Here is a 230,686-nt window from a genome sequence, read left to right as displayed (position 1 = left end):
ATTTTTGCCATTTAGGAAAATTACTTTGGTCAGACAAATCAGGAATAGTTCTATTGAGGGCACAAGCATTGCAAAAATGATTTTCTTCCGATGCAGGAATTAGCCAATTACAGACTCCATATTCCTTATTCTGGCAATATTTATAAGCTTTTCCATTTCTATCAGAAATCAAACTGGAAGTAGCCGGCTCAAAAGTCAACATTTTCAAACTTTCATCATGATAGCCTGCGAGGTGTCCACACTTTTCACAACTGTCGTTTTCAAAATATAAGGGATGGGCACAATTACCACATTCAAAAATTTTCATATTTCTTTTGCTAATCGATGTAAGATAGGCAGAAGTTTAGCTCACATTTCGGGCCAGCAAAAATGATTCTTTGAAAATGGTTTGAATCTTTAGTGTTTCAGCTAACTGCTTGCTCCTAACTTATTTAGTATATTAAATGATAAGGCGATCTATTACTCAACAACAAGCAGGCTGGATTTTAAGCGGATAAATTTCCCTGCAAATACACACGAGGTCAGCTCTTTAAAACGCTTTAAGGCCTATCTTCCTGAAAAACTAAAGGCCTTAGAAAGTTAACCTATTGATGCATATTGTTGAAGGCAATGTTAGCAAAATCATCAGAGGTCAAGGCGAAGAATTAGCAGAGAGCGCGTATAAATAACTTTTACCAAATGAATATTTTCGGAAAAAAGTGAATCTTTGTGGGTAGCATTTTCTATTTATAATATATCCCATATTTATATGAAGTATTTAAAGATTTTAACTCTTGTATTGTTTTTTGGAGTAGCAGCTTCACTTGAGAGTAATGCACAAGAGGTAGGTATCAGATTTGGAGATTTTTATGGCAATAATGTCGCCATAGATGGGGTTTTTGCCTTGGGTGAATTCAGCAGGATCCATGCTGATGTCAGTTTTGGAGGAAATGGATTGGGAATTGATGCACTTTGGAACCCAATCTATGATGATATTCCTGATACCGATTTGCAATGGTATGCAGGATTTGGTCCTGCGATATATCTTGCCGACAACTTCCGCTTTGGAGCTGCTGGCGAAGTGGGTGCTGAGTATGCATTCTCAGAAGTTCCCATCACGATTGGACTGGACTTCAGGCCCTATTTATTCTTGATCGAAGAGACGGAATTTCGCGCAGGATTTGGACTAAATGTGCGCTGGAGATTAAAATAAATACACTAATAATCCATAACTTTTAGCCGACTAGTCTAGATTAGTCGGCTTTTTTTATGGAACAGATCGTATCGGGTGAGTTTTTAATGGAAAGGTTTCCTGGGAAGGGTGGTTGGACTTATATCAAACTCCCACTCACTATTTTTCCTTCGGCGAAAGCTTTTGGAATGATGAAAGTCTCAGGTAGTATTGATGATTTTGCCTTTGAAGGAAAACATCTCATGCCTATGGGAAATGGCCATATCTTCCTTCCAGTAGCTAAACCTATCCGCACAAAAATCGGCAAGAAAGAAGGTGATGTAGTTTGGGTGAAATTATTCAGGGAAGAAATCCCTGAAAAACTCCCACAGGAACTCATAGACTGCTTACAAGACGATTCTGGAAAATATGACCTCTTTCAAAAGCTGAACCAAGCTAAACAAAAGGAATGGATAGAATTTATCTACAGCAGTGATGAGATCGAAGAAAGAACAGAGAGAATAATCAAACTACTCAATCACTTGGCCTGACTTTAGAACTCTACTATCAAGCCAACAGTCGGCAAAATCGTACCCGCTGGATTATTGATAAATTTCAATTGGTATCTAGTTGGATCACTAGGGTCTACCAGAATATTTCCTTCTGCATCGCGCGTTGGCACCAAAAGCGGCGCTTGTTCAGCTTGGAAATTATACGCATTCTGTATATCCAAATACCAATTCAGACTCCACTTTTTGAAGTAATACTTCTTATCCAATCTCAGATCCAGCTGGTGAAAGCCCTCCAGTCGAACCGCATTGATTTGAGAATAATCCAAAATTGGCTGGTTTCTCAAATCCCAATTGCTAATTAAACTCGACTCATCATAGTCATATGGGGTGTAAGGTGTACCACCTAAGAACCTCCATCTCGCACCAATCTCCCAGTCCTTGCCAAACCGCTTTCCAGCTGTCAAACTGACTATGAATCGATTGTCCCATGAAGATGGAATGAAGCCATCTGTATTAGGATTAGTAAACTCACTACGAACCAAGGTAAGCGCAGCTATTCCATAGAAATTATTGAAAAGACGCTGCTGGGCTAGCATCTCCAATCCATAAGCTCTCCCTTCTGAATTTGACTCCACGGGTTCATTCCCAATCACCCCAAAGTCAGCCCCTAAGTTTGCCAGTGAAATACCATTTCGAAGCGAAGAAGGGTAATTACTGTATTTCTTATAGAATACCTCGGCGGTAAATCGACGGTTTTTCTCAGGAATTAACCACTCTACTCCACTGATCAACTGAGAATTTCTAATAAAAAGCACATCATTTTGTTGATTGATTAGCTCACCATTTTCGTCTTGAAATCCCAAAACAGTGTAAGAAGGCTTCTGATAATAAATCCCAGCATTGGCTGTTGCAAAGAGGTTAGGCCTCAATTGATAGGAAAAAGAAACACGCGGACTTAATTGATTAAACAGGTTTTGAGCAGTTTCTCCAAAATCTGCCCCATCCATCCTCACTCCTCCTGTGATCAAGAATCGCTCATCATACAGCGTTTTACTGGCTGATAAAAAGCCACCATACATGTTATAATTGCTAGTTGATTCAATAGAGATCACCTGCTCACTACTTGCGAGAGTAGCACGGTCAAAATTCTTGATGAAGTACCTGGAGTATTCATAGTTAACTCCATATTTCACGGTATATCCATTTTTGAAAATACTGTTTTCAGCACGGAATTTATTCTCAGACTCTTGGGAGAGGTAGTTATACAGCAAATTATCCGCATTACTCTCATCATTACCGGCATACTTCACAGACTGATTATTGAGCATATTTCTGCTAAGCACAAAAGTCCAGAAACCATTTTCCCGAAACCTCTTGAGTTTTACTCCAGTAGCATAATTCCATTGATTTTGAACAGGAAGTACATCCAATAAATAAAGGCGGTTCTCACGCTCTTCTTCAGTCTCATCATCAGGGATATCTTCATTCAAAACAAACTTATCAATTGCCCCCACACCTATAAAAGTGAGCTCAGTTTTCTCATTGATTTTTGTGGTGGTTTTTAATTGAAAGTCATTGAAGGTTGGGAGAAAAGGTAAGCCAATCAGCTTAAAAAGCCCTTGCAAATAAGAACGGCGGGCGGAAAGTAGGTAGGTTGTTTTTTCTCCAATAGGTCCTTCATTGGATAAAGTCAATTCTGACGCACCTACAGTCAGCTGAGTTGCCATTTTGTCTCTGCGCCCTTCTTTGAGTTGAAACTCAAAAAAAGAACTAAGCGAATTCATTCGATTGGCAGGAAATCCACCAGCTATCAGATCTACATTTTTAATCAGATTGACATTCAATATACCAACTGGCCCTCCAGAGGAGCCTTGAGTAGCAAAGTGATTGATTACTGGAACTTCTATCTCATCTACAAAAAACTTATTCTCATTGGGTGCACCTCCACGGATCAAAATATCATTTCTGAAACTCGGAGTACTTGCCACACCTGGCAAAGACTGTATGACTCTTGAAATATCTCTATTACCTCCAGGGTAGCGCTCTATTTCATTTGAATTAAGTTTTCGCACGGAAAGTGGCGTTTCTTCAGATCGGGAAAATTCCGAACTAACAACCACCTCTGTTAGCTCTGAAGCATCCTCTGCAAGGTCAAAATCCAATTGAACTGGGCGAGCCAAGGTGACCTGAATTTCGAATTGCGTTTTGGTTTTGAACCCCACAAAACTAGCCCGCACATTATACAAGCCAGGAGGTACATTTGAAATTTCGTAAAAACCTTCCTCATCAGAAATTGCTCCGAATTCCGTGTTTAAAATCAGCACATTTGCGAAAGCAACTGGCTCATTATTTACTGGATTGGTGATTTTACCTCGGATTATTCCTTGGGAGAAAGCTATCGTAGAGAGGAAAAAAAGAGATAAGACAAGTAGAAATATCCTCATTTAGGGTGTTAGATAAGAGATGTGGAATTAGCCGTTTTCGATGCTTTGAGATTCTTTCACCCGCCAAAGCCGCCACCATGGTGTCCCTGGAGAATCGTGATGTTCGTAATGATACCCAAAGAAATAGCAGGTGAAGAATGCCCAAAAATGATTTTTAGACTGTGTGGTCGAGTGATGTTTATTTTCATTCTCTCCACGATGTGGCAAATACGTACCAAAGTAAAAAAGCTGAAGTGTAGACAAAACCGCTGGAAGCATCCAGAAAACTATCAAATTCTCTGTTGGAAGAAATAACTTGAGAATATTAAACGTCACAGCCATCAAAAGAATTTGCCAAATGGTTACGTATTGCTTGATGAAACTGAAATACCAAGCGAAGAAATTATCAGAATCATGGTAATCAGGATCTTGATCTGTGGCTACAAATCGATGATGTTCGTGATGCTTTGGAAAGAGTTTGCTGTAAAAATTATATGAAAATAGTAAGGCTGTAAACCAACCTATCGCTTTGTTAAGTTTTTTATCAGAGGATACTAGTCCATGAATCGCATCATGTGCGGTGATAAAAAGTCCAGTGTAGAGGTGCATTTGAATTAAAACCCCAAGGTAAACAAGCGGATCTGACCAAGAAATCTGGTAATTAAGAAGAAATAGCAAACTGGAAAACCACAGCACTATAATCAACAAGGCAATCAAAACACCTTTCGGGTCAACAGAGGAACGTATGATTTCCGAATTCATAACCGCAAGTTGGGAATGTTTTCTCAAAAAGTCAGGATTCTTTCTTTCACCTGCTCCATTAGCCACATGGGCGTCGAGGTTGCTCCACAGATTCCAACTTGATCATTTTCGGTGAACCAATCGCTTTCTATTTGGTCGGAGTTGGAAACAAAATAAGTATTTGGATTGGTGTCTTTGCAGACGTTGAAAAGCACTTTTCCATTGGAAGACTTCGTTCCGCTCACGAAAACTATTTTATCAAACTTTGTGGCAAAATCCCGAAGTTCTTTGTCACGGTTTGAGACTTGTCTGCAGATGGTGTCGTTGGTATTGACCGAGATGCCATTGTTCTTGAGCACATTATTTATCTCGTAGAATTTGTCCGTGCTTTTAGTGGTTTGGCTGTAAAGGGTAATGTTTTTGGGAAGTGTTTCCAAATCCAATTCAGAAATATCCTGAAAAACTACTGCCTCATTATTTGTTTGTCCAAGAAGCCCTATCACCTCAGCATGAGCATGCTTCCCATAGATATAGATGGAATCTCCCTTGTCAAAAGAATTCTTGATCCTATGCTGCAACTTCAACACAACCGGACAGCTCGCATCGATCAAAGTAAGATTGTTTTGGATTGCCAACTCATAGGTAGCCGGGGGCTCCCCGTGAGCTCTTATGAGCACATTTTCATCACGTAAATCTTTTAAAACTTCGTGATCAATAATTTTCAATCCTTTTCTTTTGAGCCGGTTTACTTCTTCGTCATTATGGACAATGTCGCCAAGACAATACAAATGTCCAGATTCATCAAGGATATCTTCAGCCATTTCGATAGCATAAACTACCCCAAAGCAGAAGCCTGAATGCGCATCAATTTGAACGTGAAGATTTTTCATAACCAAATAACTTAAAGCTTATTGAATTGTTTTTCTCTTTCTGAAAAATTCAAAAAAAGAAACATTCATGAGAAGCATTGTCATAGAATAAATCGTATCCTCTATAGGTACTGTCCAGATTCGAATGCCCAGATTTTCAGCATTATTATAAATAACCACAGGTTCTGGGGTGAGACCTCCGGTTAATACACCATTACAAATGATAAAAGGAATAAGGTGAACCAAATAAGTAAATAAGAACCTGCCCATGTATTTATCCTTAAATATCAACCAATGGACAGCGAGTGCTACTGCACCTACACTAAAATTAACAGCCGTGTACAGTTTATCAAAATTGAAAAATGCCAAAAGCAGCAAAAGCGGTATCATGATGATAATGAAATACTTACCGATAGGTTTGAAATAGTCCTTTGGGAAAAAATAGATCAATACTTCATAAATAAACATACAGGCGTATGGTACGGTGAAGAAGAAAAGCCATTCTTCTATCGGGAGCTCAAAAATGTAAATGCCAAGGATATACCTAGGGTTAAACTCCCATACTCCTATCACTGTAAACCAATGGTCCCAGACCAAAAAGAAAATCGCGGTGATGACTATTGCTGGAAATAATGCGTACCACTTGGAAGCGAACTTGACTCTTGATTCAAAAGATCGAATGAGGGGAAAAGAGATTGCGAACAGATTTACCGCCAAATAGAGGTATTTTTCCATTATCAACTCAAGCCTAATTTACTGCCAAAATAGGTGCCAATGAGGAGGCTAAATTTTTGAGAATTCGGTATTCTGATACGCTCATGAGTGATTTTTGCTGCAGAAAGACCCTTGATTTTATCGAAAAGTTTCTGATAATATAAGTAAGCCACTTTTACTCCCAGCTTTGCCCCATCTGGAAGTTGAGCGATTCCAACTAAGGCTTCATCAAAATCTTTTTGTATATCTTCTTCGATCAATACTTTGGCAGATTTATCAAATTGTTCAAAAGCTACTCCCGGAAAATATACTCTTCCCCGCTCCTCAAAATCACTTTTGATGTCACGCAAGAAATTTACTTTCTGAAAAGCAGAACCCAACATCTGGGCAGGTCTCTTTAGTCGTTGATAGGTCGTTTCATCTCCATCTACAAATACTTTAAGGCACATAAGCCCAACTACCTCAGCAGAACCGTAAATATATTCCAAGTACCGATCATCATTGTATGTATTGAAATCCAGATCCATTGCCATGCTACGAAAAAAAGATTCAATCAGCTCATGGTCAATGTCAAATTTATTTACGATCATCTGAAAGCCGTGCAGTACAGGATTCAGAGAAAGCCCCAACTCTATGGACTTGTAAGTTTCCTGTCTGAATTCAGCCAATAGTTTGGCTTTATCATGAGTGTGAAAGGTATCAACGATCTCATCCGCAAAACGCACAAATCCATATATAGCATAGATGGACTGATGGAATTTCTTGTCCAACGTTTGTATACCAAGAGTAAAGCTGGTGCTGTAGCGCTGCGTGATAAGCTTGCCACATTCCAAGCTGGTTTGGTCAAATAATTCCTTTGCGTCCATGAACTTTAATATACCTATTAATTACAAATTTTCCCGAATTACCTCTTTAGCAACAACATAGCCTGAAATCAAAGATGGTGGAACACCTGGTCCCGGGACTGTAAGCTGACCTGTGTAGAACAGATTATTTACCTTTTTGTTTTTTAGCGAAGGTTTCAGAATCGCCGTTTGCTTCAAGGTATTAGCCAAACCATATGCATTTCCTTTGTAGGCATGGTAGTCAGCCTTAAAATCAGAATGAGCATATGACCTCTTGAATATAACATGGGAGCGAATCTCCTGACCGGAAATTTTTTCCAATCGATCCATGATTATATCATAATATTTCTCTCTGGTCTGTTCAGAATCTTCCAAATCAGGTGCGAGTGGAATTAGAAGAAAGAGATTTTCCATACCTTCTGGTGCGACTGTCTCATCAGTCACAGAAGGCAAGCATGCGTAAAATAATGGAGCTTCTGGCCATCTAGGTTTAGTGTATATAGCATCAGCATGAGGACCTAGCGGCTCATCAAAAAACAAATTGTGATGGCGAAGATTCTCTAGTTTCTTGTCAACTCCTAAATAAAATAATAAACTGGAAGGCGCCATAACACGCTTATCCCAATATTCTTCACTGTAATTGCTGTATTTCGGATTGATCAAATGCTTGTCCACATGATGGTAATCTGCACCGGCAATCACAACATCAGCAGATATTTTTTCCCCAGATTTCAGTCGCACATCTTTCGCAAGTCCATCGGTAATTTCTATTTCCTCTACTTCTGCATCATACCTTATTTCCACACCTTTCTCTTCAGCCAAGGAGACCATTCCTGCAATGATTTCATGCATCCCTTTTTTTGGATACCATGTTCCCAACGCTATATCTGCGTAATTCATCAAGCTATAAAGTGCCGGAATATTCTCCGCCGTTTCTCCAAGGAAAAGCACGGGGAACTCCATAAGACGAATGATTTTGTCAGATTTAAAAAACTTTCGAACATGAGCTGCCATGGATTGAAAAACATCCATGCGCATGATATCCTTTAAAAGCGACAAGGAAGTAAATTCTAAAAGGGAACGACTTGGCTTTTTTACCAAATCGTGAATACCGACCTGATATTTATATTTCGCCTGTGCTAAAAACTCGTCCAACTGATTGGCAGACCCTGGCTCTATCTCTTCAAGTTTTGCTTTGAATTCATCTAAATTTGCAGGAATATCCAAGATATCATCTTGTCCATAGATCACCGCATAGGATGGGTCAAGGCGAACTAAATCATAATAATCGGATGGTTTTTTACCAAAATGTGAAAAATAATCTTCAAAGACATCGGGCATCCAATACCAACTCGGACCCATATCGAAGGTAAATCCATGACTTGAAAATTTCCTTGCCCTCCCTCCTGGAGATTCATTTTTCTCCAGAAGTGTTACACTGTAATTATTGGAAGCAAGATGGGTTGCAGCAGAAAGGCCTGCAAATCCAGACCCTATCACCACCGCATGTTTTTGATTCATCTGATTAATTTACGTGCTTATAAACTGTTAAATCCTCTTTGAGGTATTTACGAGCAATATGAATTCGATTTTTAACAGTTCCAATCGGAATATTCAAGCGATCAGCGATTTCATGATACTTAAATCCTCGATAGTACAACAAAAACGGAGTGCTGAAGATCTCGTCTAATTTATCAATTGCTTCGTAGATATCGTCCATTGCAAAATCTCCATACGCTGAATTTTCTATTAAAGCTCCACTGGAATTAATGAAGTGTAGATTATCAGTTGTATCAACGAAAGTAGCTCTTCTTACCATTTTTTGATAATTGGTAATGAAGGTGTTCTTCATGATAGTGTAAAGCCATGCCTTCAGATTAGTACCTTCAGCAAATTTGTCCTGATTCGTATATGCTTTCACCATTGTATCCTGAAGCAAATCATTTGCATCGTCAAGGTCTCGAGTCAATTTAAGCGCAAATGGCTTTAATACTCCTGAAAGCTGATTTAATGAGTAACTGAATTCAATTGAAGTCATGGTCTTGCTCTTTTTGTTTAAACAAACCTAACATTGATTAAACAGAATTGCAAGCCTTTGTTTAATTATTTTTATTAATACTTAAACAGTCTTACGCTCAAACCCCCTACAATTAGACATAAATCAGGCTTTAGAAAGCATTCAGGTAATATTTGGGCATAAAAAAAGTATTCACAAGGAATACTTTTGTTTAATCTATTTAAATAAATTCTAAACAATATGCTCTTCCATTTGGACTAAAAAGCGCTTGATCTCTTTAGCATATGCTAGTAAACAGATATTGGAAGGAATAGAAATTGTGTTTTCTGCTGCATTTAGCCCCGCTACAAAAACTTTTGCCTCTGCAAATTCAGTCCCAAGCATATCCACATACTCTTGCACTTTTTCTCCTGATGGAGAAGTGGTAATCACGGTGAGTAAATAATCCGGGCGCTGCATATTATATACAGAGATCAAATCTGCATCAGGAGTATTTTGACCAAGGTAGATCACTTTATGTCCATGCTTTTTGATCAGGTAGGTACTGAATAGAAGGGAAATTTCGTGCAACTCACCTTCTGGGAGAAAAAGCATAAAAGTTTTCCCAGTATTATTCCCCACTTCTCCATCTATAGCGACGATCAGCTTTTGTCTGATCAAATTAGAGATGAAATGTTCTTGTGCTGGGGTGATCGCTCCGGTAAGCCAAAGAATTCCGATTTTGGTCAGGAATGGATAGACAACTTTCAAAATCGTGTCCTCAAAACCTAACTTGATAATACTCGTGGTAAGAACTTTCTCAAATCTATCCTCATCCATTTCTATCATGCAAATAGTGAGGGCCTGGATTTGATCGTTGTGATCCAATGATTGATCTGTCAGTCTGATGATTTCTTCACTGACCTCATTAGAGGTCATCGCGGCGATTTTGCTGATTTTCACGCCATGGGCATTTAGCATCGCAACATTTAAAATCCGCTTCAGATCTTCATCGTCATAATAACGAATATTAGTATCAGTCCTTTTGGGAGTGACTAGGCTATAACGCTGCTCCCAGATTCTTAGCGTATGCGCTTTAATCCCTGATAGTTGCTCTAAATCTTTTATCGAGTAGTTGCTCACCTTTCTTATTTCTTAAAATATTTTTTCGGAACAAGAAACAGTCCAAACGAAACTGCCCCATCCTTTTTTCTACTGTGATGATGAGCTTGGTGAGCAGCAAAGATCCCTTTTAAAAATCCGCTCCTTGGCCGATCAAGCCATTTCAATCTGCGATGGATAAGCACATCATGAAGAAAGAAATACAACATTCCATAAGTGCTAATTCCTATCCCGATCCAAAACCTAAAGTCCAACTCTCCAACTCCAAGGAAAATCAATACGATAGCTATGCTTCCAAACAATAGAGAAAAAAGATCATTCAACTCAAAAAATGAATCTGAATGCTCATGGTGTGTTTTGTGGATCGACCAAAGCGGACCGTGCATTAGGTACTTGTGGATTGCCCAGCCTGACAGCTCCATCAAGACAAATCCCAAAATGCTGAACCCTATCGCTACAATCATCTTTCTGTTAACCTAAGTGGTGAAATTTTGTTTAAGGATAAATCAAAATAAACGGCTTTTTCGATAGAAAAATTAAACACCCAGCGTGAAATTAAGTACGGTGAAAAAAAGTATCATCGCAGTAAGTATCATCGCAGCTAGTGGATTTCCCTTTTCGAAATTTCCTTTTCTATAAATCAAATGAATCAAAAAGGCTACTACAAACCAAGTCAGGTAGTTACCTGAAGGAATATTATCTGAATTCCAATACCAAAAATCCAGCTCCACTGCTACAGGTTCCATAATGTAATCAACCACCGTCATAGCTCCCGCTCCAAGCAAAGCAGCAAAGAAATCATTGTCAGTTAGCTTATAAAAGACAGCTCCGGTGAGGTAAACCAGTAAAAACCAATTGATTCCTATCACTATAGGAACCTGCCAAAGCATAGGGCCTAACGTCGGTCCATAGACATAATCCCCGAAAATATATCCGGTATGAATCCCTATAAGTTCTGCTCCAAAGCCCATCCAAAACGCTGCAGCAGCAAAAATCGGAAAAGCATCAGACCAACCTCTATGGAAGCCCAAAACCAGCAACAGCGTAATTAAAAGCTGTGCAGGAGTAAGCATCAGGAAATAGTCTCGGTATTCCGGCAAGCTTAATCCTATAGCACCTACTAGATATAATGCTACCACTACAACCTTCGCAATAATCACTCGCTTATTTTGTGCCTTTGGGGGTGCCTTGGCTATTTTATGCATTTATTAAGGTGCTTTGATGTATAATTATTCACTTTTTCGGGTTTGGATTCCTAACTTTGTAATCGCAAATCTGTTTGCAAAAAAACGAAATTCCAGCCAAAATCCCCTGATATGATTCTTTACAACATCACTTTTACCGTATCAAATGAGATAGAAGAGGATTTTGTAGGCTGGATGAAAGGCACACATATTCCGGATATTTTTGCTACTGGCTTATTTATAGAGCACAAGTTTTTCCGCTTACTCAACAGTCCTGACGATAGTGTTACGAATTATTCTGTGCAGTTTTTTGCTGAAAACACCCGCAAGCTCATTGAATACGAAAGCCGCTTTGCCAATGCGCTCCGTTATGAAACGCAGGCAAGGTATGGTGAAAAAGCAATGCCATTTCGCACACTGATGGAGTCGGTGGATTGAGGAAGAAGGTAGCTCCGAAGTAGCAGAACGATTCATAGCCCCATATAAGGTGCAGGTTCAGAGAAGCGCAAGATTTATAAAGTAATTAAAGACGAAACTTCACAGTTTCGCCCCATTCGGGGCTAAGATGAGATCTACTCGTCTGCTACTCCCGGCTCTGCCGAGGGTCATGAATGGTTTCAATCCTTCGGATTTTTTTGAAAGTTTAGGAATTAAGATCTGAAGTTTGATAAGAGCTTTTAATTTTTAATTCCGAGTAGTAGAGTCAGCTGTACTTATAGCATTTCTGATTCTCTAGGCAGCTCCGAAGGAGCGGAACGATTCATGACCCCGTACGAAGTGCGGGGTAAAGGCGATCCATGATTTTTTTAGCCCCAAAAGGGCGAAACTATTTCATATAATTTTTTAACTTCCTTAGCACAAACTTTTTAAATCATGACCTCCTATAGACAACTTTTTTACCATGTTATTTTCCACACAAAAGGAAATAACACTACTTTGAATACTGACGCTAGAGATGTTTACAATTATTTATGGGGAATAGTCAAAAACAAAAAATCAAAACTCTACCAAATTAATGGTATTGAAAACCACATCCATTTACTAGTAGATATCCATCCGACAATTGCAGTTGCGGATTTTATGCAGGATTTGAAGGCTTATTCTAGTGCATGGATAAAGCAGTCAAAAAATCATCCAAAATTTACGGGTTGGGCAAATGGATATGGATGTTTAACCAACTCTATTCACGAAAAGGATAGGCTAATAAAATATATCAAGGGTCAAAAGGAACATCATAAAACAGAAAGTTTTGAGGATGAATATAGAAGACTGTTGAATGAGCACGGAATTGAGATTGATGAAAGATATTTCTTGAAATAAGAATCAGTTTCGCCCCATTCGGGGCTAAGATGAGATCCATTCTGCCTATACCCCCGGCTTCGCCGAGGGTTATGAAAAGTTTCAATCCTTCGGATTTTTTCCGAAAGAATAGAATGAGAACTTGCGTTTTGCGATGCCGTGTAGCAAAGTCAGTCTATCTATAAAATATCCATTCAGTTTTAGCAAGCTCCGAAGGAGCCTAACCATTCATGAACCCGTACGTCCGCGATAACTATCGGGATGCGGGGTAAATGAGACGTTGATTTTCTAGAGCCCCGAATAGGGAGAAACTCTTCTCCAAGCTGAAGGCACTTTAGTCAGCTACGAAGGGCCTAACTTCTCAGTTACGGCCTTTCAGAACTTCAATGTCATTTTATCTGACTTACCCCCGGCTCTGCCGAGGCTCATGAATTGTTTCAATCCTTCGGGTCTTTTCTGAAAGAATAAAATAAGGCTTATATTAATAATGGATTTACAAATTCTCCAATGGGTATATGGAATTGAAATCACCTCAACATCAGAGCCACTTGATTGTAAATCCATTCCTTTAAGCCTAGCTCCGCAGGAGCGCAACGATTCATAACCCCGTACGAAGTGCGGGGTAAAAGCGGAGTATAGTTTTTTAAGCCCAGAATGGGCGAAACTTGTACAAACTACCTGGTAGGACTATTTGAGCTTGAGACTCCTTTCTCAAGCAATCATCAAGAAAATTTTGCTCCTTCAAAACACCTATACCCTGGCTTTGAAAGCCAACTATCTTCAACTTATTTATTGCTATTCCCTACTAATTTTTTGATTATTTAACATATAAGGGTCGGTTTTCAATTACAGATTTTTTAGTTTTATAGCTAACCCTACTGTAAATGAAGAGACTATTTTTTTTCGTAGCATTGATCGTTTCGTTTTCTTCTTGCGAAACCAAAAACAACTCAGAATCCTCCACCACGAATTTACTTGAAAACTTCTCTTTCTCTGTTGACACTGTAACGGTGGACGTCGGAGAAGAAATCTTCATGCCGGGAGCTTATTACAAATTTGAGTTAAGTGAGGATGGCGATCAGGTGTTCACCTACTTTGAGCCTGAGTTTGAGGTCCACGAGATCGATCTCAATGCGATGAAACTTGTGAAGCGCCACAAATTTGAAAAAGACGGACCTAATATGATTCCCATGTATTTAAACTACATGCAGAATCTCAATGAAACTGAACTATTTTTCGCAAATTCTAATCAAGCTGGGGTATTCAAAAAGACTGGAGAAAAAGTAAAATCTATCTCTCTAAAACCTGAAGATTACTCTGGCCTTGATCCTGATTTTCCCTTTTCGCTGGGCAACTCCATTCTAATAAGTCCAGACCAAAAAAAGGTACTTACGCTCCCTAACGAGAGTTTGGGAACAGCTGAAGGTCTTGCAATTCTGAATTTGGAAGCAATGAACGCCAAGTTCCTCAAGCTTCCAGCCTTAGAAATGACCAAAAATTTCAGGGTGCTTTTCAAACAAGGAAATGGAGCCGTTTCCTCAGGTGAAAATCAAAGACTTTATATGATCAACGGGCAATTTATCATCGATAGTGGAGCGACCTCGGACATCTATATCTATGATCTAGTCAGCGATTCCTTGCGACTAGTGACCTTTCCTCATCAGCTGGTGCCAAAGGCAAAGACAAGAGAATTTCCCTCTGAAGTTGATTCCAATGAAAGACGAAGAGAGGTCATGAATGAGATCCGTAAGCAAATCAGCTTTTCACAATTTTTCTGGGACGAAGGAAAGCAAATATATTTCAGAATGGGTGAAATGAACAGGGAATTGAACGAAGCAACTAAAAGATACTCGTCTGACACTTATCTATTTACCTATGATAAAGATTTTAATCTGACCGGAGAAACCAAAGTTCAGGATCTGGATTTCATGCCTACTTACGGCTTTGCCAGAGACAATAAGCTTTATATGGAGTGGGTGGTCGGTGAAAATCCCGCCTTTATTGTTTACACTTTTAATTTCTAAACCGATATAAAATCGAGCATGACGCAAGCAACGCACAGAGCCATGATTATACGCCGCGCGAGATTCCATGTGGCAGCTAAAAAACAAATTATAAACACATGAAAAAACTACTTCCTCTCCTAGCCCTGACCCTTCTCGCTTCATGCGGTGAGAAAGGCAACTCCGAATCCACCGAACCAGGAAACATCCTGGAAGATCTTAGCTACTCAGTCGATACGCTGGTGGTGGATCCGGGAAATGAAATCATTGATCTGTCTGGAGGACTTAGACTTTCCAGCCTGTCTGAAGACTCGAAGCAGCTCTTTTTATATGGCCAAAAAGACCATAAAATCGCAGTGATCGATCTGGATGGACTGAAGCTAAACGAGTTTCTACCCTTTGAAGTGGAGGGACCCAATGGAATTGGTCAATACGTGGGAACCATGCAGAAACTAGAAGGCGAAAAGTTTTTGTTTTCAAGTTTTCAGACCTCGGGGATTTATGACCGGAATGGGGTAAAAATCAAAGATCTCAAGCTTAAGCCTGCTGATTTCGATGGAATAGAGATAGAAGATGAATCTCCCATGATTAACAACCTAACTAGGGCAGCTGATGGAAACTTACTTTTCTCGCTACCGGGGAATTTTATGGAAGGATCCAGGGACTTGGCGGTCCTTGACCCAGCAAATGGCTCCGGGAAAATCCTTGATATACCCGCAATGGACAAAGCATCAGAATTCAGGATTTTGCTCCAAAGTGACAAAATGATGTCTATCTACATAGAGGAAGTGCGACTTCAGGAGATCGAGGAACAACTGTATATAAGCACATCGGTCACCTCGGATATCTATCGCTACGACTACCAGAGAGACACCTTGCAACTGTTCACCTTCCCGCATCAGTTAGTCCCTACAGCCAAGACAGGTACTATCAAAAACAAAGTATCCTCAGAAGAGGAGTGGAGAAGCGAAATGGAAAAAGCTTCCAGCCAGATAGGCTTTGAAAAATTGCTTTGGGACGATAGTAGCCAAAGGTTTTTCAGGTTTGGTAGAAAAGTCCTCCCAAAAGAAAATGAGGAATCCCCTTCAAAAGCAGATGTTTACCTCTTCGCATACGATGCTGATTTACAGTTGATCGGCGAGAAATTCCTTGAAGATGTTGATCAGATCCCTTCCTTTCCCTTCTTCAAAGACGGCAAGCTCTACTCCTATGTCAATGTCGAGGACGAGCTCGGCTTCGCAGTATTCACGTTTGATTTTTAATCTATTATGAATAAACTACTACCTCTATTCTCATTAATCCTTCTTGCTGCGTGCGGCGAAAAAGGAGGTTCTGAATCAAGCGAACCGGGCAATCTCCTTGAAAATCTAACTTATTCGGTGGATACGTTGGTTGTGGATCCTGGGAATGATTTATTCAATATGGGCTCTGGCTTTCGCTCTCAAGATCTTAGTGAAGATGGAAGGCGGTTATTTTATTTCGAAAATAGACCTTTGAAACTTGTAGAAGTAGATTTGGAAAACTTCAAGTTGATCAGTAAAACTGAATTCGAGCAGGAAGGCCCAAATGGAATTGGCAGGTTTGTTCTCAATTTGGAAATAGGCCCAAGCGACCAGGTATATGCAATGGGAGTGGGGGATGTAGCACTATTTGATAAGAATGGAGAAAAGCTGGAAAGCTTGAAAACCAAACCAACTGGGATAGATGCAAATCTGGCAGAAGATTTTTTTTCACTTTATGGTAATGCTATGTATGACTTTAAAGCAAAACAATTCTTCTCCTGGCCTAGCACTGAGACTTCGGAAGGTAGTAATCTTTACAGAATAGACGTAGCATCTGAAACTGCCGAGAAGATTCCTGCTCCAGAGATGGGGATTATTGACAGGTACACCATCACAGTCTCGGAAAATGGTAATACCATGTCTTTCCCACCGACGGTAGATATTGTGTCACATGAGGGTAAGGTTTTGATCTCATGCTCTGCGATGAGTAGTATTTATTCATTTGATAAGGAGAGCAACAGCATGCAGTTTATTGAGGTCAACCATCAGGTAGTTCCTAATATCCTGACTGGAGAAGTCAAGAATAATGTGTCTTCTGAAAAGGAATTTAGTGAAGAGATAAGCAAGGTTTTATCTCAAATTTCCTATATGAAGCCAGAATGGGATTCGACACGGAATTTATTTTTGAGACTGGGAATGAAGACCTTCTCAGGAGAAAGCAGGGATGATCCAGAGACCTATGAGTATTACCTTTTTGCCTATGACAAAGACTTCAATGTAGTAGGAGAAACCAAGATTGAAGGCATGAAAAAGCATCTTCCCATCCATTTCTTCAAAGACGGCAAGCTCTGGGCTTACGTCAACGTCGAAGACGAGCTCGGCTTCGCAGTATTCACTTTTGATTTTTAAGAATTTATGAAAAAACTACTCCTAATATTATCTCTAGTTTTTCTTGCTGGATGCGGAGAAAAAGGAAGTTCTGAAAACACTAACCCGGACAATTTTCTTGAAGATCTCACTTACTCCGTGGATACGGTGCTAGTGGATAGTGGTGATGACCTTATCAATTTAAGGAATGGCTTAAACTTTGGAACGGTAAACTCTCAGAAAAGCAAGCTTTACATTTTTGACAGAACCAATCAAATTCTTCAAACTATTGATCTGGATAGACTTCAATTAGAGGAATCTACTCAATTCGAAAAGGAAGGTCCAAACGGGACAGGGCAATATGTATCAAGCATTCAATCTCTAAGTGATGAACGACTTCTAATCGTTTCTTATCAAAATAATGGCATTTTTAGTCTTAAGGGAGAAAAGGAAGTTTCAATCAAATTAGAATCTTCAAAAATTGACAGTCTAACTGTCGAATTGGAGCCAAATGCAGCCCAAAATCTTCTGGTGACTCAGAATCGAGAAAAAATATTCGCAATTCCAGGCACTTTTTGGGAGGGGGAAAGGCGATTTTTGATTGCCAAAATTCCGGATTTATCTGGAAGGGTAATACGGTTGCCAGAATTAGACCAAATTTCCAAATTCACTATTTTATACCACTCAAATGAGGGTTCCACAGCTTATTTGCCAGAAATTGGTCTTTCAGAGATTGATGGAAATGTAATCTTGTGGAATTCCGTCACTAGTAGCATCTATATTATTGATCCCCAAACTGAATCGATTTCAGAGAAATCATTTCCTCATAAACTGGTCCCCGCAAAAAAAGAAGAAGCGGTGCAGCAAAAGGTTAATTCAATGGAGGAGTTTCAGACCGAAATGGGAAAAGTATCCAGTCAGATTCATTTTAATGAATTGTTATGGGATGATTCTCGAGAACAATATTTCCGATTTGGTAATATTAAGCCGACAGACAATGGCGGAGCATCCAGTAGAGGTTTGGATATTTTTCTCTTTGCCTACGATAGAAACCTTAATCTAATTGGAGAGCAAAAAATGGTGTCATTAAATTATGTGCCGGACTTTCCCTTTTTCAAAGACGGCAAGCTCTATTCCTATGTCAACGTCGAGGATGAGCTGGGATTTGCGGTATTCACGTTTGATTTTTGAACCCTATGGAAAGACAACTTGCAACTTTATTTTTAGCAATACTATTTTCCTGCGGAGGGAAAGAAACCCAAATCTCTGAAACTGGGAATATCCTGGAAAACCTGACTTATTTGGTTGACACGGTGATGATAGATTCCAAAGAAAAACTTTTTGAATTAAGCTGGGGCCCTCACTCTTCTTCGGTTACTGAGGATGGTAAGTATCTATTTCTATTCAATTCGAAATTCAACCAGATCCAACAGATCAATTTAGATAAACTGGAATGGGAAAAGGACTTCGACTTTGAAGTCGAAGGACCGAATGGAATTAGTGATGTTGTTACATCTACACAACCACTCGGGCAAGGAAAATTCCTGATCAAACCTTATCGGAAAATGGGGGTTTTTGATGAAGAGGGAGTTAAGCTGAAAGATTACTCAATCCCTTCCCTTCCCATTAATTCAGAGTTGGAGGAACTGGAAAATAGTGTTATCCTTTCCAAGGATCAAAAAAGCCTCTTTTCACTTCCAGGGATTCGGTATTTTGAACCCCGAACTTTAGCCAGGATTGATTTGCAGACTTATGAAGTTCAAAATTTTCCTATCAAAGAGATGGATTGGATTCTTGACTTGAAGATTGGCACATCTACCCGCTATTCATTTGATGAATACATGTATCTGAAGGAGCTTAACGAACAAATTTTAGTATTGTCACCTTCCAGCAGTGCATTTTATCGCTATGATTTGAAGACTGATTCCCTGACCTATCATTCTTTTGTGCATCAACTCACTCCAATAGCAAATGACATCAAGTTGAAAAACATTATAGAAACAGATGAAGAGTATCGGGAAGAGTTGAGCCGCTATGCTATGGGGATAAAATTTGGTTCACCTATGTGGGATAAAACCCGCTCCATCTATTTCCGCATTGGAATAAAACCTACCCAAATAGATGGTCCATTCCAAATAAACTCAAGCAAGGTTTTTCTCTATGTCTATGACCAAAAATTCAATTTGATTGGAGAGACTTTAATTCCCGAGATCTCTACGACTCCTCAATCTCCCTTTTTCAAAGACGGCAAGCTCTATTCCTATGTCAACGTCGAGGATGAGCTGGGATTTGCGGTATTCACGTTTGATTTTTAAAAACTATGAAAAAACTACTTACACTTTCATTTCTCGTACTGATCTATGCTTGCGGAGGCAAAGAATCCGAATCCGCAGAACAGAAAAACATTCTCGAAAGCCTTACTTTTTCAGTTGATACCGTTGTGGTAGACCCTGGCGATGACTTTCTTGCCCTAAGTTTTGGATTGGGAGCTTTTGATCTGTCGCCAGACCAAAAGGAGCTGCTTTTTTTCCAAAATAAGCCACTTTCGCTTGTGACTGTCAGTCTGGATGAACTGAAGGTTATTAGCAAAACTGAGTTTGAGACAGAAGGGCCAAACAGTGTAGGCTCATTTATTGGCGACCTAGAGGCAGGACCATCAAACCATGTTTTTATCAAAGGTTTTAACGGTCAGGGAATTTTCACTTCAGAAGGGGAAATGACTGAAAATCTCAAGATTTTTCCAGAGGGACTTGATCCAGAATACACCAATGACTTCATGAAGATTTATGGTAATTCTATGTATGATTTCCAGAGCGAAAAATTTTACGCTCAACCGTATGGCGAAATTATAAAAGACAATGAACTCTGGGTGATTGATCCTGCAAGTAAATCATACGCATCTTATCCTCTGCCTAAGATGAAAAGCGTAGGAGATTTAGCTATCACTTTTACCCAAAAGACTGCGGATGGTACGATGTCCTCCTACTACGGACCTTCTGCTTACATGGAAATTCAAAATAACCAAGTGCTGATTTCGGGAGGGACGATGAGTGGGCTATATAAACTGAGCAGCCAAGCGGATAGTGTCGAATTCATAGACATTCAGCATAACACTGTACCAAACGAGTGGAATATTACCGTTCAGAAAGAATCAAGTGACGAAGCTAGTTTCAAGGAAGACCGAAGAAAAATCAGCGAGCAATTGAATTTCATGGATTTCAAATGGGATGAGACTAGAGAAATGTACATCCGATTTGGGAAAAGGACATTTTTGGGAGAAAACAGAGGTGATCCCAGCAGCTATGAATTATACCTTTTTGCTTACGACAAAGATTTCAATGTATTAGGAGAAACCAAAATTGCCGGATTGGAGACAATCCCAAGTTCTTACTTCTGGAGAGACGGCAAGCTCTATTCCTATGTCAACGTCGAAGACGAGCTCGGCTTCGCGGTGTTCACTTTTGATTTTTAAGCAACCATGAAAAAGCTACTACCCTTTTTATCCCTCGTTCTTCTTGCTGCATGCAGAGAAAAAGGAAGTTCTGAATCAAGCGAATCTGGCAATCTCCTCGAAAACCTGACTTACTCCGTGGACACGGTGGTGGTGGATTCTGGGGATGACTTGTTTAATCTAAAGTGGGGACTGCGGTGGTTTGAGAGATCAGCAGATGGAAAATCACTGTTTCTACACGACTCTGACCGAAGTCTCTTTCAAGAAATAGATTTGGAGCAAATGACTCTAAAGGAAAATTACCCCTTCGATCAGGATGGCCCTAACGGCACCGGCAGAGTCAATTCATTTCAAATACAACCTGATAAATCTATTCTCATTCCTTCTTTTCAGAATCCTGGGATTTTCAACTTACAAGGAGAGCAGATTCGTTCCTTTAATCTGAAACCAAACGAGTTGAAAGGAGCAGAAGCGATGAATGGTTTTGCCATCCTTAACCAAATGCGATGGAACACCAGGACTGAAAAGCTATATTCCCTACCTGGTGATATTACCACAGGTAAATTTGAGTTTGCGATCACAGATCCCAACTCTCAAACTGTAAAAATCCTTCCTTTGGAGGAAATGGAAAAATCCCAAAAGTTCCGCGTCACGCAGATTGAAGGGGACGGGGGAGCGGCTTTTACGGAGATCTACAACCTTACACAAGTCAAGGATAATTTCATCATCACCTGTAGCGTAGGAAGTGGAATTTATCTCTACGATACCTCCACGGATAGTTTGACCTATGTAGATTTTCCGCACAAACTGATCCCCAAAGAGAAATCAGGTGAAATCAAAAACGACGTAAACTCCTCTCAGGAATGGTATGAGGAATACAGAAAAGTTATCGGGCAGATCACGTATTGGCGGATGAATTGGGATGAAGGAAGCTCTAGATTTTATCGTTTGGCGAGTCGTTCACTTTTGGGAGAAAATCGAGAGGATCCAGCATCGTATGAGGTATATCTCTTAGTGTATGATGAGAAATTAACGCTTTTAGGCGAATCCCGATTAGAAGGATATAATGAATTCCCAAGAAGCTACTTCTTCAAAGACGGCAAGCTCTATTCCTATGTCAACGTCGAAGACGAACTTGGCTTCGCAGTATTCACTTTTGATTTTTGAACTCATGAGAAAGCTTCTTTCAATTTTAGCCCTTGCATTATTTGCCGCTTGTGCAGAAAAGCCTAATTCTGAGGAAGTCATTGTGGTAGAAGAACCCAAAAATATCCTGGAGAATCTGAGCTACTCCATCGATACCGTACTTGTGGATACTGGAAATGAAATTTTAGATTTTTCCTTCGGTTATAGTACCTCTACATCGCCAGAAGGCCGCTATTTTTACTTTCTCAACAACCTAAAAATCCAGAAAATCGATTTGGATCAACTGAACTTAATAAGTTTCTTTTCTTTAGAGAAAGATGGGCCTAACAGCCCAGGTCATATTTTTGGTTTTTATGCTCTTTCTGATGGTAGCTTCTTTTTTCCAACCCTTCATAGACCTTCTATTATCACTGACCAAGGCCTGAAAATCAAATCTTGGAATCTTGATAAGGAAGAATTAGCAGAAGGTTTCCCCATTGAGCCTTTCTCAATGGGAAATAGAGTAATCCTGGATCCAAAGCGCCATAATTTGTATTCTCTACCGATGAACATTGAAACAAGAGATTATTATTTCGCTGTAATAGATTCTCTTGAAAATAGGAAAAAGATGGTGGCGCTTACTGAGTTTAAAAGGGCTAACAAATACCTGATTAGAAGCGATGCAGAGCAAAAAGGTGAATTTCTACACCTACAACAGGTTAATGAGTTAGTACTTATTTCCTGTACTGTGGGCAATGGTACCTACATATACGTCCCTGGCTTGGATAGCCTTTTTTACAGGGAATTTCTTCATGAGATCGTCCCTTTGGAAAAGACCGGAGAGGTAAAAAACAAAGTAGGTGGCAGAGCAGAGTTTGAAGAAGAATTAAAAAAGCTCAACCACCAGATCAATTACCAGACCTTCCTTTGGGATGAAAAGTCTCAGCGCTATTTCCGCTATGCCAGTCGAGCAATTAGGTTTGATGAAGATGGTTGGGCAAAGGAATTTGAAATATTCTTAATGGCTTATTCCAAAGACTTGGAGCTAATCGGTGAGACTCGATTGGAAGGTTTATCCAAAATCCCTTTTGGCTTATTCTTCAAAGACGGCAAGCTTTGGTCTTATGTCAACGTCGAAGACGAGCTCGGCTTCGCAGTATTCACTTTTGATTTTTAAACAACTATGAAAAAGCTACTACCCTTTTTATCCCTCGTCCTTCTTGCTGCATGCGGAGAAAAAGGAAGTTCTGAATCAAGCAATTCCTCAAGTCTGGACTTCACCGTAGAAATAGACACCGTCCAGGTAGATCCCGGAGAGGAGCATTTTATTTACTTGTCTCGATTTTTACGTACGTCCTCTCTCAGCTCAGATAAGAAAACACTCTATAACTTCAACCCTGCCATTCCCGAATTAGAAGATATTGACCTAGACGAGCTAAGACTCAAGGAAGTCATCAAACTGGAAAATGAGGGCCCTTCGGGCACTAACTCAGCAAATACCTACATTCCCATGGTGGATGTCTCCGATAAGGGAGAACTCTTTCTTAGTACGATAAGCTATCTCACCAAACTAAATGCTGCCCGTGACCAGATGAGTAGGTTTTGGTTTACGCCGGATTCATTGCAGGGAGATGCACTTTCTGATCTGGAAATAATTTACCCGGAAGGGATAATGTCAGCCGACAAGGATTTATACTTTGGTGCTTACGGAGCACAGAATAATAGTACTAAAAGTGGTCTGGCCATGATCAATCTTTATTCTATGGAATTGAAAAAGATCCCACTTGATATTTATGAAAGATTAGAAAAATATGAAATTGTCTTTAGCCCAAATGGGAATGGCAAAATGTCGGCTACGGAGACTGTCTATTTTGATTCGATTGAGGACAAGGTTTATATTTCTACAAGTGCCTTTAATGAAATCTATCTTGTAAACATTTCTGATGGCACAGTTGAGAAAAAATCATTCCACTCCGACCTGACTGAGGACGCCAAGCAAGGTAATTTCCAAAAATCTGCCGGTTCACAGAAGGAACTAATGGATCTCGCCATGGAAAAAATGAAAGAGGTGCATTTTCTTAAATTCCATTACGATGATCAAAATGAGAAATTCTGGAGATTCAGTACTACGCTCGATCGCATGATTGGAGATTCTGCAGCTTACGAGGTTATCCTTACAATTTTTGATAAAGATCTCAATCAGCTTCATGAAGAAAAGGTGGACTATTCAGAAAGGGGTTCACTTACCTTCTTCAAAGACGGCGCACTCTATTCTTACATCAATCTAGAAGACGAACTTGGATTCATCCGAATCAAACCTACCTATGAATAATACCAAAATCCTATTTCTAATTATCGCAGGTTTATTGGCCTGTTGTAATACAAAAGACACCTCACAATCCGCCAACACTTCCAATCTGGACTTCACCGTAGAAATAGACACCGTGCAGGTAGATCCCGGAGAGGAGCATTTCATCTATCTATCCAACTACCTAAATACGGCGACACTTAGCTCAGACAAAAAAACACTCTATAATTTCAATGCTAGAGTCCCCGAGCTGGAGGTAATTGATCTCGATGAGTTAGAACTCACCGAAGTTATCAAACTGGAGAATGAAGGCCCTGCCGGAATCGGAGCGGCTAACTCCTACATGCCAATGATGGATATCTCAGATAGCGGAGAACTCTTCCTAAATACCTGGAGCTATATGGTGAAGCTGAATCCCGCCCGTGATCAGGTAAGCAAGTATTGGTTTATTGCGGATTCTCTAAAAGGGGACCCAATCTCTGAATTAGAAAAAATATATCCAGAGGGATTTATCTCTAAGAATGGAGATTTTTTTTACAGCAGCTACGGGATTCAAGATAATAAAACTCCTAAAAGTGGACTGGCAATAGTAAACCTCAATACGATGGAATTGAAAAAAGTACCACTGGATATTTTTGAGAAAATTGAGAAATATGCAATTGTTTTTAGTCCAGAAGAAAACAGCAAAATGTCCATCACGGAAACTGTTTTCTTTGCTCCTTTTGAAGACAAAATACTCGTTTCCACCACTGCTTTCAATGAAATCCATATTCTGAATCTGGCAAATGGCAAAACAGAATCTAAGTCCTATCACTCTGAATTGACGGATGATTTCAAAGAGGGGAATTATGAGAAAAAAGCCAATTCTCAAGAAAACCTTTTTGAACTCAATAAAGATAAAATGAAGGAAGTGACTTTTTCAAAATTCCATTACGATGATCAAAATGGTAAATTCTGGAGATTCTCAAGAGATATGGATCGTATGATTGGAGACTCGATAACTTATAAGAATGTACTTACGATTTTTGATAAAGACCTCACTCAGCTTCATGAGCAAGAGGTCGATTATTCCGAAAGCGGTTCACTCACTTTCTTCAAAGACGGCTCCCTCTATTCTTACATCAACCTAGAAGACGAACTTGGCTTCGTCCGAATCAAACCTACTTATGAATAAACTCAGACTATTTACTCCGATTATTCTTGCTGTTTTAGCAAGCTGCGGTGCTGAAAATAGTGCTGAAAACACCCAGGTTGACTCCATCAGTTTTTCCTATGCAATAGACACGGTGATGATCGATGCCAAGGATGAGTTCTTGTTTCTGAATATGGATATCTACTTTTCGGATTATTCTGCGAAAGAGAGACTTTTATACAATATTAACCCTCAATCCGGTAGAGTTGAAATTATTGATTTGGAAAATAACAGATTGGAAAAGCTTGTTCAGTATGAGCTTGAAGGACCTAATGGTATTTTAGAAATGGCAATGACGGGTTTGAAAAAAGCTTCTAACGGTGATTTTTTCTTCATGAATTATTATTTGTTAAACCAGCTCGACTCTTCAGATACTAAGACTGCCTCTTACAGATTGACAAATGAATTTCTGAACGGAGATGAGCTGGCCGAAAATGAAGAAATCGACGGAATGGGTCAGATCGCATCGGATGGATCTTACTTCTCTAGCTTTTATGGAAACTATCAAGAAAAAGGAGGACTACGCGGAATAGCCAAAATCACTTTTTCTGACAGCACGCTTCAACTTATTCCTCTGGACTTTTGGGCTGATATGGACAAGTATACGATCAAAATGGATGTGGGAGATGGCAGGGCTGTCTCTTCTCCTGAGCGTAAGTTTCTAACACTAGATGACCAAAACTTTATCGTCTCTACCACTGCCAAAAATTCTCTTTGGTACTATGATGCTGCCATGGACAGCATTTTTTATAAGGAATATTCAAGTGTGCTTACTCAAAATGAGAAAGTGGTCAACTACCCGATAACTGCCAGCTCTCAGGATTCCTTTGATGATGCAAACAAGCAAAAAAATGATCAAGTGGTATTTGGTCCTTTGGTGAAGGATGAGAATTCAGGCCGATTCTATCGCTATAGCCGGGAGAGAGATGATAGTGAAAATAATTATGCCTACGTTCTCACGATTTTTGATGAGGAACTGAATCAGCTTCATGAGGAGAAAATGCGGGAAGGGGTGACTATTCCAGGATACTATTTTGCAGCCAAAACTTTTGTCCACGATGGAATGCTTTACACCTTTCTCAATATGGAGGACGAACTGGCTTTTGTGAGGCTTAAACCAAAATTTTAATGACTTATGAATAGATTTTATTTACTCCCCCTTTTAGCGTTGGCATTTTCCTGTGGGGAAAAGTCAGCATCTGATGCCGACATTACACAATCAATCACTATTGATTACGAGCTGGACACCGTGATGGTAGATGCCGGTGATGACTTTATCTATGTAAATTGGAAATTGACGACTTCAGATTTATCTGCTGACGAAAAGTATTTCTACAACTTCAAAACAGGATCCAATGAACCCGGTTTGGAGATCATAGACCTGGAAAACCTGAAACTAGAACGAGTCATCCCCATGAGCATGGATGGCCCCAATGCCATCCGGTCTCCCTACATGTCAGATGTTTATGCACTTCCTGATGGGACTATTTATCTATCTGATAGCTACGAGCTATACCTTTTTGACCAAGAAGGAAATAAGCTTTCTACGCTAAATTTTGGAAATCATGAGTTCGAAGGCGAAAAGCTTCCTGAAGAGCTGCGCATAGGTCTCACGCATACACTTGATAAAGAAAATAAGCGAGTGATTACACTTTATGCTGATCAAAAGCTCGAGAAAGCACCTCTGGGAATAACTGTATTTGACTTGGAGCAGGAACAGTTTTATTACAAACCATTGCCCGCATTAAAGGAAATGGAGAAATACCGCATCAATTACTACATAGATGGCAATCCCATGGGAGCTATGTTTTCATCCTTTGAGCTACTCGCAAAAAATGATACGCTAATTCTATCGAATACCGGGTCAAATGAACTGTTTTTCTATAATTTGAAGACAGATTCTCTCAGTTCCAAAGCCTATTCCAGTCAATACACCAGTTTTGAGATCACCAAGACTTACCCTGAGCGTGTGGAGTCGGAATCAGAGTATAGGGATTTGGTGAAGGAAACTCAGAAAAATGTACGCTACGGGCCATTGCTTTATGACGATCAGAAGGATGTTTACTGGAGGCTTACCAAGGAAATGGATCGCATGAAAGGCGATACTATTGTCCACAAAACCGTCCTCACAGCCTTTGATCAAAACTTTGATCAACTTTCCGAAACACTACTCCCAGAGGAATATGTCAGCACGTATCAAGCTTTCGTACGGGATGGAATGATCTACTCCTTTTTGAATATCGATGATGAAGTGGCTTTTGTGAGGCTCAAACCAACTTTTACTAATGAATAAGCACTTCCTTATACTCCTACTCCTTGCATTTGCCAGCTGCTCTTCGGAGAAAAAATCCGAGGGCAAAATCGAAAATTTCCAGTTTTCCTATGAATTGGACACCATACAAATCGACTCGAAGGGTGAATTCTTCTTTCTTAATAATGGCCTAAGTGGATCCACTCTGAGTAAAAGCGGTGAACTCTATACTTTCAACCGTCCCCAGAAACGCTTAGATATTATAGATCTGGATCAGCTGCAACTGAAAGATACGGTAAAGTTTGAAGTGGAAGGACCAAATGGGATAGGTGGACTTGGCGTAAACACGATCAATCTTACCGACTTAGGAGATTATTACCTTTCGTCATTCTCTGGAATTAGACAAATGGATTCCAGTGGGAATCTAAAAAGATTCATAAACTGGGACAATGAGGAGCGCATCCAAGATCAATTGGGCATAGGAAAGCTGATTAGTTTTGATGGAATCATTTCCCCGGATGGGTCCAAATTCTATGGAACCTACTCTGCTGAGGGAAGAGGCGGGTCCAGTATGGCGGATGGGTTGGCAATAATTGACTTAGAAACATTGGAACTGAAAATGATCGAAGTCCCTAAGCTTTCCGCATTAAAGGAATTTAAAATTGAACTGGATATTGATGGCATGAAGACCACAGCAGGCGACAGTTATGACTTGCTATTAAATGACTCCAAAATTATCATATCACAGGGTTCAATAAACGGCATTTCTGTTTATGATTTGGTAAAAGACACCTTAGTGACTTACGATTATCAGACAGAACTATTGCCTGCCGCCAAGCCGGGGAATTTCCAGCGAAAGGTGGCGACTATGGAAGCTTTTCAGCAGGCCTCAACGCAACGAAGCAAAGAGCCTCTTTTTGGGGATTTTATGTATGATTCCAAGAATCAACTTTATTACAGGATCAGCTTCTTGAAAGACCTGAATCCTGAAGGCAAAACCGAATGGATGGGAATTCTCTCTATTTTCAATGAAGAATTCAACTTACTTCATGAAGAAGAAGGTCTGGGCAGGTATTTAGGTAAAAAATTCGTTCGAGACGGCAAAATCTATCGCTTCATAAATATGGAAGACGAGATGGCATTTGAAGTCTTAACACCAACTTTCAACAGATGAAAAAACTAAGTTATTTACTAGCAGTCCTAGCTTTTGCAAGCTGCGCTTCGGAGAAGGAAACTCAAGAAGAGCCCACAAAAAATGTCGAAATCTCCTATTCCATCGACACCGTACTCGTAGATGCGAAAGATGAGTTCTTATTTTTGAATTGGCGCTTAGGCATCTCTGATGTCGATACCGAAAGTAAACTTCTCTACAATCTCAATCCAGAATCTCTACGCCTTGAAGTGATTGATTTAGAAAAGCTGGAGCTCAAGGAGCTCGTGCAGCTGGAAAAAGAAGGCCCTAACGGCGTAGGTGGAGGATTCGTTATCGGCCTCGACAAACCATCGAATGGAAATCTATTTCTTTTCGATGTAACGGGTATCTTCCAGCTCTCGCCTGATTTCACGAAAATGAACAAAATCCTGTTCGAAGGTGAAAACTTGAGCAATCAAGGATTACCGGCAGAAGCTATGATTGATATCGATGCGGCGATTTCTGAGGAGGGAGATTTGATAGCATCTCTCTACCAAGAGGTAGGAGCAAAAGGAAATTACTTGGGACTGGCATTGCTAAATGTCGATACCGAAGAATTGAGTCTACATCCAACGGATTTCCTGCAATACCTAAAGGATTTGGAGATTTACATGGTACAAGATGGAAGAACGCGGATGTCCTTTCCTGAGCAACATAAAATGCAGTTTCATGGTAACAAGCTAATTATCAATACCTCTGCAAAAAATGAAGTGTGGATGTATGATTTGGATACTGATAGTCTGACAAGTAAAACCTACGAGAGTAAACTCACCTCAAATGCCAAGTCCGGAAATTATGAGCGAACGACTGAATCCATGGAGAGATTTCAAGAAGAAGGGAAGAAAAAATCAAGTGAAGTCGCATTCAACCCGCTGATGCATGATCCTGCAAGAGAGGTGTTCTGGCGCACCACTATAGAAGGAAAAACAAAAGTTTTGACTGTCTTTGACCAAGATCTGAATATGCTGGGTGAAACCCAGATCGAAGAGGAATTAGAAATCGGAAACAATACCTTTTTCCTGGACGGTGCTATCTACCAATTTCTTAACATCGATGACGAAATGGCTTTTGTGAGGTTGAAACCAACCTTTGATTAGGACTATAGATTCCTACGTTCTCGATTTGGAAATAGCTCCGAAAAGTGAATTTTCCAAAGCAAAGTTGAAACTGAAATTTGATCCAAATGAGCAGTTGATATGGCCCTAAAAAATTGGGTTTTGGTAAAAAAATATCAGCATGTATTAGGAGATCCGTTTGCTGAAAGCTATTTTAAAAAAGGTCGTTCAAAGAGTTTTTAGATTTCATTCAACTAAAACTCTTCGAATAACTCTTACTAATCAGCAATTTAGACCAACTTCTTTTGAAGGAAGAAAATCTACAATCAATGATGCGCTTCTTTTTACTTTTTCAACTTGTACTTGTATCCACTTCCATCTTGGCAAGGGATATACCTGAAGATTCTGTAAAGCGGAAAAATACGTTAGCAAATTTTTTCAAAAAAGATTATGGCTATTCTAAAGCCACGCTCGAGTTTGCAAACTTTGCAGCCCAAGAAACCAAAAAAGATACTTCCTGGCTGAAAATCGGGGGAGCACTCCGGTTAAATACCATCTACACACACTACGAGGGAAAAACCTTTCCTTTAGGGACAGAGCTCAGGAACGATTGGACTTGGGATACCTGGCGGGTTAATGTTGACTCCTATAGTGATGGTCTGCAGCTTTCTTTTGAATACCGATTTTACCCTACGTTCAATACCCACTTCATCAAATATGGATGGATTGGTTACCGATTCAATCCAACGACCAACTTACAGGTAGGTATTACCCAAGTACCTTTTGGCCTACTTACCTACGCCTCCCACAGCTGGTGGTTTACCACTCCGTATTACGTAGGACTGGAGGATGATCATCAAATCGGATTTAACTTTACTAAAGAGTTCGAAAACTGGAGATTTAATATCGCATACTTTTTACTATCAGAGCCAAGAGGAACCAACGAACTGAGTTTCGGCGTACCTGCTTCTGCCAGGTATTCATACGATGTAGTCCCAGTCCCTGGAAATAGAAATATCGAACGGAGGCAAGTCAATTTAAGGGCGGCAAAGCTTCTTAAATCTGGAGAAATCGGCCTTTCCCTTCAAACCCATGAGGTTTACAATCAGCAAACCACGCACACTGGTCGGCAATTCGCTGGGGCTATTCATTTTGAAAATAACTGGGGGAAGTGGAATTTAAAGACTCAAGCCTTATATTATAATTTCAAAAATGTCCAAGACGATAATGGGCGCGTTTTGGATTTTGTCCAAATGGGGGCATATGGTTTTGGCACCTATGACGTAGCCGCAGAGGCTGCGATGTACACCATTGGCGTTTCTTATGATATCCCTGTAAACTGGGGCCCTGTCAGAAATATTCAGCTTTACAGCGACTATACCTACATGCAAAAATTCGGGGAAATCCGCATAAACGGGGAATCCCAGCGCTTTGCTCCCACGCATATGTTTGTTCCCGGTGCTCTGGTGAGTGCGGGCAAAATATACTGCTATTTTGATGTTGCCAGGGGTGTCAATCAACCTTGGCTTACCGATTCATTTGGAGGAAATTCTATCGGTACAGGTAGAGGAATCAATTATCAGGAGCCAATCAGCGATACCAATCCCATTGACCGCAATCCTTCTTGGAACACTAGACTAAACATTAACCTCGGTTATTATTTCTAAACCCTTTTTACATGAAATGCCCATGAGAGAATTTCTGACCAGGCAGAAGATTACTAGAGGCATTCTCCCGATGAAAAATCGGGACAGGCAATCTGACCATTGAAAATCAAATTATATACAGATGAAAAATAAGTACTTCGATATCCACCCTCCGGTTTTTTGGCCGGCTACCTTTCTTATATTCTTTTTTATTACCCTTACGCTCTGGGTTGGAGAACCTATGGAACAGATCTTTCTGAGCATGAAGGACTTCATCACAGATCAGACGGGCTGGCTATTTATCTTGGCAGTCAATCTGTTCATCCTTTTTTGCATCTACGTAGGATTTAGTAAATATGGTAAGATCAGACTTGGGGGAAAGGATGCTCAGCCTGAATTTTCCACTTCAGCCTGGTTTGCCATGCTGTTCAGTGCCGGAATGGGTATTGGCTTATTATTTTGGGGCGTCGCTGAGCCAGTTAGTCACTATGCAAACTCGCCAACCTCCGAAAACTACAGCGTAGAAGCTGCGCAAAGTGCGATGAACTTGACCTTCCTCCACTGGGGACTGCATGCTTGGGCTATTTATGCCATCGTAGCGTTAGCATTGGCATTTTTCTGCTACAACAAGAAGTTACCTCTTACGATTAGATCTGTATTTTACCCCCTTTTGGGTGACCGAATCAATGGCTGGATCGGAGACGTGATTGATGTTTTTGCAGTTTTGGCAACGCTATTCGGCTTGGCTACTTCACTTGGATTTGGAGTACAGCAACTTAGTGGAGGTCTTTTTTACCTTTTTGGGTTGCCAAACACTTCCACAACTCAAGTAGTATTAATTGCAGCAGTCACTTCAATCGCCACGATCTCAGTAGTTTCTGGAATAGATAAAGGCGTCAAGTTTTTAAGTGAATGGAATATTAGAATTGCAGCAATTTTCCTTGTTTTCATTTTAATTTTTGGTCCCACACTTTATATTTTGAGAGGGTTTCCCCAAAATGTCGGAACATATTTGAGTGATTTCATCTCCGTGTCTACCTGGACAGAAGCCTTCATAGATGAAGGATGGCAAGGTGATTGGACGGTGTTTTACTGGGCTTGGTGGATATCCTGGTCTCCTTTTGTCGGGATGTTTATCGCCAGAGTATCCAAAGGAAGAACAATTCGGGAGTTTATTTTTGGCGTGCTGTTAATCCCTTCCTTGCTCACGTTTTTATGGATGACCGCCATGGGTGGATCCGCGATATACCTGGATTCACAATCGGGCAACCATCTATTGGCCAATGAGATTGTTTCAGATACTTCCACCGCGCTCTTTGTATTTATCAACCAGTTCCCTTTGAGTATAGTGGGTTCTATCATCAGTTTATTTCTGGTGGCTTCATTCTTCGTTACTTCCTCAGATTCAGGGTCTTTAGTGATTGACAATATTACTTCAGGAGGTAAGTTAGAATCCCCGGTTGCCCAACGGGTTTTTTGGGCCACTACGGAGGGAGCCGTTGCAGCAGTGTTACTGGTTGGTGGTGGATTGGGTGCGTTGCAGACGGCGACGATCACGACTGGACTACCGTTTTTGGTGATACTCTTATTTATGGTGTATTCTTTAAATAAGGGATTAAAATCAGAGTATCAGAAAATGGAACAACTTGAAAAACCAACTGATAAACAACGGTACGAGAAAAAAATCGAGAAAAGCATCAAAAAAAGCGAAGAGAAATCTCAAGAGCCTAAATAAAATTGAAATTTCCAGCATCTGTCAATGATAAAATTAATTTGAGATGAAAAATCTAAAAAGAATTGCCTTAGCTGCAGACTTAACTGAAATGGATGAGACGATCCTCCGGTTTATAAAAGGGTACGATAAACTTTTTGACTTTGATGAACTTTGTATCATCCATCAAATAGAAATCGAAGAGGTCTCTTCGGAATTGCAAGCCGTATTGGACAAAAAGAATATGACGCTGGAAGAGTTGATTCACAAAGAAATCCAATCCAGTGTTGATACTATTTTTGGGTCAGGTAACAGTAACATTCATATTTATATTCACCCAAGACCAGACTTTAGCGAACTGGTTCAGTGGATCAACAAAAGTAATTTTGATCTTTTCTTTTTGGGGAAAAAGATGGGGCTTGAAGGTTCGGGCGTATTTAGCAGCAAGATGGTTCGCCTTCTTCAATGTAATTTGATTTTGGTACCTGAAACTGCCAAGCCGACAATTAGCAAAATCCTTTCACCCATTGATTTTTCTTCCTATTCGAGCCGGGTTCTTGAAATATCGGAACTCATCGCAAGTAATACGGATGCTGTATTGATCCCAGTTCATGTGCTTAGGATCGGCATTCACTATTTTCCTTTTCTAGGTGGTGAGAAAAAAATCCAAAAAAGCTTAGAGAGCGAAGCACATTCAAAATTTGAAAAACTCAAGAAAAAAGTAAATGTATCTGCTCAGCTCGAAACACTTCTGGTAGAAAGCGAACCTATAGGTACAGCAATTTTCAAAAAAGCCAAAGAGTATAAGGCAGATTTGATTATCATTTCAAAGAAAGGGAAGTCTGATGATTCGGATTTATTATTGGGAAGTGTAGCCGAAAATTTAATTGCTAACGATAAAAATATTACGGTGTTGATTATCAACTAATATCACACCTTTTCAATTATTCACCCATTCCCTATGGATCTCAACCAATCATGTCTTTTTAGTTGGTGTTATGGAATTTTGACCTTACTTTTTAGCGTATGAAGCTACACCACCTCTTAGGTTTTTTTCTCCTCCTTGCCTCCTGCGAGGAAAAACCTGTAGAAGTGCAACTTGCTGTAGCCAATGTCTCTCCGGATTTTAATTATGTGCTTGATACCGTTTTTATCGATGCTGGGAAGGAACAGATTTATTTGGAAATGGACATCAACATGTCGGATTATTCTGCAAGAGAGGGTGTTCTGTACAACCTAACTCCAGAAACCGCCAGAGTGGAAGTGATCAACATGGAGACCCTGGAACTTGACAGTATAATCAATTACAAGATCAACGGTCCCAATAGCGTCAAGCAGTATTTCCCCTTTGGACTCAAGAAAACCTTATTTGGCAATACATTTTTTAAAGAATATAAAGTAATCCACAAGCTCAATTCTGAGGGTAGGAAGATAGATAGCTACGAACTCATTAACAGAGAACTATCCGGAGATCGCTTGCCTTTTGACACTGAGATCGATGGCCTAGGAGAAATAGCGACAGACGGCTCCTATTTGGCAAGCTTCTATGGCAATTTCAAAATTGGGGGGAACGTACTGGGGATAGCTAAAGTAAGTCTTGTGGATAGGTCTTTAAAGCTTATTCCGATTGATTTTTGGGACCAATTGAAGCAATATACCATCACGGTAGATTATGATATCGGCAAGAGAAACAGTTCGCCCGAGTTGAAGTTTCTGCTTTTGAATGGTCCAGATATCATTTTGTCCACCTCCGCCAGTAATGAACTGTGGTACTACGATGCTGAAAGTGGCACGGTCACCAATAAAAAATACCACAGCCAACTCACTTCGGATAAGAAATCTGGAAAATACAGACAAGACATTACCGATCAACGTCTCTTTATGTATTGGGTCAAACGCAAAAATGACGAGGTAACCTTTGGTCCACTACTCAAAGATCAAAATGCTCAGCGGTTTTACCGGTACAGCCGTGAGCTGGACAAAAGCGATCCACAAAGACCCAAGTATGTCTATGTGCTAACGGTTTTTGACGAAAAACTCGATCAAATTCACGAGCAAAAGCTGGACAATAACATACCTATTATTGGTAAATACTTCGAAGAAAAAACCTTCGTACACAACGGCTCAATCTATTCTTATCTGAAAAAAGAGAATCAGCTTGCGTTTATCCGATTAAAGCCAAGCTTCTCAAATGAATAGATATATAATCGCCGCCAATGTTCGTGTCTCACGAACATCAACCATCCGTTCGTGAGACACGAACGGAGGCAAGGGTGATACCCATGCGTTAAAAATCATGTTGTTTTAAAATTTTCTGAACCTTCGACTCAGTTCACTGTTTTCTGATTGATGACCCAGCAAAACGAACGGCTAACCCTTTTCCAACGGATTGAACGACTTCATCCCTACGAGACTATGCTCTATCTGGGCATGATTGGTAGTGGGTTGATATTTTTGTTTATGACTTTTGCTTTTTTGGTCTCCTCCCGAAATCTCCTGGCAGGTATGAATCAATCTGTGCCTATGGCTTTTCTTATTTCTACTTTTTTGTTGGTAATCAGTGGATTTTCGGCTACGTCTATTCGAATTGCTTACCAAGAAGAAAATACGGACAAACTACTCAAAACACTAAGAAACACTGTTTTACTTGGCTTGGCATTTACAGTCTTGCAAGTAATAGGATGGTACGAACTGAAGGGTAAAGGCATAGAGTTCACCGGAATTCCAAGTGGCAGTTTTCTGTATGTCCTCAGTGGCATTCATATTTTCCACCTGTTGGGTGCGATTATTTTTGGTTTGATTCTTTATTTTCAGCTGGACAAAAGCAGAAAAGATGTAGTGCAAAGATTAATCCTACACACGAATCCTTTTGAGAAGATGCGTGTTCGTTTATTTACCTTTTACTGGCATTTTATGGATGGTATCTGGCTTATTCTTTTCCTATTATTTGTCCTTAGTTTCTAAAAATTAATGAAAATCAACCTATCAACACAGGTCAACCAGGATTATTTGTCAGTAAAAAAAGGCTTTGACGAGACGCTGTTTACTAAGCTAAGCCCACCTTTCCCACCGGTGAAACTGGCGAGATTTGACGGGTCAGAAGTTGGTGATTTGGTGTCATTGGAGTTGAATTTTATATTCTTCAAGCAAAAATGGACAAGCGAAATCTCTGAAAGTAAAACCACTGAAGCAGAATACTACTTTGTGGATAAAGGCACAATACTTCCCTTTTTCCTAAAAAAATGGAGGCACAAGCATAGAATAATCAAGAAGGGAAATCAGGCTATAATCCGCGATGAAATCGAGTTTTCAGCTCCTTTTGGATTGGCTACTTTACTTTTATACCCAGCGATTTATTTGCAGTTTTTGTATCGCAAACCCATCTACAAAAAGATTTTCGCTTAAATCACCTGAAGGTTTTCGCAGTTCTCTATCTCGCAATCCCCATAAAGTACCAGTGAGTGACTTTTGATGGATGATTGGAAAGATTTGCCTATTATCTCCTTGATCTCGTTGATTTTGGGGTCGGAGAATTCTCTGATCTTGCGGCATTGATTGCAGACATGATGATCATGGTGTTTATAGGTAAGCGCTTGCTCGTACAGCGCAACTTTATCTTTGAATTGATGTTTCACAGCCAAGCCACTTTCCACCAATAGATCCAAGGTATTGTAAATAGTAGCTCGGCTAATGGTATACCCCTTATTTCTCATGCTGAGAAATAGCCCCTCCACGTCCATATGCTCATCTTCTGGTAGGGAGTACAATTCATCTATTACTGAAAATCTTTCCGGGGTTTTCCTGCTTCCTTGCTTGGTTAGGAAATTTTCGAAGATTTTTTTAGCCTTTTCTATGAGGGCCTTGTCTGCCATGGGGTCAAAATAATTTAAAATAAAGATGAGTCATTCTCATTTTTTTGGCAAACTGGATTAACTAAAGTCAGTAATTTGGTTTCAGTCTAATTAAAACAAAATCAATTTAATTCGTAAACAGATCTAGTGAGAGTGGTTGTTTTTGTAAGTTTCCTTATAATATTCACAAAACAGATTAACTTATTAGAACGATCCGGGTTTTCAATAATCTATGTATAAACGCTTACCCCTAATCCTTATATTTTTTCTTGCTGCGCAGCTTCTGTGTCAAGGCCAAGTACCTGGATTCTTTATGAAGGAGGATAAACGCAAAGTCAATATTCCTTTTTATTCTTCGAACAGCTTAATCATACTTCCAGTGTCGATTAATGGAAGTACTCCATTAAATTTTTTGGTAGATACAGGGGTTCGATCGAACATACTATTTAGTAAAACGCTTGGTGACGCTATAAACCTGGAGTATACACGTAGGATAAAATTGGTAGGCGCAGATGGTGCCGATGATCTAATGGCTTCCGTCTCTCCCATCAATACGTTTGACTTAGGACCTGTCGATGGAATATTTCAAAGTTTACTTGTTTTGGAGGAAGAATTCGTAGAACTGGAATCAGTGTTAGGCGTACCGGTTTATGGGATTATTGGCTATGAGTTTTTCAAGTATAATCCCGTAAAAATTGATTATGACAATGGAAAATTAACTTTTTATAAGTCTGAAGCGCTAAAGTGGAAGCCCCTTTTTTACCGAAAGGTAAACATGCAGGTATTTGAAAATAAGCCCTATATAAATATTACCGTAAAGCAAAAAGATGGATCAATCCTCAATCCAAAACTCCTGATCGATACAGGTGCCAATCATGGCTTATTGCTAAACCGGGAGACTTCAGATGACATTACCATGCCACCTCTTTTTATAGAATCTGCTTTAGGGCAAAGTCTAGGCGGCGTTCTGTACGGATACATTGGCAGAGTAGATTTCTTGAAATTGGCGAATTTCAAAATGGATGAGGTACTCACCTCCTACCCTGATGAAACTCCATACAGCTATGTGATTAAAGAATCTGGACGCATGGGAAGCTTGGGAGCTGAAGTACTAGGTCGCACTAAGCTTATTTTTGATTATCCTAGAAATCGTTTAATGATTCGCAAAGCAGGTAATTTTTATGCCCCTTTTCAATATGACATGAGTGGAATGGCGCTGAAAAAAATTCTCGACGATGATAATCGAATTTATATCTCTGAAGTCCGGGCCGGATCTCCTGCCCAGCGAGCCGGCATCGAAGTCTATGATGAGATACTAGAAATTAATAAAGTTCCGACCTTCATATGGGAACTCTCAGAAATTAACAAATTGCTCAGGTCTGAACCTGGAAAGAAAATCGAATTAGAGATTCGTAGATACGAGTCCGATGATCTTACCAAATACAAAGATCTAAAGTTCACGCTGACTCTTAAACAGCAGATTTAAGAACTCATTTGGTTGCGGTAAGATAAAAGCGGTAATTTTGGGTGAAGGAAGGTGAAAAAATCAAACCTCCTGATCACAATTACGTGAGTATTCAAGTTCTAAAAAACAATTATAAACAGATGAAATCGAGCATGACGAAGAACGTCACACACTAGGATGATTATATCCATGCGAGATTCCATGTGACCTTAAAAATCAAATTATAAACACATGAAAAAGTTTCTTATTCCTATTGGTATCCTTTTGGTGCTCGGTATTTTCATTTACACTAAGGCCGTAGGAACCTACAATACTTTTGTGCAAACAGAAGAAGTAATCAATGGCCAATGGGCTGAAGTAGAGACCCAGTATCAGCGTCGTTCTGACCTCATTCCTAACTTGGTAAATACCGTGAAAGGCTATGCAGATTTTGAGCAAGAGACCTTGACCGCAGTAATTGAAGCGAGAGCTAAGGCCACTTCCATGAACGTGGATGCTTCTAATCTGACACCTGATAAACTTGCTGAATTCCAAGGTGCTCAAGACCAACTTTCCGGCGCATTGGGTAGATTATTGGTAAGCGTAGAGCGCTACCCAGAATTGAAAGCAAACCAAAACTTCCTAGAGCTTCAAGCTCAATTGGAAGGTACAGAAAATAGAATTGCTGTCGCCAGACGTAATTTCAATCAGTCCGTTCAGGATTACAATTCAAATCTTCGAACCTTCCCGAACAACATCTTTGCAGGTTGGTACGGGTTTGAGCAGAAAGGCTACTTCGAGGCATCCGCAGGAGCCGAAAATGCACCTTCAGTTCAGTTTTAATTCACCTCATCATGGCTGAGAAAATATTCTCAACAGCAGATCGGGAAGCTATAGTCAATGCGATCCGGTCTGCTGAAGTTTCCACCTCTGGAGAAATTCAAGTTCATATAGAAAGTCGCTGCAAAGGCGAGGTACTCGATCGTGCAGTTCAGGTATTTGACACCCTCAAAATGCATCAGACCGAAGATCGGAATGGCGTATTATTTTACCTAGCAGTAGTTGATCATCGCTTTGCAATTTTAGGTGATAAAGGCATCAATGAAGTAGTTCCCGATGATTTCTGGGAAAAAATTAAAGATCACATGACTGGCTTATTCAAGCAAGGTCAATTTACACAAGGTCTGATTGACGGCATTCAAATGGCCGGCAAGCAACTTGGAAAGCATTTCCCCTATCAGGGGGATTCAGACATAAACGAACTTCCTGATGAGATTTCTTTTGGATCATAAGATCCTACCAATCACTTTACTTTACCTTTTCTTCACACTTGGACTTCAGGCGCAGGATTTCCCTCCTGTTCCTAATCCGCCACGGTTAGTGACTGATTTTACCAACACGCTTTCAGCATCCGAGCTTGGGCAGCTGGAAAGTAAATTAGTCGCATACAATGACAGCACGTCCACTCAGATAGCCATTGTAATGATGCGATCTGTGGGGCAATATGACATTTCTGATTACGCTTTTCGCCTGGGACAAGCTTGGGGAATTGGCGGGGGAGAAAACGACAATGGCATCTTGATTCTTGCTGCTATGGACGATCGCAAGGTCTTCATAGCTACCGGATATGGAATGGAAGGAGCGGTTCCTGATGCCTTGGCAAAACGAATTGTGGAAAACTTGATCCTGCCTAATTTCCGGAGAGAAGCCTATTATGAAGGTCTCAATGAGGCTACAGATATGATTTTCAAACTCGCTTCAGGAGAATACAAGGCTGAGGATATTGAATCAACTGGAAATAGTGGAGGAGCAATTTTCATGATTTTATTCCTCATTTTCATTTTTGTAATTCTTCCATTGTTGAAAAATAGAAACGACAACAACAATCACATGGGTGGAAGAGGTGGAGGAGTAGATCTCTGGACTACGATTATGCTTGCCAACATGCTTGGCGGCGGCGGTAGATCCTCTGGGGGCTTCGGTGGCGGTGGAGGATTTGGCGGCGGAGGTGGAGGCGGCTTCGGTGGTTTCGGAGGAGGAGGCTTTGGAGGCGGAGGAGCTGGTGGAAGCTGGTAAGGATAGAAATTGATATTTTAAAAAAACGCTTTGATTAGCGTTTTTTTTTGCGGAAAAATTACCTGAGCTTCATTGTAGCTAGTGCTTTTTATCATAAAAACACTTGAAGAGATAATATAATACGTAGAAAAGTAAGTATTTATACGTATTTTTTCATAAGTTTAGCCAAGATTCCACAACAAGATGATTTCAGTTTCTGAAGCTTTAGATTTAATCAAAACTCACGCTAGCCAGCTACCAAGCGTAAAAAGTCTCCTTAGGGACTCTTATGGCTGTTACTTGGCTGAGGAAATTTTAGCTCCGATTAGTTTACCTTCATTTCGGCAGTCTGCCATGGATGGCTATGCCTTTCGAAAAGGAGAAATAGTAGAGCTAGAAGTGATCGGTGAGTGTAAGGCGGGAGATGCAACCGAGTTTGAGATTCAAGAGAATCAAGCGGTGCGCATTTTCACTGGAGCCCGTGTGCCTGACCAGGCAGATACGGTAATCATGCAGGAGCATGTGGAAGTGAATGGTGGAAAAATATCCATTCAAAAGATGCCTGAAAAATCCACAAATGTGCGGGAAGTAGGCGAACAAATTCAAGCTGGCGACCAAGTATTGCCAGCTGGGACGAGGATCAATGAATCCATAATTGGTTTTTTGACCAGTTTTGGGATCACAGAGGTTTTAGTCATTAGCAAACCCAAAATTACGCTGATCGTCACAGGAAATGAGCTTCAGGAGGCAGGAAGTCCACTGAGACCCGGATCCATTTACGAAAGCAATGCGATCATGCTTGAATCTGCACTGAAATCAAGAGGATTTGATTCAGTGCAGCTTTTGAAAGTGGTGGATGATCTGGAAGCTACCAAACGCACCATTGCGTATGGATTGGAAAGTGATCTTTTGTTGATCTCTGGAGGGATATCAGTAGGTGATTACGATTTTGTGAAGGAGGCTTTGCAGGCAAATGGAGTTCAGGAGATTTTCTACAAAATCAACCAAAAACCAGGAAAGCCACTTTGGTTTGGCAAGTCGGATAAGACATTGGTTTTTGCTTTGCCTGGAAATCCTGCTTCTTCCCTGACTTGCTTTTTGATTTATGCACTTTCGGCGCTGAAAATCATGTCAGGCAATCCTGATTATGACTTAAACTTCCAGACTGGAGTGCTCAAGCATCGGACCTTTAATAAGTTTGGGAAAACCCTCTTTATATTGGGTACAGAGAAAAATGGGCAGTTGGAAATATATCCAAAACAAGCCTCTAGCATGTTGATTTCTTATGCTTTGGGGAATGCACTGGTACTTGTTCCAGCAGAAAAGGAAATACTTGAACCTGGTGAATCTGTGCTTTTCCTTCCAATAAATAGAAGTTAAGATGATCGATTTTCATGATCCGGTTTTTATTGTTGTGTTCTCCGCAGTGCTTGCGGTTGTCGCATTTATGTATGCCAGCGTAGGACATGGAGGAGCAAGCGGCTATCTGGCGATGATGGCTTTGGTGGGAGTTCCGCTATTGGTAATGAAGCCTACAGCGTTGATTTTGAATATATTCGTAGCCGGGATTTCCTTTATTTTCTTTCGTCAGGCGCAGCATTTCCGCTGGAAATTATTTTATCCCTTTGCGATCACTTCCATTCCTGCAGCATTTGCCGGAGGCATGATCACCATCAATCCCACGCTCTACAAGCAAATTCTTGGCGTTTTCCTTTTGATTGCAATTTTGAGAATTTTGGGTTTTTTTGGCAAAACAGATACAGATCAAAATAAGCAAGTGAATACTTCTTTGGCATTGTTGATCGGGTTAGGAATTGGTTTTTTCTCTGGGATGATCGGGATAGGAGGAGGAATAATTCTCAGTCCTGTAATTCTGTTGTTGCGCTGGGGAAATATGAAAGAAGCCGCCGCCGTTTCTGCTCTCTTCATTTGGGTCAACTCAGCATCTGGAGCTTTAGGTTTCGTACTCAGCGGAGGAGAAATCCCCATAGAAGCTAGTTATCTGATCCCTGCCGCTCTCATTGGAGGGACTTTTGGAGCAATTTACGGGAGTAAAAGATTTTCAAATGTGACGTTGAAATACATTCTCTCCTTCGTGCTTTTCATTGCTTTTATCAAATTAATGACGGTTTAGGTTATGGAAATTCCACAAGATATTACGGCTTTTATTCTTTGCGGCGGCAAAAGTGTCCGCATGCAAACCGAGAAAGGTTTGGTAAACTACAAAGGTAAACCATTTATCCGCTGGATAATTGAAGCGATTATTCCCATCACCTCCAATATTATTTTGGTGACCAGCAATGGAGATTATAGCTTGGTTGGATTGCCGATGATCGAGGACATTTACCCTGAAAAAGGCCCTGTAGGTGGCATTTATACTGCATTGAAGTTTAGTAAGACAGAGAAAAATCTGATTCTTAGCTGCGATGTTCCGAAGATTACGGCTCCACTTCTCCAAACCTTGGTTGAGGAATCAGCGCAAGATGCTTCGGTCACCCTTTTTAGTGATGGAAAAAATGATTACCCTCTTATAGCCGTTTATAAAAAAACAGCACTTGAAACTTTCGCTGAAGCGATTTCGGCGGATAAATTAAAGCTTTGCCCATTGGTGAATATGATCTCGAATCAAAAAATCATGATCACTGCTGAACAAAAATCGCTTGTCCAAAATATCAATAGCAAGGCCGAACTGCAGTCTTTAATCCAACTTGAACAATGAAAACTATCACTGGAAAATCACCAAAACTCACTCTAATAGGTGCTGGACCTGGAGACCCAGAGCTGCTCACTTTGAAGGCAGTGAAAGCACTAAATGAGGCGGATGTTGTTTTATATGACTCTCTGGTTAATGAGGAAATTCTAAAGCATGCCAATCGCGCATTGTTGGTATTTGTAGGAAAGAGAAAAGGTAATCACAGCCATACGCAGGAGGAGATCAATGAGCTCATCGTGAATTATGCAAGTGACTTTGGACATGTAGTCCGAGTGAAAGGTGGAGATCCATTTGTTTTTGGAAGAGGAAAAGAGGAAGAAAACTTTGCGTTGGCACATGGAATAGAAGTGGAAGTGATTCCTGGAATTTCTTCCAGCGTTGCCGTTCCTGCATCCGTGGGAATTCCTGTGACTGCGCGAGGAGTAGCCGAAAGCTTCTGGGTGATCACTGGAACCACGAGTAATCGGGAGCTTTCAAAAGATTTGACCTTGGCTGCTCAATCTTCCGCAACAGTGGTTGTACTTATGGGAATGAGCAAGCTGAGGGAAATAGCTGCGATTTATGCTTCTTTTGGCAAACAGGATTTACCAATAGCCATCATCCAAGATGGCACCAAATCGGAGCAAAAAGAAGTGGTCGGAACCATTCAAAATATCGTAGAAATCAGCGAGAACCAACGAATAGCTGCACCTGCCGTTATTGTGATTGGCGAGGTAGTGCATCTGGCAAGAGTCAAAAAGCAACTGAAAGAAGATTGGATTTTGGAAGATGAATTTATTTTCCAAAACCTGAATACCTTGCCGTTTAGTAATTAATACGAATGATCTGTATTAACTTGAAGCTATGATTACAGTAAACTATTTTGGAAATATCGCAGAAGCAGCACAAAGCAATTCTGAAACTTTGGATAAAAAGTCCATGAGTTTGTCTGAGTTGCTTGACCTGTTGGATTCAAAATATGCCATTGCGCAATTCCCTTTTCAGGTAGCTGTCAACAGAAAAATTGTCTCAAAGCAGCAAGCACTGAATATTTCAGATTCAGACGAAGTAGCACTTCTTCCACCATTTGCAGGAGGATAAAATGGAAAGATACCAGCGACAAATCATCCTTCCGGGTATCGGAACTTCCGGACAGCAAAAGCTAAAATCAAGTAGTGTGCTTGTCGTGGGTGCTGGTGGTTTGGGCTGTGCCGTTTTGCCTTATTTGGTTTCCGCAGGAGTAGGGAGAATCGGGATAGTGGATGGAGATCGTGTAGAGGAAAGCAATCTTCACCGCCAAGTTTTATATCATGAGAATTCTATTGGTTCGCTGAAAGTAGAATCGGCTCAGAAGGCACTTCAGCAAATGAATTCGTCTACAAAGATCGAAATCATGCCTGAGTTTTTGTCAAATAAAAATGTGGATAACTTGATTGACTCGTATGAATTGATCATCGATGCCACGGATACAATTGAGGTTCGCTATACTTTAGACGATGCCTGTTCTCGCATGAAAAAACCTATGATTTATGGGTCGATTTTCAGATTTCAAGGACAGGTTTCGGTTTTCAATTATAATGGAGGCCCTTCCTACCTCAGTCTTTTTCCAAGGGAAGACAAGGTAGTTTTGAACTGTGCTGAAGCTGGCGTGTTAGGAACTACGGTAGGGATGATAGGAATGATTCAAGCCAATGAAGCGTTGAAAATAATTCTCGGAATTGGTGAGGTGCTTTCTGGCAAAATCCTGGTTTATAACATGCTTACCAACGACCAGCAGATCTTCCAGTTAGCAGATCAGCCAAATGAAGCATCAGTGAAAACTGCTGTTGAAAGAGTGGAATTGATTAATCCTGAATTGGTTTTATTACAAAAAGGCATTTTAATAGACGTTCGTGAAATCGGTGAGGAACCCGAAATTCCCTCCAGTTTTTGCAGTAAAATCCCTTTGTCTGAAATGGAAGCCCGACTTGCAGAATTAAATAAGGAGAATGAAATTACATTGTTTTGTCAGGCTGGAGGAAGAGCGATTCAAGCAGGTAGAATGTTGATAAAGGCTGGCTTCACAGATGTAAAAGCAGTAAGAGGTGGGGCAAAAGATATTTTGAAATTGATTGATTATGAAAAAAGTATTTCTTGAAGGAGCGATTTCTCCTGAATTTATAGCTGATTCCATTGCAAAGCATCAAGGCAAGCATAGCATCGGCGCACATAATATTTTCCTTGGACAGGTTCGTGCGGATGAGGTAGGCGATCAAAAAGTGGTGGCCATAGAATACACGAGTTATGAGGAGATGGCAAATGAAAAATTACATGAAATCCGTGAAGCTGCTTTCGAGAAATTCAATTTGACTTGCCTCCACATTTATCATAGTTTGGGTGAAGTGAAAGTCGGAGAGATTTGCATTTTCGTCTTTGTTTCCTCACCAAGAAGGAAGCAGGTTTATGAAGCCACAGAATGGCTTGTGAATCAAGTGAAAGAGCATGTTCCAATCTTCGGCAAGGAAATCTTAGACAATGCGGATCATCAATGGAAAGTAAATAGTTGAGAAATTCAGAAAGCTAAAGGCTGAAATCTGAAAAGAGAATAGATAGATTGGTAGCGAAGGAGTCTAGTGTCGGGCAGAGCGTCCCGACAGCTGAACAGGATCAAAGCCTATTTAAAACAAGTAAAATTACAGTCCCCGACTCTGCTCGGACTTACACTCAAAGAATCTTTATTTAGCCTAACACTAGTTGAGATTAAAAGTAAAAATGGTAGATATCACACATAAAGTCACCACACTTCGTACGGCAAAAGCTCAGGCGATTGTACATGTCAGTTCAGCTGATACTATCGCGGCTGTAGTGGAAAACAGAGTGCCAAAAGGAAATGTCTTCGAAATGGCCAAAGTTGCCGGCCTTTTCGCAGTAAAAAATACGCATATCACCATTCCAGATTGCCATCCACTTCCTGTGGAATACACTGCTGTAGAATATGAAATTGACGGCCTTGAAATAAGGATTTACATCACTGTGAAAACGGTATATAAAACCGGTGTGGAAGTAGAAGCCATGCATGGAGCCTCAGTGATCGCGCTGACGATGTACGACATGCTGAAACCTATTGATAAGGGAATTACGATTCGAGAAGTTGGTTTGGTGCAGAAGACAGGCGGTAAATCCAGTTTCAAAGAGAAGAACCCTAGAGAAATTCAAGCTACTGTCGTGGTTTGCTCTGACTCAATTTCCAAAGGAATCAAAGAAGATAAAGCAGGGAAAGTGATTGTGGATAAGTTGAAATCACATGGCGTGAATGTGACTTCTTATGAGGTAATTCCTGATGAGTTGGAACTGATCCGCGCGCGAACTTTTGAACTGGTAGAGAAGAATCAATTGGTTATTTTCACAGGAGGAACTGGACTCTCCCAAAGAGACGTTACACCAGAAGCTTTGGAGCCGATTTTGGAACGTAGAATTCCAGGGGTAGAAGAAGCGATCCGAAGTTATGGACAGAAGACTATGCCATTTGCGATGCTTTCCAGGTCCGTGGCAGGAACTATTGGAGACAGCATAGTATTGGCTTTGCCAGGATCTACAAATGGCGCAAAGGAATCAATGGATGCGGTTTTCCCGCATTTGCTGCATGTATTTAGAATATTGAAAGGAGCCAATCATGAGCCAAGCGAGTAATATAAATGAGTTGAAGGATACTTTTGGGAGAACTCACAATTACCTGCGAATCTCCCTGATAGAGAAGTGCAATTTGCGCTGCAAATATTGCATGCCTGCTGATGGCATTCCACTTAGTCCCAAAGCCTCATTGATGAGTGCTGAAGAGATACTTGAATTTGCCAGAATTTTCGTCGGCTTGGGTGTGGATAAGATTCGTTTAACTGGCGGGGAACCACTACTTCGAAAAGACATCAATGAGATTTTAGATGGCCTTTCTAAGCTTCCTGTTGATCTTTCACTCACTACCAATGGATTGCTGATTGATAGGCATGTGGATAACTTCAAAAAGTTAGGTGTCAAAAACATCAATTTCAGTTTGGATACTTTGAGAGAAGGTCGATTTTTTGAGATTACGAGAAGAACAGGTTTTGAAAAAACTCTTGACAATTTCCGGCTATTGCATGAAGAAGGTTTTAACCTTAAGATCAATACCGTGTTGGTAAAAGGAACCAATGATGACGAGTTGGTTGATCTGGTCAATCTTACAAAGGACTACAACGTCTCAGTGCGGTTTATAGAATTTATGCCTTTCGATGGAAATCGATGGGACAGGTCAAAGATGGTTTCAGAGAAGGAAGTACTTAGCCAATTAGGTTCCCACTTTGGTGCAGAGCAGATTTCTGCTCTTCCTCATGAGACCAATTTCACAGCTCGTAAATTCAAGATCTCCGGCTACCAAGGCGATTTCGGAATTATCTCTTCTGTGACTAATCCGTTCTGTGGAACCTGCAATCGCATCCGACTAACGGCGAATGGCCGCATCAAAAATTGCCTTTTTTCAAATCAGGAAACAGACTTATTATCTGCCATGCGAGCTGGTGAAAATGTGGAAAACTTGATTTTGGAATCTATCTTAAAGAAAAAAGCGGTGCGTGCAGGCATGGATAGTTTGGAGAAGTTATCAGACCCAACTCTTCATTCAGATAATCGAAGTATGATTGCGATTGGGGGGTGATAAGCGTTTAAAGGCGATCAATTCTCCTGGGTTTACAAATTGTATCATTAGCTCTATTTTTTTCCTCTTTTTCCAAAATGATAACTGCAGAAGGCAATACCTTACTCACTCTTTTTCCAATGCAAAAACCATTTCTCTCCGGCAAAGACTATGACCACTCCGATTGCTGAGACAATGACAACAAACAGATCGGAACTGGCCTTGATCCAAACGAAGGCGGTCAGTACGATTAAGTCGAGCAATAAAGCGGATATCAAAATAACTCCATTGGCCTTTACATCTTTTCTCAAGTGCTTGAAAACTCCCCAATGAATGATCATGTCCATCACCAGATAGAAAATTGCTCCCATGGAAGCGATGCGGGAGAGGTCAAAGAAGATGGTTAATACTATTGCAATGACGACAATATAAAGTAGCATGTGCTTTTGAACGCTTCCCGACATACCGAAATGACTATGCGGAATAAGCTCCATATCTGTGAGCATGGCTGTCATACGTGACACTGCAAAAATACTAGCAATTACACCTGAAATGGTCGCAACGATTGCTATTCCAACTGTGAAATAAAGTCCATAGTCTCCAAAAGCCGGTCTTGCAGCTTCTGCCAAAGAATAGTCTTTTGCGCTAACAATTTCAGAAATGCTTAGTCTTGAGTTTACTGCAGTAGCAACCAGAAAGTAAACTACAGTACAGATGATTAAGGAAATAACGATGGAGCGCCCTACATTTTTATGAGGCTTCGTAATTTCTCCTCCACTATTCGTGATGGTGGTAAATCCTTTATAAGCCAATATGGAAAGTGCCATAGCTCCTATGAAACTAGCTACAGAATAATTCTCTGTATTGGTAGATTCAGGAACAAGATCACTAGTGGTAAATTGAGCTGCCCAGAGTCCACCTAGAGCAAATATCAGAATACCTACTATTTTAACAAATGCCATGAATTGGGAAGTCTTCCCGATTACCTTATTTCCAGCCACATTGATAATATAGGCAAGGATCAAGAGCGCAACTCCCAAACCAGGCACCCAAATAGAATCTTTTTCCACGTCAAAAAGCTGTAGCGTGTAGGACCCAAAAGTTCGCGCAACCAAACTCTCATTGATCACCATAGAAAGTGCCATCAGCACGGAAGCTGCTGCGGTGATGGTAGTTTTTCCATAGGCTTTCGTTAAAATCATAGCGATCCCACCTGCCGAAGGGTAAGCATTGGAAACTTTGATGTAAGAGTAGGAGCTGAAACCTGAAATAATTGCTCCAACGATAAAAATATAGGGAAACCAAGTTCCTGAAAGTTCCGCTACCTGACCCAAAAGCGCAAAAATTCCAGCCCCGATCATCACTCCAGTACCCAGAGCTACTGCTCCTTTCAGCGTTAGGCTATCTTCTTTATAGTCATCCATTTATTCTGTATCTAATTTTTCTTGACCCAAAAGAGCCAAAATAATTACTGATAGTAAAATAGCTTAATATGCCTAAATCACAATTGGAAATAGGATTATCGGAATGCTTTGAAGTTTAAAGCGGCTTTGCAATTCTCTCGTATTTCGAAGGGAAAAAGCACCAAAGGAACAGTTGAGAGCAAAAGTGATCCCTATAACCATTAAAAAATAGAATCATTAGAGCAACCTGAAAAAGTAAAATACTAAGCTCTATTTTTTAAGAGTTGATAGCTTAAGACTCATTGATCTTTTGGCAACTAGATAGATATAAATCACATCCAAGATAAAAATAACAGATCCAATGTAGAGAATAGGCTCATGGACACCACCTCCTCTTTTTGATCCAATTATCCCAAATAAAATGGTCAGTGGAAGCGTCCCAACAAATTTTGCAATCGCAAGTATCAAAGATTGTCCCTGTAAGCCAGGTCTGCGATAATACATGCGTATGAACAGAATAGACATAAGAATACACTGCAAAAATCCCATATAAAGGGCTCCAAGTACTATTCCAACCCATTGAAAAACGAAGTGTTGCAAAATCATGCAACCTATTAAATACACAATCGCCTGAATGTAAAAAGTGCTTTTTTTGGTAGAAACTTCCTTGATTCCATAGTTGAAATACATATACAGAATCCCACAGTCCAGCAGTAGCCAGAAGGCATTGAAAAAGCTCGACACATGAGTACCAAACTCAAAATAGCCAGGAAGAGTGTAGTAAAGCTCCCAAGTAAAATTAAGTCCTAGTGCTATAAAAGGAATACCGTAGGACTTGTCTCTATGGCCAACCCTCAATGCTTCTATATAGGTGATGATCCAGCCTATTCCGCAGATAGAAAGCAGGATGGTACTAGTAGTCATAAAGAATTATTAATCAAGAAAATAAAACTCATTCCAAATAGAAATTGAGGATGAATAAGTAAAGAATTATGCCTCGCAGTACTTGTAAAGAGGCAAATCCTGTTTCAAAAGGCCAGCAAGTTAGGGAAAAAGAAAATATCTGAAGTTTGATTTCTCAAGAAAGTGATTTTTGTCAGGTAGGGCACTTTTTCCAACCGCTGAGCATTATCTAACTGGATATTCTGGTAGATTTCGGCGTATTTTAGAAAAATAAAGCAAAGTTGACGCTGAGCCCTAAACGGCAACTCTTAATTATGGAAAATCAATTAACAAGCTATCTCACCCAATTACTTGATACATCAACTAATCAGAAGGGACTGGAATGGCTGAATAAACAAGTCGAAAAGATAAACACTGAAGGGGCCCCATCGAAGTTTTTTCTTGCTTTCAGCCAAGCATCCAGGTTCTTTAAAAAAGAGAAACTAAACCTAACAAAAGAAAAGTTAGAGAGTGCAAATGAGTTCGTTTCAGGATTTCAGCCTCAACATTGGGATGAACTACAAACAGCAAGGACAGTCTTGATGCTAAGTTATCCACAGGAAAAAGAAGCTTGGTTTGCAGCAATGAATCAGCTCTTTGAAACGGCGGACATGCATGAGCACCAAGCACTTTTCGCAGCTTTGCCATTGATGCCTTTTCAGAAGGATTTGATTCCTAGAGCTATTGATGGATTACGAACCAATATCTCTCTGGTGTTTGATGCAATTGCTTTAAACAACCCATTTCCTGCACAGTATTTCCCAGAAGCCAATTGGAATCAAATGGTACTCAAAGCCATATTTATGCAGCGGCCCTTGTATAGAATACAAGGATTGGAGGAAAGAAGAAATCCAGCTTTGGCTGCTATCGCACGGGATTTTGCCCATGAGCGCTGGGCTGCTGGAAGAGACGTGATGCCCGAGATTTGGCGCTTAGTCGCCCCTTTTATGAATGAAATGTACTTGGAGGATCTGAAGAAAACATTAGCAACCAAAGATGAGCCTCAAGTATTAGCGGCTCTCCTGACCCTTCGAGAATCTGCCTATTTACCAGGAAAAGAACTTTTAGAAACATACCCCGATCAAGTAGCTACTCTTGATATGGATGCTTTGGCTTGGGAAAGGATTGGCTCGGAGTTTCAGCGAACTCGCGTTTAATCACTAATTTTACATTCCCCAAATTTAAAATAAATAACCATGTATATAGATCCACATATCCACGTCGTATCCCGCACAACTGATGACTATGAGGCCATGCAAAAAGCTGGTATAGTTGCCGTCATTGAGCCTGCATTTTGGCTAGGACAGCCAAGAACAGAAGTAGGGAGTTTCAAAGATTACTTCAGTACACTCGTTGGTTGGGAGCGATTCCGTGCGAGTCAATTTGGAATAGTACATTATTGCACGATGGGTCTCAATTCAAAGGAGGCAAATAATGAACCATTGGCTGAGCAGGTGATGGAATTGCTACCTCTTTATGTAGGAAAAGAAGGAGTGGTTGCCATCGGAGAAATCGGGTATGATGATCAGACTGAAGCGGAAGATAAGTTCTACCGACTTCAGTTAGAGCTAGCAAAAGAAGTGGACTTGCCTGTACTTATCCACACACCACATAGAGACAAGAGAAAAGGTACTATTCGAAGTATGGATGTCTCCGAGGAGCATGGGTTGGATCCTAAAATGGTAATTGTGGATCATAACAATGAGGAGACTGTAAAAGAAGTTTTAGACCGAGGCTACTATGCTGGATTTACTATTTATCCACACACCAAAATGGGTTCTGAGCGAATGGTTGAAATCGTGAAGCAATACGGTCCTGAGCGAATAATCGTCAATTCCGCTGCGGATTGGGGTATTTCGGATCCTTTGGCTGTCCCGAAAACAGCTGACCTGATGCGCAAATCCGGGATTCCTGAAGAGCACATCAAACTCGTAACGTATCAAAATGCCTTGACTGCTTTTGGACAAAGTGGACAAATGGATGAGCAGGATTGGTTAAATGCTGCGCCATTGGACCAAACCAAAAAGATGAGTGGCAATTCCGTACTTCGTGGTGGACAAACACCAAGAGTGGAAGGTTCTTCTGATTTTGTAGAGAATTAATTATGGGTTCTTCCCGCATTTTCGCTTACCTGCAGCTCACCCGTCCTGCAAATGTTGTAACTGCCATTGCAGATATTTGGGCTGGAATAGCCGTGGCTGGCGCTTGGGCATTTATCTCTTTCGACGGAAGCATTTTAGGTAATGAAATTCTTTTCAAACTAGCCTGGCTTTCATTGAGTACAATTGGATTGTATGCTGGAGGGGTGGCATTCAATGATGTCTTTGATGCCGAACTTGATGCTGTTGAGAGGCCAGAAAGACCAATTCCTAGTGGAAGAGTATCTAAGTCTGGAGCTGCGTGGATGTCTTTTATACTTCTTGTTGTTGGAGTAATAGCTGCAGCACAGGTAAATCTGATTTCAGCTGCCATAGCGTTAGCGGTTGCCATTCTTGCAGTACTGTATGATTATTGGGGAAAACATCAAAATCTGATTGGGCCTGTAAACATGGGGCTTTGTCGTTCTGGTAATTTGCTTTTAGGTGTCAGTATAGCACCAAGCTTATTATCCTCATTTTGGCCATTGGGATTGATTCCTTTAATCTTTGTGGCAGCTATTACAATGATCAGTCGTGGCGAGGTTCATGGAAAAAACAGGAATGCGCTCTTTGGTGGATTGTCCATGTATCTACTTGTGATATTGGTCATTGCTGCAATGCCGATCATGCATGGTACCCCGATTTTTGAAGTAATCCCTTTTTTAGCTCTTCTTTGCTACATGATTTTCCCACCATTGATCAAAGCTATTCGTAGCCAAGACCCAAAACTTATTGGCAAATCAGTCAAAGCTGCCGTTATTTCCCTAATTATTGTCAATGCCTCCATAGCTTCGGCTTTCGCAGGATGGCAGATTGGAATAATTGTGTTATTGTTGCTGCCTATTTCTCTTTGGCTAGCCAAGAAATTCGCAGTAACCTAACAAAGAACTAAAAAGGGCTTGGAATTGTATTAATTCCAGCAAGCAGCTTAAGCCTATACCCTGTTGATTATGAATACGATTATCGAACAATCATTTTCAGTACCCTTCAACTATCAAGTCTGTTTTTCAGAGGAAATTTTTGCTCCTGAGAATAGATTATTTGTTGATATACTTTCGAAAGAAAGAAAATCCAAAGTCCTATTTGTAGTGGATAATGGGGTTGCGGAAGCTCACCCAAATTTGCTAAACCAACTGAAAACCTATTCAGAAGCTCATTCGGAGTCATTTACAATGGCAACCGATCCTATTGTCGTAGTAGGTGGAGAAGCCTCTAAAAATGACGAAGCCATTTATAAGGAAATCGTTGAAGCAACTCATTTGTACGGCATAGATAGGCATTCATACATCGCCGTGATAGGTGGTGGTGCTGTGATTGATATGGTGGGTTTCGCTGCTGCGATTTCGCACCGTGGGATTCGTCTGATCCGTATCCCTACTACTGTTCTTTCGCAAAATGACTCAGCTGTAGGCGTTAAAAACTCTGTGAATGTATTTGGCAAAAAGAATTACTTAGGGACTTTTACACCGCCTTATGCAGTTTTAAATGATTTCAATTTCCTGAAAACTCTCGACGATAGAGATTGGAGATCTGGAATTTCTGAGGCGATAAAAGTGGCTTTAATTAAAGACTTGAGCTTTTTCACTTGGATAGAAGATAATTCCACAGCTTTGGCAGACAGAGAAATGGCTCCAATGCAGGAGTTAATTATACGCTGTGCACAAATGCATTTGGATCATATTTCTGGCAAAGATCCTTTTGAATTCGGTTCTTCCAGACCTCTTGATTTCGGACACTGGGCAGCACATAAATTAGAGCATTTGAGTGACTTCCGAATTCGCCATGGTGAAGCTGTGGCAATAGGAATAGCATTAGATTCAACTTATTCTTTTTTGAAAGGGTGGATTTCCGAGGATGATCTCCTTAGGATTATTGCAGCATTTAAGACCTTGGGGTTTGATCTTTTTGCTCCTGAATTAGGCGGAGAAAACCTTATCAAAGGCTTGAAGGAATTCCAAGAGCATTTGGGAGGTCAGCTCACCATCATGCTTTTGAAGGCATTGGGCAAAGGAGAGGAAGTGCATGAAATGGATCATCAGCTAATCCATCAGGCTATAGATTTACTTAAAAGTTATAACCAAAAGCAGAATTTGGTTACTAGTTAATTCAGTATAAAATCACCTTATTCATGGAAATCAAAGGGTTTCAACTCAGTTACTGCAGCAATATTCATCCCGGAGAAAGCTGGGAAGCGACATTTGAAAACCTAAAGAAATATATTCCTGAGGTAAAAAATCGGTTAAGCGTAGATAAGCCCTTTGGCATTGGATTAAGACTTTCTCATGAAGCAAGCCTTATACTTGAAAAAGCTAATCAACTGAGTGAATTCAGGAATTGGCTGCAATCTGAAAATGCTTATGTTTTTACATTAAACGGATTCCCATATGGTGATTTCCATAGAACAACTGTAAAAGATAAGGTACACTTTCCCGATTGGACCACCGTCGAACGGCGTGACTACACCATCAGATCTTTTAAAATTTTAGCACAACTATTACCCGAAGGTATGGATGGGGGAATCTCAACTTCCCCGGTTTCCTATAGACATTGGTTCAAATCCGATTCAGACCTAAATGTCGGAATGGAAACTGCCACGAGACACTTGTTAGAAGTAGTTGGGGAGCTCGCCGATATCAAAAAACAAACTGGGAAGTCCTTGCACCTAGACATTGAGCCAGAACCCGACGGAATACTGGAGAATTCGGATGAGATGATTTGGTTGTTTTCAGATTGGTTACTACCAATTGGAAAACCATGGCTTGCTAAGAAATTAAACATTTCTCAAGAAGAGGCCGAAGAAGTTTTGAAAGAGCACATTCAGGTTTGCTACGATGTTTGCCACTTTGCGATAGTCTATGAAAAGCCCGCTGACACTTTTGCAAAATTTGAAAAGGCAGGGATAAAAATCGGAAAGATTCAAATTTCAGCAGCCCTTAAAGCTTTGATTCCTACTCAACCTGAGACTAGAGATATTGTCAAGTTGAAATTATTGCCTTTTGAGGAATCAACTTATCTCCACCAGGTTGTGGCAAGAACAAAGGATGGAAGTTTGAAATCCTATTCCGACTTACCAGAAGCACTTAAAATATTAAATGAGACGGATGAGGAAGAATGGAGGATACATTTTCATGTGCCTGTCTTTTTGGATAATTATGGTGCTCTAGCCTCCACACAGGATCAAATTTCAATTGTACTCAATGAAATTTTAAAAAATCCATCCTTGACAAATCATCTCGAAGTTGAGACCTATACTTGGGAAGTATTACCGGAGGACACCCGCTTGAGCCTAGGCGAATCAATCTCCAGGGAGCTGGCTTGGGTAATCAAAAAATTGAATTAAAATGAAAAAGACAGTTGTCTTAGATATAGTAGCACTTTCTCCTCGAGTAATTGGAGAGCATACTCCATTCCTGAAAAAATGGATAGAAAAAGGAAAACGTGCAGTAGTAGAGCCTGTTTTACCAGCTGTGACATGCTCAGCTCAGTCAGTTTATTTGACAGGAAAGTGGCCGACTGAAAACGGGATTGTAGGAAATGGTTGGTACTTCCAAGATGAATGTGAAATCAAATTTTGGCGCCAATCCAACAAGCTGGTACAATCACCGAAAATCTGGGAAACACTAAAGAAGGAAAATCCTGAATTTACTGTGGCCAACATGTTTTGGTGGTACAATATGTACTCCAGTGCGGATTATGCGGTCACGCCAAGACCACTTTATCTTGCTGACGGCCGAAAGGAACCAGACTGCCACAGCCAACCCATGGAGTTAAGGGATCGACTACAAAAAGAATTGGGTCAATTTCCGTTGTTTTCTTTTTGGGGTCCAAATGCAAACATCGCTTCGAGTAAGTGGATTGCAGAGGCGTCAAAAAAGGTAGACGAGTGGCATAATCCAACTTTAAACCTCATTTATATTCCTCATTTGGATTACTCGCTTCAGAAGTATGGAATCGATTTTGACAAAATAGGCAAGTACCTAAAAGAGGTGGATGAGCTCTGTGAGGACTTGATTACTCATTTCGAATCACAAGGGACTCAGGTGATATTGCTATCTGAATATGCGATCACAACCGTGAGCAAGCCGATTCATTTAAATAGAATTTTTAGAAATCAAGGTTGGATTCAGGTGAAAGATGAACGGGGATTGGAAACATTAGATGCCGGAACGTCCAAAGTTTTTGCAGTAGCAGATCATCAGGTAGCACATGTGCATGTGAATGACCCAGCTATTTTACCACAAGTGAAAAAACTCCTAGAGGAAACTCCAGGGGTTGAATTAGTATTGGACGAGGAAGGGAAAAAGAAGCACCACCTAGACCACGAGCGATCTGGTGATCTGGTGGTAATGGCAGATAAAGATTCTTGGTTTACCTACTATTTCTGGCTGGATGATGCCAAAGCACCAGATTATGCACGCTGCGTGGATATCCACAAAAAACCAGGATACGATCCGGTAGAGCTTATTTTGAATCCTGATATCAAAATTCCTATGCTGACTGTAGGGTCAAAAGTGCTAAAGAAAAAGCTTGGTTTCCGTTACTTGATGGACGTGATTCCTCTAGATGCAACTTTGGTAAAAGGTGCCCATGGAAGATTGAGCGAAGATGACCTTGACAAACCTCTGTTGGTTTCTCAAGACTCAAGTTTAGTGGATTCTGATACAATTCAGCCCACAGATGTTTATGATGTTATTTTGAAAGCCGTAAGAGGGTAATAGTATTGAAAACATATCGTTAAGTCTATTTAGCGTTTCTATTCTTAGTTTTGATAAAAATTATTGATGCAAATTTCCAGCAAATCATATCCATACTTATTCCTTTTACTGATAATTGCTTTTGCCTGCGGCAAAAAGGAAGAAAGCTGCGAACTTTCATCTGAGATCTTAGACCAAGACCTAACTGTAAATATTGTTCGATTAGAGCAGGACTTTTTCAAAGCCAAATCAATTGATGAATTCAAGTATTTATTTGAGGAGAATCCAGAATTCACGAGAGAGTATTTACAAATGGATCTATATCCAAGTGCAGACACCTTGGCTGCCGAGCTACTAGCCATACATCAGGATTCTTCCATGCGAGTTCTTTATGATTCAGTAGAAGTGGTATTCAGCGATTTTTCTGATGTGGAAAAAGATCTTGAAAATGCATTCAAAGCAATCAAATATTATTTTCCTCAATTTCAAATTCCAAAGGTTTATACTTTTACCTCAGGATTTAATTCTGACTTGGTGGTGACCGATGACTTGATTGTCATAGGATTGGACTACTTCTTACCTCCTACCCATACTTTCCAGCCAGAATTACCACGCTATATGGCCGAGCGCTACGATCGGCCATACATAGTACCGATGATAGTCATGGCGATTTCGGCTAGGTTTAACGTAACTAATCCTCAGGATAATAGATTGCTAGCCGAGATGATTTACTATGGTAAAACCTATCATTTCACAAAAGCCATTTTGCCTTGTACCTCGGATCAATACATCATCGGGTACACACCTGAGGCAATTTCTGAGAGTTTTGATAATGAGGAATTGATATGGTCTCACTTTGTGGAAAATGAATTACTATATGAGACTAATCCATTTGAAATCAGGAAATATATAGGGGAAGCGCCATTTACCGATGCTATAAGCACCAAAGCTCCTGGCAGATTGGGAAGATGGTTAGGATGGAATATCGTAGATGATTTCCAGTTCAACCAAGATGTTCCACTCGATGTATTGATGGCGGAGCCTGATGCAGAAAAAATTTTTAGAGAATCGGGGTACAGACCTAGAAAGCCAAATGAATAGAGTTTCAATTCCCCCTGAAACAAAAAAACGAGTCTAAAATTAGACTCGTTTTTCACCAATAAACCCTATCCTATATTATCGTACTAATTTAATTTCTTGAACTGTTGATGTTAGCATCAACTAGTTGACTCAAACAGATAGAAATCAATATTTTACATTTTTTTCAAACTGTTGAGTATTCTTAACCAACGCAATTCCAAAAGGTTTAAATAAAGTTTATATTTTTTTCCAAAACTATCAGATCAATTTAGTTATCAACTAGTAATAACGATTTTTTGAAGCAAAAAACTCGTAATAGACCTCTCAAGAAGGATAGGCATTCCTGTAAAAAAATGGGGCTAACCTGTCAAAATGATATAATCTTCATCAGATGAGTTTTCGTTCTTTCCAGGTAATATCACTTTTATCAAGTGAGCAATAGCCAGTTCTTTGGTGAAATGTTGCTCTGCCAGCCTCCGCGAGCTGGCCCCCATTTTTTCCAATTCTTTTGGATTCCTTTCCAGGCTTTCGAGCTTCGCAAAAGCTGACTCAATCTTAGATGGAAGGCAATTAATTCCTAGATGATGCGTCTTCATCAAATCAAACACCCAACCTTTATGGTTAACCAAAATTGCTTTGCCTGCTGCCAAAGCGTCAAAAAATTTATTAGGACTGTTCGTTTTCAAAACAGGCAAATGCGCGAAAGAAATCCAGGCTAAATCTGCCAAACTCAAGACTTCATTTACCTTTTCTTTGGAGCCAAAGGGAATAAAACGAATCCTTACAAGAGATTTATCCAATGCTATTTTTCTCAATTGAGCTTCATGACTGCCCTCACCCATAATCAGAAAATGCCAGTTTTTCCCTCGATTTTGAGCCAATTCAGCTAGATTCAAGAGCTCTTCTACTGCATTTACTTTTCCCAAAGCCCCAGTATAAGCAATAGTAAGGCTAGTGGTTAACCCAAACTCATCAAGAATCTCCTTTCTTTTCTCCATTGGATAAAACCTGTCCAAGTCTGAGAAATTTGGAATCAAGTGAATCTGTTTTGCCGGGGTAACTTTCCGAAGGTGAGCCGCTATTCCGGGAGAAAGGGCAACTAGACTCATAGCTTGCTGGTAGATTTTCTTCTCTAGGGAAACTAAGCTCTTTTTTAAGATAGGATTACTGATCGCCCCAACTTCTATGGGAGCCTGCGGCCAGAGGTCTCTAACTTCAAAAATATATGGGATCGCCAACTTTTTTTTTGCCCAAAGTCCGAGCAATCCGGTAGTCAAAGGAGTGGAAGTAGCATACATCAAATCAGGCCGAGGAAGCTTTTTTATTAGTTTCTTAGCTTGCCTGACATAGCTTAAAAAAGACCAGACTCTTTTAATAAATCCAAATTTCTGATCGTAACCAACGGGTAAATAGTGAACTTTAATCCCTTCTATCCATCGCTGATCATATCCTTTTTGCCCTCCACCAGTGATCATTTCCACTTCGTGTCCTGCATCTACTAGGCCCTTTGCCAGGTGAAATGAACGCACAGCTCCGCCTTCTTGCGGCGTTTTGAAATACTGATGGATGTAAATGATCCTCATAGCTTGTGCAATTTCACCCATTCTGCAAGAAGAAACAGGTTATAGAGTATTAAAAAATGTTGCTTCACGAAAAGCTCAGGCCTGGAAGAAATCTCTGTCATACTTGCAGGGAAATATTCTCCGTGAGATTTTTCAAAGGCTGTAATCGAATTGAAAACGCGGCTGGCAAATTCTCCATTTTCTGCAAACCATTCATTCAAAGGCAACCCAAAACCCATTTTATTACGCTCAGAAATCCAGTTGAGTTCCAACTCATTTAAATATTGCTTGATCCAAGGCTTGCCTTTTAACGAATTCTCGTTTTTTACATTCTTCCACAACGCTAACATTGAAGCGTCTAAGTAAGGACTTCTTCCTTCTATGCTATGTGCCATCAAGGCGTTGTCCTGAATCTTCAGCACATCTTGGACTAGGTAAACTTGTCGGTCAAAATCCAACATTTGAGTGTACTCCGGGAGGTTTTTATTAAAAATTCTGGAATGATCTTCAGCCAAATCATCTGGTAGGTTTTCCAATCCACTGAAATTAAGAAAGGTCTTTTGAGGACTTGGGTCGATTGCTGAAATGAACTTTTGGTAACTTCTACCCAGAGGTATATTTCCCAAAATTCCCTGAAATCTTAGGAGTAACTCTTTATGTTTTTGGTAAATATCAAATGCCTTATGTCGCTGATATCCTCCCCAAAGTTCGTCAGCTCCAGCGCCCGAAATCAATACTTTAACAGATTTTCTCGCTTCTCTCCCGATCATCCAAGTCAAAAATCCTGCTGAATCCCCAATAGGTATATCCACACTTTTCAGGTATTCTTCCCAGTTTTCCCAGAATGTTTTTTGATTGATAGTAATTTGATGGTTAAAGGAAGGGTATTTTTCCGTGAAACGTTTTGCTGCAACTCCATCCGCATATTTCTTTCGATATTTTTCCTCTGTTTGAATGGTGTAAGTAGGTAAGGGAATTCCCGTTTCCTTATACCAAATCGCGTAGAGAAGCGAACTATCGGCTCCTCCGCTGAGCTGCACTCCCACAGGGACATCCGCTCGAAATTGATTCAAAACGACTTCCTTTAGCGTGGTTTTGAAGGAGTCAAAAATTGGTTCAGCAGATGGTTTTGCTTTGATGGAGATTTTATCCCACCGAAATGCTGAGTGACTTAAAATTTTACTGTATCGCTCAGGTTTCCATTCATGGATTCCTTTGAAAAAAGTATTGCCCAAATGAGGTGCTCTCAGGTAGAAATAGTTTTCAAAATGCTTTGAATCGACCTTCGAGGACTTTAATTTTTGAATACTTCTGCATTCTGAAGAAAGGATAAGAGTATCTGGATTTTGAGCATAATAAAGTGGTTTTTCACCATTTCCATCTCTTGCGACAATCAGAGATTTATCTCTTAAATCCACAAAAATCAAAACAAACATACCTTGAAGTTGCTCCACTCCTTTCGTACCAAAAACTCGAAGTACATGCAAAACTACCTCAGTGTCTGATTTTGTAATGAAGATGATTCCCATCTTCTCAAGGATATTTTTTAAGGCTTTATAATTGTATAGTTCACCATTCCAAATCAATAGGGAAGCTCCATCTGGAGCCCAAAATGGCTGGTCTGCTTCCACTCCAGTATGTAGAATTTTCAGGCGACTTACGCCTATCCAAAGTCCAGGCCATGGACTTAAGCTTGCTTGCTGATCTGGACCACGATGCTGACTTTGCTGAAGCATGCTATTAATAGCTTCTTCATTTGCGCCTTTTCCCCAGATCAGATGGATTCCACACATTAATTATCAGATTCTACTTTAGTGATTTTGCCCTGATTTTTCTCAAAATACTTACACAAATGGGTCAGCGTGCATTCTTCACATTTTGGCCTTCGAGCCAAACACACGTATCTCCCATGCAGAATCAGCCAATGATGTGCGATATGCACAAACTCTTTAGGGATGTGGCGGATTAGTTGTTTTTCTACTTCCAAAGGAGTTTTGGCTGTTTGCGAGACTAAACCCAGCCTTTTCGAAACTCTAAAAACATGCGTATCGACAGCCATATTTGGCTGATTCCAGACGACCGAGGTAATGACATTTGCTGTTTTTCTACCCACACCAGGAAGTTTGATCAACTCAGGAACGGTCGAAGGAACCTCACCTCCAAAGTCTTCCACCAGCATTTTGCCTAAGCCTAAAAGATGCTTAGTCTTATTATTCGGATAAGAAACGGTTTTGATGTAGGGGAAAAGTTCATCAAAATTGGAAGCGGCCAAAAACTCAGGTTCAGGGAATTTTTCAAATAAAGCTGGCGTCACCATGTTGATCCGCTTGTCTGTGCATTGCGCCGAAAGTACCACTGCACACAGGAGTTGGAAAGGATTTTCATACTGAAGTTCTGTTTCAGCAATGGGCATATTTTCCCGAAAGTGATTGATAATGGCTTCGTATCGTTCTTTTTTGAGCATGTTGAATTATTTAACTGCAAAGAAGGCGCGGGGTTTTGCGCGAAGGGCGCTAAGTTGTTTTATTCTCCCAAACTTGCTCCAAAATAAGACTTCCACCTCCGACAAATAATCTGAGAGTACAACCGCTGTCCAACTGAGCAAAGTAGAAGTAGGCATTCATCATTTTCTTCTGAGCAGAATGCTAATTTATAAGATGCACTGTGCATTCCCATTATTCCGGACAAATAGGTAAGAAATAACTGTTCTCAAATCAAAAAGCTCTTAATTATTTGCATTGGTGGACCAAGTAATTTTTCCTTCAATGCATAAAGTTTAAATTCGGGAAACTCCCAGCTATGAAGCACCTCAACTACTTAATCACAATCCTACTTTTATCTACCTCAGCAGCATTTTCTCAGGAAAGACCACGTGAAAAAGGAATCATTTTCGGAGTACTTCCGACGGGTTCGCTCAATGCAATTACTGACGTTCCCGGCGTGAAAGTGGGGCATTTCACCAAAATAGAAGGAGACAATATTCGCACTGGAGTAACCGCCATTTTGCCACACGGAGGAAATCTCTTTCAGCAGAAAGTCCCAGCAGCTATTTATGTGGGAAATGGCTTTGGAAAATTGGCTGGCGTTACACAAGTGCAGGAATTGGGAAATATTGAGACTCCCATTATTTTGACTAATACACTCAGTGTGGCCGCTGGAATAGAAGGTGCGGTTCGTTATTCTTTAGAACAAAATGAAAATGCCCAATCAGTGAATGCTGTGGTCGGTGAAACGAATGATGGCTATCTCAATGATATCCGCGGAATGCATATTTCTCCAGAAGAAGTCATCCAAACGATCAAATCGGCAGAACGTGGCAAAGTCACTGAAGGAAATGTAGGCGCAGGAACTGGTACAGTTTGCTTTGGCTGGAAAGGTGGAATCGGAACTGCCTCACGAAAACTTCCCGAAAGTTTGGGAGGCTACACAATCGGGGTTTTGGTACAGACAAATTTCGGAGGAAATCTTCAGATCGATGGAGTCGCCGTGGGAGAAGAAATGGGAAGGTATCCCTTTCGTGATGCGATGGAAAAATCTGACGGTAGCTGCATGATCGTGGTGGCAACTGACGCTCCCGTGCTGGAGCGTAACTTGGAGAGAATGGCTAAACGCGCCATCATGGGTCTTGCCAAAACAGGAGGCATCGCGTCAAATGGATCTGGTGATTATGTGATTGCATTTAGTACGGCAGAGGGACTTCGAATTCCCTATTCAGCTAAATCGGGAACGTTGGAAACCGATGATTTCGTAAGAAATGATGACATGACTTCCCTCTTTTTAGGTGTGATTGAGGCTACAGAGGAAGCCATTATAAATTCCCTGTTTGCAGCCGAAACGATGACAGGAATCCAAGGCCACAAAGTCGAGCAGTTGCCAGTAGATGTGGTGATGAACTTGATGAAGAAAAATTAAAGCAGCTTTATGACAAGCAAAAATCAAAAAAGCCAGTTGGAGAATGATTGCTGCGCAGTAGATGAAAAAGTAAATAATGAAGAGCATTCGCATGATAGCGGACATGATCACGACCATTCTATTTCAAAAGAAGAAAGCCTGCTAAGATTTTTTGCACCTGCAATTTTTTCATTTGTGGTGATGACGATTGGACTCGGATTCGATCATATTTTTCCACAGAATTGGTTCCAAGGGTGGATTCGCTTTGGCTGGTATTTAGTAGCCTATTTGCCTGTTGGATTACCAGTTTTGAAAGAAGCGTGGGGAAGTATACTGAAAGGTGATATTTTCTCAGAATTCCTGCTGATGGGAATTGCAACGGTTGGGGCCTTTGCGATCGGTGAGTATCCTGAGGGGGTAGCAGTGATGTTGTTTTATTCCGTTGGCGAGGTTTTTCAGGCTATGGCAGTTACGAGGGCAAAGACGAATATCAAGACGCTACTTGATCAACGACCAGATGAAGTGACGATTTTGGAAGGAAATTCTACCAAAACGATCAAAGCTGCCACCGCAAAAATCGGGGATATCATTCAATTGAAAGTTGGAGAAAAGCTTGGCTTAGACGGCGAGCTACTTTCTGAGAAAGCTTCATTTAACACCTCCGCACTAACTGGAGAAAGCAAGCCTGATTCCAAAGAAAAAGGCGCGGAGGTATTAGCCGGAATGGTGAATTTGAATACCGTTTCTCAGGTGAAAGTTACAACGGCCTATACAGATAGTAAGCTTTCGCGAATTTTGGAATTGGTGCAAAATGCAACTGCTCAAAAGGCTCCTACAGAGCTTTTCATCCGAAAATTCGCAAAAATCTACACACCTGTTGTGGTCTATCTAGCAATAGGAATTTGCTTTCTCCCCTTCCTCTTTGTGGACAATTACGAATTCAGTGATTGGCTGTATCGGGCACTGATTTTCTTGGTGATTTCCTGTCCATGTGGGTTGGTGATCAGTATTCCGTTGGGGTATTTTGGAGGAATCGGAGCAGCGAGTAAAAATGGCATTTTATTCAAGGGAAGTAATTTTCTTGATAGCATCGCTGAGATCAAAAATGTCGTGATGGACAAGACTGGTACGATGACAGCGGGCGTTTTTGAAGTTCAGGAAGTCCATCTTCAGCCGGAATTTGAGAATTCTAAAATCTTGGGTTTTGTAAATGCTTTGGAATACAAAAGTACCCACCCTATAGCAACAGCCATTAAAAAACATGTGGGTGAGATTGACTCGGAAATCATTTTAGCTGATGTGGAGGAAATTTCCGGTCATGGCTTGAAAGCCCATATAGATGGAAAAGAACTGCTTGTTGGGAATTTTAAACTGATGGATAAGTATTCGATTCCTTATTCCATCGATCCTTCAGGGATTGTTTTCACTTTGGTAGCTATAGCTTATGATGGAAAATTTGTGGGCTATCTATCCATCGCGGATAGTATAAAATCCGATGCTCAGCACACCATAGATCTGTTGAAATCCATGAATGTAGGGATCACGATGCTGAGCGGAGATAAAAGCAACGTGGTGAAATTTGTCGCGGATAAACTGGGTATTCCCAATGCATTTGGTGAATTGCTTCCTGAAGATAAAGTGCAAAAAGTCAAAGAAATCAAAGCTCAAAAAGGGACTGTAGCCTTCGTGGGTGATGGCGTAAATGATGCTCCCGTTGTTGCGATTTCTGATGTTGGAATTGCCATGGGTGGTCTAGGATCTGATGCGACTATAGAAACTGCTGATGTGGTGATTCAAGATGATAGGCCAAGTAAAATTCCAATGGCGATTTCTATTGGGAAAAAGACCAAGAAGATCGTCTGGCAGAATATCGGGTTTGCCTTTGGAATAAAACTGTTGGTGTTAATTCTAGGGGCCTTAGGTATAGCGACGATGTGGGCAGCAGTCTTTGCTGATGTTGGCGTGGCTTTGCTGGCAATTTTGAATGCTATACGGATTCAGAGGATGAAGTTTGGATGAGAAGGCGGGGTGTCGGGTGGCAGGTGATCGATGTGGCTGACAGAGAAAATACTATGAATAGACTTGTTAGAAAGTGCTATGAGGTAAAATGCGTCAAGTAAAATCAGAATTATGAAAAAAGTAAATATTAACGAGAAATTTGGCTTGATTAAGGAGCTGTGGACTCCCAAGATCATTGGTGAGCTAAACGGTCAGGATGTGAAACTGGCGAAAGTGAAAGGTGAATTTGTCTGGCATAATCATACCGATGAGGACGAGCTTTTTCTAATAGTGAAAGGCTCATTAAAAATTGAGTTTGAAGGAGAAAGCGTCACTCTGAACGAAGGGGAAATGCTCGTCGTTCCGCGTGGAGTAGAACACAGACCAGTTGCTGAGGAGGAAGCTTGGATCTTTCTTTTTGAGCCTCAAAATACCAAGCACACAGGTGATGTCAAATCCGATTTGACTGTGGATAAGTTTGAAAAAATATAGGTTTACTCATGAAAGTCAAAACCCCGTAAGAGAGATCGTTGATACTGATTTTTTTCAACAAATATATATTTTCTATTACCCTATTAAATTACTAGGATTTAGCTTAAGATTGCAGCTTAATTTGCTCTATTGAAAGCAGTTGCATTTTCCTCTATTTTCGTAATCCTGAGTTTTTGGCCAAAACTAACCTTGGCTCAGAAGGATGTCATCCATCAGCAACTAATCTGGTACGGATATTTTTTCACAGTTCCGATTGGTGAAAAATGGTCTATAATAGCTGAGGTGCAGGAAAGGCATTTTGTTCATCCTTTGGTTCAGCATCAATGGTCACTCAGAGCTCACATTCATCGCAAATTAGGAGAAAGTGGGTGGGAAGCCTCTGCTGGTTTTGCAGGCTTTTTCCAAAGTCCAAACAATCCCTATTCCGAGCTTGACCTCATAGAGCCTGAGTTACGGCCTCATCTAGAAATGGCATATAGGCAAAAGCTAAATAAACTAACAATTGATCATCGTTACCGAGCAGAAGCCCGGTATTTTCACCATCTGAATTTAGAAGCTTCGGAATTGGCAGACGGCTACTTTATCGGAAGTTTTAGATTTCGCTATCGCATTATGGCCTCTTACGCCATTTGGAAGATCAAAGAAAATCAACTCTTGAAAGTAATTGCAGGCGATGAGCTGATGGTGCAGGCTGGGGGAACAGTGAATTATACATTTGACCAGAACAGGTTAATAGCCGGAGTGAATTTTACTTTTTCGTCAGCATTAAACATGGACCTCACCTATCAAAAATGGATTAATCAACGTCAATTAGGTGGCTATTATAATCGGGATATTTTCAGATTAACAGTGAATCACCGTCTGGAGGTTAAATAATAAGGATATGAATAGAAATAACTTCCATTTTTCCACTTATCAGAACTCTTACCAATGATCTAGTATTTTCTCTTATTTTTACTCAAACCACACTTTACCAACCTTTATACTTGATGAAAACTAACTTTATTAAAAAGGTAGCTGTAGGCTACTCCTTCCTTCTTTTATTTTTTACAAGTGACATCCAAGCCCAAACCTATGCTGAAAATGGGATGGTCGTCTCTGACCATGTCATTGCATCTCAAGTCGGTGTAGATATTTTGAAAAAGGGTGGAAATGCTATCGACGCAGCAGTCGCAACTGCCTTCGCTTTGGAAGTAACTCACCCTGAGGCTGGAAATATTGGAGGAGGTGGATTTATCGTTTTTCTGAATTCTGCCGGCGAAGTGACCACATTTGATTTTCGTGAAAAAGCCCCTTTGGCAGCCAGTCCAACCATGTTTCTCGATGAAAATGGAAAGATCAAAGACAACTCAAATCACCGAGGCTTGCTTGCTGTAGGCGTTCCGGGAACCGTTGCAGGACTCTATCAAGCACATCAGAAATACGGAAAATTGCCTTGGGCTGATTTGGTGAAACCATCTGTAGAACTAGCCAAAAAAGGATTTACCATGTCTTGGGGTTTGTATAACGCTGCTGTGAGAGTAAGTGACAGGGATCCTTCGGAAGACATCATGAAGGATTATTTCCGAGGAGAAAATGGAGAAATCGTAAAGCCGGGAGAGACTTGGAAGCAGCCTGCTTTGGCAAAAACACTCCTAGAAATCCAGAAACATGGCAGAGATGGTTTCTACAAAGGCTGGGTCGCTCAGGAGATCGAAGATTACATGAAAGCCAATGGGGGTATTATCACCAAAGCTGATTTGGAGAAATATGAAGCTGTGGAGCGTGAGCCTGTGAAAGGAACATTCAACGGCTATGACATTTATTCCATGCCGCCTCCGAGTTCGGGTGGAGTGGCGCTGATCGAGATGATGAATCTGATGGAGGAAGCTAATATCTCGGAAGTGGAATTCAACTCAACCGCTTATGTGCATTTGGTAGCTGAGGCGATGAGAAGAGCATTTGCAGATCGGGCTGAGTTTTTAGGAGATCCTGATTTTAATCTGGATATGCCTTTGGAAAGATTGCTTTCAAAGGAATATGCCAAAGCACGCTTTGAAAACCTAGATATGACTAAAGCGTCTATCTCTGATCCATCTCAATATGGTCATCCCTATGGAGGAGAGAATACCACTCATTTTTCTGTGGTGGACAAAGACGGAAATGCCATTTCCATGACCTATACCTTGGAAAATTCCTATGGAGTGAAAATGGGTTCTTCCAAACTTGGCTTCATCTTCAATAATGAAATGGGTGACTTCAATCCCGTGCCTGGCGAAACGACTACCACCGGACAAATTGGTTCTAATCCAAATCTAGTCGCTCCCGGAAAACGCATGCTTTCCAGCATGACTCCTACGATTGTTGCAAAAGACGGCAAGCCCTATTTGGTAATCGGAAGCCCTGGAGGAAGAACAATTATCAACACCGTTTTTCAGACAGTACTGAATGTGCTAGCCTATGAAATGCGAGTGGATAGAGCAATTGAAGCAATGAAAATCCATCATCAGTGGCTTCCAGATCGAATTTTGTATGAATATAATCTGCTCTCTCCAGACACTAGAGAAGCGTTAGAAAAAATGGGACATACGCTTATGCCGACTTCTAATATCGGAGTACTGATGGGCATCACTTACGATGCATCTACAAAACTATACACCGGCGCTTCTGATTCTTCCAGTGAAGATGGCGGAGCGAGAGGTTATTAACCCAATCAAACTGTAATCATGGAAAAAGAAACAGGGTTAAAAAGAGAGATTGGTTTATGGGGACTCTCTGCCAACATTGTAAACATTATTGTCGGTGCAGGGATTTTCGTTTTGCCAGCGATTGTAGCCGAAATCATGGGTTCCGCAGGCATCTTTGTGTACCTGTTTTGTGGATTTCTAATTGCATTGGTGATGCTTTGTTTTGCAGAGGCAGGAAGCAAAGTGACTCGATCCGGAGGAGCTTATGCTTATGTAGAAACAGCTTTCGGGCCATATACAGGTTTTTTGGCCGCCGTATTTATGGTGATGGGAAGTGCGTTTTCGGATGCTGCTGTAGCTAATGCTTTGATAGAATTGATCGCACTGGCCTTTCCGGTTTTTGCGAATCAATACATTCGTATTTTACTTTTGTTGCTCATTTTTGGAGGCTTGTGTTTTCTAAATGTGATCGGGGTGAAGCAAGGAATCGGCTTAGTGAAGATCAATACAGTGGCGAAATTGACTCCTCTACTTTTGCTGATTCTGTTCAGCTGGAAGGATGTTTCCTTTTCCAATTTGATGATAGAAAATGCGGATTCCTTCAAAAATTTTGGAGCGGCTTCCCTGATTTTATTTTTTGCATTTCAAGGTGGAGATGCAGGATTAACTGTCGGTGGGGAGATCAAAAACCCCCAAAAGACAGTTCCAAAGGCTATTTTCATGGGGATCGGCTTTGTATTGATTCTTTATGTCCTGATTCAGTCAGTTTCGCAAGGAGTCTTGGGGGATCAATTACCTGAGTTTAAAGAAGCCCCTCTAGCATCTGTGGCAAATGTTGTATTTGGTCCAATAGGTTACACACTTCTATTAATTACTGCGGGAGTTTCCATGTTTGGAATGCTAAGTGGAGAAATTCTGAATTTGCCAAGAGTGTTATTTGGATTGGCCAGTGACCGGGTGATTCCATTGGAAAAATTGGCTGCAATTCATCCCAAGTTCAAGACTCCTTATTACTCCATTTTACTTTATGCCGGAATCGGATTTACTCTTGCAGCTATTGGCGGATTTCGACAGCTCGCCGTGATCGCTTCAGCCAGTATGCTATTGGTTTATTTTGGCGTGGCCTTATCGGTAATCAAATTGAGAAGAAAGGAGAAAGCTAATTTTGGAGACTTCAGAATACCTTTTGGATATACAGTTCCAATTCTGGCAGCTGGAATCATACTCTTTTTCCTATCCAATTTGACTGGCTATGAAAAAACAGGAATTCTTGTTTTTATAACTGTGCTCACTGCAGTTTACTTTGCGGTAAGGCTCCTTTCGAAGAAGAACAACTAAACCTCTAAAGCGAAATCCCGAGTTGAAAATTGTAAAATAGCGGATTGTTTATTGTATTATTACAAGTATATATCTTTCAAAATCAGAAAGATATAGCTGTTTTTTAGTTTTTTTGACCTACAATCTTAAACCCAAAAATCATGAAAAGGAGACGATTTATTAGCTCTGCAGCACTTAGTGTGACCGCCATGAGCACATTCGGATTTATCCATTTTGATGGAGAAAAGTACGTCGGTGATTGTGCCACAACTTCAGATATTCTAGGTCCATTTTATCGACCAGAAAGCCCTATGCGTTCCAACTTAAGAATAGCGGGGGATAAAGGAAAAAAGATTGAATTAGCCGGTAAAGTGCTCCATCAGGATTGTATTACTCCTTACAATAACGCAAAGGTAGAACTATGGCACTGCGATGCTGAAGGTGTTTATGATAATTCCACTCCAGAATTTCGCTATCGCGGCACAGTGATGACGGACAAGGATGGAAATTATGGGTTTCAAACTATTCTTCCTGTCCCTTACGATGCTGGAGGAGGATTGATAAGGCCTGCACATTTTCATCTCATGGTGACTGCCGATGGCTATCAATCTTTAGTCACTCAATTGTATTTCAAAGGAGACGAAAATGTCGCAAATGATCCTTGGGCTGCACGGTCAGCAGATCGAGTGTTACCTATAAAAGAGCTTGCGGATGGTACAAGCCAGGTAGCTTATACTATAGGAATGGCTGCTACGCTCAAGGTAGAATCAGCCTCATTAGATCGACTGACAGGAGAATACAGCCTTGAAAATGACCCAAAAAAGACTATCGCTTTTTTCAAAAACAATAATGGCCTGTGGTTGAAAAATGAGGTTTTCGGGGAGGAATACGTCTACAGCGGCAATAATATTTTTACTTATCCCGCAAATCCAGACGGAACTTTTGAGAAGTTCCAATTCGATTTCGTAGCTTCTGGATCAGTCAAGTTGATTCATTCCTTTGACTATGGAAATATGGGAAAAGGAGAAGAAGTTTATTATAAGAAATGAGTTATCAAATACTTAGTAAATAGTTATGAAGATTAAATATATTTTTATCTGTGCATTGTCACTCGTTGCTCAGATCGGACTACAAGCCCAGCAAAAAACCAAGTTAGAACTCACAGATCTTTTTGACTTGGAGTATGTCACCAATCCCTCGATTTCTCCTGATGGAACAAAGGTAATCTACGTTCGGAATTTCAAGGATATCATGACGGATCGAGATTATTCCAATCTCTGGATCACAAACACAGACGGTACTCAAAACCGGCCTTTGACCCAAGGAAATCATAGAGATGTAAGTCCAGTCTGGTCTCACGACGGAACTAAGGTGGCCTATCGATCCAACCAGCAGGATGAAAAAATGAAGCTTTTCGTCATGTATTTGGATACAAAGGTATCTGTGGCTCTAACCAATTCGGCAAACCCGCCGGGCTCGGTGTCTTGGTCATACGATGACCAGCAATTAGCTTTTACACAATTTGTCCCAAAGGCTAAAAAGTCACTTTTGAGCATCCCTGGAAAACCAGAAGGCGCTACATGGAATGAGGCTCCGATCTATATCGATGACATGAATTATCGTGGCGATGGAGCGGGGTATCTTAAGCCAGGAAATCAAGAGATTTTTACGATTGGAATAGCTGGAGGAACGGCAAGGCAATGGACTTCAGACGAATTTGATTATGGGTCACCTCTATGGTCGAAAGATGGCAAGAGTCTTTTTTTCTCGGCAAATCTCAACGAAAACCATGAGTTCGAGCCTGCCAATTCTGAAATCTATCAATTGGATTTATCCACTGGTTCAATCAAAGCTTTGACTTCAAGATTTGGACCTGATAGGACTCCAGTGCTTTCTCCCGATGGCTCCCAGATTGCATTTACTGGATTTGATGACACATTCCAAGGTTATCAAGTAATGAATCTATACGTAATGAATACCGATGGCTCAGGAATTAAAAACCTAACCGCGGATTTGGATAGAGACGCTGCAAACCCGCAATGGGAGTCCAATGGCAAAGGAATCTATTTTCAATACGACGAAAAGGGAGACACCAAAATTGGACATGTGGCGCTCACTGGAAAAATCAGAACAGTCGTGGAAGGACTTGGAGGTCTTGATATAGGAAGGCCATATAATGCCGGAGACTACACTGTTTCTAGCAATACGAAGTTTGCATTTACACTTGGCGGGGCAGATCATCCTGCTGATTTGGCAGTTTGGTCAGATGGAGAGATCAAAAGAATTACAGCATTAAACGACGATGTATTTTCATACCGAAATATTGGAAAAGTAGAGGAGATCTGGTGGAAGTCTTCCTTTGATCAACTGGATATTCAGGGCTGGATAGTTACTCCACCTAACTTTGACCCAAGCAAAAAGTATCCATTCATCTTAGAAATACATGGTGGCCCTTTTGCTATGTACGGAACGAGTTTTTCATACGAAGTGCAACAATATGCAGCGGCTGGTTATGTGGTGTTATACTCCAACCCGAGAGGCAGCACTGGTTATGGACAGGATTTTGGTAATTCGATTCACCACGATTACCCAAATCATGATTATGCAGACTTGATGTCTGGAGTAGATGCTGTCATCGAAAAAGGATATGTGGATACAGAAAATCTGTTCGTGACAGGCGGAAGTGGTGGAGGATTATTGACCGCATGGATTGTGGCCAAGACGGATCGCTTCAAAGCGGCGGTTGTCGCGAAGCCTGTGATTAATTGGTCTACGCATGTACTTTATGCTGATAATCCTGCTTTTTTTACGAAATACTGGTTTCCAGGAAATCCTTGGGAAGAGCCAGAAAACTATGCTGCTCGCTCTCCAATCACATTTGTAGGAAATGTAAAGACACCAACCATGCTTTTATCCGGTGAAAATGACTACAGAACCCCGATCGCTGAATCTGAGCAATTTTACGCAGCGCTCAAGCTTCAGGGAGTGGAAACAGCCATGGTTCGCATACCAAATGCTTCTCATGGCCTTGTCAATCGACCAAGTATGTTGATGAGTAAATCGGCTTCAATACTGAGCTGGTTCAACCACTATTTAAATAAGAAGTAAATCGAAATTGTAAACAACCTATGGGACTATTTTGGGACCTAATCCAGCAAAGTCAAATTCAAGACCATAAAGCAAAAGCCGAAACACTCGAAGTAAGAGTCAGAAATCTAGAATGGGAATTGGCAAATACTAGAGAGCTATTAATCAAAACACTCAAAATCCTTGAAGAGCAATCCGGTAAGGACATAGATGGAGATGGAAGTATCGGGTGATTATTTCTAAGGTGAAAACTCTTTCTAAAATTATCTATTGAAACTTATCCATGTAAACTATGCTTAAACCAAGCTTATTTATCCTTCTTTTTTTCCTGACGAGCTGCCTTGCACTTGCACAGGATGTTAAAGCTCTTAAAAACGTAACGGTTTCCTTTATAGAAACATTACCTGATGAGCAGAAATCAGCGGTGGAATTTGACTTCTCTGATAGTTTGAGAACCAAGTGGACGAATTTGCCGCTAGGACTAGCTCCTCGAAGTGGGGTAAAGTATGGTGACCTTTCTGAAGATAGTAAGATAAAATTCCATAAGATGCTCAGTACTATCTTAAGTTCTCAAGGTTATTTAAAAGTATTCTCAATCATGCAGGTTGATGATATTCTGCATGAAATCATGGAGATAGCATACCAAAGAGAGCAGATGAATGAGAATACCATCAAGATGATCCGAACCTTGGATTGGGACTATGGCAACTACTTTATTGCCTTACTTGGAGATGTAGAGAAGGATGATACTTGGGGTTTGAAATTCGAGGGGCACCACATTTCTCTCAATCTGACTGTTTCTGGGGATAGATTCTCCATGACACCCTTATTTCTGGGTTCTGATCCAGCTGTGGTGGAAGTCACCCAATATGCAGGATTGCGTCCTTTGAGCAAAGAAGAAGATTACGGTTTTTGGTTCGTGAATACCCTTGATGATGCTCAAAAAGCCAAAGCGACCTTAAGTGAAAAAGTACCTGGAGATATTCTTACCAGCCCTGGTCGAGATCAATGGATCAAGGAATTTAAAGGAATCAAAGGCTCGGAATTGAATGCTGACCAGCAGAAAATCCTTCATTACCTCATCGAAGAATATGTTAATAATCTAGACCACCCAAAAGCAGAGGAATACCTTGCGATCTTGCATGCGCGGGGAATGGACGAAGTATATTTCAGCTGGATAGGAAGCTATGAACCCATGAAAGCTCACTATTACATGATCCACAGTCCAGACTTCATCATTGAGTATGACAATGTTGGCTTTCTTGACAATGCCAATCACATCCATACGATATGGAGGGAGAATGGAAATGATTTTGGTGAGGATATTCTGAAGCAACATCGTCTCGCTCATCAACATTAACAGGTTCCCTTTCTGTCATTCCCCTAAAGGCAGGTAATAGTTTGATATGGAACTTGCCCTAGCAATCACTTCTAGAAGTGAAATTATGCTTATTTTGCTTCTTGCTTAGTACCGTTTTTTAAATTCTAGCTCAGTATCTATGGATTTTATACTTCTGATCATTGCTTTTAGATTCCTCCAAACGCATGCCCAAACCAAGGAGCTTTTTCCTGAGTGGCAAAGTATATTTTTAAAAGCGTTAATAGCCTCCTCTTGTTTATTAGCCTTAAACATAGTTTTTGATAGCCTAGAAGAAATAACGCGATGGATAGGCCATGCCGTAAATTTATATGTGGTTTACGCAGCTTACAATCGAAAAGTATTTGAACCGCTTAAGCCTTTTGTATATGCATTTTTCCCCGTGGTGCTAGTTCATGTGATCGAAGATCTGACTGAGCTGATAGCACCTGATTTTTATGATCGTTGGGACAATTTGTTTGGGACTGCATCCATATTTGCGTGGATCTGGCTTGTAGCTCAGTTTATCATTAATAGAAAGCAAAGAAAGGCCTTAGAGCTTGAGCGAATTAAAGCTGCTCATCAAGAACTTGAGTTCAGGAAGTCGCAAAAGCTAAAGGACGCCTTGGAAATTCAAGTAGCCGAACGTACTGCAGAAATCACAGCCCAAAAAGAGTCGCTGGAAAAGACCTTACACGAACTCAGAGCAGCGCAATCACAGTTGGTACATTCTGAAAAAATGGCCTCACTGGGTGAGCTGACGGCAGGCATAGCCCATGAGATTCAGAATCCTTTGAACTTTGTCAACAACTTTTCTGAGCTAAATAAAGAGCTTCTGGAAGAGTTAAAAGTCGAATTGGCAAAGGGAGATCTGGACGAAATAAAGCTCATCGTAAGTGATTTGGAGGCGAATGAGGAGAAAATAGTTCATCACGGAAAGCGTGCAGATGCCATCGTGAAAGGCATGCTCCAACATAGCCGTAGCAGTACTGGGGTGAAAGAACCTACCAATATTAATGAGTTGGCTGATGAATACCTTCGCCTATCTTACCATGGGTTGAGAGCAAAAGATAAGTCATTCAATGCAAGCATGGAAACTGATTTTGACGATGAAGTAGGTACAGTAGCTGTAATCCCTCAGGAGATAGGAAGGGTGATTCTAAATTTGGTAAATAATGCATTCTATGCGGTGTCTGAGAAGAAAAAGCAATTGATTACAATTGATTCTGAACTGGCAAGCACATATAAGCCTACTGTTTGGCTGAGTACAAAGAGAACAACCAATGGCGTTGAAATACGAGTGAAAGATAATGGGACAGGTATGCCAGATTCTGTCAAGGACAAAATATTTCAACCATTTTTCACGACGAAACCGACTGGACTTGGCACTGGCCTAGGCCTCTCATTAAGCTACGATATAGTCAAAGCCCATGGAGGAGAATTGTCAGTAACTAGTCAAACAAGTGAGCTGGAAAACGGACAAGAATCTTGGACAGAATTCTTCATTTCTTTGACTAATTGAATTAAGATTAGACACTAACAGAAGTACACATTAACTGTTTCAAAATTGGACTTTTCAAACTTCACCTTTTCATCAAAAATTTTGAAATAAGTAAGAATCAGGCGTTTTTGAAGATTGTAATGATTGGCTGAATTATTAAAAAAGTGCAAAAATTGTTTTATGTAAGGCATTTTATATGGCATAAAATATATTTACCTTTTACAATTCTTTTTAGAACATCTAGGCCAACGGATTTATACCAAATCGAGTTTTTGTAATGAGAAATATTCTCTTTTTTTTAGGAGGCGTACTACTTCTTTTTTCCTGTGCTACACCACAGGAGGACAAAGCTGTACCTACAACTACTCTTCTGGCTATTCCACAAATGACCTCCCTGAGTGATCTTGCAGATTCAATTCAGCCTATTAAAATAAATTTAGCAGAGGCACCAAAACCAGTACGAATCAAAATTCCAACCCAATCTGGTGGCTCCTATTCGCACATGAATGAATCTGGGTCCCTGACTCGGGTCAATTTAGAAAACCCTATTTCTCAAAACTTACCTTATTTAACTGATGAAAATGATCAGATCGTACGGGATTTAACAGGTAAACCATTCATCCAGGGAGATGGCGGAGTTTCACAGTTCAAAAATTACTCAACAGACAACGGTTTGGCCTTAGATGCAGTTAACAGCGCTGTTCTGGATAGCAGAGGGCATCTTTGGTTTGCTACCAATGGAGGAGGAGTCAGTAGATTTGATGGTTTAGCTTTTACAAACTATACAACCTCACAGGGATTAGCTGGCAATTCGGTTCGAGTTGCTTTAGAAGATAGTGAAGGTATTCTGTGGTTTGGCACTGTAGGAGGTGGAGTCAGTCGCTATGATGGCAAAGTATTCACCAACTATACTACTGAAAATGGACTAGGAGATGATGCCATTTTGAGCATAATGGAGGACTCTGAAGGCAATATTTGGTTTGGAACCTACGGTGGTGGAGTAAGCAAATTTGATGGTAGTTCTTTCCAAACCTACACCATGGAGCAGGGATTAGCAGATGATGTAGTGATTAGTATTGCTCAGGACCTTTCTGGAAACATTTGGTTTGGAACGAATGGAGGCGGAGCAAGTAAATTTGACGGAACTACTTTTACAACCTTCACGATTTCGGAAGGGCTCGCTTCAAATAGAATTAGAAGTATTAAAGTTGATCGTTCAGGAAAAATCTGGTTTGGAACGATAGGCGGCGGAGTCAGTAGTTACGATGGACAAAACTTCAGAACCTTTGGGCATGCAGATGGTCTTGCAAGCTTGGTAGTACGTAGCATTGCCGAAACCCGTGATGGGATCCTATGGTTTGCTACCGAAAAAGGCGCGAGCAGATACGATGGGCAGCATATGACTACCTACACCAGAGAGCAAGGCTTGGCAAGCAACAGTATCTTGGATGTGGTGATCGATGCCAATGGGAAATTATGGTTTTGTACAGAAGGAGGCGGTGTCAGCAGGTTTGATGGAGGTAGCTTCACCAACTTCACCACCTCTCAAGGTTTAGGCGGAAATATTGTTTTGAGCACGGTTGAGGATAAAACTGGGAATTTGTGGTTTGGAACGGCTGGAGGTGGCGTAAGCCGGTTTAGTGGAGAAAAGTTTGCAAACTATACTGCTGCTCAAGGGCTAGCTGGTGAAATTGTAAGTAGTAGCCATCGTGATCAAAAAGACAACTTATGGTTCGGAACAGGTGGAGGAGGCGTGAGCATGTACGATGGGGCAGCATTTACTACCTATACCATCGACCATGGATTGGCAGCAAATGAAGTTTATAATATTAGTGAAGATGAAAAGGGAAATTTGTGGTTTGGCACAGATGGCGGAGGAGTAAGCAAATTTGATTGGGAATCATTCACTACTTACACCTCGCAGAATGGCTTAGCCGGAGACGTCGTTTTAGGTATCGCAGAAGATAATTTCAAAAAGCTTTGGTTTGGAGCAGCAGACGGTGGATTGAGTAGATTTGATGGATTGACATTCACAAATTTCACCTCTGATCAGGGTTTAGCTGATAATGCCGTGATAAGACTTGTAAAAGACAAACAAGGTAATCTCTGGATAGGCACAGAGAATGGCTTAAGCATTTTGAGTGCTGAAAAAATCACGCAAATAGAATCAGTAAGTAAGCTGGATGATTACAAATCAATTTTAGAAGATCCTACCTCTTTATTCCAAAACTTCACCACAAACGAAGGACTTCCTGACAATGTGATTCTACAAATCGCAGAATTGCCAAATGGAAAAATGGCTGTGGGAACCAATCTTGGGATCACAGTTTTTGATGGGGCCAAAACAGGTCAACCACTAGATTCACTGAGAAATATTGAAGTCTTTAATTCTGAAACAGGCTTTCCTGTCAAAGATCTTGTTGATGGCCAAAATGGAATGTACGTGGATCAAAAAGGCATACTTTGGGCCGGAACAGGAAATAACAAAACTGCTTTGGTTCGGTTTGATTACAATAAATTAAAGCGAAATCATACAACCCCATCTGTCTTGATCAAGGAATTGCGCCTAAGTGAAGAAGTGATCTCTTGGCACAGTTTAAATAAGCAATATGATGCTATTTCGACCAATACATTTCCCCGCACCATAGATGAATTGATTGTTTATGGAAAAGAATTGAGTGATACGGAGAGAGCAGAGTTGCAGGATAAATACGATGGAATAGAATTCGACAGTATATCTGGCTTTTATACCCTTCCACAAAATCTTGTTCTTCCTTACCGAAACAACGACATCAACATTGATTTTGGGACAGACGAGTTATCCAAGCCATTTTTGGTAGAGTATCAATACATTCTCGAAGGCTACGATGAGAAATGGAGTCCGATTCTGAAGAAAACCACCGCCAACTTCGGAAACATTCAAGAAGGCAAATACACTTTCAAGGTAAAAGCTCGATTTACGGGACCTGTGGACGCAGGCGCTGGCGAATGGACGGTTCCAATTAGTTACAGTTTCGAAGTCTTACCTCCACTTTATAGAACCTGGTGGGCATATTTGATTTATGGTTTACTTTTTATTTCACTGATTTACCCAATTACTATTTATCAGCGAAATCAGGTTATCAAGGCTGAGAATGAGCGAACAAAGGAACGTGAACTAGAACATGCCAAAGCTATAGAAGTGGCCTATACCGAGTTGGCTACCACACATGAGAATTTGAAGGATACGCAAGCTCAGCTACTGCATTCTGAAAAAATGGCTTCTCTTGGTGAATTGATGGCTGGAATAGCACATGAAATTCAAAACCCGCTGAATTTCGTGAACAACTTCTCAGAAGTGACCAATGAATTGGTCAAAGAAATCAAAGAAGAAAGAGCAAGACCTCAAGAAGAACGTGATTCAGGATTGGAAGATGATATTCTTGAGGATATTGAAAGTAATCTTGAAAAAATCACCAAACACGGAAAGCGTGCAGGAGCTATTGTGAAAGGAATGCTTCAACATAGCAGAAGTGGCAAAGGATCAAAAGAACCAACGAGTATAAATGTGCTTGCGGATGAGTATTTAAGACTATCTTATCACGGTTTACGGGCCAAAGACAGCTCATTTAATTCTGATTTTGAAATGGACTTTGACTCAACTCTTCCATTAATTCCTATGGTGAGTCAAGACATGGGACGAGTACTGCTTAATTTGTTTAACAATGCTTTTTATGCTGTCAATGAAAAGAAGAGTGAAGTAGGAGATGATTATAAACCATTAGTAACCGTGCAAACTTCGAAAATCGAGCTAAGCAACGATAAACATGGCATTCAAATCAAAGTGACTGATAACGGAAAAGGAATACCAAAAGCAATAGTAGAGAAGGTTTTTCAACCCTTCTTTACGACCAAGCCAACAGGGCAAGGAACTGGACTGGGACTTTCTTTGAGTTATGATATTATTAAGGCTCACAACGGCGAAATCCGTGTAGAGTCTACTGAAGGGGAAGGAACAACCTTTACAATCAACCTGTTTATTTCATCCTCCAACCCTAGTTAATTATGAAGAAAAGCTACCATCATATATCAACTTATTTCCTTTTTCTATGCTTGATAGTGATAGTTGCGTCTTGCCAACAAGGAGGTGTGGTTCCCTTTCCAGAAAACCCCTCTGAATATCAGGAGCCAATTGTAAAGCCATTTGAGGTGCCCAATGGAAAACCTCTAACCTGGAGTAAGATCCCCTCGGAAAAAGTCCCAGAAGCTATTAATCATACAATAGATTTTGCTAGGCTACCATCGAAACCATTTGATATTCTAGATTTTAAACGGCTAGAATCTCCTCCTGTAGCTTCACCAATTGCTTGGACAGATGAGGAAGAAATAAAGCTAAATCTCGATTCGATTTCGGGCATTTCAATTCCAGTCAAAAAACAGCTTTTGCTAGAGCCTCAAATCACCAAACTGGCATTTCTCTCCAAGTCAGACCTTTCGAACGCAGGCATATTGAGAATAGGTCAAACTGAGGGATTAATTGGTAATAAAGTCTTTGCCATGGTGACTGATCTAAATGGCATGATTTGGATATCTACAGAAAGAGGGCTTTCTAAATTTACCGGAGATCAATTTGAAAATTACAATGTACTCCCAAGAAATCCTGATGGGCTAATCGACTACATTGTTGACCTAGAGATTGCAAATGATGGAAGTCTGCTGATTTTATCGCAACTGTCCGGCCTTTATGTATTGGATATAAACCACAGCCTATTGACCAACTATCAGATTGGGACACAATTTATAAGAATAGATGAGGACGAATCAGGATTATTTTGGCTGGGAAATCTAGATACAGGGGTACATTTTCTAGACCCAAGTTCTAAGAAGCTTCATCCATTAACATTCCTCAGCAAGCCAAGCATAAGAACTGCAGGCGGGATACATTTGGATAAAGCAAATAATCTTTGGTTTGGTATGACTGGAAAAATCGGAGTATTAAACCCCGAGCGTACCTCCATCAGATTTATCTCTGGAAACGCAGGAATAGGTTCAGGAAGCTTCTTTTACGAGTTTACCGAGAATGCAACTGGTGAGGTCTGGGCATCCTCACCTGAGGAAAAACCCATTGCTATTTCCTTAAAAGAAAATACGTTTACCAGACTTGGTCCTGAGCAGGGTTATTTTGGGAAGTCCTTGTCTGTCACTTTTGATTTGCATAATCGGGCTTGGATTACGGACAACGATACCATTAGCTTGTACGATCCTGAAATTCAAAAAATCAAAAAAATACATACAGGTGCCAAATTTAGAGGCAGTAGTTTCCCTTCGGCTACCATGACCGATGCAAAGGGAAATGTTTGGCTTGGAACAGATAATTCGGGGGTTCTTTTGATTAACCCAGAAGGAATGCTCTCTCAGCATTTCAATGCCAACAGTGGATTAGTAAATGATGAAGTGTGGGGAATTCACGAAGGCCCAAATGGGAAGGTCTGGATGGCAACGTATGAAGGAATTAATATTTATGATCCTGAGCTAGAGAAAATTTATCTCTTAAAATTTCCAGGCAATGCTAATATAAATAACCATCGATCTGTCTCGAGAATATCAAATCACGAACTTCTATTCGGAAGTTTTGGTGGCTTTACCCTTATTGATTTGAACACGAATGTTGCATCGGTATTTGAACTAGATCCAGATGTCGCCAGAATTGCATGGAAGTCAATTCGGGATTCAAAGGGAAATATTTTGCTTGGAACTGTGGACGGTGTACTGAAATTTAGTCCAGACTTTTTCTCTCTGGAAAAAATAGATGAATCTTCAGGCCTAGCGTCTAGACGTGTATGGCTAATAGAAGAAGATAAAAATGGAAGACTTTGGCTCGGAAACGACATAGGAGTAGATATTGTGGATCCGGCCTCTGGGCAGGTCAGCTACCTAAGTGAGCGTACAGGCTTGACCAGTGATTACACTTCTATGATGATCAAAACTCAAAGCGAAGAAATAATAGTCGGAAGTGATGCAGGATTCTCGATCATAGATTTGACAAGTAATACGATCACAAACTTGACTCCAACGCAAGGCCTAAATCCTCCAGTGATATACGATATCGTGGAAGTAGGAAATGACTTGCATTTCGGAACTGATAATGGCATTGTAGTAGCCAAACGACCGATCAAAGACAACCCTAATTCTATCTGGCGTTTTTACAATTATGGTAAGCGGGAAGGTTTTCCTTTTAACGATTACAACCAAGCAACAGCAACTTATACTTCCAATGGGAATGTCTGGTGGGGTGCTGCCCCGATCATGTCAGTAAACACGCAAGTTCCTAAAATTGATACGATACAGCCCGCAGTGGTCCTGACCAAAATCAATATCATGGATCAAAATCCTGATTTTCTTGGCACCAATTTTATCAAAAGTTTATTCAATGAGGAAGACACCATCTGGAATACAGATCATACAGAGTTTTATACCAAAAAAGATATCCCAAATGACAGCAGCTACCTGATTCAAAATCAAATCACATGGGATAGTGTGAATTTGGTGAGTAAAATGCCTGTGGGCTTAGTATTGCCTTTTGATCAAAACTCTATGAACTTCTCCTTTATGAATCAGGATGTCATGGGGAGGGATAAAATTGTATATCGATATGTTTTACAGGGAGAAGATGAGAGTTGGTCTGAAATAAGCCCAAGAAGTATCACACAAAATTACTACAACCTCCTTCCCGGTGATTATACTTTTAAAGTGGCTACTCGTGGATTTAATGGAATATGGAGTGAGGAAGCGACTATCAAGTTCACTATTTCTCCGCCATGGTGGCAGACATGGATAGCATACTTAGTTTTTGGGTCCATATTAGCAGCATTTATTTATGCTATTGTCCAACTGAGATCTAAATATCTTCAAAAAGAAAATCGTATTTTGGAAGAACGGGTTTCCCACAGAACGGCACAGCTCAAGAAGAGTATTGATGATCTGAAAAATGCTCAAAGTCAACTCGTACAATCCGAGAAAATGGCTTCATTGGGCGAGCTAACTGCAGGAATAGCACATGAGATCCAAAACCCGCTGAATTTTGTCAACAACTTCTCAGAGGTCAGTGGTGAACTGCTGGAGGAGATGCGTGAAGAATTGGAAAAAGGTGATCTGGATGAAGCCAAAGCAATCAGCGTAGATATTCAACAGAATCTGGATAAAATAAACCAACATGGCAAACGCGCAGATGCGATTGTAAAAGCAATGCTTCAGCACAGCAGGATCAGTGGAGGTAATCGAGCACTCACAGATATCAATGTGCTTGCTGATGAATACCTGCGACTTGCTTATCATGGTTTGAGGGCAAAAGACAAGACTTTTAATTCTTCAATGGACACTGATTATGATCCTACAGTTGGGAAAATAGAACTGGTTGCTCAGGAATTAGGTAGAGTTTTGCTTAACTTAATAAATAATGCTTTTTACGCAGTGACTGAAAAAAAGAGCGAAAGCAAAGCTGGATTTGAACCGCTAGTCCAAGTATCTACTAAGCGAGTGGGGGATTGGGTAGAAATCAAAATAAAAGACAACGGGAAAGGAATTAATCAGTCAGTAAAGGAAAAAATTTTCCAACCATTTTTCACTACCAAACCTACTGGACAAGGGACAGGCTTAGGTTTATCAATAAGTTACGATATTGTAAAAGCACATGGAGGAAAAATTCTTGTGGAAAGCAAGGAAGGTGAGGGCACAGAGTTTTGTATTCGATTACCGATAGATACTCAAAATTATGGATAAGGTACAAGAAGATTGGATTGAGAAAAATAAGGAGTTAAAACGCCTCTTGGAAATAAGAACGTTGGAGCTGGAGAAATCCCTGAAGGGATATCAGGAGCTTCAAGAGCAATTATTAATACAGGAAAAGCTAGCAAGTCTCGGACAACTATCAGCTGGTATTGCTCATGAGATTAAAAACCCGATCAACTTTATCAACAATTTTTCTGAACTAAGTATAGAGTATGTAGAGGAGATAGTAGAGGAGCTCAAAAACCTAAAGCAAAATGATACGATTGCTGACATTGAAGAATTGTTACAAGATATCCGATCAAATCTTGAAAAAATTCTACAGCACGGTAAGCGGGCTGATAGTATAGTTAAGTCCATGTTGATGCACTCCAGAGGTGGGCAAAGTGAGTTTGTGCAGACTAACTTGAATGGCTTGCTTCAAGAGTTTGTCAACCTAGCTTTTCATGGCATGCGTGCTGGTAAAAACCCGATTAACGTCAGTTTTGAATGGGATTTAGACACAGACATTGGATTGGTATCCATCATCGCAGAAGATTTCAGTCGAGTGATTGTAAATCTTTGTAATAATGCATTTGATGCGATGAGAAGTAAGCTCAACTTACTTTCCGAAGTAGATAAACAACCAACCTATCAGCCAAAACTTATAATTAGGACTAAACAAATAGAGAAAAAAATAATTACTGAGATAGAAGATAATGGCGCAGGAATCCCAGAGCCAATTTTGAATAGAATTTTAGAGCCCTTTTTTACCACAAAAAAAGGAAAGGAAGGTACAGGCTTAGGCTTGTCAATAACACACGATATAGTGAAAGCCCATAAAGGTAGCTTGTCGATTTTATCAAAAGAAGGAGAGTTTACCAGATTTGAAATTACATTACCACCCATATCAACAGCACCATGACAAAAATATTAATAGTCGATGATGAGCGAGACGTAGAATTACTTTTTCGTCAAAAATTTAGAAAGGAAGTTAGAAGTGGACTTTTGGAACTTGCCTTCGCCTTTTCGGGCGATGAGGCGCTGAGGTTACTTGATAGTGAGCACCCACCAGAAGTGGTTTATGTGTTTTCAGACATCAATATGCCAGGCATGACAGGACTAGAATTATTGGATAGAGTGAAAAGCCAATTTCCCAAAATTAATGTCAGTATGATTTCGGCCTATGGAGACACCGAGAACTATAAAAAGGCAATGGAGTCTGGTGCGAAAGAATTTTTCACAAAACCGATTGATTTTGATTCACTTCGTAAAGAAATCGGTAAAGTTATCAACCAAGAGTAGAACATTAAACTATGTCTAAGATACTTGTAGTAGATGATGAGGCAGATTTAGAAGTCCTTATTACCCAGAAATTCAGGCGTAAGATCAGAGCTGGAGAATATGATTTTGTGTTTGCGCTAAATGGTCGGGAAGCATTGGATATTCTAAAAGAACAGCCAGATATCGACATGATTCTGAGTGATATCAATATGCCAGAAATGGACGGATTGACTCTTTTGACCAAAGTGAAGGAGCAAAATCCTCTGCTAAAAGCAGTGATTATTTCTGCCTATGGTGATTTGGAAAATATCCGAACAGCCATGAATCGCGGTGCATTTGACTTCATTACCAAGCCGGTAGATTTTCAGGATTTGGAGATCACCATAGAGAAGACACTTCAGCACATCAATCAGATCAAATCCACCCTTACTGCCATGAGGGAAAATAACATTCTAAAAATGTATGTGGATGAGACCGTTCTCAATTTCATGGTGGGTAAGGAATCTGAAACCTCACTGATGGAAAATGAAACTGTGGAGGCGACGGTAGCTTTTGTGGATTTGTGTGGGTTCACAAAAATCTCAGAAAATGAGGAGCCAAATATCGTGGTGCCTTTACTCAATGAATATTTCGACCTGATGGTCCGGGAAATAATCGAGGAAAAAGGCGCTGTAGACAAATTCATAGGAGATGCGGTGATGGCTGTTTTCAAAGGTCCCGATCAAGTAGCTAGGGCACTAAGAGCTTGCATCGCTATCCGTGATAAAATGAACGCGATGCCTATGTACTCAGAGAAATCAAACTTTAGCCCTAAAGTATCGATTGGTCTTAATTCCGGTGAAATGGTTTCTGGAAATATCGGTTCCCAGTCATTGAAACGCCTTGATTATACCGTAATTGGTGATGTAGTGAATGTCGCTGCGAGACTTCAAAATGCAGCTTCTCCTGGTCAAATATTAATCTTGGAAAAGTGTACCAATGAAATCAAAGAGTTGTTCTCCTTTAGAGATTTAGGAGAATTCACACTGAAAAATAAAGCCAAACCAGTATCAGTCTTAGAGGTAGTAAAATAAACTAGCTGAATTGCTTCTTCCTCTATCTATTCTTTACTTAGTCCCGTGAAAAATAACCTCGTCACGGCCGTTTGCTTTTTACGATTTCTGACCTTTCGGAAAACATGGAATTACGCCTTATTGGCTATTTCTTTTCAGATTTCAAGAGTATTTGGTAGACCAATTCTTTGGGGAAAACCTACTACACTTTCAATAGAACCTACTACCAGCTGCAACCTTAGGTGCCCTGAATGCCCTTCTGGATTACGTGATTTTTCCCGTCCGACAGGTATGCTTCAAGAACAACTTTTTAAGAAAACGCTTGACGAAGTTCAAGGTCACCTTACCTGGCTACACTTATATTTTCAGGGAGAGCCATTCCTCAACCCCCGCTTTTTGGAAATGGTGGCTTACGCAAATTCCAAGCGTATTTTCACCTCCACCTCCACCAATGCTCACTACCTGCAGGAAAAGCAAGTCGCTGAAATTTTACATAGTGGTTTGAAGCAACTCATAGTTTCTATGGATGGAATCACGCAGGAAATTTATGAGAAATACCGAGTAGGTGGAAATCTGGAAAAAGTGCAGGAGGGGCTAAAATTGCTTTTGGCAGAACGAAAAAAATCCGGGCAAAACTTCCCACGCGTGGTCTTACAGTTTCTTGTGACTGGACAAAACGAACATCAGCTTCCAGAATTAAAGCGCTGGGCTGAGCGAATGCAAGTCGACGAGCTTCAATTGAAAACAACCCAGATCTACGACTTTGAAAATGGCTCCGAGTTGATTCCTTCAGACTTAGGCTATTCGCGTTATGTACCTGCGGGTAATGGCAAGTGGAAACTAAAAAAGCGCTTAGAAAATAAATGCTGGCGCATGTGGCAAGGTGCCGTCTCCACTTGGGATGGCAAGATCGTCCCCTGCTGCTTTGATAAAGATGCTCAATATGTCATGGGTGAATTAAAAGCCCAATCCTTGGAATTCATTTGGTCATCCTTACCCTATCAGAACTTCAGAAAGCAACTCTTAAGCGATCGATCCCAGATCGAAATATGCCGGAATTGCACGGAGTGAGTATACTCAAGTGAGCATGAGAACTTAGGTTTTTGGAACTATATTTGGTAGAATTAAGAAATTCATGGATTTTTAATCTCCATATTTGTTCTTGATTCACCTGGGACTACCTTTTCTTTATGATTTCAATCAAACGCTTCTCTTACTTTTTCGTATTTCTTGCCCTTCTGGGGCTATCTATTCCTCAAACTTTTGCGCAGGAAACAAGCGACGCAAGCAAAATCAAAGTTGATGAACTTTCTGATGATCAAGTTCAGGATTTACTTGATCGGGCAACTAACGCCGGGCTTTCAAAATCGGAGTTTTTGAAGGCGCTTGAAATCCAGGGAATGCCTCCTAGCGAGGTAGCCAAGATGAGAACTAGAATAGCTGAAGTGGAAGATGAATCCATCCGCAACACCAAAGTTTCTAAACGCGACGAACGTGAGCAAGTCGACATGGATGAAATAGCCTTAGGAATGTTTCAATTTTCTGATGGTACATTTAAAAAGCCAGATGGGAATGAAATCTTTGGGACATCTCTTTTTTATCAGCGAAATCGACGCCTAAGCTTTGAGCCAAGTCTGAATCAGGCTACGCCAAAAAGTTACATCTTAAGCCCTGGTGACTTGATTTATGTAGATATCTACGGACAATCTGAGCAATATTATGAAGCTACCGTCAACCCGGATGGATTCGTCCTCTTAGATAATATAGGTCCTGTTTCTGTCTCTGGAAAGTCTATAGAAGAAGCTACAGGCATCCTGAAAAATAGAATTGGAAAGTATTACACAGGTCTGCTCGGAAACAACCCCAATACATTTCTTCAAGTGACTCTAGGAAATGTTGGTTCTATAAAAGTGAATATTCTGGGCGAAGTTCGTCTTCCTGGTACTTTTACCCTCAGTGCATTTTCTACTGTCTTCAATGCCTTATATGCTGCTGGTGGACCAAATGAAAATGGCTCCATGCGGAAAATCAAGTTGGTAAGAAATAATAAGCAAATCGCTGAGATCGATGTTTATGATTTATTGATTAACGGCACTGCTAAACTTGACCTCAAACTTCAAGATCAGGATGTGATCCTAGTGCCTCCCTATGTTTCTCATGTCAAAATCAAAGGAGAAGTAAAGCGCCCGATGATTTTTGAAGCTACGGAAAATGATAATTTCTCTGACCTTTTACGATATGCCGGAGGATTTACAGATCAAGCATTCAAGGACCGAGTGGCCATTTCCAGAATCACAGGAAATCAGCGCTCCGTTTCTGACGTATATCAGAACCAGTTCGACATGTTTATTCTGAAAGGTGGTGATGAAATTACAGTTCAGCGAATCCTAGATCGCTATTCCAACCGAGTTCAAATTAAAGGCGCTGTCTACAGAGAAGGCACTTTTGCATTGGAAGAAGGACTTACTTTGTCTCAACTGGTAAAAAATGCCGAAGGGCTTCGCGGTGATGCGTACACCACCCAGGCGAGTATCCTGCGCACGAAGGAAGACTTAAGTACAGAAATGATTCAGGTAAATCTTAGAGGAGTTCTTGATGGAACCGTCCCAGATGTTCCTTTGAGACGGGAGGATGTGGTAAGAATTGCCAGCATCTACGATATCAACAATGAACAATACGTCCAAATTCTTGGCGAGGTCAAAAAGCCTGGCGTTTATCCATATTCTGCGGAGATGAAAGTGGAAGATTTGATTGTGATGGCTGGAGGTTTCCAGGAATCTGCTAATTCCCAAGATATAGAAATTGCCAGAAGACTGGAAGATTCAGACTTAGGTACATTAGCTGATATCATTCCAACTCAGGTTGATCCGGATTTGGGTTACAATCCAAACTCTCCTTCCCTTGTACCTTTTGACCAGGTAATCGTACGGAAAAGAGCAAGCTTCACCATGCAGAAGTTGACTGCCGTAGAAGGCCAAGTGAATTCACCTGGCATTTTTGCAATACAAAGTAGCGGAGAGCGAATCTCTGATTTGATCAAAAGAGCCGGTGGGCTGAATCAATTTGCTTATGCCAAAGGGGCTACTTTAATCCGTAAAACTGAGTTTTTCAACACAGAATCAGAGCAAATTCGCCGTCAGCGTAACTTAGAAGGTTTGAAAATGAAACTTGCCGAAGACCCAAGCAATTCCGAGGCACAGGCAGAATTACTTCAACGTTTATTGACAGAATCTCCAAGTGCTGAGTCTCCAGTAGATAATCAATTGGCCAAAAGCAAGAAGGAGTCACTGGATCAGATTGCTTCAGAAACTCCAGGATTTGCAGTGAAGCTAAAAGAAACCGAAGCCGTCGCTATTGATTTGGAAGAAATACTGAGGAATCCAGGCTCTGAGGACGATTTGCTAATTGAAGAAGGTGATATTTTATCTGTTCCCAAATTGTTCCAAACAGTAAGAATGCGAGGAGATGTGGTCTATCCAACTACCCTTCGCCATGAGTCAGGCAGAAGTTTGAAACACTACATCAACGGTGCGGGCGGTTTTGAGCGTAGAGCAAATAGAAAGCAAACCTATGTGGTCTATGCCAATGGCGCTGTAAAGAGAACCAAAGGCTTTTTAGGAATTAGGAATTATCCACCAGTAGAGCCTGGAGCAGAAGTCATCGTCCCTACCAAAGGTCCAAAAGTGCCACTTAGACTGGGAGAAATCGTGGGAATTACCACTGGCTTAGCTACGCTTGGATTAGTCATTTCACAAATCAACTGGCAGTAATGGCGGGATCAAAGCACTTTACAGATAACCAATTCACGATCAAGGAAGTCATCCAAAACTTCTCCAGTTGGATCAATTATTTCCTTTCCCAATGGAAAATTTTACTCTTGGCTAGTTTGCTCGGAATAGGACTTGGAGCACTTGTTTCAATTTTTAAAAAGCCAGTCTTCATTGCGACCACTTCCTTTGTATTGGAAGATGGAGACTCAGGTGGAATGGGTAGTATGTCTGGATTAGCTTCTTTAGTAGGCGTCAATCTAGGCTCCATGGGTGGAACTAGTGGCCTTTTCCAAGGTGACAACATCATGGAGCTTTATCGTTCTGAGCGAATGCTTGATGAAGCTTTATTAAGTCCTTTTGACGAAAATCAACTGCTAATTGATCGATTTATAGCCTTTGAAAAACTAGATAAAAAGTGGGCTTCAAAAGTGGATATCACTGCGATGGACTTTTCCATTCCCAGAGAAAATTTCCCTGTAGCGCAGGATTCAGTAGTCAAAGAAGTCGCAAAGCTTATCCGTGAAAATCAACTTTCTGTAGTCAAACCAGATCGGAAATTGACAATCATCCAAGTAAGTGTCTCCTCAAAAGATGAACAATATGCGAAGGCATTCAATGAGCATTTGGTAGAAAATGTGAATGAATTTTACAGAGAGACTAAGACCAAAAAGACCAGCGAAAACCTAGCTATCCTGCAGTCCCAAGCAGATAGCGTACGTAAAATTTTGGACGAAAGTATAGGCGCCTTTGCCTCAGCCACTGACCGTGTACCCAATGCCAACCCACTTTTGTCTTCGGCGACCGTGGAGACGCAGAAAAAGCAAATAGACGTACGAGCGACAGGAGCTGTATATGAAGAAGTAGTAAAAAACTTAGAGATCGCCAAGGTCAACCATCGGAACAATTCCCCATTAATTCAAATCATCGACTCTCCGAGATTTCCATTGGAACGGTCTGAGATTCGTCTGGTAAAAGGCATGGTTTATGGATGCTTGATCCTTGGAATAATTGCTGTCATGTGGCTTTATTTCCGAAGACTATACCAGAAGCATGTGCAGGAAAGCTAAACGATAAGCTGGCATGCTAGAAAAACTAGGGCTCATTCCTATCGGCGAACTCATCAAGAATAAATCAATTCAGAATTTTCTGTTCTTGGCGATTATTCAATCCTCCAACATTTTGATCACCATCATATCCATGCCACTGTTAATTCAGGGTATTGGAGTAGATCAATTTGGTTTGGTGAATCTTGCGCTCTCAATTATCATCCTACTCAATATTATGGTGGGATTCGGATACAACTTAAGTGCACCTCGCGCTGTCGCAGTAAATCAAAATGATAAGACGGCACTTTCCCACCTAGTTTCCAACATTTTTTCCGCTAAAGTTCTACTTGCTGTTTTTGCTACCCTATTGGTTTTAGTAGGAATATTTGGGCTAAACCTTTTCAAAGGATACCAAATTATCCTCCTTTACTCAGTCTTACTGCTATTTTCTGAGGCGACCTTACCACTGTGGTTTTTTCAGGGTATGGAAAAAATGAAGCTTATCAGCATAGCGAATATTTTGAGCAAGCTACTTTTCCTGATGGGGATTGTGCTGTTTATCCACAAGCCAGACCAGAGCAAATGGGTGAATTTTATGATGGGATTTTCAGGTCTATTTATCAACCTATTCATTCTTGCCTACATTCACACTTTCTTACAAATTCGATTTTATAGGCCCCAGTTCTCGGCGATCTGGGCTAGTTTGAAAGAGAATGTATTATTCTTTTTTAGTAACCTGACTGGATACATTTCAATAAATGGAGGATTAATAATCTTCAGTTTTTTTGCTGGAGCGGAAACTTTGGGAATGTTCAGTTTGGCGGAGCGGGTGGTGATGGTTTTACGTCTTTTCCCAGCTATTATTATTCAGGCGATATTCCCCAATGCTTCCAAACTATATAAAAAGGATCAGCCATCTTTTTATCGTTTTTTGAAGACTGTTTACATCAGAGTATTATTGGGAGGAGCATTCATCGCAACATCAGCATATTTCGCAGCTCCTTGGATTATTCGTGTGCTTTCACGGTCAGAGCTTAGTGAATCGGTGCTGTATTTACAGCTCCTATCACCTTTGTTGTTTCTATCCTGTTTGAACATTCCAAACATCACGATTCTGTTGGTAGCAGATCTTAAGCAATTACTTTTCAAAGCAAGTTGGATGATGTGCTTATATATGATTACAGTTGCTTCTATTCTGACCTATTTTTTTGGAGGAGTAGGACTTTGTTTCGCTATTTTATCCACAGAAATTGTAGCCTATATTATAAGCATGCTGCTTTTACGCACTGAAAAACCTGAATTGTTCCATGGCTTTTACTCCTGATCCATCTGTAGCGATTATACTGGTAAACTGGAATGGGTATGCTTTTACAACTGAATGCCTGAAGTCCTTACGATTGCTAGATTATCCGGACTTCAAGGTTATTGTGGTAGATAATGGGTCTGAAAATCAAGAAGGCAAAAAACTGAAATATGAATTTCCTGAAATAGAGCTCATTGAAACCAAGTCTAATTTGGGGTTCGCTGGGGGAAATAACGTCGGCATCAAGAAGGCTTTGAAAGATGGCTACTCTCATGTCATGTTACTGAATAACGATACTGAAGTTGCTCCTGACTTTCTTGGCCAAATGATTCGAAAATTTTATGGAAACACATCTCTAGGTGTGGTGCAACCTCTAATTTTCTTTCTTCATGATCGGACAAAAATATGGAGTGCAGGAGGAAAATGGAATCACTTGTTTTGCAGGTCAATCACTCAAGGAGACAGAAAGCACAATGCGCAGTATCAAGCGAAAGATCGAGCACTGGATTGGGCGACAGGTTGCTGCATGCTCATTTCGCGAAAGGCTTTATTGGAAACGGGTTTGCTCAATGAGTCCTATTTTACCTATTTCGAGGACGTGGAATGGTCTCTACGCTTTAGAGAAAAAGGCTATACAATTGAATTGGCAGCAGATGCCATGATCTATCATGAGGCCGGGGCCTCATCCAAGAAAAAACATGCTGAAGGAACATTAAGCGCTACAGTATTTTATTACCATGTGCGTAATCAGTTTTATCTAGTCCGTTCCCAAGCAAAAGGTCCTCAGATTCTCTTGGCTGCTTCCTACCATCTTACCAGATTTGTACTTTGGATGGGTTATTTTTGTGCTAGGGGGAGATTCAATAAGCTGAAAGCGGTGGCTCGAGGAATCAAAGATGGCTTAAAATCACCCCTACAAAAAGCAGAATTATGGGGCTGATATTTTTCATTTTAATCGCATTTGCTGTAGCAGCCGGCTTTCTCTGGACGCTACAGGAAATGATATTCAAAGGAAAATGGACTTATTTTATCTTTTTTCTAGCTGCTTTTTTGCCATTTTATATTACGACACTCAGTGTAACATTTTTGGTGACCAGGTCTCCAATGATTGTAAGTTTATTCCAGGTCAGTAAGGAAATAATCGTACTTACGGCTGGGTTAATCTTTGTGATTTATCAGAAGAAAATATTCAGCTACCCCTTACGAATGCAAGCCACTGATTGGTATTTGTTAGCCTTTATGGGTTTGGCAATTATCTTTCTCATCCTACCAATTGGCCAGTCAAGTTTTATGAATAAGGCTCTCTATTTCAAGAGTATGTTCATTCCTAGTTTGATTTATTTACTGGGCAGAAATACACAGTTTGGCGAAATCGAATTGAAGCGATTATTTCAGATAATTTTTATCATCGCTATCGGTGCATTTCTGATGAATCTGGTAGAAAACTATCTTCTAAACGCACACTTGCAGCAGTTTACCGGCTACGCCCTTTTCAACGCAGAGATCAATAACATAGAGCCACAGGGAAATTATAACCTGACTTGGACATTCGAAACCACCAATGCGATGAAGCGACTGGGAAGTTTCTTTTCCGATCCCTTGGAGCTGGCTAGCTCAGTATTGATGGGATTTGCAGCTGGGTTGATTTGGTTTTTGACTTCTGAGAGGCCACATCAATGGAAATATTTAGTAGTGATGCTTTGTTGTATTGGAAGCCTTGTATTTGCTTCTTCCCGAGCATCTTTTGCAGCATTTTTCCTGATGATTTTTTTCGTTGCATTAGTGTTTAAACTATATAAGTTGATTGGACTTGGTTTCTTGACTTTACTTCTTTTTGTGGCATACGTACTCTTTTTTGCCTCTGAGGATTTTTACTACTATGTGGTAGATACGCTGACGATGGCCGACACTTCCAGTATAGGTCATGTGGTAGAATGGGTAATGGCACTTGAGTCCATGGTTTCAAATCCTTTTGGAATTGGGCTGGCAATGAGTGGTAACTTTGGCAGTGTGAATGAAGAGCTACGTGTAGGAGGTGAAAATCAGTTTCTGATTTATGGTGTACAGCTAGGTTGGGCTGGAATGCTCCTATACATAGCGACACTATTCTCTGGAATCTGGACTTCAATCAGGGTTTTTAAAAATTCCGACAATCTGAATTTGGCTCGAATGGCTTTTGTAGCAGGCACAGTTAAAGTAGGACTATTGCTTCCATTGTTTACGGCCAATGTGGAAATCTATACTTATGTATCTTGGGTTTCTTGGTGGATGGTAGGTCTGAGTGTGCAGGAGTATTCTCGGATAAAATTGGAGACCAATAGAAACGAAATAGTAATTTAATTGTATGATTTTATATAGAAACTGTCCGATTTGTGGATCAAATAGTCTTAAGGGATACGCAATAGACACGTATCGAAAAGGGCCCCATATCTCGAGAGTTCAGTGTTTGAATTGCGAGTTGGTATTTGCAAATCCTATGGCAGATAGTCAAGAATTAGCTGACTATTACACCAACTATTATGATAAGGATCATTATGAGGCATTTGACTATAAAAATCTAATAATGAGTCACTTTCAAAGGATTGCTGGCCTGAGAGAAGAAGAAATAAAGAAAGAAGCTAAATTTTTAACGAGACTTGAAAGTGGAGCAAAGTTTTTGGATGTGGGATGTGGACTCGGTTTGGGGCTGGCTTATGCAAATCAGCTGAAATGTGAATTATATGCCACCGAATTTGATGCGGGAGCTTTAGAATTTGTGAAAAGTAATTTCCCTGTAGAAACTTTCCAGGGTGATATCTGGGAAGCGAAATATTCTGATTCCTTTTTTGATTTTATCCATATTTCACATGTAATAGAGCATGTGCTAGATCCGAAAGCCTATATCGAGGAGATGAAGCGGATAGTAAAGCCTGGGGGATATATTGCAATTGGAACACCAAATATGTCGAGTAACTTGTATCGCTTTCATCGCTGGTCGAAAATGATAAAGATGAATGTGCCAGACGTGATTGACGGTCTAGAGCATACTTTTATTTTCCCCAAGAAATTACTTCGCAACATTTGTGAAGAGCAAGAGCTGAACATAGATGATCATTATACACACAATTTAGGAGAGAAATTCAGCAACTTAGTTCGCTATAAGATGCCAGTCAGTAAAAAGCTTAATAGGCTAATTCAGAATGTTTTTCAGGTGAATCAGTGGATTGTGTGTAGGAAGTAGTACCTGATATTTGACCTGTGAAAACTAGTGATTCACCGAGTTACGTTTAACTTTGATAAAATAAAATTTCTGAATACGCTCGTGTTCACAAAACATAATTGACTGATTATGAAAGAAATTACCTTAAGAATTCCAGAAGAAAAGTTAGATTTCATAATGGAGTTGATCAAACAGCTCGATTTAGAAGTAGCAGGATCTGATGAGACACCTGAAGAGCATAAAGAAATAGTACGCCAAAGAATTCAGAATTCAGATTCTTCAAAATTACTTGCTTGGGCAGAGGTGAGAAAAGATTTAAAATATAATGACTTTTGAGGTGCTCTTGGAACCCTCTGCCAAAGAGGATATCCAGCAAGCAATTTATTTTTATGAAGAGAAGAAAAAGGGGTTAGGCAAGAAATTTGAACTAGAACTTCATCACTATTTCCAGCTATTGGAAACCAATCCTTTTTTCCAAATCAGATATGACTCAGTTCGCTGCTTGCCTCTGTAGAAATTTCCTTTTATGATTCATTACACATTAAGCGAGGAATATAGAAAGGTGGTGATTAGAGGCATATTTCATACTGCTAGAGATCCTCAAGATTGGAAATTTCGCTAAACAGACAGAATAACCCACCAAATGAAAGTCCTCCTCGATCTACAATACCTCAATGTCGCCACCACAGGCATCAAAACCTACATGATGGAACTGGCGAATGCCGCGCTTGCTCATCCACACCCGGACATTGAGTGGGTTTTTTCCCATGATCCGGAGACCCAAAGTGCTGATCAGACTTTCAAAGGTCCGCAAAGCAAAATCCAGCGCTTAAATTACCACATGGATTACTTTCGCTGGAAAGAGTTTCAACTTCCTGATCTAATCAAGAACCATAAGCCAGATGTTTTGATTTGTCCGGATTTCGTCTCCCCAGTTGCGTCTTTGTCCTGCAGAAGGCTGACTGTGATCCACGATGCTTTTTTCTGGCAAATGCCTGAAAACTACCCGAAATGGTGGAGAACTTACTTTTTGAGCTTGATAAGAAAAGGGTTAAAAGAAGACACAGAGATCATTACTACTACCGAATACTCCCGTAAATCCCTCTACAAATACCTAAAAAAAATATACCCGATGACAGTCATTCATCAGGCCCCAAAAAAGCTGACTGAAGGAGTGGATTCCTCATTTTTAGAAAACAATGGTCTACAGAATCTTCACTATTTTTTACACATCGGTACCTTTGACAAGAGAAAAAATCTGCCGCTGCTTGTCCGTTCATTTGCCGATTTTCTCAAAAAGACAGACTCCAATTTCAAGTTGGTATTAGCAGGTGGCGCAGGTCAAAGTTCACAGATGAATGATAAGCCAGTTATAGACGAACTAGTTGCGGAGCTTGGGCTTCAGGAAAAAGTAATAGTGCCAGGCTATGTCAGCGATGCCCAAGTCAGATCCTTGTATGAAAATGGGTTTGCCTATATTTTTCCTTCGGAAAACGAAGGATTTGGCATTCCTATCGTAGAAGCAATGACCTTTGGACTGCCTGTAATCCATTCGGATCAGCCAGCTTTGATGGAAGTTGCAGGCGGGGCAGGCCTTACTGTGACAACAGGAGATCAGCAAGATTTGACTGAAAAAATGATACTTTTGACTAGCGAAAATAGCCGGGTTGCGACTATGATTAAAAAAGGCAAAGAGCAATCCAAGAAATTTTCTGCTCAGAAATTTATTGAAGGATTTCAAAATGTAATCCTTAAAAATTAGCAACTGATTTTTCAATTGACAGTACTTTTCCTCAATAGTTCCTCAGACCGATATGGCTCTTCCAGAATTCTGATAGAAGTAGTAAAAGTTTATAAAAGTGCTGGGCTAAAAGCAGTGGTTGTGCTGCCTGAACCAGGTCCGTTGCAACAAGACCTTTTGGAGTTGGGTGCTATTGTTCATATTCAAAACCTCGGAATTTTACGCCGGAAGTATGTGACTATTTCTGGCCTTGTGAATAGGCTAATTATGAACTATAAAGCCTATATTTTTTTAAGTCAGCTCCACCGTGAGTTCCATTTCGACCTAGTCTATTCCAACACCTTAGCCGTAGTTATCGGTGCACATTGGGCTAGGACGAACGACATACCTCATACCTGGCACATTCATGAAATCCTTCTGGGGCCTGCTCCTTTGGTAGGTCTGTTGAGAAGATTGTTAGATCGTACTACTCCCTCGCCTATTGTGGTATCAAATGCTGTGAAAAATCATTGGGAGGAGAAGTTAAGCGTATCCAAACCAACAGTTATCCACAATGGAATTCCTTACTCAGATTTTCTTGAAAAACCTGGAATACTGCCTCAGGAGCTAGGAATAGCCGATGATCACCTAATCATCACTATGGTGGGCAGGATTAACCCAGGCAAAGGACAGCTTTTCTTTTTAGAAATAGCCAAACGGATTACCAAATCTTATCCACATTGTCATTTTGTAATGGTGGGAGATCCATATCCTGGATATGAGAATTTGGAAGTGGAAATGAAGCATTTTATCAATGAACACAGGTTAGAAAATTGCGTCACCAATCTTGGCTTTAGAGAAGATATAGGCTCCATCCTGCAGACAACGGATATTTTTGTATTGCCTTCAATATTACCAGATTCCTTTCCTACAGTTATTTTGGAAGCCATGGCAGCATCTTGTCCAGTCATTGCTACCCAGTCCGGTGGGGCTTCGGAAATGGTATTGGAGGGCGAAACTGGATACTTAATCCCAATTTACGATCTAGACAAGGCAGTAAGTGCGTTAATTAGTTTAATTTTGGACCAACAACTTAGAGTGAAATTTGGGAATGCCGGTAGAGATCGCGTGTTGAAAGAGTTCAGTTTGGAAAGTTTTAGAGAAAACATTGAGAACCATTTATGGCAACTGCTAAGAAAAAATTGAAAATAGCCATAATGGGTGCAAAGGGATACCCTTACGTCTATGGGGGGTATGATACCATGGTCAAAGAACTCGGAGAGCGACTCGTAGCAAAAGGTGTTCATGTACGTGTGTATAATCATAAATCACTTTTTAAAGTCCGCCCAAAATTTGTGAACGGCATAGAATGCATTTACATAGGAGCGATTGAATCCAAAATAGGCACCCAACTTTCGCATACCTTCTTTTCCATGATGCATGCCTGTTTCTCAGACGTGGATGTGATTTTCGTTGTCAATAGCGCTAATGGGCCTATAGGTTGGTTTTCCAGACTATTTAGAAAAAAAACAGTGATCAATGTAGATGGTCTGGAATGGCTTAGACCAAAGTGGAAAGGAATGGGGTCCAAGTATTTTTTCTGGGCATCCAAAATGGCCACAAAATACTACGATCAACTGATCAATGACTCAGATGAAATGCAGCGCGTCTATAAGGATTTGTTCAATGCAGACTCTAAAGTCATCGCTTATGGGGCAAATCCTCGTGCGGATGTAGCTGCCGATCCCATTGAAAAATGGGGAATTGAGCCACAGGATTACTTTCTGATAGTAGGCCGACTTATCCCAGACAACAATGCAGATCTAATTATTGAAGGTTTTTTGAAATCAAATTCTACACGAAAGCTGGTCATAGTTGGTGACGTACCATTCAATGACGAGTATGCCAATGTCCTGAAAAATATAGCCGACGATAGGCTGTTGTTTTTGGGTTATATCACAGATCAAAATGAGCTGGCGGCTTGGTACTCACATTGCTATGCTTATTTCCATGGACATGAGTATGGAGGTACGAACCCAGCGATGCTGAAAGCACTCGGGTTTGGTTGCGCCATTTTGGCGTTGGACACCCCATTCAATCAGGAAATGCTTCAAAATGGAAAGCATGGTTGGTATTTCCAAAAGACTAAAGAATCGGTTCAGGATATCGTAGAAGCCGCAGAAAGCAGTAAAGAGCGACTGGCATATTTCCGTAGCACTGCGCGGGAAGGACTGATTCAGCGATACAATTGGGACTATGTCACCGATCAGTATTTAGAAGTATTTCAGAATTTGGCAGGAAAAAAAGTATCAATAAATCCACCAGTGAAGTCAAAACTGAAACAAGTGGAAAGTTGAGGTTTCCTACCTCTAGATGAACTTTTACGCACATATTTCCCTTTAACTACTATAACTTTTAACCCTAAAATCTTTTAGACTATGATCAGAAAAGCAACTGCCGTATGGCAAGGAACAGGTAAAGATGGCAAAGGTACTTTGACAACACCAAGTTCTGTTTTAGACAAAACACAATACTCCTTTGGATCCAGATTCGAAAGTGGAGTAGGGACAAATCCTGAAGAATTGATCGCAGCGGCACATTCTGGATGTTTCGCTATGAAATTGAGCTTCAACTTACAGGAAGCAGGCTTTACAGCTGAAGAATTGGATGTGACGGCGAATATCACCTTTGAAGAAGGAACACTGAAAAAATCACATTTGGTGCTCAAAGCAAAAGTCGAAGGAATCGACCAAAGCAAATTCGATGAACTAGTGAAAGATGCGGAGGAAAACTGCCCAATATCCAGAGTTTTGGATTTGGAGATCAGTGTGGAAAGCACGTTAAATTAAGAACCAAGAAGCTAGAAACAAGATTCAAGAAATTAGTATCAAGTATCTAGACACAAGAAAGTCGATTTGAATTTCCTCAAATCGACTTTTTTATTTCTGGGTTTGGAAATTTTAAATTTATCACCATCTTCTCTTCCTCCAATTCTCCTGCTGCTCAGGATTCAAAAAAGTCCAGGCAATAAACCTACTTTTCTTATTGCCCTGAGTCATTTCTATCACTTGTCGGTCAGCGACTCTTGCTTTTTTCAACGCTAAAACCAACTCTCGTACATGCTCTTCCTTGGATACTATAGCAGTGAACCAAAAGCAGTTGTACTTGAATGTGACACTCTCCCGGATCATCTTTTGGATAAAAACGAGTTCGCCACCTTCGCACCACAATTCATTATTTCTCCCGCCAAAATTCAGGGTAACTTTCTTGCCCACCTTGCCTTTGAGGTTCTTGACTTTTCTCGTGCTCGCTGCTTCAGCAGCAGCTTGGGATTCATGAAAAGGAGGATTGCAGATTACCAAGTCGAAAACATCGTCAGATTTGATTATCCCAGTGAGAATTTCCTTCGGGTTTTCCTGAAGCCTTAGGGTTATTTTTCCTCGAAACTGGGGATTTGCATACAAATTCTCCTGTGCAGAATCTAAGGCTTTTTCGTCTATCTCTGAGCCTATGAAGTTCCAATTGTATATGGAATTTCCGAGTATGGGATAGATACAATTTGCCCCTGTTCCAATATCCAAAACTTTGATGTCTTCGCCTTTTGGAAGTTTTTCTGAATTGCTTTGCGCCAGCATATCCGCGACATAGTGAAGGTAATCTGCTCTACCTGGAATGGGAGGACAAAGATATCCCTCTGGAATATCCCACGCTGAAACCTGATAAAAATGCTTCAACAAAGCTCGATTGAGTTCTTTGACCGCATTTGGGTCGGCGAAATCTATGCTGAGGTCTCCGTATTTATTTTCTGCCACGTATTTGCTCAACTCAGGCTGACTGCCAATTAAGCTTGGAAAATCGTAACGCTCCCGATGGGCATTGCGGGGATGAAGGGCGGTTTTGGTAGTCTTGTTCTCTTTCACATCAATTCGATCTAGCACAAAGATAAGTACCTAGAGCTAACGAAGATTTATTTCTGTTAAATGCCTGATTCAGACTTGAGGAACTACGCTCAAATAAGCTCGATTGACTTTATCTCTAGGCGAAAAGTTTGAGCCTTTTTATTGCCAATCAAAAATGCTATCTCTTCAATCTTTGCTTGATTAAAGTTGGGGATAGACAGATTTCTTCCACGAAAAGCTGGATACATAGCTGAAAGCTGGATTTCTACAGTTTGCCAATCCCCAGACGTCTGGAAGTCCGCGATGTAGGAATGACGGTCATTTGTATCTGCTTTCACTCGAAATTGATAGTTGCTCCCATCTCCTTTCAATCTGATTTTAATGGTTTTCTGACCTTGAACCTGAAAAGTAGCTCTATGCCGGACAGATGAAAAACCCCCGTTATTTTCTAAGGATACCGAACCTTCAAACACCCCATTTCCTTCCTCATTAATACGGAAAGAGCCATCAGACCTTCCGCCCATCACCACATCATCAACAATTCTCCAATCAGAAGCCGAGGAATTTTTGTCAAACTGATAAAGCATAAGGGAAAAAGAAAATAGAGTTAATAGAAGAGTAGCTCTCACATTTATAAAAGCTGTGAGAAACAAAATTGTTTATAGTCTTGGGTATTTAATCCACCTCAAAAATTAGCTTCATCGTAATCGAAGCAGTTTTATTTTTGTCTGCGGTGTTGAAAGTACCACCCCAGGAATAGTCTTCGCCGGAGTTTTGACCTGTGATCTGAAATATTCCCATATTCGCTGAGATCAGGTCTCCGAGATCTCCTTTGGAGTTTTCTGCGATGCGCTCGGCCCGGATACGGGCATCCTCGGTAGCTTTGGCAATCATCTCCAGTTTGAGTGATTCCAGCTCAGTGTAATAGTATCTTGGCTGCTGGGAGTAAAAAGCAATTCCTTGATTCAATAACTCGGTGATTTCCCTAGAGATTTTCTCGACTTTTTCCACTTCGGTGGATTCAATTTTCAGGGATTGATTGAGTGTGTATCCATCGAAGGTCTGTCCCAAATACCTCCCATCGTTGGAGTAATTCTGCTGATACTTTGGATTGGTATTTACTGCGTTGAAAATCAACTTCTCGGCAGGAATGCCTTTGGAGATCAAATAGTCTGAAACCAGTTTTCTGTCTTTCTCCAGATCAGCATAAGCAGATTTCAAGTCGAAGCTTTCTCTACTGAAATTTCCTTCCCACACAACTAAGTCAGAGGTGAAATTGCTCTCTCCCAAACCTGTCACGTTGATTGTACCCTGAGGCCGGTTTCGATTGATAATAGCGTTTCCCAGTACGATAGATGCAATGACGATCGCTACGGCGAAAAGAATTGCGGAAAGATTTTTTTTCATTGTTTTAAAAATTATGGACGTTAGCTAATTAACAAATAACCCGCCAAGAAGCGGGTTTAATATTGTTTAACTGTGAATGAGATTAATTTCTGATAGTTCCTTTCCAATTTGATGAATCCCCAACAGAATTTTCTGAGTTTGTTTATCAGATGGTTTTTTTTGGCCCTGTACATACTGTGAAAGAAGTGTAGGGTTCATCCCAATTTTTTCAGCCAGGAACTTTGAATTCAACACCTTATAGTATTGAAAGAATTGTTGAAAATCAATTTCAAATTTTAAATCCTCCGAATTAAAATTATTATTTTCTTCCTCAAAATAAAAATTAACCGCTTCTAAGGCATTATTTAATAACTCAGGGATTGTAGCTCCAGTTGTGAAAATTGCATAGGATTCAGAAAAAGCTGAAAAACCAGTATCAGTTTTTTCCAAAATCATTTTAAGTTTTTTTGTCTTCATTATCTTTTATTTAGCAATCCCAGCATCTTTTTTAATTTTTCTCTCAAGGCCTTTACCGACCTCTTTACTTCCGTGATTTGGGAAAATAATGGTTCCGCCCTTTGTTGCATGCTTCATTTTAAGATGGGAGCCTTTCTGGGAAACTGAAAACCATCCATCTTTTTCAAGCAGTCTTAACAATTCAGAACTCTTCATAAAAACAATATTACTAAAAAATGATTCCAAAAGGTAAATATTTATTTACCTTTTGGAAATTGATTTATCAATAAACACGCTGCTTAAATTCTTGATCTTTTGGATTTTCCAGATCTATCAAATAGCCATTTACAACAGCATATTTTCTAACTCCATCCTTCTCCAAAAAGAAATTTGTGCTTTCTCCCGTTTTCCAACCTGAGGAGAATGACTCGGTACTTTTCAGTACCAAAATCGGAAGCTGGTGTAAGTCTCCTTTTGCTCCATTATTAACTTTCACAGCCAAGTATCCCTGCTTCAAAAGCTCCATTACCTTTGCATCGTCTAGGGAAGCCACCGACTCAAAAGCCGTTTCATAAACTTCTCCCTCCACGTACTTTAGCCCTGAAGCATCAAAATCCTCCAATCCAAAATACACCTGCAAGTCCCCTAGGTCATCCACAGAAGCAGACATGTAATAAGTGTCTCCTGCGGTAATATCTCTACGTCTGATGCCAAGATCCACTGGATAGTAGTTCCCATTCACCGGTACCTGAACTTCATTGAGTAGCAAGTCAACCAGTTGCAAGTCGTTATCAGGAATAGCAAAATACTCTTCAGTAGTATATTGCTCGTAGCTTCTACTCGCGATTTGCTCCAAGGCATTGAGGATTATCATAAAATTCAACTGGCGGATGTACTGCTTATCCGGGTCATTTGGGTAACCTCCAGATTCTATCAAAATCGTACTCGTTCCCCACTTAGTAATATTATCTCCGAAAGCTCTAGGTTCAAAGGCATCATTATATTTCCCGACATGGCCAGGCACTACTTGCTGCAAAACCTCATTCATCCCAACGATTGTTTGCATCGCCCTTGTTCTTACCTTATTTACATCGGTAGCATAATTATAGGCTGGAGCCAAAACTGAAATAGTAGCTTGTTTAGGGGTTCCTGAGGCATTGTAATAAATCTGCTGATCGTGCAGGTTGAACCCAAATTCTGGTTCAAAATCATCTCTAGCCCCTTTCAAAATGATAGCTTCAGGAGAAATCTGAGAAATCGCATCACGATTCAAATCGATATCAATCGCATTTCTCCGCTTGAACTGCTCGGCTCCATCGGGATTGATCATCGGGATGAATTTGAGATCAAGATTAGATTTTAAGAGTGCACGAAGTTCGTCATATTCGTCTCCATTCGCTTCCAGAAAATTGAATAGGTCAAAAAGAGACATAGTTGCTGTACTTTCATTTCCGTGCATTTGAGACCAGAGCATTACCTTGGTCTTACCTTCTCCCCAATCCAAGCTGGAAATACTTCTGCCTTCCACTGATTCTCCCAATTTAGTGACCACAAAAGCATCAGCATGTTTCTGAATCAAAGGCTGCAAGTCAGCATGCTTGAACCTTCTATGAGTGATATCCGATTCTTTGAATTTTGAGTAGGCGGATTCAAGAGTGGAAACCTGAGTAGCCTCTGAATTTGAAACATTTGCTGTTTTACAACTAAGTATTGAAATCAATAACAGCAAAAACAAGCTAATTGAGAATTTAGAATTGGCTTTCATAATTATTTCTATTTACCTTGAATAAAATGTAATCCTTTCTACCATACAAGCAAAAAACGCTTTAATTTTGCTCCAAATAGAATATTTCCCGAAATGAATTTATCTTTTCACGTAGTCGATCTTCCGCTCAAACACACATTTACCATCGCCCACCAAAGCAGGGATGTGCAAGACACCTTACTAGTAAAACTGCAAGATGGTGCATTTTACGGTTTAGGCGAATCGACTACGAATCCATTTTACGGCATGACCATCACTAATATGATGGAATGTTTGGAGAATTTCAGACCTGTTGTAGAAAAAGGTAAATGGGAAACTCCTGCTAAACTTTGGAGTCTTGGCAAAGACATTTTTAAAGACAATCCTTTTGCTCAGTGTGCCCTAGATATGGCCGCATGGGATATCTATTCTAAGAATTTCGGAAAGAAACTATACGAATTGCTGGCACTTAATCCTGCTGATATTCCCCTAACAAACTTTACGATTGGAATCGATACGGTGGAGAAAATGGTGGCAAAAATGAAGGAAGTTCACTGGCCGATCTATAAAATTAAGCTGGGTACTTCTGATGACTTGGCGATTATCCGAGAACTTCGAAAGCATACAGATGCTATCTTCAGAATCGATGCAAATTGCGCGTGGACCGCAGAGCAGGCTATCAATTATTCTGGTGAATTAAAAAAATTGGGTGTAGAGTTCATGGAGCAACCACTGGGAAAGGATGACTTGGAAGGAATGAGGGAGGTTTTTAAGCACAGCAAATTACCTATAATCGCAGATGAAAGCTGCATCGTAGAATCTGATGTGAAAAAATGTCATGGCTTGTTTCATGGAGTCAATGTGAAGTTGGTTAAAGCAGGAGGAATCACGCCTGGACTTCGTATGATTCACGAAGCCAAAAAACTTGGGATGAAAACGATGGTTGGCTGCATGACTGAATCATCCGTGGGAATCACAGCTATTGCTCATATTGCACCGCTGCTGGACTATGTAGATATGGATGGCGCGATGCTTCTTTCTAAAGATCCTGCCAAAGGAGTGATCATCACACCAGAAGAAGTGATTTTTCCTGAAGGAAATGGAATTGGCGCGGAAATGATTGACTGAGTATCAAGTAGCAAGTCGCTAGTATTTAGATATAAGTATAAAGACCTTAGAGTCTAGAATCAAGAGCCAAGAGTTTAGAGAAATAAGAAAAGCCGAAGCAATTTTAGATCGCTCCGGCTATATTCTTTTTTTAGCTAGTTGTAAGAGTTCGGAAAATCTGAAATCGAATATCGTAAATCCGAAATCCTTTTATCCCTCGCTTACGATCAACTTGAAACCTTCACCGTGGACAGTAATGATTTGAACTTTTGGGTCGTCTTTAAGAAGTTTTCGGATTTTACTCAAGTACACATCCATGCTTCTGGCATTGAAGTAGCTGTCGTCTCCCCAGATTTGCTTGAGCGCATGACTTCTATTTACAAGATTATTGATTTCAGAAGCCAACAAGCGAATGAGCTCATTTTCCTTTGAAGTTAACTTATGTCGTCCTTTTGGTCCTTCCAGGATTTGCTCATCGTAGTGCAACGTGAATCCTCCGAAGGAGTATACTTTTAATGGGTTGACTTCTTCGCTTTTATGAGTTCGCTTCAAGATAGCATTGACACGAAGAAGTAATTCCTCCATGCTAAACGGCTTGGTGATGTAGTCATCAGCGCCAATTTTCAAACCTTCGATGATATCATCTTTTTGGTTTTTTGCCGTCAGGAAAAGAATAGGTAGGTTTTCCTCCACTTTCTTTATCTCTTTGGCTAAAGTGAATCCATCTTTTTTTGGCATCATAATATCCAGAAGACAAAGATCGAATTTCCCCTTTTTGTATTTGTTCCAACCTTCTTCACCATCACGACAAAGCGTAGGCTCGTAACCTTTCATTTCCAAATATTCCTGTAGGATATCACCTAAATTTGGATCGTCTTCGACCACTAGTAATTTTGCTTTACTCATTGTTTCTTTGGTATGTTAATGGTGAATGAGCTTCCTTTTCCAAGTTCGCTACTTACTTGAATTCCTCCTTTATGTGCTTCCAACATGGCCTTTACATAAGAAAGACCTAGACCGAAGCCCTTGACATCGTGAACATTGCCGGTAGGAACACGATAGAATTTATCAAAAATTTTCCTTTGTGCATCTTTATTCATCCCGATTCCTTCGTCTTTGATGGTAATGAATACCTCATCAGCATCATCTTTTGCTACAATCGTTATAAACGGACTGTCCGGAGAATACTTATTCGCATTGTCCAACAGATTATTGAATATATGGGTGAGATGAAATAAGTCGCCTTGGACCATCGGCTCACTTAGCTCATTCATAAAAGTGATCTGTCCCCCCCTCTTTTCGACCTGAAGGCCAAAGTGATCAACAGTAGTTTCTAATATTTCGGCCAAATTCAGAGATTCTATTTTCAGTTTGAAATCCTTTTTATCCAACGCAGCAGCCTGAAGAACGTTTTCCACCTGAGAGACCAAACGTTTATTTTCATCTTTAATAATGCCCAAATATCGCGTTCGAAACTTATCCTGACTGGACAGTTCAGGATCCTGAAGTGCTTCTACTGCTAGACTAACGGTAGCTAAGGGGGTCTTGAATTCATGCGTCATATTATTGATGAAATCATTTTTGGTATCTGAAAGTGCTTTCTGACGAATGATCACCTTAATGGCGTAAATGAAACAAGAAATAATTACGATTATAAACAGGATTGAGCTTGATAAAGGCAGCCAAACTTCACGAATAACGTGCGCATTTTTCTCGGGAAAATATACCGTCAAAAAATTTGCCTTGTTAAAAATGTCGTTAGGAAATAGTCTTGCCTGGATTCCTTGTTGGGATAACACAAATTGCTGTTTTACCGGGCCGATCGGCAGCAAAGACCGGTCATCTTTAAGTAATGCTAATTCAAAATCTTCGGTGATATTCCTCTCTAACAAGAATCCTTTCAGAATTCTTCTCACCTTCGCAGTATCCATTCTGTCCAAAATTGCTTTTTGGCCAGCATTTATCTCATCTACATATTTATTGATGAAATCAATCTTAATGTTTGTCCTATATACTTTTTCCAAAGCATCTGGACTGATGTTGACCTCTGGACGCATCTCCACTACTTGTTCAATTTGAGAAGGAGCAGATTTCTTTGCAGAAGTCTCTATGCGACTTAAATACTGGAATTGCCGCTCTTTTTCTTTTAGCAAAACCTCCATTTCGTCTGGAGTGAACATCTTAGAGGCTAGTTCGGGAGTCATGTAAGCAAAAAAGGCTTCCAATTCTTCCAGTTGATTCATATCAACTCCTTGCGATTCAAGTATCCTTTTGAATGTCTGACTCACTCTAGGCGCAGGCTCTTGAAAGAAGGAATCAACCAGTGAAGGCCTAGGCCTAGAAATTCGTCTGGAATTTACAGTAACGTCAAAATCGATCGGATCGATTTTCTCAAATAATGACCTACTGATGATAGAGTCATTCATCATATAGCCATAAAACGCAGCTGATGTTTCCCCTTTTTCCAGCTCATCTACTGTCGAAGAAAGTGCCTGATAGACATTTTGATCAAAGCGCTCTCTATTAATTCGAATGGCATTTTTTACCCAGTAGAATTGGAAGCCCATCAAGCCAAAGCTGGCAAGTGACATCAAAACAACGATTAGGATAATATTACTCTTCGACATTTTACAAATTTAATCCTATAATCAGGCTAAGAAGAGAGGTTAACAATATTTAACCGCCTTAAATTGGGTACAAGGAGGTTAATTTGGCCTCCTTCAATTATATTTAAGCTTGGAAACAAAATTTTCTTAATTACACTATAACTTATGAAAATAGGGGGCAAATGCCTCCTTTTTTTGTTATTTGGCTATCTTTGCCCGCAAATTTCAGACAATGTCAGCACCTCAGCATCCTACTCAACTTCAGGAAATAAACATAGAATCTATTGCTCAAGAATTCGGCACGCCTGTATATATATATGATGGAGAAAAGATCGTGAGTCAAATCAAATCTCTCCTGACAGCTTTTGCCACTGTACCTCTGAAGATCAAATATGCCACTAAGGCACTATCCAATATCAATATTTTGAAATTGGTGAAAAAAGCCGGAGGAGGCGTTGATGCAGTTTCTATCGAAGAAGCCAAAATATGTATGCTAGCAGGGTTTTCGGCATCAGAAATCATGTATACTCCTAGTGGCGTTAACTTTCGAGAGGTTCAGGAGGCTGTGGAATTGGGAATAATGATCAATCTTGACAGCATTCCCTTAATGGAGGAGTTTGGTGCTGTTTACGGAAATACAAAGCCAGCGTGCATCCGTATAAATCCCCATATCATGGCTGGCGGAAATGCGAAAATTTCTGTAGGTCATATTCAAAGTAAGTTTGGGATTTCTATTCATCAGCTTCCCGAGATATTAGCTGTTGTGGAGAAATACAAGATCAACATCGTAGGACTTCATATTCATACTGGATCTGATATTCTAGATGCTGAGATCTTTTTGAGAGGTGGAAATGTGCTCTTTGAAGCAGCTATGAATTTCCCAAATCTCACTTTTCTGGATTTTGGGGGAGGCTTCAAAGTAGCCTATAAGGCTGGCGACCCCTCGACAGATATGGCGGAAGTAGGTACAAAAGTATCCAAAGCCTTTAATGACTTTTGCGAGAAATACGGGAGGAAATTGGAGCTTTGGTTAGAGCCAGGGAAGTTCCTGGTGAGTGAATCTGGCTATCTGGTGGTAGAATCAAATGTGGTGAAAAAGACGCCTCAAATCACCTTTGTGGGTGTTGATTCTGGGTTAAACCACCTAATCAGACCAATGATGTATGATGCATTTCATGATGTGTATAACCTAAGTAATCCAGCTGGAGATTTGCATCCCTATAATGTAGTCGGCTACATCTGCGAAACAGATACCTTAGCAAAAGACCGTATGCTTGCAAAAGTCAGTAAGGGAGATCTTTTAGTATTTAAAAATGCTGGGGCATATGGAATCAGTATGGCCTCTAATTACAATTCTAGGCTTAGACCTGCTGAAGTATTGGTTTGGGAAGGAAAAGCTCAATTGATAAGAAATCGTGAAATATTTGAGGATTTGATAAGAAATCAGGTCGAAATCGACATTTAATTCCTCCTTTAATAATTATTGAACCCTTTGGTATAATTATTGAATAGCATCAGCATTATTTCGAATGCGCTTCAATTGTGTTGTGCTTCAATAATAATGTTTTGAAACTCATTTGATTGAGCCCCAATCATAAGCCCTAGATGTTTCAAATCGTTAATTCATAATAATATAAACCTTGCCAATTTACAAATGCATAAATTTGTTTGGTCAAGGCATAATTGTCTATGTATAGGAGAATAATCGGTGTATTAATTACTATAGGGGCTATTTGTTGCATTTTTTCAGATGTAATAGCTCAAGATACCCAGTACTCTCAATTTTACGCTGCTCCTTTATATTTGAATCCAGCTTTGACTGGTGCTAGTGAACTTACCCGTGTAGGTGTAAATTACCGCAATCAATGGCCTGGCCTTGACCAAAACTTCAACTCCTACTCAGCTTATATCGACCATTATATATTTGACTATAATAGTGGTATAGGTTTAATTTTTAATGGAAGTCAAGAAAGCATGGCAAACCTATCCACCAATGAGATTGGCCTTTCTTACGCATACCGTTTGCAATTGAGTGAAAACACATTTTTCAGAGTAGGAGGCATGGTCAGTTATATGCAAAGAGATGCATTCTTCTCAGACTTGGTGTTTGGCTCTCAGATCGATATCATCAATGGAACAATTGGCGGGATCACAGATGAGCTCAATGGAATTCCGATTGATAGTCGCTACAGTTTTGTGGATTACAGTATTGGAGGTATGTTTTACTCTAAGAGGATCTGGCTCGGAGCTTCAGCACATCATCTTTCAGAACCAAATACATCTTTTGTAGAAGGTCAAATCTCAAAACTGCCAATGAAATTATCTGCCCAGGGTGGAATAAAGTTTGACTTGGGCGGAGGTCGAAGAAATTACTTTACACATTCTTATTCAGAACGATCTGTATCATTTGCTTTCAACTACAAACAACAAGATCCTTTCAATCAACTAGACATCGGAGCACAATTTTATCTTGAGCCGCTAGTACTTGGGATTTGGTATCGTGGAATCCCCACAAAAAACAACCTTCCAAATAATGAGGCATTCATTGGTTTGGTGGGCGTTTCTTTGGAAAATGGTCTTGACATTGGCTATTCTTATGATGTCACTATTTCGAAACTAGGACTTAGAAATAGTGGAGGTGCACATGAGATATCCCTCACTTATTCATTTTTATGGGGAGATTCGAAGAGCAGAAACCAGAGAGAACGAATTATTCCTTGCTTCAAATATTAAGCTGAAAAACAACTTGTTATACTTTTCAAGAAAAAATCTTGAAAAATTCACTTTTTTTTTTAAAAGCCTCTTTCTGAGGCTTTTTTGTTTTTATAATCATAAAAAAGCATCATTTCCTACTTTTTTTGACTATTGCAATATCTAAGGAAAAATAACACTTTTTTTAGATGCATTTCGTTTTAAGAACTTTTTGTCTGCCTCTTGCATAAAAGAATAATTCTATACTTATTTCGGAATACACCCCATTATAAAGAATATCATTTTGTTGTATATGACTTACATAAAATAATATTCTTAAAAATGAAATGCAGTAATCTTGATTTATAAGACAATTTTAGAAAGTTGAAAAGTCACCCAGCTTCCAACTTTAGTAAACCACATGACAAAGGTATGTTCTACATATGGCCTAATGATACTCAGCCTCTTTTGGTGCTTAGTGACCAGTGTATCTGTGTCAGCTCAGACCAAATTTGAAGGGTCAGAGCTAATTGCAAGCCAAAATCGGGTAGAGACAAATTCAGGAGTTGGAATTACTGTGGGGGTCTCAGGAAAACTTGCTCTTTGCTCACATTCGGAAAAAGGACATATTATCCTGGATGTTACAGGAGGTACTGCTCCGTATACTTATCGATGGAACACCCTTCAGACTACTAAAGACAGAACCAATTTATTCGCCGGTACTTATACTGTAGAAATCACTGATGCAGTCGGCAAAGTACATATCGAAAGAATTGTAGTTCAGCCACCTTATCCACTTATTCTCAACCCACTGGAGAAAACAGATGCAACTTGTGGATCTGGCATGGATGGTTCAGCGAAAATTAGTGTAAAAGTAGGGAGAGGAGAGCCTTACCAAATCACATGGAGTAATGGACTGAAAGATACCTGGGAAGCAACCAATCTGGCACCTGGTACCTATTCTGTTACAATTGCAGACATATATAATTGTGATGTCACCACCACCTTCGAGATCAAAGCTGCAGCAGAAGGAATGCAAGTAGCTGAAGCTATTCAAAACCTAAGTTGCTCTGGTCAAAATAATGGAGCTATTAATTTGGAGATCAAAGGCGGACAAGCACCTTATACATTCAAATGGAATAACGGGTCATCTACCCAAAATCTCACCAATCTTGCCGCAGGTACTTATAGTGTCTTAATAAAGGATCAAACCGGTTGTTCATTTCAAGCTTCATATACTGTCGAAGCAGCTACTTCGATGCAACTAAAAGAAACTGTTGTACCAGAAAGCTGTGCGGGTACAAGTGACGGAGAAATCCAAGTCACTACTCAAGGCGGTACTGCACCATATACTTATAAGTGGAGTAACGGACAGACTTCTACCAAGCTTAGCAATGTAATAGCAGGAAATTATTCTCTTACAGTTACTGATGCACTAGGCTGTACTGTAGAAAAGCAATTCAATATTGGAACGGCCTCAGCCCTCGAAGTGGAGTTAATTGAGCAAAGTGACATTACCTGTTCAGGGTCAAATTCAGGAGTTATCCGCTTAAACGTGAAAGGCAATTCTGGTAATTACACTACCAAATGGCTTGACGATCCAACTGCAGATTTAAATCGAGAGAATTTGTCTGCTGGCACTTATCAACTTCTAGTATCAGATGAAAGCGGCTGTTCTGTGAGTAAATCATTTACTATTGCGGACGCTCAGCCAATTCAAGCAAGAATAGAAACTGCCTTAGATGTGGATTGTACTATCGGCACGATCACAGGAGTAGCCTGGGTATCAATACAAGGTGGAGTTCAACCTTATAAAATCTCTTGGAGTTCAGGAGAAAATGATACCCGAGAAATCAATTTCAACACTTCAGGTAGCCTAAAAGTCAACATAACAGACGCTTTAGGCTGCACTTCTCAAACTGAAGTAAGAGTAGATTTCCCAACTCAAATCAACAAGGCGGGAAGACTTGATTTTGACTATAGAAAGTTAGAAATCAACAGCGAACCAGAAGTACAGGTTGACGAGGAAATCATCTTCGAAAGTGTCATTTCCGAAGAGTTTATAGGCTGGGAATGGTCGTTTGGCGATGGAAAAGCCTCAAAAGAAAAAGACCCAATTCACAAATTTGAGAATGCAGGCAATTTCGAAGTTATCCTTACAGCTTATGATATCTATGGCTGTTCCAGTACTGAGAAAAATATAATCCAAGTAAATGCCCCACTAGAATTTATTACCATACCAAATGCTTTCACCCCTAACGGAGATGGCCTGAACGATACGTTTATCCCCAAACTCAGGGCAGTAACCGAATTCTCCATGACAATTTTCAATACATGGGGAGAGAAAATTTATTCCACTTCAAGCCTAGAAACTAAAGGCTGGGATGGAACACACGATGGTCAGGCTTCACCCCCTGGCAATTATTTATATCAAATCACCTACACCTCCAAAGATAGTGAGCAAAACACCCAAACAGGAGGAGTCACCCTTATTAGATAGAATATGAAAAACGTTTATCTGCTGCTTGCTATGAGCATATTATGCCTAACTGTGAATGCCCAGGATATTCAATACTCACAGTTTTATGCTGCTCCATTGTATCTAAATCCAGCTATGACCGGCGCTTCAGAGATGACAACTATTGGCGTCAATTACAGAAATCAATGGCCTGGACTAGATCAATCTTTCAACTCCTATTCGGCCTATGCTGATCATTACATTTTCAGCGCAAACAGCGGTGTAGGGCTAATTGTCAACAGATCCGAACAAAGTATGGCAAACCTGAGCACGACTGAGATCGGAGCGACTTATTCTTACAGAATGAGGTTAGGATTTAGATCATTTTTGAGAATGGGTGGACAAGTAAGTTACATGGATAGGGATGCTTATTTTGGAGACTTAGTTTTTGGAAGCCAAATCGACGATCAAACAGGCGCCGTGGGTGGAAATAGCGGAGAAAGTCTAGGTGAGGGAATCAGTCATCAGTTTATGGACTACAGCTTCGGAATGGTTTTCCATAATGAAAACCTGTGGTTTGGACTTGCAGGACATCATTTGACACAGCCTAATATTTCCTTTCTAGATGGAGCAAACAGCAGATTACCACTGAAAATCTCTGCTCATGGAGGTGTGAAATTTGATCTTTCTGGAGGAAGCTCCAGTGAATACTTGAATCAAAAATTTGGCACCAAAGAATTGACTTTTGCCTTCAATTATAAAAATCAAGGTTCTTTTTCACAATTGGATATGGGAGCACAGATAAATATTCAGCCTTTAGTTTTGGGTGTTTGGTATAGAGGAATTCCTGTACAGCAAAGCGAAATTCCAAACCATGAAGCGATTATAGGATTGGTAGGAATATCTCTTGGAGGAGGACTTGACGTTGGATATAGCCACGATTTCACCCTTTCTTCACTTGGAAATGCCAACACAGGAGGTGCACACGAAATCAGCTTGCGTTACAGCTTTCTTGCCACCAATAAGCGCGGTGCAGGTAGGAAATCTTCCATGCCTTGTTTCAAGTATTGATCCAAACAAAATAGTGTGAAAAGGGCTTTAGTTTATTAAAAGCCCTTTTTTTATGCCCAAAACTTTACGGCTAATCCTCGGTGATCAACTGAATTCTCAACATTCTTGGTTTGAAGAGCAAGATTCTTCTATCACTTATTTGATGCTTGAAATGAGACAGGAGACTGATTATGTCCCTCATCATATTCAAAAGGTAATTGCTTTTTTCCTGAGCATGAGAAACTTTACCAAGGACCTTGAAACCAAGGGACACCAAGTAATTTATGTCAGTTTGGATGCCAAAGACAATAGCCAAAACTTGGAGGAAATGATCAACTCGATGGTTGATCAACACAACTTTGATCAATTCGAATATCAATTACCAGACGAATATCGATTAGATGAGCAATTGAAAACTATTGGTAAAAATCTAGGTATACCGTGCCGAGGAGTTGATTCAGAGCATTTTTTAACGGAGCGAGAATATGTCAAGGACTTCTTTCAGGGAAAGAAAACCTTTGTGATGGAGAGTTTTTACCGGCAAATGAGAAAGGACTTTGATATCCTCATGGATGGGAAAGAACCACTTCAAGGAAAATGGAATTTTGACCATGAAAACAGGTCTGCTCTAAAAGACAAACGCTTGATTCGCAAAGCCAAAAAACACCAAAAAGATATCTCCGAGATTCTTGAAATGGTGCAAAAAGCTGATGTTAAAACTATTGGGAAAATAGATGAAAATACATTTGCTTGGCCCTGTTCGAGGGAAGAAAGCCTAGAGGTTTTGGATCATTTTTGTAAACACTTACTTATCCATTTCGGAGACTATCAAGACGCCTTGACCACCTGGGATCCCTTTTTATTTCACTCCAGATTAAGTTTTGCTTTAAATACCAAAATGCTTTCCCCGCTAGAAGTAGTACAAAAAGTAGAAGCCTACTGGAAAGAACACCAATATGAAATTGATATATCGCAGGCAGAAGGATTCATCCGGCAGATTCTAGGCTGGAGAGAATACATGCGCGGGATTTATTGGGCAAAAATGCCGGATTTCGCAAACATGAACTTCTTCAACCATAAAAGAAAGCTACCTGAATGGTTTTGGACTGGAGAAACCAAAATGAAATGCCTAAGCCATTCAATTGGACAATCCTTAGAACTTGCTTATGCGCACCACATTCAGCGCTTGATGGTCATTGGCAACTTTGCTTTGCTTGTCGGCATTCATCCAGACGAAGTGGATCAGTGGTACTTGGGCGTATATATCGATGCCATCGAATGGGTGGAAATCACCAATACGCGTGGGATGAGCCAGTTTGCTGATGGAGGAATTGTTGGCACAAAGCCTTACGTTTCCTCAGCAAACTACATCCATAAAATGGGTAATTATTGTGGACATTGCGCATATAGCCATACCAAAAAAGTTGGAGAGGGCGCTTGTCCTTTCAATAGTCTTTACTGGCATTTCTATGACCGTAACAGAGAAAAGTTGGAAAATAACCCCAGAATTGGAATGGCTTATCGCACACTGGATAAATTGAAAAATAAGGAAGAATTAATGAATCAGGCGGTAGAATATCTAAAGAATTTGGATGCTTTATAACCTTTGAGCGAAGGTAAATTTAAACTCTCAACCACCAAACCTTCTTTTTGGAAAGGCAACTTAGGCGAGATTGTTACCTAAAAACAAAACAGCGATACACCAAGATCATGTATCGTTCATAGACTTTTGAGTCATCTCCACTCGAGTTTTAGGAAGGCTTTCTGGATAATTTTTCTGAATAAACTCTATCATTTTCTCTCTCACATATACCCTTAAATCCCAGGCTGTAGGAGAATTTTTAGCACTTACCAAAATACGTGTTTCCACTGTAAATTCTTTAGCATCTGACACTTGGAGCACCTTTACTTTTTTATCCCACAAATTTGTGGTCTCTAAAACCCGATCTAATTCTTTGCGAAGTTCATCGAAAGGAACTGTATAATCTGTGTAGAGAAAAACTGACCCCAAAAGATCTGCAGACGTTCGAGTCCAATTTTGAAAAGGGGTTTCTAGAAAATAGGTTGTCGGAAGCACCAGCCTTCTCAAATCCCAGATGCGAACTACGATGTAATTCAGATTGATTTCTTCTATCCAGCCCCATTCTCCTTCCACTACTACAGCATCTTCAAGTCGGAAGGGTTGTGTTACTGCGATTTGAATACCAGCGATTAAAGTCCCAATTGCCTTTTGAGCAGAGAAACCAATGATTATACCAGCAACTCCAGCCGAAGCGAAGAAACCAACACCAACCTTTCTTACAGATTCGAAGGAAATGAGTATCAATCCAACTCCTAGTAGCACTATGATGAAATTGGCAACTTTGACAAGGATATTAATTTGCGTAAGTACCTTTCTAGCCTTTAAATTATCTTCTTCAGACATATCGTATTGTCTGATAAAGATTTTCTTCAATATTTTCATCAGAACAATAAGGCACCAAGTAAATCCGCAAATAATCAACACAGTATTAATATGTGGCAGGTAGGACCATATTCCTTCCCAATCTTTTGATATGCCACCGTAATAAAGTTTAGTGAATGCTAATCCTACGGTTATCAAAAGAGGAATTACCAATCGGGTATAATATTTCATATGCTCATTTTAAAAAGGGATTAAGAATTTGGACTGAGTTTCAGCCACTGAAAAAGGTAACTTTGGGCGAGTTAAGGCTAAAAATTATGAAATAGTAAGGAGAAAATCAAAAAGACCGCCAATTGTGACGGTCTTTCTGTGTTCGATTGCAGGCGATTGTTAATTTCCAATCCACTCGGCTACAAAGAGATTGGTGTCTCTTGTGCCACCGTTATTTCTGTTGGATGAAAAGACTAGGTACTTACCATCATTTGAGAAAACAGGAAATGCATCAAAAGTCCCGTCGTGTGTAATACGAGTCAAGCCAGTTCCGTCCAAAATGATCATAAAAAGGTTGAAAGGATAGCCTCTTTCAGTCTGGTGATTTGAGGCGAAAATGATCTTTTCTCCAGACGGATGAAAGAATGGAGCCCAGTTGGCTTTGCCCAAATCAGTTATTTTTTTGACGTCAGTTCCATCCGCATTTGCAACGAATAGCTCCATGCTTGTAGGCATCACCAACCCTTCATCAAGCAGGTCTTTGTAGACTTTTACATCTTCTTCAGAGGTTGGTCTGGAAGCTCGCCAGATGATTTTGCTGCCGTCTGGGGAGAAAAATGCTCCTCCATCGTAACCCAATTCTGAGGTAATTTGCTTCACATCCGTACCATCAATATTCATGGTATAAAGTTCCAAATCACCAGATCTTAAAGAAGTGAAAACAATTCTATCCCCCTTTGGAGAAACGGTTGCTTCTGCATCGTATCCCGGTTCATCTGTCAGTTGAGAAATGATATTCCCATCCATATCTGCAGTGAAAATATCAAAGCTGTCATAGATAGGCCAAACGTATTTTCCATCAGTTCTAGGCTCAGGAACTGGAGGGCAATTCTCACCTCCAAGATGTGTAGAAGCATAAACGATACTCTTATTGTCTGGAAGAAAATAGGAACAGGTAGTTCTGCCCAAACCAGTACTCAGACGTTTTGGAGTATTATTTTGCAAATCATCGGTCTTCCAATTTGTATAGAAAACTTGGTCACACTCAGCTCCCCATTCGCTGTAGTCGGATTGAAAAACCAGCATAGAATCATCAAAAGACCAATACGCTTCCGCATTATTTCCACCAAAAGTCAGTTGCTTGATATTTTTCAAATACTTCATTTCCTCAGGCGTCAACAATAAGGAATCAGATGCCGAATGAACTTCAGTTTCTATTTCTGTTTGAACATCTTTTTTAGGACTGCAGGCAAAAGAAAGTAGCAGGAAGGCAACAAGAATTTGTCTCATTTTTGAATTGAATTTTTAGAATTGCTGCGCAAAGTTACCATTTATTATCTTTGACGAAATATGATAAAAAGCATGAAATCGAGCGGTTCTCATGCGACCAGTAATCAGAAGCTTATTAATTGCGAGATTGCTTGTAGCCAAATAAAAATACTAATCAATAAATGAAATTTCTGTCTAAATATTCACTTACTGCCGTTGCAGCAGCATTGCTTACTTGGAGTTGTGATACTGTTCCAACGGATGAAAGCCTAAAAGCTGGACTGAAAGAAGATGTGACCTTTCTAGCTGCAGATGATCTAGGTGGTCGAGCGATTGGCACAGACGGCGAGCAAAAAGCTGCGGACTATCTTGCAGTTGAATTCAAAGAAATCGGTCTTATTCCCAAAGGAACGGAGGAATATTTTCAGCCTTTCACCGTATCAAAGCCAACTAATCCTCATGAGGAAGCCGTAATCGGAACGGATGGAGAAGGTGTGACAGGAAGAAATGTGATCGGCTTTATCGATAACAAATCTGAAAATACTATCGTCATCGGAGCGCACTTTGATCACTTGGGAATGGGGGGACAAGGTTCACTTCATCGCGGTGATTCTGCTATTCACAATGGAGCAGATGACAATGCCAGCGGTACGGCTGCTTTGGTAGCTTTGGCGAGAATTCTGCAACATGAGGAGCACAAAAGCAACTTTCTGTTTATTGCTTTCTCAGGTGAGGAAAATGGTCTTTGGGGTTCGAATTATTTCGTGAAAAACCCTACGATCGATCTTACACAAGTCAATTACATGATCAATATGGACATGGTGGGTCGATTGAATGCTGAGAAAACGCTGGCGATCAATGGCGTGGGAACTAGCCCAAGTTTTGTCCCTTCATTAGATTTGGCGAATGCTGATAGCTTGAAATTGGTCACTTCAGAGTCAGGTGTTGGTCCTTCAGATCACACTTCTTTTTACCTGCAAGATTTGCCAGTTCTTCACTTTTTCACCGGTCAGCATGAAGATTATCACAAGCCTTCGGATGATTCCGAATTGATCAATTACGATGGGTTATTGCTTGTGGTAAAATACATAGCTCGCTTAATTGACCAATTGGACACTGAGCCTAAGCTTGCCTTCACTAAAACAAAAGATAGTTCTGGCGATTCTCCAAGGTTTACTGTTTCCTTGGGAGTTGTGCCTGATTACTTATACGATGGCAAAGGCATGCGAATCGATGGTGTGTCTGAGGACAAACCAGCACAGGCTGCTGGATTGATGAAAGGAGATGTGGTGGTGCAGATGGGCGACTCTACTATTGTGGATATGATGAGTTATATGCGGGCATTGAGCTCTTTCCAAAAAGGCGATGAAGTACTTCTTGGCTATGAAAGGAATGGTGCCAAAAAAGAAGTGAAAGTGGTATTATGATAAGTTGATTAGATCCTATTTTCTAGTTAAAAGAGACTTGTCAATGAAATCAAAACAGCCCTGAAAATTAATTTCAGGGCTGTTTTTTTATGGTAAGCTTTCCCTTTCAGTCAAAAAATGACCTTAGCCAAGCTGCGTCTTTTAAGCCATTAATTATAGGAATAAAAAGAATAGTTGCTACTAAGGTTAAAGCGTAGGAAAAATAGATTTTCTGTTGTTTCCGGTAATCTTTAACCATGAGAAAAAGAATAATCAAAATAATTAAAACCTGATTCCAGATGAATACATCCGTCCAGGCAAATGGGAAGTCAGAAAATTCTTTCGGCTGAAATATTGCACCGAGAGGAATAAATGAAAAACGCACTGTTCCTGGAGCTAAAACCCAAAATACCGTTGAGATCATCCATCGGGCATGCGACTGAGTATCTTTTGCATTTGCAATGGCAAGGACCACAGATAAGGTAAATCCAGTTATTGAAATCAGATCAACAAAAGCGAGACTGTATCTGACTGGATAAAGCGGTGAGAATTCACTCATGTTAGGTAAGCTTACTAGAATCATATTGACAGCAGATGCGATGACAAATCCTGCTACCAGCAAAGAAAACATTCCTACTTTTCTATGAACCTGAATGGGTCGATTGTGATAAAGCCATGGCTGAATAATCAAGCATACATACCACAAGGTGGCAGAAAGGCCGTGTAAATGCCAGTGAAACGGCGCAGTTTTAAAACCTGTCCAGTAGCCATAAAAACCTATTAAGGTGATAAGAAATGGCAGAATTAACCACAAATGGAGTTTTGGAAAAATTTTCATAGATAACTATTCAAAATTGACTGCTAAGAAAGACTTAAAATAGAATTGATTTATTAAAGAATAATCACTTGAATAGTTGGCTTTCAGTTGTTTAAATATAGATTTTTATTGTTGTAAAAAGAAAAATCCAGATGCGTTGAAACATCTGGATTTGGGAATTAAGTTTGCGCTATTTAGTTACTCTAGGATCGGATTTGCCTCCACTCCTTCGAAGGTCATTTTTATAGGCTTGATCGTTCCATCTTCGTTGAATTCCATTACATCAATTGCCGTTACACGATGATCTCTTCCTTCATTTGGAATCGGTCTGCGGTGATAGACCATGTACCAATCATCACTTCCAGGCTTTTGAATCACCGAATTGTGACCTGCTCCCATCGCAACAGTTGTATCAGACTCTAAGATGGTGTCAATTCGATCCCATGGCCCAGTGATTGTGTCCGCCATCGCATAGGCGACTTTATAGCTGGTATTTGTCCAGCCACCTTCAGACCACATGAAGTAGTATTTTCCTTCACGGATAAATACAAAAGGCCCTTCTACGTATCCTTCAGGCGTGATTTCATGGAAAAGCTCACCATCTTCCCAAGGCTCAAAACCTGTGAAATCAGCATTTAACTTCCCAATGTTACAGTGGCTCCAGCCTCCGTACAGCATGTAATAGGTGCCATCGGTGTCCTTAAAAACAAACTGGTCGATAGGCTGTGCATCGTTGTAAAACTCAGAAAGCAAAGGCTTACCAAGATGGTCTTTGAAAGGTCCACCAGGCGAATCAGCTACTGCTACACCCAGTCCGCCGAAGTGATTGATATCATTATTTGGATCCCATCCCTGACGGCTTGGACGCTGGATATCGTTAGCGGAAAAGAAAAGGTAATATTTTCCGTCTTTCTCGATTGCGGCTGGAGCCCACATCGCTTGCCTCGCCCACTTGATCGCAGCTGTATCAAGGATATTTGCATGCTTTTCCCAGGTCACCAAGTCTTTGGATGAAAAAGCATCGAAGTGCAATTGATCAGTGTAGCCCGCAGAGAAAGTTGGGTAAACCCAGTATTCGTCACCAAACACAATTCCTTCAGGATCGGCATACCAGCCTTCAAAAATGGGGTTTCCAGAGAGTTTTGGGGCTTCTTCTTCTACTTTGGTTTCTTTTGGAGCAGCGCATGCAAAAGCTAGGCATGATGCTAAAGTGTATAGAGTAATTCTCGTTTTCATCTAAATAGCTTGAGTGATTTTGAAATTTACAAACTGACAGCGAGAGGATAATGCCGATGACGGAAAATTGGGCATTTTTGGAGGTTTTATTAGCCATGAGCCGATTATCGATTCTATTCGGCTCATAATTTTGAATTTTTTGAGCCGAATAAGTTGTATATTCGGCTCATGAGTTATAACTGGGAACAGTCGGATTGGCCAAAATTTACTTATCACGAAGGTAAGTCTGGAAAAATACTGCTCGATTTTCTCATGAAATCAGGACAAATCTCTGGTGTAGTAACCGGTTTGTCCGAGGGAAATCAAACTGAGCTTCTACTAGAAATGATGGTAATGGAAGCAATTAAAACCTCCGAGATCGAAGGGGAGTTTCTTAGTCGCCCAGACGTAATGTCTTCTATCAAAAAGAATCTGGGAATCCATGAGGAGCAACCCTTACTTGTAAGAGATCAGCGTGCAAAAGGCATTGCCAAGCTGATGATCAAGGTCCGATCGGAATTTGCTGAAGACTTGACTGAAGAAATGCTTTTTGACTGCCATGAGCTGCTCATGGAAGGGAATCGCTATGTACGCGCTGGTCAATGGCGAGCAGATTCTTCGCCTATGCAAGTTGTTTCAGGGGCTATCGGGAAAGAAATTGTGCATTTCGAAGCTCCCCCTTCGAAGCAGGTTCCTTCAGAAATGAATGCCTTTATTTTATGGTTTAATGGAACTGCTCCGGGCAATACCAAGGAGATTAACAATCCGCTGATCCGATCTGCGATCACGCATTTATACTTTGAAACAATTCACCCATTTGAGGATGGAAATGGTCGTATAGGTCGTGCTTTGGCAGAAAAGGCGCTACATCAGGGTCTGGGTCATGCGACCTTGATCAGTCTTTCGAGCACTATTGAGGAGAAGAAAAACGAGTATTACGCTGCGCTCAAAGGTGGCCAACGCTCCAATGAGATCACGGATTGGTTGGACTATTTTGCCGATACTGTCCTGCATGCACAGCAAAGCGCAGAGCTATTGATCAATTTCACCTTACAGAAAGTCAAGTTTTTTGACCATTACAAAGATTTATTCAACGATCGACAAACGAAAGCCATCAACCGTATGCTAGCTGAAGGACCTGCAGGTTTTGAAGGTGGAATGACAGCTAAAAAATACATTGCGATCACCAAGGCATCCAAAGCTACTGCGACTCGCGATCTACAGACTTTGACGGAATTAGGAGTGTTTATACCACAGGGTGGTGGAAGAAGTGTGAGCTATGAGTTGAAACTTGAAAATTAGTAGCAAGTAGCAAGAGATAAGTATCAAGATGGTATAGCCAAGAGTCTAGAATCAAGATTCAGGATGTAAAATGAGTTATTGATGTAAGAGGTTCTTAGTGTTTATTAGCTGGCTTGTAAGACATTCCTTCCATTTTTTCCAATTGACCCGCTCAAAAAGGGGGATTTCTCCTATCTTTGTGCCTGCTTTTGAGGGTGTAGACTCTTGAAAAGCAATAAAAGAACAGCCTAAATAAGCTTACCTCCGTTCAGGGGTGGGAATACGGCCAGTTAGAATTGAATTATCACCTACTTGCCCTTAAGAAAGGATACAGTGAAGACATATCAGGAATTTAAACAAGTGGATTATCCCGAAATCGGGGAATCTGTATTGAAGTACTGGAAAGAAAACCAGATTTTCGAGCAATCAGTAGCCAACCGTGACGGTGCGGAGACATTTACTTTTTTCGAGGGTCCCCCTTCGGCAAATGGTACTCCGGGAATTCACCACGTGATGGCACGAGCCATTAAGGATGTTTTCTGTCGCTACAAAACGCTTCAAGGTTTCCAAGTGAAGCGTAAGGGCGGTTGGGATACGCACGGCTTACCTGTGGAGCTACAGGTAGAGAAGGAGTTGGGTATCACGAAGGAAGATATCGGAAAGAAGATTTCCGTGGAAGAATACAACCAAAAGTGTCGTGAGACGGTCATGCGATTCAAGGATCAATGGGACGAAATGACTGAGAAAATCGGCTATTGGGTTGATTTGGATGATCCTTACATCACTTTTGAGCCGAAGTACATAGAGTCAGTTTGGAGCTTGTTGAAGAAGCTTTACGAGAAAGATCTGATCTACAAAGGCTATACGATTCAACCTTATTCTCCAGCTGCGGGAACAGGTTTAAGTTCGCACGAACTGAATCAGCCAGGTACCTACAAAGACGTAAAAGACACTTCCATCACAGCTCAGTTCAAGCTGAAAGGTGAGGAAAATACCTATATCCTAGCTTGGACGACTACGCCTTGGACTTTGCCTGCCAACTCAGCTTTGGCGATCGGTGAAAACTTGGATTATGTGAAAGTGAAAACTTTCAACCCGTATACCTACGATCCTTGCACGGTGATTTTGGCGAAAGCCAGAATGAATGCCTATCTGAATCTAAAAGCTGCTGAGCTGAAATTGGAAGATTACAAGGGCGGTGACAAATTGATTCCTTTTGAAGTAATCGAAGAATTCAAAGGAAAGACTATGCTAGGCTGGGAATATGAGCAACTGTTCCCGATAGCTGGTTTGGCACTTGCACACCCAGCTTTCACGGTCGTTTCCGGCGACTATGTGACTACAGAAGATGGTACTGGAATCGTTCACCTGGCGAAAGCTTTCGGTGCGGATGACTTTAGAACTTTGGCGCAGAATAATGTACCTGGTGTCTTTGTGAAGGACGAGCAAGGGAAGGATCTTCCGATTGTGGATAAGCAAGGGAAATTCATTTCGATCGTTGGTGAATATTTGGTAGAAAAAGTAGCCGAACATGCGATCACAGCCCACAAAAAGTACGGTGCGGATGATTTCTATGTGAAAAACTATACCGAGGATGATGAGAACGCAGCGGACTTTAAGAGCACCGACGTGATAATCTCGATCATCTTGAAAAATGAAAATAAGGCCTTCAAGGTAGAGAAATACGAGCACAGTTATCCACACTGCTGGAGAACTGATAAGCCGGTGCTTTACTATCCGATGGATAGCTGGTTTATCAAAACCACCGCTTACAAGGATAGGTTAGTTGAGCTGAATAAGACGATCAACTGGAAGCCTGAGGCTACTGGTACTGGTCGTTTTGGCAATTGGCTAGAGAATTTGGTGGATTGGAACTTGAGTAGATCCCGTTTCTGGGGCACGCCGCTACCTATCTGGAGAACTGAAGATGGAACAGAGGAGCGTTGCATAGGATCTATCGCTGAGCTCGAGCAAGCGATTGAGGAATCTATCGCGAAAGGCTTTATGGAGAAATCTCCATACGAAGGCAAGGAACTGGACCTTCACCGTCCCTATGTAGATGATGTGATTTTGGTTTCTCCGAAAGGAGAGAAAATGAAGCGTGAATCAGATTTGATCGATGTATGGTTTGATTCGGGAGCTATGCCTTATGCGCAGTGGCATTATCCATTTGAAAACGAAGATATTTTCAATGCAAACTATCCGGCAGATTACATCGCCGAAGGTGTGGATCAGACACGCGGCTGGTTCTTCACGCTGCATGCGATTTCCGTGATGCTATTTGATAGCGTGGCTTTCAAAAATGTGATTGCTAACGGACTTGTCTTAGACAAAAACGGCAACAAAATGTCCAAGCGACTGGGCAATGCGGTGGATCCTTTCAAAACCTTAAGCGAATATGGTCCAGATGCCGTGCGTTGGTACATGCTGAGCAATGCCAATCCTTGGGATAATTTGAAATTCAATCTGGATGGAGTCACTGAGGTACAGCGTCGCTTCTTTGGCACACTTCAGAACACTTATAATTTCTTTGCGCTTTATGCGAATCTCGATGCTTTTGTCTATGACAAATCCAAAGCGATTCCAGTAGCTGAGCGTGCTGAGCTAGATCAGTGGATCGTGTCCAAACTTCAGTCTTTGATCAGTGAAGTCGAAGAAGCAATGGATAATTACGATGCTACTAAAGCGACTCGTGCGATCATGAGTTTCACGGTCGATCAGCTTTCTAATTGGTACGTACGACTGGCAAGAAAGAGATTCTGGAGAGGCGATATGAATGCAGATAAGCAAGCGGCTTACGAAACGCTTTACGAGTCTCTTCTTACACTTTCTCAGTTGATGTCATCTTTTGCTCCATTCTATGCAGATTGGTTGTATCAAAACTTGACCGAGTCAGGGGCTGACGCAAAAGCTTCTGTGCATTTGACTGATTGGGTGGCTGCCGATGCTGGGTTGATCAATAAAGATTTGGAAGAAAGTATGGACTTAGCTCAGACGATTTCTTCTTTGGTTCACTCGCTTAGAAAGAAAGAGAAGATGAAAGTTCGTCAGCCTTTGCAACGCATCTTGATCCCTATCTTAAAAGAAAAGACGAAGGCTCAGATCGAGCATTTGGCTGAATTAATCAAGTCTGAAGTGAACATCAAAGATATCGAATTCATCGATGATGCTTCCGGTATTTTGGTGAAAAATGTGAAGCCTAATCTTCCTGTTCTAGGTAAAAAACTAGGGCCGAAAATGCGTTTTGTCGTATCAGCGATCAATAAATGGGAGCAAGCCGAAATCGCTGAAATCGAGCGAGAAGGAAAAATCTCTGTGGATGTGGAAGGCGAAAGCCTGGAGCTGCTCTTGGAAGAAGTGTTGATCACTTCTCAGGACATTCCTGGCTGGTCTGTCGCTTCTGATCAAGGCGTAACAGTAGCACTTGATGTGACACTTTCTGATGAACTGAAGCAAGAAGGTGTAGCCAGAGATCTTGTAAACCGTATTCAGAATCTACGTAAGGATATGGGACTAGAAGTACAAGATAAGATTTCTGTGAAAGTAGCTGACGATAATGAATTGGTGAAAAATGCTCTGGAGTCTTTCGGAGAATATATCCAAACCGAGGTACAAGCGTTAAACCTGGAGCTTTCTTCTACGTTGGATGGAGCTACTGTGCTTGATATGGATGATTTTGAACTGGCTGTTTTGGTAGAAAAAGCTTAACAGCAAAACGTATATAATGAATAAATACCTGAAATACTTCGGCATCGCTTTATTGGTAATTCTGATAGATCAAGCAGTGAAAATGCTGGTTCATTTCCAGATGGATTTTGGTTCACCCGGGCAGATTCCGATTTTCGGCGATTGGTTTAAGCTGCACTACACGACCAATCCGGGCATGGCTTTCGGAATGGAACTGGGCTCTGACTATGGTAAGTTGCTACTGACTTCGTTTCGATTAGTGGCGATGTGTGGGATCGGATATTACCTATTTCATATCATTGAGAAAAAACAACCTAGCTTATATATAGTATGTATAGCGATGATCTTAGGAGGAGCAATAGGTAATTTAGTTGACTCTGTATTTTATGGAGTTTGGTTAAATAATGCTCCTTATAATGCTTCAACTCCATGGTTTCATGGTCAGGTAGTGGATATGTTCTATTTCGATATCTGGGAAGGCTATCTACCAGAATGGCTGCCAGTTTGGGGAGGTAGTTACACTGCCCTTTGGCCTATTTTCAATGTGGCAGATGCAGCAATATTTGTGGGTGTAGCTATGATTCTGATCTTCCAAGGAAGGTTTTTTCCTGAAAAAGCAGAAATCTCTAACTCACCAAAGAAAGAAGAAGTAGACCATATTTCTGAGTAAAAACTTACCCCATTTATCAAGAATCCTTCAATATCATTTTTGGTGATTTTGAAGGATTTTCATGTTTTCAGCCAGATAATTGCCATAAATCAAGTAATTGAGCTGTATTTTTTGTAATTTTCAACTTGCTTTCCCCTTTTTTGGGATCCTTAACCCCGACTTGACTTCTTTTGCTTAACCCCAATTATATAGAAGTTATGTCCTTCCGACAATAATATGATAGTAGATGCTGATAAGCCCTTTCAGATAGTTTATTCTATTTACAGCCACGAGTCTTTGGGACTTCTTATTGAATCTTTTGTAGTTCAGATCGACCCTCAAGGCAGACTTTCTTTAGCCTATCAAAATATCAGCTCCGCAAACGCGAGTGAATTTGACGCTGGTTTGAATAAGACGGATTATGATTTGATAAAAATCATGGATTCTATGAATCCTGAAGTGGTAGTAAAGCCTTTTATCAAACGTGGAAATATCCGGCCAAAACAATACTTAGAGAAGATTTTTGACCCTAAAACGGAAGATAAAAAGACGCAGGATTTAATAGAAGAGGTGATTGAGAAGAAGCGTTCGAAAATAATGCCCTTGCTCATCGGAAAGCGACTTTTCGAAATGGGAAGTGATGGAAATCCAGTGTGGAAAGAGATTATTGTAAATGCTGAGCGGGCCAGTGTATTATTTCATTTTCATAAAAATGAAGAAAACACGCATTACTGGCCTACCATCAAATACAAGGGAGAAAAGCTAGATTGGCAATATAAAAATGGCTATTTCATCAGTAATGAACCAGGTTGGCTTGTTGTAAATGGGCAACTTTTTCACTTCGAAAAGGGGATTGACGGAAAGAAACTAAAGGCGTTTTTAAATAAGAAATTCATCGTTATCGATAAGAGAATTGAGCCAAGCTATTATAAAGGTTTTATGGCTAATCTTATTTCTCAGTTTGATGTGGAGTCAGTTGGATTTGATATCCATATTGAACGTGGCACTCCGGAGGTTTTTATCAACATCTCTGATCTCCCTGGAGGAGGCGGAAAGAATCTCTTTGGAGAGGATGGAGAAAAACTGGAAGAGGACAAGATCGTTTTTGAGCTTCGATTTAAGTACGGGAATATTGATTTCCCAGTTCAGACGCCTAGTTCGGAGAAGCATGGGGCTTCCGTACGACTGGAAGAAGGAGACGATAGCTATACATTCTATAAGACTATTCGAAGCACGCAAAAGGAGAAAGCCTACTTAAAAATGCTTCGTGACAAAGGTCTAGAATTCAAAATGGGTAAAGATGCTTTACCTAAAACCGAAGCCTTTGAATGGATCGGTGAAAACGAAGACTTCCTCGACATAGAGAAAATCAAAATCGTCCAGAAGCCCAATGCTAAGGGCAAAATTTATAATATCGGAAAAGCTCAGATATCAATCGAAGTCAATGAAAACATTGATTGGTTTGATGTCAAAGCACTAATCAAATTTGGAATTTACTTGGTTCCTTTTGCGAAGCTGCGAAAGCTATTGCTTCAAGGCAAAGCAGAATTCGAATTGCCAAACGGAGAAATTGCTGTGATTCCTGCCTCTTGGTTTGTGGATTATTCTGAACTCTTCAACTTTATGGAAGACCGTGGAGATGAAAACACCATGGTCTTGCGCAAGCATCATTTGGCACTTGCCAGAGAGATGGAGATCGGGAATCTTGTCCAAGTTACCTTGAGTAGGAAGCTGGAGAGATTGCGAGATTTCGAATCAATCGAAGAATATGATCTGCCAAGTGGTTTTGATGGAACTCTTCGCCCTTACCAGCATGCAGGGTATAATTGGCTTCGATTCTTAAATGAATTTAAGTTTGGTGGCTGTCTAGCGGATGATATGGGTCTGGGTAAAACTGTTCAGACACTAGCCTTGCTGGCCCATGAGATGGAAGAAAACCCAGGTTTGACTTCACTCTTGGTGATGCCAACTTCCCTGATTTATAACTGGGAATTGGAGGCTAGGAAGTTTACACCAGATCTGAAAATCCTGGTATATTCCGGGACGCAGCGTATCAAAGATCCTTGGAGATTTGGTGATTATGATTTGGTGTTGACCTCCTATGGCATTACCAGATTGGATATAGAAGTCTTGAAAGGATTTTACTTCAACTATATCATTTTGGATGAATCTCAAGCCATTAAAAATCCTAGTAGTAATATAGCAGCAGCTGTTAATCAGCTAAAGAGTAAGCAAAAGTTGATTTTGACAGGTACTCCTGTGGAAAATAGCACAATGGATCTTTGGTCGCAGATGAATTTCATCAATCCAGGATTACTTGGCAATCAGAATACCTTTAAGAAGCAGTTTCTTTTGCCAATCGAAAAGCAAGGAGATATGGAAAAATCCTCCAAGCTACATGCGATGATCAAGCCTTTTATTCTAAGGAGACTAAAATCTCAGGTAGCTACTGATCTCCCAGAAAAGATCACGAACGTCAAGTATTCAGACATGACTGCTGCGCAAGAGGAAGTCTATGAAGAAGTGAAAAGCTACTATCGTGAGAAGATCATCTCGGATATCCAGAGCACCGGACGTAATAACCAGCAATTCACCTTGCTACGTGGATTGACTCAACTCCGTCAGATTGCTAATCACCCGAAACTAGTCAGAGATGACTATGAAGGAGAATCTGGTAAACTTGAAGATGTAACTTACATGCTTCAATCCACCATTTCAGAGGGGCATAAAGTGCTTGTCTTCAGCCAGTTTGTAAGACACTTGGCTATTGTAAAAGAATATTTGGAAGTGCAAGGAATTCCTTATGCTTACCTCGACGGTACCACAAAAGATCGTCAGGCGCAAGTAGAAAAATTCCAAGAAAATGAAGACATAAAGGTCTTCCTGATTTCCTTAAAAGCTGGTGGAGTAGGTTTGAACCTTACGAAAGCAGAATATGTATTCTTGCTTGACCCTTGGTGGAATCCTGCTGTGGAAGCTCAGGCAATTGACCGAGCACATAGAATCGGACAAGAAAACAAGGTCATCATCTATAAATTTATCACCAGAGGATCTGTGGAAGAAAAAATCATGGCGCTTCAGGATCGTAAGCTGGCTCTCGCTGGCGAGCTAATAAATACAGAAGAAAGCTTTATGAAGAGTTTGGGGCAAGACGATATTGCCGCGTTATTGGAATAAAAAATTCGGATTTTTACAAAAAGGGCGGAACCACAAATTCCGCCCTTTTTTTATTGGATTGATAGTCAACCGCATAGATAATGATCACATTTAATTAACCATAAATTCTTATTGAAACTTTGCCAATAGCCCAAATATTTTTCTAAATTAAATCACATAGTACCACTACACTACCTGCGCATGCCTAGAGCCAAATCCGATAAAGATCGGAAAATCTTTGTGCTGGATACTTCGGTGATCCTTTACGCACACAACTCCATTATGAACTTTGCCGAGCACGATGTGGTCATCCCGATCACGGTGCTGGAGGAACTTGATCAATTCAAGAAAGGCAATGACACCAAGAATTTTGAGGCCCGGGAATTCATCCGATTGCTGGATAAACTTTCGCAGGATCATATGATTCACAATTGGACTCCATTGAATGGGAAGACCAGGGGGAATTTTAGGGTGCTGATGAATCCGGAGAATCAGATTAATGCAAACGAGATTTTTGGTGAAGAAAAGAATGATCACAAGATTCTAAACTGCGCCTTGTATCTAAAACAGCACGAAAAAGGCAGAAAAGTAATCTTGGTAAGTAAGGATATAAATCTTCGCCTAAAGGCCAAATCAATTGATTTACTTGCTGAAGATTACGAGACTGGGAAAATCAAGAACATAGTAGAGCTTGAAAATACAGGAAAATATATACTTGATAATATTGACCCTGAGCATATCAACAAGCTTTATGACCAGGGATATGTAGAGGCGAAAACTGTCTTGGGGACTCGAAAGAGAAAGTCCAATGCTTATTATATTTTAAAAAGCGACAAGAACTCTGTGTTGGCTTATTACAATTCCGAGGAAAGCGTCTTGGAACGGGTGGATAAGAAATTAGCCTATAATATCAAGCCAAAAAATGCGGAGCAAACTTTCGCACTTCATGCGATTACCAATCCTAATATCCGCTTAGTTTCAATTCAAGGCGTTGCTGGGACAGGGAAAACTTTACTTGCTTTGGCCGGAGCATTGGAGCAAAGAAGAGAATACAAGCAAATTTTCTTAGCCCGACCGATTGTTCCGTTGAGCAATAAGGACATCGGCTATTTGCCGGGAGACATCAAATCCAAGCTGAATCCATACATGGAGCCGCTTTGGGATAATTTGAAGTTCATCCAAAACCAATACAAGGAGACCGATAAGGAATTCCAGAAGATCACTGAGCTGGTAAATCAAGAAAAGCTGGTGATACAGCCATTGGCTTATATCCGTGGCCGTTCTCTTTCGAATATCTTCTTTATCGTGGATGAAGCGCAGAACCTTACTCCGCACGAGATCAAAACGATTATTTCCAGAGCTGGGGAAAACACCAAGATCATCTTCACTGGAGACGTGTTCCAGATCGATACGCCGTACTTAGATTCACAGTCGAATGGCTTATCCTATCTGATAGACCGCGTGAAGGATCATCCGCTCTATGCGCATATCAAACTAGAGAAAGGAGAAAGATCTGAGTTGGCGAATCTGGCGAATGAACTTCTCTAATTGAGCAACTTTTCATTTCGATTATAATAAGAAACGATTAATCCGAACATACTTTAAAATCCCCTCTTAATTTCCTTTAAGATTGTAACCTCCTTTTGTACGATAATTTGTCCGTACCCGAGGAACCAGTGTTCAGTATCGTTCAGTACGAATATAAGAAATGGCCTCTAGAAGCATTTAGAGGCCATTTTTCATTTTGGGTCATTTTTTGGAATATAGCTGGTATAGAAATTAAACCAACTTATTACTGCCATGATTACTTCACTATTTTCCCAAAAAAACATTTGTGCTGCATTGGGCTTCGTAATGGCAATTACCATTGTTTGGAAAGCTAAAGTAGAAACAAATCTTGCTCAGCATACTGCCCTTATTGAATATACTGAACCAACTTACAATAACGGCATCAACTCAAATTCAGACACTGAAAATGCCTTTGAATTCAAAAAAATAAGGACCGATGCTACGGTCCTTTGATAAGCTAACTGGGTGAAATTCCCATACAATAAATACTCGTAAGGGTAGATTTGGTTGATTGGTTAATCGAAAGAGGTGGGTACTAACCCACCTTTTTGTTTTTCTAACTTTCTGTAATAGTACTCAATTTTGCCAGAAAACTATTGTAATACTGTCTACCTACTTGCACCATAGCTCCAGAGCGAAGGGTGATTTCTTTGGTATTGAAGCTATCTATTTGTCCTAGGTGAACAATGAAGGATTTTTGTACTCTTAAGAATAGTTGTGAAGGAAGAATCTCCTCAATTTCCTTCATGGATTTACGAATATTATAATCTCTATTTTTTGTGAAAATAGTGACCATATTTCCATTTGCCTCCACATAATAGATATCCTCATAAGATACTCGTTCAAACGCATTGTCTGCTTTGATAAAAACGGCATCGGTCACCAAAAACGGGCTATCGCTGCTAGTACTGACTGCCGCAGTTTCAGTGGATGGTTTGGTACGTTTGTTATAGAGAACAATCTCGACAATGGCATGAATGTCATTGGTATTGAATGGTTTTACTATAAACCCAGCTGGATTTATCCTTTTTGCTCTTTCTATGATGGTGGGATCTGAATAAGAAGTCACGTAAACTAAAGGTGCATCGACCATTTGTTTTACGATTTCTCCCAGTTCTATTCCATCCTTATCTCCTTTTAATTTGATATCCATAAATATCAAATCCGGGCGATATTTTTTAATGATTTTGATACACTGGTTTGCAGAATTTGCAATGTCTGTATTGACATAACCAAGCAGCTCTAATATTTCTTGAATATTTTCTGCTATACTGATATCGTCTTCGACGATTAATATCCGCTCTTCTTTCATAAGATTATAATTGTTTTTCAACGGTCCTATGGAATCTCACTAGAAGGCCTTCAATCAGGCTATTTTCCTTTTGAGTTCTCGATTTCATAAGATGCTGACAGAGATATCGTTTTGAGGTGAAAAGTAAATTTTTACTGCTTAACACGGTAATTATCCTCTATTTACAGAAATTATCTCTGAAATCAAATGCTTTTTATTGGATATGAAATTATTATAAGCTCATCATTTCCTTGAATCGGGCAGCTTGTCTTCTGCTTACTTCTATTCTATCACCTCCTCTTAAAGTAACAACTAAGCCACCATTGAACCATGGTTCTATACCTTCTACCCAGCCCAGATTAATGATGTGCTTTCTACTAGCACGAAAAAAGGACTTTTCATCCAAGCGCTCGTCCAAGGCATTAAGCGATTTGTGAATCATTGGTTTAAAGTTATCAAAGTACACTTTGATATAATTGCCATCTGATTCAAATAAGCGAACATTAGAAAGTCTTACGAACCAACATCTATCGCCGTCTTTGACAAAAACTTGATCTTCGAGTGTTAACTTTTTTTGATTTTGAGTGGAAGTAGACTCTTCACTCTTGGAATAGCCTTCTATTTTACCCTGAAGCTTTGTGATTGCCTCTTCAAGACGTTTAGGCTCAATAGGTTTCAACAGATAATCAAGTGCATTTACCTGAAATGCTTTCAAAGCATACTCATCATAGGCTGTGGTGAATATTACATGGGGCACATTGTCCAATTCTTCCAAAAGCTCAAATCCAGTTTTTTCAGGCATCTGAATATCCAAAAAGATAACATCTGGATTCAACTGTTCAATTTTGTCTTTGGCGTCATCTACATTTACCGCTTCGCCAACTACATCTACACTTTCAAGCTGATTTAAGAGGGTGATCAGTTCTTTACGTGCTAATCTTTCATCATCTATTACAATGGCTCGCATTTTTCTTGAGTTTGTTATTCGAATGTAACTTTTTGTTTAGGAATTTTAATTTCAGTGATAACGAACTGAATTCCGGAGTTGAAGATACGGAAGCTTGCTTTATCTCCATATATCAACTTCAGTCTTTGTACAGTATTACTTAATCCGTGCCCTTGTTCATCCTGGGAATTCAAAGTAGGCTGATGGGTAAGCTGTCCACTATTCTTGACTTGAATATACAAATCATCGTTCAAACCTTCCCTACACTTGATTTCAATCGTCCCTCCTTTCACTAGGTTGGAAACCCCGTGCTTTATTCCATTTTCTACAATGGTCTGTAGCATCATAGGTGGGATTTTATAGCTAAAAGCCTCATCCTCGATATGATATACAACGTTTAACCTTTCCTCAAAACGAATGGATTCAAGTTCTAAGTAGTCTTTTACAGTATTTAGTTCATCCCCAAAATCAATGGTTTGCTTCTTATCCATCATCAAGGAAAAGCGCAGCATATTGGAAATTCTCGTAATGGCTGTTTTAGCTTTTATAGGATCTTCATCCACCAATGCCCTTACGCTATTCAGCGCATTGAAAATAAAATGCGGATTAAGCTGACTCTTGAGGTGATTAAGTCTGATTTCATTGATTTTAGCTTCATACTTCAGTGTTGTATTGTAATTATCCAAAAAGTGGACTAAGAAGTAAATAACAAACCAAAGCGCGAAAATCAGGAATGCCAAAAATATATTGGACAAAATCACCAGCACCTTAAAATCCTCAGCGGGATTTAGTATGCCAAAGGCAATATTAATAAGGATTTGCGCTACAAAATTGGCAAGAGAAAGCGCCACAATAGCAAGAAAAGACTGAAATAACAGTTGAGGAATACTCAGCTTAAACCAGTTGTATTCTTTGACTACATGACGAAGAAAATGCGATGAAATGAGATTGGTAACTGCTAGTACAATAAAGGCCCAAACCTGAACTGAAGAAATTTCGCCCGTCAAAGCGGCTAAAGCTATAGTGACCAAGGCAAATCCGCCCCAGCCTAATATCTGCAAAAACCAATAAAGCCTAATTCTGTTCATAATCGCTCAAAGATAAATAACAGAGTTGTGGCCTTTTTTATAATTTGATAAAAGGAGGATACCCTTTATTATTACCCTCGTTAGCTATTTAATTCCATTTTCAGGAATTTACCGGTATAGCTATTTTTTGTCGCAGCTACTTTTTCAGGAGTTCCTTGTACGACGATTGTTCCACCTTTATTTCCTCCTTCAGGCCCCAGATCCACAATATAATCAGCCATTTTGATCACATCCATGTTATGCTCAATAATCAATACCGTATTTCCTTTGGCAACTAATCCATTTACTACCAGCATCAATAATTCTATGTCCTGAAAGTGCAGTCCAGTTGTAGGCTCATCAAGGATGTAAAAAGTCTTACCTGTATCTTTTTTAGAAAGCTCGGTAGCCAACTTCACCCGTTGAGCCTCACCTCCTGAAAGTGTAGTAGCATGCTGACCTAGGGTAATATAGCCCAAGCCCACATCATTCAGTGTTTTTATTTTCCGGAGGATTTTCGGAAGCTTATCAAAAAACTCCACTGCTTGCTCCACAGTCATATCCAAGACATCCGAAATTGATTTTCCTTTATATCGAATCTCTAATGTCTCACGGTTATATCGTTTGCCTTTGCAAGTTTCACAAGGCACATGCACATCTGGAAGAAAATCCATCTCGATCAGCTTCATTCCTGCCCCTTCGCAATCTTCGCATCTTCCGCCTTTAACATTGAAAGAAAAGCGACCGGGCTTGTACCCTCGGATTTTAGCTTCTGGAAGCTCGGTGAAAAGTGTACGTATGTCCGAGAAAACACCGGTGTAAGTCGCTGGATTTGACCTCGGAGTTCTGCCAATTGGGGATTGATCCACTTCTATCACCTTATCCAAATACTCTAAGCCTTCCACACTTTTGTATGGCATCGGGTTTTTCTTAGAATGGTAGATGTGCTGATTCAGTATTGGGTAAAGTGTCTCATGAATCAGCGTACTTTTTCCACTTCCAGATACTCCAGTGATACATATCAGTGTACCCAACGGGAGCTTGAGATCAATATTTTTGAGGTTGTTGCCCGTTGCTCCTTTTATCTCAAGTGACCTTTCCTTACCTGTTCTTCGCTCCTTTGGAACCGGTAATCCAATCTTGCCAGCAAGGTATTTGGCCGTGAGCCCAGTAGTTTTCAGGATTTCCACAGGTGTGCCATCTGACACAATATGGCCGCCATGTCTTCCAGCTCCTGGTCCCATGTCCAATACATAGTCAGATGCAAGCATCATGTCCTTGTCGTGCTCCACAACTAACACAGAATTACCCAAATCTCTTAGGCTTTGAAGCGCTTGAATTAATTTCTCATTATCGCGCTGATGGAGACCAATACTCGGTTCATCCAAAATATAAAGTACACCAACCAATTGAGTACCAATTTGAGTAGCTAGCCTAATCCGCTGCGCTTCTCCACCAGAAAGTGTCCGAAGTGGCCTATTCAAGGAAAGGTAATCCAGCCCAATGTCCAATAGAAACCCAATTCTTTTACGAATTTCTTTCAAGACTTCTGATGCGATCACATTTTGCTTATCAGAAAGTCGACTTTCCACACCTTCAAACCATTCGCCCAAAGAACGAATATCCATCACAGCCAATTGACCAATGTGCGTATCGTCTATTTTAATGTGAAGAGCCTCCTGCTTGAGTCTATAGCCATGACAATCAGGGCATGTCTGTGTGATGGTGAATTCACTTACCCAATCCTGAATTTTGTCTGAACTCCCCTCCTGATATTTCTTCAAGAAGTTGATAATACCCTCGAACGTTGTGTGCCATTTAGTACCTGGATGCTTAATGGAATCGACTGCTACTTCTATTTTATCTCCGCTAAGCAAGATATCCACTACATGCTCCGGTAACTTCTCTATCGGCGTACTCATACTGCATTTGTAATGCTTCAGAATAGCTTCGATTTTCTTAAAAATCCAAATATCTCGATACTCTCCTAGAGGCGCAATTCCTCCACGGGTGATACTCAGCTTTGGATCTGGGATGATGCTATCCCGCGTGATCTCTTCGGTAATCCCAAGACCATTACAAGTAGGACAGGCTCCATAAGGACTGTTAAAAGAGAAGGTATTTGGGGCAGGCTCTTCGTAGGACAGACCAGTCTCAGGATCCATCAAATACTTTGAGAAATGATGAATTTCTCCTTCCTCATCTCGAATCATGATCACTCCTTTACCATGCTGTAAAGCCGATTTCAGAGATTGGGTGATTCTAAAACGATCGGATTCCTCAGCTACTATTCTATCAATTACAATCTCGATATCATGGATTTTATATCGGTCCACCTGCATTTTGGGAACCATCTCCATTACTACTCCATCCACTCGGACTTTGGAGAAACCCATTTTGCGAATTTGCTCAAAAAGCTCCCTGTAATGCCCTTTACGTCCTTTTACTACTGGGGCTAGGATGTAGAGTTTTTTGTTTGAAAAGTTTTCAAATAGTAAATCGATAATCTGATCTTCGGTTTGGCGAACCATTTTTTTCCCCGTCAGATAAGAATACGCATCTCCTGCTCTAGCATAAAGCAGACGCATGAAATCATAAATTTCTGTGACTGTGCCTACAGTAGATCGGGGATTTTTGGAAGTTGTTTTTTGCTCGATTGCAATGACAGGAGAGAGACCGTTAATTTTATCCACGTCGGGGCGCTCCATGCCTCCAAGGAAAGATCTGGCGTAGGCAGAAAATGACTCCATGTACCGGCGCTGACCCTCTGCATAAATCGTATCAAAAGCTAGGGAACTCTTTCCACTACCACTAAGCCCGGTAATAACCACAAGTTTATTGCGGGGGATTTTAAGGTCTAGGTTTTTAAGATTATGCTCTCGGGCTCCAAAAATCTCTATGTATTCTTCCTGTGCAGGAGTGACTTGACTCATATATTCGGCGGGCAATTTTAAACGGCGAAGGTACGAAATTTCAGCTGCACGAGGCAGTAAAGTTCAAAGAGTATAACCAGAGAAGGGTGGATTGGTTCATTGAATTGACATGAGTTGCCAAGTATTGTTTATTCTCTCTCTTCAAACGGAACAATTATTCCTTTTTCTAAATAGTTTTTCAACCCTTGAAGCAAAATAGCCCAACAATAGGATGCTATTTTGAAGTGTTCATTACAAGCTGGCCAGTTGGTATGGGAAAATTTTACAACCACTTTTTCTCCAGATTCTTCCAAATCAAACCCGAAGGTAGTTGGATTCCAATCCTGATCGGATTCAGTCATTTTTATATGAATGGATTTCTTTGGATTAACAGACACTACTTTACCAAACCAATCATATTCCTCTGAAAAATAGAAATTATAAATACTCCCAAGTTTTGGAGAACCTGTACATCGCTGAGGCCACCAATTGACTAGATGCTTAGGGTCTGAAACTGCGTCAAAGACTTTGTCTACAGAAGCTTTAATCGTAAGTGTGTGAAAAATTGAAAAACTTTTGTCTGATGAGTTGCCCATTTTGGTTGAGTTTGTAGCTTGAAGTTGTCAAGGTTTTAAAAACCAATGCACATAGCCGCATTTGTCACAAACCAGATTTTGTGCTGATTTATTAGCCCAATCCAAGTTAAAAAAAGACATTCCCTTGGTGTTCATCAAAGTCTCTCGTTCCCAAAATGTATCATTATTACAGACAGCACATGTTAGCTTATTTCCGAATATGAATTTTTCAGTTGCAGTCAGTTTATTCCCCATCGTTCTGTTATTTATTTTGTTACTCTGGAAGTATGATCTCATAAGTTTTACCTCGCTTCACATTAAGGTTTTTGTCACGCAGCCACGGGTTATAGAGCTTCAATTCCTTATAATTACTTCCTTGCTGCTTTGCCCAGTCTGCTAGATTCTTAATGTCAGCACTGACTTGAACTGTTTTAAAAGTCGGATTTTGGTAATAGTCTGACTCTCGTAGATGAAAACCGAATTCTCCTGGGTTTTCGAAGATTACTTTGAAAGCTAATATTCTAAACAAGTACCTACTAGTCTCATCATTCAGATACAGATCATAATAGTTTTTGGCGAGCTGATCTTCCTGTCTACGGGAAAAGCCAGCTTGCCCCATGTTATAACTTGCCGCCACAGCAGTCCAATCTCCAAATCTATTATGAGCCTTATTGAGATATTTTGAGGCTGCAATTGTAGCTTTTTTCAGATTATATCGTTCATCTACATCATTGGTAACTTCCAGTCCATATTCTTTTCCTGTAGACTCCATTATTTGCCAAAACCCTTTTGCCCCGGCTGGAGAGGCCACATTCATCAACGCAGACTCTGCCATAGCTAAATACTTGAAGTCATCGGGAATCCCGTTATCCTTTAACATTTCCTCTATTTCAGGAAGGAATTTACTTGAGCGCTTCATCAGCAAAATCATGTTGGATTGCCAATAGGCATTTACATAGATCTCCCGCTCCAGTCTCTCTTTCACATCAGCTATTTCCAAAGGCACCCGCTCCCCAGCAAAAGTCAATTCCTCTGGAAGGTCGAAAAGTCGGATACTGTCTCGAGAAGAATTAGGCATTGACTGCAGCATCTGCACACTCGCCACCTGAGGCTCAGATAATACTGCGGTGGGTGTTTTCCAAACAGCATACCCTGCTAATCCTAAGCAAAGAAGCAGTAAAGTGTATAGAGGAATTAAGTGAGATTTGTTCATTTTCTACAATTATGAAATTCTGAGTAACATTTCGCAGCACTTCCTGCCAAGAAGACTAGAAATTTGGGCTTAATAAATACTTACCATAGAAATCATCAATTACCTTCACAGCTTCCGTTTCATCTTCTACTACAGAGAAAAGATCCAGGTCTTCTTCGTTGATGTAGTGATGACTAAGCAGTGATTTTTTAATCCAATCTACCAATCCAGTCCAGTATTCTTTCCCGACCAGCACGATAGGAAATTTCCCTATTTTATTTGTCTGAATTAACGTCAAGGCTTCAAAAAATTCATCCATGGTGCCAAATCCACCCGGCAGCACCACAAAGCCCTGGGAATATTTGACAAACATCACTTTTCTCACAAAAAAGTAGTCGAAGGTTATTAACTTATCTCGGTCAATGTAAATGTTGTCAAATTGCTCAAAAGGCAAAACGATATTCAGGCCCACTGACTTACCGCCCTCGGAATGAGCTCCTTTATTTCCAGCTTCCATGATTCCTGGACCACCACCTGTGATTACTCCATATCCGTGGCGAACCAGTTTGGCGGCAATTTCTTCAGCCATTTTATAATGATGATGATCTCTGGGTGTTCGAGCCGAACCAAAAATAGATACGCAGGGTCCGATTTTGGCAAGTTTTTCAAAGCCTTCAACAAATTCAGACATCACTTTAAAAATTGCCCATGAATCAGCACTTTTTATCTCATTCCAATCCCGCTCTTTGAATGCTTGCCGGATCTTATCTTCTTCATTTTTATTTTCTAGATTGCTCATAAGCTACTTTTTAATAAAGAAAACGATCTCTGGGCTGAAATGGACAGGGAAACCCCCACTATTCAGCAGTGAGAAAGTTAAATGACTGACTCTCAATATAAAAAAATACTTGCTCCCGAGAATCAATCGACTAAGACTAGTGTATTTTTGCGCCACTATTTGATAATAAAGAGATGAATCTCGCTGAAAAATCTCAAGCTACACTGGACGTGTTCGGTGAGCTGGAGTCAGAAACAAAGCAATTTGTGTCTGAGAGTGGATTAGGCTGTGTGTCAGGATGCGGTTTTTGCTGTGCAAATCCCAAAGTACCAGCTTCCCCGTTAGAATTTCTGCCATTGGCCTTTGACCTCTATGCCAAAGGCTTGGCCGAATCAACTTTACAATCTCTCGAAAGCACTGAGGAAGGCGCAAGCTGCGTGATTTATAGGCCTCAATCTGCTGACGGCAAACAAGGGTTTTGTGGCAATCACAGCAAACGGGGAATGATCTGTCGACTGTTTGCGGCCTCTGCCAGAAAAACCAAGTATGGCAAAAAAGACCTTATTATTTGCAAAGTATTGAAGGAAGAGAAGGCCGAGGAGTTTCAAAATACTAGCGAAAGAATTAACAAGGACATGGACATTCCGCTTGCTACAGCTTTCTATAGTCGTTTGGATGAGATCGATCAATCGCTCTGTCAGCAATTCACTATTAATGAAGCTATTGCCTTTGCATTAGAATTAGTTTTGAGGTATAAATTCTATGAGGAGCAGGAAGTTGATATGATTGCATAATTTTTTTGCTCCTATCAATTCAAGTATATTGTGTCCTAGTTCAAGGATAAGGTCTCACAAATTTTTAATTATGCTAAAAATCGGAGAAATAGTACAGACAGTCAAAGGGATAGTCGAAACCAAAATAGACATGATCAAGCTGGACATACAAGATCAGCTTTCGAGTATATTATCAAGAATGATTTTCTTGATTTTAATGGGAGGTAGTCTACTTCTGGTTCTGTTGTTTTTAAGCTTGTCTTTAGCATTTTTCTTAAGTCAATATTTTGAATCTCCACATATGGGATTCCTGCTGGTTGGATTGCTGTACTTATTAGTGCTATTGATTTTGTTCTTGGTAAGAGATAATCACCCTACACAAGAAAAAATGCAAAAGGGATTGAAGAGCTTTGTTTTTAGGACTAGGATATTCGGTAAGCGTAAGGGAAATGAATAAGGACTTGAAAAATAAGGAAAAGGAGCTTGAACAGACTTTAGCTCGACAGTTAGAATTGTTTAAAGCTGAATCTGGTGACTGGATAAAAATAGGAGGTATTGTGATTGCCGGTGGGTTGATCGCTTTAGCGATCGTTCAAACCCGGAAAAAACGCAAAGACCGAAAAACAGATGAGGCCATTGAAGTTCTCGAACGTGAAGGATTGCTTACAAAAGAAATTGAAAAACGACTTACAGAGAGTTCCAAATCATCATTTTGGCCTAGCATTGGACAAAGATTGTTTGTTTTAGGACTTGCCTTTGCAAAAGAGAAATTTCTTCCAAATCTATTTGCTCCTCAGTCAGAAGATGTCAACACCGAAGAAAAAAGTCAGTAGAATTCTTAAAGATTTTCATTCATCCGGCACCAAAGGACTGGCTTGGTTACTGGACCCCGACAAATTTATAAACCCCGTGCTTTTCGAAGATGAATATGCTTGGGTTAAGGATTCCTTTTTAGATTTGATTTTTGTAGGTGGGAGCACACTCAGCCGGGATAATTTCCGAGATGTGGTAGTTTCAGTGAAAAAAGTCGCCGGCAATATTCCTGTAGTAATTTTTCCTGGTTCACAGATGCAACTCGCACAAGAGGCAGATGCTATTTTATTTCTTTCACTAATTTCAGGTAGAAACCCCGAATACCTAATCGGCCAACAGGTGCTAGCAGCACCAATAGTTAAAAAAATGAACCTGGAGGCTCTTGCCACTGCCTACATGCTGGTAAATGAAGGCGATATCACTAGCGTGCAATATGTGACTCAAACACTCCCATTACCTAATTCTAAGCCTAGTCTTGCCAAAGCTACTGCACTTGCAGGCCACTATTTAGGGATGAAATATTTCTTCATGGATGCCGGAAGTGGTGCAAAATCTCCCGTTTCATCCGAAGTGATAAAAGCCGTAAAATCGGCAACCAACAAACCTATTATTGTCGGTGGAGGATTGGATTCCTTGGAAAAAGTGAAAAATGCCTACGAAAGCGGTGCTGACTTGTTGGTAATAGGGAATGCGATAGAAAAAGACCCTAGCTTTTTAGCTAAGGTCTTAGATTATAAAGTGCTATTGAACTTGTCTTTAAACGTTAATTAGCGACTCTCTTCTTCTCATTTTTCCGGCGGGAACCCCATACATCATTTTAAATCTACGGCAAAAATAAGCCGTGTCTTTGTAGCCAACCTCTTTGCCAATATCACGGATAGATTTTTTGGTGGTTCTCAATAGTTCGACTGCTGCTTCCATACGCTGATATTCGATGTAATCCTGTGGATTGATTCCTGTGAGCATTTTGAAATACTGACCCACATAGTCTTCTGACACATTTGCAACTTTAGCAAGAATCTTATTAGATAGATCTCCTCCCAAATTCGTCTTAATGAAATTGAACAAATCGATCAATCGAGGATCTTTGAAGTAAGTAGCGTTGGTAGAAAGTTCTTCAAGGAACAATCTATTTTTAAGAATATGGCGAAGTAGCTCTATGACTAGCAATTCCGTATGGGATTTCAGCGCTCGCTCTTTACCCACGTTACTGACTTCTACTTCTTTCATCAAATCCTCAATTATAGTCGCTAAACGATCGTTAAAGCGAATAATAAATGGTGGAATATCTAGTGAATTAAAAAAGTTTACAACATCAAACACTTTAGATTCAAACCCAAGAACAGATATACAATCGTCTTCTGTGCTTTTGATATCTCTGAAGCTAATACTCTGCAAGTATTTTCTCTTATTTTCTTGAAATTGTTCCTTTGTAATCTCTCCTTTTTTTGAACCACCGCCCAAGCTAAGTTTGGTTTTTTGATCCGCAGGCAAGAAGAGTACTTCTCCTTCGTTCAATAATTCTTGGTCCTCGCCAAACTTAAGTGTACCGTGATGAAGTAGAATCAATGTATTGTCAGATTCAGCATAATCATTTACTGAAATAGGTTTTTCTACGCTGAAGTTATTTCCTCTGATAAACCTTACATTGACCGATTCGATTACTTTGTTGTAATATTCCATGAATAAGTATTAAAAAAACAGAACAACAAAAATATAATTTTTTTAATGAAAAATCGTAGATATTCTACCGATGGTGTTAAAAAAACAAAAAAGGGCATAGTTTTATTTAACTATACCCTTTTATGAATAAAATAGTTATTAGCGGAGGATACCTCGGGATATGACTATTTTCTGAATTTCGGATGTGCCCTCGTAAATCTGTGTGATTTTAGCGTCCCTCATCAGTCGTTCTACATGGTACTCTCTCACATATCCATAGCCACCGTGAATTTGGACTGCCTCAATACTTACGTCCATTGCTACCTGAGAGGCGTATAATTTTGCCATAGCAGAAGCGTGAGAGTAATCTTCCCCCTGATCTTTCAGCCATGCCGCTTTATAAACCAAAAGTCGAGCTGCTTCGATGGTTGTAGCCATATCAGCAAGCTTAAACTGTATAGCCTGATGCTGACTGATTGGCTTACCAAAGGTTTTGCGTTCTTTGGAGTAGGCCACTGCAAACTCATAAGCACCTGCGGCTATACCTAGAGCTTGCGCTGCAATACCTATACGGCCACCGTTTAAGGTCTCCATGGCGTATTTGAAACCGAAGCCTTCCTCACCAATTCGATTTTCGACTGGTACTTTCACATCGGTAAACATGAGTGAAGTAGTATCAGAAGCCCTGATTCCAAGTTTATCTTCTTTATGGCCTTGGGAAAAACCTTCCCATCCTTTTTCTACTATAAAAACTGAGATTCCCTTGTGCCCTTTGCTATGATCTGTTTGGGCAAAAACTAAATAGGTATCAGCTTTTGATCCATTGGTTATCCAGTTTTTGGTACCATTCAATACGTAATGATCCCCTTCTAAATATGCCTCCGTTTTCTGCGAAGTGGCATCTGAACCTGCTTCTGGCTCTGAAAGCGCAAAAGCACCCAGCTTCTGACCTGATGCCAGAGGCTTAAGATATTTCTCTTTCTGGGCTTCGGAAGCGTATTTTTCCATTCCCCAGCATACCAAGGAATTATTAACAGACATGACTACAGATGCTGAAGCATCAATCTTAGATAGTTCCTCCATCGCAATGACGTAAGAAACAGTATCCATTCCACCACCGCTGTATTTTGGATCGACCATCATTCCCATGAAGCCGAGTTCACCCATTTTTTTGATTTCTTCCACTGGAAATCTGCACTCAATATCTCGTTCTATTACTCCTGGAAGCAAGTCATTTTTAGCAAAATCTCTCGCTGCTTCTTGCACGGCGCGATGCTCCTCTGTCAATTCAAAATGCATAAATATTTCTCTTTTATCTCTTTGGGTTTAGCTATCTGCTTTGAATATATAGCAAAAAAAAAAGAGGGGCAATGTTTGCCCCTCAACCAATATTTTATTTGATCTGTATCAATCCCGATTACCAAAGAAAACGAAAATGTAATAGGCTAAAGTTGCCATGGAAGCCAAAGCTGCCACCACATAGGTCATTGCAGCCCATTTAAGTGCATCTTTAGACATGGTATATTCATCTGGGGTTACGATATTTCTCGTCTTGACCCAAGCTAAAGCCCTATTACTTGCATCGAACTCTACCGGCAAAGTAACAATGGTAAAAAGAGTCATAATGCTATATGCACCTACTACTATAAAACCAACCCATTCGTAAGGTAGTCCTAAGGCAAATCCGCCAAACAATGAAGCAATCAAGACAATGTTCAGAATCTTCCCAGCACTGTTTTGGAGTGGGACAAGTGTGGATCTTAGGTTGAGCCAAGTGTAAGATGTGGCATGCTGAACGGCGTGCCCACACTCGTGTGCTGCAACTGCTGCAGCGGCTGCATTTCTCCCATAATACACATCTGGGCTCAAGTTTACTGTTTTGTTTGCAGGATTATAGTGATCTGTCAATTGACCCTCTACTGCATGAACTTGGACATCAGAGATGTTATGGTCAGCAAGCATGAGCTTGGCAATCTCTGCCCCTGATAAGTTGGCCTTCAGGGCAACTTGTGAATACTGAGCAAATTTACTTTTGAGTTTTCTACTTACCACAAATCCGGCAATGGCGAAAACGACTACGATTAAGATAAGTATCATAAGATATAATGTTAGCAGAGTTGAATACGTGTTATACTTCTTCAGGTTTAATCCAAGAGGGTAATTTCATCATAATTAACCAACTTATAAGACCAGCACCTAATACAAGGAGAACTTGGGTTCCGTGAATAATGGCAGCAAATATTTTTCCATCTACTTCCGATATTCCCAACTGTATCAAAATGAAGGCCACCAGTGCATGAAAGGTACCAATACCACCCTGAACCGGCGCTACCATGCCAATACTGCCCATAACCATGACTAAGAGAATTTCTCCAGAAGACAAATTGGCAGTACTTGGAATCCCAAAAGCAATGGTGTACATAGTTAAAAAATAAATCACCCAGAGTGAAATTGAACTGATCCAAAATCCTGCCGGGTTGGCCAGAGTGCCTATTTGCTTGAGGCCTGAAAGGATCTCTCTGAAAAAATGTTGCAGTTTATTGATTAATCCATGATCACGAAATCTCTTGAGAATATAAAAAACCAGAAGCAAAAGAATTGCTAACCCTCCGATGACAATGGGAAGATTTGAAAGTAGCTGTTCACCCAAAGAATCAATCGATATAAGCTGATTGGCAAGGTTTAAAAATAACTCTCGTTCGACCATAAATGCTAACAAAATTACCGAGACAAGGCATAGCAAATCAACACTACGCTCTACTATAACGGTACCTATTAAATAGCCAATTGAGATTCCGTTTGTACGGGTGAGTACTCCACAGCGGGCGACTTCACCAGCTCGAGGTATTAGCATATTTACCAAATATCCAACCATTAAAGCATGGTAAGCGCGAGTTACTGTAACTTTCTGTCCTTCTTCAGTATCTATCAGCAAGGTCCAGCGCCAGCTTCTGACGAAATACCCGAGTATTGAAATCAAAATGGAAAATACAATCCAAGACCAATTGCTCGACTTAACTTGGTCAATTAATGAGTCTAGCGCGATGTCTTTGTATAAAAACCAAAAAATCCAGATCGCAATTCCTAATGAAATTACTACCTGGATAAATTGCTTGATGTATTTTTGACCCATCAGATGAGTTTATTTTGCTCGTCTGGGAAAATCAATACCGGCTTAAATTTCTTGGCTTCTTCTATTTCCATTCCTGCATAAGAAATGATAATAACAATATCTCCCACCTGGGCTTTTCGTGCAGCGGGACCATTAAGACATACTTGTCCTGAGCCCCTTTCCCCAGTGATGACATAAGTCTCCAATCGCTCGCCATTGTTAACGTTTACGATTTGGACTTTCTCATTTTCGATAAGATTCGCTGCATCCATCAGATCCTCATCGATAGTGATTGAACCTACATAGTGGAGCTCCGCCTGGGTAATCTTCACCCGGTGAATTTTGGATTTCAGTACCTGAATTTGCATTGGTTTAATTTTGCCGCAAAATTAAGGAATTATTGGAAGGTTGTCGATTAATCTGATTTTTCCGAGATATGCTGCCACACAAATAGATGATTTTTGACTCGCGTCAAAATCTTTATAGGTAGCAAAGCGTTCAGGGTGAATCAGTTCGAAGTATTCCAGCCTAGCCAATGGCATTTCCTCAAAATCACGTTTGATTTGATTCTGCACCTCAAACCAAGGCATACCTTCTAAAAGTTCCTTCTTAGCTTTAGTCAAACTGTTAAATAAAATCAGAGCTTGATTTCTTTCTTCTAGGTTGAGTCGTACATTTCTCGAAGACATCGCTAGACCATCAACTTCTCTTCTTGTAGGTACTATTTCTAGCTTGATATTTATTGACAAGTCATTGACTAACCGCTTGATGATTGCTGTTTGCTGAAGATCTTTTTGTCCAAAAAAAGCTTGATTAGGTTTGATGATATTAAAAAGTTTGGAAACAACTATACCGACCCCATTGAAATGGCCGGGGCGATAAGCTCCTTCTAAAACCGTTTCTAGTTCGCCGAAATTAATGCTTAGTTCAGGCTTTTCAGGATAAATTGTTTCTGTTTTTGGCAGGAAAACAAAGTCCACATTTTCTTTCCTAAGTTTATCCAAATCTTCGTTTATAGTAGTTGGATAGTTGTCATAATCTTCCTGATTATTAAACTGTGTAGGGTTTACAAAGATGGAAACGACTACAATATCCGTTTCTGACTTGGCTTTTCTTACTAAGTCAAGATGGCCCTCATGAAGTGCGCCCATCGTTGGTACCAAGCCTATCGTTTTATCGCTTTTAAGGGAATTAAGCCAGTATTTTTGCCAATCGGCGCCAGCATAGACTATGTGCACTGGAAGAGGGTTTAGTATGGGTAAATAGGGGCAAATGTATATTATTATTCAACAAAACAAGGCTATTAAGGCTTTTTTTATTATCTTTGCGCAGTTGTTTTTTCACCTTCAACATTAAAATCCAATAAACATGTCCAAATTACGTATCCTCTACGTTGCCAGTGAAATCAACCCTTTTCTCCAAACATCAGAAGTCGCCAATTTCTTAAGATCCCTTCCGCAAGCTATGCAAGAGCGTGGAATGGAAATCAGAATTTTGGTGCCAAGATTCGGTCTGATCAACGAGCGAAAGAATAGGCTACACGAGGTAGTGAGATTGTCAGGAATCAATATTGCGGTAGGAGAAGAGGAAAAACCTTTGGTAATAAAAGTAGCTTCCATTCCTAATGCGAAACTGCAAGTTTACTTTATTGATAACGAAGATTATTTCCAGCGTAAGCATGTTTTTCATGACAAGCAGCAAAAGTTCTATGAGGACAATGACGAGCGCGCGATTTTCTTCTGTAAAGGCGTAATCGAAACTGTGAAAAAATTGGGTTGGGCTCCGGATATCGTTCATTGTAACGACTGGATGACCAGCTTGATCCCGATGTATTTGAAGACCACATACAAGAGCGAGCCTTTATTTAAAGACACGAAGTCTGTATTTGCGATCTACAACAACGGATTTTCTCATACCTTTGGCGATGATTTGTTAAACAAGGTTAAGATGGTGGATATAGATGACGCTATTTTAGCACCTTTGAAAAGCAAAGACTTTACAGGATTTATCAAGATGGGCATGGAGTATGCAGACTTGGTAGTCAAAGGCGGTGAAGTTTCCGCAGAATTAAACCAACTAATCGAGGATTTCTCAAAAGACAAGAAGTTTGACATCAGCATTGAAGCAGAATCAGAAGCACAGGCTCACGAAGAGCTATTCGATATTTACACGAATCTCGCCGGTTAAGCTGGCCTTTGGGGCAATTGCGTCCCTTTTCCTTATCAGTTCTTGTAGTGACCCTGCCACAGTAGGCATTGAGCTAGCTCCCGGAAACAACCAAATTGGCGTTGTTTTCGAGGAGTTTGAACTACCTGCGCAGGTAGTTTTACTGGATTCCTTTAATACCACTAATCAATCAGTACTGGTTGTGGGAGAGGAGGAAGACGATTTCTTTGGTAAAACATCCGGCACTGGGTACTCTAGAATGTACATTAACTCGTCAGCAACAAGACCTGATATAGATGCCATTCTGGACTCTATTTTCTTTTCTCTCAACATCTTAACTATAGATGGAGCTGATCTGGATGAACCCAAGTATTTCTCCATTCATAAGCTAACAGAGCCAATATTGGATACGCTGTATTACAATTTTGATGAACTTTCTTATGAGGCAAGCCCATTTTCTTCTGGTGAAATCGTATTTGGAGAGGCGACTGATTCCCTTGCCTCTTTTCAGGTAGAAGAACCTTTTGCAGAGGAAATTTTCAGCAAAATGAAAACTGGTGTTGAATTCAATGATCTCTTCAGTTTCCGTGATTATTTCCCAGGAATAGCCTTAAAAGCTAGAGAAGGTGACAACGCGTCGATAGGAGTGGGTGTTGGAAGTTCTACTGGATTGAAGATTTACTACCATTACGAAGGAGATACCACTTCTACACTTTATAACATCACCACAGCCTCCTCAAGAAGCTTCAACGGGGTGAAAAGTGATCGAAGCGGAACACCAACTTCCATAGTTACTGAAACAAAGACGGCTTACGACGTTGGCCCTTTGGTTGGTATAAAATCAAATCTTGGAATGGTCATCAAATTGGACACCAGTCCTTTTGATGCGTTTTTGGATACTCTTTCGGGAGTAACCTTTAACCAAGTACTACTTGAACTTGGAGAGATTGAGCCAAGAGCTGAAACTGAACTGGTGCCTGCAAATATTTCAATATATTTCACTGATTCAAGTAATGAAATATTAACAACTAGTACAGGAACACCCTTAACCGTACAGGCAGATGGGTATCCTCAGGTTATCGTAGGTGAAAATGGAGATGAGACTCCAAATACTAGTTATCCAGCTGCATTACTATATGATTCTGAAGCCAGAGATTATAGTGAATTAATTACTTCACACGTAAACGCGCTATTTAGAGGCAACCTCACAAGAAAAGATTGGTTACTTTATAATTCTGATTCAAAAAAGTCCCTCAGCCAGCTAATTGTTAACAACAATAAAATAAAGGTAAAAGTAATCTACTCAAGATCCAGATAGTATCTCCGATTTTGAATAATAACTCCTAATCCACTTCCTAATTTTTAGAAAGTGGATTATTTTTTTTGGCACGAAAGGTGTTTCTTTGTCAAAGTTCAAATAAACAAGAAGAATTTTTATTTATGTGTGGAATTGTAGCATACGTAGGACAGCAAGAAGCTTTGCCTATTATTATCAAAGGACTTAAAAGATTAGAATACCGAGGCTATGATAGCTCTGGTGTTGCACTATTAGATGATGAGGGCCTTAATGTCTATAAGAAGAAGGGCAAAGTATCTCAATTAGAAAAGCTTCTTGATAGCTCATCTGATCTGGTATCCAAGATTGGAATCGGGCACACACGATGGGCTACTCATGGTGAACCTAATGATGTAAATGCTCACCCACACTGCGCGTCTTCACAAAAAATTGCAATGATTCATAATGGAATCATTGAAAACTATGAGGTTTTGAAAAAAGACTTATCCAAAAAAGGATACACTTTTCAATCCGATACTGATACTGAAGTCTTCATCAAATTTATTGAAGACATACAATTAAATAATCATTGTAGCCTGGAGGAGGCGCTTAGGCTTGCGCTTCATAAGGTAGTAGGTGCATATGCGATTGTACTGATCAATCAGGATGAACCTGATACACTTATTGCAGCGAGAAAAGGTTCTCCATTGGTAATTGGAGTTGGTGAGGATGAATATTTCTTAGCTTCAGATGCCACACCAATTGTAGAATACACGAACAAGGTGATTTACTTGGATGATTATGAAATCGCAGTAATCCGTAATAATAGACTTCTCATAAAAAATATAGAGAATGTAGAGACCAATCCTTACATCAATAAACTGGAAATGGAACTGGAAGCCATCGAAAAGGGTGGATACGAGCATTTCATGATGAAGGAAATTTATGAGCAACCTAAATCAATTGCAGATTGCTTAAGAGGTCGTTTAGATGCAAAATCAGGTCGTTTAGTGCTTGGAGGATTGCGGGATTATATGAACAAATTCCAAAACGCTGAGCGGATTATCATCACTGCCTGCGGTACTTCTTGGCATGCCGGATTAGTAGCAGAATATTTATTTGAGGAATTTGCCCGAGTACCTGTAGAAGTAGAATACGCTTCTGAATTCAGGTATAGAAATCCAGTTATAGGAGAGAAGGACTTTGTCATTGCTATCTCTCAATCTGGGGAGACAGCGGATACGTTGGCAGCCATTGAGCTAGCCAAATCAAAAGGAGCCACAATATTTGGAGTTTGTAATGTTGTTGGCTCATCCATTCCTAGAGCTACTCACGCAGGATGTTATACTCACGCCGGACCTGAGATTGGTGTGGCTTCCACCAAAGCTTTTACCGCCCAGATTTCTATTTTAGCTATGATGGCGCTCAAACTTGGCTATCAAAGAGGCACGTTAACTGAGAGCAAGTACATTCAGCTTCTTTATGAACTTGAGGCAATTCCAGGAAAAGTCGAGCAGGCATTGAAATCAAATGATGCGATTAAATACATCGCTGAGGAGTACAAGGATGTGAGGAATGCACTTTATCTAGGTAGAGGATATAATTTCCCAGTGGCATTAGAAGGTGCACTGAAGTTAAAAGAGATTTCTTATATCCATGCGGAGGGATATCCAGCTGCAGAAATGAAGCACGGACCGATTGCATTGATTGATGAGGAAATGCCAGTTTTCTTCATTGCTACGAAAGACAGTTCATATGAAAAAGTAGTTAGCAACATACAGGAAGTGAAAGCTAGAAAGGGAAAAGTGATCGCTGTAGTAACCGAAGGTGATACTCAAGTGAAAGCCATTGCAGATCACGTGATCGAAATCCCTATAACGCATGAGGCTTTTGCTCCTCTAGTGGCTGTGGTTCCTCTTCAGTTACTTTCTTACCACATCGCTGTGATGCGAGGTTGTAACGTAGATCAGCCTAGGAATTTAGCAAAATCAGTTACTGTAGAATAACATAAAAGGCTGTCCAATCGGACAGCCTTCTTTAATTACATGCACCTAATGTCCAAGAAGTAACACCTGCCATATCAGCAGCACAAGCATTCCCATAGGTTTTTCCATCACATCCACAAACTGGAACATATTCCAAAGTGCAAGGACCCTCCCTAATTTTGTCTTTGTCAATGCAGCGTTTAATAGGCTCTTCCTTTTCACAAGCCATGGTAAAAAGGGAAATTATGAAAATGAGTAAAACTGAAACCTGTTTCATAGCTCTGAGACGATTTGGTAGTATAAAACGCTACTCCTTTTCAAATTTATTACTTAGGATGTATATTCTGCCTCCGGATAAATTTGCCTACTTTTGCGCAGCGAAAAAAATACTATGCTAGACAAATTACAATCAATCAAAGAACGTTTCGAAGAAGTAGGTCAATTGATCATTCTGCCTGAGTCTATGGCCGATATGAGCAAATACGCCAAACTGACCAAAGAATACAAAGACTTAGAAAAAATTGTAAATGTCTACAATGAGTACAGCTTAGTCCTGCAAAATATTGCCAGTTCAAAAGAACTTTTGGATAAGGAAAAAGATCCCGATTTCAGAGAAATGGCCAAGGCAGAGCTAGACGAATTACGACCAAAGAAAGAAGAGCTTGAGAATGAGTTGAAGCAACTTTTGATTCCTAAGGATCCCAATGATGCGAAAGATTGTATTCTGGAAATCAGAGGGGGAGCTGGAGGGGATGAAGCATCAATATTCGCAGGAGACTTATTCCGTATGTACGAGCGCTTCTGCGAAATGCAGAACTTAAAGCTAACTGTTCTGGATTTGACCTTTGGCTCTGCTGGAGGATATAAAGAAATCATCGCAACCATCTCAGGTGGAGATGATGTGTATGGCCGGATGAAATACGAATCTGGGGTGCATAGAGTACAACGCGTACCGGCTACGGAATCCCAAGGGCGAGTTCATACTTCCGCAGCATCGGTGGCAGTTTTGCCGGAAATGGATGAAGTGGAAGTTAATATTGACATGAATGATGTCCGCAAGGATACTTACTGTTCTTCTGGACCAGGTGGACAATCCGTAAACACAACTTATTCGGCAGTGCGGTTAACCCACGAACCATCAGGATTGATTGTTACTTGTCAGGATGAAAAGTCACAGATTAAGAACTTTGAGAAAGCGCTGAAAGTATTGAGGTCCCGCCTCTATGAAATTGAGCTTGCAAAACACAATGATGCTGTAGGAGCACAGCGTAAATCAATGGTTGGTTCTGGGGATAGATCAGACAAGATCAGAACTTACAATTATCCTCAATCAAGAGTAACTGACCACAGAATCAATAAAACTGTGTACAACCTCCCCGAGGTCATGGATGGGCATATTGAGGATTTTATATCCGCTCTGAGATTTGCAGAAAATCTAGACAGAATGAATACCAGCGGATTAGAAGATTAGGCTTAAGAATTGTATAAATTACCTTTGAATTTTATTGATTCTGCGATTAGCCTATTATCTTGAAGAATTAACCATCAGACTTTTATGATTATCACCGGAGAAAGAGAAATAAGATTAGTGACCTGGAATGAGGCTCATTTTCACCAACTCTATCCTTTGGCCAATAATCCCAAGATTGCAATGAATCTGAAGGATAGTTACCCGCAGCCTTATACGATTCACGATGCTCGTCACTGGATAGAGCACAATCAGAAATATAATCCCCCACAAAATTTTGCTGTGGAGTTTGAAGGAAGGCTAGCTGGAGCTATAGGATCAGATAGAGGGAAAGATGAGCTCCGCACCAACATGGAATTAGGATTCTGGATAGGTGAGCCTTTTTGGGGAAAGGGAATTGCTACCGAAGCTGTGAAACTTTACACTAAGTACATTTTTGAGAAGTTTGACATCGAGCGAATTTTTGCGCAAGTGTATGATTTCAATGGTCAATCCATGAATGTTTTGGAGAAAGCTGGATATTTTCCTGAGGCTATTCTAAAAAAAGCCTTTGTGAAAAATTCCAACGTAGGTGATATTTTCCAATACGTAAACATTCGAGGAGAGCAATAGTCACCTAGCTCCTTTTCGATTAGTTCACCACCACTTTCCTAACTACCATGCTAGAGGCAGTAAATAGCTGAATTAGATTTATCCCTCTCGGTAAGTTTTCTACTGTAATTTCTTTGGTACCATTTTCTATTTCAGTGGATTGGATGATTTGACCAAACCCATTAATTACTTGGAGACTCTGATAATTTCCAGCTCCCAATTGCACTTTAACTGTTCCTGAAGATGGGTTAGGATAAATAGTAATACTCAAATCTTCCTTTTCTGGCAAGGCAGTAATCACGTTAACATTTACATTTAAGATTCTGGCTACTCCATCATTACATTCATTTTCAGGAGTCACGCTAAGCTGAAAATCTCCTTCCTTTTCCCAAAGAACAGTGACTTTTTCGGTTCCCTGCCCTTGCAGAATTGAACCTCCTCCATTTGAAATACTCCATTTGAAATTTACAGATTCCTGAATTGGAACAGAGTATTCTGCTTGCCACAGACCTGTTTGTATCTCTCCTTGTATTTCTCCAGGTTGATCAGGTGGCATATTTACTGCAATAGGCTTTTCTATCGGTTCAGCCTTTCCACATTGATTTTCCTGGATCAAGGTAATTCGTTGACTTCCGGATGTGCTCCATTTTACCTGAATTTCAGATGTACCTTGACCTTGAGTGATTTCTCCGCCGCTAATCTCCCAGGTATAAGTTACACCCGATTGATTTGGAACAGAGTAAAGCTCGACATCTTCCATACAGACAGAGCCGTTTCCAGTTATTTGAATAGTTGAAGTTGGGCTTGCAGACACAATGACTTCTAGCGAAGATGTACTTCCATTTCCACAGAAATTTTGCATGCTCACAAACACAGCGTTTCTTCCGGGTGTATTCCACAATACCTCTACCTCAGTAGTTCCTTGCCCTGAAATAATTTCTCCTCCATCTACACGCCAGACGAGTTGGGCACCGGGAATTGCAGCATCTGTTATAGCATATTGCCCTATGGTTTGGCAGAGTTGCCCCTCTCCAATAATCTCCGAAAGATCGGTAGGTGGAATACATTCATACCTCAAGATTGTTCCATCATCTCCCACGGCAAATGCTACAGTTGGAGTACCGACACTAATGCCAGTAAGGTTTCTAGCTGTTCCCGTTGGAATTTGTACCCAAGATTCTCCCCCGTCTTTTGTCTGAAGAATCAAACCATTTTCTGCTGATATAAATCCCAGGTATTCATCCCAAAAGTCAACCGAAGTAAAATTTTCTGTAAAGGGAACAGTAATCTTTCTCCATGTTTTTGCCATATCCTCAGATTTGAGAATAACGCCAGCATCGCCAACTATTATGGCCGAGGAAGAATCCAATTTAGAAAGTGCATTCAAATTTTCCGAAGTCAACTTTGGTAGGTTTTCCCAGGTATTTCCCCCATTTGTCCAGCTGATCTGCCCATTATCACCCATGGCAAATCCCACCTGAAAATCAAAGTAGGTAATGTCCCGTAAATTTTCTGTGGTATTTGTTTGAATTCCTGCCGCATCCCAAGTCCCACCGGAGTCAAATGATCTGGCGATGTAGCCATTGGTGCCAGTGACATATAATACAGATGGTGCGAAAAGGTAAAATCCAGTTATGGTTTCTGCAGTTTGAGCAGGCACGGGCACCCAGCTAGATCCGCTGTTTGATGTCCTGAACATTTTACCTGAGTTAGACCCAACATAGCCAAAAGAGTTATTCCAGTAATCTAATCCAACGAGATCAACTAAATCGGGAATTGGTCTGGAAACAACAGTAGTTGCACCATTTGACGTAATATAAACCGCCCCTTGCTGCCCGATAATGTGTCCAATTCGATCTGTTTTAAAATCAGTTCCTGTGAAGTCATTTCGGATTCCTGCTAGTCTTTGGCTATAGCTGCTTCCCGCGTTCGTTGAGGAAATCAAATATCCATCTTGTCCAACAGCCTCTACAAGATTACTAGCTGGCTTAAACTCCAAACCCTTGAGGTTTCTCGTGTTGGTCGCTCCTAGATTAGCTTTTCCAAATGTAGCTCCAGAATTGGTAGATCTTAGCGCAGTAGCCGAGTCACCAACAATTGTAAGGATGCGAATGTCCAGCGGGCTTATCGCTACTTTCTTTAAATCAGTAGTCACAGGGGAAGTTTGTGGCAGCCAAGTATCACCACCATCTATAGTTTTTAGGATAGTCCCAGCTTCGCCTACCGCATAGCCAATGAGTGGGGTTGAAAAAACTATTCCATTTAAGCTTAACGATTGTCCCGAATTCAAAGAAGTCCATTGATTTCCTCCATCGTAACTTCTCAAAATCCTTCCCTGCCCGCCGGCAATAAAAGCAGTATCAGGGTTTATAAAAGTTATATCGTTCAGGCTTTGGTTGGTGCCAGAAGATTTCTGTGTCCAGGTATTTCCTTTATCTACTGAAAATAGGATCTCACCTGCATCAGAGACAGCTAAGATTTTGTCCTCGGAGGATATTTCTAGATTTTTTAAGGTCTGCGTAGAACCCGATGGAAGTATATCCCAAGTATTACCAGCGTCTTGCGTTCTTAAAATTAAGCCATTCTCGCCTACTGCTACTCCGATGTTTTCATCCCAAAAAGCCACGTCAAACAGCTTCCCGTCATAACTTACCGGAAGCTCATTCCAAGTAGCTCCTCCATCAGTAGTCTTTATGATGAGATTTTCTCCTACACTGAAGCCCACATTTTGATCCACCCAAGTGATGGCTTCTAGGTCAAGGCCCCAGCTTTGCATTCTAGCCCAAGTTTGGGAAAAAAGCTGAGTGCTTAGCATCATACCAATTAAAAACAGACCTGTGATTTTTTGCATGTGTTAAATTGAATAAAACAAAAATAAGTTATTTCATGCTAATAATTTTTTCGAAGACCATATGGAATATCTCTTGAGAAATAATCATCCCAGAGGTAAATTTTAAAATTTAAATCATGTGCGATTTCAAATCTTCTCAAAGTGATCTACTGTTCTTGGACGATTTTCATTGGTAAGAATAGCAGTGCTTAAATAAAAAGCCGACAATGATTAGTAAATTTATCTTTCCTACACTATTCAATCTAATGAAGAATCTAACATATACTATATTTTCTATAGCTCTTCTTTTTTCATGCGGACCGCGAGAGCGTATTTCTAAGGAGGTATTTGACAAAGTGAATAATTCTATGGAAGCAAAAAAGCTTTCAGAAGCCCAGATTACCCAAGAAGCAATGGTTTGGGGAGACTCCATTAGCACTGCAGCGCAGCAGCAATTCATGTCCAGCCTGCATAAAGCTGTTGAAGAAAATGGGTTTGCTGGTGCAATTAGTTTTTGCAATGGAAATGCAGCACCGATTGCGAGCGAGCTAAGTAAGAAATATGGTGTGGAAATCAGGCGAACTTCTTTCCGTGCCAGAAATCCAGCTAACCGACCAACAGCAGATGAATCACCAATCCTAGATGCTTATCAATATAATGTAGAAAACAGTATAGAAAATGAGCCTAATATTCAAAAGATTGAAGGCGGGGATATTCTACTTTATACTAAGGCAATTGTTATTTCTTCGGAATTTTGTTTGGCATGCCATGGTGATGTGAAGAAGGATATAAAAGCAGACCTTCTAAACAAGATAGATTCTCTCTATCCGAATGATTTGGCAAGAGGTTTCAGACTTGGAAATTTGAGAGGAATGTGGTCTTTAAAAATTCCAAAAAAAGCTGTAGTCAATAGATTGTAGATTCCATATGTAGCAATCGATTGAATGATAAGCCAGGGGCATTTTTAGGAGTTCTGTAATTCTTTATTCTTTCGTGCTTTATAAGAATTATTCAATTTTTCATTGAATAGCACAATACTGAACTGTTAAGCTTGTAGTTGTAAGCTACTTCTATCAATATTCAGTCAATTTTTAGCAAAAATCAGTTTGGTTTTGAATAAGCATATTGAGACCTTGGACTGTTAAATTTTATTAAATTAATTATAAACCCCTATGCCAATGAGAAACTTTACTCATTTAAAGCTATTTAGTCTGACACTAATTTTCTGTCTAGGACTTCTTAGCACTGCATTCGCACAGACCCGGGAGGTGTCTGGTGTGCTTATTTCGGGAGAGGATAATCTGCCTCTACCTGGTGCCTCTGTACTCGTCAAAGGCACGACAAATGGTACCGTCACTGACATTGACGGTAAATTTACACTTAATGTATCTGGACCATCAGATATACTGGTGGTGTCCTTTATAGGTTTCACGCCTATGGAAGTACCTGTTGGTTCTCAATCTACCTTTAACCTAACTCTTCAGCCTGACACGAAGTCACTCGAAGAGGTAATTGTGGTAGGATATGGTGAGCAGAAAAAAGAGACGATTACAGGTTCGGTAGCTACCGTGAAAGGTAAGGAACTGACCAAGTCTCCTGCCATGAACCTATCTAACTCTATCGCAGGTCGTATGGCTGGTGTGGTAGCCGTAAACAGAAGCGGTGAGCCGGGTTATGATGGATCAGGTATTAGAATTCGTGGTTCCAATACCTTGGGTAACAACAATGCCTTGGTAGTAATTGATGGTATTCCAGCCAGAGCTGGTGGTTTGGAGCGATTAAATCCAAATGACATCGAGAGTATCTCCGTATTGAAGGATGCATCAGCAGCGATCTACGGATCAAGAGCAGCGAACGGTGTAATTCTAGTAACAACAAAGAGAGGTACTACAGGCGCTCCTGAATTGACTTTCCAAGTGAATCAGGGTTTTGCTCAGCCAGCATTACTTCCTGGCCTATTAAATGCAGCTGAGTATGCAAATGCGCTGAATGAAATAAATATCTACGAGCTCCCAACCAATGAATGGGCTGCTGCTAACCAAGCTTATAAGCAGAATGGAGAGTACACTAGACCAAATGGTCAGGTAAGAACTGCTCCTTACTCTCCTGAGGAAATTGAGCTGTATAGAAATGGGACTGATCCTTGGAATTACCCAGATACAGATTGGTATGGTGAAACGCTTAAAAACTGGTCACCTCAAAGCAGATACAACTTACAATTAGTAGGCGGTAGTGAAAATGTGAAGTACTTAACTTCCTTAGGCTACCAGAATCAGGATGCATACTATAAAGATGCAGCAACTGGTTATAAGCAATATGACTTCCGTATCAACTTGGATGCAAATATCAATAAGTATATGAAAGTAGGCCTGGGTATCCTTGCCAGAGAGGAATTTAGATTCTTCCCTACTGTAGGGGCTGGAGCGATCTTCCGTATGCAAATGAGAGGTAAGCCAAACCAGCCAGCTTATTGGCCAAATGGAAAACCAGGTCCAGATATTGAAAATGGTCAAAATCCAGTGGTGATTACTACAAATGCAACTGGCTATGATAATGATAAGCGTGACTATATCCAGACTACAGGTACGTTGGAAATCAAAATTCCAGGTGTAGAAGGCTTAAAATTCACTGGAACTGCAGCTATAGATAAGTATATCCGTACAACTAAAAGATGGCAAACACCATGGACCCTTTATCAAAAAGGAAATGGTTTTGAAGCAGATGGCGTTACTCCAATATTGGTTCCAAGTAAGAGAGGTCCAGCTGAGCCAAACCTAAATGAGTCAAATTCAAATCAATTGAATATCCTTTTGGGAGGCGTGCTTAACTACGATAAGACATTTAATGACGTACATACATTCAATGTCGTAGCAGGTGTGAACCGAGAGACTATTGAAGGAAATAATTTCAGTGCATACAGAAGGTTCTTTATCTCCACGGCGATTGATCAACTTTTTGCTGGTGGCGATCTTCAAAAAGATAACAGTGGTGGGGCATTCAATAGAGCTCGTCTGAACTACTTTGGTAGAGTTGCCTACAATTACAAAGAAAAATATCTAGCAGAATTCCTTTGGAGATATGATGGTTCGTACATCTTCCCTGAAGAGACTAGATTTGGATTCTTCCCTGGCCTAATGCTTGGTTGGGTAGTTTCTGAAGAAAGCTTCTGGAAAAATTCTCTTGGAAAATCTTTTGACTTCTTCAAAGTCAGAGGTTCTTGGGGTCAGCTAGGTAACGATCAGATTGGTGAATATCAATTCTTGTCAACCTATGGATTTAGCTCATACATTGTAGGTGGAGCTGAAACGAAAACTCTATTCGAAACAAGAGTTCCTAACCAAGCTATTACTTGGGAGGTAGCCAATAACTCTAACTTAGGTTTTGAAGGTCAATTCCTTCAGGGTAAAATATTCTTCGAGTTTGATTTGTTCTACAACAAGCGTACGAATATCCTTTGGCAGAGAAATGCGTCCGTACCTCAAACGACTGGTCTTTCATTGCCTGCTGAGAACATCGGAGAAGTGGAAAACAAGGGATTTGACTTGAACCTTGGTATTAGAGGCGGAAAAGGTGAATTCCAATATACAGCTAGCATTAACGGTGGCTATGCTAAGAATGCAATTTTGTTCTGGGATGAATCACCAGGAGCACCTGAGTGGCAACAATCTACTGGCAGACCAATGGGTACACCGTTAGTTTATAAATACGATGGAGTATTCCCAGATCAGCAATCCATTGATGCAGAGACACTTGATTATTCTGCAATTACCAATACGCTTCGTCCAGGTGATATGAGATACGTGGATTACGATGGTGATGGTAAAATTACCCCTGATGATAGAGTTCGTTTGGACAATAATACTATCCCTCTATTCCAAGGTGGTATTAATTTAGGAGCAAATTGGAAGGGATTTGATTTAGCTATTCTATTCCAAGGCTCTTTGGGAGCAAGACAATATATCAGTGCTGGTGAGTCTGGAAACATTGGTAACTACCTTTCTGATATCTATGATGGAAGATGGACTATCGACAATCCTAGTAGCACAGAGCCAAGACTTGCCAACAGAAATGACCAGTATTGGTCTGGAGGTAATGATTATTGGTTTAGACCATCTGATTACATCAGATTGAAAAACGTAGAGATTGGCTATAATATTCCTGCTACTCTTACCGAGAAAATAGGAATCAAAAATGCTCGTTTATATGTAAATGGTTTGAACCTGATCACCTGGAGTAAGACCAAAGTGTATGATCCAGAGTCTGATGCATCTACGGGACAGTATTATCCTCAAGCTAGAGTAATCAATACAGGTCTTTCTGTTTCATTTTAAATAACCCAAAATAATGAAAAGAAATATTAAACAACTAGTAATTCTGTTTGCAGCCAGCTTAACAATTGCCAGCTGTAACAGTGATTTTCTAAATACTGAGCCGCTTGGAGAGATTTCCCAGTCGGCGGTTTGGACTGACCCTGCTTTGGCAGAGGCATTTGTAGTAGGAATCTACCAGGGATTTGGAAATGGTGGATTTGACGAGCAGAGACTTGCTTCGCTAACGGATGAAGCAATCTTTACACACCCAGGACGAGGTATCACTACCATCACAGAAGCAAGAGTAAACTCTGCAGATTTAGGATGGGTAAACAATACCTATAGCTGGGGCAACATGTATAGCTACATTCGGAGAGCAAATATTGCAATCGAAAACCTATCGGATCCCCAGTTTCCTAACGATGGTGGTATAGTAGATAAGCTTCTTGGTGAAGCAAAATTCATGAGAGCTTATTACTATCATCAACTAGCTAGATACTATGGTGGTGTTCCAATCGTAGATAGACCATATGGTCTTGGTGAAGAGTCTTATGATATTGCTAGAGGCACTTGGCAAGAGACTATTAGCTTTATCGAAAAAGATCTAACGGATGCAGCTGCCTTATTACAAGGAAAGCCTAGAGTTAATGGTAGAGCTTCTCAACTTGCAGCATTGGCATTGAAGTCTAGAGTGTTATTGTATGCAGCAAGTGATCTACATGATGGCCCTACTGCAGCAGCTAATTCTTCTCTATTGGCTTCCTATCCAAATCTTGATCTTGTTGCATACCCTAGTGGCAATAGAACTGAAAGATGGCAGAAAGCACAGAATGCGGCGAAAGCTGTATTGGATATGGCCAGCGGAAATAATTTGGGATTCACAGAGCCGGTATCACATGAAGAAGGTATCCAGAATTATATCAACAATGCCATGGCAAGAAATGGTGGCGAAAATGAAATAATTCTCGGTAGATATTTTATCAACATGAAACTAGAGAATGGTGGACGTCAAGGTCTATTCAATGGTCCTAATGGCTATAACAACTGGGCTGGAAACAGTCCTGTACAATTGCTTGTGGATGATTATGAGATGATGGATGGTACAAAGTTTGACTGGTCAAATCCTGCTCATGCTTCTGCGCCTTATGAGAACAGAGATGCCAGATTCTATGCTTCTATCCTTTATGATGGAGCACAGTGGAAGCCAAGATCTTCTGCAAATCAATCAAGAGATCCTTTGGGACAAATCCAAACCGGTACTTATGAAGTGACTGATGGCTCAGGAGCTAAGGTTACCCACTTTGGATTGGATACCAGAAACAGTCCTATTGAGGATTGGAATGGTAGCTATACTGGCTATTATACCAGAAAATTTATTGATGCAGACCCTGCAATTGTGGATCAGAATACCTGGCAAGAAGTTCCATGGCCTATTTTAAGATACACTGAAGCAGTGTTGAACTATGTAGAGGCCTCTCTAGAACTTGGTCAGGAAGATGAAGCTAGAATGTGGTTGAATAGAATCAGATTCCGTGTAGGCCAACCTGCAATAACAGAGTCTGGTGATGCTTTGATGGATCGCTACATCAATGAGCGTAGAATCGAGATGTCTTATGAAGAGCAGAGATACCATGATACTCGTCGTTGGATGATTGCAGAAGAGACTCTGGGTCGAAAAGCGAATATTATCAATATTACTGGTACGCTTAAGCCTGGACAGACGCTAACAACTTACAGATATGATCCAGCTGTTTCTAATTACGTTTACAAAGTTCTCCCTATTGACCCTGGAAAGGAAAATAGAACTTGGCTAGACAAAATGTATTTCGTTCCAATTCACAGAGACGAGATAAACAGGAATGGTGCTCTTATCCAGAACCCTGGAATAGAATAAAGTAAGTATTCTTATAAATTTGATCTAAGCCATTCCATTTGGGGTGGCTTAGATTATTTTAGATTATGACTAAAAGAAATCTCATAACAGCTTTGGTTCTGAGTATATTGTTGGTGTCTTGCACTGAAACAGAACAGGCTAACCAAGCTGAAAATCCATCTATTACCAATTCTCCTCCTCTCTTTAATCTATTGACTCCAGAACAAACCGGGGTTACTTTTTCCAATAGAATAGAAGAGAACCTAAACCTCAATGTCCTCATGTACGAATACCTCTACAATGGTGGTGGCGTAGCAGTGGGTGATTTAAATGGTGATGGATTAGATGACATTTATTTTTCTGCCAATGTAAGTGGCAATCAGCTCTACCTAAATCAGGGAGAAATGAAATTTAAAGAAACAGCTCAAGCTTCAGGAGCTACAGGTAGATCCGGCCCCTGGAAGACAGGAGTTGTATTCGTGGATATCAACGGCGACAATAAACTAGACATTTATCAGTGCTACTCAGGTAATCTTCCTACTGAGAAGCGAACAAACGAACTTTTCGTCAATCAAGGTAATGACGAAAATGGAATTCCACTTTTTAAACAAATGGCAGAGGAATATGGGATAGCTTCAAATGCACCCAGCACATCGGCTAGTTTCTTCGACTATGATCTAGATGGAGATCTTGACCTTTTCCTACTAAACCATAACACCAAATCCATCCAAAATCAGGATGTGAATCTCACCAAGGTATTACTTAAAGAAAAGCACGAAGCGGGGCCGCAGCTATTTGAAAATAATAATGGAAAATTCAGTGAAGTAACCCTTGAGGTAGGTATTTCCAGCTCAAGTCTCTCCTATGGCCTAGGAATTGCCATTTCAGATATCAATCAAGATGGCTGGCCGGATATCTACATTGGAAATGATTACTCCATGCCGGATTACCTGTATATCAATCAGCAGGATGGGACCTTCAAAGATGAAATCTTAAAACGATTGGGGCACACTTCTCATTTTTCCATGGGAAATGATATAGCCGATTTCAACAATGACGGTCTACAAGATATTTTTACCTTGGATATGCTACCAGAAGGGAATGAAAGACAAAAGCTTCTTCTTGCACCGGATAATTTTGAATTGTTTGAACTGAATGTAAACAAAGGCTTCCACCACCAATACATGAGAAATATGCTTCATGTTAACTCCGGTGACGGCACATTTCAAGAAATTGGGCAGCTGGCTGGGGTGTCCAATACAGATTGGAGTTGGTCATCTCTCTTTGCTGATTTTGATAATGACGGCTGGAAAGATCTATTCATAACCAACGGCTACCTGAGAGACTACAACAACCAGGACTTTTTGAAGTACATGGACAATTACGTGCGAACTTCAGGAGGCAAGCTAAAACGAGAGGACTTGCTGAACATGGTCAAGACCATGCCATCGTCCAATCTGACAAATTATATTTTTCAAAATACAGGCGAGCTCACCTTCCAAAATCAAACGAATTCTTGGGGAATTAATCATGCTGCAAACAGTAGCGGAGCGGCTTACAGTGATTTGGACAATGATGGAGACCTAGATCTTATCGTCAACAATATTAATTCACCTGCTTTTATTTTTGAAAATCAGGCCAGTCAATTAAAAGAAGCGAATTATATACAGTTGAAACTTTCAGGATCAGAGAGCAATTCTTCCGCACTAGGAGCTAAAGTTGAGATTTACACAGGAGAGAATATTCAGGTACTAGAGCAGAACCCATACCGAGGATATCAGTCTTCAATTTCTACGAGCCTTCATTTTGGACTAGGGACAATTACCGAGATAGACTCCATCCAGGTGATCTGGCCTGGTGGAAAAAAGACAATGCAGTACAAGGTTAGTGTAAATCAAACATTGGAATTAAGCGCAAGTGATGCAGTTTCTGCTCCTTCGGTCAGACCAAAAGCGTTAGAAACCTACCTTACAGAAAAAGTAGAATTGAAGACCGAAGTAGGAAGGGAATTCAATGATTACAAAAGACAACCACTGTTAATCAACCCTGTTTCTGGAAATGGAAAGGCCATGGTTTTCGCCGACTTTACAGGTGACGGAAGAGAAGACCTTTTTGTCGGAACTGCTTCCAATGCGACAGCTTCACTATATGTACAGAGTTCCAGTGGATCATTTGCCAAACAGAATACAACTGCATTTGCATCTGCTTCTAAAGCCGAGGATACAGACGCAATAGCATTTGACGCCAATGGTGATGGTAGTTTAGACTTATTTGTTGCCAGCGGAGGCGTTTATGATTTTAATCTAGGAGACGAAGCATTGCGTGATCGACTTTACTTAAATGATGGGAAGGGCAATTTCACGTTAGCTTCGGAGGCTATCCCAAATGAATCTTTCCCAACGGGGACGGTTCAAGTTGCTGACCTCAATTTTGACGGAATTCCTGACTTATTCGTGGGGGCTAGAATTAATCCAGGACAGTTTCCTACCTCGCTGGGAGGAAGAGTATGGATAAATGACGGCAAGGGAAACTTCAGCGATCAGACTAAGCAGCTCGCGCCTACATTTATCAATTTGGGTATGTTAACTGATTCTGGCCTAGCAGACTTAGATCAGGATGGTAAGCCTGAGTTAATTGTCCTGGGAGACGCCATGCCAATACAGGTCTTTTCCTTCCAAGAAAACCAATGGAAAGAAACAACATTAAGCTACTTCGAAAAGCATGAGTTTGGATTCTGGAATAATCTGACCCTTGCTGATTGGGATAGTAATGGAATGGTAGAAATATTGGCGGGTAATCTAGGAACCAACTCTCAAATCAAAGCTAGCAGTTCAGAACCTGCTGAGATTTTATACAAGGATTTTGATGGAAATGGCTCTATAGATGCATTTCTGGGGTACTACGTTCAGGGAGAAAGATACCCAGCGGCGAGCCGTGACGAAATCCTTGGCCAGGTACTTTTTCTTAAAAAGAGATATTTGGATTTCAAGTCATTTGCCAATGTGAAAATGAGCGAGCTCTTCACTGCTGAAGAACGAAGAAACTCTAATTCGATCTTTATCAATCGATTAGAAACAAGCTACTTTGTCAAAAATGAAGCAGGAAAATTTGTTGCGGAAGAATTACCCATTCAAGCTCAATTCTCACCTGTTTATGCCTCAGAAGCTGTTGATGTAAATGGTGATGGTCACCTAGATATGATTCTTGGAGGAAATATCGGCTATGGTAAATTATACTTCGGTAAATATGATGCGAGCCAAGGTCTAGTTTTACTAGGCAATGGAAAAGGGCAATTTACCAAGATAGATAAATCTAAAAGTGGACTAGATTTAAGAGGTAACATAAGGAGAATAATAGCAGACAAAGACCTGATAATGATATATTTGGATGAATCTAAAGTCAGTATTTATTCCCTCCATCCATCAAAAACAAATTAAATTAGAACCCCTTTACTATTATATTTAACGCTAAAGATTTTTTCTTTAAACATGTTTAAAACAAACCCAAAACCCCTTGTGATTTGTGCATTGATGCTTACGAGCTTTGATGTCAATAATGCCAATTTTGAATCCTACACCCAGAAAATTCCTGGTACTGAAGTGACTTTCCAGATGACTCCAATACCTGAAGGAACCTTCATGATGGGCTCAGAAAGTTCTGCGGATGAACAGCCAGTGCATGAAGTAAAGATCGCCCCTTTCTGGATGGGAACTCATGAAGTAACTTGGGATGCCTTTGAGCTTTTCCTAGATAAAAATTACGAGTTGGCAATTTCTGAAGGTCCAATCGGTGAAGTGGTCGATGGGTTGACTAGACCAAGCATGCCCTACCTGGATATGACTTTTGGTATGGGAAAGGAAGGAAAACCCGCAATCGGAATGACTCAATATGGAGCAATCCAATTTTGCCACTGGCTGTATTTGAAAACTGGTATTTTCTACAGACTGCCTACAGAAGCAGAATGGGAATACGCTGCAAAAGCTGGATCAAAAACCAGGTTCTTTTATGGGGATGACCCTGCAATGCTAAGTGAATATGCATGGACAAGAGAGAATTCCGACGAAACTACCCATCCCATTGGCAAGAAAAAGCCGAATCCTTGGGGTCTATATGATATATATGGAAATGTTTTGGAATGGACCTCAGATCAATACGATCCTGAGTTTTACGCTAATTCATCAAAAGAAAACCCCATTAATCCATCGACCGAACTCTATCCTAGGGTAGTACGCGGTGGAAGCTACGATACAGAAGCTTCTGAATTGAGTTCCTCCAAACGATTTGTTAGTTCTGCCGATTGGAAACGAATAGATCCTCAAATTCCTAAAAGCCAGTGGTGGTTTCCAGAAGCCCCATTTTTAGGGTTAAGACTAGTTAGGCCACTTTCGCCGCCCAGCCCAGAAGAAATTATGGCTTATTACCAAGCCGCTCCGATTACCGATTATTAAACCTTAAATAACTCTATACTTATGAAAATTGACAACACTAGAAGAGACTTCATCAAAACATCCGCCTTGGTTACAGGTGGGTTGATGACAGCTCCTTTCGTACTTCCAGGAGCCTATGCTGCTCCGGTGAATGAATTGAAAGTTGCTTTGATTGGCTGCGGTGGACGTGGTACAGGCGCTACTTTTCAAGCTTTAGCCACTGGACACAACATCAAAGTAGTCGCTATGGCAGATGCCTTCAGAGATCGCTTGGATAATGCATATAAAGCACTGAGTGAAAAATATGCGGACAAACTTGCCGTAACTGAAGAAACGAAATTCGTCGGTTTTGACGCATATAAGAATGCGATGGCTCTCGCAGATGTAGTGATTCTTGCAACACCTCCAGGATTCCGCCCGATGCATTTCGAAGAGGCTGTGAAGCAGGGCAAGCAAATCTTCATGGAGAAGCCTGTTGCTGTTGATGCTGTCGGTATCAGAAAAGTATTAAAGGCTGCTGAAGAAGCAAAAGCCAAGAAATTAAACGTAGTGGTAGGTCTTCAGAGACACTATCAGGCAAATTACATAGAGACTATTAAACGTATCCATAACGGTGACATTGGTGATATCATCAACGGCCAAGTCTATTGGAATGACGGTGGTGTATGGGTGCGAGAGCGTCAGCCAGGTCAAACTGAAATGGAATACCAAATGAGAAACTGGTACTATTTCAACTGGCTTTGCGGAGACCATATCAATGAGCAGCATGTGCACAACATCGATGTAGCAAACTGGGTGAAGCAAGGCCCACCCGTCAAAGCTGAAGGTACCGGCGGAAGACTAATTCGTACTGGTAAGGAAAACGGCGAAATTTTTGATCACCACGTATTGACATATACTTATGCAGATGGATCAGTGATTCACAGTGAGTGTCGTCACTTCCCTGGGGCTCAAAACCGTGTAGATGAAAGCTTCCAAGGCACAAAAGGGACAGCTTACCTAAGTGCAGGAAACTACGGTATATTGAAAGATTGGAAAGGCAATATGCTATATGAGCATGATCGCAAAAATCAGCCTAACCCATACCAAGTTGAGCATGACCAACTGTGGGCAGCTTTATTCGCCGGCGAATACAAATTTGCTGATGCACAAAACGCTGCGAATAGTACCATGACAGCTATTATGGGTAGATACGCAACTTATTCTGGCAAGCCACTAACATTTGATGAAGCATTGAATGGACAAGTGGATTTGATGCCAGAAACATTAGCATGGGATGCGATGCCTAAGGTATTGCCTGGCCCAGATATGTATTATCCTCATGCGATTCCTGGTAAAACGAAAGTGGTTTAATCATGGAAAGAAGAGGATTTATAAAAAAAGTAGGCTTAGGAAGCACCCTTTTGGGTGTTTCTGGAGCTATGAGTATGCCATCCTTTGCTGCAGGCAAAGCTGAACCCACCTTCAATATGGATTTTGCTCCGCACTTTGGAATGTTCAGAAATTCTGCTCCAGGTGGAATTGTGGATGAATTGAAATTCATGGCGGATCAAGGTTTCAGGTCTTTGGAAGACAATGGAATGCTTCGCAGATCTGAAGAAGAGCAAGCTTTGATTGGCAAAACACTTGAGTCTCTAGGCATGAGAATGGGAGTTTTTGTGATTGAAGGTGGAGATAACTGGAAAGTTTCTCTTACAACTGGTAGGCAGGAATTCATAGACACTTTTGTAGATACTTGCAAAAAATCAGTAGAAGTGGCCAAGCGCGTAGGCGCAAAATGGATGACTGTAGTTCCTGGATATTTTGAAAGAAACCTTCCTATGGGAGTGCAAACAGGAAATGTTATTGAAGCTTTTAAGCGTGGTGCTGAGGTATTGGAGCCACATGGCCTAGTGATGGTGATGGAGCCTTTGAGCGACAACCCGGATCTTTTCTTACGTCATGCTGATCAATCCTATATGATATGCAAAGGTGTGGATAGCCCAGCTTGCAAAATTCTCTATGACATTTACCACATGCAGCGAAATGAAGGAAACCTAATTGCTACTATGGAAAAAACCTGGGAAGAAATTGCCTATATACAAATCGGAGATAATCCAGGCAGAAAGGAACCAGGAACGGGAGAAATCAATTATAGCAATGTATTCAAATACATCCATGAAAAAGGTTTCAAGGGTGTAATGGGTATGGAGCATGGAAATGCCTCTCCTGGAGTTGATGGTGAAAAAGCATTAATTCAGGCCTATAGAAAAGTAGATGTAGTCTGATTTAGAATAAATATGATTAAGAATAGTTTACTGGCGCTATCATTATTGATAGCGCTTTTTTCCTGTAAAAAAACTGAAGACTCAACGTTAAGTACAGCCCCAGCTGGCTGGGAAATTCTTGAAACACCTGTAGAATCCTCGCTAAGAGGTCTTTCACCTCTCACCAGCGACATAGCTTGGGCTTGTGGAAGTAATGGAACATGGATGAGAACTATCAACGGAGGAAAGCTTTGGGACCATGGCGTGATTGCTGGGCTTGACACGGTAGACTTTAGATCGATTCAGGCTTTTGATGCATTGACTGCTATAGCGGTATCCGCCGGACAACCAGCGGTAATTTACAAGACGAAGGATGGGGGAAAAACTTGGGAGCTAAAACATCAGGAAAATGAACTGGCTTTCTTGGATGGTATTAGCTTTTCATCAGCTAACCGCGGATTTATCATTGGTGATCCGAATGAAGGTAAATGGACTATACTTCAAACTGCTAACCAAGGAAACACTTGGTACCCTGTGGACTCACTGCCTAGTGCAGTGAATGGAGAAGCCGCTTTCGCCGCGAGTGCAACCTCTCTTCTAGCAGAAGGAAACCACTTATGGATAGGAACAGGTGGAACAGAGTCAAATCTGCACTATTCAAAAGATATGGGCGCAAGTTGGGAAAAATACAGTTCACCTTTTATTCAAGGGGAATCATCTCAGGGAATTTTTTCTCTTACTAGCATTGGAGACGGAGAGATAGTTGCAGTAGGAGGAGATTATTTGAATGAAGGCATGCTGGAGGGTATTTCCGGAATATTTGTTACAAAGAATAAAGAGTGGGTCAAACCTCAGCAGGGACCGAGTGGCTATCGGTCAGGAGTAGTATATTTTCCAAGACAAAAATGGCTAATAGCCGTAGGTCCTAGTGGCTCTGATTACTCCAAAGATTCAGGGATTACATGGCAAACAATTTCAAACGAAGGCTTCCATGCAGTAAAAATGGGCCAAGCCGATGGATCAGTCTGGGCCTCGGGAGCCAAAGGGAAAATTGCTAAATTGAAGTATTGATTATTACTAATGTCATTATTCCACAATTCTAATAAGTGAACATTGTTTTAAAAGATTTGCATCTTTACTAATATTTTTAGTCCAAAGCTGTAGTATCTTTAGGATGATCTCAATAAACCAATAAACCTGATTAATAATAGCATGTTTGAAATTGTTCCTTCCATATGGATAATAAATGGAAAATGCGTCCGACTTAAAAGAGGCGATTTTTCTACAGAAGAAGTGATTTCCAATAACCCTTTAGAGATCGCACAGGCTTTTGAATCAATTGGGATCAAAAGACTCCACTTGGTAGATCTTGACGGTGCTCGGAGAGGTGAGCCAAAGAATTACCATATTCTTGAGGCTATTTCCGGTTATACTGACTTGAAAGTTGACTATACAGGAGGTATCTCAACCGATGGAGATGTAATCAAATGCTTTGAATTTGGAGCTAGCACTATTACAGTAAGTTCAGCGGCGGCTAATTACCCGGAGCGTTTTGCTCAATTCATCCTTTCCTACGGCAGGCAAAAAATCAATATGGCTGCTGATATCAATCCCGTAGACAATAAGATTAAAATTAGAGGTTGGCTAAAGAAAACAGAGATTGACTTATTTGACCATATTAATTTCTTCTATGAAAGAGGTTTGAAATACCTGAAATGTTCAGATATATCAAGAGATGGAGTGATGGAAGGGCCAAACTTTGCACTATTTCAAAGTGTGTTGGACAAATTCCCGCAAATCAACCTTGCGGCTAGCGGAGGAGTAAGAGGAATTGATGATTTCAGACGACTCAGAGATATGGGAGTCTCAGCTACAGTTTTCGGAAGAGCTTATTATGAAGGAATGATAAGTCTTCAAGAATTAGAAAAATTCTTAAAGGAAGGCTAATTAATCAGCCTTGAATTTATCTACGATATATAGAAAAATATTAAATGATAAGGTAGAAGGTGTAGGTTCAACTTTTTTACCTTCACCACTAACCTGGGCTTCTACTTTTTTTGGAGAAACTGTCTTGACGTTTGGTGAAGCTACGGTTGATATTGGAGAATGATTGTCACGCACTGGCATATCAACCTGATCCGATTGATTTTCTAACAATGGCTTAACCACTGGCTTCTCTCGCTCAATTTCTGATTTCTCCCGCTCACTCTGAGCTATGGCATCACCAGCCCAGAAGCATAAACAAAATGCAGCTATGCCGAAAACGGTTAAATTTTTAATGGAAAAAACAGTTTTTAGGATCATATTCAGCTAATGTAACCTTTTTCTTTCACAAAAGGTTTTATAAAGGGCTTATAAAATTAGGAAAAAAAATTGTTATGCAAACGATTGAGTTCAAAGATTTTGATAAAATAGAATTGCGAATTGGAACAATTCTGCGGGCAGAATTATTTGAAAAAGCCCGAAAACCAGCCTATAAAATTTGGGTTGATTTAGGAGGAGAACTTGGAGTTAAAAAATCATCCGCACAAATTACCGCACATTACACAGTAGATGGATTGGTAGGCCGTCAAGTACTTTGCGTTTGTAACTTAGCCCCAAGACAAATTGCAGATTTTATGTCGGAAATTCTGATCACAGGCTTTAGCGATGAAGCAGGAGAAATCATACTCACCTCAGTTGAGAGGCCTGTTCCAAATGGGGCTAGGTTACATTAACTTTTTTTGGTGTATGGAAAGTCTATAGGGTCCGGATATTCGAATTCAAAGCCTGTCTCTAGAATTTTACGTCCAGAAATTAATCGGGTATCTCCTTCTAAGGCATTTTCGTAGCTTTTAGGTGGCTCGAAACCTAAATCAAGTACATTCCTTTCGTATATATCCTTTCTCAAAGAATGAATGGGGGCCACGCCATTATAGATCTTGCCCCAAAGCTCTTTTTCAATGATCCAGGCAAGCATTCTTACAGCATCGCTTTTATGGATATAATTCACACGAGTATGGCCAGCCACATTTTCCTTCCCAGCCACATATTTACCCGGAATTCTATCATCTCCCATTAAACCTCCAAAACGAACGATTGTAAGTTCATTCGCGTCTTTGAATGTTTTTTCCCCCTTAAGCAATGTGATATTTCCTGTATTCGCCTCGGTGACTTCTTCTGCCTCCAAGTAGGATTCCGTTCTAGAATCATTTGGATAAACTCCAGTACTGGACACGAAAATAATTTTTTCAATTCCTGCTTGATCGACCATAGTCCGCAGGTATTTCATCTGTTCTAAATAAAATTTACCATCAGTAGTACGGGATTTAGGCGGAATATTAATGACGAGTACTTCGCTTGTAAAGAGTTTCTGAAAAGCTTTGCCTTGAGGAAAAGGAACAAGTGCAAACTGAATTGCCTCTACTCCTAGATCTTTTATTTTCTCCTGTTTATCAGCCGAAGTAGTACTTCCTATCACCGCATGCCCATTTTTTTGAAGATATTGAGCAAGTGGTAATCCAATCCACCCAAGGCCTATTATTGATATTTGATTCATCGATCTTAAAGAAAAAAACCTCCCAATTTTGAGAGGTTTATAGTAGTTAATCTTTCTTAGGAATGGTGCCTAGGATGTAATCCCACAATGGTGTACTTACTCCAAACGCTACATCTGGATCTTTGTAGTGGTGTATGGCATGGTGCACCCAAAGTACTTTCATGAAATTCTTTGGCGGCTGCACTGCGTGTACCAAATAGTGAATTCCCAGATAAAGCGCATATCCTAGCAAAAATCCGGGTAAGAAATAAAATGCTAAATCACCCATCGTCAATTTGAAGATCAAGTAAAGAATTGCGGCATAGGCGGCGCTCACGAATGGAGGCATTGCCAATCTATCTTTATCCTTCGGGTAATCATGGTGAATTCCATGAACAGTGTACTGTAGTTTATCCTTTATTGGTGTATTTGGCTCCATGTGAAAGAAATGCTTATGCATCATATATTCTACTAGAGTAAAACCTATGTACCCCACGACAAACAAAAGTATAGCAGTTCCTATACCCACAGAAGTTCTCTGTATCCCAAAATAAATTGATATCATTCCTAAAACGATAAACATGGTAATGGGCACTAATATGTTGGTTCTCGAAATCTTCTCCAAAATCGGATTAGAGAAAATTTGGGCGGTGCCAAAATTATCTGGCTTATCCAATCTACCTATCTTTTTCATACGCTACTGATTCTAATTTTACTAAACTTGCTTAGACTCGTTTTAGAATCTAAACCCAAAGATAATTGAAAACGACCTTTCATCACTGAGAAATTCATGACAATAATCAATTTTTAATCAAATCTGTGCCATTGTTGATTCGATAGTCTTCTGATAATATGCAACATAATGCGGTAGAATATTGGAAATATCAAACTCCTGAGCTCTTGCCAATGCATTTTTTTTGAAGGTAGGAAGATTCGCATCGTCCAAAATATAGAGTGCTTTTTCCTTCATATACTTGATATCTCCTATCTCTGAAACGAAGCCTGTTACTCCATCGACGTTAAGTTCTGGTATCCCTCCTGCATTTGAGGAAAGAATCGGCACTTCGCATGCCATCGCTTCAAGCGCCGCCAATCCAAAACTTTCTTTCTCTGAAGGCATCAAAAACAGATCCGCAACAGATAGTACCTCTTCTACTGCATCTAATTTTCCTAGAAAGCGAACATCATCGCAGGTGCCCAATTCTCGGCAAAGACGCTCCATCTTATCGCGCTCTGGCCCATCACCTACCAAAAGCAACTTGCTTGGTATTTCTTTTCTTACTTCGTAAAAAACCCGAATAACATCTTCGACACGTTTTACTTTTCTGAAATTTGAAGTGTGAACCAATAGTTTTTCACCATTTGGGCAGATTGCCAATTTGAAATGCTCCTTCTTTTGGCGCTTAAATCTTTCCAAATCAATAAAGTTTGGTATAACCTCGATTTCACGCTGAATATCAAAGAAAGCATACGTTTCTTTCCTTAAATCTTCAGAAACTGCGGTTACACCATCTGATTGATTGATACTGAAAGTCACTACCGGCTCATAGCTTGGATCTTTACCCACCAAGGTAATATCTGTACCATGCAGAGTAGTTACTACGGGTATCTGGATACCTTGTGTTTTTAGAATTTGCTTAGCCATATATGCTGCCGAAGCATGAGGAATGGCATAATGAACATGAAGCAAATCCAGTTTTTCGTATTTCACCACACTTACCATTTTACTGGCTAATGCAAGTTCGTAGGGAGCGTGTTCGAAAAGAGGATAGCTTTTAATATCCACCTCATGATAATAAAGATTTTCGCTAAAAAAGTCTAAACGGGACGGCTGCTTGTAGGTGATGAAATGAACTTCATGACCAATTTTTGCAAGACCTTTACCTAATTCTGTCGCTACAACTCCACTACCTCCAAAGGTTGGATAGCAAACAATACCTATTTTCATATTTTGCTGGGCTGGTTAATTAACCTGATTTTTAACACGCATTAACCCCTCTTTTGTTCAAAATAGAGGTCAATTAAGCAATTAATAAAGAATTTTAGGCGAAAAGCATTGAAAACCAAATCTTTTGGAACATTTATTCTTCCTGGTAAAAAGGAAAAAACCCTCAGGAAGAACAGTTTTCCTAAGGGTTTTTACGATTCAAGTGAATATTCAATTATACTTTCTTGCTCTGACTTACGGCATGATGAGCAGCTCTCGCAGCAAAAGCCATGTAAGTCAAGGTAGGGTTCTGAGTTGAGGTAGAAGTCATAGAAGCTCCATCCGTCACGTACACATTTGGTACGGCATGTAGCTGATGATTTCCATTGAGCATGGAGGTTTTGGGGTCTTTGCCCATTCTAACTCCTCCCATTTCGTGGATATCCAATCCTGGGGTTCTATGGTCATCATTAACTCTGATGTCTGTAAAGCCAGCTTTCTCAAACATCTCAGAAACCTGCTCCTGATAGTCCAAGATCATTTTCTCGTCATTATCATCATAGGACACGTTGAATTTCAAAGTTGGAAGACCATAGGGATCAAGTTTGTCTTTGTCCAAAGCGATGTAATTCGATTCTTTTGGAATAGTCTCACCCATCATATGCGAACCAACTCTCCAAGGTCCATCAGGTGGAGTTTTATTTAGCATGCTATTTTTCAAATCCATCCCAACTCTCGCGTCAGCAACATAGCCTCCACCTCTGTAGGCACTAAATCCACCGGCGTACCCACGTAAAAAATCGGTTTCCTGCTTTTTCACATTTCTAAATCTAGGAATATAACCACTCGTCGGCCTTCCGCCAGAAGTGGTGTATTCCATAAACCCTTCGTAAGAACCATTTACTTGTGCACGGTAATTATGGAAAGCAAAATATTTACCCAAAACACCACTGTCATTTCCTAGCCCGTTCGGGAATCTAGCAGAAGTGGAGTTCATCAAGATCGCATTTGAATTGATCGCTGCGGCATTGATAAAAATCACGTCTGCGTAAAACTCTTCTACTTCTTTGGTATGTGCATCGATGACTCTTACGCCAGTTGCTTTGCCTTTTTCCTCATCATATATCACTGAATGAACCACTGAATCTGGCCTTAATGTCACGTTTCCGCTTTTCAAAGCCCAAGGAATGGTGGAAGAGTTGCTACTGAAATATCCTCCAAAAGGACATCCTCGCTGACAGAGATTTCTGTTTTGACATGAAGCTCTTCCTTGAGCTGTGAATTCTGGCCTTGGCTCGTGAATATGCGCACAACGAGCTGAAATCATGTGACGATCTCCGCCGTAAGTTTCCTTTAGCTTTTGGGCAAAATGCTTCTCTACAATATTGAGATCATAGCCTGGCAAAAATTCCCCATCAGGTAAAGTATCTAATCCATCCAGATTTCCGGAAACACCTGCGAACTTCTCAACATGGCTGTACCATGGCGCAATATCTTTGTAACGAATTGGCCAATCCACAGCAAAACCATCTCTCGCAGGACCTTCGAAATCATAATCCGACCAGCGCTGCACCTGCCTAGCCCAAAGCAGAGATTTTCCGCCTACTTGATAGCCCTTGATCCAATCAAATGGCTTTTCCTGGATGTAAGGCTGCTCGGCATCTTTGGCAAAAAAGTGTTCTGAGTCCTCTCCAAAGGCATAACATTTGGAAACTATTGGATTTTCATCCAAGACTTTTTGAGGCAATTTTCCCCTGTGTTTGAATTCATAAGGAAGCATATTAGTAGTAGGGTAATCCTTTATATGCTCCACATTTCTACCTCTTTCTAGCAAAAGTGTTTTTACACCCAAATCTGCAAATTCTTTGGCTGCCCAGCCACCGCTAGCTCCAGAGCCTACTACAATAGCTTGATACGTTCGTTCTTGCTTATTTCTGATATTCAGATTAGCCATCAATTCTAGGTTTTTGAGTTTCGGAGATTAGCGTGGCGCCATTGTACGGGCCAGGAATCAGTGAATATGGAATAATTTCTGTCTGAATATACTCGGAAGCCATATAGCCCTGCATGGTAAGTCGTTTGGTAGTATTCAAGAAGTAAGATATAGCCTTGTCCTTTTCACCTTCAGGCGTATCCTCAGACTTGAGTTCAATGCCTGTTTGGATCAGGTCTTCCTTTTCTTTCGTGCTGAGCTTATCATATTTTTTCCCAGAGATAGTTTTGACAAATTCAGGGAAAGCGGCCAGCCCAGTGCTGAAAAGTGCTTGGTTATCAGAAGTCATGCAATCATTCACCATCACCAAAATGAAGTCAGGAACTTCCAATTCTAATGCGCCTTTGAGCTCCCCAGCTGGTATTATGATATTTGAAATATCTCCCAAAAGTTGCTTTTGGGATGCTGTAACTTTGAGATTCTCATATGCAGCCAGAATATCATCTGAGCTGAAATCGCAGGAAGGGATTAGCGCAAGTCCTCCGGAAATCAGTGCGAGATGCCTTAGGGCGATTCGTCTGTTCATGTATAAATAGGTTTTGGGTGATAAACTTAGCTCTCAAAATAGACAAATCAATTATCAATTTCCATCTTATTTTGATCTGGCGTCCAAAACTCCTTTTAACCAAGCCTCATGAAGACCTAATAATTCAGCGGTAACCTCAGGATGTTCCATTTTTAGGTTTTTGGATTCAGTGCTGTCTTGAGCAAGGTTTACCAGATAGAGTTTATCATCTTCTGTGAAACTTAGTTTTTTGGCAGGATCAAATGGGTTTCCGAGTAATTTCCATGGCCCTTTTCTAACTGCCCAAGAATTTGTGGTTACCTCTGGGTTTCCAGTGGCCCAATGCATTACATCATGTCCGGAAGTAGCGTTGTCATAGATTACATCTCTCAAGCTTATTCCATCCATTTCAGCAGGATTTGGGATTTCTACATTAGCTAGGTCGGCAAGAGTTGGAAACCAATCTACACTTCCAGCCCACTGATTTCTCACTTCTCCTGTGGGAATGTTACCGCCTGGCCAGGAGATAATAGCGGGTACCCGAATACCTCCTTCTAGCATGCTGAACTTTGCTCCATTAAATGGTCCGGCATTTCCTCCACCAAAGTAGGCACGCTCTTCCGTACTGTGTCCATGATCTGATTGGAAAACGATAATAGTATTTTCCAGTTGGCCAGTTTGCTCCAAATGGTCGAGTACATTCCCAACAAGCTCATCCAACGTAGAAATAAACGCAGCATATTCCTTTCGGGGACTCGGCAAACCCTTGTAATATTCCAACCAACTTGGCCTGCCCTGATAAGGATAATGCGGCATATTAATTGCCCAGTAAATAAAAAATGGATCTTCAGATGGCTGTGTGAATTGCTTCACCTCCTCAACCATCAAGTCACCAAAGAATTCGCCGGGACGATAGATTTCTTGATCATTTTGGTATAAATCATGAAGATTTGGCCCGCTCCAAAAGAAATAATGTGAGTAATTATCGATGCAGCCTCTTTGATGGCCAAAGAAATAATCGAATCCCTGGCCGTTTGGAAGCTTTTCTGGAGTGTGTCCCAAATGCCACTTTCCGATAGATGCCGTCCTATATCCTGCTGGCTTAAAAAGCTCAGCCATCGTGATCTGCTCAGTTGGCATTCCTGATTTGCCTTCAGGGTCATGATCTGGAATATCAACATTTCCATAGAGCCCAGCATTATAATTATATCTACCAGTCAAAAGGCCCGCTCGCGAAGGCGAACACACTGGAGCCACTGCGTAGAATTGTGTGAATCTTACACCAGAAGCTGCCAATCGATCAAGATTTGGAGTAGATAAATCAGTTGACCCGTAGCTATTCAAGTCCAGTGTTCCCTGATCGTCCGAGAGAATTACAATGACATTTGGTTTAGATTGGGCAGTCACTTTTTCCTCATTGGCACAGGAAGCTAAAAGAAATGCACCGCCAAGAATTAGGGCTAGTTGGGTTTTCATGGTATCCTTCAGGTAAGATTTTATTTGGTCAAAACACCTACTTCTGCAAAAGTCGCAGGGTTTCCATCTGCCGTTTTACTTGCTTTCAGGCGGATGAATCGTGCATTGACCGCATCAAATCGGATGATTTGCTCGATTGGACTATTCACAATATTGGAGAATTCTCCAGCAGCTACCTGCTGCCAAGAACTACCATTTTCACTCACCTCGAAGGTGAAATTAGTAATGAACCCACTTGGATACCTTGCCTGCATTGGCAGATAAGTGAAGCCTTTCAAGGATACCGATTCACCTAAGTCCACCGTAAGATTATTATTCTCACTTGTGAAATAGGATCCAGCATTCTCGTCAATTGCTTTTTCGGAATTATCGGAAGAGCCAACCCATTTTGCTTTGGCCAAATCAACCTCAACCCGAAGTGGTTCACTTTTCTTTCCAGAGGCTGGATTTACAGAAATTGCTTGCAAAGTGCTTGCTTTATCGATTTGGAAAGGCGCTGAATATTGTTGACTAGCTGTGCTCGGCTCTGATCCATCAAGTGTATAATAGACCTCCAACCCTTCATCAGGAGTACTTAGGGTTACTTCTCCAGAGATAGCTCTGGAATAGCTTGGAGGAAGCAGTAGCTTGGGAGCATTGTAAATTCCTATTTCCGAAATAACAGGAATGTCTTTTCCATCAGTGAACCTTACTCGAACTTTAATCGCGGTGACATCAGGGAATCGAAGAATTCTTTTGTATCCTACTGTGGTTCCTTCAGCTATTTTCTCCCAATTTCCACCAGCTTCTTTCTCCAATACAAATGACTTTATCCGCTGCCCAAGAGGCGTGTATTCCTGGATTAACAGTCGATTGAAAGTAGTTTCTGTATCGAAATCAACCGTGATCTCTCCGGTCTTTCCACCATCTGGAGTTGTCCAATAGGTTTCGTAATCTCCATCTTGTACATTTTCAGCCCCATATCCACTACCACGTTCCTCATTAGCACTTACACTAGCATTAGCCACTAGATTCACAGCAAAATCATTCTTTACTTTTTCCCCAAACTTCAAAATCGCCTCAACATCATTTTCGTGAATCAGGCCACGTGTATCCACAGGAAAATTGATCAGAAGAGAGGCATTTCTACCAATGCTTTTGTAGTAAATCTCCAATAATTCCGGAAGTGTCTTGACTTTATGATCTTCATATTTGTGGTAGTACCAGCCTGGACGGATAGAAACATCCGCTTCTGCCGGAACCCAATGCGTACCGTTTTCTTGGCCAGTGGCATATTTTTGTGGGTAATCTGGCATACCTGCATAGACAGAATCACGCATCAAATTTGACCAGGTAGATTCGTAGGCAAAACCATGTTCATTGCCCACCCAACGAACATCTGGCCCGCCATCGCTGAACATCATCGCTCCAGGTTGCAACTCACGCACCAGATTATAGGTATTTGGCCAGTCGTAATAAGTAAGTTTATCCACTTTTCTCACTTCATTCGCTCCTCCATAATAACCGTCTCCGCCATTTGCCCCATCAAACCAAACCTCGAAAATATCTCCATAATTGCTTAGCAACTCAGTCAGCTGGTTACGCATGTAGGTGATGTATTCCGGTTTGCCATAGTCAGGGTGATTTCTATCCCAAGGGGAATAGTAGATTCCGAATTTTAATCCATATTCTTCACATGCCTCAGCCAATTCTTTGATCAAATCCCCCTTCCCGTCTTTCCAAGGGCTGTTTTTCACAGAATGCTCGGTATAGGCCGACGGCCAAAGTACAAATCCATCGTGATGTTTTGCTGTAATGATCAAGCCTTTCATTCCAGCTTCGGCAGCTACCTGAGCCCATTGTCTTGGCTGCAGATCTGATGGGTTGAACATCTCTGGTTTTTCATCGCCAAATCCCCATTCCCTATCGGAGAACGTGTTCATATTAAAGTGAATAAAACCGTAATATTCCAATTCCTGCCAAGCTATCTGCTTTGCGTCGGGAATGGGAAGTACGGGAGTGGGTGGAGCTACTTTTTCTTGACAGAAAGAAAGAATCAGCAAAACTGCTATCCAAAGTGAGTTTTTCATAGGAAGTAAATTACGCAAGAAAATTAGGGCTTTTGCCTCAATATTGAAAGAAGTATCTAATCTAAGAACTTTAGAAATTACCTTTGGTGGATTCACCATGATATCTTCGGACGAAAGGCTTTAATTTGCGTTTATGAATAGAATTTTTACGATAATATTTCTGTTGATTTCCACCTTAAGTCAGGCACAAATCCAGATAAAAGTCATAGACGAGAAAACACAGGTTCCGCTGGAAAATGTTCGCGTTCAACCCGAGAAAGGCAAAGCCCAAATCACCAACAGCTCTGGAATTTTAGCTTTTTCAGTTAGCGAAAATCAGAATTTCACATTCTTCAAATCAGGCTATGAAGTTATCTCCGCAACATTTGGAGCCGGTGAGCATACCGTGGAATTAATCGAAAAATCATTGAACCTATCCGAAATCACCGTTTCGGCATTCGAATCAGAAAGGCCACTTTTGGAGCAGTCTGCTTCGATTGTGGTAGTATCAGAGCAAGATTTCAATCGCTTCAACGAAACCTCAATCGTCAATTCATTCAATACTAAACCGGGAGTTCGAATCGAAGAGCGTGCTCCGGCGAGTTATAGAATTTCTATCCGTGGGAGTTCGATACGGGCACCTTTTGGAGTGAGAAATGTGAAAGTATATTGGAACGAAGTGCCCTTCACCTCCCCTGACGGCACCACAGCTTTGAATCTCCTAGATCTCTCTAATATCCGAACTGCCGAAGTCATCAAAGGACCATCTGGCTCTATTTATGGAGCTGGAAATGGTGGTGTGGTAAATCTAAACAGTCCAGCAAATCCTATTGGAGGTAGGGTTTCGGCCGATTTTATGGTCGGAGATTTTGGGATGACCCGCTATCGATTTGGGGTTTCCCAGCAAGTCGGAAATGGTGGATTTGAGGCTTCTTATGTCAGTCAAAAATCAGACGGCTATCGTGAACAATCAGCTTTGGACCGACAAGTATTTCAATTGGGAGGATTTTTCTCCGTCTCAGATAAGCAGGAAATCCGCACTCAGGTATTGATTTCTGACTTGAATTATGGGATCCCTGGAGGACTAAATGCTGATCAATTAGCCGCTGATCCCACGCAAGCTAGACCCGGTTCGGTAGCCCAAAACAGTTCTATTTCCCAGCAATCGGTGTTTGCTTCCATCGGACAGTTGTATAAATTTTCTCCAAAGATTAAGAACTCAACAACCTTCTATTTGAATACGAATGACTTTGAAAATCCTTTCATTTTGGATTACAAAAAGGAAGTCGGTTTTGGTTTTGGCGGAAGAACAAAATTCACGTATGATGGAAAATTAGCAGGAAAAGACCTGAGAATCATTGCGGGTGGAGAATATCAAACCAGTTTGACGGATGCACAGAATTTCGGAAATGTGAATGGAGTAGCCGATACAGTCAGATTTGCAGATAAGCTTAGAGCAACTCAAGGGTTTTTATTTCAACAGGCAGAGTGGGATTTGATGGAAAACTTTATGGTGACTTTTGCACTTAGTGAGAATTTCAGCAGCCTAGAAGTAAACCGGCAGATCGATGCTTCTAGTGGAGCAACTGGTTTGCAAACGAGAAAATTTGATCCTATTGTGGTTCCACGTTTTGCGCTGAATTTTCAGTTCGATGACTTCTCAGGTGTCTATGGAAGTCTCAGCAGCGGTTTTTCTCCTCCTACCATCGACGAAGTTCGGACGAATGAAGGTAGTTTGAACTTGGATCTCGAAGCTGAAAAAGGAATAAATTATGAAATTGGTTATAGACTAGGTAAAGGCAAGTTGAATCTGGATCTGACTGCTTTTTACTTCATGCTTGATCAAACGATCACAACTTACACCAATCCTCAAGGCGTGGTACTTTTCAGAAATGCTGGTTCCACGGATCAAAAAGGGATTGAAGCAGCAATTGATTATGCTTTGATCCGAAATCAAAGTGCCTTTGTCCGGGATCTGAAAATCGGAACAGCGTTCACGGGGAATTATTTCACCTTTACTAATTATAAAAAAGGGGATAATGATTACTCAGGAAATGACTTGACTGGAGTTTCTCCAAACACGCTCGTGTCCCGATTGGATCTTCGCACTGCTCCTGGTTTTTACCTGAATTTCACGCATCAATATGTAGATGAGATCCCTCTCAATGATGCAAACACGGTTTATCAAGATGCCTATAATTTGGTGAATACTAGGTTTGGTTGGGCTAGAAGTTTTGCTGGAAAGTGGGAATTAGAAGCCTTTGCCGGTGTGGACAACTTGCTGAATGAAAGCTATTCCATGGGAAATGATTTGAATCCTTTTGGCGGAAGATACTATCAGCCTGCACCAACTAGAAATTGGTACGGAGGGGTGAAGGTGGCGTTTCTTTATTTGTAGCTGGTAGCAAGATATAAGTATCAAGACATTAGAGTTTAGTAATCAGAGTCGAGAATCAAGAGCCTAGAACCAAGATTTGGTTAACTCCCCCTTGGATTCCCTAGTCTGGTTGGAAACTAAAAATAATTTAAAGAGGGCGGGAGGCTTTCTTAAGATTAAAGAAGATGTTGGATTTTGTCTTAATTTTAACCTTTCAATACAAGGAATCCAAAATCTTCAAATGAAATCTCTGTTTTTCATAATAGCATTATTATTTTCGATAACTTCTATAGCTCAGGTTAGTTGTGAACTACTGGTAAATGATTTTAAAGTAGTTTCTGATTCTACAATAGCATATGATTCATTTATTGATGAAAATAAAAAAATTGGGAGAATTGAAAATTCAAAATCGGAATTTGAGATTAGATATTATTATTCACCTTCATTAGTAAACGGTGGGAAAGTAACGATCATCACTTGTATTGATGGAAATCTACAAGCCAAAAAAATTGATTATTGGTTTAACCCTAAAAAACCGTATGACAAATGGAAAATTAACAAAGTTGAAATTACTGAATTAACTCCATCTAAATCCTGGCCATCTTTTTTCCACTCATTGGATAGTATGAACTTCTTTGAATTTCCTACAATGGATGAAGTCAGGCCACGGATGATAAAGTATATGCTTCTGGCTGATGGCCGAACTGTTGAAAAAAGAAGTCAAATTATGGATGGAGCTAATTACACATATCAAGTCAAGGTTGATAACAACATCCGAACATTTAGTTATCATTCACCAATGGCTTGGTACCAAGTTTATGACAATGTCGAAGAACTTAAGATTGCTGACGATATCAAAAATCTCTTTGTAAATGGCTTAAAACCTAAAGATTAGAATTATTAATGTTTTTAACTTTAAGAAGCGAACCCGTTACCCGCAAGTCCCCTTTTGGCGCAAGTCTTCGGACTTGTGCCAACTTTATTGCAGTCTTCAGACTGCATTTCATTTGCCGTTTTAAGATTGAGCAGTCTGAAGACTGCATCATCTAAAGTCCAAGTCTGAAGACTTGAACTAAACTCATCCTACTCTATCCCATCCAACTCGCTCAATTCCAACCAAGTCAATTCCAACTCTTCCAGTTCTGAATCGATTGCTCCGATGCGATTAGATTGCTTGATCAATTCTTCATGATCAGCAATTCCTGCGGCTATTTTATCAGTGATTTCAGCCTTCTCTTTTTCTAATTTGGCCATAGAAGTATTCACTTCCTTGAACTCATTCTTCTGCTTAAAGCTTGCTTTTACTTTCTCTTCAGTTTTCGCCTCTTGTGTCTTGTTACTTGCTACTTGCGTCTTTTCTTCTTGACTCTTGGCTCTTGGCTCTTGATTCTTCTCTGCCTCTCTGAACTCCGAATAATTGCCTGGGAAATCAGAAATCTCGCCTTCTCCTTCGAATACAAATAAGTGCTCCACTAAGCGATCCATGAAATATCTATCGTGGGAAACGATAATCAAACAACCTGGGAACGTATCCAAAAACTCCTCCAGCGTATTCAGTGTCATCAAATCCAAATCATTCGTTGGCTCATCGAGAATCAGGAAGTTAGGATTCTTTATCAAGACCATGAGCAGCTGCAACCTTCTTCGCTCACCACCGCTTAGCTTTGCGATTGGCGTATGTTGCTGCTTTGGAGGAAAACCAAACTGTGTCAAAAACTGAGAAACTGTGATCTCGGATCCGCCTGCGATTGTCACCACTTCGGCCACTTCTTTCACGATATCTATCAGACGCTTTTCTTCGTCGAAGCTGCTTTCTTCCTGTCTGTAATAGCCAAAAGCAGTAGTTTGTCCTATGGAAACTTTTCCTGAATCAGGAGCCATCTGTCCGGTGATCATATTCAGGAAAGTTGTTTTTCCCGCGCCATTTGGGCCTACTATACCAACTCTGTCTTTCTTTTTGAAGGTATAAGAAAAGTCATTGACGACTGTTTTGTCACCAAAAGCCTTGTTTATTTTGTCGATCTCAATGATCTTGTTTCCCAATCTCTGAGTCGTCACGGTCAACTGAATATCGCGCTCTTCTCGCTTCTGGGAGGCTTTCTCTTTTGTTTCTTCAAAAGCATCCACACGGTATTTAGCTTTGGTACTTCTCGCTTTTGGCTGACGACGAATCCAATCCAGTTCTTTCTTATACAGGCTTTTGGCTTTTTCGAGCTCTATATCCTCTATTTCCATTCGCTCTTCTTTTTTATCTAAGAAGTAGCCGTAGTTTCCTTGGTAGCGATGAATTTTACCTTGATCAAGTTCCAGGATTTCATTGGTCACTTTCTCTAGGAAGTATCTATCGTGAGTCACCATGAAAAGTGCCAAATTGGCTTTCGCCAAGTAGTCTTCCAACCATTCGATAGTTTCTAGATCCAGGTGGTTGGTAGGCTCATCGAGCAGTAGCAAATCAGGTTTTTCCAAGATTGCTTTTGCCAAAGCAACTCGCTTACGCTGGCCTCCGGAAAGTGTTCCCACCGGAAGCTCAGTGTCGTGAAGACCCAGTTTGCCTAGCACTTCTTTCACCTGATATTCAAAATCCCATGCCTGAAAGGCATCCATTTTCTCAAAGAGAACAGACATCTTATCCGAGTTGTCGATGCCTCGCTCTGCATCTAACATTGCTTTGTGGTAATCTTCAATCACCTTCAGCACTTCTGAATTACTTTGGTCAAAGATCGTTTGGTAAATACTCATCGTCCCTTCAAAAACCGGGTTTTGGTGAACATAAGCCACTTTTACCTGCTGATTGGTTCCGACCTGACCCGTATCAGGAATCTCCAAACCCATGATGATTTTCATCAGCGTAGATTTCCCAGCGCCGTTGATGCCGACAAGGGCGATTTTCTGACCCTGAGAAATGCCAAAAGAGATATTGGAAAAAAGCTTACGCTCACCGAACGCTTTGCTGAGGTTTTCGACCGAAAGGTAATTCATGCCGCAAAAGTAAGGAAAAGCAAAGTGAGTATATGTATGACTTCCTAAGTTTCAATAGAAAGGGTATTTTCAAATCATGAAAACCATCCACGACATCCTCAAGCTCGGTGACCCAAGACTTTACCAAATCTGCGAGCCAGTTTTGGAATCTGAATTGGGTCAAGTATCAAGTTGGGTCCAGGAATTGCACGAGGCCATGGCCGATATTCGATCGGTATATGGCTTCGGAAGAGGAATTGCTGCTCCACAGTTGGGAATTATGAAGCGGATGTTTTACCTGAATCTTGATCGTCCCTATGTCATTCTTAATCCTGAGCTGAAAAACCAAAGTGAGGAAATGTTTGAATTGTGGGATGATTGCATGAGTTTTCCGAATCTGCTAGTCAAGGTAAAAAGGCATCAATCGGTGACCCTGACTTATAGAGATGAGAATTGGAGTAAGCAGGAATGGAATGTTTCAGGAGCTATTTCTGAATTGATTCAGCATGAGTTCGATCATCTAAATGGCGTACTTTGTACGATGCGAGCGATAGATCAGAAAAGCTTCAAGTGGAAATAATCCCGACTACTATCTTGATACTAGACTCTAGCTTCTTGATACTCTTAAAAGTCTTACCTTTGTCCCCATGGAAGCAATTCAGAAAAAAGACATCCGTAAGCTATCTCTGGCGCAGTTGGAAGAATTCTTTTTGGCGCAGGGAGATAAGAAATTCCGAGCCAAGCAGGTTTATGAGTGGCTGTGGAACAAGTCTCTGAAGAACTTTGATGAGATGAGCAATATCTCACTCAGCACACGCGAGATGCTAAAAACGCATTTTGAGATAAATCATATTCTCGTGGATTTGATGCAGCATTCTTCTGATGGCACGATCAAGAATGCGGTGAAGCTTTATGATAATAAGATTGTAGAGTCTGTTTTGATTCCTACTACCAAGCGGATTACGGCTTGTGTTTCTTCCCAGGTTGGTTGTAGTTTGGATTGTAATTTTTGTGCAACAGCCCGTCTAAAAAGGATGCGAAACCTGAATCCAGACGAGATCTACGATCAGGTAGTGGCAATCAAGGACGAGGCAGAAACCTACTTCCAGCGTCCGCTGACCAATATTGTCTTCATGGGAATGGGTGAACCGCTGCTGAACTATGCCAATGTGCTGGAGGCAATCGATAAAATCACTTCGCCCGAAGGGCTGGGAATGGCTCCCCGAAGAATTACCGTTTCTACCGTGGGCGTCACCAAAATGATCCGCAAACTGGCCGATGATGAAGTTAGATTCAACCTTGCCGTATCGCTTCACTCTGCGATCAACGAAACTCGCTCCCGTCTCATGCCTATCAACGACAGAAATCCTGTGGAGGAACTAGGCGAATCGCTGAAATACTGGTACGACAAGACCAAGCGCAAAGTCACGTATGAATATGTGATCTGGGAAGGAATCAATGACGATGAGCGTCATGCCCGCGCACTGGCGAAATTTTGCAAGATCATTCCTTCCAAAGTCAATCTAATCCAATACAATCCTATCGACGAGGGGGAATTCCGTCAAGCAAAGCAAGAAGCCGTAGATATGTATGTACGAATCCTTGAATCTCAAGGAATTATCGCAAAAGTCAGAAAATCCCGTGGGCAGGACATCGACGCAGCGTGTGGACAGCTGGCGAATAAAAATGAGGTAGGAGAGCTTAATACTAATTAACATTTTTTTACTTGGTAATTAAACATTCTTTAGTTTTATTAAGGCTTTCTTTTGACTAAGCCAACTCTTATTTATATGAAAATTCATATTGTCGTCCTGACTCTACTTCTTAGTTTTTCCTTTTTGAAACCAGTAGTTGCTCAAGATGAAATAATCCCTAAAATCCAGACTTTTTTTGATACCTATCAGAAAGAATTCCCCATAGAAAAGGCCTATTTACACTTAGATAAGAGCACATATACCCTGGGTGAAGACCTGTGGTTCAGTGCATATCTTACGGCTGGGAGCGCTCAAGTTCCTTCCCCGCTCAGTTCTACCTTGTATGTGGACCTATTTGACGGGGAGGGATTGCTGTTAGAGCAAAAAGTCTTGAGGCTGGAGAAAGGAAGAGGAAGTGGGGATTTTGTATTGCCTGCCTTTGGCAAAGCTGGAATATATCAGATCAAGGCATATACAGCTTGGATGCGTAATTTTGGAGAAGAGTACTTTTCCACTTCCGTAGTGAACGTCATAGACGGTGCAGGAGGCTCATTTCTTCCGAAAATCGCTTACGAAAGTATAAGTACTTCAGGCGGAAAAGTAACCTATAAAGCAAATCTAGCTGCGGTAGATAGCAAGGGAAACCCGCTGAGCAGTAAGACAATTGATGTAAAAGCATTAGCTGAAGGCGAAGAAGTCTACTCTCAGGAGGTAATTTTAAATGCTGATGGGGAAGTTAATTTTACGTTTAGCATACCCGAAAAGGCGAATTTGTCCCAGCATGTGGAGTTGACCTATCTGGAAAATGAGAATTATGCTGTCACCCAAAAATTAAGGTTGCCCTATAGTTTGACCTTGGCAGACATTCAGTTTTTGCCGGAAGGAGGACACGCTGTTATTGACATGAAGTCAAACTTTGCCTTCCGGGCGCTCTATCCAGATGGTCTTCCAGCAGCTATTAGTGGAAGTATCGTTGGTGGTGAGGTTAACTTTGAAAGTAACTTTGCAGGCTTAGGCAAATTTGAATTTACTCCTACGGGCACTAGTCATCAGGCAAAAGTCCTTGAAAAGACAACCGGTCAGGAAGTCTTAGTAACTCTTCCTGAAATTGATAAATCTGGCTTAGTCATGCAGGTGATCAATAATCCTGCAGTAGCTTACTTGACCGTGTTTATTCAAGGTGAACTTGACATAAAAGATCTCTTATTGGTATCCCAGACCAGAGGCATTATCAATTACATGATAAAAGGGGTTTTAGCAAATGGCACTTGGGGGGTCAGAATTCCCAAGGAAAATCTCATATCCGGCATCAATGAAATCACCGTGCTAAGTGCTGATGGAACTCCCCTACTTCAACGATTGCTTTTCTTCCAACAGGATGATCTGATCGATATTGAATTGTCACAATCCGGAAATATTGCGAAGCGAGAAAAAATCAACCTTGGACTTGGTGCTTCTTTTTCAGGAGCAGCTAGCACTGGAAGCTTTTCGGTAGCCGTTTTAGATGCAGATCAGGTGGATCCATCTAAGGATATGGGGAGCAACATTCTGTCTGCTTTATTACTTACTTCAGACCTGCAAGGAGGTATTTATCAAGCTGGACGGTACTTTGATGATAGTAGTCCAGAAAACCAGGAATCTTTGGATTTGGTAATGCTTACGCATGGCTGGAGACGGTTTAGTTGGGAAGATGTGATGACTTCTACCTTTCCAAAAATCGAGAATTTCATAGAACAAGGATTGAATGTGGAAGGCCAAGTCTCTGATACAGAAGATACCAAAAAAGGCTTATCCGGGGGCAAGGTGACGGCATTAGTCGGTGAAGGAATTGAAATAATAACATCGGAATTTGGTCCGAACGGCCGGTTTATCCTTAAGGATTTGAATTACCTGGATTCTGCCACAATTACCATTACTGCTGAAGACAATCGGCTTAAGAATTTCGTGGATATAGAATTAGAACTACCTGAGCCTTTCTTCTTTACTATACCGGGCAAATATTCCGATCGTCCACTTTGGTCTGAGGAGCTTGCTGCCACTTATGAGGCTAGATTTAGGATGAATCAAATGATCAACGGTCAGGATGAAATAGTGGATATAGAAGGAGTGACGGTAGAATCGACGACTTTACAGAAAGAGGAGGATGAAATTCAAAAAATTTATGGTTCAGGCGATGTAACGCTTGTCCCAGAAAAAATTCCAGGAGCTGTTGCATTTACAAACGTATTCCAGTTGATACAAGGCAGGGTTGCTGGAGTTCAGGTGTTTGTCTCTGGTTTGGATGTGAATGTACTTATCAGAGGAGTTGGTTCGGTTACTTCTGGTACACAGCCGCTCTATCTTTTGGACAATATGCCAGTGGATGCAGGCACACTGATGCAAGTGAATCCAAGCATGGTCAAAAGTGTGGATGTATTCAAAGACCCTGCAAAAGCTGCTATTTTCGGAGCCCAAGGAGCTAATGGCGTAATCGCAGTTTATACCAAGACTGGTGGAGAGATATTTACAAATGAAAAAGGAAGTCTGGTAACCCGATTTGGTGGATATGCTGTTCCGAGAGAGTTTTACCTGCCAAAGTATGACACCAAAACAGTGGAAAATGCCATGGTAGATGAAAGAGCCACAGTGTATTGGAATCCATTAGTAACTCTGGATGAAAAAGGTGAAACAAATCTGGAGTTTTTTAACACGGATTTGGCTAAAAGGCTGGTAATAGTAATCGAGGGAATGGATGAGTCAGGGAGATTGGGTAGATTAGTCAGAGTTTTGGAATAAGAGATTGCTTTATCTCCTAATCTCAGCTAATTTCTAATCATTATGTTAACCTGAATAGTTATGAAAAAGACTTTACTGATTTTTTGCGCCAGCTTGATGCTCTCTTTTGTGGCTTTTGCCCAAACCCAGGAACAAGGAAATGCTAGGTTACATGGCTTTGGCACCTACGGCTTACGATTTCAAAACTTCGGTGCTGGTGCAGGAATTGAATACTTCTTTGTGGACAAATTCGCCCTCATGCCAAGTTTTACCTTTGTTTTTCCACCTGTTGGGTCAGAAAGTAATTTCAGTGCTGATTTGCGGTATTATGTGTCTGAAGGCACTTCCCAACTCTATTTTATGGCGGGATACAGTCAAACCTGGCAAGATACCCAGCCTGATGGTGCTGGAACAAGAAGGAACTCCAAAGGAGCAAATATGGGAGTGGGAGCTTATGTTCGTCTGACGGAATTTATAGGTCTTAGTACAGAGTTCCGATTCCAAAGTCCTTATCCCCGAGAAGTTGGGTTTAGAGTTGGCTTTGCGATTCCTTTGTAGATGATAGTAGCAAGTATCAAGACGTAAGACAAAAGAATCAATACTCAAGAAATCTAATGTCTAACTACTTGATACTAGATACTTATTTCACTTCTTCGAAAACTCAAACAGCTTTCGCTTCTCTTCCTTATTTAAAGCTTCATAGCCTCGATCGGCGATTTTGTCCAAAATCTTATCTATTTCTTCCTGAGTAGCTTCATCAGAACTAATTTGAGATGGCGTGGATTTAGGCGCTTTTTTGAAAGATGAGAAATTTCCTCCTGTGGAAGTTTTAGCCTTGCTTCGGTAGGAGACTTTTACATTGCTCTTTCTTCCGGAGAAAAGATCCTCAAAGAATATCCCGACTTTCTGTACCGGAACTCCCCAATCTATTCCTTTGCGCAGCTGAACGATGTACAAATAGCCTAGTAATGCACCGCCCAGATGAGCTAATTCTCCTCCAGCATTTGCGCCAGCTGAGTTAGCAAAAGAAAGAATGACATAGAATATCGCGATGTATTTGATTTTCACAGGACCTAGCAGTATCAGGAAAAAGGTGGTGTTTGGGCTCAAAGTAGCCGCTCCGACGACTATTGCAAAAACGCCAGCACTGGCACCAAGCATCAAGGAACTATCAACAGACTGACTGAAGTAAGGAGCCAAATTGTAAATCAGGACGTAGAACAATGCACCTGCAATTCCTCCTAGAATGTAGAGATTGGCGAGTTTCCGGCTTCCGAGAAACTGATGGATCAACTGACCAAACCAATACAGAAAAAGCATGTTGAAGAGAATATGGAATATCCCTTCGTGCAAAAACATGTAGGTGAATATACTCCAGGGCTGAGTAGCTAATCTCGGAAGAGATGCCGGCATCATCAGGTATGAAAGCGCCGTAGAATACAATTCTCCCAGTCCACCAATCGTCATAAACACCCGAAATATCAACACCACGAAAAACACCAGGATATTGATGGCAATTAGCTTGAAAAGGCTGTTGTCGCTGTGCTTAAACGCGTTCCGAAGATTGTCCCAAAAGTTACCGTACATAATTAATAAAAACTGTTTCTGTCTTTTTTCCAGAAGTAAACCAAAACACCGCCAATCACCAGTCCGCTGAGGTGGGCAAAGTGTGCTACATTATCCAGCGGATTATTTACAAATACGTTATATATGGTATAAAGGCTATAGAAAAGAACCATATATTTTGCCTTGATAGGAATCGGCGGGAAGAGTAAAAATAGCTGAGTATTGGGGAAAAGCATCGCAAATGCAATCAAAACACCGAAAAGGGCTCCTGAAGCACCCACCATTGGAACATTTCCCTGAATCTCAAGAATCGCGTCCAACGTTTGCTTTGCCTGACTGATTTTATTTGGATCATCAGGATTACGGCTGTAATCATCCACAAAATCGAATACTGAGCGCTGGAAAAACCCTCGGTTTTCCAAAACAAGCTTATTGAATGAATCCGGATCAGGGTTATTTTGGAACATAGCCACTTTTGCCTCCAAATTATTCATTCTATAGGCTGTATATCCAGAGTATAGAACCCCTGAACCAACACCACAAACCATCCATAAAATCAAGAGTTTCTTTGGCCCTAAAAACTGCTCAAGCAAGGGCCCAAAAATCAGCAGCCCAAACATATTGCCGAACAAATGCCAGAAATCTGCATGCATAAACATGTACGTCAGAAACTGAAATGGCTGGAAATATGGGCTATGTATGTAGTAAAGTGCAAACCAATCATTCAGCTGTGGAAAGATAAACCGCGATACGATAAGCAGCACCACATTGATAAGAAGTAGGTTTTTGACTACAGGTGTAATATTTCTAAACATGCTATTTGCCGAAGAAGGAATGAATACTGCTTAAATCTAATTTCACGAAGGTTTTGTTCCCACCCAGTCCATAATTTGGGTTTTGGCAGGCAAAAAGCTGCCCAACCAGCGTTTCCATCTCTTGTGAATTCAGTTTTTGTCCTTTTTTCAAGGACGATTTTCTAGCCAAAGAACGCGCTAGATTTTCTCTGGTATCGAGCGAAAGCTCACTTTTAAAATGCTTGTATTGCTCTAGAAGCCCTTCGAAAAGCTCCTTTTCATTTTTGACTTGAATATCTGCCGGGACGCCTTGAATGAGGACCGTATCCTTGCCAAACTCCGATACCATAAAACCAAGGCTGTGCAGCTCTGGCATGATATCCATCACCAAAGCATAATCTGAAGGCCCGAGGTTGACAGTCGGGGGGAAAAGACATTGCTGTGACGTGCCTTGAGCAAGTTTTAGCTGGCGTAAATAGCGCTCATATAAAATCCGCTCATGTGCAGTCTGCTGATCGATGATCAAAAATCCCGTGGACATCTGGGCAACGATGTAACTTAGCTCTACCTGAAAAGTAGTTCCGGTTGACTCGGTATTAGTCGGTCTTGGAATAAATTCAGTGGCTTCGTCCGGCTTTGCCTTACTCTCAAAAGTTAATACTTCTCTTTCTTCGGACGGGCTAGATCTGTCTATAGCCCTGGTTTCTTGCTGAGTTCCTTCAAACAGTCTTTCCCAGCCAGAAGTACTGGCCTGCTTGAACTCCGGCGTATTAAATGATTTGTAACTGTATTCCCGATCTACTTGAGCCTTTTTCTCTGGATCTTTGTCCCACTTTTCATTGAAATTCACATCCAAGCTAAAGTCAAGCGACGGAACCACGTGATGCGCTCCCAAGGCTTGCTTTACCGCAGATCGGATCACCGCATAGATGGTGCGCTCATCATCAAACTTGATCTCTGTTTTCGTAGGATGAACATTTATATCAATGTGCGAAGGATCTATTTCCAAAAAAAGCACATAAAAGGGGTGCTGATCAGACTGCAATAGTCCTTCAAAAGCTGAGCTTACTGCGTGATTCAGGTAGCTACTTTTGATAAAGCGATTGTTAACAAAGAAAAACTGCTCACCACGGGTTTTCTTAGCATTTTCTGGCTTACCGATGTAGCCTTTCACGTTTACATGCGGAGTCAGTTCCTCGCAAGGCACCAATTGTCCCTGATAGTTTTTACCAAAAAGCCCTACTATTCTATGGCTTAGTTTACCTGGTGTCAGGCAATAAACTTCCAGATCTTGCTGAAATAGCGAAAAGCCAATTTCATTGTAAGAAAGTGCTACCCGCTGAAATTCGTCCACGATGTGACGCATTTCTACGGGATTTGATTTCAGGAAATTTCTTCGTGCTGGAACGTTGTAAAACAGATTTTTCATAGAAACTGATGTCCCCACATTCCCTGCAAATGGCTCCTGTTTTTTTACTTCAGAGCCTTCGATATGTATCAATGTGCCAAGTTCGGATTCCGCTTGGCGGGTTTTCAACTCCACCTGAGCTACTGCAGCGATAGACGCCAACGCTTCTCCGCGAAATCCAAATGTCCGGATAGAAAAAAGATCATTCGAACTACGAATTTTAGAGGTGGCATGACGCTCAAAACTCATTCGCGCGTCAGTAGCAGACATCCCTTTTCCGTTGTCAATTACTTGGATTAACTGTTTTCCAGACTCTTTTACTACCACTTGAACTTGGGTAGCCCCAGCGTCCACTGCATTTTCGAGAAGTTCTTTGAGTGCAGATGCCGGTCTTTGAACTACTTCTCCAGCAGCGATTTGATTGGCTATCGCATCGGGAAGGAGTTGTATGACATCACTCATATTTCTTCTTGGGTTTTAGCCTGAAGAAAAAATAGATTGCAGCTGCGAGAGCCACCACATACGCCATATATTCAAATATGACTGGTCCTAAATAAACGTAGCCGAAAATTGATCCGAGAAGAAGAAGAAAAATAAAAGTCCGGATCATGGCCGTTGAGGCAAACATATTTACTCCGTCTCGCTCTTTTATTCCTTTATGCTGTGCAAAGGAGCCACGAATACCTGCACCGTATGAACCAATATCCCTAGAAGTCACATCTCCCTTATCCAACAAGCCCTGAGCTTCCAGATCTCTTTTGATTAGGGAGGTCCTTTGCTCTATTTCCTCTCGAACAGGATCGTAATATCTCGGTTTGATATCAAATCTCATTGGAGCGGCTGTTCGAAATACAGATGGAAATTTCATTGGGTTGTGAATTTTAATGAATGACTTACGTTAGGTAAAAGTACATTCGATAAATAAGTTCCTGCAGATTGACCAGATATCAAATTTATGCCGTTTTTAACCTCATTTAGGACAAAAACTTACCTTATCTTTCAGTATCTTCAACTATATAAGTTCCAAACTCCGTAACTAGAGTAGCCACGGAACTTGGTTGGTTTGCAAAGGCCAAAAGGAAATCGAATCAATCGATGTACAAATTTATTTTAAAAGTTAAGGATTAAAAATTTACCCTGGAATGAGCAGCAAGCTTTGGAGAGTTTTCGTAATTGGGATTATTGGACTTACATTTTCCTCTGGAAAACTCGACGAATCATTATTAGTGGAGGATCCACTGATTTCACTTGATCCAATTTCCCAACTTACTTGGGTCGATTCTGTGTTTAATAGTTTGACTGTTGAAGAGCGTCTAGGGCAGCTTTTTATGGTAGCAGCTTATTCGAATAAAGACCAGGATCACGTAAATGAAATCAGTGAACTTATAAAATCTGAAAACCTTGGTGGACTGATTTTTTTTCAGGGTGGTCCAGATAGGCAGGCACGCTTAACCAATTTTTATCAGGCTCAAGCCAAAACTCCTCTATTTATTGCTATGGATGCTGAATGGGGTATCAGCATGCGTCTGGATTCTGTACCTGACTTTCCGAAGGCGATGACTCTGGGAGCAGTGCAAGATGAAAAGTTGGTTTACGATATGGGCAAAGAAATGGCTCGACAGTTTAAGGAGCTGGGAATGCATATCAATTTTGCCCCTGTGGTAGATGTGAATTCAAACCCAAATAATCCTGTCATCGGATATCGCGCTTTTGGAGGAGAAAAAGAGGTGGTGGCGCAGCATGCTGTTTCCTACATGAGAGGGCTTCAGGACAATGGAGTAATTGCCAACGCCAAGCATTTCCCGGGTCATGGTGACACAGAGGCGGATAGTCATTATTCTTTGCCAGTAATCAAAAATCCCGAGCATCAGATCTGGGATGTGGACTTGTATCCATATCAAGAGCTTTTCAAAGAAAATTTGATGTCTGTTATGGTTGCTCATTTGAACGTCCCAAGTTTGGATGATGAGGGCAACATCGCAACCAGTCTTTCTAAAAAAGTAGTGACAGACCTACTCCAAAACAGGATGAATTTCCAGGGATTGATTTTTACAGACGCACTCAACATGAAAGGAGTAGCCGTAGCAAATGCCCCAGGAGAAGTAGATTTGAAGGCCTTATTGGCAGGAAATGATGTTTTGCTTTATTCTCAAGATGTGCCAAAAGCTAAAATGCTAATCAAAGAAGCAATTGCTGATGGAAGAATTTCTGAAAACGAAATAGATAGAAGAGTTAAGAAAATATTAAAAGCTAAGTACTGGGCTGGTTTAAACAATTATAAACCGATCAATACATTTGGCTTAGTAGACCGGCTGGATACCCCAGAAACTGCTGTAATCATAGAGAACCTTTATGCCGATGCATTTACAGTTGCAACGAATAAGGACGACTTAATTCCATTCAAAAATTTGGATTTGAAATCATTTGCAAGCTTGAGTATAGGCGACGAGGGGAAAGAATTTCAAAAATACCTAAGCAAATACACCAAGTTCGAACATTTCAGTATTGAAAAAGCTGCCAACGAAACTACCCATAACAATACCTTGAAACAGTTGGAAGATTATGATGTCGTTGTGGTAGGTCTGATGGGAGTGACGAATAGTCCAAGACGCAAATTTGGTGTGGCTCCGGCTGATGTCCAGCTGATCAAAGATTTATCAAAAAGACAAAAAGTGGTGACTGTCCTTTTCGGGAATGCTTATGCCTCTGAGCAACTGCAGGGTCTAGGAAATGTAGTTTTTGCCTACGAAAATAACGAAATCACCCAAAAGCTAGCTCCGCAGATATTATTTGGTGCAAGGGCAGCCAAGGGAATTCTACCTGTGACAGTGAACCCTCAATTTGCCCAAGGTGTAGGAGGATATTTGGCACCAAGTAATCGTTTATCCTATGGAACTCCTGAGAGTGTAGGTCTGGATGGAAAAATATTAGAAAAAATAGACGCCGTCGCCGAAAAAGCAATTCAAATTCAGGCAACGCCAGGGGCAAGTGTTTTGGTGGTGAAAGATGGAAAAGTAGTATTTGAAAAAGCTTATGGCAAACTAGAATATAAGTCTAGTCCTGCAGTAAACTCTGAAACTGTATATGATCTGGCCTCCATCACAAAAGTTTTAGCGACGACCCAAGCTGTGATGTTTTTGGAAAGCCGGGGTGAGCTGGATATGAGCAATAGCTTGCAAGATTATTTGCCAGAACTCAAGGGAACCAACAAAGGAAAAATGATTCTGAGCGATGTAATGGCCCATGAAGCAGGATTGGTGGCATTTATCCCCTATTATGCGCGCACGGTGGAAGCTGGGCAATGGCGTGGAGATTATTATAAGCCTGCATCTTCTCCAGGATTTACGAGACCTGTTTCCAACGACATGTACGGAATGGATGCGCTCCGTGACAGTATTTGGCATTGGACTATAGCATCCAAAATCACTCCTATACCGAGAGGAGCTAGCAAACACAAATATGTGTATTCTGACCTCACGATGTACTTGATGCAGGCGGTGGTAGAACGAGTGGTAAACCAGCCACTGGAATCTTTTATGGATCAAAACTTCTATGCTCCCTTGGGACTAAGCACGATGACTTTCAATCCGGCTATGAAGATGCCAATAGACAATATTGCTCCCACTGAGAATGATATTACTTTTAGAAAAAGACAAGTCCAAGGGTATGTTCATGATCCTGGAGCGGCGATGTTTGGGGGTGTGGCAGGTCATGCTGGACTTTTTGGCAAAGCCAATGATCTGGCAGTCATGATGCAAATGATGCTCAATGGTGGTAGCTATGGAAATTTAGATCTCATCAGCGAAGAGACAATCAAGAAGTTTACTAAAAATCAATCACGTCAAAGCCGAAGAGGGTGGGGCTGGGATAAGCCGAACACAGCATCAGGAAGTGGAGGATCTGCGGGGGATTTAGCGCCCAAATCTACCTTTGGACATACTGGCTTCACCGGTACTTGTGTCTGGGCAGATCCAGAGAATAATTTAATTTATGTCTTCCTATCCAATAGAGTCTATCCTGACGCCAATAATACAAAGCTACTCCGCGAAAATATCAGAACTGATATTCATGATATTATCTACGAAGCGATGGGTAAGAAATAGTCCCCTTTGTTTTATCTTTTAGATACAAGAAACCTTATTTTCTTTGCCAATCTGGTTGGAAGACGGGTGACAGAAGACCGAAGTACCCCAACTCTCGTTTTTATAAGTCTTATCTATTTGGCGTACTTTCAGATATGCATTTAGTTATTTCTAAAAAGGCAACTTTCCCAAATCCACATTTCCTCCAGAAAGAATAATTCCAACTTTCTTACCTCTGAATCTATCCTGATTGGCTAATAAAGCTGCCAAGGGAACAGCGCAGGACGGTTCTATGACGATTTTCATGCGCTCATAAATCAAGCGCATGGCTTCGATTATTTGAGGATCTGTAGCCAAAAGAATATCAGAAATATATTCCTTGATTAATTCGTAATTCAACACCCCAAGTGAGGTCAAAAGACCATCAGCAATCGTGTTGGGGCCAGTTTGTGGGATGATTTTGCCAGCATGAAAAGACTGGAATGCATCATCTGCACCCTGAGGTTCGGCAGCGATTACTTCAATGTTTGAATTCAAATAATGTGTAGTAAGCGCTGTTCCACCGAGCAACCCTCCGCCACCCACCGGTGCCAGGATGATGTCCAGATCAGCTTGATCTTCGATCAGTTCCAAAGCACAAGTTGCTTGCCCTTCAATCACGTCCATGAAATCGTATGGCGGGATGAAGGTCGCTCCGGTTTTTTCAACTACACTTTCTAGCGTAGTTTCTCGAGCTTTGAGATTAGGTTCACATTCTATGATTTCTCCACCATAGCCTTTGACGGCTTTCTTTTTGATCTCAGGAGCATTTGATGGCATGACGATGTATGCTGGAATTCCAGCTACCCTCGCCGCTCTTGCCAATGCAGCAGCGTGATTTCCACTACTATGAGTAGCTACGCCCTTTGCTTTCTGAGATTTGGAAAGTTTCATTACTGCATTTGCAGCACCCCGAGCTTTGAATGCGCCCACTTTCTGGAAGTTTTCACATTTGAAAAAAATCTCACAGCCAGCGATTTCATTGATTGCAGAAGAGCTCAAGATGGGTGTTCTGTGAATAAATGGCTGTATGCGATCGTGCGCAGCTTGAATATCAGATAGTGAAGGAAAAGTGGTTTGCATAGGTTGAAATTAATGAGAATATGAGAAAAGTGATTTAGAGATTGGAGAAATATCTCTTTACCTCAAAGATGATTTTTTATCTTCCCACATGAATTGGAATGATATTGATTTTTTCCCAGTGATGGGCGAAAAATTGAGTATGGAAAATACGGTCAAGTTGGACTTTAGTCCCAGCAACTCAGATTTGGAGAATTTGGATTTGTCAAATACTGCTGCATTTGATGAATATGTATCTCAACAAATCAAGAACTCTGGAAGCAAATATGGAATAGGCGGATATCTGGAGCACAGGGCTATTTACCGGAGAAGTACTGTTTTTGCGACAACAGAAGCTGATTTCAGGAATATTCATCTTGGCGTTGATCTCTGGACTGATGCTGGAGCACCGGTTTTTTCACCCATGGATGGTAAGATTCACAGCTTTCAGGATAATGCTGGATTTGGGAATTATGGAGCTACAATTATCCTTGAGCACGAGTTGGATGAAAAAAAACTCTATTCTCTTTACGGGCATCTTTTTCTATCTGATCTTGATGGAATAGAAATAGGTCAAGAAATAAAGTCAGGTGAATTACTCGCTCACGTAGGACCATTTCCAGAAAATGGTGATTGGCCTCCACATTTACATTTCCAGCTGATGTGGGATATGATGGGAAATGTGGGTGATTTTCCAGGAGTTTGCTCCAAACGTGATGTGGAGAAATTCCAATTGATTTGTCCAGATCCAAATTTGATTTTGCGAAGCGAAGTGCTCTAAGAATTTGCCTGAGTAATCAATCGTAATCCTTCCAGCGTCAAGTTTCTATCGATTTCCTCAAAAACTTCTGTCAGCGGAGTCAAAACTGAAGAAAGCCCACCAGTAGCTATAATCTGAAATTTCTGTTGTGTTTCATTTTCTATCGCTTCCAGCATTCCCTTCACCAAGCCTGTATATCCATATAAAATCCCTGCCTGAATCGCATGGATGGTATTTTGTCCCAGTGCCGATGCTGGCATTTTCAATTCAACTTCTGGGAGTTTAGATGTGTTCTGAAAAAGTGAGTTTAGTGCTGTTTTCAGTCCTGGGACGATATTCACACCAATTATTTCTCCTTTCGCGTTTACCACAGTAAACGTGAGTGCCGTACCAAAATCCACTATGATTAAGGCTTTTCTAACCTTCGAATATCCAGCCATCACATTGCACATCAAGTCGGTGCCGATTTCATTTGGCCGAAGGCTTTTTATAGGAAGCTTTTGAAAACTTGCGGGAGAAATAAGGTAAGGCTGAGTACCGAAGTAGTTTTCGCAGAAATGAAGAATCTGCTCATTGATCTCAGGTACAACCGAGCTGAAACCAATTTGCTTTATATCTGAAGGACTGATTCCATGCTCCAAAAAATACATGGGCACTTTCTTATGAAGTTGAGCCGCGAACTTGGAGGAATGTGTATCGATTCGGAAATGATTTTTCCAACTATCACTCGCTTCATCATACAGCGCAAAAACCACATTTGAATTGCCGGCATCTATTGCTAAAAACATTGTTTCTCGGATTTGATTAAATTAGCCTTTCCCAAAATTAATCGGATTTATAAACTTTGAACATGTACACGCTAAGAGAAGGAAAAATCGAGGATTTACCTCGTGCATTGGAATTAATAAATGAGTTGGCACTTTATGAAAAAGCGCCTGAACAAGTAACGAATACCATCGCAATGATGGAAGCCGATGGGTTTGGTGAAAATCCTGTTTTCGGAATGTTTGTTTGTGAGAAAAACGGATCAAATGAAATAGTCGGAATTGCTATTTATTATTACCGATACAGTACTTGGAAGGGCAAGCGGATCTATTTAGAAGATTTGGTAGTCACTCAATCAGAGCGAGGCCAGGGTGCTGGGAAATTACTTTTTGATCGCATCATGAAGAAAGGCTTGGAAGAAAATTGTACAGGAATGATGTGGCAAGTGCTCGATTGGAATGAGCCTGCCATCAATTTTTATAGGAAATATGGTGCTGACCTTGAAGCGGGATGGTTAAATGCCCATTTGCAGGATTATGAGATTAAAAAACTTCTGAAAGAGTAGTGAATAAAAACATTGCAAATACGATATGAGAATATTGTATTTGCAATTTAAAGTAGTAACTTATTGTGAGTTAAATGATTAGCTATGACACACACTTGGAAAATATCGTTTGGTGAAGCGGGAGCTAAGACCATACACACGGGTAATGATTCATATTATTTCTTCCAAGAGGCTATTTCTATGGCGAGTGAGCCAGCCGCAGTTTATGATTTGGCGGTTACTTTTCAGGACACAGGAGAGATTTTTGATTTTTTGGATTTTACGCAGCAGGATGTATCAGATATGCTGGAAGTAGACCCGAGTACGCTTTCACGCTGGCGCAAAGAGGACAAAAAACTCAATAAAATACTTACTAAGAGTATTCTGGATATGGATCAGGTGATCGCTAAAGGTATCAGGATCTTCGGTTCTGAAGAGTTGCTATCCCAATGGCTCCAATCTGAGAATATTTCCCTTGGCGATCAAAAGCCAGCTACACTAATGAAAAATCCTTATGGCATTGCTCGTGTGGATGAAGCGATGGAGGCGATGTCTTGGGGAGCGATTCTGTAGGTTGTGAAGTATTTTAGATTGATAGAAGATCTCGCAGGAAGAAGTCCACTTGGATATGGGTTGGGGGCAGGCAGATGGAATGAATTCGGTACCCCTATTATCTACGGATGTAGTGTTTCATCACTTAATTTCCTGGAGCTTTTGAGTATCAAAGGTGCCGTGGTTACTCAGAGTAAATGGAAGTTAGTCCTCCTTGAAATTCAAACTCTAATACCGAAACTTGACACTGGTCTTTTGCCTACTGATTGGAAAAATAGGCCTCATCCAAGATCAACTCAGGAGTTTGGAACTGCTTGGGCAAAAGGCATGATTTCCCCCGTTCTGAAAATCCCATCCTGCCGAATTCCTCTTAATAGCTATCCCAGCGAGCATAATCTTCTCATCAACCCCCTTCACCCAGATTTCATTACTGTGGTAAAAGTTGTTGAAGAATGGGATGTAAGTTTTGAGGTGAATTCTTAGGAGTCTATCTCCTTTGTCTAAAATATGCCGTCAACATAAATTCCTTGATTAAAAGGCTGGAAGACCGAAGACGGGTGACCGAAGTACCCGCAATTCTAGAGTTGAACCTCTATTAAGTGCTTACTAGTTTAAAAAGAAAGATTGATAGTTATTAAATAGCAAAGGCCGAGAAATTCTCGGCCTTCACGTTTGATATAATTTATTCTTAGGTTTTATCCTTTCACACTATAATTAGGAGCTTCTCGAGTTACAGATACGTCGTGTGGATGCGATTCTTTTACACCAGCAGCTGTGATTTTCACAAACCTACCGTTCTTCTGGAGGTCTTCGATAGTCTGAGTACCGCAGTACCCCATACCTGCCTGAAGCCCTCCAACTAGTTGGTAAAGAACTTCAGAAACCAAACCTTTGAAAGGAACTCGACCTACGATTCCTTCTGGAACCAATTTTTTGATGTTGTCCTCAGCATCTTGGAAGTAACGGTCTTTAGAACCAGATTCCATCGCTTCCAAAGAGCCCATTCCTCTATAAGACTTGAATTTTCTTCCTTGGAAAATGATCATTTCTCCAGGCGCCTCTTCCGTTCCTGCTAGCAAAGAGCCAATCATAATCGAACTTCCACCTGCGGCGATAGCTTTCACCAAATCACCAGAATACCGAATACCACCATCTGCGATGACAGGAACTCCACGGCCTTTCAATGCCTCGGAACATTCAAACACCGCTGATAATTGTGGAACACCTACACCTGCAATGATTCTAGTTGTGCAAATAGACCCTGGACCTACGCCAACTTTAACAGCATCTGCACCTGCATCAGCAAGGGCGATTGCCGCTTCTGGCGTAGCAATATTTCCAACGATAACTTCCAATTCAGGGAAAGCATCTTTGATTTTTCTACAAGTTTCGATTACTCCTTTAGAGTGACCATGTGCTGTATCGATCGAAACCACATCAACTCCTGCATTTTTCAATGCTTCCACTCGCTCCACAATATCTGCAGTTACACCTACTGCCGCTCCTACACGAAGTCTTCCAAACTCATCTTTACAGGCGTTTGGCTTATCTTTTCTTTTCAAAATATCCTTGTATGTGATCAAGCCTGTTAGCTTGTTTTCATCATCTACTATTGGAAGTTTCTCGATTTTATATTCCTGAAGTATCTCTTCTGCCTGCTCTAGCGATACGCCTGACTTAGCAGTGATCAGATTATCAACCGTCATGATCTCCCGAATAGGACGCTCCTGATCTTTGATGAATCGAAGGTCACGGTTGGTAATGATTCCTTTTAAAACTTTATTTTCATCAACAACTGGAATACCACCGATACTGAATTCACGCATGATAGACTCGGCATCCTTCACTTTGGCGCTGATATGAAGCGTGATAGGATCAAGGATCATACCTGCCTGAGAACGCTTTACTTTGCGCACTTGTGCAGCCTGTTGCTCGATAGTCATGTTCTTGTGAACGAATCCTAGTCCACCTTCAAGGGCTATGGCAATAGCCAATTCGGCTTCGGTAACCGTGTCCATAGCAGCGGAAACCAAAGGAATGTTTAACCTGATTTTCTTGGTGAGTTGGGTAGAGGTATTCGTGTCGCGTGGAAGGACTTCTGAATAACCAGGGACTAAAAGCACGTCGTCGTAGGTGAGTGCTTCGTAAAGGAACTTATCTGAATTTGTATTCATGGCAAATATTGGTATGAGGTAACCCTATTTGCCCGTCAAAGTTACACACAAAATTCAATGCCAAACTAATCACCTCCAAAATAAATTTGGAATACCTTCCTATTTCTGGATTAAACCAAATATGAGGGCAGAATTCTAATAGTATGAAACTGAATTTTGTGTGTATTTAGATTCATTAACGCAACTATGAAGTTGTCCGAAAACTTACTTCTTCTGAAGTCGTGCGATATAGAATCCATCAAAGCCACTTTCCTGAGCAAGCACTTTCTGATCCTCGATCAATGTAAAGTCTTTGCCAGCTTCGCTTTCAAGAAATTTTGCGATTTGATCCTGATTTTCGGAAGGCAAAATACTGCAAGTAGCATAGACCATTTGTCCACCTGGCTTGACCATGGATGGATAGCTTTGGAGGATTTCCTGCTGCGTCTGACGCACTTTTTCTATCGATTCTTCACTTAGTTTCCATTTGGTGTCAGGATTTCTGCGGAGTACACCAAGTCCAGAACAAGGAACGTCCAATAGTAACCTATCAGCCGTTTCTTTCATTCGTTTGATCGTCTTTGAGCCTTCAATCACTTTTCGCTCGATAATCGCAACACCATCACGACGAGCTCTTAACTTGGTTTGCTGTAGTTTCCATTCCTCCACGTCCATGGACAGAACTTTTCCTTTATTCTGCATCAAAGCTGCGATATGAAGGGATTTTCCTCCTGCACCAGCACAGGCATCAATCACTCGCATACCTGGCTCAACAGCAAGTGCTTGAGCCACCAGTTGCGAAGAGGCATCCTGCACTTCAAACATTCCTTCTTTGAAAGCTGGGTTACGGAATACATTGGTACGCTCATCCAAGATCAACGCATCTGGATAACCTTTGATGATATGTGTATGGATATTGTCCTCGGCCAGTCTGTTTTTGAGCTGCTCACGAGTGATTTTCAACGTATTGACACGTAACACCACTTGAGCTTCCTGATTCAAACTGTGGATTTCTGCTTCCCATTTATCTCCCAATTCCTTTTTTCCTAGCTCAAAAAGCCAATCAGGAACTGATTCCAACTTAGCGGGATCATCCAGTTTCTCGTATTTTTCTTGAATCTTGTCAGGATTGATTTTTGAGAACTCTTCCCAAGGCGGAAGACTATGTCCTTGCATCAGCCAATATGTCGCAAAAAGATCATACGGCTCCTTACTTGGGCTCAAATAATTGATCAAACGCCACCAGCGAACCATTTCATAGGTAGTCTCAGCAATGAATGATCTGTCACGCGCACCCCATTTTGGGTTTGATTTAAGCGTTCTTTCGATCACTTTATCAGCGTATTGACCTTCTTCAAAAATGGCTGCAAGTGCGGTATGAACTCCGCGGATGGTATTGTTGTGTAACTTCATAAGAAATAAATTCTGCACAAAGGTAGTTTTTCTTTCTGAGTCTGTCAGAATGAGATTTTTTAAACTACCTAAGAAGGGCATTAAGGTCAGCTGATCTTAGCTTCTAAAATAGATTCATGGTTTTGATACCTTTGCCTTTTAATTTTCTAATCCCCCTAGATCCATGTCCACCTTTCAAGCGCTTATTTCCTCCTGGGCTTCCGAACTTTCTATCTATGAAAAGCAGGAGGCCGAATCAGTGGTGAGCTGGCTGTTGGAGCATCATCTGGGATGGAGAAGAACGCAGATTTTGGATGAGGCCGATGTTTCTTCATTTCCACAACAGCTTTTTGGTGATTTCGAGCGATTGAAAACCGGCGAGCCTATTCAGTATATTATGGGAAAAGGTCCATTTTACGGAAGAGATTTTTTTGTCTCAGCAGCTACTTTGATCCCAAGAAATGAAACCGAGGAACTAGTGCATCTGATCATCAAAGAGAATCCGGAAGCTGGGTTAAGAATTTTGGACATAGGGACGGGAACGGGGTGCATTCCTATTTCATTGGCGCTGGAGATGAATAATCCAGAAGTTTTCGCAGTGGATATTTCTGAGGAAGCTTTGGAAGTAGCCAAGAAAAATGCTGAAGCTTTAAATGCGAAAGTGACTTTCTCTACCTGCAATATTTTAACTCAAACTCCAGAAGTGACACCATTGGATATTTTGGTCAGCAATCCGCCCTATATTCCTGAACAAGAGAAAGCAGAAATGCATAAAAATGTACTGGATTTTGAGCCTGGGCTTGCCTTGTTCGTCAGCAACGACGATCCCTTGATTTTTTATAAAGAAATAGCCAAAAAAGGGAAACAACTATTAAAGTTAGGAGGTAAACTGTATTTTGAAATCAATGAAAAATATGGAATTCAAGTCGCAGAATTGATGAATGAGTTGGGGTACACTGAGGTAAAGGTTTTGAGGGATTTGAATGGGAAAGAAAGAATAGCAGCAGGGAGACGTTAGATTTGAGTATCAAATACTTTAGTAGAAATATGAGCCAGAAAAAATGCCCCAATTGTGGGGAATGGTCAAACTGGACCAACAATTACGAAGATAGATGCGAGCATTGCGGGGAGATCTTGTCTCCTGTGGAGTTAGATCGTCACTCAAAAAAAGAGGCGGAAAAAGACCGACAGGAAAAAGAGTGGATGTTTTACATCAATCCAGAGGACTCTGGATTAACCAAATTCTTTAAGAAATCCGGCAACCTCTTTTACACTGTTTTCATGGCCATCATAACTTTCATCATGTGGCTGATAGCTGCCTTGCCGGGATGATGGATATTTTCAAAACCCCCATTTTCATTTTTGCTTCTATAGCCTTCTGGGTAAATCAATACCTCGAGAAATCTCTGGGAATCTTTATTCCTTTCTACCATGCTTATGGAGATGACTTGATGGCTATGCCTGTAGTTTTTGGAATTTGCCTGCAAGTGATGCGCTGGTTTCATCCTCATAGTAGTCAATTGACTTTTAGCACAAAGCAGGTAATGATTGGACTGGCGTACTTTTCAATAGTTTTTGAAATTGCTCTGCCGCTGATCTCAAAGACTTATACTGCTGACCCGCTTGATGTGCTTTGCTATGGAGTTGGAACGCTTGTGTTCCTAAAATTTATGAATAAACCTGTTCCCCAATCCAAAAAATCCCCGGCGCTTTAATCGTAGTAATTCCCTCTGGCACTTCCAGCATCGTCACATAAGTAATCGGCAGGATCAATTCCCCATTTTCATTTTGAATCTGCACTGGCATCCCTTCTTTGCCGTGAATATGGATACTGCTTTGCGCAAACCACTTCTTGAATTCACCGGATTTGACAGGATAATATTTCCAGTCACCATCAAGAATTGTCACGTTGATCTGTTCTAGTGGGCCATGAAGCTCTAGCACTTCTACATGTGAGATTCCTACCAAATTCGCGGCTTTATGATCCGTGGAAATTAGATAATCAAGTCCAGTTTGCAGATATGCCTCATCTACTGTGTTGATGAATTTCACTGGATATTGCTCTTCCAATAAATATTGATTTTCTGCTTCAAATGACTCCGAAGCTAAGATAACATCGATTTTAATTCCCCAGCTTAAAACTTGATCAAGTACGTTTTCGCTCACAAGTACCGTTGGAACCCATTCTAAAAGAGGAGAGACTTGATCAAAGCTTATCTGACCCACTTCCAAAATAAGCACTGCCGGCTCCTGTTTATCTTTAACGAAATGATGAGAGGACATTAAGATTGGATTTTACGATAAAATTCAAACGCATTTCTGTAGGCTAGGTCTTCCAGGTTTTCAGCGCTTAATTTGTCTTCCATACTTTTCAGCAGAGAAGGGTATTTCCCCGCATTCTCCACTAGTGGAAAATAGAAAGGTATACGTGATGGATCTCCAAAATCCTTGGTATAAAAGTAATCTGCACCAAAGCAGATGGATTTTTCTCCCCCAATCTGGAAGCCATGAAATATATGATCAAATAAACGCTCTGGGACTTCTGGATCCAGAAATGCTCTAAGAAAATTCACACCAATTATTCCTCCTCGATGAATAATTTCCTTTGCAAATTCATTGGTCAAATTACGTGGATGATTCCAAATTTCCCGGAAATTAGAATGACTGGCAATCACTGGAATATCCAACTTATTGCCATCAATATGAGTCAAAATCCCCTCAGCTAGCATGTCAGAAGTGTGGGATAAATCTATCGGAATCCTTCTCCCAGCCATATAATCCAAAAGCTTTTTTCCATCATCCTTCAATCCTATTCCTTTGGTGTAATTTCCTCCACCAAAGCGATTTTCAGTATGATGCGTGAGGCTGATATAGGCAAGAGATGTTACTTTCTCTAAAATAGCATCGAACTGCTTGTAGATCTCACCCCAACTCGCATCTTCATTTCCGAAACCAGCTGCATTTTCTACAGCAGCTTTGATCCCAATCCGGTTTTGTTTGTCCCAATTCTCTAAAAACTCTGCGTCAGCAAAGGCTAAATCACTCTCAAGTTTCTCTAATAATTCAGAGAAAATCTGAGCCTGTCTCTTTGCCAAATCCATACTTTCTGGTCTCACGTCTGTGTAGATGGCTAAAATCTGCATCCGTACATTTCCTTCTTGAAGCCAAGGAATAGCGCATGCGATTTCGCCTTTTTCGTAAGGATTTGCACTAGGAATTTTTGCCAGATAGGACAGCAAATCACAATGTGTATCGATTATGGGGAGGCTCATCATTTTTGGGGGTTATGGCAAAGTAAGCCAAAAAAACGTATGTTTTTTAATACTTTTAGGGTGTATTACTAGGATAGTAATCATCAAATAGATTTTTAATTTCACCAGAAAAATAAGCAATATGGCCATAGCTCAACCGTTCAACTTCAAAAAATGGATCGATGAAAATAGACATCTACTCAAGCCACCTATTGGAAACCAACAGGTGTACAAAGGCAATGATGACTTCATCGTCATGGTCGTAGGTGGTCCAAATTCCAGAAAAGATTATCATTCCAATGAGGGAGAGGAGTTTTTCTACCAAGTGGAGGGCGATATCGTGCTGAAGGTAATAGAAGAAGGCAAGCCAAAGGATATCAATATCCGGGAAGGCGAGATTTTCTTATTGCCTGCCAAAGTGCCGCATTCCCCTCGTCGCCCGGCTAATACCATAGGTTTGGTGATCGAGAGGTACAGAAGACCTGGTGAAGTGGATGGGTTTATTTGGCACTGTGAAAACTGCGGGGAAAAGCTTTATGAGGAGTTTTTCGAAGTAACAGACATTGTCACCCAGCTGCCTCCCGTGCAGGAGAGATTCTGGGGAAATCCAGAGCACACGACATGCAAGAATTGCGGAACAGTAATGGAAAAGTGACATGATGCCGGATGCCTGATGACCGATGTACCGTCAAAGCTAGCTTTGAACAATTCCTAGGTTGTTTTTGTCTTTAACGCATCTAGTTAAAAGATTATGTAAATCCTCCTATGCAGCAGTTAAGGCTAAAATGTGCCTAGATTAGAAGCTAAACACTTGAATTGAGGCCACATCGGCCACCCGTCTCCCAGTCTGTTATCCAAAGAGAATAATGGTACTGGCATTATTGAGGATAATCATAGAAAAGTTCTATAACCCAAATATTTCAAAAATGAATTACCAATATTCAGCTGAATTTGCTCGTGAAATGGATGAGAAAGATCCTCTTTCACATTTTCGGGACAGGTTTCTTTTTCCTAAGGTAGATGGAAATGATGCCATCTATCTCTGTGGAAATTCGCTGGGATTGCAGCCCAAATCAGCTAAAGATTATATAGTCAAAGAATTGGCAAACTGGGCTGAAATGGCAGTGGATGGGCATTTTCATGGAGAAGATGCTTGGATGTTTGTTAAGCAAAAATCAAAACCAGCTTTAGCTGAAATCGTGGGAGCTCATGAGCATGAAGTGGTAGCCATGAATAACCTTTCCGTAAACCTTCATTTGCTGATGGTTTCATTTTACCAGCCAACTAAGGGGCGCTATAAGATCATCGTAGAAGCAGGAGCTTTTCCCTCAGATCAATACATGCTGGAAACTCAGGTGAAATTTCATGGCTTAGATCCAGAGACAGCAATCGTGGAGCTTAGTCCAAGAAAAGGTGAGCATACGCTTCGTACCGAGGATATTTTGGCAGAAATAAGAAATCAGGGTGATTCCCTGGCGATGGTGAATATGTCGGGTTTGCAATATTATACCGGGCAGGTTTTTGATATGCAAGCAATTACGGCTGCGGCTCATGAAGTAGGAGCTTATGCGGGATTTGACTTGGCTCACGCAGTGGGAAACGCACCTCTGAGCCTCCACGATTGGGATGTGGATTTCGCTACCTGGTGCAGTTATAAATACATGAATTCAGGCCCAGGAAACGTTTCAGGGGTATTTATCCATGAGCGTTTTGCGGAGCGCCCAGATATGAATCGTTTTGCTGGCTGGTGGGGACATGATCAGGAGCAGCGCTTCAAAATGGAAAAGGGATTTATCCCTATGCATGGGGCGGATGGTTGGCAACTTTCCAATTCAGATATCATAGGTTTGGCTGTTCATCAGGCATCCTTGGATATTTTTCAGGAAGCAGGAATGGCGAATTTAAGAGCAAAATCTGAACAACTGACAGCATATTTAACCGATTTAATTGAAGAAATCAGTGGAAAATCAGGGGTTTTGGAAATTATTACTCCTAAAAATCCTGCGGAAAGAGGCTGTCAGTTATCTTTGCTGATTCATCGCGGAGGCAAGGCCGTTTTCGATGAATGGTATAAACACGGAGTCGTGGGAGACTGGCGCAATCCAAATGTGATTCGCTTGGCACCTACACCGCTCTATAACAGCTTCCTAGACGTGTTCCGATTTGCACAGATTTTGGAACATTCTCTGAAGAAATTCGCTTAAAGGAAGCGTGGATAAAACAATCCAAATGGAAAAGAACCAAGTTACCGTATTAGGAGCCGGATTAATCGGATCCCTTATGGCTATATATCTGAAACGTCAAGGCTTAGAAGTGGATGTCTACGACAAGAGGCCTGACAAACGTAAATCAACTTTCGAGGAAGGCAAAAGATCCATCAATATGGCGCTTAGTCACCGCGGTTGGAAGGCATTAGAGGAAGTTGGATTGAAAGATAAAGTGATGCCTTTGGCTATACCTATGTATGGTCGCAAGGTTCATGATGAACATGGAGTAACTACGTTTATTTCCTACGGTAAAGAAAACCAAGCAATATATTCGCTTTCTAGAGGAAAATTTAATCAGCTCTTAGTAGAAGAAGGTGAAAAGCTTGGTGCAAATTATCACTTCGAGCATAAATGCCTAGAAGTAAATTTCAATTCACAAGAAATTACATTCCAAACACCATCAGGAGAAGATAAGATTAAAGCTCCAATCTTATTTGGATCTGATGGCGCATACTCATCGCTTCGATTAGCGATGCAAAAGCAAATCCGCTTCAACTATAAGCAGGAATACATCACGCATGAATATAAGGAGCTAACAATACCCGCAACTGCTGATGGAGAGTTTGCGATGGATCCAAATGCCCTACATATTTGGCCTAGAGGCAAGTTTATGCTAATTGCCCTTCCAAATCCTGATAAGACGTTTACTTGTACTTTGTTTTTACCACATAGTGGTACCAAAGTATGTTTTGACAAAATCAATGACGAGCATGACCTGGAGATCTTGTTCTCCAATTACTTTGATGATGCATATCAGTTGATGCCAGACTTAATGACGGAGTTTTTTGCTAACCCAACTTCGGCGTTGATTAATGTGGAATGCTTCCCTTGGGTGCAAGGAACGAGTTTATTGATGGGAGATGCAAGTCATGCGATGGTTCCTTTCTATGGTCAAGGCATGAATTGTGGCTTCGAGGATTGCTCCATTTTGAATGGTTTGATCGATAAGTTCGGGACGAACTCCTGGGATTTGGTTTTTGAGAAATTCCAGAAAAAGCGTAAAGTAGATACAGATGCTATCTGCCAATTGGCGATGGAGAATTTTGAAGAAATGAGTGATTCTGTTGCCGACCCAAAATTTATCCTTCGGAAAAAAATCGAGGCTAAACTGTATGAATTGTATCCAAATGATTGGGTTCCGTTGTATTCTATGGTGACTTTCACAGATATGCGATATTCTGAGGCTTATGCCCAAGGAAAGCTGCAGAACGCAATAATGGATAAAGTCATGGCCGATCCGCTAATTACAGAAAACTGGAATAAACTCGACTACGAGGATATTATCTATAAAATGGAAACAGCTAAGGCGGTCTAATCAGATCGCTTTTTTTGTATTTAACCACGGAGCGCACAGAGGTTTCGCAGAGGTCACTGTTTTCCTAATTTAAATTCTGGAAGGAAATGCCCTAGGAGGGCAATTAAATAGTTTTGTTCAAGTCTTCAGACTTGGACCTAGATTGCTTCCGCCGATGTTCGTGTCACACGAACAGCAATTAAATGCCATCTCCAAAAAAAATGTTGAGATATGAGAGAGGTTCTTCAATTTAAATAGGATGTCTTTGCAAAAAATGATATAGCTTCTGGAGAAGCAAGATAACAAAAAACTCTTCTTGCGCTCTCTGCGAGACCCTCCGTGCACTCCGTGGTTAATCAAATGTCAAAAAAAGGCGCTGATTTCTCAACGCCTTTGATTTTTATAAAACCGTCCTGAATTGCCTCAGGAATCGCACATCATTTTCCGTAAATAATCTCAAATCCTTGATCTGATATTTCAGCATCGCGATTCGCTCTATGCCCATCCCGAAAGCAAAACCGGTGTATTTTTTGGAATCAATTCCACAGTTTTCCAAGACATTAGGATCTACCATTCCGGATCCGCCGATTTCAACCCAGCCGCTGCCTTTGCAGACATTACAGCCTTTGCCTCCACAGATCAGGCAGGTGATGTCGATCTCTGCACTAGGCTCTGTAAATGGAAAGTAAGATGGTCTAAAACGTACTTTGGTTTCCTTACCAAACATCTCTTTAGCGAAGTGATAAAGGGTGTTTTTCAAATCTGCGAAACCTACATTCTCATCCACATACAATCCTTCCACTTGATGGAAAATACAATGTGCCCGAGCCGAAATGGCTTCATTTCTATAAACTCTTCCAGGAGAAAGGGTACGAATCGGAGGTTTCTGATTTTCCATCACTCTCACCTGTACAGAAGAAGTATGCGTTCTTAGCGCGATATCAGGGTTTTTCTCGATGAAGAAAGTATCCTGCATTTCACGAGCCGGGTGATTCTCAGGGAAATTCAGAGCAGTGAAATTATGCCAATCGTCTTCAATTTCCGGGCCTTCAGAAAGGTTGAAACCGATTCTCTCAAAAATATCGATAATACGCTGACGGGTAGCAGTCAGTGGATGGATTCCTCCCAGACTTTGATTGGAAGGAGGAAGGGTCAAATCAATATCGGCAGATTTTGACTTCTTATTTGCTTGATTAACTTTCTCGATCAGCTCCTGGAATTTCTCCTCAGCCAGTTGCTTTACGCCATTGACCAACTGTCCATAGGCTCTTTTCTCATCATTTGGCACTTTTCCCATGCCTGCAAAAAGCTCACCCACCACAGATTTTTTGGAGATATACTCCATTCTATAGGCTTCCAATTCTTCTGGATTACTGGCATCTGCTGCCGCAATAGCAGTTTTGATCGCTTCGATTTTCTCTTGGTACATGGGATTCAAATTATTCGATGGGCAAAGCTACCAATTTTGAGGTCTTTTGGAAAGCTTGAAGGCTGACTTTAGGTTTTGAAAAGCTAGAAAACTATACGCTGATAAGTCTATTGAGCAAAAGGACTGAAGATAAAACAAGGACTGAAGTTCCGTTGATCTCGTAAATCCAATATCGTAATTCATAATTTTCTCCACCTCACTAAATCCAATCTCTCAGTACCTCCCGTATCTCCTTCCAAATAAGAAACCAAAAAAAATCATCAAACTAACAAGATCATGAAAATTCAAAATTTCTTCAAAGTGGCTTTAGCAGCCTTCATTTTTCTTTCTGCAAACCTGGCTTTTGCTCAAATGGAAAAAACAAAAATGGTAGGTGGAGCAGAAATGTATCCTTCCAAAAACATCGTGGCAAATGCAGTGAATTCTGCAGATCACACCACATTAGTAGCGGCGGTAAAAGCAGCAGGCTTGGTAGAGACACTACAAGGAAAAGGTCCATTTACTGTTTTTGCACCAGACAACATGGCTTTCGATAAGCTTCCTTCTGGAACGGTAGAGACACTTTTGAAGCCAGAAAACAAGGCTACACTTCAGGGAGTTCTTACTTACCACGTAGTAGCAGGTAAAATGGGATCCAAAGAAATCGCAGCTGCGATCAAAAAAGGAGATGGCAAAGCTGTACTTACTACAGTTCAGGGCGGAAAATTGACTGCTTGGATGAAAGGTAAAGACCTTTACATCACTGACGAAAACGGTGGACAATCTAAAGTTACTATTGCGGATGTATGGCAATCAAATGGTGTGATCCACTCTGTTGATACCGTGGTTCTTCCTAAAATGTAATAGTTGCTTGTTACCCAATTGCAAAGCCGGTTCCGAAAGGGGTCGGCTTTTTTTGTGATTTTTTTTAACCGCAAAGAACACAAAGGTTCGCAAAGTGTATTGAATACGAGCTTACAAAAGCTCCTCAGGAATATCAAAAACTGCTATCCCTGGATCTTCGTCTGTGGTCAGTCCATAGATTTTGCCAAGGGCTTCGTCCACAGCTATTCCCCTTATTGATATATCAAGTTCAATTTTGGCTACCATTTCACCTTTCTGAGAAATTATATATACTGTTTCAGAATCTTTACCTGTTAATTGTATTTCCTGTTGACTTTGTCCACTGTAGAGAGCATAAATAAGATTTTCCCCAACTGAGATATCTTTATACCCATATTTTTGATCCATTGAAATCACCAAGGTTGAATTTGATGCTGATCCGGAAATAATCGCAGGCGGAAGTTCCAATCGCGGACCATCTACAATAGTAAATGACTTGGTTTCATAATCAAAGACCTCTATTCTATCACGATACAAACTGGCTTTAACGAAAACTTTTTTTGCCGAATTTGATTTCAGCTTTCCTTTATTATAGGTGCTTAAAAGAAAATTGTCCATTTCTGGTCGCTCAGGAATTTGCTGCCATTCACCATACCCTGCAAGACGATTACCATCAAAGTCAAACTCGGTCAGTTTATTTGGACTATCTGCCATCAAACCTAGAAATGTGCCATTATTAGTCAGATAAATAGTATATGCTAGGACCATATTTTCAGGTTGTCGAAACTCTCGAATTGATAATCTTGATGTATCGAATAGATTAAATTGAGACATTTTTTTACTCATCACCGCATTAATCCAAAAAGTAGAATCAGATAGTCCAGGGTCGAAGATGTCGGAGTCTGAGATTTTACCTGGCCCCTCGCCAATAATTCCTTTGGAGGAGTAAAGTGAAAGAGGGTTTTTTCTAATTATATGAATCAAGGGTTTATCCGAAGAAATCCTGTAGCTCTCCTGAATGATTAAAAACTCGCCTTTCTGGTCAATCTTTCTAGGATTAAGTATTTCAGGAAAGTAAACTTTTTCCCCTTTGAGTTGAAATATAGGTTTACCATTCCTTTCAAAATCGAAATTAGTATAAGGTTCATTATTGGTACATCCCCATATACTCAGGATGAGGGTTAAAAGTAAAAATGTAAGTGATCTTTTCATTCGAATAAGTAAGTAAACACTTGAAAATAGGATTCACCTGATTAACTTTTTAAGGAATTAATTATAGCCAGATATCTAAAATAAAGGCAACTCCCATACAGAAAAGCCCTCCGGTAAGTAATTTTTTAATCCTTCTCATTATTACGAATTTTTAGTGGTTAATAATTAAAGTAAAGTGGTCAAAATCCAAAATACTTTTTCAATAAGCAATTTCTTGAGTGATTTCCATTTCCCCAAAAGCTCCTTCGGTATCTGAAAAAAAACAAACCCTGGATGTTCATCGGTGGTCAGTCCATAGATTTCATTGGTCTCTTCATTTATGGAAATTTAAGAAATAGACCTGTCTAGTCTTAATAGCCATATTTTTCACCCTTGGAGATCAATAACCAAACTGTGTTCTCTGTGTCAATCTCCGCGCACTCAGCGGTAAAAAACTCCACAAAAAAACCGACTGAAATTCTCCAGCCGGTTTGAGGATCTTTAGATCTCGAAAATCCTAAATCAAAATTCGTAATTCAACTCTTACCATGTTCTGCCGCCTCTAGGAGGTCCGCCTCTCCACGGTTGGTCTGATTGCTCAGGTTGTTTGAAATTACCCAAGATATACGTGAAGGTCAGCAAGCCATAGCGAGTCAGGACGTTGGTGTAAACATCGGAAATAGACACATCGGAGATTGAACGTGAGATGCTGTTGTTCTGATTAAGCAAATCGAAAATGACCACTTTTAGCTCAGCTTTGTTGTTTTTGGCAAATCTGTAACCAGCTTCCATATTCCAAAGCCAAACTGACTGATCAAATCCTTCAGAAAGTCCGCTATACAAGCTATTGCTAACAGTATTTCCCATAAACAGCTTTCCGTCATTTGGTGAGTAATACAAGCGAAGATTTGACTCTTGAACATAATAATTGTTCTCTAAGGCCGCCTGTAAGCTTGAATTTACAATAGTATAAGTACCTGTAGTGCTAATTGTAAAATCTAAGTTCTTACTGATGTTGGAAGTAAAGGTGATTCCCTGACCCAAGTTGATGTTGTCATTGATGTTTTTCTCACCGTTGATCATACCAGGAGATCTGTTAAATCCAATACGCGTGTTCAAGTTCATATTGGTTTTGATTCCCTTTAAAGGCGTACCATAGCTCACAAAAACAGTACTATTCATAGCCCCATCCAAATTGACAGGCATGGAGATTTGCCCGCCTGGACGTAGTAGAATTTCGTTATTGATCAAGGTATCCTGAGAAGCAATATAGGTACTGTTACCGATGTTATTCTTAGTAGTAGATAGGTTTACAAACATGAAGAAGCTTTTATTTTTCTCCATATTGAATCTACCGATATTGGCGAAAATGCTGTTCTGATAGCTCTGAGCAAGATTAGGATTACCTACGCTAAGGTTCAGTGGGTTTTGATTATTTACCACATTCTGAAGCTGGCTTACAGATGGTTCATCCGTGCTGGTTCTATACCTCACCCGAAAGTTCATGCCAGTCTCTCTATTTCTGTAACTGACACTTGCGCTTGGCAGTAGATTGTTGAAATCACGTACGAATACCCCTTCTGTTGGGAAAAAAGCCTCATTATCCAGTTTGGCATATTGATAATCCAGGTTTGCACTCAAATTCCAACCAGAGCTATTGTAAGCATAGCCAGTTCGTAGCCTCTGAGTAATGAATTTGTTGTTAAATTCATTACTCAATGCGGTATCCAATACTGGAATATTTTCAGCGTTTAGGACTCTGGTTTTTTGATCGGAATCAGTTTTATTGTTACCGACCTGATATCCTAGTGTTGCTATAGACTTTTCGCTAAGCGGTTCAGTTAAGGTTGCATTTACTCTGTAATTGAATCCCTTGGATAGCAGATAAGTTTCTTGTAGGGTCGTATCTAATTGATTTCTACGATAGTCTTCACTAGCGGCAGAAAGCTCCGAGTTTTGGTCTCTATTGCTCCAAGATGTATTGATGTCAGTAGATAGCGTCCTGCCTTTTTTATCAAACTTGTATCGATAAGTAATGTTATTGCCGAAACTGTACGAGCTGTTAGTAGCATTGGTAATCGAGCGAAGTGAAGAAAGGGAATCCGTACCATTCGCTAAAGTCAATGCGTCTCTGTCATTAAATGTGTTGCTAGTCTGAAATGAAATATTCGGGGTAATGATCAAGGAATTTTTCTCATTTAGATCTGCTTCGATTCGGGCATTTGCTCTGTGATTGAAGTTTTCCACTGAATTGATCAGGTTTTCCTGATAATTCTGTGTAGTAGTTTCATTAATTACCGTCTGGCGATTTGTGATCTGTCTTAAGGTATTTTGTGTGTTGTTGAAGAAATAACTACCTGTGAAATTGACTTTAGAACCCCATTTGTCACTGTAGTTCAATCCCATAGCATTGGTAGTAATTGTCCCGATATCATTTCCTCCATAGAAATTGTTACCTCCTCCGCCAAAACCTCCGCGGCCTCTTCCTCCTCCTCCTGAATTAGCATTTACACCTGCTAGGTCATCACTGGAGAAGTTTTGCTGATTGATATTGTTAAATAAGCCCAAAATGGACATTCTTCTATCCCCGTTGAAAAGGTTTAAACTTCCACCTGCATTATATCTATCATCGGTCCCGTAGCCAGCATATCCTCTTCCGAATTGTCCATTTTTTCTATCCTCTCTCAAGATAATGTTGATCGTCTTGGTATAAGTACCATCATCAAAGCCAGTCAATCGACTTTGGTCTGATCTCTGATCCAATACTTCCACTCGATCAATAGCATCTGCTGGCAAGTTTCTCAATGCTATATTTGGGTCAGATCCGAAAAATTCTCGCCCATCAACCAGAATTTTCTGAACGTTCTCTCCCTGGGCTTGCACCTGACCATTTTGGATGGTAACACCTGGTAATTTTCTCACAAGATCTTCTGCCATGCCATTTTCTTTTGTCTTAAATGCACTGGCATTGAAAGAAGTAGTGTCGCCTCTCATTTCTCCCAATGGACTTTGACCTTCGATAATGACTTCGCCTAAGACCTGAGCATCTTCCACTAAGGTCAAGACTCCCAATTCCACTGGCTCCCTTCCTGTATGTACCTTAGAAATTGTCTCGTATCCGATAAACTTAATTTCGATTTTTACCGAAGGTATTCTTGGTCTAGCGATTTCAAACATTCCTTTTGCATCAGTTACCGTCCCTGCCAAAAGTGAATCAGTAACGGTTTTGATCAGGACATTGGCTCCTGCCATGGGAGTGTTGGTGGCACCATCCATGACGGTACCAGTGAATTTTCTCTCCGGACGATCTTCTCCTGTAGGTCTCTGACCGTAGGCTGTATAGCTAAATAATAGGCTAAAAATCAGAACTATAACTGGGTAGTGTTTTTTCATAATTATGCGAATTTCTACCACTTTGACCGATAAGCAATATCAAAGGTTTATTCTGCATCTTAAGAAAAATAAGAATGGATGTTGAAGCGGATAAATGGTATAAAAACCATTTAAAAATCAGATAAACTAAATTTTTCCCATCAAGTCCACATACGAGATCCCAAAGTGGCTGTTGTCATAGATCGCTTCACCGTTTCTGATTAGCAACACCTGCGGTGATTCGTGTGGAACACGAAATTCTCTTGCCACCAAATCTGATAAATCCCGACTGGCTATCAAATCCAAAAAATATGGAATTACCTTTTCAGTGTCTGAATCTTGCCATTTACGAAGTAGGCGATCCAAAGACATGCTACTGATAGAGCAACGTGTACTATGCTTGAAAATCAAGACTGGTTTTTCTTCGCTCAATGTCTTGATTTCCTGTATTTGGCCAGCTTCAGTGAGTTTATTCCAATTCATTTTCTTGATTTTATATCTTTGGGGCAATAGTTGTAGAAGAAAAACTACCCATCGAAAACCAAACTTCATTTATGAAAATACAGTTCCTGAGGCGATTTATAAATTTTCCAATAGTCACAGTTTTTATCATCCTTTTTTCATCCGGATGTAAAAGCATTAATCCTGCCGCTAACCCAAAATCATCCCCTCCTCCAAATGCTTTGGCTGGAGTCAATATGCCTCTGAAAATTCCTAAAGAAACATTAAGTAAACTTCTAAATGGTCAGATTCCTACGACGTTACTTCAAGAGAAAGGATTGGATATGGGAAGTGGAATTACCGGTGACTTGCAGTTAAAGAGAAATGGAACGATTACATGGACAGCGTTGGATAGTCAGCGAATTCAATTAACTGTACCAATCAATGTCTTGGGTGAGGTAGGGTTAAAGCCTAAAGGTCTGGGGAGTCTCTTTCAGTCCAAATTACCATTAGATGAGAATTTTTCACCTGTATTTGTAATTGACCCGGTAATAAATTCAAATTGGGGAATTGGCGCTGAGAGTTTCGAACTGGTAGAGTTGGGAGGAAATTTAGCTGTAGATGTATTGGGGATGAAGGTTGACTTGAGTGGTTTGCTCAGCAAAGAATTGAGAAAATGGGGGAATGACAACCTAACGGGAGGAAAAGAAATAGCAAGTTTGAAAACCTTGGTAGATCTTGCCTGGGCTCAGGTCGGCAAGCCTATTAATATAGATTGGATTGGAGGAAACACCGCCTTTTCCATCCAACCACAACAAGTAAAACTCACAGAATTTTTTGATACAGATCAGAACTATAATCTCTGGTTAGGAATGAATGGCAAGGTAAATTCCCACCCTGCTAACGCTGCACCATCAAGAGCTTTTCCACTTCCGGAGCTTAGTCCAAATGAAAATTCTAAAAATGAGTTAGACCTGTTGTTTCCTTTAGCAGTAAGTTACACTAGCCTTAATGAGCTTTTGAAGCAAAATTTAGAAGGCATTCCCATACGAGTGGATAAAAAGACAACAATGATTCCTTCAAACATCAAAACCAGAGCTTTCGGTGATTTGGTAGCAATCAACTTGGATTTTGATGCCGAGCAAACTAACGGGAAAACGTTGAGCGGAACGCTATTCATTGTGGGAAAACCAGAATATAACACCTCTACTCAAAGTTTGATTTTTGAAGATGTTAATTTCAAAATGGAAAGTGGAAGCCTTGGTGCTCAAACTGGCGTAGGACTGAAAAAGCGGAAAATCATTAAAAGTATAGAGAGTAAGGCCGTTTTCCCAATTGGTGAAATGCTAACTGAAAGCTTGGGAAATATCACTGAACGTCTAGGATTAAATACGCCGATTATGGATTTAAAAGTCACTGATCTTACCATTGAGCCTTCAGGATTTTATCCTATGGGAAAAGAGCTAGTCATTCATATGAAGGCCGAGGGAAAAATTGACGTGAAATGGAAATAATAAAGTAGTCTTCTCTAACAGACTTGTCTCTTGGATTGATTAAGAGTTATAAAAACAAATTGATGACATTCTGTCAAAAAGCAGAAAAGGACTATGATTTGTAAAGTGTTATTTATGAAGAACTATCATCCAATAATACGGCACATACGAAGATTCCTATGGTCATTGATAGTCGCATTTATGGTTGGCATTCACAATTTTTACAAGCAAGAGATGGACTCTGCAGATTCTATTGTGTCATCTATTCAAATGGACGAAGAGCAGGACGATTCTTCTCCAAAGGAATAAAAAAGAGCCAAGACTCATAATTCTAAAGTCTTGGCTCTTGGCTCTGAAGTTTTGGTTCTTTCGTTACTTTTTCCCTTCAATAATCTTTGTCACCACATCCGGATCAAGCAGCGTGCTTGTGTCGCCCATGTTATCAAGCGAACCTTCTGCTACTTTTCGTAAAATCCTACGCATAATCTTACCAGAGCGTGTTTTTGGTAATCCTGAAACCAATTGAATTTTATCTGGTTTGGCAATTGGTCCGATGATCTTCGAAACCATTTCTTTAATCTCATTGATTAGATTATCCTCCGTACGATTAGTCAAATCGGCGATTACATAGGCATAGATTCCTTGACCTTTCACCTCGTGCGGATAACCAACCACGGCAGACTCAATCACTTTCGGGTGTTCGTTGATCGCATTTTCAACTTCAGCAGTGCCCATTCTATGACCAGAAACATTGATCACATCGTCCACACGGCCAAGAATTCTATAATATCCGTCATGATCGCGCTTCACGCCATCACCTGTGAAATACATTCCTTTGTAAGTAGAGAAATAAGTTTGCTTGCAGCGATCATGATCACCATAGGTAGTTCGGATCATGGATGGCCATGGGAACTTGATGCAGAGATTTCCCTCCACTGAGTTTCCTGTAAGCTCATTCCCCTCTGGATCTACAATACAAAGCTGCACTCCCGGAAGTGGCAAGGTCGCGTAAGCTGGTTTGGTAGGAGTGATTCCAGCAATAGGAGAAACCATGATTCCGCCTGTTTCTGTTTGCCACCATGTATCCACGATAGGACATTTATTTTTGCCGATATGCGTGTGGTACCAATGCCAGGCTTCTTCATTGATCGGTTCACCTACAGAACCCAAGACTTTCAGCGAGCTTAAATCGTATTTTTGGATTGGTTCGGTTCCATAAGCTTGAAGTGCCCTGATTGCCGTAGGAGCGGTATAAAAGACATTCACTTTATGCTTTTCCACGACAGCCCAAAATCTACCTGCATCAGGAAAAGTAGGAACTCCCTCAAACATTAGCGTAGTAGCCCCAGCCAATAGTGGCCCATAAACTATGTAGGAATGTCCAGTAATCCAGCCTACATCCGCAGTGCACCAATACACATCTCCTTCAGAATATTGGAATACGTTGTCAAAGGAATATTGAGAATAAACCATGTATCCACCCGTCGTGTGAACCACGCCTTTTGGCTTACCAGTAGAACCAGAAGTATAGAGTATGAAAAGCATGTCTTCACTGTCCATTTCTTCCGCAGCACATTCCTGAGACTCCTCAGCTATCACATCATGCCACCAGAAGTCACGTCCTTCTTTCATCGTCACTTCTTGCTTGGTACGCTCGTAAACAATTACTGTTTCTACTGATGATTTCTCTAAAGCCTCATCCACGACAGCTTTTACTGCGATTTTCTTACTTCCGCGGAAGTTACCATCCGAAGTTAAAATTGCTTTTGCTTCACAGTCAATCACTCGATCTGCCAATGCAGAACTGGAAAATCCAGCAAATACAACGGAGTGAATCGCACCGATTCTGGCACAGGCAAGCATTGCTATAGCAGCTTCTGGCACCATTGGCATGTAGATAATTACCTTATCACCTTTGCCTATTCCTTTGCTTTTCAGTGCATTTGCAAAGCGGTTTACTTCGTAAAAAAGTTCTCGGTAAGTAAGTGTTCTTCCTGCTTCATTAGGATCATTTGCCTCCCAGATTATTGCTGGCCGATCTCCAATTGTAAACAGGTGGCGTTCAAAAATATTTTCTGTGATGTTGAGTTTTGCATTGAGAAACCACTTAACATCAGGCTCGTCGAAGTTCCATTTCAATACCTTAGACCAGCGTTTTCTCCAATGAAATGAATCTGCAATTCTCGCCCAAAACTCTTCTGGCTGGGTTACACTTTTTTGGTATTCGTAGAGATATCCGCTGAGGGTATGTATTCTGTCACTCATGATAATCTTGGTTTATTGTTTTCAATTCCGGGTAAAATACCCACTAATTTAATGATCCTGTGCCTTTCCAGCACCACGAGGGATCCTTATTTCCTCGACCATGTCCTGCACTTCTTGAGGCGGAGCTGGCGTAAGGTGGGAGACAATCCCGCATACTAGAAAGTTAAGGATCATGCCAAGCGATCCAATTCCTTCTGGAGAAATTCCGAACCACCAGTTTTCGGTAGTATTCAATTCCGGGCTGATAAATTTGAAATAGACGATGTAGCCGATTGTAAAAACTAGACCTGTGATCATTCCAACGATGGCTCCTTCCTTATTAATTCTGGTAGAGAAAATCCCCATAATAATGACAGGGAAAAAGGAAGCGGCTGCCAATCCAAAAGCAAAAGCCACCACTTGTGCGACAAACCCTGGAGGATTCACTCCAAAATATCCTGCAAGAAGTACAGCTCCTGCAGCCGCAAAACGCGCAATTCTCAGCTCCTTTTTATCTGAAATCTCAGGTCTGAAAGTTTTAAACAAATCTCTTGAAACCGAAGTAGAAATCACCAAAAGCAATCCCGCAGCTGTAGAAAGCGCCGCTGCCATTGCTCCTGCAGCAACCAAGCCAACCACCCAATTTGGGAGTTTGGCGATCTCTGGACTTGCCAGCACCATAATATCTCTGTCTATTGTTAGCTCATTTGCAGCAGGGTCAGCGACGTATTGAACTTTGCCGTCACCATTCTTATCGTCTACTTTGATCAGGTCTGTTTTTTCCCAAGTAGAAATCCATTCGGGAAGCTCAGAAATCTCTTTTTCGGAGGTAGTCTCGATTGCATTGTAAATCCCGAAAGCTGCAATCGCAGGAGCTGTGGTGTATAGAATAGCAATAAATACCAAAGCATAGCCCGCAGAAAGTCTTGCATCTTTTACTCTAGGGACTGTGAAAAAGCGAACAATCACATGTGGCAAACCAGCCGTACCCACCATCAAAGCCAGCGTGATCATAAACATGTCGGTGATGCTTTTCCTTCCAGAAGTGTAAGCCGCAAAACCAAGCTCAGTAAGCACGCCATCCAGTTTATCCAAAAGCGGAGTTCCATCTGCCACTGATCCACCTAGTCCAAGTTGAGGGATCGCATTTCCTGTCAATTGCATGGAAATGAAGATCGCAGGCACCATATAAGCGAAGATCAACACGCAATACTGAGCTACTTGCGTGTACGTGATTCCTTTCATTCCACCCAAAACAGCATAGAAGAATACGATACACATTCCGATGACCACTCCCCATTCGATAGGCACCTCCAAGTATCTGGAAAATACGATTCCAACTCCCCGCATTTGCCCCGCCACATAGGTAAAGGAGATAAAAAGGGCACAGATCACTGCAACCACCTTGGCGGTTTTAGAATAATAGCGGTCCCCAACGAAGTCAGGAACGGTAAACTTGCCAAATTTCCGAAGGTAAGGAGCAAGCAACAGTGCGAGCAAAACGTACCCTCCAGTCCAGCCCATAAGATAAACGGATCCATCATATCCTGCAAAGGAAATGATACCCGCCATAGAGATAAATGAGGCAGCGGACATCCAGTCTGCGGCAGTTGCCATACCGTTTGCCAAAGGTGAAACGCCTCCACCGGCGACGTAAAACTCTTGGGTAGATCCAGCTCTAGACCAGATAGCAATGCCAATATAAAGTGCGAATGATAAGCCTACCAGAATGTAGGTCCAGGTTAAAATTTCCATAGTTTTTTAGCTTAAAAAGTTATTCCTCGTCCACATCAAATTCCCTGTCTAGTCGGTTCATTCGAACTACATAGACAAAAATCAAAATTACAAAAGCGAAGATAGACCCTTGTTGAGCAAACCAGAAACCGAGTTTATAGCCTCCGAGTCGAATTTCGTTGAGCTCATTGACGAAAAGAATGCCGCAACCGAAAGAAACGACAAACCAGACGAGTAAGAGTATAAAAAGTGTTTGGAGGTTTTTCCTCCAGTAAGCTTTCATTTTGTCATTGTGTGAGGGCATATTTTGGGATTTAGGTTGAGAACGTAATAATCCCTTGAAACTAGTCAATGCAACCGTAGGAATGCAAACTGTTTTCTATGAAATATTCAAAAACTAGCCGTATTCCAAGAAAATAACTAAGTATTGACATACTTAGCCGATACCATTATGGATTAATCCTTCAAAAATGATTGTTACAAAAAGGCCAATCATTTCATGAAAAACTCTGACAGAATCGCCAGTCCAGCCGCTAGAAAACTCACTAACAATTTGTTGAGCTGGAACTTGTGATGAGGGCTGCTTTCAAAAAAGATCGTGGTAGAAATATGCAAAAACCCTCCTGCTACTAAACCATATAGAATGCCTATTCCTTGTTTTTCCAGCATACCGCTTTCGAATAAAAATGAACTTGACATCATCCCAAGCGGAGAAGCCAAGGCAAAAAGCGTCAGTAATAGTAAAGTTGTCTTTTTACTCAAAGAACTGGAAAGTACTGCTGCTAGCGCAAATGCCGCAGGACCTTTATGTAGAATTATCCCTAGCAAAACTGTTTTGCTATTATGCACATGACCAAGAACATGCTCGTCCTGATCCATCAGTTCTCCATGCGAAAGTAAAGTCCCTTCCAGAAAAGCATGAATAAACAAACCAAGCATAATAGTAGTCATCGCTTTGCTACCCTGATGCTCATGTGCATGAATATGCCCATGCTCAACTCCACTGGACCAAAATTCCAGCAATTGCTGTAGCAAAAAACCGATCAGAATGTACAGCCCCATTCTTTTGCTGGAAAATCCACTGTCAAAGAGTTCGGGCAAAATATGAAGAATGGTAATCGCAAAGAGATAAGAACCAGCAAACACCAGGACCAGACGGAAATATTTCTCTCTGAAGTTAGGAGCAAAAAACACTAATGATCCGGAGATCATCGCTGTGAGAAATAGAAGCAAAAATTTGAATTCCATCGGCCTGAGTTACTTTTCTTTTTTCTGGTGAAAAGGAGAAAGTGATAACTCAGGCAAAGGTAAGAAAATTCAATAATGTTGCATTTAAAATTAATTTTCTTGCGGGAAAGACAAGAAAGGCTTCAGACTCTCACTCGCATAAGTCTTAAATCCACCTTTTCCATCATCGTAAATCAGAAATACCTCAATTTGATTTAAGGTGGAATCTAATTGTATCGCGCGGTCTACTCCCATCACCATCATAGCCGTGGCATATGCATCTGCGGTCATGCAATCCTTGGCTAGAACAGTAGCGCTAAGTAAAGTATGATTAACCGGGTAGCCTGTAGCGGGATTGATGGTATGCGAAATTTTCACTGAATCACGCACGTAGAAGTTTCGGTAATTACCCGAAGTAGCCATTCCACGGTCCTGCAAAGCTATGATGCTGATCAAGTCTGAGGCATTGGCAGATTCCTCTGGGCGATTGACACCGACTTTCCAAAGTTCACCTTTCTCATTGGTTCCATTAGCTACTAGCTCGCCTCCGATTTCCACCAGGTAATTTGAGACTCCCTTATTTTTCAAAAACTCAGCAACCACATCGGACCCATAACCTTTTGCGATAGCAGAAAAATCCAGGTAGATACCAGGGACTTTTTTGCGAAGCTGCTCCTGATCAAACTCGATTTTAGAGAAGCCAACAGTCGTCAGCAGATTCTTAATGTCGACGCTGTCCTTCAGCTCAGGGCCACTTGGGCCAAAACCCCAGATATTGACCAAGGGACCGACGGTCGGATCAAAAGCTCCGTTTGTGTTTTCATAGACTTTTTGTGAAGCCTCTAGAACGGGTAATAAATAAGGTAAGTTGAAATCCAAGGTATCTCCCAAGTTAAATTGGCTAAGTTCGGAGTCCGGGATGTAGGTAGAAAGACTTTGGTTGAAGACTATCAAAAGTGAATCAATGGATGCTTGCAAGTCACGGCTTTCTTCATCCAAATACGTGACGTTGTACGTCGTGCCCATCGTATTTCCAGAAAGGGTTATTTTACCGGCCACAGCAACTGTCGTTTCCGTTAATTCTGTCTCGGTCTTGTCACGATTTCGCCAGGAGTAAACCAGCATTATTGCAACTAGAAGAACAATGGAATAAATGATGTTTTTACGGGCGTTCGGGCGCATGAGCTTGTGAATTTGTGGGCGAATTTAAGGCTTATTTTTTGGTTTCGCAGGAAAGCTAGCAATTCAAAAAGGGAGAAGAAGGCGTTCGTATTTTTCTATATTTGTGAGCGTACGGATAAACTATGAGAGAAGATTATTTAAGTGGTGACGATGAAAGTCTAAGCCCAAAGGACAAGGATTTTGAAAAAGCGCTCAGGCCTTTGAGCTTTGAGGATTTTACGGGACAGTTCAAGATCGTGGAGAATTTGCGCGTGTTTGTGCTGGCTGCAAAAAATAGAAATGAGCCCTTGGATCACGTATTGCTACATGGCCCTCCTGGCTTGGGCAAAACTACGCTGAGTCACATTATCGCAAATGAGCTGAATGCTGGCCTAAAAATAACTTCCGGGCCAGTTCTCGATAAACCATCGGACTTGGCAGGTTTGCTTACCAATCTGGATGAAGGCGACGTGCTATTTATAGATGAGATCCACAGGCTAAACCCAATTGTAGAAGAATACCTGTATTCAGCGATGGAGGATTTCAGGATAGATATCATGTTGGATTCTGGCCCTAATGCCCGTTCAGTCCAGATTTCTCTCAGTCCATTTACCCTTATCGGCGCGACCACTCGCTCTGGTTTGCTGACCTCTCCGCTCCGTGCCAGATTCGGGATCAATTCCCGATTGGAATATTACGACTCCAAACTATTGACTGATATCGTCATGCGCTCTTCAGGGATTTTGAATACGCCAATCGATGAAGTTGCAGCCTATGAAATAGCCAGAAGGAGTCGTGGAACACCAAGAATTGCAAACATGCTTCTTCGCAGAACGCGTGATTTTGCTGAAGTAAAAGGCAACGGAACGATTACACTGGAAATCTCCAAAATCGCCTTGGATGCACTGGATGTCGATATGAATGGCTTGGACGAAATGGACAACAGAATCTTGCTGACGATCATCGAAAAATTCAAAGGTGGACCAGTTGGACTAAGCACGATCGCTACCGCATGCAGTGAGGAAGCGGAGACAATCGAGGAAGTGTATGAGCCTTTTTTGATCCAAGAAGGCTATTTGAAAAGAACTGCCAGAGGCAGAATGGCGACAGAGTTAGCGTATAAACACTTGAAAATTAAACCTGCGCAGGGAATGGGGGGGTTGTTTGAAGGGATGTGAGGAAATAATGATTGAATTTAAAATGAAGAATTAGAAAATTGAAGGAACAGCGCATGTACTAATTTTAAATTCCTTCATTTTCAATTTTACATTCCATTCACCCCTCAATAATCCGATTCTTCACCGCCTTTTGCACAGCCTCTAACTTGCTGTGAACCTGCAATTTCTGGTAGATATTCTCCGTGTGCTTTCGGACAGTTTTCGGAGAGATAAACAAATTTTCACCTATCTGATTGTAATTCAGCCCTTTTGATGTCTGCTCCAAGATCTCGATTTCCCGTGCCGTCAGCTTGATATCCTCCACCGGTTCTGAAAAATCCGGTGGATTGCGGAGGAGTTTTAAAGCCTTCATTGCTACTGATGGAGTCATCGCCGCGCCTCCTTCCATCGTGTCTATGATTCCATGATACAAGGTTTTCGGATCTACTTCTTTTAGAAAGTAGCCATTTGCTCCTGCTTGAATAGCTTTGAAAATATGCTCATCGTCATCGAAGACGGTCAACATAACTGTATTGATCTGAGGGTACTTTTGTGACACCTGAGCGACGGCATCGATACCGTTCATTTTAGGCATCTCTATATCCATCAAAATCAGGTGAATATTCGAATCCCTTTCCAATTTCTCCAAGAGCTCCAATCCATTTACGGCGGAGAATTTCACTTCTATTTCTTCAAAAAAAGAAAGTTTATCCAAGATAGCCTTTAGCAAAAAACTGTTGTCTTCTGCGATTGCAATTTTTATTGACATAGATAATAGGTTTTAAAAAGCACCTAAA

Annotated in this window: 199 protein-coding genes (2 of these 199 only partly in view); 125 read left to right on the top strand and 74 right to left on the bottom strand. The window is 40.7% G+C overall.

Annotated features, from left to right (window positions below; genetic code table 11):
- Positions 1-307, bottom strand: the start of a protein-coding gene (locus LV83_RS02195; protein ID WP_111609878.1) for a zinc-binding metallopeptidase family protein. It extends 737 nt beyond the left edge of the window; the window shows 307 of its 1,044 coding nt (coding positions 1-307); it begins with the start codon at positions 305-307; its stop codon lies beyond the left edge, outside the window.
- 441 nt (positions 308-748) lie between these two features.
- Here LV83_RS02195 and LV83_RS02190 point away from each other — a divergent pair, with 441 nt between their 5' ends.
- On the top strand, positions 749-1,192 hold the full coding sequence (locus tag LV83_RS02190; RefSeq protein ID WP_111609877.1) for an outer membrane insertion C- signal: 444 nt from the start codon (positions 749-751) through the stop codon (positions 1,190-1,192).
- Positions 1,193-1,248: 56 nt separating this feature from the next.
- Positions 1,249-1,701 (top strand): DUF1905 domain-containing protein, encoded by a 453-nt coding sequence (locus LV83_RS02185; RefSeq protein WP_111609876.1) that lies wholly within the window; start codon positions 1,249-1,251, stop codon positions 1,699-1,701.
- A 2-nt stretch (positions 1,702-1,703) separates the two neighbouring features.
- Here the strand turns inward: LV83_RS02185 and LV83_RS02180 are convergent, their stop codons facing one another.
- The 10 genes from LV83_RS02180 to LV83_RS02135 all read right to left on the bottom strand — a co-directional run bounded on the left by LV83_RS02180 (position 1,704) and on the right by LV83_RS02135 (position 11,577).
- A complete protein-coding gene (locus tag LV83_RS02180; protein ID WP_111609875.1) occupies positions 1,704-4,106 on the bottom strand; it encodes a TonB-dependent receptor in 2,403 nt (800 codons plus the stop codon).
- 27 nt (positions 4,107-4,133) lie between these two features.
- Positions 4,134-4,847 (bottom strand): fatty acid desaturase, encoded by a 714-nt coding sequence (locus tag LV83_RS02175; RefSeq protein WP_111609874.1) that lies wholly within the window; start codon positions 4,845-4,847, stop codon positions 4,134-4,136.
- Positions 4,848-4,870: 23 nt separating this feature from the next.
- On the bottom strand, positions 4,871-5,716 hold the full coding sequence (locus LV83_RS02170) for a 4-hydroxy-3-methylbut-2-enyl diphosphate reductase (protein WP_111609873.1): 846 nt from the start codon (positions 5,714-5,716) through the stop codon (positions 4,871-4,873).
- Between the two features lie 18 nt (positions 5,717-5,734).
- Positions 5,735-6,430, bottom strand: a complete 696-nt coding sequence (locus LV83_RS02165; protein WP_111609872.1) for a lycopene cyclase domain-containing protein — start codon at positions 6,428-6,430, stop codon at positions 5,735-5,737.
- 2 nt (positions 6,431-6,432) lie between these two features.
- Positions 6,433-7,275, bottom strand: coding sequence for a phytoene/squalene synthase family protein (locus LV83_RS02160; protein WP_111609871.1), 843 nt, complete (start codon positions 7,273-7,275; stop codon positions 6,433-6,435).
- A gap of 21 nt (positions 7,276-7,296) precedes the next feature.
- Complete coding sequence (locus tag LV83_RS02155) at positions 7,297-8,775, bottom strand: phytoene desaturase family protein (RefSeq protein ID WP_111609870.1); 1,479 nt, start codon at positions 8,773-8,775, stop codon at positions 7,297-7,299.
- Positions 8,776-8,779: 4 nt separating this feature from the next.
- The gene (locus LV83_RS02150) at positions 8,780-9,292 is read right to left on the bottom strand and encodes an RNA polymerase sigma factor (protein ID WP_111609869.1); all 513 of its coding nucleotides are present in this window, start codon (positions 9,290-9,292) and stop codon (positions 8,780-8,782) included.
- 210 nt (positions 9,293-9,502) lie between these two features.
- Positions 9,503-10,393 (bottom strand): MerR family transcriptional regulator, encoded by an 891-nt coding sequence (locus LV83_RS02145; protein ID WP_111609868.1) that lies wholly within the window; start codon positions 10,391-10,393, stop codon positions 9,503-9,505.
- A gap of 5 nt (positions 10,394-10,398) precedes the next feature.
- A complete protein-coding gene (locus LV83_RS02140) occupies positions 10,399-10,836 on the bottom strand; it encodes a sterol desaturase family protein (protein ID WP_111609867.1) in 438 nt (145 codons plus the stop codon).
- Between the two features lie 72 nt (positions 10,837-10,908).
- Positions 10,909-11,577 carry a carotenoid biosynthesis protein gene (locus tag LV83_RS02135; RefSeq protein WP_111609866.1) on the bottom strand — a complete coding sequence of 223 codons (669 nt, stop codon included), beginning with the start codon at positions 11,575-11,577 and terminating at the stop codon, positions 10,909-10,911.
- A 111-nt stretch (positions 11,578-11,688) separates the two neighbouring features.
- Between LV83_RS02135 and LV83_RS02130 the strand changes: the two genes are divergently transcribed.
- The 22 genes from LV83_RS02130 (at position 11,689) to LV83_RS02025 (ending at position 36,563) form a co-directional block, all read left to right on the top strand.
- Positions 11,689-11,994 (top strand): DUF4286 family protein, encoded by a 306-nt coding sequence (locus tag LV83_RS02130; protein WP_111609865.1) that lies wholly within the window; start codon positions 11,689-11,691, stop codon positions 11,992-11,994.
- 435 nt (positions 11,995-12,429) lie between these two features.
- Positions 12,430-12,876 (top strand): IS200/IS605 family transposase, encoded by a 447-nt coding sequence (tnpA, locus tag LV83_RS02125; protein ID WP_111609864.1) that lies wholly within the window; start codon positions 12,430-12,432, stop codon positions 12,874-12,876.
- Positions 12,877-13,739: 863 nt separating this feature from the next.
- On the top strand, positions 13,740-14,879 hold the full coding sequence (locus tag LV83_RS02120) for a DUF4221 family protein (RefSeq protein WP_111609863.1): 1,140 nt from the start codon (positions 13,740-13,742) through the stop codon (positions 14,877-14,879).
- Between the two features lie 98 nt (positions 14,880-14,977).
- The gene (locus LV83_RS02115; RefSeq protein ID WP_111609862.1) at positions 14,978-16,120 is read left to right on the top strand and encodes a DUF4221 family protein; all 1,143 of its coding nucleotides are present in this window, start codon (positions 14,978-14,980) and stop codon (positions 16,118-16,120) included.
- A gap of 6 nt (positions 16,121-16,126) precedes the next feature.
- Positions 16,127-17,269: a DUF4221 family protein gene (locus LV83_RS02110; RefSeq protein WP_111609861.1), complete on the top strand. Its 1,143-nt coding sequence runs from the start codon at positions 16,127-16,129 to the stop codon at positions 17,267-17,269.
- A gap of 6 nt (positions 17,270-17,275) precedes the next feature.
- A complete protein-coding gene (locus tag LV83_RS02105) occupies positions 17,276-18,418 on the top strand; it encodes a DUF4221 family protein (protein WP_111609860.1) in 1,143 nt (380 codons plus the stop codon).
- A gap of 5 nt (positions 18,419-18,423) precedes the next feature.
- On the top strand, positions 18,424-19,542 hold the full coding sequence (locus LV83_RS02100; protein WP_111609859.1) for a DUF4221 family protein: 1,119 nt from the start codon (positions 18,424-18,426) through the stop codon (positions 19,540-19,542).
- Between the two features lie 5 nt (positions 19,543-19,547).
- Entirely contained in the window at positions 19,548-20,699 is a 1,152-nt protein-coding gene (locus tag LV83_RS02095) for a DUF4221 family protein (protein WP_111609858.1), read from the top strand.
- Positions 20,700-20,705: 6 nt separating this feature from the next.
- Positions 20,706-21,845, top strand: a complete 1,140-nt coding sequence (locus tag LV83_RS02090; RefSeq protein ID WP_111609857.1) for a DUF4221 domain-containing protein — start codon at positions 20,706-20,708, stop codon at positions 21,843-21,845.
- Positions 21,793-22,980, top strand: coding sequence for a DUF4221 family protein (locus tag LV83_RS02085; RefSeq protein WP_158530485.1), 1,188 nt, complete (start codon positions 21,793-21,795; stop codon positions 22,978-22,980). The genes LV83_RS02090 and LV83_RS02085 overlap by 53 nt, the downstream gene beginning before the upstream one ends.
- A 6-nt stretch (positions 22,981-22,986) precedes the next feature.
- A complete protein-coding gene (locus LV83_RS02080) occupies positions 22,987-24,135 on the top strand; it encodes a DUF4221 family protein (protein WP_111609855.1) in 1,149 nt (382 codons plus the stop codon).
- Positions 24,128-25,285, top strand: coding sequence for a DUF4221 family protein (locus LV83_RS02075; protein ID WP_111609854.1), 1,158 nt, complete (start codon positions 24,128-24,130; stop codon positions 25,283-25,285). Before LV83_RS02080 ends, LV83_RS02075 begins: the two co-directional genes overlap by 8 nt.
- Positions 25,278-26,432, top strand: a complete 1,155-nt coding sequence (locus LV83_RS02070) for a DUF4221 family protein (RefSeq protein WP_111609853.1) — start codon at positions 25,278-25,280, stop codon at positions 26,430-26,432. The genes LV83_RS02075 and LV83_RS02070 overlap by 8 nt, the downstream gene beginning before the upstream one ends.
- Positions 26,433-26,438: 6 nt before the next feature.
- Positions 26,439-27,596: a DUF4221 family protein gene (locus LV83_RS02065; protein ID WP_111609852.1), complete on the top strand. Its 1,158-nt coding sequence runs from the start codon at positions 26,439-26,441 to the stop codon at positions 27,594-27,596.
- Positions 27,589-28,728: a DUF4221 family protein gene (locus LV83_RS02060; protein WP_111609851.1), complete on the top strand. Its 1,140-nt coding sequence runs from the start codon at positions 27,589-27,591 to the stop codon at positions 28,726-28,728. Before LV83_RS02065 ends, LV83_RS02060 begins: the two co-directional genes overlap by 8 nt.
- Positions 28,725-29,843 (top strand): DUF4221 family protein, encoded by a 1,119-nt coding sequence (locus LV83_RS02055; protein WP_111609850.1) that lies wholly within the window; start codon positions 28,725-28,727, stop codon positions 29,841-29,843. The genes LV83_RS02060 and LV83_RS02055 overlap by 4 nt, the downstream gene beginning before the upstream one ends.
- Positions 29,844-30,130: 287 nt before the next feature.
- Entirely contained in the window at positions 30,131-31,468 is a 1,338-nt protein-coding gene (locus tag LV83_RS02050) for a porin (RefSeq protein WP_111609849.1), read from the top strand.
- 121 nt (positions 31,469-31,589) lie between these two features.
- The gene (locus LV83_RS02045; protein ID WP_111609848.1) at positions 31,590-33,182 is read left to right on the top strand and encodes a BCCT family transporter; all 1,593 of its coding nucleotides are present in this window, start codon (positions 31,590-31,592) and stop codon (positions 33,180-33,182) included.
- A 43-nt stretch (positions 33,183-33,225) separates the two neighbouring features.
- Positions 33,226-34,086: a universal stress protein gene (locus LV83_RS02040; protein WP_111609847.1), complete on the top strand. Its 861-nt coding sequence runs from the start codon at positions 33,226-33,228 to the stop codon at positions 34,084-34,086.
- Positions 34,087-34,184: 98 nt separating this feature from the next.
- A complete protein-coding gene (locus tag LV83_RS02035; RefSeq protein ID WP_111609846.1) occupies positions 34,185-35,357 on the top strand; it encodes a DUF4221 family protein in 1,173 nt (390 codons plus the stop codon).
- Positions 35,358-35,507: 150 nt separating this feature from the next.
- Positions 35,508-36,122 (top strand): cytochrome c oxidase subunit 3, encoded by a 615-nt coding sequence (locus tag LV83_RS02030; RefSeq protein WP_111609845.1) that lies wholly within the window; start codon positions 35,508-35,510, stop codon positions 36,120-36,122.
- 6 nt (positions 36,123-36,128) lie between these two features.
- Complete coding sequence (locus LV83_RS02025; protein ID WP_111609844.1) at positions 36,129-36,563, top strand: SRPBCC family protein; 435 nt, start codon at positions 36,129-36,131, stop codon at positions 36,561-36,563.
- On the opposite strand, the gene LV83_RS02020 is transcribed toward LV83_RS02025, so the two are convergent.
- Positions 36,560-37,030 (bottom strand): Fur family transcriptional regulator, encoded by a 471-nt coding sequence (locus tag LV83_RS02020; RefSeq protein WP_111609843.1) that lies wholly within the window; start codon positions 37,028-37,030, stop codon positions 36,560-36,562. The genes LV83_RS02025 and LV83_RS02020 overlap by 4 nt on opposite strands.
- 292 nt (positions 37,031-37,322) lie before the next feature.
- On the opposite strand from LV83_RS02020, the gene LV83_RS02015 reads away from it, so the two are divergent.
- From LV83_RS02015 to moaA, 13 genes are all read left to right on the top strand, one after another.
- A complete protein-coding gene (locus tag LV83_RS02015) occupies positions 37,323-38,495 on the top strand; it encodes an aspartyl protease family protein (RefSeq protein ID WP_245946974.1) in 1,173 nt (390 codons plus the stop codon).
- A gap of 210 nt (positions 38,496-38,705) precedes the next feature.
- Positions 38,706-39,296 (top strand): LemA family protein, encoded by a 591-nt coding sequence (locus LV83_RS02010; protein ID WP_111609841.1) that lies wholly within the window; start codon positions 38,706-38,708, stop codon positions 39,294-39,296.
- 11 nt (positions 39,297-39,307) lie between these two features.
- Positions 39,308-39,745 carry a TPM domain-containing protein gene (locus LV83_RS02005; protein WP_111609840.1) on the top strand — a complete coding sequence of 146 codons (438 nt, stop codon included), beginning with the start codon at positions 39,308-39,310 and terminating at the stop codon, positions 39,743-39,745.
- On the top strand, positions 39,723-40,529 hold the full coding sequence (locus LV83_RS02000) for a TPM domain-containing protein (protein ID WP_111609839.1): 807 nt from the start codon (positions 39,723-39,725) through the stop codon (positions 40,527-40,529). The genes LV83_RS02005 and LV83_RS02000 overlap by 23 nt, the downstream gene beginning before the upstream one ends.
- A gap of 183 nt (positions 40,530-40,712) precedes the next feature.
- Complete coding sequence (locus LV83_RS01995) at positions 40,713-41,888, top strand: molybdopterin molybdotransferase MoeA (protein ID WP_111609838.1); 1,176 nt, start codon at positions 40,713-40,715, stop codon at positions 41,886-41,888.
- A 1-nt stretch (position 41,889) separates the two neighbouring features.
- Positions 41,890-42,642 carry a sulfite exporter TauE/SafE family protein gene (locus LV83_RS01990; protein ID WP_111609837.1) on the top strand — a complete coding sequence of 251 codons (753 nt, stop codon included), beginning with the start codon at positions 41,890-41,892 and terminating at the stop codon, positions 42,640-42,642.
- Positions 42,643-42,645: 3 nt separating this feature from the next.
- The gene (gene mobA / locus LV83_RS01985; RefSeq protein WP_111609836.1) at positions 42,646-43,227 is read left to right on the top strand and encodes a molybdenum cofactor guanylyltransferase; all 582 of its coding nucleotides are present in this window, start codon (positions 42,646-42,648) and stop codon (positions 43,225-43,227) included.
- Entirely contained in the window at positions 43,224-44,036 is an 813-nt protein-coding gene (gene cobA / locus LV83_RS01980) for a uroporphyrinogen-III C-methyltransferase (RefSeq protein ID WP_111609835.1), read from the top strand. Before mobA ends, cobA begins: the two co-directional genes overlap by 4 nt.
- Before the next feature lie 28 nt (positions 44,037-44,064).
- The gene (locus LV83_RS01975; RefSeq protein ID WP_111609834.1) at positions 44,065-44,301 is read left to right on the top strand and encodes a MoaD/ThiS family protein; all 237 of its coding nucleotides are present in this window, start codon (positions 44,065-44,067) and stop codon (positions 44,299-44,301) included.
- Position 44,302: 1 nt separating this feature from the next.
- Positions 44,303-45,337, top strand: a complete 1,035-nt coding sequence (gene moeB / locus LV83_RS01970) for a HesA/MoeB/ThiF family protein (RefSeq protein ID WP_111609833.1) — start codon at positions 44,303-44,305, stop codon at positions 45,335-45,337.
- Positions 45,318-45,746: a molybdenum cofactor biosynthesis protein MoaE gene (locus LV83_RS01965; RefSeq protein WP_111609832.1), complete on the top strand. Its 429-nt coding sequence runs from the start codon at positions 45,318-45,320 to the stop codon at positions 45,744-45,746. The genes moeB and LV83_RS01965 overlap by 20 nt, the downstream gene beginning before the upstream one ends.
- 205 nt (positions 45,747-45,951) lie before the next feature.
- Positions 45,952-46,869 carry a bifunctional molybdenum cofactor biosynthesis protein MoaC/MoaB gene (gene moaCB, locus LV83_RS01960; protein WP_111609831.1) on the top strand — a complete coding sequence of 306 codons (918 nt, stop codon included), beginning with the start codon at positions 45,952-45,954 and terminating at the stop codon, positions 46,867-46,869.
- Positions 46,853-47,866, top strand: coding sequence for a GTP 3',8-cyclase MoaA (moaA, locus tag LV83_RS01955; protein WP_111609830.1), 1,014 nt, complete (start codon positions 46,853-46,855; stop codon positions 47,864-47,866). The genes moaCB and moaA overlap by 17 nt, the downstream gene beginning before the upstream one ends.
- A 101-nt stretch (positions 47,867-47,967) precedes the next feature.
- On the opposite strand, the gene LV83_RS01950 is transcribed toward moaA, so the two are convergent.
- Positions 47,968-49,269: an APC family permease gene (locus LV83_RS01950; protein WP_111609829.1), complete on the bottom strand. Its 1,302-nt coding sequence runs from the start codon at positions 49,267-49,269 to the stop codon at positions 47,968-47,970.
- A 249-nt stretch (positions 49,270-49,518) separates the two neighbouring features.
- Positions 49,519-50,172, bottom strand: coding sequence for a transmembrane-type terpene cyclase (locus tag LV83_RS01945; protein ID WP_111609828.1), 654 nt, complete (start codon positions 50,170-50,172; stop codon positions 49,519-49,521).
- A 293-nt stretch (positions 50,173-50,465) separates the two neighbouring features.
- On the opposite strand from LV83_RS01945, the gene LV83_RS01935 reads away from it, so the two are divergent.
- The 7 genes from LV83_RS01935 (at position 50,466) to gldB (ending at position 58,123) form a co-directional block, all read left to right on the top strand.
- Positions 50,466-51,347, top strand: a complete 882-nt coding sequence (locus tag LV83_RS01935) for an EboA domain-containing protein (RefSeq protein WP_111609826.1) — start codon at positions 50,466-50,468, stop codon at positions 51,345-51,347.
- 39 nt (positions 51,348-51,386) lie between these two features.
- Entirely contained in the window at positions 51,387-52,292 is a 906-nt protein-coding gene (locus tag LV83_RS01930; protein WP_211320443.1) for a TatD family hydrolase, read from the top strand.
- A gap of 2 nt (positions 52,293-52,294) precedes the next feature.
- The gene (gene eboC / locus LV83_RS01925; RefSeq protein WP_111609824.1) at positions 52,295-53,209 is read left to right on the top strand and encodes a UbiA-like protein EboC; all 915 of its coding nucleotides are present in this window, start codon (positions 52,295-52,297) and stop codon (positions 53,207-53,209) included.
- A gap of 69 nt (positions 53,210-53,278) precedes the next feature.
- Complete coding sequence (locus LV83_RS01920) at positions 53,279-54,433, top strand: 3-dehydroquinate synthase (RefSeq protein ID WP_211320442.1); 1,155 nt, start codon at positions 53,279-53,281, stop codon at positions 54,431-54,433.
- 23 nt (positions 54,434-54,456) lie between these two features.
- Positions 54,457-55,668, top strand: coding sequence for a metabolite traffic protein EboE (eboE, locus tag LV83_RS01915; protein WP_111609823.1), 1,212 nt, complete (start codon positions 54,457-54,459; stop codon positions 55,666-55,668).
- Position 55,669: 1 nt separating this feature from the next.
- The gene (locus LV83_RS01910; RefSeq protein ID WP_111609822.1) at positions 55,670-57,043 is read left to right on the top strand and encodes an alkaline phosphatase family protein; all 1,374 of its coding nucleotides are present in this window, start codon (positions 55,670-55,672) and stop codon (positions 57,041-57,043) included.
- A 66-nt stretch (positions 57,044-57,109) separates the two neighbouring features.
- A complete protein-coding gene (gene gldB / locus LV83_RS01905; RefSeq protein WP_111609821.1) occupies positions 57,110-58,123 on the top strand; it encodes a gliding motility lipoprotein GldB in 1,014 nt (337 codons plus the stop codon).
- A 338-nt stretch (positions 58,124-58,461) separates the two neighbouring features.
- On the opposite strand, the gene LV83_RS01900 is transcribed toward gldB, so the two are convergent.
- Genes LV83_RS01900 through nth form a run of 3 tightly spaced genes read right to left on the bottom strand, consistent with a single transcriptional unit; the run spans position 58,462 to position 62,128 of the window.
- The gene (locus LV83_RS01900; RefSeq protein WP_111610105.1) at positions 58,462-59,685 is read right to left on the bottom strand and encodes a glycosyltransferase family 4 protein; all 1,224 of its coding nucleotides are present in this window, start codon (positions 59,683-59,685) and stop codon (positions 58,462-58,464) included.
- The gene (asnB, locus tag LV83_RS01895) at positions 59,682-61,457 is read right to left on the bottom strand and encodes an asparagine synthase (glutamine-hydrolyzing) (RefSeq protein WP_111609820.1); all 1,776 of its coding nucleotides are present in this window, start codon (positions 61,455-61,457) and stop codon (positions 59,682-59,684) included. The genes LV83_RS01900 and asnB overlap by 4 nt, the downstream gene beginning before the upstream one ends.
- Positions 61,457-62,128, bottom strand: a complete 672-nt coding sequence (nth, locus tag LV83_RS01890) for an endonuclease III (protein ID WP_111609819.1) — start codon at positions 62,126-62,128, stop codon at positions 61,457-61,459. The genes asnB and nth overlap by 1 nt, the downstream gene beginning before the upstream one ends.
- 335 nt (positions 62,129-62,463) lie before the next feature.
- Between nth and LV83_RS01885 the strand changes: the two genes are divergently transcribed.
- The 28 genes from LV83_RS01885 to LV83_RS01745 all read left to right on the top strand — a co-directional run bounded on the left by LV83_RS01885 (position 62,464) and on the right by LV83_RS01745 (position 99,939).
- Positions 62,464-63,576 (top strand): DmpA family aminopeptidase, encoded by a 1,113-nt coding sequence (locus LV83_RS01885; RefSeq protein ID WP_111609818.1) that lies wholly within the window; start codon positions 62,464-62,466, stop codon positions 63,574-63,576.
- Positions 63,577-63,585: 9 nt separating this feature from the next.
- The gene (locus LV83_RS01880) at positions 63,586-65,574 is read left to right on the top strand and encodes a heavy metal translocating P-type ATPase (RefSeq protein WP_111609817.1); all 1,989 of its coding nucleotides are present in this window, start codon (positions 63,586-63,588) and stop codon (positions 65,572-65,574) included.
- Between the two features lie 111 nt (positions 65,575-65,685).
- Positions 65,686-66,045 (top strand): cupin domain-containing protein, encoded by a 360-nt coding sequence (locus LV83_RS01875; RefSeq protein WP_111609816.1) that lies wholly within the window; start codon positions 65,686-65,688, stop codon positions 66,043-66,045.
- A 129-nt stretch (positions 66,046-66,174) separates the two neighbouring features.
- Positions 66,175-66,921, top strand: coding sequence for a DUF2490 domain-containing protein (locus LV83_RS01870; RefSeq protein ID WP_111609815.1), 747 nt, complete (start codon positions 66,175-66,177; stop codon positions 66,919-66,921).
- Between the two features lie 113 nt (positions 66,922-67,034).
- The gene (gene ggt / locus LV83_RS01865; RefSeq protein WP_111609814.1) at positions 67,035-68,732 is read left to right on the top strand and encodes a gamma-glutamyltransferase; all 1,698 of its coding nucleotides are present in this window, start codon (positions 67,035-67,037) and stop codon (positions 68,730-68,732) included.
- 18 nt (positions 68,733-68,750) lie between these two features.
- Positions 68,751-70,049, top strand: a complete 1,299-nt coding sequence (locus tag LV83_RS01860) for an APC family permease (RefSeq protein ID WP_111609813.1) — start codon at positions 68,751-68,753, stop codon at positions 70,047-70,049.
- Between the two features lie 140 nt (positions 70,050-70,189).
- Positions 70,190-71,077 (top strand): dioxygenase family protein, encoded by an 888-nt coding sequence (locus LV83_RS01855; protein ID WP_111609812.1) that lies wholly within the window; start codon positions 70,190-70,192, stop codon positions 71,075-71,077.
- Positions 71,078-71,102: 25 nt separating this feature from the next.
- Complete coding sequence (locus LV83_RS01850) at positions 71,103-73,136, top strand: S9 family peptidase (protein WP_111609811.1); 2,034 nt, start codon at positions 71,103-71,105, stop codon at positions 73,134-73,136.
- Positions 73,137-73,156: 20 nt separating this feature from the next.
- Positions 73,157-73,348, top strand: coding sequence for a hypothetical protein (locus tag LV83_RS01845; protein ID WP_111609810.1), 192 nt, complete (start codon positions 73,157-73,159; stop codon positions 73,346-73,348).
- A gap of 59 nt (positions 73,349-73,407) precedes the next feature.
- Positions 73,408-74,475: a DUF3500 domain-containing protein gene (locus LV83_RS01840; protein WP_111609809.1), complete on the top strand. Its 1,068-nt coding sequence runs from the start codon at positions 73,408-73,410 to the stop codon at positions 74,473-74,475.
- 139 nt (positions 74,476-74,614) lie between these two features.
- Positions 74,615-75,994, top strand: a complete 1,380-nt coding sequence (locus LV83_RS01835) for a sensor histidine kinase (RefSeq protein ID WP_111609808.1) — start codon at positions 74,615-74,617, stop codon at positions 75,992-75,994.
- 256 nt (positions 75,995-76,250) lie between these two features.
- Positions 76,251-80,015 carry a two-component regulator propeller domain-containing protein gene (locus LV83_RS21745; RefSeq protein WP_111609807.1) on the top strand — a complete coding sequence of 1,255 codons (3,765 nt, stop codon included), beginning with the start codon at positions 76,251-76,253 and terminating at the stop codon, positions 80,013-80,015.
- A gap of 2 nt (positions 80,016-80,017) precedes the next feature.
- Positions 80,018-83,731, top strand: coding sequence for a sensor histidine kinase (locus LV83_RS21740; RefSeq protein ID WP_111609806.1), 3,714 nt, complete (start codon positions 80,018-80,020; stop codon positions 83,729-83,731).
- On the top strand, positions 83,724-84,641 hold the full coding sequence (locus tag LV83_RS01820; protein ID WP_111609805.1) for a sensor histidine kinase: 918 nt from the start codon (positions 83,724-83,726) through the stop codon (positions 84,639-84,641). Before LV83_RS21740 ends, LV83_RS01820 begins: the two co-directional genes overlap by 8 nt.
- Complete coding sequence (locus tag LV83_RS01815) at positions 84,638-85,021, top strand: response regulator (RefSeq protein ID WP_111609804.1); 384 nt, start codon at positions 84,638-84,640, stop codon at positions 85,019-85,021. The genes LV83_RS01820 and LV83_RS01815 overlap by 4 nt, the downstream gene beginning before the upstream one ends.
- An 11-nt stretch (positions 85,022-85,032) precedes the next feature.
- Positions 85,033-86,073 carry an adenylate/guanylate cyclase domain-containing protein gene (locus tag LV83_RS01810; protein WP_111609803.1) on the top strand — a complete coding sequence of 347 codons (1,041 nt, stop codon included), beginning with the start codon at positions 85,033-85,035 and terminating at the stop codon, positions 86,071-86,073.
- A 45-nt stretch (positions 86,074-86,118) separates the two neighbouring features.
- Positions 86,119-87,123: a radical SAM/SPASM domain-containing protein gene (locus LV83_RS01805; RefSeq protein WP_111609802.1), complete on the top strand. Its 1,005-nt coding sequence runs from the start codon at positions 86,119-86,121 to the stop codon at positions 87,121-87,123.
- A gap of 119 nt (positions 87,124-87,242) precedes the next feature.
- Entirely contained in the window at positions 87,243-89,822 is a 2,580-nt protein-coding gene (locus tag LV83_RS01800) for an SLBB domain-containing protein (protein WP_111609801.1), read from the top strand.
- Complete coding sequence (locus tag LV83_RS01795) at positions 89,822-90,889, top strand: GumC domain-containing protein (protein ID WP_111609800.1); 1,068 nt, start codon at positions 89,822-89,824, stop codon at positions 90,887-90,889. Before LV83_RS01800 ends, LV83_RS01795 begins: the two co-directional genes overlap by 1 nt.
- Positions 90,890-90,902: 13 nt before the next feature.
- Positions 90,903-92,192 (top strand): oligosaccharide flippase family protein, encoded by a 1,290-nt coding sequence (locus LV83_RS01790; RefSeq protein WP_111609799.1) that lies wholly within the window; start codon positions 90,903-90,905, stop codon positions 92,190-92,192.
- Positions 92,176-93,111 (top strand): glycosyltransferase family 2 protein, encoded by a 936-nt coding sequence (locus LV83_RS01785; protein WP_111609798.1) that lies wholly within the window; start codon positions 92,176-92,178, stop codon positions 93,109-93,111. Before LV83_RS01790 ends, LV83_RS01785 begins: the two co-directional genes overlap by 17 nt.
- Entirely contained in the window at positions 93,102-94,511 is a 1,410-nt protein-coding gene (locus LV83_RS01780) for an O-antigen ligase family protein (protein WP_111609797.1), read from the top strand. The genes LV83_RS01785 and LV83_RS01780 overlap by 10 nt, the downstream gene beginning before the upstream one ends.
- Positions 94,512-94,647: 136 nt before the next feature.
- A complete protein-coding gene (locus LV83_RS01775) occupies positions 94,648-95,391 on the top strand; it encodes a class I SAM-dependent methyltransferase (protein ID WP_245946973.1) in 744 nt (247 codons plus the stop codon).
- Between the two features lie 108 nt (positions 95,392-95,499).
- Complete coding sequence (locus LV83_RS01770) at positions 95,500-95,706, top strand: hypothetical protein (RefSeq protein WP_111609795.1); 207 nt, start codon at positions 95,500-95,502, stop codon at positions 95,704-95,706.
- 307 nt (positions 95,707-96,013) lie between these two features.
- A complete protein-coding gene (locus LV83_RS01760) occupies positions 96,014-97,132 on the top strand; it encodes a glycosyltransferase family 4 protein (RefSeq protein ID WP_111609793.1) in 1,119 nt (372 codons plus the stop codon).
- Between the two features lie 15 nt (positions 97,133-97,147).
- The gene (locus tag LV83_RS01755; protein WP_245946972.1) at positions 97,148-98,296 is read left to right on the top strand and encodes a glycosyltransferase family 4 protein; all 1,149 of its coding nucleotides are present in this window, start codon (positions 97,148-97,150) and stop codon (positions 98,294-98,296) included.
- Positions 98,272-99,447, top strand: coding sequence for a DUF1972 domain-containing protein (locus tag LV83_RS01750; RefSeq protein ID WP_170124551.1), 1,176 nt, complete (start codon positions 98,272-98,274; stop codon positions 99,445-99,447). Before LV83_RS01755 ends, LV83_RS01750 begins: the two co-directional genes overlap by 25 nt.
- An 81-nt stretch (positions 99,448-99,528) precedes the next feature.
- Positions 99,529-99,939 carry an OsmC family protein gene (locus LV83_RS01745; protein ID WP_111609791.1) on the top strand — a complete coding sequence of 137 codons (411 nt, stop codon included), beginning with the start codon at positions 99,529-99,531 and terminating at the stop codon, positions 99,937-99,939.
- Positions 99,940-100,059: 120 nt separating this feature from the next.
- On the opposite strand, the gene rlmF is transcribed toward LV83_RS01745, so the two are convergent.
- The 6 genes from rlmF to LV83_RS01715 all read right to left on the bottom strand — a co-directional run bounded on the left by rlmF (position 100,060) and on the right by LV83_RS01715 (position 104,596).
- Positions 100,060-101,028 (bottom strand): 23S rRNA (adenine(1618)-N(6))-methyltransferase RlmF, encoded by a 969-nt coding sequence (gene rlmF / locus LV83_RS01740; protein WP_245946971.1) that lies wholly within the window; start codon positions 101,026-101,028, stop codon positions 100,060-100,062.
- Positions 101,029-101,099: 71 nt separating this feature from the next.
- The gene (locus LV83_RS01735; RefSeq protein ID WP_111609790.1) at positions 101,100-101,576 is read right to left on the bottom strand and encodes a CIA30 family protein; all 477 of its coding nucleotides are present in this window, start codon (positions 101,574-101,576) and stop codon (positions 101,100-101,102) included.
- 88 nt (positions 101,577-101,664) lie between these two features.
- Positions 101,665-102,396 (bottom strand): SIMPL domain-containing protein, encoded by a 732-nt coding sequence (locus tag LV83_RS01730; protein WP_111609789.1) that lies wholly within the window; start codon positions 102,394-102,396, stop codon positions 101,665-101,667.
- Between the two features lie 66 nt (positions 102,397-102,462).
- Positions 102,463-102,852, bottom strand: coding sequence for a helix-turn-helix domain-containing protein (locus tag LV83_RS01725; RefSeq protein WP_111609788.1), 390 nt, complete (start codon positions 102,850-102,852; stop codon positions 102,463-102,465).
- A gap of 6 nt (positions 102,853-102,858) precedes the next feature.
- The gene (locus tag LV83_RS01720; protein WP_245946970.1) at positions 102,859-103,077 is read right to left on the bottom strand and encodes a type II toxin-antitoxin system HicA family toxin; all 219 of its coding nucleotides are present in this window, start codon (positions 103,075-103,077) and stop codon (positions 102,859-102,861) included.
- Positions 103,078-103,114: 37 nt separating this feature from the next.
- Positions 103,115-104,596 (bottom strand): M14 family zinc carboxypeptidase, encoded by a 1,482-nt coding sequence (locus LV83_RS01715; protein WP_111609786.1) that lies wholly within the window; start codon positions 104,594-104,596, stop codon positions 103,115-103,117.
- Positions 104,597-104,689: 93 nt separating this feature from the next.
- Between LV83_RS01715 and LV83_RS01710 the strand changes: the two genes are divergently transcribed.
- Entirely contained in the window at positions 104,690-105,703 is a 1,014-nt protein-coding gene (locus LV83_RS01710; protein WP_111609785.1) for a dipeptide epimerase, read from the top strand.
- A gap of 189 nt (positions 105,704-105,892) precedes the next feature.
- Here LV83_RS01710 and LV83_RS01705 read toward each other — a convergent pair whose 3' ends face one another.
- Positions 105,893-106,588, bottom strand: coding sequence for a response regulator transcription factor (locus LV83_RS01705; RefSeq protein ID WP_111609784.1), 696 nt, complete (start codon positions 106,586-106,588; stop codon positions 105,893-105,895).
- Entirely contained in the window at positions 106,585-108,309 is a 1,725-nt protein-coding gene (locus LV83_RS01700; protein WP_170124550.1) for a sensor histidine kinase, read from the bottom strand. Before LV83_RS01700 ends, LV83_RS01705 begins: the two co-directional genes overlap by 4 nt.
- A 211-nt stretch (positions 108,310-108,520) precedes the next feature.
- Between LV83_RS01700 and lysA the strand changes: the two genes are divergently transcribed.
- The 5 genes from lysA (at position 108,521) to LV83_RS01675 (ending at position 116,090) form a co-directional block, all read left to right on the top strand.
- Positions 108,521-109,753, top strand: coding sequence for a diaminopimelate decarboxylase (gene lysA / locus LV83_RS01695; protein WP_111609783.1), 1,233 nt, complete (start codon positions 108,521-108,523; stop codon positions 109,751-109,753).
- A gap of 224 nt (positions 109,754-109,977) precedes the next feature.
- On the top strand, positions 109,978-111,021 hold the full coding sequence (locus LV83_RS01690; protein ID WP_111609782.1) for a PorP/SprF family type IX secretion system membrane protein: 1,044 nt from the start codon (positions 109,978-109,980) through the stop codon (positions 111,019-111,021).
- Positions 111,022-111,400: 379 nt separating this feature from the next.
- Positions 111,401-113,479 carry a T9SS type B sorting domain-containing protein gene (locus LV83_RS01685; RefSeq protein ID WP_245946969.1) on the top strand — a complete coding sequence of 693 codons (2,079 nt, stop codon included), beginning with the start codon at positions 111,401-111,403 and terminating at the stop codon, positions 113,477-113,479.
- 3 nt (positions 113,480-113,482) lie between these two features.
- On the top strand, positions 113,483-114,508 hold the full coding sequence (locus LV83_RS01680) for a PorP/SprF family type IX secretion system membrane protein (protein ID WP_111609781.1): 1,026 nt from the start codon (positions 113,483-113,485) through the stop codon (positions 114,506-114,508).
- A 52-nt stretch (positions 114,509-114,560) separates the two neighbouring features.
- Positions 114,561-116,090 (top strand): cryptochrome/photolyase family protein, encoded by a 1,530-nt coding sequence (locus LV83_RS01675; RefSeq protein ID WP_111609780.1) that lies wholly within the window; start codon positions 114,561-114,563, stop codon positions 116,088-116,090.
- Between the two features lie 105 nt (positions 116,091-116,195).
- Here LV83_RS01675 and LV83_RS01670 read toward each other — a convergent pair whose 3' ends face one another.
- Positions 116,196-117,122, bottom strand: coding sequence for a mechanosensitive ion channel family protein (locus LV83_RS01670; protein ID WP_111609779.1), 927 nt, complete (start codon positions 117,120-117,122; stop codon positions 116,196-116,198).
- 159 nt (positions 117,123-117,281) lie between these two features.
- Positions 117,282-118,391, bottom strand: a complete 1,110-nt coding sequence (locus LV83_RS01665) for a TolB family protein (RefSeq protein ID WP_111609778.1) — start codon at positions 118,389-118,391, stop codon at positions 117,282-117,284.
- 161 nt (positions 118,392-118,552) lie between these two features.
- Between LV83_RS01665 and LV83_RS01660 the strand changes: the two genes are divergently transcribed.
- A complete protein-coding gene (locus tag LV83_RS01660) occupies positions 118,553-119,797 on the top strand; it encodes a M28 family peptidase (RefSeq protein ID WP_111609777.1) in 1,245 nt (414 codons plus the stop codon).
- Positions 119,798-119,903: 106 nt separating this feature from the next.
- On the opposite strand, the gene LV83_RS01655 is transcribed toward LV83_RS01660, so the two are convergent.
- Both LV83_RS01655 and LV83_RS01650 read right to left on the bottom strand, forming a co-directional pair.
- A complete protein-coding gene (locus tag LV83_RS01655) occupies positions 119,904-120,614 on the bottom strand; it encodes a hypothetical protein (protein WP_111609776.1) in 711 nt (236 codons plus the stop codon).
- A 177-nt stretch (positions 120,615-120,791) separates the two neighbouring features.
- Positions 120,792-121,829 (bottom strand): glycoside hydrolase family 43 protein, encoded by a 1,038-nt coding sequence (locus LV83_RS01650; RefSeq protein WP_111609775.1) that lies wholly within the window; start codon positions 121,827-121,829, stop codon positions 120,792-120,794.
- Between the two features lie 168 nt (positions 121,830-121,997).
- On the opposite strand from LV83_RS01650, the gene LV83_RS01645 reads away from it, so the two are divergent.
- From LV83_RS01645 to LV83_RS01620, 6 genes are all read left to right on the top strand, one after another.
- Entirely contained in the window at positions 121,998-123,110 is a 1,113-nt protein-coding gene (locus tag LV83_RS01645; RefSeq protein WP_111609774.1) for a Fic family protein, read from the top strand.
- A gap of 312 nt (positions 123,111-123,422) precedes the next feature.
- Positions 123,423-126,797 carry an isoleucine--tRNA ligase gene (gene ileS, locus LV83_RS01640; protein WP_111609773.1) on the top strand — a complete coding sequence of 1,125 codons (3,375 nt, stop codon included), beginning with the start codon at positions 123,423-123,425 and terminating at the stop codon, positions 126,795-126,797.
- Positions 126,798-126,813: 16 nt separating this feature from the next.
- On the top strand, positions 126,814-127,446 hold the full coding sequence (locus LV83_RS01635; protein WP_111609772.1) for a lipoprotein signal peptidase: 633 nt from the start codon (positions 126,814-126,816) through the stop codon (positions 127,444-127,446).
- A 216-nt stretch (positions 127,447-127,662) separates the two neighbouring features.
- A complete protein-coding gene (locus LV83_RS01630; protein ID WP_111609771.1) occupies positions 127,663-130,602 on the top strand; it encodes a DEAD/DEAH box helicase in 2,940 nt (979 codons plus the stop codon).
- Between the two features lie 180 nt (positions 130,603-130,782).
- Positions 130,783-132,129 (top strand): PhoH family protein, encoded by a 1,347-nt coding sequence (locus LV83_RS01625; RefSeq protein WP_111609770.1) that lies wholly within the window; start codon positions 130,783-130,785, stop codon positions 132,127-132,129.
- Between the two features lie 252 nt (positions 132,130-132,381).
- Positions 132,382-132,603: a hypothetical protein gene (locus LV83_RS01620; protein WP_111609769.1), complete on the top strand. Its 222-nt coding sequence runs from the start codon at positions 132,382-132,384 to the stop codon at positions 132,601-132,603.
- Between the two features lie 103 nt (positions 132,604-132,706).
- Here LV83_RS01620 and LV83_RS01615 read toward each other — a convergent pair whose 3' ends face one another.
- The 7 genes from LV83_RS01615 to LV83_RS01580 all read right to left on the bottom strand — a co-directional run bounded on the left by LV83_RS01615 (position 132,707) and on the right by LV83_RS01580 (position 140,932).
- Positions 132,707-133,462, bottom strand: coding sequence for a LytR/AlgR family response regulator transcription factor (locus tag LV83_RS01615; RefSeq protein WP_111609768.1), 756 nt, complete (start codon positions 133,460-133,462; stop codon positions 132,707-132,709).
- A 211-nt stretch (positions 133,463-133,673) separates the two neighbouring features.
- Complete coding sequence (locus LV83_RS01610; protein ID WP_111609767.1) at positions 133,674-134,408, bottom strand: LytR/AlgR family response regulator transcription factor; 735 nt, start codon at positions 134,406-134,408, stop codon at positions 133,674-133,676.
- Between the two features lie 14 nt (positions 134,409-134,422).
- Entirely contained in the window at positions 134,423-135,475 is a 1,053-nt protein-coding gene (locus tag LV83_RS01605; RefSeq protein WP_111609766.1) for a sensor histidine kinase, read from the bottom strand.
- 80 nt (positions 135,476-135,555) lie between these two features.
- Entirely contained in the window at positions 135,556-138,387 is a 2,832-nt protein-coding gene (gene uvrA / locus LV83_RS01600; protein WP_111609765.1) for an excinuclease ABC subunit UvrA, read from the bottom strand.
- 128 nt (positions 138,388-138,515) lie between these two features.
- On the bottom strand, positions 138,516-138,962 hold the full coding sequence (locus LV83_RS01595; RefSeq protein ID WP_111609764.1) for an SRPBCC family protein: 447 nt from the start codon (positions 138,960-138,962) through the stop codon (positions 138,516-138,518).
- A gap of 253 nt (positions 138,963-139,215) precedes the next feature.
- Positions 139,216-140,154, bottom strand: a complete 939-nt coding sequence (locus LV83_RS01585; protein ID WP_111609762.1) for a lytic transglycosylase domain-containing protein — start codon at positions 140,152-140,154, stop codon at positions 139,216-139,218.
- Positions 140,155-140,209: 55 nt separating this feature from the next.
- Positions 140,210-140,932, bottom strand: a complete 723-nt coding sequence (locus LV83_RS01580; RefSeq protein ID WP_111609761.1) for an LOG family protein — start codon at positions 140,930-140,932, stop codon at positions 140,210-140,212.
- Between the two features lie 173 nt (positions 140,933-141,105).
- On the opposite strand from LV83_RS01580, the gene LV83_RS01575 reads away from it, so the two are divergent.
- The 4 genes from LV83_RS01575 (at position 141,106) to LV83_RS01560 (ending at position 143,268) form a co-directional block, all read left to right on the top strand.
- A complete protein-coding gene (locus tag LV83_RS01575) occupies positions 141,106-141,705 on the top strand; it encodes a YkgJ family cysteine cluster protein (protein WP_111609760.1) in 600 nt (199 codons plus the stop codon).
- A 70-nt stretch (positions 141,706-141,775) separates the two neighbouring features.
- Positions 141,776-142,141 (top strand): phage holin family protein, encoded by a 366-nt coding sequence (locus LV83_RS01570; protein ID WP_111609759.1) that lies wholly within the window; start codon positions 141,776-141,778, stop codon positions 142,139-142,141.
- Positions 142,142-142,145: 4 nt separating this feature from the next.
- Entirely contained in the window at positions 142,146-142,517 is a 372-nt protein-coding gene (locus LV83_RS01565; RefSeq protein WP_146613673.1) for a hypothetical protein, read from the top strand.
- Positions 142,489-143,268 (top strand): geranylgeranylglyceryl/heptaprenylglyceryl phosphate synthase, encoded by a 780-nt coding sequence (locus LV83_RS01560; RefSeq protein WP_111609757.1) that lies wholly within the window; start codon positions 142,489-142,491, stop codon positions 143,266-143,268. Before LV83_RS01565 ends, LV83_RS01560 begins: the two co-directional genes overlap by 29 nt.
- Here LV83_RS01560 and LV83_RS01555 read toward each other — a convergent pair.
- The 6 genes from LV83_RS01555 to panC form a co-directional block, all read right to left on the bottom strand.
- Positions 143,254-144,180 (bottom strand): AraC family transcriptional regulator, encoded by a 927-nt coding sequence (locus LV83_RS01555; RefSeq protein WP_111609756.1) that lies wholly within the window; start codon positions 144,178-144,180, stop codon positions 143,254-143,256. The genes LV83_RS01560 and LV83_RS01555 overlap by 15 nt on opposite strands.
- A gap of 138 nt (positions 144,181-144,318) precedes the next feature.
- Entirely contained in the window at positions 144,319-145,458 is a 1,140-nt protein-coding gene (locus LV83_RS01550) for an acyl-CoA dehydrogenase (RefSeq protein WP_111609755.1), read from the bottom strand.
- 108 nt (positions 145,459-145,566) lie between these two features.
- Positions 145,567-146,256 carry a zinc metallopeptidase gene (locus LV83_RS01545; protein WP_111609754.1) on the bottom strand — a complete coding sequence of 230 codons (690 nt, stop codon included), beginning with the start codon at positions 146,254-146,256 and terminating at the stop codon, positions 145,567-145,569.
- 31 nt (positions 146,257-146,287) lie between these two features.
- On the bottom strand, positions 146,288-147,292 hold the full coding sequence (locus LV83_RS01540) for a lysylphosphatidylglycerol synthase transmembrane domain-containing protein (RefSeq protein ID WP_111609753.1): 1,005 nt from the start codon (positions 147,290-147,292) through the stop codon (positions 146,288-146,290).
- Positions 147,292-147,639, bottom strand: coding sequence for an aspartate 1-decarboxylase (gene panD / locus LV83_RS01535; protein ID WP_111609752.1), 348 nt, complete (start codon positions 147,637-147,639; stop codon positions 147,292-147,294). The genes LV83_RS01540 and panD overlap by 1 nt, the downstream gene beginning before the upstream one ends.
- A gap of 21 nt (positions 147,640-147,660) precedes the next feature.
- Positions 147,661-148,509, bottom strand: coding sequence for a pantoate--beta-alanine ligase (panC, locus tag LV83_RS01530; protein WP_111609751.1), 849 nt, complete (start codon positions 148,507-148,509; stop codon positions 147,661-147,663).
- A 130-nt stretch (positions 148,510-148,639) separates the two neighbouring features.
- Here panC and LV83_RS01525 point away from each other — a divergent pair, with 130 nt between their 5' ends.
- From LV83_RS01525 to glmS, 3 genes are all read left to right on the top strand, one after another.
- Positions 148,640-149,458 carry a glycogen/starch synthase gene (locus tag LV83_RS01525; protein WP_111609750.1) on the top strand — a complete coding sequence of 273 codons (819 nt, stop codon included), beginning with the start codon at positions 148,640-148,642 and terminating at the stop codon, positions 149,456-149,458.
- Complete coding sequence (locus LV83_RS01520) at positions 149,379-150,755, top strand: DUF4270 family protein (protein WP_158530483.1); 1,377 nt, start codon at positions 149,379-149,381, stop codon at positions 150,753-150,755. The genes LV83_RS01525 and LV83_RS01520 overlap by 80 nt, the downstream gene beginning before the upstream one ends.
- 122 nt (positions 150,756-150,877) lie before the next feature.
- The gene (gene glmS / locus LV83_RS01515) at positions 150,878-152,719 is read left to right on the top strand and encodes a glutamine--fructose-6-phosphate transaminase (isomerizing) (RefSeq protein ID WP_111609748.1); all 1,842 of its coding nucleotides are present in this window, start codon (positions 150,878-150,880) and stop codon (positions 152,717-152,719) included.
- Positions 152,720-152,750: 31 nt separating this feature from the next.
- On the opposite strand, the gene LV83_RS01510 is transcribed toward glmS, so the two are convergent.
- Complete coding sequence (locus LV83_RS01510; protein ID WP_111609747.1) at positions 152,751-152,975, bottom strand: Kazal-type serine protease inhibitor family protein; 225 nt, start codon at positions 152,973-152,975, stop codon at positions 152,751-152,753.
- A 114-nt stretch (positions 152,976-153,089) separates the two neighbouring features.
- Between LV83_RS01510 and prfA the strand changes: the two genes are divergently transcribed.
- Together prfA and LV83_RS01500 are read left to right on the top strand one after the other, a co-directional pair.
- Positions 153,090-154,169 (top strand): peptide chain release factor 1, encoded by a 1,080-nt coding sequence (gene prfA / locus LV83_RS01505; protein ID WP_111609746.1) that lies wholly within the window; start codon positions 153,090-153,092, stop codon positions 154,167-154,169.
- A gap of 84 nt (positions 154,170-154,253) precedes the next feature.
- Complete coding sequence (locus LV83_RS01500) at positions 154,254-154,778, top strand: GNAT family N-acetyltransferase (RefSeq protein ID WP_111609745.1); 525 nt, start codon at positions 154,254-154,256, stop codon at positions 154,776-154,778.
- 19 nt (positions 154,779-154,797) lie between these two features.
- Here the strand turns inward: LV83_RS01500 and LV83_RS01495 are convergent, their stop codons facing one another.
- Positions 154,798-157,608 carry a YCF48-related protein gene (locus LV83_RS01495; RefSeq protein ID WP_111609744.1) on the bottom strand — a complete coding sequence of 937 codons (2,811 nt, stop codon included), beginning with the start codon at positions 157,606-157,608 and terminating at the stop codon, positions 154,798-154,800.
- A gap of 245 nt (positions 157,609-157,853) precedes the next feature.
- On the opposite strand from LV83_RS01495, the gene LV83_RS01490 reads away from it, so the two are divergent.
- From LV83_RS01490 to LV83_RS01450, 9 genes are all read left to right on the top strand, one after another.
- On the top strand, positions 157,854-158,507 hold the full coding sequence (locus tag LV83_RS01490) for a Tll0287-like domain-containing protein (protein ID WP_111609743.1): 654 nt from the start codon (positions 157,854-157,856) through the stop codon (positions 158,505-158,507).
- A gap of 258 nt (positions 158,508-158,765) precedes the next feature.
- Positions 158,766-161,918, top strand: coding sequence for a SusC/RagA family TonB-linked outer membrane protein (locus LV83_RS01485; protein ID WP_111610100.1), 3,153 nt, complete (start codon positions 158,766-158,768; stop codon positions 161,916-161,918).
- Positions 161,919-161,931: 13 nt separating this feature from the next.
- On the top strand, positions 161,932-163,791 hold the full coding sequence (locus tag LV83_RS01480) for a RagB/SusD family nutrient uptake outer membrane protein (protein ID WP_111609742.1): 1,860 nt from the start codon (positions 161,932-161,934) through the stop codon (positions 163,789-163,791).
- A gap of 65 nt (positions 163,792-163,856) precedes the next feature.
- On the top strand, positions 163,857-167,207 hold the full coding sequence (locus LV83_RS01475) for a VCBS repeat-containing protein (protein WP_245946967.1): 3,351 nt from the start codon (positions 163,857-163,859) through the stop codon (positions 167,205-167,207).
- Between the two features lie 51 nt (positions 167,208-167,258).
- The gene (locus LV83_RS01470; protein WP_111609741.1) at positions 167,259-168,218 is read left to right on the top strand and encodes a formylglycine-generating enzyme family protein; all 960 of its coding nucleotides are present in this window, start codon (positions 167,259-167,261) and stop codon (positions 168,216-168,218) included.
- A gap of 21 nt (positions 168,219-168,239) precedes the next feature.
- Positions 168,240-169,550: a Gfo/Idh/MocA family protein gene (locus LV83_RS01465; RefSeq protein ID WP_111609740.1), complete on the top strand. Its 1,311-nt coding sequence runs from the start codon at positions 168,240-168,242 to the stop codon at positions 169,548-169,550.
- 2 nt (positions 169,551-169,552) lie between these two features.
- Complete coding sequence (locus LV83_RS01460) at positions 169,553-170,464, top strand: hydroxypyruvate isomerase family protein (protein ID WP_111609739.1); 912 nt, start codon at positions 169,553-169,555, stop codon at positions 170,462-170,464.
- A gap of 12 nt (positions 170,465-170,476) precedes the next feature.
- Positions 170,477-171,514 carry a YCF48-related protein gene (locus LV83_RS01455; protein WP_111609738.1) on the top strand — a complete coding sequence of 346 codons (1,038 nt, stop codon included), beginning with the start codon at positions 170,477-170,479 and terminating at the stop codon, positions 171,512-171,514.
- 141 nt (positions 171,515-171,655) lie between these two features.
- The gene (locus tag LV83_RS01450) at positions 171,656-172,390 is read left to right on the top strand and encodes a 1-(5-phosphoribosyl)-5-[(5-phosphoribosylamino)methylideneamino]imidazole-4-carboxamide isomerase (RefSeq protein WP_111609737.1); all 735 of its coding nucleotides are present in this window, start codon (positions 171,656-171,658) and stop codon (positions 172,388-172,390) included.
- Here the strand turns inward: LV83_RS01450 and LV83_RS01445 are convergent, their stop codons facing one another.
- Positions 172,391-172,747, bottom strand: coding sequence for a hypothetical protein (locus LV83_RS01445; protein WP_111609736.1), 357 nt, complete (start codon positions 172,745-172,747; stop codon positions 172,391-172,393).
- 74 nt (positions 172,748-172,821) lie between these two features.
- Here LV83_RS01445 and LV83_RS01440 point away from each other — a divergent pair, with 74 nt between their 5' ends.
- A complete protein-coding gene (locus LV83_RS01440) occupies positions 172,822-173,160 on the top strand; it encodes a tRNA-binding protein (RefSeq protein ID WP_111609735.1) in 339 nt (112 codons plus the stop codon).
- Here the strand turns inward: LV83_RS01440 and LV83_RS01435 are convergent.
- From LV83_RS01435 to LV83_RS01405, 7 genes are all read right to left on the bottom strand, one after another.
- Entirely contained in the window at positions 173,157-173,981 is an 825-nt protein-coding gene (locus LV83_RS01435) for an NAD-dependent epimerase/dehydratase family protein (RefSeq protein WP_111609734.1), read from the bottom strand. The genes LV83_RS01440 and LV83_RS01435 overlap by 4 nt on opposite strands.
- A gap of 46 nt (positions 173,982-174,027) precedes the next feature.
- Positions 174,028-174,654: a sterol desaturase family protein gene (locus LV83_RS01430; protein WP_111609733.1), complete on the bottom strand. Its 627-nt coding sequence runs from the start codon at positions 174,652-174,654 to the stop codon at positions 174,028-174,030.
- 117 nt (positions 174,655-174,771) lie between these two features.
- Positions 174,772-175,908: an N-acetyl-alpha-D-glucosaminyl L-malate synthase BshA gene (gene bshA, locus LV83_RS01425; RefSeq protein ID WP_111609732.1), complete on the bottom strand. Its 1,137-nt coding sequence runs from the start codon at positions 175,906-175,908 to the stop codon at positions 174,772-174,774.
- A 214-nt stretch (positions 175,909-176,122) separates the two neighbouring features.
- Positions 176,123-177,841, bottom strand: a complete 1,719-nt coding sequence (locus LV83_RS01420; protein ID WP_111609731.1) for a GMC oxidoreductase — start codon at positions 177,839-177,841, stop codon at positions 176,123-176,125.
- Positions 177,834-178,406: a gluconate 2-dehydrogenase subunit 3 family protein gene (locus LV83_RS01415; protein WP_111609730.1), complete on the bottom strand. Its 573-nt coding sequence runs from the start codon at positions 178,404-178,406 to the stop codon at positions 177,834-177,836. Before LV83_RS01415 ends, LV83_RS01420 begins: the two co-directional genes overlap by 8 nt.
- A 66-nt stretch (positions 178,407-178,472) precedes the next feature.
- Complete coding sequence (locus LV83_RS01410; RefSeq protein ID WP_111609729.1) at positions 178,473-179,861, bottom strand: sulfatase family protein; 1,389 nt, start codon at positions 179,859-179,861, stop codon at positions 178,473-178,475.
- Positions 179,862-179,881: 20 nt separating this feature from the next.
- Entirely contained in the window at positions 179,882-181,930 is a 2,049-nt protein-coding gene (locus LV83_RS01405; RefSeq protein WP_111610098.1) for an alpha-L-fucosidase, read from the bottom strand.
- 133 nt (positions 181,931-182,063) lie between these two features.
- Between LV83_RS01405 and LV83_RS01400 the strand changes: the two genes are divergently transcribed.
- Together LV83_RS01400 and LV83_RS01395 are read left to right on the top strand one after the other, a co-directional pair.
- Positions 182,064-184,307, top strand: coding sequence for a TonB-dependent receptor family protein (locus LV83_RS01400; RefSeq protein WP_111609728.1), 2,244 nt, complete (start codon positions 182,064-182,066; stop codon positions 184,305-184,307).
- Positions 184,308-184,398: 91 nt separating this feature from the next.
- Positions 184,399-185,181 carry a multicopper oxidase domain-containing protein gene (locus LV83_RS01395; RefSeq protein WP_111609727.1) on the top strand — a complete coding sequence of 261 codons (783 nt, stop codon included), beginning with the start codon at positions 184,399-184,401 and terminating at the stop codon, positions 185,179-185,181.
- A gap of 188 nt (positions 185,182-185,369) precedes the next feature.
- On the opposite strand, the gene LV83_RS01390 is transcribed toward LV83_RS01395, so the two are convergent.
- Positions 185,370-187,265, bottom strand: a complete 1,896-nt coding sequence (locus LV83_RS01390) for an ABC-F family ATP-binding cassette domain-containing protein (RefSeq protein ID WP_111609726.1) — start codon at positions 187,263-187,265, stop codon at positions 185,370-185,372.
- A 76-nt stretch (positions 187,266-187,341) separates the two neighbouring features.
- Here LV83_RS01390 and LV83_RS01385 point away from each other — a divergent pair, with 76 nt between their 5' ends.
- The 4 genes from LV83_RS01385 to LV83_RS01370 all read left to right on the top strand — a co-directional run bounded on the left by LV83_RS01385 (position 187,342) and on the right by LV83_RS01370 (position 192,250).
- Complete coding sequence (locus LV83_RS01385) at positions 187,342-187,824, top strand: peptide deformylase (protein WP_111609725.1); 483 nt, start codon at positions 187,342-187,344, stop codon at positions 187,822-187,824.
- A gap of 67 nt (positions 187,825-187,891) precedes the next feature.
- Positions 187,892-188,959 (top strand): 23S rRNA (adenine(2503)-C(2))-methyltransferase RlmN, encoded by a 1,068-nt coding sequence (gene rlmN, locus LV83_RS01380; RefSeq protein WP_111609724.1) that lies wholly within the window; start codon positions 187,892-187,894, stop codon positions 188,957-188,959.
- 75 nt (positions 188,960-189,034) lie between these two features.
- The gene (locus tag LV83_RS01375) at positions 189,035-191,713 is read left to right on the top strand and encodes a TonB-dependent receptor plug domain-containing protein (RefSeq protein WP_111609723.1); all 2,679 of its coding nucleotides are present in this window, start codon (positions 189,035-189,037) and stop codon (positions 191,711-191,713) included.
- A 60-nt stretch (positions 191,714-191,773) separates the two neighbouring features.
- Entirely contained in the window at positions 191,774-192,250 is a 477-nt protein-coding gene (locus tag LV83_RS01370) for a porin family protein (RefSeq protein ID WP_111609722.1), read from the top strand.
- An 87-nt stretch (positions 192,251-192,337) separates the two neighbouring features.
- On the opposite strand, the gene LV83_RS01365 is transcribed toward LV83_RS01370, so the two are convergent.
- From LV83_RS01365 to LV83_RS01350, 4 genes are read right to left on the bottom strand one after another with little or no spacing between them, the layout of a single operon-like run.
- On the bottom strand, positions 192,338-193,279 hold the full coding sequence (locus LV83_RS01365; RefSeq protein WP_111609721.1) for a rhomboid family protein: 942 nt from the start codon (positions 193,277-193,279) through the stop codon (positions 192,338-192,340).
- Between the two features lie 2 nt (positions 193,280-193,281).
- The gene (locus LV83_RS01360; protein WP_111609720.1) at positions 193,282-194,073 is read right to left on the bottom strand and encodes a rhomboid family intramembrane serine protease; all 792 of its coding nucleotides are present in this window, start codon (positions 194,071-194,073) and stop codon (positions 193,282-193,284) included.
- 1 nt (position 194,074) lies between these two features.
- Positions 194,075-195,922, bottom strand: coding sequence for a DNA mismatch repair endonuclease MutL (mutL, locus tag LV83_RS01355; protein ID WP_111609719.1), 1,848 nt, complete (start codon positions 195,920-195,922; stop codon positions 194,075-194,077).
- A complete protein-coding gene (locus LV83_RS01350) occupies positions 195,915-196,328 on the bottom strand; it encodes a hypothetical protein (protein ID WP_111609718.1) in 414 nt (137 codons plus the stop codon). The genes mutL and LV83_RS01350 overlap by 8 nt, the downstream gene beginning before the upstream one ends.
- 274 nt (positions 196,329-196,602) lie before the next feature.
- Between LV83_RS01350 and LV83_RS01345 the strand changes: the two genes are divergently transcribed.
- Positions 196,603-199,563 (top strand): glycoside hydrolase family 3 N-terminal domain-containing protein, encoded by a 2,961-nt coding sequence (locus LV83_RS01345; protein ID WP_111609717.1) that lies wholly within the window; start codon positions 196,603-196,605, stop codon positions 199,561-199,563.
- A 150-nt stretch (positions 199,564-199,713) separates the two neighbouring features.
- On the opposite strand, the gene LV83_RS01340 is transcribed toward LV83_RS01345, so the two are convergent.
- Positions 199,714-200,664: a pyridoxal-phosphate dependent enzyme gene (locus LV83_RS01340; protein ID WP_111609716.1), complete on the bottom strand. Its 951-nt coding sequence runs from the start codon at positions 200,662-200,664 to the stop codon at positions 199,714-199,716.
- An 88-nt stretch (positions 200,665-200,752) separates the two neighbouring features.
- Here LV83_RS01340 and LV83_RS01335 point away from each other — a divergent pair, with 88 nt between their 5' ends.
- Positions 200,753-201,421 carry a peptidoglycan DD-metalloendopeptidase family protein gene (locus LV83_RS01335; RefSeq protein ID WP_111609715.1) on the top strand — a complete coding sequence of 223 codons (669 nt, stop codon included), beginning with the start codon at positions 200,753-200,755 and terminating at the stop codon, positions 201,419-201,421.
- Here the strand turns inward: LV83_RS01335 and LV83_RS01330 are convergent.
- Positions 201,418-202,188 (bottom strand): type III pantothenate kinase, encoded by a 771-nt coding sequence (locus LV83_RS01330; RefSeq protein ID WP_111609714.1) that lies wholly within the window; start codon positions 202,186-202,188, stop codon positions 201,418-201,420. The two genes, LV83_RS01335 and LV83_RS01330, sit on opposite strands and share 4 nt — an antisense overlap.
- A 62-nt stretch (positions 202,189-202,250) precedes the next feature.
- Here LV83_RS01330 and LV83_RS01325 point away from each other — a divergent pair, with 62 nt between their 5' ends.
- The 3 genes from LV83_RS01325 to LV83_RS01315 all read left to right on the top strand — a co-directional run bounded on the left by LV83_RS01325 (position 202,251) and on the right by LV83_RS01315 (position 203,744).
- Positions 202,251-202,730 carry a GNAT family N-acetyltransferase gene (locus LV83_RS01325; RefSeq protein WP_111609713.1) on the top strand — a complete coding sequence of 160 codons (480 nt, stop codon included), beginning with the start codon at positions 202,251-202,253 and terminating at the stop codon, positions 202,728-202,730.
- An 84-nt stretch (positions 202,731-202,814) separates the two neighbouring features.
- Positions 202,815-203,282: an antitoxin Xre/MbcA/ParS toxin-binding domain-containing protein gene (locus tag LV83_RS01320; RefSeq protein ID WP_111609712.1), complete on the top strand. Its 468-nt coding sequence runs from the start codon at positions 202,815-202,817 to the stop codon at positions 203,280-203,282.
- A 3-nt stretch (positions 203,283-203,285) separates the two neighbouring features.
- Complete coding sequence (locus tag LV83_RS01315; protein ID WP_111609711.1) at positions 203,286-203,744, top strand: RES family NAD+ phosphorylase; 459 nt, start codon at positions 203,286-203,288, stop codon at positions 203,742-203,744.
- Between the two features lie 212 nt (positions 203,745-203,956).
- Here the strand turns inward: LV83_RS01315 and guaB are convergent, their stop codons facing one another.
- Positions 203,957-205,435, bottom strand: coding sequence for an IMP dehydrogenase (guaB, locus tag LV83_RS01310; protein ID WP_111609710.1), 1,479 nt, complete (start codon positions 205,433-205,435; stop codon positions 203,957-203,959).
- A gap of 204 nt (positions 205,436-205,639) precedes the next feature.
- On the bottom strand, positions 205,640-206,827 hold the full coding sequence (locus LV83_RS01305; RefSeq protein WP_111610097.1) for an RsmB/NOP family class I SAM-dependent RNA methyltransferase: 1,188 nt from the start codon (positions 206,825-206,827) through the stop codon (positions 205,640-205,642).
- 163 nt (positions 206,828-206,990) lie between these two features.
- On the opposite strand from LV83_RS01305, the gene prmC reads away from it, so the two are divergent.
- The 3 genes from prmC to LV83_RS01290 are packed head-to-tail and all read left to right on the top strand — an operon-like array spanning position 206,991 to position 208,521.
- On the top strand, positions 206,991-207,824 hold the full coding sequence (gene prmC, locus LV83_RS01300) for a peptide chain release factor N(5)-glutamine methyltransferase (RefSeq protein WP_111609709.1): 834 nt from the start codon (positions 206,991-206,993) through the stop codon (positions 207,822-207,824).
- A gap of 29 nt (positions 207,825-207,853) precedes the next feature.
- A complete protein-coding gene (locus LV83_RS01295; protein ID WP_111609708.1) occupies positions 207,854-208,138 on the top strand; it encodes a class I tRNA ligase family protein in 285 nt (94 codons plus the stop codon).
- Positions 208,111-208,521, top strand: coding sequence for a magnesium citrate secondary transporter (locus LV83_RS01290; RefSeq protein ID WP_245946966.1), 411 nt, complete (start codon positions 208,111-208,113; stop codon positions 208,519-208,521). The genes LV83_RS01295 and LV83_RS01290 overlap by 28 nt, the downstream gene beginning before the upstream one ends.
- Here LV83_RS01290 and LV83_RS01285 read toward each other — a convergent pair.
- Together LV83_RS01285 and LV83_RS01280 are read right to left on the bottom strand one after the other, a co-directional pair.
- Positions 208,475-209,089 (bottom strand): thiamine pyrophosphokinase, encoded by a 615-nt coding sequence (locus LV83_RS01285; RefSeq protein WP_111609706.1) that lies wholly within the window; start codon positions 209,087-209,089, stop codon positions 208,475-208,477. The genes LV83_RS01290 and LV83_RS01285 overlap by 47 nt on opposite strands.
- Complete coding sequence (locus LV83_RS01280) at positions 209,089-210,078, bottom strand: dipeptidase (RefSeq protein WP_111610096.1); 990 nt, start codon at positions 210,076-210,078, stop codon at positions 209,089-209,091. Before LV83_RS01280 ends, LV83_RS01285 begins: the two co-directional genes overlap by 1 nt.
- A gap of 121 nt (positions 210,079-210,199) precedes the next feature.
- Here LV83_RS01280 and LV83_RS01275 point away from each other — a divergent pair, with 121 nt between their 5' ends.
- The 3 genes from LV83_RS01275 to LV83_RS01265 all read left to right on the top strand — a co-directional run bounded on the left by LV83_RS01275 (position 210,200) and on the right by LV83_RS01265 (position 213,639).
- Positions 210,200-210,712 (top strand): 3-hydroxyanthranilate 3,4-dioxygenase, encoded by a 513-nt coding sequence (locus LV83_RS01275; RefSeq protein ID WP_111609705.1) that lies wholly within the window; start codon positions 210,200-210,202, stop codon positions 210,710-210,712.
- Positions 210,713-210,983: 271 nt separating this feature from the next.
- Positions 210,984-212,261 carry a kynureninase gene (gene kynU, locus LV83_RS01270; protein ID WP_211320441.1) on the top strand — a complete coding sequence of 426 codons (1,278 nt, stop codon included), beginning with the start codon at positions 210,984-210,986 and terminating at the stop codon, positions 212,259-212,261.
- Positions 212,262-212,286: 25 nt separating this feature from the next.
- The gene (locus tag LV83_RS01265) at positions 212,287-213,639 is read left to right on the top strand and encodes an FAD-dependent oxidoreductase (protein ID WP_111610094.1); all 1,353 of its coding nucleotides are present in this window, start codon (positions 212,287-212,289) and stop codon (positions 213,637-213,639) included.
- 379 nt (positions 213,640-214,018) lie between these two features.
- Here the strand turns inward: LV83_RS01265 and LV83_RS01260 are convergent, their stop codons facing one another.
- Entirely contained in the window at positions 214,019-215,047 is a 1,029-nt protein-coding gene (locus tag LV83_RS01260; protein ID WP_111609704.1) for a phenylalanine--tRNA ligase subunit alpha, read from the bottom strand.
- A 276-nt stretch (positions 215,048-215,323) separates the two neighbouring features.
- Between LV83_RS01260 and LV83_RS01255 the strand changes: the two genes are divergently transcribed.
- Positions 215,324-215,890 (top strand): fasciclin domain-containing protein, encoded by a 567-nt coding sequence (locus LV83_RS01255; protein WP_111609703.1) that lies wholly within the window; start codon positions 215,324-215,326, stop codon positions 215,888-215,890.
- Between the two features lie 111 nt (positions 215,891-216,001).
- On the opposite strand, the gene LV83_RS01250 is transcribed toward LV83_RS01255, so the two are convergent.
- The 3 genes from LV83_RS01250 to ytxJ all read right to left on the bottom strand — a co-directional run bounded on the left by LV83_RS01250 (position 216,002) and on the right by ytxJ (position 220,915).
- Positions 216,002-217,081, bottom strand: a complete 1,080-nt coding sequence (locus LV83_RS01250; protein ID WP_111609702.1) for a BF3164 family lipoprotein — start codon at positions 217,079-217,081, stop codon at positions 216,002-216,004.
- A gap of 522 nt (positions 217,082-217,603) precedes the next feature.
- Positions 217,604-220,453, bottom strand: coding sequence for a TonB-dependent receptor (locus tag LV83_RS01245; RefSeq protein WP_111609701.1), 2,850 nt, complete (start codon positions 220,451-220,453; stop codon positions 217,604-217,606).
- A gap of 126 nt (positions 220,454-220,579) precedes the next feature.
- Positions 220,580-220,915 (bottom strand): bacillithiol system redox-active protein YtxJ, encoded by a 336-nt coding sequence (gene ytxJ / locus LV83_RS01240; protein WP_111610093.1) that lies wholly within the window; start codon positions 220,913-220,915, stop codon positions 220,580-220,582.
- Positions 220,916-220,986: 71 nt separating this feature from the next.
- On the opposite strand from ytxJ, the gene LV83_RS01235 reads away from it, so the two are divergent.
- Together LV83_RS01235 and LV83_RS21345 are read left to right on the top strand one after the other, a co-directional pair.
- The gene (locus LV83_RS01235; RefSeq protein WP_111609700.1) at positions 220,987-222,387 is read left to right on the top strand and encodes a DUF4403 family protein; all 1,401 of its coding nucleotides are present in this window, start codon (positions 220,987-220,989) and stop codon (positions 222,385-222,387) included.
- A gap of 114 nt (positions 222,388-222,501) precedes the next feature.
- Entirely contained in the window at positions 222,502-222,675 is a 174-nt protein-coding gene (locus LV83_RS21345; protein ID WP_158530481.1) for a hypothetical protein, read from the top strand.
- Positions 222,676-222,738: 63 nt separating this feature from the next.
- Here LV83_RS21345 and acs read toward each other — a convergent pair whose 3' ends face one another.
- The 5 genes from acs to LV83_RS01210 form a co-directional block, all read right to left on the bottom strand.
- Positions 222,739-224,631, bottom strand: coding sequence for an acetate--CoA ligase (acs, locus tag LV83_RS01230; protein ID WP_111609699.1), 1,893 nt, complete (start codon positions 224,629-224,631; stop codon positions 222,739-222,741).
- A gap of 48 nt (positions 224,632-224,679) precedes the next feature.
- Positions 224,680-226,365 carry a sodium:solute symporter family protein gene (locus LV83_RS01225; RefSeq protein WP_111609698.1) on the bottom strand — a complete coding sequence of 562 codons (1,686 nt, stop codon included), beginning with the start codon at positions 226,363-226,365 and terminating at the stop codon, positions 224,680-224,682.
- 19 nt (positions 226,366-226,384) lie between these two features.
- Positions 226,385-226,648 (bottom strand): DUF4212 domain-containing protein, encoded by a 264-nt coding sequence (locus LV83_RS01220; protein WP_111609697.1) that lies wholly within the window; start codon positions 226,646-226,648, stop codon positions 226,385-226,387.
- A 188-nt stretch (positions 226,649-226,836) separates the two neighbouring features.
- The gene (locus tag LV83_RS01215) at positions 226,837-227,592 is read right to left on the bottom strand and encodes a ZIP family metal transporter (RefSeq protein WP_111609696.1); all 756 of its coding nucleotides are present in this window, start codon (positions 227,590-227,592) and stop codon (positions 226,837-226,839) included.
- A gap of 90 nt (positions 227,593-227,682) precedes the next feature.
- Positions 227,683-228,753: an FAD:protein FMN transferase gene (locus LV83_RS01210; protein ID WP_111609695.1), complete on the bottom strand. Its 1,071-nt coding sequence runs from the start codon at positions 228,751-228,753 to the stop codon at positions 227,683-227,685.
- A 122-nt stretch (positions 228,754-228,875) separates the two neighbouring features.
- Between LV83_RS01210 and ruvB the strand changes: the two genes are divergently transcribed.
- Positions 228,876-229,910 (top strand): Holliday junction branch migration DNA helicase RuvB, encoded by a 1,035-nt coding sequence (gene ruvB / locus LV83_RS01205; RefSeq protein ID WP_111609694.1) that lies wholly within the window; start codon positions 228,876-228,878, stop codon positions 229,908-229,910.
- Between the two features lie 97 nt (positions 229,911-230,007).
- Here ruvB and LV83_RS01200 read toward each other — a convergent pair whose 3' ends face one another.
- Complete coding sequence (locus tag LV83_RS01200; protein ID WP_111609693.1) at positions 230,008-230,658, bottom strand: response regulator transcription factor; 651 nt, start codon at positions 230,656-230,658, stop codon at positions 230,008-230,010.
- A gap of 23 nt (positions 230,659-230,681) precedes the next feature.
- Positions 230,682-230,686, bottom strand: the end of a protein-coding gene (locus LV83_RS01195) for a tetratricopeptide repeat-containing sensor histidine kinase (protein ID WP_111609692.1). The gene runs 1,852 nt beyond the window's last position; the window shows 5 of its 1,857 coding nt (coding positions 1,853-1,857); its start codon lies beyond the right edge, outside the window; the stop codon is at positions 230,682-230,684.

The organism is Algoriphagus yeomjeoni, assembly GCF_003259505.1.
GTDB lineage: Bacteria > Bacteroidota > Bacteroidia > Cytophagales > Cyclobacteriaceae > Algoriphagus > Algoriphagus yeomjeoni.
Note: the sequence above shows the minus strand (reverse complement) of the source record. Positions and strands in the feature narration are given on the sequence as shown.

Excerpts from the sequence above, each read along its gene's own strand:
- LV83_RS02190 (WP_111609877.1), top strand. The coding sequence starts at position 749 with ATGAAGTATTTAAAGATTTTAACTCTTGTATTGTTTTTTGGAGTAGCA.
- LV83_RS02185 (WP_111609876.1), top strand. The coding sequence starts at position 1,249 with ATGGAACAGATCGTATCGGGTGAGTTTTTAATGGAAAGGTTTCCTGGG.
- LV83_RS02180 (WP_111609875.1), bottom strand. The coding sequence starts at position 4,106 with ATGAGGATATTTCTACTTGTCTTATCTCTTTTTTTCCTCTCTACGATA.
- LV83_RS02175 (WP_111609874.1), bottom strand. The coding sequence starts at position 4,847 with ATGAATTCGGAAATCATACGTTCCTCTGTTGACCCGAAAGGTGTTTTG.
- LV83_RS02170 (WP_111609873.1), bottom strand. The coding sequence starts at position 5,716 with ATGAAAAATCTTCACGTTCAAATTGATGCGCATTCAGGCTTCTGCTTT.
- LV83_RS02165 (WP_111609872.1), bottom strand. The coding sequence starts at position 6,430 with ATGGAAAAATACCTCTATTTGGCGGTAAATCTGTTCGCAATCTCTTTT.
- LV83_RS02160 (WP_111609871.1), bottom strand. The coding sequence starts at position 7,275 with ATGGACGCAAAGGAATTATTTGACCAAACCAGCTTGGAATGTGGCAAG.
- LV83_RS02155 (WP_111609870.1), bottom strand. The coding sequence starts at position 8,775 with ATGAATCAAAAACATGCGGTGGTGATAGGGTCTGGATTTGCAGGCCTT.
- LV83_RS02150 (WP_111609869.1), bottom strand. The coding sequence starts at position 9,292 with ATGACTTCAATTGAATTCAGTTACTCATTAAATCAGCTTTCAGGAGTA.
- LV83_RS02140 (WP_111609867.1), bottom strand. The coding sequence starts at position 10,836 with ATGATTGTAGCGATAGGGTTCAGCATTTTGGGATTTGTCTTGATGGAG.
- LV83_RS02135 (WP_111609866.1), bottom strand. The coding sequence starts at position 11,577 with ATGCATAAAATAGCCAAGGCACCCCCAAAGGCACAAAATAAGCGAGTG.
- LV83_RS02130 (WP_111609865.1), top strand. The coding sequence starts at position 11,689 with ATGATTCTTTACAACATCACTTTTACCGTATCAAATGAGATAGAAGAG.
- tnpA (WP_111609864.1), top strand. The coding sequence starts at position 12,430 with ATGACCTCCTATAGACAACTTTTTTACCATGTTATTTTCCACACAAAA.
- LV83_RS02120 (WP_111609863.1), top strand. The coding sequence starts at position 13,740 with ATGAAGAGACTATTTTTTTTCGTAGCATTGATCGTTTCGTTTTCTTCT.
- LV83_RS02115 (WP_111609862.1), top strand. The coding sequence starts at position 14,978 with ATGAAAAAACTACTTCCTCTCCTAGCCCTGACCCTTCTCGCTTCATGC.
- LV83_RS02110 (WP_111609861.1), top strand. The coding sequence starts at position 16,127 with ATGAATAAACTACTACCTCTATTCTCATTAATCCTTCTTGCTGCGTGC.
- LV83_RS02105 (WP_111609860.1), top strand. The coding sequence starts at position 17,276 with ATGAAAAAACTACTCCTAATATTATCTCTAGTTTTTCTTGCTGGATGC.
- LV83_RS02100 (WP_111609859.1), top strand. The coding sequence starts at position 18,424 with ATGGAAAGACAACTTGCAACTTTATTTTTAGCAATACTATTTTCCTGC.
- LV83_RS02095 (WP_111609858.1), top strand. The coding sequence starts at position 19,548 with ATGAAAAAACTACTTACACTTTCATTTCTCGTACTGATCTATGCTTGC.
- LV83_RS02090 (WP_111609857.1), top strand. The coding sequence starts at position 20,706 with ATGAAAAAGCTACTACCCTTTTTATCCCTCGTTCTTCTTGCTGCATGC.
- LV83_RS02085 (WP_158530485.1), top strand. The coding sequence starts at position 21,793 with ATGTCAACGTCGAAGACGAACTTGGCTTCGCAGTATTCACTTTTGATT.
- LV83_RS02080 (WP_111609855.1), top strand. The coding sequence starts at position 22,987 with ATGAAAAAGCTACTACCCTTTTTATCCCTCGTCCTTCTTGCTGCATGC.
- LV83_RS02075 (WP_111609854.1), top strand. The coding sequence starts at position 24,128 with ATGAATAATACCAAAATCCTATTTCTAATTATCGCAGGTTTATTGGCC.
- LV83_RS02070 (WP_111609853.1), top strand. The coding sequence starts at position 25,278 with ATGAATAAACTCAGACTATTTACTCCGATTATTCTTGCTGTTTTAGCA.
- LV83_RS02065 (WP_111609852.1), top strand. The coding sequence starts at position 26,439 with ATGAATAGATTTTATTTACTCCCCCTTTTAGCGTTGGCATTTTCCTGT.
- LV83_RS02060 (WP_111609851.1), top strand. The coding sequence starts at position 27,589 with ATGAATAAGCACTTCCTTATACTCCTACTCCTTGCATTTGCCAGCTGC.
- LV83_RS02055 (WP_111609850.1), top strand. The coding sequence starts at position 28,725 with ATGAAAAAACTAAGTTATTTACTAGCAGTCCTAGCTTTTGCAAGCTGC.
- LV83_RS02050 (WP_111609849.1), top strand. The coding sequence starts at position 30,131 with ATGATGCGCTTCTTTTTACTTTTTCAACTTGTACTTGTATCCACTTCC.
- LV83_RS02045 (WP_111609848.1), top strand. The coding sequence starts at position 31,590 with ATGAAAAATAAGTACTTCGATATCCACCCTCCGGTTTTTTGGCCGGCT.
- LV83_RS02040 (WP_111609847.1), top strand. The coding sequence starts at position 33,226 with ATGAAAAATCTAAAAAGAATTGCCTTAGCTGCAGACTTAACTGAAATG.
- LV83_RS02035 (WP_111609846.1), top strand. The coding sequence starts at position 34,185 with ATGAAGCTACACCACCTCTTAGGTTTTTTTCTCCTCCTTGCCTCCTGC.
- LV83_RS02030 (WP_111609845.1), top strand. The coding sequence starts at position 35,508 with ATGACCCAGCAAAACGAACGGCTAACCCTTTTCCAACGGATTGAACGA.
- LV83_RS02025 (WP_111609844.1), top strand. The coding sequence starts at position 36,129 with ATGAAAATCAACCTATCAACACAGGTCAACCAGGATTATTTGTCAGTA.
- LV83_RS02020 (WP_111609843.1), bottom strand. The coding sequence starts at position 37,030 with ATGGCAGACAAGGCCCTCATAGAAAAGGCTAAAAAAATCTTCGAAAAT.
- LV83_RS02015 (WP_245946974.1), top strand. The coding sequence starts at position 37,323 with ATGAAGGAGGATAAACGCAAAGTCAATATTCCTTTTTATTCTTCGAAC.
- LV83_RS02010 (WP_111609841.1), top strand. The coding sequence starts at position 38,706 with ATGAAAAAGTTTCTTATTCCTATTGGTATCCTTTTGGTGCTCGGTATT.
- LV83_RS02005 (WP_111609840.1), top strand. The coding sequence starts at position 39,308 with ATGGCTGAGAAAATATTCTCAACAGCAGATCGGGAAGCTATAGTCAAT.
- LV83_RS02000 (WP_111609839.1), top strand. The coding sequence starts at position 39,723 with ATGAGATTTCTTTTGGATCATAAGATCCTACCAATCACTTTACTTTAC.
- LV83_RS01995 (WP_111609838.1), top strand. The coding sequence starts at position 40,713 with ATGATTTCAGTTTCTGAAGCTTTAGATTTAATCAAAACTCACGCTAGC.
- LV83_RS01990 (WP_111609837.1), top strand. The coding sequence starts at position 41,890 with ATGATCGATTTTCATGATCCGGTTTTTATTGTTGTGTTCTCCGCAGTG.
- mobA (WP_111609836.1), top strand. The coding sequence starts at position 42,646 with ATGGAAATTCCACAAGATATTACGGCTTTTATTCTTTGCGGCGGCAAA.
- cobA (WP_111609835.1), top strand. The coding sequence starts at position 43,224 with ATGAAAACTATCACTGGAAAATCACCAAAACTCACTCTAATAGGTGCT.
- LV83_RS01975 (WP_111609834.1), top strand. The coding sequence starts at position 44,065 with ATGATTACAGTAAACTATTTTGGAAATATCGCAGAAGCAGCACAAAGC.
- moeB (WP_111609833.1), top strand. The coding sequence starts at position 44,303 with ATGGAAAGATACCAGCGACAAATCATCCTTCCGGGTATCGGAACTTCC.
- LV83_RS01965 (WP_111609832.1), top strand. The coding sequence starts at position 45,318 with ATGAAAAAAGTATTTCTTGAAGGAGCGATTTCTCCTGAATTTATAGCT.
- moaCB (WP_111609831.1), top strand. The coding sequence starts at position 45,952 with ATGGTAGATATCACACATAAAGTCACCACACTTCGTACGGCAAAAGCT.
- moaA (WP_111609830.1), top strand. The coding sequence starts at position 46,853 with ATGAGCCAAGCGAGTAATATAAATGAGTTGAAGGATACTTTTGGGAGA.
- LV83_RS01950 (WP_111609829.1), bottom strand. The coding sequence starts at position 49,269 with ATGGATGACTATAAAGAAGATAGCCTAACGCTGAAAGGAGCAGTAGCT.
- LV83_RS01945 (WP_111609828.1), bottom strand. The coding sequence starts at position 50,172 with ATGACTACTAGTACCATCCTGCTTTCTATCTGCGGAATAGGCTGGATC.
- LV83_RS01935 (WP_111609826.1), top strand. The coding sequence starts at position 50,466 with ATGGAAAATCAATTAACAAGCTATCTCACCCAATTACTTGATACATCA.
- LV83_RS01930 (WP_211320443.1), top strand. The coding sequence starts at position 51,387 with ATGTATATAGATCCACATATCCACGTCGTATCCCGCACAACTGATGAC.
- eboC (WP_111609824.1), top strand. The coding sequence starts at position 52,295 with ATGGGTTCTTCCCGCATTTTCGCTTACCTGCAGCTCACCCGTCCTGCA.
- LV83_RS01920 (WP_211320442.1), top strand. The coding sequence starts at position 53,279 with ATGAATACGATTATCGAACAATCATTTTCAGTACCCTTCAACTATCAA.
- eboE (WP_111609823.1), top strand. The coding sequence starts at position 54,457 with ATGGAAATCAAAGGGTTTCAACTCAGTTACTGCAGCAATATTCATCCC.
- LV83_RS01910 (WP_111609822.1), top strand. The coding sequence starts at position 55,670 with ATGAAAAAGACAGTTGTCTTAGATATAGTAGCACTTTCTCCTCGAGTA.
- gldB (WP_111609821.1), top strand. The coding sequence starts at position 57,110 with ATGCAAATTTCCAGCAAATCATATCCATACTTATTCCTTTTACTGATA.
- LV83_RS01900 (WP_111610105.1), bottom strand. The coding sequence starts at position 59,685 with ATGAGGATCATTTACATCCATCAGTATTTCAAAACGCCGCAAGAAGGC.
- asnB (WP_111609820.1), bottom strand. The coding sequence starts at position 61,457 with ATGTGTGGAATCCATCTGATCTGGGGAAAAGGCGCAAATGAAGAAGCT.
- nth (WP_111609819.1), bottom strand. The coding sequence starts at position 62,128 with ATGCTCAAAAAAGAACGATACGAAGCCATTATCAATCACTTTCGGGAA.
- LV83_RS01885 (WP_111609818.1), top strand. The coding sequence starts at position 62,464 with ATGAAGCACCTCAACTACTTAATCACAATCCTACTTTTATCTACCTCA.
- LV83_RS01880 (WP_111609817.1), top strand. The coding sequence starts at position 63,586 with ATGACAAGCAAAAATCAAAAAAGCCAGTTGGAGAATGATTGCTGCGCA.
- LV83_RS01875 (WP_111609816.1), top strand. The coding sequence starts at position 65,686 with ATGAAAAAAGTAAATATTAACGAGAAATTTGGCTTGATTAAGGAGCTG.
- ggt (WP_111609814.1), top strand. The coding sequence starts at position 67,035 with ATGAAAACTAACTTTATTAAAAAGGTAGCTGTAGGCTACTCCTTCCTT.
- LV83_RS01860 (WP_111609813.1), top strand. The coding sequence starts at position 68,751 with ATGGAAAAAGAAACAGGGTTAAAAAGAGAGATTGGTTTATGGGGACTC.
- LV83_RS01855 (WP_111609812.1), top strand. The coding sequence starts at position 70,190 with ATGAAAAGGAGACGATTTATTAGCTCTGCAGCACTTAGTGTGACCGCC.
- LV83_RS01850 (WP_111609811.1), top strand. The coding sequence starts at position 71,103 with ATGAAGATTAAATATATTTTTATCTGTGCATTGTCACTCGTTGCTCAG.
- LV83_RS01845 (WP_111609810.1), top strand. The coding sequence starts at position 73,157 with ATGGGACTATTTTGGGACCTAATCCAGCAAAGTCAAATTCAAGACCAT.
- LV83_RS01840 (WP_111609809.1), top strand. The coding sequence starts at position 73,408 with ATGCTTAAACCAAGCTTATTTATCCTTCTTTTTTTCCTGACGAGCTGC.
- LV83_RS01835 (WP_111609808.1), top strand. The coding sequence starts at position 74,615 with ATGGATTTTATACTTCTGATCATTGCTTTTAGATTCCTCCAAACGCAT.
- LV83_RS21745 (WP_111609807.1), top strand. The coding sequence starts at position 76,251 with ATGAGAAATATTCTCTTTTTTTTAGGAGGCGTACTACTTCTTTTTTCC.
- LV83_RS21740 (WP_111609806.1), top strand. The coding sequence starts at position 80,018 with ATGAAGAAAAGCTACCATCATATATCAACTTATTTCCTTTTTCTATGC.
- LV83_RS01820 (WP_111609805.1), top strand. The coding sequence starts at position 83,724 with ATGGATAAGGTACAAGAAGATTGGATTGAGAAAAATAAGGAGTTAAAA.
- LV83_RS01815 (WP_111609804.1), top strand. The coding sequence starts at position 84,638 with ATGACAAAAATATTAATAGTCGATGATGAGCGAGACGTAGAATTACTT.
- LV83_RS01810 (WP_111609803.1), top strand. The coding sequence starts at position 85,033 with ATGTCTAAGATACTTGTAGTAGATGATGAGGCAGATTTAGAAGTCCTT.
- LV83_RS01800 (WP_111609801.1), top strand. The coding sequence starts at position 87,243 with ATGATTTCAATCAAACGCTTCTCTTACTTTTTCGTATTTCTTGCCCTT.
- LV83_RS01795 (WP_111609800.1), top strand. The coding sequence starts at position 89,822 with ATGGCGGGATCAAAGCACTTTACAGATAACCAATTCACGATCAAGGAA.
- LV83_RS01790 (WP_111609799.1), top strand. The coding sequence starts at position 90,903 with ATGCTAGAAAAACTAGGGCTCATTCCTATCGGCGAACTCATCAAGAAT.
- LV83_RS01785 (WP_111609798.1), top strand. The coding sequence starts at position 92,176 with ATGGCTTTTACTCCTGATCCATCTGTAGCGATTATACTGGTAAACTGG.
- LV83_RS01780 (WP_111609797.1), top strand. The coding sequence starts at position 93,102 with ATGGGGCTGATATTTTTCATTTTAATCGCATTTGCTGTAGCAGCCGGC.
- LV83_RS01775 (WP_245946973.1), top strand. The coding sequence starts at position 94,648 with ATGGCAGATAGTCAAGAATTAGCTGACTATTACACCAACTATTATGAT.
- LV83_RS01770 (WP_111609795.1), top strand. The coding sequence starts at position 95,500 with ATGAAAGAAATTACCTTAAGAATTCCAGAAGAAAAGTTAGATTTCATA.
- LV83_RS01760 (WP_111609793.1), top strand. The coding sequence starts at position 96,014 with ATGAAAGTCCTCCTCGATCTACAATACCTCAATGTCGCCACCACAGGC.
- LV83_RS01750 (WP_170124551.1), top strand. The coding sequence starts at position 98,272 with ATGGCAACTGCTAAGAAAAAATTGAAAATAGCCATAATGGGTGCAAAG.
- LV83_RS01745 (WP_111609791.1), top strand. The coding sequence starts at position 99,529 with ATGATCAGAAAAGCAACTGCCGTATGGCAAGGAACAGGTAAAGATGGC.
- LV83_RS01735 (WP_111609790.1), bottom strand. The coding sequence starts at position 101,576 with ATGCTTTATCAGTTTGACAAAAATTCCTCGGCTTCTGATTGGAGAATT.
- LV83_RS01730 (WP_111609789.1), bottom strand. The coding sequence starts at position 102,396 with ATGAAAAAAAATCTTTCCGCAATTCTTTTCGCCGTAGCGATCGTCATT.
- LV83_RS01725 (WP_111609788.1), bottom strand. The coding sequence starts at position 102,852 with ATGAAGACAAAAAAACTTAAAATGATTTTGGAAAAAACTGATACTGGT.
- LV83_RS01715 (WP_111609786.1), bottom strand. The coding sequence starts at position 104,596 with ATGAAAGCCAATTCTAAATTCTCAATTAGCTTGTTTTTGCTGTTATTG.
- LV83_RS01710 (WP_111609785.1), top strand. The coding sequence starts at position 104,690 with ATGAATTTATCTTTTCACGTAGTCGATCTTCCGCTCAAACACACATTT.
- LV83_RS01705 (WP_111609784.1), bottom strand. The coding sequence starts at position 106,588 with ATGAGTAAAGCAAAATTACTAGTGGTCGAAGACGATCCAAATTTAGGT.
- LV83_RS01700 (WP_170124550.1), bottom strand. The coding sequence starts at position 108,309 with ATGTCGAAGAGTAATATTATCCTAATCGTTGTTTTGATGTCACTTGCC.
- lysA (WP_111609783.1), top strand. The coding sequence starts at position 108,521 with ATGTCAGCACCTCAGCATCCTACTCAACTTCAGGAAATAAACATAGAA.
- LV83_RS01690 (WP_111609782.1), top strand. The coding sequence starts at position 109,978 with ATGTATAGGAGAATAATCGGTGTATTAATTACTATAGGGGCTATTTGT.
- LV83_RS01685 (WP_245946969.1), top strand. The coding sequence starts at position 111,401 with ATGACAAAGGTATGTTCTACATATGGCCTAATGATACTCAGCCTCTTT.
- LV83_RS01680 (WP_111609781.1), top strand. The coding sequence starts at position 113,483 with ATGAAAAACGTTTATCTGCTGCTTGCTATGAGCATATTATGCCTAACT.
- LV83_RS01675 (WP_111609780.1), top strand. The coding sequence starts at position 114,561 with ATGCCCAAAACTTTACGGCTAATCCTCGGTGATCAACTGAATTCTCAA.
- LV83_RS01670 (WP_111609779.1), bottom strand. The coding sequence starts at position 117,122 with ATGAAATATTATACCCGATTGGTAATTCCTCTTTTGATAACCGTAGGA.
- LV83_RS01665 (WP_111609778.1), bottom strand. The coding sequence starts at position 118,391 with ATGAGACAAATTCTTGTTGCCTTCCTGCTACTTTCTTTTGCCTGCAGT.
- LV83_RS01660 (WP_111609777.1), top strand. The coding sequence starts at position 118,553 with ATGAAATTTCTGTCTAAATATTCACTTACTGCCGTTGCAGCAGCATTG.
- LV83_RS01655 (WP_111609776.1), bottom strand. The coding sequence starts at position 120,614 with ATGAAAATTTTTCCAAAACTCCATTTGTGGTTAATTCTGCCATTTCTT.
- LV83_RS01650 (WP_111609775.1), bottom strand. The coding sequence starts at position 121,829 with ATGAAAACGAGAATTACTCTATACACTTTAGCATCATGCCTAGCTTTT.
- LV83_RS01645 (WP_111609774.1), top strand. The coding sequence starts at position 121,998 with ATGAGTTATAACTGGGAACAGTCGGATTGGCCAAAATTTACTTATCAC.
- LV83_RS01635 (WP_111609772.1), top strand. The coding sequence starts at position 126,814 with ATGAATAAATACCTGAAATACTTCGGCATCGCTTTATTGGTAATTCTG.
- LV83_RS01630 (WP_111609771.1), top strand. The coding sequence starts at position 127,663 with ATGATAGTAGATGCTGATAAGCCCTTTCAGATAGTTTATTCTATTTAC.
- LV83_RS01625 (WP_111609770.1), top strand. The coding sequence starts at position 130,783 with ATGCCTAGAGCCAAATCCGATAAAGATCGGAAAATCTTTGTGCTGGAT.
- LV83_RS01620 (WP_111609769.1), top strand. The coding sequence starts at position 132,382 with ATGATTACTTCACTATTTTCCCAAAAAAACATTTGTGCTGCATTGGGC.
- LV83_RS01615 (WP_111609768.1), bottom strand. The coding sequence starts at position 133,462 with ATGAAAGAAGAGCGGATATTAATCGTCGAAGACGATATCAGTATAGCA.
- LV83_RS01610 (WP_111609767.1), bottom strand. The coding sequence starts at position 134,408 with ATGCGAGCCATTGTAATAGATGATGAAAGATTAGCACGTAAAGAACTG.
- LV83_RS01605 (WP_111609766.1), bottom strand. The coding sequence starts at position 135,475 with ATGAACAGAATTAGGCTTTATTGGTTTTTGCAGATATTAGGCTGGGGC.
- uvrA (WP_111609765.1), bottom strand. The coding sequence starts at position 138,387 with ATGAGTCAAGTCACTCCTGCACAGGAAGAATACATAGAGATTTTTGGA.
- LV83_RS01595 (WP_111609764.1), bottom strand. The coding sequence starts at position 138,962 with ATGGGCAACTCATCAGACAAAAGTTTTTCAATTTTTCACACACTTACG.
- LV83_RS01585 (WP_111609762.1), bottom strand. The coding sequence starts at position 140,154 with ATGAACAAATCTCACTTAATTCCTCTATACACTTTACTGCTTCTTTGC.
- LV83_RS01580 (WP_111609761.1), bottom strand. The coding sequence starts at position 140,932 with ATGAGCAATCTAGAAAATAAAAATGAAGAAGATAAGATCCGGCAAGCA.
- LV83_RS01575 (WP_111609760.1), top strand. The coding sequence starts at position 141,106 with ATGAATCTCGCTGAAAAATCTCAAGCTACACTGGACGTGTTCGGTGAG.
- LV83_RS01570 (WP_111609759.1), top strand. The coding sequence starts at position 141,776 with ATGCTAAAAATCGGAGAAATAGTACAGACAGTCAAAGGGATAGTCGAA.
- LV83_RS01560 (WP_111609757.1), top strand. The coding sequence starts at position 142,489 with ATGTCAACACCGAAGAAAAAAGTCAGTAGAATTCTTAAAGATTTTCAT.
- LV83_RS01555 (WP_111609756.1), bottom strand. The coding sequence starts at position 144,180 with ATGGAATATTACAACAAAGTAATCGAATCGGTCAATGTAAGGTTTATC.
- LV83_RS01550 (WP_111609755.1), bottom strand. The coding sequence starts at position 145,458 with ATGCATTTTGAATTGACAGAGGAGCATCGCGCCGTGCAAGAAGCAGCG.
- LV83_RS01545 (WP_111609754.1), bottom strand. The coding sequence starts at position 146,256 with ATGATACTTATCTTAATCGTAGTCGTTTTCGCCATTGCCGGATTTGTG.
- LV83_RS01540 (WP_111609753.1), bottom strand. The coding sequence starts at position 147,292 with ATGGGTCAAAAATACATCAAGCAATTTATCCAGGTAGTAATTTCATTA.
- panD (WP_111609752.1), bottom strand. The coding sequence starts at position 147,639 with ATGCAAATTCAGGTACTGAAATCCAAAATTCACCGGGTGAAGATTACC.
- LV83_RS01525 (WP_111609750.1), top strand. The coding sequence starts at position 148,640 with ATGTCCAAATTACGTATCCTCTACGTTGCCAGTGAAATCAACCCTTTT.
- glmS (WP_111609748.1), top strand. The coding sequence starts at position 150,878 with ATGTGTGGAATTGTAGCATACGTAGGACAGCAAGAAGCTTTGCCTATT.
- LV83_RS01510 (WP_111609747.1), bottom strand. The coding sequence starts at position 152,975 with ATGAAACAGGTTTCAGTTTTACTCATTTTCATAATTTCCCTTTTTACC.
- prfA (WP_111609746.1), top strand. The coding sequence starts at position 153,090 with ATGCTAGACAAATTACAATCAATCAAAGAACGTTTCGAAGAAGTAGGT.
- LV83_RS01500 (WP_111609745.1), top strand. The coding sequence starts at position 154,254 with ATGATTATCACCGGAGAAAGAGAAATAAGATTAGTGACCTGGAATGAG.
- LV83_RS01495 (WP_111609744.1), bottom strand. The coding sequence starts at position 157,608 with ATGCAAAAAATCACAGGTCTGTTTTTAATTGGTATGATGCTAAGCACT.
- LV83_RS01490 (WP_111609743.1), top strand. The coding sequence starts at position 157,854 with ATGAAGAATCTAACATATACTATATTTTCTATAGCTCTTCTTTTTTCA.
- LV83_RS01485 (WP_111610100.1), top strand. The coding sequence starts at position 158,766 with ATGAGAAACTTTACTCATTTAAAGCTATTTAGTCTGACACTAATTTTC.
- LV83_RS01480 (WP_111609742.1), top strand. The coding sequence starts at position 161,932 with ATGAAAAGAAATATTAAACAACTAGTAATTCTGTTTGCAGCCAGCTTA.
- LV83_RS01475 (WP_245946967.1), top strand. The coding sequence starts at position 163,857 with ATGACTAAAAGAAATCTCATAACAGCTTTGGTTCTGAGTATATTGTTG.
- LV83_RS01470 (WP_111609741.1), top strand. The coding sequence starts at position 167,259 with ATGTTTAAAACAAACCCAAAACCCCTTGTGATTTGTGCATTGATGCTT.
- LV83_RS01465 (WP_111609740.1), top strand. The coding sequence starts at position 168,240 with ATGAAAATTGACAACACTAGAAGAGACTTCATCAAAACATCCGCCTTG.
- LV83_RS01460 (WP_111609739.1), top strand. The coding sequence starts at position 169,553 with ATGGAAAGAAGAGGATTTATAAAAAAAGTAGGCTTAGGAAGCACCCTT.
- LV83_RS01455 (WP_111609738.1), top strand. The coding sequence starts at position 170,477 with ATGATTAAGAATAGTTTACTGGCGCTATCATTATTGATAGCGCTTTTT.
- LV83_RS01450 (WP_111609737.1), top strand. The coding sequence starts at position 171,656 with ATGTTTGAAATTGTTCCTTCCATATGGATAATAAATGGAAAATGCGTC.
- LV83_RS01445 (WP_111609736.1), bottom strand. The coding sequence starts at position 172,747 with ATGATCCTAAAAACTGTTTTTTCCATTAAAAATTTAACCGTTTTCGGC.
- LV83_RS01440 (WP_111609735.1), top strand. The coding sequence starts at position 172,822 with ATGCAAACGATTGAGTTCAAAGATTTTGATAAAATAGAATTGCGAATT.
- LV83_RS01435 (WP_111609734.1), bottom strand. The coding sequence starts at position 173,981 with ATGAATCAAATATCAATAATAGGCCTTGGGTGGATTGGATTACCACTT.
- LV83_RS01430 (WP_111609733.1), bottom strand. The coding sequence starts at position 174,654 with ATGAAAAAGATAGGTAGATTGGATAAGCCAGATAATTTTGGCACCGCC.
- bshA (WP_111609732.1), bottom strand. The coding sequence starts at position 175,908 with ATGAAAATAGGTATTGTTTGCTATCCAACCTTTGGAGGTAGTGGAGTT.
- LV83_RS01420 (WP_111609731.1), bottom strand. The coding sequence starts at position 177,841 with ATGGCTAATCTGAATATCAGAAATAAGCAAGAACGAACGTATCAAGCT.
- LV83_RS01415 (WP_111609730.1), bottom strand. The coding sequence starts at position 178,406 with ATGAACAGACGAATCGCCCTAAGGCATCTCGCACTGATTTCCGGAGGA.
- LV83_RS01410 (WP_111609729.1), bottom strand. The coding sequence starts at position 179,861 with ATGAAAACCCAACTAGCCCTAATTCTTGGCGGTGCATTTCTTTTAGCT.
- LV83_RS01405 (WP_111610098.1), bottom strand. The coding sequence starts at position 181,930 with ATGAAAAACTCACTTTGGATAGCAGTTTTGCTGATTCTTTCTTTCTGT.
- LV83_RS01400 (WP_111609728.1), top strand. The coding sequence starts at position 182,064 with ATGAATAGAATTTTTACGATAATATTTCTGTTGATTTCCACCTTAAGT.
- LV83_RS01390 (WP_111609726.1), bottom strand. The coding sequence starts at position 187,265 with ATGAATTACCTTTCGGTCGAAAACCTCAGCAAAGCGTTCGGTGAGCGT.
- LV83_RS01385 (WP_111609725.1), top strand. The coding sequence starts at position 187,342 with ATGAAAACCATCCACGACATCCTCAAGCTCGGTGACCCAAGACTTTAC.
- rlmN (WP_111609724.1), top strand. The coding sequence starts at position 187,892 with ATGGAAGCAATTCAGAAAAAAGACATCCGTAAGCTATCTCTGGCGCAG.
- LV83_RS01375 (WP_111609723.1), top strand. The coding sequence starts at position 189,035 with ATGAAAATTCATATTGTCGTCCTGACTCTACTTCTTAGTTTTTCCTTT.
- LV83_RS01370 (WP_111609722.1), top strand. The coding sequence starts at position 191,774 with ATGAAAAAGACTTTACTGATTTTTTGCGCCAGCTTGATGCTCTCTTTT.
- LV83_RS01365 (WP_111609721.1), bottom strand. The coding sequence starts at position 193,279 with ATGTACGGTAACTTTTGGGACAATCTTCGGAACGCGTTTAAGCACAGC.
- LV83_RS01360 (WP_111609720.1), bottom strand. The coding sequence starts at position 194,073 with ATGTTTAGAAATATTACACCTGTAGTCAAAAACCTACTTCTTATCAAT.
- mutL (WP_111609719.1), bottom strand. The coding sequence starts at position 195,922 with ATGAGTGATGTCATACAACTCCTTCCCGATGCGATAGCCAATCAAATC.
- LV83_RS01350 (WP_111609718.1), bottom strand. The coding sequence starts at position 196,328 with ATGAAATTTCCATCTGTATTTCGAACAGCCGCTCCAATGAGATTTGAT.
- LV83_RS01345 (WP_111609717.1), top strand. The coding sequence starts at position 196,603 with ATGAGCAGCAAGCTTTGGAGAGTTTTCGTAATTGGGATTATTGGACTT.
- LV83_RS01340 (WP_111609716.1), bottom strand. The coding sequence starts at position 200,664 with ATGCAAACCACTTTTCCTTCACTATCTGATATTCAAGCTGCGCACGAT.
- LV83_RS01335 (WP_111609715.1), top strand. The coding sequence starts at position 200,753 with ATGAATTGGAATGATATTGATTTTTTCCCAGTGATGGGCGAAAAATTG.
- LV83_RS01330 (WP_111609714.1), bottom strand. The coding sequence starts at position 202,188 with ATGTTTTTAGCAATAGATGCCGGCAATTCAAATGTGGTTTTTGCGCTG.
- LV83_RS01325 (WP_111609713.1), top strand. The coding sequence starts at position 202,251 with ATGTACACGCTAAGAGAAGGAAAAATCGAGGATTTACCTCGTGCATTG.
- LV83_RS01320 (WP_111609712.1), top strand. The coding sequence starts at position 202,815 with ATGACACACACTTGGAAAATATCGTTTGGTGAAGCGGGAGCTAAGACC.
- guaB (WP_111609710.1), bottom strand. The coding sequence starts at position 205,435 with ATGAATACAAATTCAGATAAGTTCCTTTACGAAGCACTCACCTACGAC.
- LV83_RS01305 (WP_111610097.1), bottom strand. The coding sequence starts at position 206,827 with ATGAAGTTACACAACAATACCATCCGCGGAGTTCATACCGCACTTGCA.
- prmC (WP_111609709.1), top strand. The coding sequence starts at position 206,991 with ATGTCCACCTTTCAAGCGCTTATTTCCTCCTGGGCTTCCGAACTTTCT.
- LV83_RS01295 (WP_111609708.1), top strand. The coding sequence starts at position 207,854 with ATGAGCCAGAAAAAATGCCCCAATTGTGGGGAATGGTCAAACTGGACC.
- LV83_RS01285 (WP_111609706.1), bottom strand. The coding sequence starts at position 209,089 with ATGTCCTCTCATCATTTCGTTAAAGATAAACAGGAGCCGGCAGTGCTT.
- LV83_RS01280 (WP_111610096.1), bottom strand. The coding sequence starts at position 210,078 with ATGAGCCTCCCCATAATCGATACACATTGTGATTTGCTGTCCTATCTG.
- LV83_RS01275 (WP_111609705.1), top strand. The coding sequence starts at position 210,200 with ATGGCCATAGCTCAACCGTTCAACTTCAAAAAATGGATCGATGAAAAT.
- kynU (WP_211320441.1), top strand. The coding sequence starts at position 210,984 with ATGAATTACCAATATTCAGCTGAATTTGCTCGTGAAATGGATGAGAAA.
- LV83_RS01265 (WP_111610094.1), top strand. The coding sequence starts at position 212,287 with ATGGAAAAGAACCAAGTTACCGTATTAGGAGCCGGATTAATCGGATCC.
- LV83_RS01260 (WP_111609704.1), bottom strand. The coding sequence starts at position 215,047 with ATGTACCAAGAGAAAATCGAAGCGATCAAAACTGCTATTGCGGCAGCA.
- LV83_RS01255 (WP_111609703.1), top strand. The coding sequence starts at position 215,324 with ATGAAAATTCAAAATTTCTTCAAAGTGGCTTTAGCAGCCTTCATTTTT.
- LV83_RS01250 (WP_111609702.1), bottom strand. The coding sequence starts at position 217,081 with ATGAAAAGATCACTTACATTTTTACTTTTAACCCTCATCCTGAGTATA.
- LV83_RS01245 (WP_111609701.1), bottom strand. The coding sequence starts at position 220,453 with ATGAAAAAACACTACCCAGTTATAGTTCTGATTTTTAGCCTATTATTT.
- ytxJ (WP_111610093.1), bottom strand. The coding sequence starts at position 220,915 with ATGAATTGGAATAAACTCACTGAAGCTGGCCAAATACAGGAAATCAAG.
- LV83_RS01235 (WP_111609700.1), top strand. The coding sequence starts at position 220,987 with ATGAAAATACAGTTCCTGAGGCGATTTATAAATTTTCCAATAGTCACA.
- LV83_RS21345 (WP_158530481.1), top strand. The coding sequence starts at position 222,502 with ATGAAGAACTATCATCCAATAATACGGCACATACGAAGATTCCTATGG.
- acs (WP_111609699.1), bottom strand. The coding sequence starts at position 224,631 with ATGAGTGACAGAATACATACCCTCAGCGGATATCTCTACGAATACCAA.
- LV83_RS01225 (WP_111609698.1), bottom strand. The coding sequence starts at position 226,365 with ATGGAAATTTTAACCTGGACCTACATTCTGGTAGGCTTATCATTCGCA.
- LV83_RS01220 (WP_111609697.1), bottom strand. The coding sequence starts at position 226,648 with ATGCCCTCACACAATGACAAAATGAAAGCTTACTGGAGGAAAAACCTC.
- LV83_RS01215 (WP_111609696.1), bottom strand. The coding sequence starts at position 227,592 with ATGGAATTCAAATTTTTGCTTCTATTTCTCACAGCGATGATCTCCGGA.
- LV83_RS01210 (WP_111609695.1), bottom strand. The coding sequence starts at position 228,753 with ATGCGCCCGAACGCCCGTAAAAACATCATTTATTCCATTGTTCTTCTA.
- ruvB (WP_111609694.1), top strand. The coding sequence starts at position 228,876 with ATGAGAGAAGATTATTTAAGTGGTGACGATGAAAGTCTAAGCCCAAAG.
- LV83_RS01200 (WP_111609693.1), bottom strand. The coding sequence starts at position 230,658 with ATGTCAATAAAAATTGCAATCGCAGAAGACAACAGTTTTTTGCTAAAG.